This is a genomic window from Paraburkholderia sprentiae WSM5005 (genome assembly GCF_001865575.2).
In the GTDB taxonomy this organism is placed as follows: Bacteria; Pseudomonadota; Gammaproteobacteria; order Burkholderiales; family Burkholderiaceae; genus Paraburkholderia; species Paraburkholderia sprentiae.
Window position 1 is genome coordinate 3,170,001 of record NZ_CP017561.2, and the last position, 227,563, is coordinate 3,397,563.

218 protein-coding genes, 7 tRNA genes, 3 rRNA genes, 4 pseudogenes and 1 riboswitch (1 of these 233 running past the window's edge) are annotated in these 227,563 nt (G+C 62.6%); of the genes and pseudogenes, 70 read left to right on the forward strand and 162 right to left on the reverse strand.

From position 1 onward, the window contains the following. From paaN to paaK, 4 genes are all read left to right on the forward strand, one after another. Window positions 1–1,146, forward strand: partial view of a phenylacetic acid degradation protein PaaN gene (paaN, locus tag BJG93_RS14395; RefSeq protein WP_027198936.1) — the 3' portion only. The gene continues 555 nt to the left of window position 1, outside the view; the window shows 1,146 of its 1,701 coding nt (coding positions 556–1,701); its start codon lies beyond the left edge, outside the window; it ends in the stop codon at window positions 1,144–1,146. Between the two features lie 168 nt (window positions 1,147–1,314). After that, window positions 1,315–2,106, forward strand: coding sequence for a 2-(1,2-epoxy-1,2-dihydrophenyl)acetyl-CoA isomerase PaaG (gene paaG / locus BJG93_RS14400; protein ID WP_027198937.1), 792 nt, complete (start codon window positions 1,315–1,317; stop codon window positions 2,104–2,106). A 1-nt stretch (window position 2,107) separates the two neighbouring features. Continuing rightward, window positions 2,108–2,569 carry a hydroxyphenylacetyl-CoA thioesterase PaaI gene (gene paaI / locus BJG93_RS14405; RefSeq protein WP_027198938.1) on the forward strand — a complete coding sequence of 154 codons (462 nt, stop codon included), beginning with the start codon at window positions 2,108–2,110 and terminating at the stop codon, window positions 2,567–2,569. 112 nt (window positions 2,570–2,681) lie between these two features. Beyond that, window positions 2,682–3,986 (forward strand): phenylacetate--CoA ligase PaaK, encoded by a 1,305-nt coding sequence (paaK, locus tag BJG93_RS14410; protein WP_027198939.1) that lies wholly within the window; start codon window positions 2,682–2,684, stop codon window positions 3,984–3,986. A 55-nt stretch (window positions 3,987–4,041) separates the two neighbouring features. Here paaK and mltA read toward each other — a convergent pair whose 3' ends face one another. Beyond that, on the reverse strand, window positions 4,042–5,160 hold the full coding sequence (gene mltA / locus BJG93_RS14415) for a murein transglycosylase A (protein ID WP_027198940.1): 1,119 nt from the start codon (window positions 5,158–5,160) through the stop codon (window positions 4,042–4,044). A gap of 16 nt (window positions 5,161–5,176) precedes the next feature. On the opposite strand from mltA, the gene BJG93_RS14420 reads away from it, so the two are divergent. After that, on the forward strand, window positions 5,177–5,350 hold the full coding sequence (locus tag BJG93_RS14420) for a hypothetical protein (RefSeq protein WP_162162789.1): 174 nt from the start codon (window positions 5,177–5,179) through the stop codon (window positions 5,348–5,350). A 146-nt stretch (window positions 5,351–5,496) separates the two neighbouring features. Here BJG93_RS14420 and apaG read toward each other — a convergent pair whose 3' ends face one another. Next, on the reverse strand, window positions 5,497–5,871 hold the full coding sequence (gene apaG, locus BJG93_RS14425; RefSeq protein ID WP_027198942.1) for a Co2+/Mg2+ efflux protein ApaG: 375 nt from the start codon (window positions 5,869–5,871) through the stop codon (window positions 5,497–5,499). A gap of 328 nt (window positions 5,872–6,199) precedes the next feature. Here apaG and rpe point away from each other — a divergent pair, with 328 nt between their 5' ends. From rpe to trpE, 3 genes are all read left to right on the forward strand, one after another. Next, window positions 6,200–6,883, forward strand: a complete 684-nt coding sequence (gene rpe / locus BJG93_RS14430; protein ID WP_027198943.1) for a ribulose-phosphate 3-epimerase — start codon at window positions 6,200–6,202, stop codon at window positions 6,881–6,883. Window positions 6,884–6,890: 7 nt separating this feature from the next. Next, window positions 6,891–7,607 carry a phosphoglycolate phosphatase gene (locus BJG93_RS14435; protein WP_027198944.1) on the forward strand — a complete coding sequence of 239 codons (717 nt, stop codon included), beginning with the start codon at window positions 6,891–6,893 and terminating at the stop codon, window positions 7,605–7,607. A 377-nt stretch (window positions 7,608–7,984) separates the two neighbouring features. After that, complete coding sequence (gene trpE / locus BJG93_RS14440) at window positions 7,985–9,478, forward strand: anthranilate synthase component I (protein WP_027198945.1); 1,494 nt, start codon at window positions 7,985–7,987, stop codon at window positions 9,476–9,478. Between the two features lie 143 nt (window positions 9,479–9,621). Here trpE and BJG93_RS14445 read toward each other — a convergent pair whose 3' ends face one another. After that, on the reverse strand, window positions 9,622–9,981 hold the full coding sequence (locus BJG93_RS14445; protein WP_027198946.1) for a helix-turn-helix domain-containing protein: 360 nt from the start codon (window positions 9,979–9,981) through the stop codon (window positions 9,622–9,624). A gap of 230 nt (window positions 9,982–10,211) precedes the next feature. On the opposite strand from BJG93_RS14445, the gene BJG93_RS14450 reads away from it, so the two are divergent. Beyond that, window positions 10,212–10,478, forward strand: coding sequence for a hypothetical protein (locus BJG93_RS14450; protein ID WP_154671860.1), 267 nt, complete (start codon window positions 10,212–10,214; stop codon window positions 10,476–10,478). A gap of 205 nt (window positions 10,479–10,683) precedes the next feature. On the opposite strand, the gene BJG93_RS14455 is transcribed toward BJG93_RS14450, so the two are convergent. From BJG93_RS14455 to BJG93_RS14515, 13 genes are all read right to left on the reverse strand, one after another. Next, on the reverse strand, window positions 10,684–11,355 hold the full coding sequence (locus BJG93_RS14455; RefSeq protein WP_027198948.1) for a DUF799 domain-containing protein: 672 nt from the start codon (window positions 11,353–11,355) through the stop codon (window positions 10,684–10,686). 10 nt (window positions 11,356–11,365) lie between these two features. Beyond that, the gene (locus tag BJG93_RS14460) at window positions 11,366–11,710 is read right to left on the reverse strand and encodes a DUF4810 domain-containing protein (protein ID WP_231337473.1); all 345 of its coding nucleotides are present in this window, start codon (window positions 11,708–11,710) and stop codon (window positions 11,366–11,368) included. A gap of 44 nt (window positions 11,711–11,754) precedes the next feature. Beyond that, window positions 11,755–12,432 (reverse strand): CsgG/HfaB family protein, encoded by a 678-nt coding sequence (locus BJG93_RS14465; protein WP_051374436.1) that lies wholly within the window; start codon window positions 12,430–12,432, stop codon window positions 11,755–11,757. Window positions 12,433–12,620: 188 nt separating this feature from the next. Beyond that, window positions 12,621–13,343 (reverse strand): hypothetical protein, encoded by a 723-nt coding sequence (locus tag BJG93_RS14470; protein ID WP_027198951.1) that lies wholly within the window; start codon window positions 13,341–13,343, stop codon window positions 12,621–12,623. A gap of 2 nt (window positions 13,344–13,345) precedes the next feature. Then, entirely contained in the window at window positions 13,346–13,684 is a 339-nt protein-coding gene (locus BJG93_RS14475; protein WP_027198952.1) for a hypothetical protein, read from the reverse strand. Between the two features lie 184 nt (window positions 13,685–13,868). Beyond that, window positions 13,869–14,765 (reverse strand): hypothetical protein, encoded by an 897-nt coding sequence (locus BJG93_RS14480; protein ID WP_231337403.1) that lies wholly within the window; start codon window positions 14,763–14,765, stop codon window positions 13,869–13,871. A gap of 77 nt (window positions 14,766–14,842) precedes the next feature. Further along, window positions 14,843–16,669 carry a tetratricopeptide repeat protein gene (locus BJG93_RS14485; RefSeq protein WP_027198954.1) on the reverse strand — a complete coding sequence of 609 codons (1,827 nt, stop codon included), beginning with the start codon at window positions 16,667–16,669 and terminating at the stop codon, window positions 14,843–14,845. Then, on the reverse strand, window positions 16,666–17,535 hold the full coding sequence (locus BJG93_RS14490; protein ID WP_051374437.1) for a peptidylprolyl isomerase: 870 nt from the start codon (window positions 17,533–17,535) through the stop codon (window positions 16,666–16,668). Before BJG93_RS14490 ends, BJG93_RS14485 begins: the two co-directional genes overlap by 4 nt. Window positions 17,536–17,570: 35 nt before the next feature. Then, window positions 17,571–18,689, reverse strand: a complete 1,119-nt coding sequence (locus BJG93_RS14495) for a DUF2827 domain-containing protein (protein WP_027198956.1) — start codon at window positions 18,687–18,689, stop codon at window positions 17,571–17,573. Between the two features lie 36 nt (window positions 18,690–18,725). Then, entirely contained in the window at window positions 18,726–19,829 is a 1,104-nt protein-coding gene (locus BJG93_RS14500) for a DUF2827 domain-containing protein (protein WP_027198957.1), read from the reverse strand. Continuing rightward, the gene (locus tag BJG93_RS14505) at window positions 19,826–20,965 is read right to left on the reverse strand and encodes a DUF2827 family protein (protein WP_027198958.1); all 1,140 of its coding nucleotides are present in this window, start codon (window positions 20,963–20,965) and stop codon (window positions 19,826–19,828) included. The genes BJG93_RS14500 and BJG93_RS14505 overlap by 4 nt, the downstream gene beginning before the upstream one ends. Window positions 20,966–21,028: 63 nt before the next feature. Further along, window positions 21,029–21,502, reverse strand: coding sequence for an OmpA family protein (locus tag BJG93_RS14510; protein WP_231337404.1), 474 nt, complete (start codon window positions 21,500–21,502; stop codon window positions 21,029–21,031). A gap of 338 nt (window positions 21,503–21,840) precedes the next feature. Beyond that, window positions 21,841–22,572 carry a YadA family autotransporter adhesin gene (locus BJG93_RS14515; protein ID WP_231337405.1) on the reverse strand — a complete coding sequence of 244 codons (732 nt, stop codon included), beginning with the start codon at window positions 22,570–22,572 and terminating at the stop codon, window positions 21,841–21,843. On the opposite strand from BJG93_RS14515, the gene BJG93_RS14520 reads away from it, so the two are divergent. Continuing rightward, entirely contained in the window at window positions 22,556–24,259 is a 1,704-nt protein-coding gene (locus tag BJG93_RS14520; RefSeq protein ID WP_071336580.1) for a hypothetical protein, read from the forward strand. The two genes, BJG93_RS14515 and BJG93_RS14520, sit on opposite strands and share 17 nt — an antisense overlap. Window positions 24,260–24,267: 8 nt before the next feature. Here BJG93_RS14520 and BJG93_RS36420 read toward each other — a convergent pair. Both BJG93_RS36420 and BJG93_RS36425 read right to left on the reverse strand, forming a co-directional pair. Continuing rightward, window positions 24,268–27,657 (reverse strand): annotated as a pseudogene (locus BJG93_RS36420) (beta strand repeat-containing protein); the annotation flags it as partial. Window positions 27,658–27,915: 258 nt separating this feature from the next. Further along, a pseudogene (locus BJG93_RS36425) lies at window positions 27,916–32,418 on the reverse strand (beta strand repeat-containing protein); the annotation flags it as partial. A 22-nt stretch (window positions 32,419–32,440) separates the two neighbouring features. On the opposite strand from BJG93_RS36425, the gene BJG93_RS36700 reads away from it, so the two are divergent. Continuing rightward, window positions 32,441–32,695, forward strand: a complete 255-nt coding sequence (locus BJG93_RS36700) for a hypothetical protein (protein WP_154671862.1) — start codon at window positions 32,441–32,443, stop codon at window positions 32,693–32,695. Here the strand turns inward: BJG93_RS36700 and BJG93_RS36705 are convergent. From BJG93_RS36705 to BJG93_RS14575, 3 genes and pseudogenes are all read right to left on the reverse strand, one after another. Further along, a pseudogene (locus BJG93_RS36705) lies at window positions 32,596–34,179 on the reverse strand (ESPR-type extended signal peptide-containing protein); the annotation flags it as partial. The gene BJG93_RS36700 and the pseudogene BJG93_RS36705 sit on opposite strands and share 100 nt — an antisense overlap. A 77-nt stretch (window positions 34,180–34,256) precedes the next feature. After that, window positions 34,257–35,039, reverse strand: a complete 783-nt coding sequence (locus BJG93_RS14570) for an EAL domain-containing protein (RefSeq protein ID WP_027198965.1) — start codon at window positions 35,037–35,039, stop codon at window positions 34,257–34,259. Between the two features lie 289 nt (window positions 35,040–35,328). Continuing rightward, on the reverse strand, window positions 35,329–35,487 hold the full coding sequence (locus tag BJG93_RS14575) for a hypothetical protein (protein ID WP_154671863.1): 159 nt from the start codon (window positions 35,485–35,487) through the stop codon (window positions 35,329–35,331). Between the two features lie 149 nt (window positions 35,488–35,636). Between BJG93_RS14575 and BJG93_RS14580 the strand changes: the two genes are divergently transcribed. The 6 genes from BJG93_RS14580 to BJG93_RS14605 all read left to right on the forward strand — a co-directional run bounded on the left by BJG93_RS14580 (window position 35,637) and on the right by BJG93_RS14605 (window position 40,683). Further along, window positions 35,637–35,996 carry a helix-turn-helix domain-containing protein gene (locus tag BJG93_RS14580; protein ID WP_034479721.1) on the forward strand — a complete coding sequence of 120 codons (360 nt, stop codon included), beginning with the start codon at window positions 35,637–35,639 and terminating at the stop codon, window positions 35,994–35,996. Window positions 35,997–36,612: 616 nt separating this feature from the next. Continuing rightward, window positions 36,613–37,230, forward strand: a complete 618-nt coding sequence (locus BJG93_RS14585; RefSeq protein ID WP_027198966.1) for an aminodeoxychorismate/anthranilate synthase component II — start codon at window positions 36,613–36,615, stop codon at window positions 37,228–37,230. Window positions 37,231–37,249: 19 nt separating this feature from the next. Then, window positions 37,250–38,281 (forward strand): anthranilate phosphoribosyltransferase, encoded by a 1,032-nt coding sequence (gene trpD, locus BJG93_RS14590; protein WP_027198967.1) that lies wholly within the window; start codon window positions 37,250–37,252, stop codon window positions 38,279–38,281. Between the two features lie 18 nt (window positions 38,282–38,299). Further along, complete coding sequence (gene trpC, locus BJG93_RS14595) at window positions 38,300–39,085, forward strand: indole-3-glycerol phosphate synthase TrpC (RefSeq protein WP_027198968.1); 786 nt, start codon at window positions 38,300–38,302, stop codon at window positions 39,083–39,085. Between the two features lie 53 nt (window positions 39,086–39,138). Further along, a complete protein-coding gene (locus BJG93_RS14600) occupies window positions 39,139–39,765 on the forward strand; it encodes a CYTH domain-containing protein (RefSeq protein ID WP_027198969.1) in 627 nt (208 codons plus the stop codon). Between the two features lie 96 nt (window positions 39,766–39,861). Next, window positions 39,862–40,683, forward strand: a complete 822-nt coding sequence (locus BJG93_RS14605) for a uracil-DNA glycosylase (protein WP_027198970.1) — start codon at window positions 39,862–39,864, stop codon at window positions 40,681–40,683. A gap of 126 nt (window positions 40,684–40,809) precedes the next feature. Here the strand turns inward: BJG93_RS14605 and BJG93_RS14610 are convergent, their stop codons facing one another. From BJG93_RS14610 to BJG93_RS14625, 4 genes are all read right to left on the reverse strand, one after another. Then, a complete protein-coding gene (locus BJG93_RS14610) occupies window positions 40,810–41,406 on the reverse strand; it encodes an FMN-dependent NADH-azoreductase (RefSeq protein WP_027198971.1) in 597 nt (198 codons plus the stop codon). Window positions 41,407–41,596: 190 nt separating this feature from the next. Continuing rightward, window positions 41,597–43,387 (reverse strand): M61 family metallopeptidase, encoded by a 1,791-nt coding sequence (locus tag BJG93_RS14615; RefSeq protein ID WP_027198972.1) that lies wholly within the window; start codon window positions 43,385–43,387, stop codon window positions 41,597–41,599. A 145-nt stretch (window positions 43,388–43,532) separates the two neighbouring features. Then, on the reverse strand, window positions 43,533–44,258 hold the full coding sequence (locus tag BJG93_RS14620) for a DsbC family protein (protein WP_027198973.1): 726 nt from the start codon (window positions 44,256–44,258) through the stop codon (window positions 43,533–43,535). A 165-nt stretch (window positions 44,259–44,423) separates the two neighbouring features. Further along, complete coding sequence (locus BJG93_RS14625; protein ID WP_027198974.1) at window positions 44,424–45,596, reverse strand: UbiH/UbiF family hydroxylase; 1,173 nt, start codon at window positions 45,594–45,596, stop codon at window positions 44,424–44,426. A gap of 332 nt (window positions 45,597–45,928) precedes the next feature. Here BJG93_RS14625 and ychF point away from each other — a divergent pair, with 332 nt between their 5' ends. Further along, window positions 45,929–47,023 carry a redox-regulated ATPase YchF gene (ychF, locus tag BJG93_RS14630; RefSeq protein ID WP_027198975.1) on the forward strand — a complete coding sequence of 365 codons (1,095 nt, stop codon included), beginning with the start codon at window positions 45,929–45,931 and terminating at the stop codon, window positions 47,021–47,023. A gap of 133 nt (window positions 47,024–47,156) precedes the next feature. On the opposite strand, the gene BJG93_RS14635 is transcribed toward ychF, so the two are convergent. Further along, window positions 47,157–47,633, reverse strand: a complete 477-nt coding sequence (locus tag BJG93_RS14635; RefSeq protein ID WP_027198976.1) for a hypothetical protein — start codon at window positions 47,631–47,633, stop codon at window positions 47,157–47,159. Next, on the reverse strand, window positions 47,630–48,013 hold the full coding sequence (locus BJG93_RS14640) for a tlde1 domain-containing protein (RefSeq protein WP_322786953.1): 384 nt from the start codon (window positions 48,011–48,013) through the stop codon (window positions 47,630–47,632). Before BJG93_RS14640 ends, BJG93_RS14635 begins: the two co-directional genes overlap by 4 nt. 258 nt (window positions 48,014–48,271) lie before the next feature. Between BJG93_RS14640 and ugpB the strand changes: the two genes are divergently transcribed. The 6 genes from ugpB to BJG93_RS14670 all read left to right on the forward strand — a co-directional run bounded on the left by ugpB (window position 48,272) and on the right by BJG93_RS14670 (window position 55,713). Further along, a complete protein-coding gene (gene ugpB / locus BJG93_RS14645; RefSeq protein WP_027198977.1) occupies window positions 48,272–49,597 on the forward strand; it encodes a sn-glycerol-3-phosphate ABC transporter substrate-binding protein UgpB in 1,326 nt (441 codons plus the stop codon). 72 nt (window positions 49,598–49,669) lie between these two features. Further along, window positions 49,670–50,554, forward strand: coding sequence for a sn-glycerol-3-phosphate ABC transporter permease UgpA (gene ugpA / locus BJG93_RS14650; protein WP_027198978.1), 885 nt, complete (start codon window positions 49,670–49,672; stop codon window positions 50,552–50,554). Further along, the gene (gene ugpE, locus BJG93_RS14655) at window positions 50,551–51,396 is read left to right on the forward strand and encodes a sn-glycerol-3-phosphate ABC transporter permease UgpE (protein WP_027198979.1); all 846 of its coding nucleotides are present in this window, start codon (window positions 50,551–50,553) and stop codon (window positions 51,394–51,396) included. The genes ugpA and ugpE overlap by 4 nt, the downstream gene beginning before the upstream one ends. 50 nt (window positions 51,397–51,446) lie before the next feature. Further along, window positions 51,447–52,535 carry a sn-glycerol-3-phosphate import ATP-binding protein UgpC gene (locus tag BJG93_RS14660; RefSeq protein ID WP_027198980.1) on the forward strand — a complete coding sequence of 363 codons (1,089 nt, stop codon included), beginning with the start codon at window positions 51,447–51,449 and terminating at the stop codon, window positions 52,533–52,535. A 234-nt stretch (window positions 52,536–52,769) separates the two neighbouring features. Next, a complete protein-coding gene (gene ettA, locus BJG93_RS14665) occupies window positions 52,770–54,434 on the forward strand; it encodes an energy-dependent translational throttle protein EttA (RefSeq protein WP_027198981.1) in 1,665 nt (554 codons plus the stop codon). 154 nt (window positions 54,435–54,588) lie between these two features. After that, window positions 54,589–55,713, forward strand: coding sequence for a DUF748 domain-containing protein (locus BJG93_RS14670; protein ID WP_027198982.1), 1,125 nt, complete (start codon window positions 54,589–54,591; stop codon window positions 55,711–55,713). Window positions 55,714–55,721: 8 nt separating this feature from the next. Here the strand turns inward: BJG93_RS14670 and BJG93_RS14675 are convergent, their stop codons facing one another. From BJG93_RS14675 to BJG93_RS14685, 3 genes are read right to left on the reverse strand one after another with little or no spacing between them, the layout of a single operon-like run. After that, a complete protein-coding gene (locus BJG93_RS14675) occupies window positions 55,722–56,345 on the reverse strand; it encodes an HAD family hydrolase (RefSeq protein WP_027198983.1) in 624 nt (207 codons plus the stop codon). A gap of 35 nt (window positions 56,346–56,380) precedes the next feature. Next, window positions 56,381–58,195 carry an aminopeptidase P family protein gene (locus BJG93_RS14680; protein ID WP_027198984.1) on the reverse strand — a complete coding sequence of 605 codons (1,815 nt, stop codon included), beginning with the start codon at window positions 58,193–58,195 and terminating at the stop codon, window positions 56,381–56,383. An 18-nt stretch (window positions 58,196–58,213) separates the two neighbouring features. Continuing rightward, window positions 58,214–58,480, reverse strand: coding sequence for a hypothetical protein (locus tag BJG93_RS14685; protein ID WP_027198985.1), 267 nt, complete (start codon window positions 58,478–58,480; stop codon window positions 58,214–58,216). Window positions 58,481–58,709: 229 nt separating this feature from the next. Here BJG93_RS14685 and BJG93_RS14690 point away from each other — a divergent pair, with 229 nt between their 5' ends. The 7 genes from BJG93_RS14690 to BJG93_RS14720 all read left to right on the forward strand — a co-directional run bounded on the left by BJG93_RS14690 (window position 58,710) and on the right by BJG93_RS14720 (window position 64,869). Further along, on the forward strand, window positions 58,710–59,420 hold the full coding sequence (locus tag BJG93_RS14690; protein ID WP_027198986.1) for a response regulator transcription factor: 711 nt from the start codon (window positions 58,710–58,712) through the stop codon (window positions 59,418–59,420). An 80-nt stretch (window positions 59,421–59,500) separates the two neighbouring features. Continuing rightward, window positions 59,501–60,787 (forward strand): glutamyl-tRNA reductase, encoded by a 1,287-nt coding sequence (gene hemA / locus BJG93_RS14695; RefSeq protein WP_027198987.1) that lies wholly within the window; start codon window positions 59,501–59,503, stop codon window positions 60,785–60,787. A 118-nt stretch (window positions 60,788–60,905) separates the two neighbouring features. Next, window positions 60,906–61,988 (forward strand): peptide chain release factor 1, encoded by a 1,083-nt coding sequence (prfA, locus tag BJG93_RS14700; protein ID WP_027198988.1) that lies wholly within the window; start codon window positions 60,906–60,908, stop codon window positions 61,986–61,988. Between the two features lie 10 nt (window positions 61,989–61,998). Beyond that, complete coding sequence (prmC, locus tag BJG93_RS14705) at window positions 61,999–62,886, forward strand: peptide chain release factor N(5)-glutamine methyltransferase (protein ID WP_027198989.1); 888 nt, start codon at window positions 61,999–62,001, stop codon at window positions 62,884–62,886. A 110-nt stretch (window positions 62,887–62,996) separates the two neighbouring features. Further along, a complete protein-coding gene (gene grxD, locus BJG93_RS14710) occupies window positions 62,997–63,308 on the forward strand; it encodes a Grx4 family monothiol glutaredoxin (RefSeq protein WP_027198990.1) in 312 nt (103 codons plus the stop codon). A 40-nt stretch (window positions 63,309–63,348) separates the two neighbouring features. Further along, on the forward strand, window positions 63,349–63,951 hold the full coding sequence (locus tag BJG93_RS14715) for a UbiX family flavin prenyltransferase (protein ID WP_027198991.1): 603 nt from the start codon (window positions 63,349–63,351) through the stop codon (window positions 63,949–63,951). 132 nt (window positions 63,952–64,083) lie between these two features. Next, window positions 64,084–64,869: a DODA-type extradiol aromatic ring-opening family dioxygenase gene (locus BJG93_RS14720; RefSeq protein WP_027198992.1), complete on the forward strand. Its 786-nt coding sequence runs from the start codon at window positions 64,084–64,086 to the stop codon at window positions 64,867–64,869. 118 nt (window positions 64,870–64,987) lie between these two features. Here the strand turns inward: BJG93_RS14720 and BJG93_RS14725 are convergent, their stop codons facing one another. After that, the gene (locus BJG93_RS14725) at window positions 64,988–66,583 is read right to left on the reverse strand and encodes an APC family permease (RefSeq protein ID WP_027198993.1); all 1,596 of its coding nucleotides are present in this window, start codon (window positions 66,581–66,583) and stop codon (window positions 64,988–64,990) included. 427 nt (window positions 66,584–67,010) lie between these two features. Between BJG93_RS14725 and BJG93_RS14730 the strand changes: the two genes are divergently transcribed. Continuing rightward, window positions 67,011–67,214, forward strand: coding sequence for a cold-shock protein (locus BJG93_RS14730; RefSeq protein ID WP_007180251.1), 204 nt, complete (start codon window positions 67,011–67,013; stop codon window positions 67,212–67,214). Between the two features lie 135 nt (window positions 67,215–67,349). On the opposite strand, the gene BJG93_RS14735 is transcribed toward BJG93_RS14730, so the two are convergent. After that, window positions 67,350–68,600, reverse strand: coding sequence for an Hsp70 family protein (locus BJG93_RS14735; RefSeq protein WP_027198994.1), 1,251 nt, complete (start codon window positions 68,598–68,600; stop codon window positions 67,350–67,352). Between the two features lie 188 nt (window positions 68,601–68,788). On the opposite strand from BJG93_RS14735, the gene BJG93_RS14740 reads away from it, so the two are divergent. Beyond that, window positions 68,789–70,258 carry an MFS transporter gene (locus BJG93_RS14740; RefSeq protein ID WP_027198995.1) on the forward strand — a complete coding sequence of 490 codons (1,470 nt, stop codon included), beginning with the start codon at window positions 68,789–68,791 and terminating at the stop codon, window positions 70,256–70,258. Between the two features lie 122 nt (window positions 70,259–70,380). On the opposite strand, the gene BJG93_RS14745 is transcribed toward BJG93_RS14740, so the two are convergent. Both BJG93_RS14745 and BJG93_RS14750 read right to left on the reverse strand, forming a co-directional pair. After that, on the reverse strand, window positions 70,381–70,974 hold the full coding sequence (locus tag BJG93_RS14745; protein ID WP_027198996.1) for a nitroreductase family protein: 594 nt from the start codon (window positions 70,972–70,974) through the stop codon (window positions 70,381–70,383). A gap of 148 nt (window positions 70,975–71,122) precedes the next feature. Then, a complete protein-coding gene (locus tag BJG93_RS14750) occupies window positions 71,123–72,406 on the reverse strand; it encodes an MFS transporter (RefSeq protein WP_027198997.1) in 1,284 nt (427 codons plus the stop codon). 152 nt (window positions 72,407–72,558) lie between these two features. On the opposite strand from BJG93_RS14750, the gene BJG93_RS14755 reads away from it, so the two are divergent. Together BJG93_RS14755 and BJG93_RS14760 are read left to right on the forward strand one after the other, a co-directional pair. Then, on the forward strand, window positions 72,559–73,206 hold the full coding sequence (locus BJG93_RS14755; protein WP_027198998.1) for a TetR/AcrR family transcriptional regulator: 648 nt from the start codon (window positions 72,559–72,561) through the stop codon (window positions 73,204–73,206). Between the two features lie 57 nt (window positions 73,207–73,263). Next, window positions 73,264–73,818 (forward strand): DUF1415 domain-containing protein, encoded by a 555-nt coding sequence (locus tag BJG93_RS14760; protein ID WP_027198999.1) that lies wholly within the window; start codon window positions 73,264–73,266, stop codon window positions 73,816–73,818. An 8-nt stretch (window positions 73,819–73,826) separates the two neighbouring features. Here the strand turns inward: BJG93_RS14760 and BJG93_RS14765 are convergent, their stop codons facing one another. Further along, window positions 73,827–74,669, reverse strand: a complete 843-nt coding sequence (locus tag BJG93_RS14765; protein ID WP_027199000.1) for a class I SAM-dependent methyltransferase — start codon at window positions 74,667–74,669, stop codon at window positions 73,827–73,829. Between the two features lie 386 nt (window positions 74,670–75,055). Between BJG93_RS14765 and BJG93_RS14770 the strand changes: the two genes are divergently transcribed. Further along, window positions 75,056–75,376, forward strand: a complete 321-nt coding sequence (locus tag BJG93_RS14770) for a type II toxin-antitoxin system HicA family toxin (protein WP_026225718.1) — start codon at window positions 75,056–75,058, stop codon at window positions 75,374–75,376. Window positions 75,377–75,517: 141 nt separating this feature from the next. Here BJG93_RS14770 and BJG93_RS14775 read toward each other — a convergent pair whose 3' ends face one another. Beyond that, window positions 75,518–75,727, reverse strand: coding sequence for a DUF1059 domain-containing protein (locus BJG93_RS14775; protein WP_027199001.1), 210 nt, complete (start codon window positions 75,725–75,727; stop codon window positions 75,518–75,520). A 437-nt stretch (window positions 75,728–76,164) separates the two neighbouring features. Between BJG93_RS14775 and BJG93_RS14780 the strand changes: the two genes are divergently transcribed. Beyond that, window positions 76,165–77,436, forward strand: a complete 1,272-nt coding sequence (locus BJG93_RS14780) for a TIGR03862 family flavoprotein (RefSeq protein WP_027199002.1) — start codon at window positions 76,165–76,167, stop codon at window positions 77,434–77,436. Between the two features lie 15 nt (window positions 77,437–77,451). Here the strand turns inward: BJG93_RS14780 and BJG93_RS14785 are convergent, their stop codons facing one another. The 8 genes from BJG93_RS14785 to BJG93_RS14820 form a co-directional block, all read right to left on the reverse strand. Further along, window positions 77,452–78,576: a methyltransferase gene (locus tag BJG93_RS14785; protein ID WP_027199003.1), complete on the reverse strand. Its 1,125-nt coding sequence runs from the start codon at window positions 78,574–78,576 to the stop codon at window positions 77,452–77,454. 466 nt (window positions 78,577–79,042) lie between these two features. Beyond that, window positions 79,043–79,118: transfer RNA gene (locus BJG93_RS14790), tRNA-Thr, on the reverse strand. 19 nt (window positions 79,119–79,137) lie between these two features. Beyond that, window positions 79,138–79,635: a ClpXP protease specificity-enhancing factor gene (locus BJG93_RS14795; RefSeq protein ID WP_027199004.1), complete on the reverse strand. Its 498-nt coding sequence runs from the start codon at window positions 79,633–79,635 to the stop codon at window positions 79,138–79,140. 66 nt (window positions 79,636–79,701) lie between these two features. Further along, window positions 79,702–80,313 carry a glutathione S-transferase N-terminal domain-containing protein gene (locus BJG93_RS14800; protein ID WP_006052302.1) on the reverse strand — a complete coding sequence of 204 codons (612 nt, stop codon included), beginning with the start codon at window positions 80,311–80,313 and terminating at the stop codon, window positions 79,702–79,704. A 94-nt stretch (window positions 80,314–80,407) separates the two neighbouring features. Continuing rightward, entirely contained in the window at window positions 80,408–81,163 is a 756-nt protein-coding gene (locus BJG93_RS14805; protein ID WP_027199005.1) for a cytochrome c1, read from the reverse strand. Between the two features lie 23 nt (window positions 81,164–81,186). After that, window positions 81,187–82,566 (reverse strand): cytochrome b, encoded by a 1,380-nt coding sequence (locus tag BJG93_RS14810; protein ID WP_027199006.1) that lies wholly within the window; start codon window positions 82,564–82,566, stop codon window positions 81,187–81,189. Further along, window positions 82,566–83,186, reverse strand: coding sequence for a ubiquinol-cytochrome c reductase iron-sulfur subunit (petA, locus tag BJG93_RS14815; RefSeq protein ID WP_027199007.1), 621 nt, complete (start codon window positions 83,184–83,186; stop codon window positions 82,566–82,568). The genes BJG93_RS14810 and petA overlap by 1 nt, the downstream gene beginning before the upstream one ends. Window positions 83,187–83,406: 220 nt before the next feature. Next, entirely contained in the window at window positions 83,407–84,153 is a 747-nt protein-coding gene (locus tag BJG93_RS14820; RefSeq protein WP_027199008.1) for a Nif3-like dinuclear metal center hexameric protein, read from the reverse strand. Between the two features lie 19 nt (window positions 84,154–84,172). Here BJG93_RS14820 and BJG93_RS14825 point away from each other — a divergent pair, with 19 nt between their 5' ends. Next, a complete protein-coding gene (locus BJG93_RS14825; protein WP_027199009.1) occupies window positions 84,173–85,393 on the forward strand; it encodes a Do family serine endopeptidase in 1,221 nt (406 codons plus the stop codon). A gap of 89 nt (window positions 85,394–85,482) precedes the next feature. Here the strand turns inward: BJG93_RS14825 and tatC are convergent, their stop codons facing one another. From tatC to BJG93_RS14965, 28 genes are all read right to left on the reverse strand, one after another. Continuing rightward, window positions 85,483–86,265: a twin-arginine translocase subunit TatC gene (tatC, locus tag BJG93_RS14830; protein ID WP_027199010.1), complete on the reverse strand. Its 783-nt coding sequence runs from the start codon at window positions 86,263–86,265 to the stop codon at window positions 85,483–85,485. Between the two features lie 34 nt (window positions 86,266–86,299). Then, entirely contained in the window at window positions 86,300–86,842 is a 543-nt protein-coding gene (gene tatB, locus BJG93_RS14835) for a Sec-independent protein translocase protein TatB (RefSeq protein ID WP_027199011.1), read from the reverse strand. Window positions 86,843–86,890: 48 nt separating this feature from the next. Next, window positions 86,891–87,133: a Sec-independent protein translocase subunit TatA gene (tatA, locus tag BJG93_RS14840; protein ID WP_027199012.1), complete on the reverse strand. Its 243-nt coding sequence runs from the start codon at window positions 87,131–87,133 to the stop codon at window positions 86,891–86,893. 274 nt (window positions 87,134–87,407) lie between these two features. Then, window positions 87,408–87,773 (reverse strand): histidine triad nucleotide-binding protein, encoded by a 366-nt coding sequence (locus tag BJG93_RS14845; protein ID WP_027199013.1) that lies wholly within the window; start codon window positions 87,771–87,773, stop codon window positions 87,408–87,410. A gap of 90 nt (window positions 87,774–87,863) precedes the next feature. Then, entirely contained in the window at window positions 87,864–88,259 is a 396-nt protein-coding gene (locus BJG93_RS14850) for a DUF4870 family protein (protein WP_027199014.1), read from the reverse strand. Window positions 88,260–88,347: 88 nt separating this feature from the next. Next, complete coding sequence (locus tag BJG93_RS14855) at window positions 88,348–88,743, reverse strand: phosphoribosyl-ATP diphosphatase (RefSeq protein ID WP_027199015.1); 396 nt, start codon at window positions 88,741–88,743, stop codon at window positions 88,348–88,350. Next, window positions 88,740–89,150, reverse strand: a complete 411-nt coding sequence (gene hisI / locus BJG93_RS14860) for a phosphoribosyl-AMP cyclohydrolase (RefSeq protein ID WP_027199016.1) — start codon at window positions 89,148–89,150, stop codon at window positions 88,740–88,742. The genes BJG93_RS14855 and hisI overlap by 4 nt, the downstream gene beginning before the upstream one ends. Before the next feature lies 1 nt (window position 89,151). Continuing rightward, the gene (gene hisF / locus BJG93_RS14865) at window positions 89,152–89,925 is read right to left on the reverse strand and encodes an imidazole glycerol phosphate synthase subunit HisF (protein ID WP_027199017.1); all 774 of its coding nucleotides are present in this window, start codon (window positions 89,923–89,925) and stop codon (window positions 89,152–89,154) included. Between the two features lie 203 nt (window positions 89,926–90,128). Further along, complete coding sequence (gene hisA / locus BJG93_RS14870; RefSeq protein ID WP_027199018.1) at window positions 90,129–90,881, reverse strand: 1-(5-phosphoribosyl)-5-[(5-phosphoribosylamino)methylideneamino]imidazole-4-carboxamide isomerase; 753 nt, start codon at window positions 90,879–90,881, stop codon at window positions 90,129–90,131. Between the two features lie 181 nt (window positions 90,882–91,062). Next, window positions 91,063–91,704, reverse strand: coding sequence for an imidazole glycerol phosphate synthase subunit HisH (gene hisH / locus BJG93_RS14875; RefSeq protein WP_027199019.1), 642 nt, complete (start codon window positions 91,702–91,704; stop codon window positions 91,063–91,065). Window positions 91,705–91,864: 160 nt separating this feature from the next. Next, on the reverse strand, window positions 91,865–92,452 hold the full coding sequence (hisB, locus tag BJG93_RS14880) for an imidazoleglycerol-phosphate dehydratase HisB (protein ID WP_027199020.1): 588 nt from the start codon (window positions 92,450–92,452) through the stop codon (window positions 91,865–91,867). 102 nt (window positions 92,453–92,554) lie between these two features. Next, window positions 92,555–93,625 carry a histidinol-phosphate transaminase gene (gene hisC / locus BJG93_RS14885; protein ID WP_027199021.1) on the reverse strand — a complete coding sequence of 357 codons (1,071 nt, stop codon included), beginning with the start codon at window positions 93,623–93,625 and terminating at the stop codon, window positions 92,555–92,557. A 132-nt stretch (window positions 93,626–93,757) separates the two neighbouring features. Beyond that, window positions 93,758–95,092, reverse strand: a complete 1,335-nt coding sequence (hisD, locus tag BJG93_RS14890) for a histidinol dehydrogenase (protein WP_027199022.1) — start codon at window positions 95,090–95,092, stop codon at window positions 93,758–93,760. A 58-nt stretch (window positions 95,093–95,150) separates the two neighbouring features. Next, window positions 95,151–95,852 carry an ATP phosphoribosyltransferase gene (gene hisG, locus BJG93_RS14895; RefSeq protein ID WP_027199023.1) on the reverse strand — a complete coding sequence of 234 codons (702 nt, stop codon included), beginning with the start codon at window positions 95,850–95,852 and terminating at the stop codon, window positions 95,151–95,153. Beyond that, a complete protein-coding gene (gene murA / locus BJG93_RS14900; RefSeq protein WP_034480165.1) occupies window positions 95,849–97,111 on the reverse strand; it encodes a UDP-N-acetylglucosamine 1-carboxyvinyltransferase in 1,263 nt (420 codons plus the stop codon). The genes hisG and murA overlap by 4 nt, the downstream gene beginning before the upstream one ends. Window positions 97,112–97,219: 108 nt before the next feature. Beyond that, complete coding sequence (locus BJG93_RS14905; protein WP_027199025.1) at window positions 97,220–97,459, reverse strand: BolA family protein; 240 nt, start codon at window positions 97,457–97,459, stop codon at window positions 97,220–97,222. Between the two features lie 13 nt (window positions 97,460–97,472). Continuing rightward, complete coding sequence (locus BJG93_RS14910) at window positions 97,473–98,237, reverse strand: ABC transporter permease (protein ID WP_027199026.1); 765 nt, start codon at window positions 98,235–98,237, stop codon at window positions 97,473–97,475. Continuing rightward, window positions 98,234–99,166, reverse strand: a complete 933-nt coding sequence (locus BJG93_RS14915; RefSeq protein WP_027199027.1) for an ABC transporter ATP-binding protein — start codon at window positions 99,164–99,166, stop codon at window positions 98,234–98,236. Before BJG93_RS14915 ends, BJG93_RS14910 begins: the two co-directional genes overlap by 4 nt. Before the next feature lie 189 nt (window positions 99,167–99,355). Beyond that, complete coding sequence (locus BJG93_RS14920; RefSeq protein ID WP_027199028.1) at window positions 99,356–99,676, reverse strand: STAS domain-containing protein; 321 nt, start codon at window positions 99,674–99,676, stop codon at window positions 99,356–99,358. After that, on the reverse strand, window positions 99,673–100,305 hold the full coding sequence (locus BJG93_RS14925; protein ID WP_027199029.1) for an MlaC/ttg2D family ABC transporter substrate-binding protein: 633 nt from the start codon (window positions 100,303–100,305) through the stop codon (window positions 99,673–99,675). The genes BJG93_RS14920 and BJG93_RS14925 overlap by 4 nt, the downstream gene beginning before the upstream one ends. 114 nt (window positions 100,306–100,419) lie before the next feature. Further along, entirely contained in the window at window positions 100,420–101,466 is a 1,047-nt protein-coding gene (locus BJG93_RS14930) for an MlaA family lipoprotein (protein WP_034479722.1), read from the reverse strand. Window positions 101,467–101,486: 20 nt separating this feature from the next. Further along, the gene (gene mlaD, locus BJG93_RS14935) at window positions 101,487–102,017 is read right to left on the reverse strand and encodes an outer membrane lipid asymmetry maintenance protein MlaD (protein ID WP_034480168.1); all 531 of its coding nucleotides are present in this window, start codon (window positions 102,015–102,017) and stop codon (window positions 101,487–101,489) included. Between the two features lie 91 nt (window positions 102,018–102,108). After that, a complete protein-coding gene (gene mlaE / locus BJG93_RS14940) occupies window positions 102,109–102,876 on the reverse strand; it encodes a lipid asymmetry maintenance ABC transporter permease subunit MlaE (RefSeq protein WP_027199032.1) in 768 nt (255 codons plus the stop codon). Further along, on the reverse strand, window positions 102,873–103,697 hold the full coding sequence (locus tag BJG93_RS14945) for an ABC transporter ATP-binding protein (protein WP_407675285.1): 825 nt from the start codon (window positions 103,695–103,697) through the stop codon (window positions 102,873–102,875). The genes mlaE and BJG93_RS14945 overlap by 4 nt, the downstream gene beginning before the upstream one ends. Before the next feature lie 91 nt (window positions 103,698–103,788). Then, a complete protein-coding gene (gene thiE / locus BJG93_RS14950) occupies window positions 103,789–104,892 on the reverse strand; it encodes a thiamine phosphate synthase (RefSeq protein ID WP_082194669.1) in 1,104 nt (367 codons plus the stop codon). Then, window positions 104,889–105,704, reverse strand: a complete 816-nt coding sequence (locus BJG93_RS14955; RefSeq protein WP_027199035.1) for a thiazole synthase — start codon at window positions 105,702–105,704, stop codon at window positions 104,889–104,891. Before BJG93_RS14955 ends, thiE begins: the two co-directional genes overlap by 4 nt. 112 nt (window positions 105,705–105,816) lie before the next feature. Next, a complete protein-coding gene (thiS, locus tag BJG93_RS14960) occupies window positions 105,817–106,014 on the reverse strand; it encodes a sulfur carrier protein ThiS (protein ID WP_027199036.1) in 198 nt (65 codons plus the stop codon). 65 nt (window positions 106,015–106,079) lie between these two features. Further along, window positions 106,080–107,210, reverse strand: coding sequence for an FAD-dependent oxidoreductase (locus BJG93_RS14965; protein ID WP_027199037.1), 1,131 nt, complete (start codon window positions 107,208–107,210; stop codon window positions 106,080–106,082). A 221-nt stretch (window positions 107,211–107,431) separates the two neighbouring features. Beyond that, window positions 107,432–107,555: riboswitch (TPP riboswitch) on the reverse strand. A 427-nt stretch (window positions 107,556–107,982) separates the two neighbouring features. Between BJG93_RS14965 and BJG93_RS14970 the strand changes: the two genes are divergently transcribed. The 4 genes from BJG93_RS14970 (at window position 107,983) to BJG93_RS14985 (ending at window position 112,026) form a co-directional block, all read left to right on the forward strand. Beyond that, window positions 107,983–109,734 (forward strand): ABC transporter ATP-binding protein/permease, encoded by a 1,752-nt coding sequence (locus BJG93_RS14970; protein ID WP_027199038.1) that lies wholly within the window; start codon window positions 107,983–107,985, stop codon window positions 109,732–109,734. A 231-nt stretch (window positions 109,735–109,965) separates the two neighbouring features. Further along, window positions 109,966–110,439, forward strand: coding sequence for a hypothetical protein (locus tag BJG93_RS14975; RefSeq protein WP_027199039.1), 474 nt, complete (start codon window positions 109,966–109,968; stop codon window positions 110,437–110,439). Between the two features lie 64 nt (window positions 110,440–110,503). Continuing rightward, a complete protein-coding gene (locus BJG93_RS14980) occupies window positions 110,504–111,181 on the forward strand; it encodes a hypothetical protein (RefSeq protein WP_027199040.1) in 678 nt (225 codons plus the stop codon). Between the two features lie 101 nt (window positions 111,182–111,282). Beyond that, window positions 111,283–112,026: a response regulator gene (locus BJG93_RS14985; RefSeq protein ID WP_027199041.1), complete on the forward strand. Its 744-nt coding sequence runs from the start codon at window positions 111,283–111,285 to the stop codon at window positions 112,024–112,026. A gap of 36 nt (window positions 112,027–112,062) precedes the next feature. Here BJG93_RS14985 and BJG93_RS14990 read toward each other — a convergent pair whose 3' ends face one another. From BJG93_RS14990 to BJG93_RS15005, 4 genes are all read right to left on the reverse strand, one after another. After that, entirely contained in the window at window positions 112,063–112,734 is a 672-nt protein-coding gene (locus tag BJG93_RS14990; RefSeq protein WP_027199042.1) for a flagellar basal body L-ring protein FlgH, read from the reverse strand. A gap of 123 nt (window positions 112,735–112,857) precedes the next feature. Beyond that, a complete protein-coding gene (locus BJG93_RS14995) occupies window positions 112,858–113,571 on the reverse strand; it encodes a hypothetical protein (protein WP_027199043.1) in 714 nt (237 codons plus the stop codon). A gap of 3 nt (window positions 113,572–113,574) precedes the next feature. Beyond that, window positions 113,575–113,772: a DUF6726 family protein gene (locus BJG93_RS15000; RefSeq protein WP_051374443.1), complete on the reverse strand. Its 198-nt coding sequence runs from the start codon at window positions 113,770–113,772 to the stop codon at window positions 113,575–113,577. Window positions 113,773–113,787: 15 nt separating this feature from the next. After that, window positions 113,788–113,976 (reverse strand): hypothetical protein, encoded by a 189-nt coding sequence (locus tag BJG93_RS15005; RefSeq protein ID WP_027199044.1) that lies wholly within the window; start codon window positions 113,974–113,976, stop codon window positions 113,788–113,790. A gap of 391 nt (window positions 113,977–114,367) precedes the next feature. On the opposite strand from BJG93_RS15005, the gene BJG93_RS15010 reads away from it, so the two are divergent. Continuing rightward, window positions 114,368–115,108 (forward strand): response regulator, encoded by a 741-nt coding sequence (locus BJG93_RS15010; RefSeq protein ID WP_027199045.1) that lies wholly within the window; start codon window positions 114,368–114,370, stop codon window positions 115,106–115,108. Then, window positions 115,105–116,412, forward strand: coding sequence for an ATP-binding protein (locus BJG93_RS15015; protein WP_027199046.1), 1,308 nt, complete (start codon window positions 115,105–115,107; stop codon window positions 116,410–116,412). The genes BJG93_RS15010 and BJG93_RS15015 overlap by 4 nt, the downstream gene beginning before the upstream one ends. 199 nt (window positions 116,413–116,611) lie before the next feature. Here BJG93_RS15015 and BJG93_RS15020 read toward each other — a convergent pair whose 3' ends face one another. From BJG93_RS15020 to BJG93_RS15035, 4 genes are all read right to left on the reverse strand, one after another. Beyond that, window positions 116,612–117,487, reverse strand: coding sequence for a tyrosine-protein phosphatase (locus BJG93_RS15020; RefSeq protein ID WP_027199047.1), 876 nt, complete (start codon window positions 117,485–117,487; stop codon window positions 116,612–116,614). 557 nt (window positions 117,488–118,044) lie between these two features. Beyond that, window positions 118,045–119,514, reverse strand: a complete 1,470-nt coding sequence (locus BJG93_RS15025) for a glutamate synthase subunit beta (RefSeq protein WP_027199048.1) — start codon at window positions 119,512–119,514, stop codon at window positions 118,045–118,047. 104 nt (window positions 119,515–119,618) lie between these two features. Beyond that, window positions 119,619–124,322: a glutamate synthase-related protein gene (locus BJG93_RS15030; RefSeq protein WP_027199049.1), complete on the reverse strand. Its 4,704-nt coding sequence runs from the start codon at window positions 124,320–124,322 to the stop codon at window positions 119,619–119,621. 352 nt (window positions 124,323–124,674) lie between these two features. Beyond that, window positions 124,675–125,382, reverse strand: coding sequence for a transposase (locus BJG93_RS15035; protein ID WP_013090727.1), 708 nt, complete (start codon window positions 125,380–125,382; stop codon window positions 124,675–124,677). A 187-nt stretch (window positions 125,383–125,569) separates the two neighbouring features. Between BJG93_RS15035 and BJG93_RS15040 the strand changes: the two genes are divergently transcribed. Then, window positions 125,570–126,295, forward strand: a complete 726-nt coding sequence (locus tag BJG93_RS15040) for an OmpW/AlkL family protein (protein ID WP_027199050.1) — start codon at window positions 125,570–125,572, stop codon at window positions 126,293–126,295. Between the two features lie 362 nt (window positions 126,296–126,657). Next, complete coding sequence (locus tag BJG93_RS15045; protein WP_027199051.1) at window positions 126,658–127,038, forward strand: DUF883 family protein; 381 nt, start codon at window positions 126,658–126,660, stop codon at window positions 127,036–127,038. A gap of 114 nt (window positions 127,039–127,152) precedes the next feature. Here BJG93_RS15045 and BJG93_RS15050 read toward each other — a convergent pair whose 3' ends face one another. From BJG93_RS15050 to pilM, 7 genes are all read right to left on the reverse strand, one after another. Continuing rightward, entirely contained in the window at window positions 127,153–128,340 is a 1,188-nt protein-coding gene (locus BJG93_RS15050) for a deoxyguanosinetriphosphate triphosphohydrolase (protein WP_051374488.1), read from the reverse strand. 141 nt (window positions 128,341–128,481) lie between these two features. Next, window positions 128,482–129,567 carry a 3-dehydroquinate synthase gene (aroB, locus tag BJG93_RS15055; RefSeq protein ID WP_027199053.1) on the reverse strand — a complete coding sequence of 362 codons (1,086 nt, stop codon included), beginning with the start codon at window positions 129,565–129,567 and terminating at the stop codon, window positions 128,482–128,484. Continuing rightward, window positions 129,567–130,118 (reverse strand): shikimate kinase, encoded by a 552-nt coding sequence (locus BJG93_RS15060; RefSeq protein WP_027199054.1) that lies wholly within the window; start codon window positions 130,116–130,118, stop codon window positions 129,567–129,569. Before BJG93_RS15060 ends, aroB begins: the two co-directional genes overlap by 1 nt. A 112-nt stretch (window positions 130,119–130,230) precedes the next feature. After that, window positions 130,231–131,949 (reverse strand): type IV pilus secretin PilQ, encoded by a 1,719-nt coding sequence (gene pilQ, locus BJG93_RS15065; RefSeq protein ID WP_027199055.1) that lies wholly within the window; start codon window positions 131,947–131,949, stop codon window positions 130,231–130,233. Continuing rightward, on the reverse strand, window positions 131,946–132,878 hold the full coding sequence (locus tag BJG93_RS15070; RefSeq protein ID WP_071336577.1) for a hypothetical protein: 933 nt from the start codon (window positions 132,876–132,878) through the stop codon (window positions 131,946–131,948). The genes pilQ and BJG93_RS15070 overlap by 4 nt, the downstream gene beginning before the upstream one ends. Beyond that, window positions 132,875–133,429, reverse strand: a complete 555-nt coding sequence (locus tag BJG93_RS15075) for a fimbrial assembly protein (protein WP_322786954.1) — start codon at window positions 133,427–133,429, stop codon at window positions 132,875–132,877. The genes BJG93_RS15070 and BJG93_RS15075 overlap by 4 nt, the downstream gene beginning before the upstream one ends. Window positions 133,430–133,566: 137 nt before the next feature. Further along, entirely contained in the window at window positions 133,567–134,556 is a 990-nt protein-coding gene (gene pilM / locus BJG93_RS15080; protein ID WP_027199057.1) for a type IV pilus biogenesis protein PilM, read from the reverse strand. Between the two features lie 269 nt (window positions 134,557–134,825). Here pilM and BJG93_RS15085 point away from each other — a divergent pair, with 269 nt between their 5' ends. After that, on the forward strand, window positions 134,826–137,222 hold the full coding sequence (locus tag BJG93_RS15085) for a penicillin-binding protein 1A (protein ID WP_027199058.1): 2,397 nt from the start codon (window positions 134,826–134,828) through the stop codon (window positions 137,220–137,222). A gap of 79 nt (window positions 137,223–137,301) precedes the next feature. Here the strand turns inward: BJG93_RS15085 and cyaY are convergent, their stop codons facing one another. Beyond that, window positions 137,302–137,622, reverse strand: coding sequence for an iron donor protein CyaY (cyaY, locus tag BJG93_RS15090; protein ID WP_027199059.1), 321 nt, complete (start codon window positions 137,620–137,622; stop codon window positions 137,302–137,304). A 35-nt stretch (window positions 137,623–137,657) separates the two neighbouring features. Between cyaY and lptM the strand changes: the two genes are divergently transcribed. Together lptM and lysA are read left to right on the forward strand one after the other, a co-directional pair. After that, window positions 137,658–138,002, forward strand: coding sequence for an LPS translocon maturation chaperone LptM (gene lptM, locus BJG93_RS15095; RefSeq protein WP_027199060.1), 345 nt, complete (start codon window positions 137,658–137,660; stop codon window positions 138,000–138,002). 9 nt (window positions 138,003–138,011) lie between these two features. Further along, window positions 138,012–139,274 carry a diaminopimelate decarboxylase gene (lysA, locus tag BJG93_RS15100; protein ID WP_027199061.1) on the forward strand — a complete coding sequence of 421 codons (1,263 nt, stop codon included), beginning with the start codon at window positions 138,012–138,014 and terminating at the stop codon, window positions 139,272–139,274. Between the two features lie 117 nt (window positions 139,275–139,391). Here lysA and msrQ read toward each other — a convergent pair whose 3' ends face one another. The 5 genes from msrQ to BJG93_RS15125 form a co-directional block, all read right to left on the reverse strand. Next, window positions 139,392–140,093 (reverse strand): protein-methionine-sulfoxide reductase heme-binding subunit MsrQ, encoded by a 702-nt coding sequence (gene msrQ / locus BJG93_RS15105; protein WP_027199062.1) that lies wholly within the window; start codon window positions 140,091–140,093, stop codon window positions 139,392–139,394. 10 nt (window positions 140,094–140,103) lie between these two features. After that, complete coding sequence (gene msrP, locus BJG93_RS15110) at window positions 140,104–141,099, reverse strand: protein-methionine-sulfoxide reductase catalytic subunit MsrP (RefSeq protein ID WP_027199063.1); 996 nt, start codon at window positions 141,097–141,099, stop codon at window positions 140,104–140,106. 206 nt (window positions 141,100–141,305) lie between these two features. Further along, on the reverse strand, window positions 141,306–142,517 hold the full coding sequence (gene ccsB, locus BJG93_RS15115; protein ID WP_027199064.1) for a c-type cytochrome biogenesis protein CcsB: 1,212 nt from the start codon (window positions 142,515–142,517) through the stop codon (window positions 141,306–141,308). A gap of 4 nt (window positions 142,518–142,521) precedes the next feature. After that, a complete protein-coding gene (locus BJG93_RS15120) occupies window positions 142,522–144,732 on the reverse strand; it encodes a cytochrome c biogenesis protein ResB (RefSeq protein ID WP_027199065.1) in 2,211 nt (736 codons plus the stop codon). A gap of 118 nt (window positions 144,733–144,850) precedes the next feature. Further along, on the reverse strand, window positions 144,851–145,504 hold the full coding sequence (locus tag BJG93_RS15125) for a c-type cytochrome (RefSeq protein ID WP_027199066.1): 654 nt from the start codon (window positions 145,502–145,504) through the stop codon (window positions 144,851–144,853). Window positions 145,505–145,726: 222 nt separating this feature from the next. On the opposite strand from BJG93_RS15125, the gene yihA reads away from it, so the two are divergent. Then, window positions 145,727–146,389: a ribosome biogenesis GTP-binding protein YihA/YsxC gene (yihA, locus tag BJG93_RS15130; RefSeq protein ID WP_027199067.1), complete on the forward strand. Its 663-nt coding sequence runs from the start codon at window positions 145,727–145,729 to the stop codon at window positions 146,387–146,389. A gap of 280 nt (window positions 146,390–146,669) precedes the next feature. Beyond that, on the forward strand, window positions 146,670–147,668 hold the full coding sequence (gene hemB, locus BJG93_RS15135; protein ID WP_027199068.1) for a porphobilinogen synthase: 999 nt from the start codon (window positions 146,670–146,672) through the stop codon (window positions 147,666–147,668). Between the two features lie 124 nt (window positions 147,669–147,792). On the opposite strand, the gene dsbD is transcribed toward hemB, so the two are convergent. The 56 genes from dsbD to BJG93_RS15415 all read right to left on the reverse strand — a co-directional run bounded on the left by dsbD (window position 147,793) and on the right by BJG93_RS15415 (window position 194,644). Then, complete coding sequence (gene dsbD, locus BJG93_RS15140; protein WP_027199069.1) at window positions 147,793–149,682, reverse strand: protein-disulfide reductase DsbD; 1,890 nt, start codon at window positions 149,680–149,682, stop codon at window positions 147,793–147,795. Beyond that, window positions 149,675–150,007: a divalent-cation tolerance protein CutA gene (gene cutA / locus BJG93_RS15145; RefSeq protein ID WP_027199070.1), complete on the reverse strand. Its 333-nt coding sequence runs from the start codon at window positions 150,005–150,007 to the stop codon at window positions 149,675–149,677. The genes dsbD and cutA overlap by 8 nt, the downstream gene beginning before the upstream one ends. Before the next feature lie 185 nt (window positions 150,008–150,192). Further along, window positions 150,193–150,585: a 50S ribosomal protein L17 gene (gene rplQ / locus BJG93_RS15150; RefSeq protein ID WP_013090750.1), complete on the reverse strand. Its 393-nt coding sequence runs from the start codon at window positions 150,583–150,585 to the stop codon at window positions 150,193–150,195. A 190-nt stretch (window positions 150,586–150,775) separates the two neighbouring features. Beyond that, complete coding sequence (locus BJG93_RS15155) at window positions 150,776–151,753, reverse strand: DNA-directed RNA polymerase subunit alpha (protein WP_027199071.1); 978 nt, start codon at window positions 151,751–151,753, stop codon at window positions 150,776–150,778. A gap of 125 nt (window positions 151,754–151,878) precedes the next feature. Further along, window positions 151,879–152,502 (reverse strand): 30S ribosomal protein S4, encoded by a 624-nt coding sequence (gene rpsD / locus BJG93_RS15160; protein ID WP_027199072.1) that lies wholly within the window; start codon window positions 152,500–152,502, stop codon window positions 151,879–151,881. A 147-nt stretch (window positions 152,503–152,649) separates the two neighbouring features. Beyond that, window positions 152,650–153,054, reverse strand: a complete 405-nt coding sequence (rpsK, locus tag BJG93_RS15165) for a 30S ribosomal protein S11 (RefSeq protein ID WP_006052224.1) — start codon at window positions 153,052–153,054, stop codon at window positions 152,650–152,652. A gap of 28 nt (window positions 153,055–153,082) precedes the next feature. Then, window positions 153,083–153,448 carry a 30S ribosomal protein S13 gene (gene rpsM / locus BJG93_RS15170; RefSeq protein ID WP_027199073.1) on the reverse strand — a complete coding sequence of 122 codons (366 nt, stop codon included), beginning with the start codon at window positions 153,446–153,448 and terminating at the stop codon, window positions 153,083–153,085. A gap of 41 nt (window positions 153,449–153,489) precedes the next feature. Then, window positions 153,490–153,606, reverse strand: a complete 117-nt coding sequence (rpmJ, locus tag BJG93_RS15175) for a 50S ribosomal protein L36 (protein WP_004199844.1) — start codon at window positions 153,604–153,606, stop codon at window positions 153,490–153,492. 20 nt (window positions 153,607–153,626) lie between these two features. Continuing rightward, window positions 153,627–153,845 (reverse strand): translation initiation factor IF-1, encoded by a 219-nt coding sequence (infA, locus tag BJG93_RS15180; RefSeq protein WP_004521905.1) that lies wholly within the window; start codon window positions 153,843–153,845, stop codon window positions 153,627–153,629. 8 nt (window positions 153,846–153,853) lie between these two features. Next, on the reverse strand, window positions 153,854–155,200 hold the full coding sequence (gene secY / locus BJG93_RS15185) for a preprotein translocase subunit SecY (RefSeq protein ID WP_013090753.1): 1,347 nt from the start codon (window positions 155,198–155,200) through the stop codon (window positions 153,854–153,856). Between the two features lie 46 nt (window positions 155,201–155,246). Then, on the reverse strand, window positions 155,247–155,681 hold the full coding sequence (gene rplO, locus BJG93_RS15190) for a 50S ribosomal protein L15 (RefSeq protein ID WP_027199074.1): 435 nt from the start codon (window positions 155,679–155,681) through the stop codon (window positions 155,247–155,249). 29 nt (window positions 155,682–155,710) lie between these two features. Further along, on the reverse strand, window positions 155,711–155,893 hold the full coding sequence (rpmD, locus tag BJG93_RS15195) for a 50S ribosomal protein L30 (RefSeq protein ID WP_008923335.1): 183 nt from the start codon (window positions 155,891–155,893) through the stop codon (window positions 155,711–155,713). Window positions 155,894–155,904: 11 nt separating this feature from the next. After that, the gene (gene rpsE, locus BJG93_RS15200; protein ID WP_009888402.1) at window positions 155,905–156,423 is read right to left on the reverse strand and encodes a 30S ribosomal protein S5; all 519 of its coding nucleotides are present in this window, start codon (window positions 156,421–156,423) and stop codon (window positions 155,905–155,907) included. Between the two features lie 14 nt (window positions 156,424–156,437). Beyond that, window positions 156,438–156,803, reverse strand: coding sequence for a 50S ribosomal protein L18 (gene rplR, locus BJG93_RS15205; RefSeq protein WP_008923336.1), 366 nt, complete (start codon window positions 156,801–156,803; stop codon window positions 156,438–156,440). Between the two features lie 12 nt (window positions 156,804–156,815). Beyond that, complete coding sequence (gene rplF, locus BJG93_RS15210) at window positions 156,816–157,346, reverse strand: 50S ribosomal protein L6 (protein ID WP_027199075.1); 531 nt, start codon at window positions 157,344–157,346, stop codon at window positions 156,816–156,818. Window positions 157,347–157,364: 18 nt separating this feature from the next. Next, window positions 157,365–157,760, reverse strand: a complete 396-nt coding sequence (gene rpsH / locus BJG93_RS15215; protein ID WP_027199076.1) for a 30S ribosomal protein S8 — start codon at window positions 157,758–157,760, stop codon at window positions 157,365–157,367. A 14-nt stretch (window positions 157,761–157,774) separates the two neighbouring features. Beyond that, entirely contained in the window at window positions 157,775–158,080 is a 306-nt protein-coding gene (rpsN, locus tag BJG93_RS15220; protein ID WP_027199077.1) for a 30S ribosomal protein S14, read from the reverse strand. Window positions 158,081–158,087: 7 nt separating this feature from the next. Beyond that, complete coding sequence (gene rplE / locus BJG93_RS15225) at window positions 158,088–158,627, reverse strand: 50S ribosomal protein L5 (RefSeq protein ID WP_027199078.1); 540 nt, start codon at window positions 158,625–158,627, stop codon at window positions 158,088–158,090. Window positions 158,628–158,643: 16 nt separating this feature from the next. After that, entirely contained in the window at window positions 158,644–158,952 is a 309-nt protein-coding gene (gene rplX / locus BJG93_RS15230; protein WP_027199079.1) for a 50S ribosomal protein L24, read from the reverse strand. A 9-nt stretch (window positions 158,953–158,961) separates the two neighbouring features. Beyond that, complete coding sequence (gene rplN, locus BJG93_RS15235) at window positions 158,962–159,330, reverse strand: 50S ribosomal protein L14 (protein ID WP_006998478.1); 369 nt, start codon at window positions 159,328–159,330, stop codon at window positions 158,962–158,964. A gap of 290 nt (window positions 159,331–159,620) precedes the next feature. After that, entirely contained in the window at window positions 159,621–159,893 is a 273-nt protein-coding gene (gene rpsQ / locus BJG93_RS15240; protein WP_007180129.1) for a 30S ribosomal protein S17, read from the reverse strand. Then, entirely contained in the window at window positions 159,890–160,084 is a 195-nt protein-coding gene (rpmC, locus tag BJG93_RS15245; protein WP_007180130.1) for a 50S ribosomal protein L29, read from the reverse strand. The genes rpsQ and rpmC overlap by 4 nt, the downstream gene beginning before the upstream one ends. A 10-nt stretch (window positions 160,085–160,094) precedes the next feature. Further along, window positions 160,095–160,511 (reverse strand): 50S ribosomal protein L16, encoded by a 417-nt coding sequence (gene rplP, locus BJG93_RS15250; RefSeq protein WP_027199080.1) that lies wholly within the window; start codon window positions 160,509–160,511, stop codon window positions 160,095–160,097. 2 nt (window positions 160,512–160,513) lie between these two features. Further along, complete coding sequence (gene rpsC / locus BJG93_RS15255) at window positions 160,514–161,308, reverse strand: 30S ribosomal protein S3 (protein ID WP_027199081.1); 795 nt, start codon at window positions 161,306–161,308, stop codon at window positions 160,514–160,516. 11 nt (window positions 161,309–161,319) lie between these two features. After that, on the reverse strand, window positions 161,320–161,649 hold the full coding sequence (rplV, locus tag BJG93_RS15260) for a 50S ribosomal protein L22 (protein WP_027199082.1): 330 nt from the start codon (window positions 161,647–161,649) through the stop codon (window positions 161,320–161,322). Between the two features lie 12 nt (window positions 161,650–161,661). Continuing rightward, a complete protein-coding gene (gene rpsS / locus BJG93_RS15265; protein WP_027199083.1) occupies window positions 161,662–161,937 on the reverse strand; it encodes a 30S ribosomal protein S19 in 276 nt (91 codons plus the stop codon). A gap of 10 nt (window positions 161,938–161,947) precedes the next feature. Continuing rightward, the gene (gene rplB, locus BJG93_RS15270; protein ID WP_008923344.1) at window positions 161,948–162,775 is read right to left on the reverse strand and encodes a 50S ribosomal protein L2; all 828 of its coding nucleotides are present in this window, start codon (window positions 162,773–162,775) and stop codon (window positions 161,948–161,950) included. A gap of 2 nt (window positions 162,776–162,777) precedes the next feature. After that, entirely contained in the window at window positions 162,778–163,092 is a 315-nt protein-coding gene (gene rplW / locus BJG93_RS15275) for a 50S ribosomal protein L23 (protein ID WP_027199084.1), read from the reverse strand. Next, window positions 163,089–163,709, reverse strand: coding sequence for a 50S ribosomal protein L4 (rplD, locus tag BJG93_RS15280; protein WP_027199085.1), 621 nt, complete (start codon window positions 163,707–163,709; stop codon window positions 163,089–163,091). The genes rplW and rplD overlap by 4 nt, the downstream gene beginning before the upstream one ends. Then, window positions 163,709–164,368: a 50S ribosomal protein L3 gene (gene rplC, locus BJG93_RS15285; RefSeq protein WP_027199086.1), complete on the reverse strand. Its 660-nt coding sequence runs from the start codon at window positions 164,366–164,368 to the stop codon at window positions 163,709–163,711. Before rplC ends, rplD begins: the two co-directional genes overlap by 1 nt. Before the next feature lie 200 nt (window positions 164,369–164,568). Beyond that, the gene (gene rpsJ, locus BJG93_RS15290) at window positions 164,569–164,880 is read right to left on the reverse strand and encodes a 30S ribosomal protein S10 (RefSeq protein ID WP_006998489.1); all 312 of its coding nucleotides are present in this window, start codon (window positions 164,878–164,880) and stop codon (window positions 164,569–164,571) included. Between the two features lie 120 nt (window positions 164,881–165,000). Then, window positions 165,001–166,191: an elongation factor Tu gene (gene tuf / locus BJG93_RS15295; protein WP_027199087.1), complete on the reverse strand. Its 1,191-nt coding sequence runs from the start codon at window positions 166,189–166,191 to the stop codon at window positions 165,001–165,003. 48 nt (window positions 166,192–166,239) lie between these two features. Beyond that, window positions 166,240–168,342, reverse strand: a complete 2,103-nt coding sequence (gene fusA / locus BJG93_RS15300) for an elongation factor G (RefSeq protein ID WP_027199088.1) — start codon at window positions 168,340–168,342, stop codon at window positions 166,240–166,242. Between the two features lie 130 nt (window positions 168,343–168,472). Continuing rightward, a complete protein-coding gene (gene rpsG / locus BJG93_RS15305; protein ID WP_006053291.1) occupies window positions 168,473–168,943 on the reverse strand; it encodes a 30S ribosomal protein S7 in 471 nt (156 codons plus the stop codon). Window positions 168,944–169,122: 179 nt separating this feature from the next. Beyond that, window positions 169,123–169,503 (reverse strand): 30S ribosomal protein S12, encoded by a 381-nt coding sequence (gene rpsL, locus BJG93_RS15310; protein ID WP_006053290.1) that lies wholly within the window; start codon window positions 169,501–169,503, stop codon window positions 169,123–169,125. A gap of 220 nt (window positions 169,504–169,723) precedes the next feature. Then, window positions 169,724–171,571, reverse strand: a complete 1,848-nt coding sequence (gene recQ, locus BJG93_RS15315; RefSeq protein WP_027199089.1) for a DNA helicase RecQ — start codon at window positions 171,569–171,571, stop codon at window positions 169,724–169,726. 229 nt (window positions 171,572–171,800) lie between these two features. Then, window positions 171,801–176,039 carry a DNA-directed RNA polymerase subunit beta' gene (rpoC, locus tag BJG93_RS15320; protein WP_027199090.1) on the reverse strand — a complete coding sequence of 1,413 codons (4,239 nt, stop codon included), beginning with the start codon at window positions 176,037–176,039 and terminating at the stop codon, window positions 171,801–171,803. A gap of 21 nt (window positions 176,040–176,060) precedes the next feature. Continuing rightward, the gene (gene rpoB / locus BJG93_RS15325; protein ID WP_027199091.1) at window positions 176,061–180,167 is read right to left on the reverse strand and encodes a DNA-directed RNA polymerase subunit beta; all 4,107 of its coding nucleotides are present in this window, start codon (window positions 180,165–180,167) and stop codon (window positions 176,061–176,063) included. 369 nt (window positions 180,168–180,536) lie between these two features. Beyond that, entirely contained in the window at window positions 180,537–180,914 is a 378-nt protein-coding gene (rplL, locus tag BJG93_RS15330) for a 50S ribosomal protein L7/L12 (protein WP_027199092.1), read from the reverse strand. A 63-nt stretch (window positions 180,915–180,977) separates the two neighbouring features. Further along, the gene (gene rplJ, locus BJG93_RS15335; RefSeq protein ID WP_027199093.1) at window positions 180,978–181,481 is read right to left on the reverse strand and encodes a 50S ribosomal protein L10; all 504 of its coding nucleotides are present in this window, start codon (window positions 181,479–181,481) and stop codon (window positions 180,978–180,980) included. Window positions 181,482–181,785: 304 nt separating this feature from the next. Further along, window positions 181,786–182,484 (reverse strand): 50S ribosomal protein L1, encoded by a 699-nt coding sequence (rplA, locus tag BJG93_RS15340; protein ID WP_027199094.1) that lies wholly within the window; start codon window positions 182,482–182,484, stop codon window positions 181,786–181,788. Next, window positions 182,485–182,916, reverse strand: a complete 432-nt coding sequence (rplK, locus tag BJG93_RS15345) for a 50S ribosomal protein L11 (protein ID WP_008922976.1) — start codon at window positions 182,914–182,916, stop codon at window positions 182,485–182,487. It lies immediately after the preceding gene. 160 nt (window positions 182,917–183,076) lie between these two features. Beyond that, window positions 183,077–183,634 carry a transcription termination/antitermination protein NusG gene (gene nusG, locus BJG93_RS15350; RefSeq protein ID WP_027199095.1) on the reverse strand — a complete coding sequence of 186 codons (558 nt, stop codon included), beginning with the start codon at window positions 183,632–183,634 and terminating at the stop codon, window positions 183,077–183,079. A gap of 1 nt (window position 183,635) precedes the next feature. Continuing rightward, window positions 183,636–184,016 (reverse strand): preprotein translocase subunit SecE, encoded by a 381-nt coding sequence (gene secE, locus BJG93_RS15355; RefSeq protein ID WP_027199096.1) that lies wholly within the window; start codon window positions 184,014–184,016, stop codon window positions 183,636–183,638. 35 nt (window positions 184,017–184,051) lie between these two features. After that, window positions 184,052–184,127: transfer RNA gene (locus BJG93_RS15360), tRNA-Trp, on the reverse strand. Window positions 184,128–184,191: 64 nt separating this feature from the next. Then, window positions 184,192–185,382 (reverse strand): elongation factor Tu, encoded by a 1,191-nt coding sequence (gene tuf / locus BJG93_RS15365; protein WP_027199087.1) that lies wholly within the window; start codon window positions 185,380–185,382, stop codon window positions 184,192–184,194. A 62-nt stretch (window positions 185,383–185,444) separates the two neighbouring features. Beyond that, window positions 185,445–185,519: transfer RNA gene (locus BJG93_RS15370), tRNA-Thr, on the reverse strand. Window positions 185,520–185,535: 16 nt separating this feature from the next. After that, window positions 185,536–185,609 (reverse strand) — tRNA-Gly (locus BJG93_RS15375). 40 nt (window positions 185,610–185,649) lie between these two features. Further along, window positions 185,650–185,735, reverse strand: a tRNA-Tyr gene (locus tag BJG93_RS15380). Between the two features lie 156 nt (window positions 185,736–185,891). Beyond that, window positions 185,892–186,005, reverse strand: a 5S ribosomal RNA gene (rrf, locus tag BJG93_RS15385). 212 nt (window positions 186,006–186,217) lie between these two features. After that, window positions 186,218–189,099, reverse strand: a 23S ribosomal RNA gene (locus BJG93_RS15390). Window positions 189,100–189,450: 351 nt separating this feature from the next. Continuing rightward, window positions 189,451–189,526: transfer RNA gene (locus BJG93_RS15395), tRNA-Ala, on the reverse strand. 52 nt (window positions 189,527–189,578) lie between these two features. Beyond that, window positions 189,579–189,655, reverse strand: a tRNA-Ile gene (locus BJG93_RS15400). A gap of 76 nt (window positions 189,656–189,731) precedes the next feature. After that, window positions 189,732–191,264: ribosomal RNA gene (locus tag BJG93_RS15405) — 16S ribosomal RNA — on the reverse strand. Together the 16S, 23S and 5S rRNA genes with 5 tRNA genes alongside form the textbook arrangement of a ribosomal RNA operon. A gap of 353 nt (window positions 191,265–191,617) precedes the next feature. After that, window positions 191,618–192,898 (reverse strand): SGNH/GDSL hydrolase family protein, encoded by a 1,281-nt coding sequence (locus tag BJG93_RS15410; protein WP_027199097.1) that lies wholly within the window; start codon window positions 192,896–192,898, stop codon window positions 191,618–191,620. Window positions 192,899–193,021: 123 nt separating this feature from the next. Beyond that, window positions 193,022–194,644 carry an NAD(P)/FAD-dependent oxidoreductase gene (locus BJG93_RS15415; protein ID WP_027199098.1) on the reverse strand — a complete coding sequence of 541 codons (1,623 nt, stop codon included), beginning with the start codon at window positions 194,642–194,644 and terminating at the stop codon, window positions 193,022–193,024. 249 nt (window positions 194,645–194,893) lie between these two features. Between BJG93_RS15415 and paaA the strand changes: the two genes are divergently transcribed. From paaA to BJG93_RS15455, 8 genes are all read left to right on the forward strand, one after another. Continuing rightward, a complete protein-coding gene (paaA, locus tag BJG93_RS15420; protein ID WP_027199099.1) occupies window positions 194,894–195,895 on the forward strand; it encodes a 1,2-phenylacetyl-CoA epoxidase subunit PaaA in 1,002 nt (333 codons plus the stop codon). Further along, entirely contained in the window at window positions 195,885–196,220 is a 336-nt protein-coding gene (paaB, locus tag BJG93_RS15425; RefSeq protein WP_322786958.1) for a 1,2-phenylacetyl-CoA epoxidase subunit PaaB, read from the forward strand. The genes paaA and paaB overlap by 11 nt, the downstream gene beginning before the upstream one ends. A gap of 8 nt (window positions 196,221–196,228) precedes the next feature. After that, complete coding sequence (gene paaC, locus BJG93_RS15430) at window positions 196,229–197,041, forward strand: 1,2-phenylacetyl-CoA epoxidase subunit PaaC (protein WP_027199101.1); 813 nt, start codon at window positions 196,229–196,231, stop codon at window positions 197,039–197,041. Window positions 197,042–197,048: 7 nt separating this feature from the next. Further along, a complete protein-coding gene (paaD, locus tag BJG93_RS15435) occupies window positions 197,049–197,621 on the forward strand; it encodes a 1,2-phenylacetyl-CoA epoxidase subunit PaaD (RefSeq protein WP_027199102.1) in 573 nt (190 codons plus the stop codon). 1 nt (window position 197,622) lies between these two features. After that, entirely contained in the window at window positions 197,623–198,711 is a 1,089-nt protein-coding gene (gene paaE, locus BJG93_RS15440; protein ID WP_027199103.1) for a 1,2-phenylacetyl-CoA epoxidase subunit PaaE, read from the forward strand. A gap of 175 nt (window positions 198,712–198,886) precedes the next feature. Next, window positions 198,887–199,702, forward strand: a complete 816-nt coding sequence (locus BJG93_RS15445) for a DUF1835 domain-containing protein (protein ID WP_071336576.1) — start codon at window positions 198,887–198,889, stop codon at window positions 199,700–199,702. 17 nt (window positions 199,703–199,719) lie between these two features. Further along, a complete protein-coding gene (locus BJG93_RS15450; protein ID WP_027199716.1) occupies window positions 199,720–200,331 on the forward strand; it encodes a TetR/AcrR family transcriptional regulator in 612 nt (203 codons plus the stop codon). Between the two features lie 277 nt (window positions 200,332–200,608). Continuing rightward, complete coding sequence (locus BJG93_RS15455) at window positions 200,609–201,277, forward strand: GNAT family N-acetyltransferase (RefSeq protein ID WP_027199104.1); 669 nt, start codon at window positions 200,609–200,611, stop codon at window positions 201,275–201,277. A gap of 97 nt (window positions 201,278–201,374) precedes the next feature. Here the strand turns inward: BJG93_RS15455 and BJG93_RS15460 are convergent, their stop codons facing one another. Further along, window positions 201,375–201,872: an Lrp/AsnC family transcriptional regulator gene (locus BJG93_RS15460; RefSeq protein WP_027199105.1), complete on the reverse strand. Its 498-nt coding sequence runs from the start codon at window positions 201,870–201,872 to the stop codon at window positions 201,375–201,377. 189 nt (window positions 201,873–202,061) lie between these two features. Between BJG93_RS15460 and hppD the strand changes: the two genes are divergently transcribed. Next, entirely contained in the window at window positions 202,062–203,159 is a 1,098-nt protein-coding gene (gene hppD, locus BJG93_RS15465; RefSeq protein WP_027199106.1) for a 4-hydroxyphenylpyruvate dioxygenase, read from the forward strand. Between the two features lie 137 nt (window positions 203,160–203,296). On the opposite strand, the gene BJG93_RS15470 is transcribed toward hppD, so the two are convergent. Beyond that, complete coding sequence (locus tag BJG93_RS15470) at window positions 203,297–203,497, reverse strand: hypothetical protein (RefSeq protein WP_027199107.1); 201 nt, start codon at window positions 203,495–203,497, stop codon at window positions 203,297–203,299. Between the two features lie 386 nt (window positions 203,498–203,883). On the opposite strand from BJG93_RS15470, the gene BJG93_RS15475 reads away from it, so the two are divergent. Further along, window positions 203,884–207,480 (forward strand): indolepyruvate ferredoxin oxidoreductase family protein, encoded by a 3,597-nt coding sequence (locus BJG93_RS15475; RefSeq protein ID WP_027199108.1) that lies wholly within the window; start codon window positions 203,884–203,886, stop codon window positions 207,478–207,480. A 162-nt stretch (window positions 207,481–207,642) separates the two neighbouring features. Here BJG93_RS15475 and BJG93_RS15480 read toward each other — a convergent pair whose 3' ends face one another. Beyond that, entirely contained in the window at window positions 207,643–209,925 is a 2,283-nt protein-coding gene (locus BJG93_RS15480) for an NADP-dependent malic enzyme (RefSeq protein ID WP_027199109.1), read from the reverse strand. 292 nt (window positions 209,926–210,217) lie between these two features. Further along, window positions 210,218–211,462, reverse strand: coding sequence for an MFS transporter (locus tag BJG93_RS15485; protein ID WP_027199110.1), 1,245 nt, complete (start codon window positions 211,460–211,462; stop codon window positions 210,218–210,220). A 312-nt stretch (window positions 211,463–211,774) separates the two neighbouring features. Here BJG93_RS15485 and BJG93_RS15490 point away from each other — a divergent pair, with 312 nt between their 5' ends. Beyond that, window positions 211,775–212,461 carry an orotate phosphoribosyltransferase gene (locus BJG93_RS15490; RefSeq protein WP_027199112.1) on the forward strand — a complete coding sequence of 229 codons (687 nt, stop codon included), beginning with the start codon at window positions 211,775–211,777 and terminating at the stop codon, window positions 212,459–212,461. Window positions 212,462–212,612: 151 nt separating this feature from the next. Here the strand turns inward: BJG93_RS15490 and BJG93_RS15495 are convergent, their stop codons facing one another. After that, window positions 212,613–213,302: a response regulator gene (locus tag BJG93_RS15495; protein WP_027199113.1), complete on the reverse strand. Its 690-nt coding sequence runs from the start codon at window positions 213,300–213,302 to the stop codon at window positions 212,613–212,615. 269 nt (window positions 213,303–213,571) lie between these two features. On the opposite strand from BJG93_RS15495, the gene BJG93_RS15500 reads away from it, so the two are divergent. From BJG93_RS15500 to BJG93_RS15525, 6 genes and pseudogenes are all read left to right on the forward strand, one after another. Continuing rightward, complete coding sequence (locus BJG93_RS15500; RefSeq protein ID WP_027199114.1) at window positions 213,572–214,168, forward strand: YbhB/YbcL family Raf kinase inhibitor-like protein; 597 nt, start codon at window positions 213,572–213,574, stop codon at window positions 214,166–214,168. Between the two features lie 90 nt (window positions 214,169–214,258). Beyond that, on the forward strand, window positions 214,259–214,831 hold the full coding sequence (locus tag BJG93_RS15505) for a flavodoxin family protein (RefSeq protein WP_027199115.1): 573 nt from the start codon (window positions 214,259–214,261) through the stop codon (window positions 214,829–214,831). A gap of 222 nt (window positions 214,832–215,053) precedes the next feature. Then, window positions 215,054–216,001, forward strand: a complete 948-nt coding sequence (gene argC, locus BJG93_RS15510) for an N-acetyl-gamma-glutamyl-phosphate reductase (protein ID WP_027199116.1) — start codon at window positions 215,054–215,056, stop codon at window positions 215,999–216,001. 505 nt (window positions 216,002–216,506) lie between these two features. After that, a pseudogene (locus BJG93_RS15515) lies at window positions 216,507–217,891 on the forward strand (DUF2957 domain-containing protein). 121 nt (window positions 217,892–218,012) lie between these two features. Further along, complete coding sequence (locus BJG93_RS15520; protein WP_027199117.1) at window positions 218,013–219,272, forward strand: DUF2957 domain-containing protein; 1,260 nt, start codon at window positions 218,013–218,015, stop codon at window positions 219,270–219,272. 147 nt (window positions 219,273–219,419) lie between these two features. After that, complete coding sequence (locus tag BJG93_RS15525; protein WP_051374489.1) at window positions 219,420–220,244, forward strand: OmpW/AlkL family protein; 825 nt, start codon at window positions 219,420–219,422, stop codon at window positions 220,242–220,244. Window positions 220,245–220,484: 240 nt separating this feature from the next. Here the strand turns inward: BJG93_RS15525 and BJG93_RS15530 are convergent, their stop codons facing one another. Next, window positions 220,485–221,120, reverse strand: coding sequence for a LysE family translocator (locus BJG93_RS15530; RefSeq protein WP_027199119.1), 636 nt, complete (start codon window positions 221,118–221,120; stop codon window positions 220,485–220,487). Between the two features lie 108 nt (window positions 221,121–221,228). After that, on the reverse strand, window positions 221,229–222,098 hold the full coding sequence (locus BJG93_RS15535; RefSeq protein ID WP_027199120.1) for an NAD(P)-dependent oxidoreductase: 870 nt from the start codon (window positions 222,096–222,098) through the stop codon (window positions 221,229–221,231). Between the two features lie 93 nt (window positions 222,099–222,191). Between BJG93_RS15535 and BJG93_RS15540 the strand changes: the two genes are divergently transcribed. Beyond that, entirely contained in the window at window positions 222,192–222,950 is a 759-nt protein-coding gene (locus BJG93_RS15540; protein ID WP_027199121.1) for a Mut7-C RNAse domain-containing protein, read from the forward strand. A 55-nt stretch (window positions 222,951–223,005) separates the two neighbouring features. After that, window positions 223,006–223,281, forward strand: a complete 276-nt coding sequence (locus BJG93_RS15545) for a hypothetical protein (RefSeq protein ID WP_027199122.1) — start codon at window positions 223,006–223,008, stop codon at window positions 223,279–223,281. A 151-nt stretch (window positions 223,282–223,432) separates the two neighbouring features. Here the strand turns inward: BJG93_RS15545 and BJG93_RS15550 are convergent, their stop codons facing one another. The 6 genes from BJG93_RS15550 to BJG93_RS15575 form a co-directional block, all read right to left on the reverse strand. Continuing rightward, the gene (locus BJG93_RS15550) at window positions 223,433–223,642 is read right to left on the reverse strand and encodes a hypothetical protein (protein WP_027199123.1); all 210 of its coding nucleotides are present in this window, start codon (window positions 223,640–223,642) and stop codon (window positions 223,433–223,435) included. Window positions 223,643–223,910: 268 nt separating this feature from the next. Then, a complete protein-coding gene (locus BJG93_RS15555; RefSeq protein WP_018418696.1) occupies window positions 223,911–224,663 on the reverse strand; it encodes an IclR family transcriptional regulator domain-containing protein in 753 nt (250 codons plus the stop codon). Between the two features lie 186 nt (window positions 224,664–224,849). Beyond that, a complete protein-coding gene (locus BJG93_RS15560; protein ID WP_027199124.1) occupies window positions 224,850–225,101 on the reverse strand; it encodes a hypothetical protein in 252 nt (83 codons plus the stop codon). Next, window positions 225,098–225,310, reverse strand: a complete 213-nt coding sequence (locus BJG93_RS15565) for a hypothetical protein (RefSeq protein ID WP_154671864.1) — start codon at window positions 225,308–225,310, stop codon at window positions 225,098–225,100. The genes BJG93_RS15560 and BJG93_RS15565 overlap by 4 nt, the downstream gene beginning before the upstream one ends. 574 nt (window positions 225,311–225,884) lie before the next feature. Further along, window positions 225,885–226,739, reverse strand: coding sequence for a DUF2242 domain-containing protein (locus tag BJG93_RS15570; RefSeq protein ID WP_027199125.1), 855 nt, complete (start codon window positions 226,737–226,739; stop codon window positions 225,885–225,887). 76 nt (window positions 226,740–226,815) lie between these two features. Beyond that, window positions 226,816–227,517 (reverse strand): lytic transglycosylase domain-containing protein, encoded by a 702-nt coding sequence (locus BJG93_RS15575; protein WP_027199126.1) that lies wholly within the window; start codon window positions 227,515–227,517, stop codon window positions 226,816–226,818. Between the last annotated feature and the right edge of the window lie 46 nt (window positions 227,518–227,563).

Sequence of the window (227,563 nt, forward strand, 5' to 3'; positions counted from 1 at the left end):
CTGGCGATGCACAAGCGTTACACCGTCGTGCCACGCGGTATCGGCCTCGTGCTCGGCTGCTGCACTTTTCCGACGTGGAACGGCTATCCGGGTCTGTTCGCCGATCTGGCCACCGGCAACACGGTGATCGTCAAGCCGCATCCCGGCGCGATTCTGCCGCTCGCGTTGACCGTGCGCATCGCGCGTGACGTGTTGCGCGAAGCGGGCTTCGATCCGAACGTCGTCACGCTGCTGGCCACCGACCCCGACGACGGCGCCCTCGTCCAGCAACTGGCCCAGCGGCCCGAGATCAAACTGATCGACTTCACGGGCAGCACCCAGAATGGCACCTGGCTCGAGCGCAACGCACACCAGGCGCAGGTCTACACCGAGAAAGCCGGCGTCAACCAGATCGTGATCGACTCGGTCGACGATATCAAGGCGGCCGCGCGCAATATCGCGTTCTCGCTGGCGCTGTACTCGGGCCAGATGTGCACGGCGCCGCAAAACATCTACGTGCCGCGAGACGGCATTGGCACCGCGGACGGCACACTCAGGTTTGACGACGTCGCCCGGGCGCTTGCCGGTGCCGTGCAAAAGCTCGTCGCCGATCCCGGCCGCGCGGTCGAGCTGCTCGGCGCGATCCAGAACGAAGGTGTCGTGCAGCGCATCGACGAAGCAGCCAGGCTCGGCCGCGTTCTCGTCGCGAGCCAGACACTCGAACATCCATCGTTTCCGAGCGCGCGCGTGCGCACACCGCTCGTATTGCAACTCGACGCCGCGACCGACCGCACCCAGTTCACGAGAGAATGGTTCGGGCCGATCTCGTTCGTCATCGCGACAGACTCGACCGCGCAGTCGCTCGAGCTGGCGGGCGACATCGCCACCGAGCACGGCGCGCTGACGCTATCGGTCTACAGCACGGACGACGCGGTGCTCGACGCCGCGCACGAAGCTTCGATTCGCGGCGGCGTCGCGCTATCGATCAACCTGACCGGCGGCGTGTTCGTCAACCAGTCCGCGGCCTTTTCGGACTTTCACGGCACCGGCGCCAACCCGGCCGCCAATGCCGCGCTGGCCGATGCCGCTTTCGTCGCCAACCGCTTCCGCGTCGTTCAAAGCCGCGTTCATGTTGAACCGAAAACGGCCCCGGCAATAGCCGGCTGAATGGCATAGGAAACAGCGTCCGCACAAAGCACGACTTCGTCCTATGCCTTTCGGCGGATGGACCGGGTCGTGCGATGTCACTAACATCAAACATCGAACCGGCAACTCACGCCGTCGGTAGTCGAGCCACCCTGCCCGTCGGTCAACGAGACTTTGAGGAGACACCCCATGTCATATGAAGCCATCCGGCTGGACATCGACTCATCGAGCCACGTCGCCACCATCACGCTAAACCGGCCGGATAAGCTCAACAGCTTCACGCGCGCGATGCATCAGGAACTCGGTGCGGCGCTCGATCAGGTCGAAACGTCCGGCACGCGTGCGCTCGTGCTCACCGGCGCGGGCCGCGGCTTCTGCGCCGGCCAGGATCTGGGCGACCTGGATTTCACGCCCGGCGCCATGACCGATCTGGGCGCCGTGATCGATGAATACTTCAATCCGTTGATCCGCCGTCTGCAGGCGCTGGCGTTTCCGGTAATCGCCGCAGTCAACGGCACGGCCGCCGGCGCGGGCGCCAATCTCGCGTTGGCGTGCGACCTCGTGCTCGCGGCGCGATCCGCCAGTTTCATTCAGGCGTTCGTGAAGATCGGCCTCGTGCCGGATTCGGGCGGCACCTGGTTTCTGCCGCAGCGCGTCGGCATGGCACGCGCGCTCGGACTCGCGATCACCGGCGATAAGCTCAGCGCCGACAAAGCCGAAAGCTGGGGTTTGATCTGGCAAGTGCTCGAAGACGCCGAAGTCGCTCCGGCCGCAGCCAGACTCGCGACGCAGCTCGCGCAGCAACCAACGCGCGCGATCGCCGCCATCAAGCAGGCGATGCGTGCGGGCACGACGCAAACGCTCGCCCAGCAACTCGATCTCGAGCGCGATCTACAGCGAGAACTCGGCGCCTCGCACGATTACGCGGAAGGCGTTCAGGCATTTATCGAAAAACGCGCACCGCGCTTCGAAGGGCGCTGAAATGTCCACGCAAACTACCCGTCCCGACCAGATGACGCCCGACGAACTCGCCCGCGCGACGGCCGCCGCGATGTACGAAAACGATGCCTGCAGTCGAGCGCTCGGGCTCGAAATTCTCGAAGTACGTCCCGGCTATGCGCGGCTGCGCATGGCGGTGCGCGACGACTTCCTGAACGGCCATCGGATCTGCCACGGCGGCCTGATCTTCACGCTCGCCGATTCGACCTTCGCGTTCGCCTGCAACACCTACAACATCAACACGGTCGCGGCCGGCTGCTCGATCGAGTATCTCCGGCCGGTCTACGGCGGCGACATGCTGAGCGCCGAAGCGGTCGAACAGACGTTGAGCGGGCGCACAGGCATCTACGATATCCGCGTGACGAATCGAGCCGGTGACACCGTCGCGATGTTTCGCGGCAAGTCGGCGCAGATCAAGGGCAAACTGGTTCGCACCGGCGACTAACAGTTTGCGGCGGCAAACCGGAGGCACCCTCGCGCACAACCGTCCGCGTGGTTTTCTGGCACCAATGCGTCACATATCAGACTCAGATACCGAGGCAGCAAGGAGACATTCGATGAGCACCGCCCTTCCGCTCGATCCAATCGAGACCGCCAGCAGCGACGAGCTCGCCGCGCTCCAACTTGAACGGCTCACATGGTCGCTGAACCACGCGTATGAAAATTCGCCGGTGTATCGACGCAAGTTCGACGAAGCCGGCGTTCATCCGGGAGATGTCAAGTCGCTTGCGGACCTCGCGCGTTTTCCGTTCACGACGAAGAAGGATTTGCGCGACAACTATCCGTTCGGGATGTTCGCCGTGCCGCAGGAGCAGATTTCGCGCATCCACGCGTCGTCTGGGACGACCGGCAAGCCGACCGTCGTCGGCTATACGGCGCGCGACATCGACACGTGGGCGAATCTCGTCGCGCGCTCCGTGCGCGCCGCCGGCGCGAAGCGCGGCGACAAGGTGCACGTGAGCTACGGCTACGGCCTCTTCACCGGCGGCCTCGGCGCGCATTACGGCGCCGAGCGCGCGGGGCTCACCGTCATTCCGTTTGGCGGTGGCCAGACCGAGAGGCAGGTGCAACTGATCCAGGATTTCCGGCCGGACATCATCATGGTGACGCCGAGCTACATGCTGTCGATCGCCGACGAACTCGAACGCCAAGGCATCGACCCGGCCAGTTGCTCATTGCGCATCGGCATCTTCGGCGCTGAGCCGTGGACCAACGACATGCGCACGGCAATCGAGAAACGCATGGGCATCGATGCGGTCGACATCTACGGTCTCTCCGAAGTGATGGGCCCGGGCGTTGCCTCGGAGTGCGTCGAAACCAAAGACGGCCCGACGATCTGGGAAGATCATTTCTATCCCGAGATCATCGACCCCGAAACGGGCGAGGTGTTGCCCGATGGCGAACTCGGCGAACTCGTGTTCACGTCGCTCACGAAAGAAGCGCTGCCGATCATCCGCTACCGCACGCGCGATCTCACGCGCCTGCTGCCGGGCAGCGCCCGCACGATGCGTCGGATGGAAAAGATCACGGGCCGCTCGGACGACATGATGATCGTCCGCGGCGTCAATGTGTTTCCGACGCAGATCGAAGAACTGCTGCTCAAGCAGCGCGCGCTCGCACCGCACTATCAGATCGTGCTGACGAAGGAAGGGCCGCTCGACGTGTTGACGCTGAACGTCGAACCGTGCCCCGAAAGCGCGCCGGATACTTCGGCGCTAACCGCCGCGAAAAACGCGCTGGCTTATGACATCAAGGCGCTGATTGGCGTGAGCGCGGTGGTGAACGTGCTGGCGGTGAATGGAATCGAGCGCTCGGTGGGCAAGGCGCGACGCGTGGTGGACAAGCGCAAGTCGGGGCTCTGACCCGGGTGACGCCCACCCTGCAACTTGCAGTGTAAGAGTCCAACAAAAAACGGCGTCACGAATTCGGTAGCAGCAACCACATCCGGCCGCCCTGCTTCATCTTGCCAGCCAGGTCGCCGGCATCGTCGCCGAGGCCCCAGAAGTAGTCGGCGCGCACACCGCCCTTGATAGCCGTTCCTGTGTCCTGTGCGAACACGAGGCGGTTCATCGGCGAGTTCGTCAGCGGCCGTGTGGTCTGCAGGAACACCGGCGTGCCGAGCGGAATCGCGCTCGGGTCGACCGCGATCGAGCGTTCCGGCGTCAACGGCACGCCGAGCGCGCCGATCGGACCGTCCGCGCCACCGCCCGGCATACTTTCGGCCGACGGCATCTCGCGGAAAAACACGAAACGAGGATTGGTGTCGAGCAGACCATCGACGCGGGTCGGATTGGCGCGTGCCCATGCCTTGATGCCCTGCATCGTCGCTTGCGCGGGCGTGATCTCGCCATGATCGAGCAGCCAGCGCCCGATCGACTTGTACGGCTGATTGTTCGTGCCGCCAAAACCGAGCCGCATCACGCTGCCATCTTCCATCACGATGCGCCCGGAGCCTTGCACCTGCAGGAAGAACGCCTCGATCGGATCGTCGACCCAGACGAGCTCGTTGCCGCTGAGCGCGCCCGAGCGTTCGAGCTGCGCGCGCGCCGGCAACGGCGCCCCCGCCCGATAGCCGGCGGGCCAACGGTACAGCGCGGTCTGATACACGCCATGCCGCGTGCGCGATCCCCGCAGCAGCGGCTCATAGTAACCGGTGACCAGACCGTCGAGTGTGCCGTCGCTATTCGCGAGTTGGAACGGCGTGAAGTAGGCTTCGAAGAAAGCGCGCGCGCTGGTGACGTCAAGATCGTCGATTTGCGCAGCCGCCGCGCATGCGCGCGACCAGCTTGGCTGACGCGCGAGCCTCGCGCAGTTTTGCCGCAACGCGGCCGTCGCGCCGATCAGCGAGTCGTCCTGCCAGCCAGGCACCTGCTGCCACGCAACCGCGGTCAAGCGCGCCGAGGCGATCTGGCTTGGGATGATCGCCGCGCCGCTCGGCGGTGAAGGCCGGATTGCGCCGCCGCCACCGCAGGACGCAAGCAATACCGCAACCGTCAATGCACCGAGCCAGGCGCCGGCCCGGCCGACAAAACGCATACAATGTTCGTTCTTGATGGAAACCGCCATGTCTGATCTGTTCGACGAATACCCGATGCTCATCTTCGCGCTGGAATCGCTGCTCGCGCTGTTCCTGCTCGTCTTTATCGTTGTATGGACGTCGTCCGGCAAAAAAAAAGCCGCGCGCGCCAACTCGGCGGAACGGTCCCAACGGCAAAGGCCGCAGTGACTCTGGCTTGCGAGCCGCACACGCAACCGCGCATCCCACCGTGCATCAAGCGCTCGCCCGAGCGCTCATCCAACCACCCAGTCAACCGCCCACTGGCGCCGCGCGCCCATACGAACTCATTAAAGACCGCGCAGCATCCCGCCGGTTCAATGCAACGTCCGCGGCATGCGCAACACGAACTCCGGCACCGGCGCCTCGAAGCGCTCGCCATCCTCCGCCACGCAGAAGTAATCGCCGCGCATCGTGCCGACCGGCGTCGCGATCACTGCCCAACTCGTGTATTCGAAATGCTCGCCCGGTTTGAGCAGCGGCTGATGACCGACCACGCCCAGGCCTTTGACTTCCTGCACGGCGTTGTCGCTGTCGGTGATGATCCAGTGACGCGCGATCAACTGGGCGGGCACCTGGCCGGTGTTACGGATGGTCAGCGTGTAGGCAAACGCATACTGGCGACGCTCCGGGTCCGATTCGTCGGGCAGGTATCGCACCTGCGCCGAGACGCTGAATTCATACTGGCTCATCCTGATTCCGGTCTGATCAAACGGCTGTGAAAAATCGTGGAAGGCCCGAACGCCACTGGCCTGCGGGTGCTGCGGCGATGCGGCGCTCATGGAGTGGCATTCTCCTTGATGCGCGGCATGGCCGCAACCGGACACGCGTTTCGGCTAGGCATGTCTAAGACGTTCGGACACGGCTGCTTTGCCGCGCCGCTTCTCCGAGCCGCTTGTGCGCTGGCGTTTTGCGACGTTTGATCGCGCGAATTCGGCCACGCCAACCGCGGCCCGCCCGTCCGGTCCGCACGCGCAAAACCGGTAAAATAGCGCTTTCCCGCTTGCCTCCGCCCCCGTCATGACGCAATTTCGCATCGCCCCCAGCATTCTTTCCGCCGATTTCGCCCGTCTGGGCGAAGAGGTCCGCAACGTCGTCGCCGCCGGCGCCGACTGGATCCATTTCGACGTGATGGACAACCACTATGTGCCGAACCTGACCATCGGCCCGCTCGTTTGCGAAGCGATCCGCCCGCACGTGGACGTGCCGATCGACGTGCATCTGATGGTGCGTCCCGTCGACCGCATCGTGCCGGACTTCGCGAAAGCCGGCGCGAATGTGATCAGCTTTCATCCGGAAGCGTCGGATCACATCGACCGGACGCTGTCGCTGATCCGCGAGCACGGCTGCAAAGCCGGCCTCGTGTTCAATCCGGCGACGTCGCTGAACTATCTCGATCACGTGATGGACAAGGTCGACCTCGTGCTGATCATGTCGGTGAACCCGGGCTTCGGCGGCCAGTCGTTCATCCCCGAGGCGCTCAACAAGCTGCGCGAAGCACGCAAGCGCATCGACGCGTACAACGAGCGCACCGGCCGCGACATCCACCTCGAAGTGGACGGCGGGGTGAAGGTCGACAACATCGCGGAAATCGCGGCGGCCGGCGCCGACACGTTCGTGGCCGGCTCGGCGATCTTCGGTCAGCCCGATCACAAGGTCGTGATCGACAAGATGCGCGCCGCCCTCGCCACCGTCCAGCGCTAATCCGACGATGACGGCTCCGTACCCCGCCCCGGCCTTCATTGGCCCACGCGTCGAAGCCGCGATCATCGACCTCGACGGCACGATGATCGACACCGCCGACGACTTCACCGCCGGCCTGAACGGCATGCTCGCTCAGCTCGACGCCGAAGAAACGACGCGCGAGGAAGTGGTCGGCTACGTCGGCAAAGGTTCGGAGCATCTGATCCGCAGCGTGCTCGCGCCGCGCTTCGAAGCCGAGTACGCGCAACAGCGTTTCGACGAAGCACTCGCGCTCTATCAAGCCGAGTACGCGAAAATCAACGGCGTGCACACGCGGCTTTATCCGGACGTCGAAGCCGGTCTGCGCGCACTGCGCGACGCGGGCCTGAAGCTGGCTTGCGTGACCAACAAGCCGCACCGCTTTGCGCTCGAATTGCTGCGGCAGTACCGGCTTGCCCCGTATTTCAGTGTCGTGGTCGGCGGCGACAGTCTCGCGAAAAAGAAGCCCGACCCGCTGCCGATGTTGACCGCCGCCGCGCAACTCGGTGTCGAGCCGCGTGCCACGGTCGCGATCGGCGACTCCGAAAACGACGCGTTGGCGGGCCGCGCGGCCGGCATGGCGACGCTTACCGTGCCCTACGGATACAACCACGGCCAAGCTATACAAACGATAAAATCCGATGGTATAGTTGCCTCGCTGCTCGACGCCGCCAAGGCGATCGCAGCACACCAATCCACGACTTAACAGTCCTTCATCCTCATGTTTCTGAATAAAAAACGGAGTCTGATTTGCATCGACCGGGGAGCTTGGCCCTGGCGTCGCTGGTCGCGCTAACCTCGCCTGAGGTACGCTGAAGGTCACCTTCGGCAACCGTTTTTTACTTCGCTGCGCTTACGCGCTTTTTCCATCGTTCTGTTTTTGCGCTGCTGCATCGGCTGATCGGGGCCTGCGCGTATCCGCAAGATACCGTTGCTCACCGGCACCGCTCGCACGCGCCGATGGAAGACCCGCGCCGGTCGGTTTCGTCGTGTCGAGAATGTCGACCCGCGCCCCGACCGGAGGCGCTCAGCCCCGCTTTGCCCGACGCTTGCTGCCGCCGGACCACCGTACAGGATCGGAACATGACCGAACTCGAATTCCAGTCCCTCGCCAACGAGGGTTTCAACCGCATCCCGCTGATCGCCGAAGCGCTCGCCGACCTCGAGACGCCGCTGTCGCTCTACCTGAAGCTCGCGCAGACCGAGCGCAACGGCGCAAATTCGTTCCTGCTCGAGTCGGTGGTCGGCGGCGAACGCTTCGGGCGCTACTCGTTCATCGGCTTACCGGCGCGCACGCTCGTGCGCACGCGCAACGGCGTGTCGGAAGTGGTGCGCGACGGCAAGGTCGTCGAAACTCACGACGGCGACCCACTCGCGTTCATTCAGCAGTTCCAGGCGCGTTTCAAGGTCGCGCAACGCCCGGGGCTGCCGCGCTTCACGGGCGGTCTCGCCGGCTACTTCGGCTATGACGCGGTGCGCTACATCGAAAAGAAGCTCGCGCACAGCGCGCCGAAAGACGATCTCAATCTGCCCGACATCCAGTTGCTGCTGACCGAGGAAGTCGCCGTCATCGACAACCTCGCTGGCAAGCTCTATCTGGTGGTCTACGCCGACCCGACCCAGACCGAGGCCTACACGAAAGCGAAGCAGCGTCTGCGCGAACTGCGCCAGCGGCTGCGCGTCACCGTGGAGCCGCCCGTCGTTTCGGCCAGCGTGCGCACCGAGATCTACCGCGAATTCGCGAAAGACGATTACCTGACCGCCGTGCGCAAGGCGAAGGAATACATCGCCGCAGGCGAACTGATGCAGGTGCAGGTCGGTCAGCGCCTGACCAAGCCCTACCGCGACAATCCGCTGTCGCTGTATCGCGCGCTGCGCTCGCTGAATCCGTCGCCGTATATGTACTACTACAACTTCGGCGACTTCCATGTGGTCGGCGCGTCGCCGGAAATTCTGGTGCGCCAGGAAAAGCGCGGCGAGGACCGTGTCGTCACGATCCGCCCGCTGGCCGGCACGCGACCGCGCGGCAATACGCCCGAGCGCGACGCCGCGCTCGCGACCGAACTGCTGAACGATCCGAAGGAAATCGCCGAGCACGTGATGCTGATCGATCTCGCGCGCAACGACGTCGGCCGCATCGCGCAGATCGGCTCGGTGGTCGTGACCGACAAGATGGTGATCGAGAAGTACTCGCACGTGCAGCACATCGTCAGCTCCGTCGAAAGCAAGCTCAAAGACGGCATGACCAATTTCGACGTGCTGCGCGCCACCTTCCCGGCCGGCACGCTGTCGGGCGCGCCGAAGGTCCGCGCGATGGAGCTGATCGACGAGCTAGAGCCCGTCAAGCGCGGCCTGTATGGCGGGGCAGTCGGCTATCTGTCGTTCACCGGCGAGATGGATCTGGCCATCACGATCCGCACCGGCGTGATCGCCAACGGCAACTTGTATGTGCAGGCCGCCGCGGGCGTGGTCGCCGATTCGGTGCCCGAATCCGAATGGCAGGAAACCGAGAACAAGGCACGGGCGGTGATGCGCGCCGCCGAGCAGGTCCAGGACGGCCTCGATAGCGACTTCTGAGCGGACGGCTTCGATGCTCGAAGCAGTGGGCCGCTATCCGCAACTGAAACTGGCTGTCGCCGCACGGAACGTACTCGCGTATGGCGGGCTTTCAGCAACGCGCAAGCCTTCGGGGCCGCGCGTTTTTATTGCATGCCGCGGCTTCAGCCCTTTCTCTCCGCCTGCTTCTTCAGCCGTATGCACATTGCGGCAACCCATTCGCGAACGAACTCCTTGTCGTCATGCGACAGCCCGCCGATTAACGCACTGATGTCGTTGGCAGGATCGAGCGAACGCCCCGCCCCGCCTGCGATCAGCGTTTCAGGCGTCACGCCGTACAGCGCTGCCAGCTCGAATACCCGGTACAGCGGCGCACAGGTATAGCCGCGCTCCCACCGGCTGATGCTTTCGGTGTTGACGCCCAGCGACTCCGAAACCTGTTCCTGCGTCATTTCTACTTCCAGCCGTGCTCGCGCCAGCGTTGCGCCTATCCGTTTGGCGAACGCCGCTTCCTGCGGCGACATGTCCGTGCGCTGCCCCATTCCACACTCCGTGTCGAAAAATTCTAAAAATTCGACCTGGAATAGTGACTTGACCGGCCTCTGGGGGTAACATCCCGTGGTAACGGATCCTACACCCAGTGTAGGCAACTTTTGTCAAAAAGTGGTGCGCACGCGGTAGCAGCTACGAAACGTTGCGCCTGCGTGGCGAACGCTACGAAGCGTCCGAAGAACGTTTCAACCACGAGGAATGCATGTCGCTTTTCTGGCTATCGTTTTGCGATGAATCCGAGGATGTTCGATTCCTCGCTTTCGCAATCATCGAATCGAATTCGCCGGTGGGCGCTATCCGAAAAGCGTGGGACCTCGCGAACAATTCGAACCAGGAAATCGCGCGTTGCGCGATAGTCGCGTACGAGCTTCCGCCCGACCCGATTGACCCCAGTTATATGAACCGCGTCCTGACTCGACAGGAAGCCGCTTTCGTCCGCGATAAACCAGAAAATCCAACGGTGCATTAGTCTTTTCTCAGGGCCTTGGCACGCTACCCCCAATCTCAGAATGCCAAGGCCTTTTACGCCGATGGAGTTCGTTATTCTCCATCGGTGCTTTTTATTCGAAGCGCAGCGCAAGCATGGAATCATGCGCCCTCTCGTCTTCTTTCTGCGCCGTCGCCGCGCGACAGCAAATCGGGCCGGCAATCTCCAAGCCGGCCATTGCAGCTAGCTAGTCAGCTTTGTATTTCGGCGAATGTGGACCGTACAGCAGTCCGTTCGGCGGTCCGGCAGAAAGGAGCCGCGCGCTCGTGAGGCCGGCTACGTCGTGCCCCTCATCGGACAATGTATGAGCAACCTGCTTGACAGCCGCTTGCACGAGCGCGCCGACCAATCCAAAACCCACGTTGACGTTCATACCGACTTCCTTGCCGGTCGCCCGACCGCTGCCCTGCCAGAGCACGTCGCCGGTTTTCAGGTCCACGAGTTTCGCTGAAGCGGCTACGACGGTCGTGCTGTCCACCACTTGATAGACCGAGCCGTATTGCGTGACTTTCGTATACAACACGGCATCGGCGCCGAAGATCGTACGAAGTTTGTCCGGAGCCACCTGCGCGATATCAGCCGGCGTAGTCAGGCCGTTCTGCTTAAACGTTTCTTCGACTAGCGCTACGGGTATCACGTAGTAACCTGCTTCAGCAAGCGGCAACGTCATTTGCGACAGCATGCTAGCCGTTGCGTTCACGTCCGTTGTTTCATTCACTGGCGGCAGAACGAGAATCGAGCGCGGCTGGCTCTTTTTGAACGCCGTGTAATCGACTTGCTTCGCCGGTCCCGCGCATGCGGCAAGCAGACTCAACGCCGACGCTGCGAAAAACAGCTTCAGAGACATAGATTTGAACATGGCAGGGCTCTTACGGTTGCTTGGATTTCTTCAGCAGGAAATCCATATAGGCGGACGATTCCGGAAACAGTTGCTTTTCGGCCTGCAATTCCTGCTGTGCCTGCTGATCGTTGCCCACGCTCGCGTACAGCATCCCAAGCTGCGCGTGAAAACCGGGCGGCGGCGTCTTGCCCTTCGCGCTGATTTGCTGCAAGGATTTCTCTAGCGCGTCTATCTGCTGCTGCGGGCTTGTCTGCCCTTTCAGATATTCATAGACCTGCGGCTGATAGCCGTCCCATTGATAGAGCGGTGGAGTCGGCGGCGTCGCGCAGCCCGTCAGGATCGCGCCAAGCGCGGCAAGCGACATGCCCTTCATGATTGGATTCTTCATCGTTTCGAACGTGCTGTGTGGGGCTTCGTTTATCTGGCCGCGTTCAGCGCACCGGCGTCAACCTGTTCAACGAGATGATTGACCGCTTCCTGCATCGCAAGATCGAGCACCTTGCCGTTGAGCGTCGAGTCGTAACTCGCTGTTCCGCCGAACCCGATGATTTCCCGGTTCGACAGGCTGTACTCGCCCGCCCCCTGGCTCGACAGCACGACCTCGGAAGTCGTGGTGTCGACAACATTCAGACTCACTTTCGCGTACGCAACCTGGCTTTTGCCGCGCCCCAAAATGCCGAACAGCTGTTGATCGCCGACTTCCTTGCGACCGAATTCCGTTACGTCGCCCGTGATGACGAAATTCGCACCCTTGAGCGCCTGGCCTTTTTTCATGAAACCGGCTTCCTGCTTGATTTCATCCAGGTTGTCGCGATCCAGCACATTGAAACGGCGACTTTGTTGCAGGCGGGTAATCAGGACGGTTTTCGCCTGGCTACCCAGACGGTCGACGCCGTCGGAAAAGAGCCCGCGCATATAGCTCGACCGGTTATCGAATTTGCCGACCGCGATCTCCACGGGCTTACCCGCGTATGGCGTTTGCGCGCTGCTGATAATCGGAACCGGCAACGACTGCGATGATTCGGTGGCGCAACCGCCGAGTGCTGCCGTCGCGGCGACGAACCACAGCACGCCGGATTTTCTTAACGATTTCAAACTACCTACCTCCACTAAACAGCAATGAAAAATCCGTAGCAGGGTTGCTACGGCCCGCTCGTCAAGCCCATTTCGTCAAAACTGTGCCGTCAGTGCTCACCCGAGCGACGCTACGGCATTTGCCATATGACTACTGTCAAGAATTGAAAAATCGAAACGGCTTTCGCCGGCTGCTCGCCATTCGGTTTTCATCTTTGCCAACCAGCGTGGTCGACGCTCCCCTCGTCCAACCATTCGGAATACGACAACCTGATAGGAAACCGCTCAATTTCGAACAATCCCACAGGCGCCGAATCGGGCATCAGCTTCGCCCAGGTGGTGCGCTTCAAATCCGGCAGACCGTACAAAATCACTGTGTCAGATGGCCAGAAGCGTTCGCGCATCCACGCGTGAAACCGGTTGAACACTTGACACTGCCAGAGCGTATCGAGGTCCGGATAAATAACCAGCCGCTCCGGCAAATTCAGCGCATCAAACCAGCCGCCCGGTGCTTTCTGCGGGTTGCAGCCGATCTCGACCAACGAATCGCAACACTTCGCGCCGTGATGCACAGTGACGATGATCGACTTCGCGTTGACGCGGAACACGACAGCGGGATTGATCTTCGTCAGCGTGAACTCGCTCCACGTCTTGTGCTGCTCGACCGGTTGCATGTCGCCGAGCCAATCCGAAATCTGTTCAAACCAATAAAAAACAGCGTGCCGGCGTCTGCTGCATTGCATGTGCTCATTGCGAATTTCGCTGGCCTTCCATTTGGGAGCAGGAACAGCGTCGCGCCGACTCGCGTCACGCGAGCGCTGCGACCGACGCACTGGCCGCAGCGCCAAGCGCTTTGCGTCGAAAATGCCGCGCGATTTATCGAGGCGCCTTTTGGTCTGCCTCGTCACGTTGCAAAACGCAATTCGTTCCACGCTCAGACACCGCCTGTCGGTGCGTCGCCTGGCCTGAAAATCCGATGCGATGGCTCGCTGCGCCGCGACGTCGTCGGTGTCAGGTGCAACGTGGGTACCCGGTCCAATTTCGCGGGGTTGATGATCAGGAAATGCCCGCCGGGCACTTCGGCAAAGATAAGTCTTGCGCGCTGCAAGACTCCGGCGATGTCCTGGGCGGACAGCAAGCCCGCGACGGAAACGATTTCGTTGCGTTCAATCCACACAGCAGCCGGTCGGCCTACCGAATCCACGGATTTAACGATGGTCCCCGCAACGTTTTCTGCGGCCCGCACATCAGTTTGATACTCGATTTTTCTCATGTGCCCTCAATTGCGGAATTTTTCAGGAGTGAAGCTGCGTGAAGCTTGGGTTCGGGTGATGCATGACGAGCACCGCATTTGCGACCACTACTAATCGGAAAAAGAGCCGGCGAGGCGAAAAGACCTCGCCGACTTGAAATGCCCCGGCTTTACGAGGGATGCCGGGACAGGAGGGACAAACAGGTCATTTACTGCTGACAACGCGCATAGGCGAGGAGACGGAACCAGACGCGGTTGTATTGCCGTGCGCCGACGAATCCGCTAGCTGAGTCACGAACGAAACCACTTCCGGCCAGTGATAGAGTTTTGCCCACACGAAAGCGGCGATCAGCACCGACGCGGTAGTCAGCGCGAACACTTTTCCCATGCGTCGTGGTCGCGGTTTGTCGTGTTTGGCCGACGCTAGCATGGCGACAGGCGAAGGTGATTTGATCGTGCTCGTGAAGCGAATATCGTGCGCGAATACCTTGCCGATTTCATAGCGCGAGTGCACCGGAATTTGCGGCAGTTGCGCGGGTTTTGCTTCACTATCGACGCGTGGCCGTTGCGGCTCGAAATCCGCGGCCACAGCCGCGAGCCGTACCGAAAGAGTATCGAGAAAGGCGTTCACGTTTGGTTGCGGATAGCCGAGCGCATCTATCGAAGCTTCGTTCAGATGGTCGCCGATCGTCGCAAGCTGCGACGCGAATAGCCCCGGCAATTCGGAAATATCGCCCTGCTCGATCAGCACATGGTGCTTGATCAAGCCACCGAGAATCGCGGCGCAAATGCACGTCAGTGCGCACGTAGCCTGTGCCGGCACGCCGATTTGCGCCGAAACGCGATCGCTCAGGACGGCGGCATCTTTGCCGGTCGCACGAGCGACGAGCGCAAAGCCCGCGTGTTCGAGCTCCTTCAACTGACCGGTCGTATCGACCCGTTTTGCGCACTCGTCGCCAATGCGCGGGTTGATATCCCGTGACATCAACGCGCCGAATACCATCACGGTATCCTCACGCCCTTGCGATGCGCGCGCCGCGAGCGCGGCAATCAGCATCGAGCCGGCGCGGCTGAAAACGTCCCCGATGGCAGCCGCAGGCAATCCGACTTTCAGCGCGATCTTTTGACGAACAATATCGTCAGCACAGGTGCTCAACGCTTGCGAAAGATTTATCCGTTTCAATGAAGGCTCCCCATTGCATTTTCCGTCTGCTCAACCTGCGTTTGGTGATTGAACGCAAGCACGGCGAGATCGCGCGCGAGCGCTTCGAATACCGGTGCCCAATCGCCGTACGTGGATTGCCGGTAAAGCCGCGTTTGCGGATACCACGGACTGTCAGTGCGTTCCGTCATCCATATCCAGTGCGGATTGACGTCGAGCTGGACCCACGTAGGCACGCCCAGACCGCCCGCCAGATGCGCAATCGAGGTGCACACTGTCATGACGAGATCGAGGCCGCTGACGACCGCCGCGGTGTCATCGAATGACGAGAATTCCGGAGTCGGATCAACGACAGCGAGGCCGGAATCCCGCAAACGCTGCACCTCGGCCTGCGCATCCATCTGCAAATTCACAAAGGTCACATTTCCGATGCCTGCGAACGCGCGGGCGTAATCCATCGGATCGACCGAACGCAGGCCGTTGCGCTGATGCGTTTTGCTGCCGCTCCATGCGATGCCCACGCGCAGCTTTCTATCGCGCGACAAGCCGGGCAGCGTTGGGCGCTGAACTTTTTTCGGGTCGGCCTTCAGGTACGGTTGACCGGGCAAATCTTTGAGCGTGACACCGAGCACCAAAGGCAGACTGGCTATAGGCAAATGAAAATCGAACGCCGGCAGCGGGCGCAGATCGTGAGGAACAATCGTCTGTACCGCGTCGCCCAAGCTGCGTGCGAAAAGCGTTTGCAGGCTGCTGAAACAGCAATAGACCAGCTTTCCACCCTGCTGCTTCACGTACTCAGCGACAGCAGGCACGAAACGCACGAACTGCAACGCATCGCCGTGCCCCTGCTCGCCCCACACAAAAAGTGTTTTACCGCCGAGCGATTCGCCGTTCCAACGAGGCGCCGGAATATTCGGCACGACATCGCGCAACTCGGGCGAACCGCTCCAACGCGCCTCATGATTTCGCCAACCATTTTCGTAGTCGCCGAGCAGTAATTGCAGCATCGCGACAGTCCACACAATCGAAGCATTGTCGGGCTGCAGGCTCAACGCGCGCTGCGCAATCTGCAGCGCAGTCGGAAACTGTTGGAATTCACGCAGCACATACGAGTACGTCTGCAATGCGCTGATGTAATTCGGCGCAAGCGCGCATGCCCGTTCGGCCGCGACAAGACTGTCATTGATCTTGCGCGTTTTGAGCAGCACAGATGCAAGATTGGTCCAGGCCAGGGCGTGGTCCGGATCGTCGGCAATCGTTGCCTCGAACAGTTCGCGCGCCTCTTCGAACCGGTTCAATTCGAGGTGTGCAGCGCCCATGTTATTGCGCAGCATCGGCAAGTGCGGATTTAGGTTCGCCGCGTGCTGATATGCATCGAGCGCCTGCGCATGGCGACGTTCCTGCTGATGCGCGAGCCCAAGCCGGAACCAGTTTCCTGCGTCCGCCGCAAAATTCCGACAAAGGATGACGGCGACTTCTGCCGCGTCGTTCGTGCGCCCCAGGCGCGAGGCCGAATCAAACCAGTCGATCAGCCAGCCGTCACCGCGTGCCCCTGTCGTCCACGCGCGACGGAACCAATCCTGTGCGCCGGCATCGTCACCGAGCCGAACCGCAAGACGTGCGCGCTCGACAAGCGCATCCACATTTGCGGGTTCGACGCTCAGTGCCTTTTCGAGCAAGCCCTGTGCTTCGACGAGTCGAGCGCGCAGGATCAGCAAACGGCTGCATGCGACGAGCACACGCGGTTCTGCCGATTCCATCGCGCGATGGGTGTCGAGCAACCGTGACGCGCCGATAAGATCGCTGCGGGTGATTTGCATTTCTACTTCTGCGAGCCATTTCATTGCGACGCGCTCCGGAACGCTTGTTGCGGACGGATGACCGCTTTTTCGGCTAGCCGACTGACCAATCCGGCGAAAGCGTCATCGTTCTTTTTGCCTTGCATCGTTCTGCGCATCGACTCACGTGCTTCGTCGTAAGTCGGAATCACCGTATCGCGTCGATCGTCGAGCCGCGCAACCATGTAGCTGTCGCCGACACGAACCGGCGCGCGCGTGATTTCACCGGTTTTCAGCGTCGTGATAACGTGCGCCAGCGGGACCGGCACCCCCTGCGTATGGCCGTCTGTGATGGGAGTCTTGAAACTGACCCAGGATGTTTGCGCCGCGCTCGTCTGCGCACGTGCCGCGACCTGGGCGAACGACTCGCCATTCTGGAGCAGCATCAGCGCAAATCGTGCTGTCGGCTCGTCCGCAAAAGTCATCTGGCTGACCTGATACTGGTACGGGCCAAGCTCGCTGACGATTGCGTCGTAGCGTTCGCGCACTTGCGCATCCGTGACCGCTTCAGCGGATAGGTGCCGCGCAACGTAAAGGCGATTTTCGGTATCCACTTTCGCTTTTTGCATCGCGGCGCGAACCGATTCGGTGTTGCCCAGGCCTTCACGCTCCGCGGCCTGACGAAGCAATTCGCGCGCGACGAGTCCCTGCAAAATTTCCGGCCGCGCCGATTCCTGACGGCCGATCATGGCTTCGTACAGTTCGGCACGATGCACGGCCACGCCATTCACAGACGCCACGACATCGTCAGTGTCCGGCAGAGCCGCCGGCACCGACGGCTTAACGGCGAGCGCCACCGGCATATGCAGTGCAGCTGCGACCATCGCCAGAAACGTGAAGCCCGTCACGCGTGAGATACGTACGTTTTGCATGTGTGTTTTCCTCATGTGTGTGGTTCGTTTGTTGGTTAGGCCGCGACGAGCGCCGCGAGCAATTCGTCGTAACGGGCAATAAGCGGTTCGTGCGTCGCGAGAAAAGGCTTGATCGCTGCGCGCTGACGCACGCGGTAGCTTTCCCAGTCGCCGTTATGGTTTTCAATCGCGTGCACGAGCTTCTGCGTGCCTGCATCCAGATCGCTTTGCGGGTAGTAGTAGCCGACGTCCTTGCACAGATGCGCGTTGTGCACGAGCGCATAGCCGTTCCAGCAGGCGTCGAAATAGAAATAGTTGAGCGCGAGGCCCCATTGATGCGAGACAACGACGTCCGTGTGTTCGGCGAGAAACTGCGGCGTGTCGTGACGGCCAACGAAGCTGACCTTGCTATCGCGCACCAGGTCCAGGTAATGTGCGATGCCGACAAATTCCGGACAGGTGCGCGCAAGGTGTTCAGCGTTCGTCACATGCACGTAGCCGAGTTTCTCGCCGACCTGCCGATAGGCGCTTTCCGCGATCAGCAGCGGGTTCAGACAGAACTTCAGCACGTCGATGTTCGGTTCCATGATCGATATGCGCGCCGGCCCTTTGCGTGGCCTGTACTCGCCTGCGAACGGCATGCCCTTCGTGCGCATCGCGAGACACATCGGGTCCCACACGAAAGGCACAGGGACGACTTTCTGACGCCTCAGTACGCCGAGGAAACCCGCGCTCGTTTCCATCACCTGGGGAATGACCCAGACTTGATCGTAGTGCTGGTTGATGAAGACGTGATCGGTCAGACGCCGACCAAAAATCATCGCCTCGGTCATCTGCACGTATTCAGGCCCGCAGCAATAGCTGACGATCTTCGTGTTACGGCTCTTGAGATAGGCAGTCTGCTCGTTGCTGATCTGCCCGCCCAGCTCGATCAGCACATCGAGGCGGTCTTTTGCATCCTCGAACGCACGTGTCGGAAAGCGTTTCAGATCCCAAGGCAGCGCGGAAGTAACGGCCACATTCGTCGTGTTGACGAGCGTCACCTCGTGATGCAGCGGCGAATGCTGAAACAGCTTGCTCAAATACAGCGCGTTCTGCTTGATGCCGTTGACCCACAAGCTTTCGGCTTCGTGGTGAAGCCCAATCGTGATACCGATTCGTAGTTTTCGATTCATGGATTCCCTCCGGTATTTTTTATAAGGTCAGGTCGGTCAGCCGCTCACGACCGCCGCAATTGCCGCGCTGTACTGTTCGACATTGGCGGGGCCAAGTGGATCGAGCGTCGTCAGAAAGGCGCGCGCTTTCGCGCGATAGTCCTCGAGCGTGGCGTCATGAAGGGCAAACGCTTCGCGCAGCGCCAACGCCCCGCCTTCGCAATCGAAATCCGCATATCTGTATCCGCAGCCGCCGAGCAGATCCGAGTTATGCACGAGCGGATAGCCACCATGCAGTGCCTCGTAATAGACGTAGTTCTGCGTGTTTTCCCACGTGTGCGACACGATCGCATCGGCCTGCTGCGTGAGAATCTCGTGGACGGGCAAACGCGGCTCGAATGTCGCGCGGCCCTGCGTGACCAGATCGAGGCTGCGCGCAAAGCCGACGAACTGCGCATCGCTTTTCAGTTGCAGTGTGTTGAACACCCGCAGGTATTCAATGAAATGCGGCTGTTGACGGTGCGCGAGATCCGCAAGCAGCATCGGGATATGCGACGTCTTGACCATGCAGATATTCGGCTCGAGCACAGCAAGCCGCCAACGCGATCGACCCGGCTCGTAGCCGAATGCCGCGGTTGCTGAACGCTCGACGAGCGCCGGACTCCACAGGTGCTGCATCGCCTTGACGGGCGCGCGCAGTGCGGTTTCGTAGTAGCTCGCACAGGTTTTTTCGAACGCGGGCAATGTCCAGATCGCGCTATACGGGGTGCCCGACACGAGCATTCCATGCGGCAAGCCAAACATCATTCGCTCGATGTCGATGACGTAATCATTCGCAACCCGCATGCCGATGACATGACCGCCCTTCTCGCGAAAGCTGCGCGCCCAATCGGGATTGAGTTGCGCGCTCAGTTCGATTACCACATCGAGCTTCTCGCGCGCCGCGTCCAGATCGATGACCGGCACGGGTGCGAACTCGAGAAAATGCGCCGACGCTGCCGGATCGCCATCGCCGCCGTTGACCAGATAAGCGGCTTCGACATTCGGTGCGTGCTTGAGCAGCATCGCCAGGAAATAGCAGTTCTGAAAAATGCCGTTTTCCCAAATGGATTGCTGCCCGTTGCGCAGATAAATCGTCACGCCGACTTTCAGCTTTTTCATGCTGCCATCCCCGACTTTTTGCCGGTCAGGGCAAGCAACCGCCGCGCGTAGGCTGAGATGTTTGCCGGTTCGCGCGGTGACAGCGAAGCGAGGAAGCTACGTGTACGCTGCAAGTAATACTTATGATGCGTGTCGTGCTGGCGGGCGCGAAGGAGTTGAGCCGCTCCGGTCTCGATGTCGGAATCCGGATAGTAGTAGCCGTATCCTTCGAGCCACGGCGAGTTGTGGATCAGCGGATAGCCGCCGTACAGCGCATCGAGATACAGAATGTTCTGGTCGTTCTGCCAATGATGCGCGATCACGGCATCCGCATGCTGACTCATAAAGCCCGCAAAGTCGTGCCGGCCGTCGAGCCGTACGCGTTCCTGCCGGTGCAAATCCATCGAGCCGAGCAGAAACGAAAACGACGGATGGTCGCGCATCTGCACGCTGTTCAACAGGTGCAGTGATTTGACGGCATCCGGCTCCGCGCGGAAGGCAGCTTCGCCGATCAGCATCGGTATGACGCAGCATTTGACGACTGAAATGTTCGGCTCGAATACGGCCACCCGCAGACTACGACGCACCGATTCGCCAAGAGCAGACCGCGATTGGTAGCCGAATTTCAGGCCCACTTGTTCGACCGCCGCGATTCGCTGTTCGATGAATGTGCTGTCCCACAGAAACGGCACTTCGAAAACCGGGCAGCGATGCAGCGTGCGCAACATCGGCATCAGCGCGCGATCCTTCCCGAGTACCCAGATTTCATCGCAGCGCGTAGCGCGCGAGAAATAGCCGTCCCGCTGAAATACGCTTGGCTCGATCAGGCCCACATAGGGCTGTCCGCAGCAGAAGAACACCACCTTTTTGCCTTGTGCCCTCGCGTAGTCGAGCCATTCGACATCGAGGCCACCGCCCATTTCAACGATCACGTCCGGCAGTTCGGCCAGATCGCGCGGCGCGACGAGCGGCACACCCTGGGCGAGGGCTTCAGCTTCTGGCGGCAAGCGTGGCTGATCGCCGCAGTTCAGCAGCACGATCTCTTTCACAAACGGCAGCCCGCGCAGCAGTTGCACGAAGTAAAAGATGTTCTGGCCTAAGCCGTTTTCCCATATGCTCTGCCCCTCGTGCGTGAGCACGGAAATCCCGATTTTCATTTCCCGTTTCCCTCTTTTTTGTTTGTTGGTCTCTTCGCGCTGAAACCTGTTCGTCCAGCTTTTTTATTCGAGCGTGATATCGACGCGTCGGTTTTTCGCACGGCCCTCTACCGTGGCATTGCTCGCAACCGGACTGCTTTCTCCGTAGCCGCGCACGTCGAATTTCTGCGCCTTCAAACCGTGCTCGCGCAGATACGTCGCCACCGCCTGCGCCCGCCGTTCAGACAGCGCCTGGTTGTGTTCGACGGAGCCGGTCGAATCGGTGTATCCGTTGATCGTGATCGCCCGGAAAACGGTTCCGTTTGCAGCTTCGATCAGAACGTTGAGCCTTTCGCGCGCATCAGCTTTCAGCGTCGATTTATCGGTGTCGAAATTCGCGTCACTGTCCAGCGTGATGCGTTTCGGCGGAGCGGCCGGCGCGACAACTGGCGCGGGAGCCGGTGCAGGCTTCGCTACGACAGGCTGCGCAGGTTGCGTCGGGGTGGCGCATTGAAAGGTCAATACGCGCACGTCACGCGGGTTTTGATCGTCGCCCAACGGCGCAACCTGTTCGATAGGCTGCACCTGCTTCTGGCCGCAGATTTCGTTCGCCTGCGCAAAGCAGGTGCTTTGCCCTTCAAAAAGCCCGTGGCAATCGACGCGGTACGCCTGTTGACCGTTCGGCATGCCGACCCGATATGCATTCCAGGTCGGACCCTGCGCTGTCGAACAGGCCGCGAGCAACGCGGTTGCGAAAGCAACAAGCAGAAGTTTTGCTGACATTTTTTCCTCGTCTTAATCGGCTTTTTTCTGCGCGGGACGGACCTCGTGAGATCCATCCCGTGCACGTTTGAACGCGTCACCGCGCAGATGGACGCTTTACGCGTAAGCAGGCGTTACCACTGGTACGACACACCCGCACCGTATGAAGTCCCGGCACTGCTGATGCCCACGCCGCCCCGAACCTTCAGGTTGTTGGTAATGCGCGCGGTAAAGCCGATTGCTGTCGCACCGTATCCCTGATAGCCCGCCCCGCCGATTCCGACCGCCAGCGTCTTGCCTTGATCGACATCCGGAATCATCGTGAGAGCCGTAGCCGCAGCAATGCCGCCGTATGCCTTGCGCGCGACGGTATTGATGCTGTTGTTCAGGCTGTTCTGCACGCCTTGCAGTTGCGACATGTTCACGCCATCAGTCGGATTGACACCCGGTGCAACGTTCGTCAGTCGCCGTTCGTTGCCTTCCGATCCAATCGATACCGTGTTCGCCTCGCTTGCGACCGAATTCGTCCCAAGTGCAACGGAATTGGGCGCGCTTGCTACCGCACCCGCGCCAAGCGCGGTTGCATTCGTCCCCGATGCAGTCGAACCCACGCCAACAGCGGTCGTATTCGTTCCGGTTGCGTTGGCGTTGTAGCCAAGCGCCGTTGCCGCGCTTCCGGCAGCATTGGCCTTATCGCCGTAGGCCGAAGCATTCGCCCCCCCGGCAGTGGCGTTCGCGCCAACAGCGACGGCATTGAAGCCTGTTGCACCGTCGTTGTTGTAGTTCCCGCCCTGCACGCCGTCATCGTTGATGCTCACGTAATGCTGCGGCTTCAGGTTCGTGATCGCCGTGGACAACGAAGACACGTTGGTGTCGGTCGTGGACAGGCCGGTCGAAAGCGAACTGATTGCGCTCGTCGCAGTAGACAAACCAGTCGAAGTCGACGTGCTCAACGAACTGAGACCCGTCGAAGTCGACGTGCTGAGCGACGACAGCCCGGTCGAAAGCGAACTCGTTGCCGTGGACAGCGAACTCGTTGCAGTCGAGCTCGACGTGCTCAGCGAATCGACGCTGCTCGACACAGTCGACAGTCCGGTACTCAGGCTCGACATGCCGGTGCTGGTCGACGTGCTGAGCGACGACATGCCGGTGCTCAAACTCGAAAGTCCGGTGCTCGTCGACGTGCTCAACGACGAGAGTGCAGTCGACGTCGAAGTCGAGAGCGACGAAACACCCGTGCTCAAGCTGCCGATGCCGGTGCTAGTCGACGTGCTCAACGAAGAAAGTCCAGTGCTCAGCGACGACACGCCGGTACTCAAGCTGCTGATGCCCGTCGAAGTCGACGTGCTCAGCGAGTCGATACCGCTCGTCGCGGTGGACAGACCCGTCGAAAGCGAACTCAGGCCGGTCGACAAGGAGCCGATGCCGGTTGACGTCGACGTACTGAGCGAATCGACGCTGCTCGTGACCGTGGACAATCCGGTCGATGTCGACGTGCTCAGCGAATCAACGCTGCTTGTCACGGTGGACAGGCCCGTACTGAGGCTCGAAATTCCGGTGCTGGTCGAAGTCGAGAGCGACGACACACCCGTACTGAGGCTGGAAATGCCTGTGCTCAGGCTTGATACAGCCGTCGATGTGGACGTGCTCAGTGACGAAATGCCGGTACTGAGACTGCTAATGCCGGTCGAAGTCGATGTGGACAAGGACGAAACGCCGGTACTCAGACTGGACACCGCTGTCGATGTCGACGTGCTGAGCGAATCGACGCTGCTCGTCACGGTCGAAAGACCCGTACTCAGACTCGACACAGCCGTTGAGGTGGACGTGCTCAACGAAGAGACGCCCGTGCTCAAGCTGCTGATGCCCGTCGATGTCGAAGTCGAAAGGCTCGACACGCCCGTGCTCAAACTGGACAGGCCTGTCGAAGTCGATGTGCTCAGCGAGGAAATCGCCGTGGATGTCGAGCTGCTCAGCGACGAAACGCCTGTGCTCAGGGACGAAAGACCCGTCGACAGCGAACTCACGCCCGTGGACAAAGAACTGATGCCCGTCGAAGTCGACGTGCTCAACGAATCCACGCTGCTCGTTACAGTGGACAGTCCCGTCGAAAGCGACGATACGCCAGTGCTCAACGAACTGAGGCCCGTGGATGTCGAAGTGCTGAGCGACGACAGACCGGTACTCGTGGAGGTCGACAGCGAACCGATTGCCGTGGATGTCGACGTGCTCAACGAATCCACATTGCTGACGACCGTCGACAGGCCCGTGCTCAAACTCGAGATTCCCGTCGACGCGCTGGTGCTCAATGAGCTGAGACCTGTGCTCGTCGAAGTGGACAACGACGACAAACCTGTCGATGTGGACGTGCTCAACGAGTCCACATTGCTGACGACCGTCGAAAGACCCGTGCTCAGCGACGACAGGCCAGTCGAAGTCGATGTCGAGAGCGACGAAACGCCCGTGCTCAGACTCGATACAGCCGTCGAAGTCGATGTCGACAGCGAGACGATTCCCGTGCTCGTGGACGTGCTCAGTGTGTCGATCGCCTGATTCGTTTGATAAAGCTGCGAACCATTAATTGCGTCCGTGCTCGATGCAGTAACCTGACCGGCTGCAACGTTTGTCACCTGGCGTTCCGAACCCGGCGCACCGACACTGACTACGCCGACAGGGTTTGCACCGGCGAATTGATACGTTGCGCCGCCGATAACTGCGCTCGGAGTCGGATGCGAAACATCCGTGAGCGAACCTGCGCCAAGTGCAACCGAATTATCGTTTGCAGCATTCGCGCCGTCGCCAATCGCAACGCTACTTGCGCCCGCTGCCGTGGCGTTCGTGCCTGCCGCAATTGCGTTCAGTCCGGTCGCGCCGTCGTTGTCGTAGTTGCCTTGCTGCACGCCGTTATCGTTGACGCTGTAGTAATGCGTCTTTGCGGCTTCGATTGCAGTCGAAGTCGATGTGGACAAAGAACTGATGCCAGTCGAAGTCGAAGTGCTCAACGACGACACGCCGGTACTGAGGGACGACACGCCAGTCGACAGCGAGCCGACATTGCTCGTCACGGTAGAAAGACCCGTGCTTGTCGACATGCTCAACGAAGAAATATCGCTGACCGCAGTCGAAAGGCCGGTCGAAAGCGAACTTGCGACAGTCGAAGCCGAAGTCGAGAGCGAAGAAATTCCCGTCGATGCAGAAGTGCTTAGGGACGACACGCCCGTCGAAAGGGAACTTACGCCCGTGCTCAACGAACCGATGTTGCTCGTCACGGTAGAGAAGCCTGTTGATGTCGACGCGCTCAACGACGAAATTCCGGTCGAAAGCGACGACACACCGGTACTCAAAGATGCAACGCCGCTCGTGACGGTGCTCAGGCCCGTCGACGTCGAAGTCGAGAGAGACGAAACGCCCGTCGAAAGAGACGACACGCCGGTACTCAAGGATGCGACGCCGCTCGTCACGGTGCTGAGGCCCGTCGATGCGCTCGTGCTGAGCGAATCAACGCTACTCGTGACCGTAGACAGACCGGTCGAAGCAGACGTGCTGAGCGACGACAGGCCGGTACTTGCCGAAGTGGACAGCGAAGCCACATTGCTATCCGTTGTCGACAGTCCCGTGCTCAGGCTGGAAATCCCGGCCGAAGTCGAAGTGCTCAACGAAGTAACGTTGCTCGTGACCGTCGAAAGACCCGTCGATGCCGATGTGCTGAGCGACGAAATTCCCGTGCTCAACGAACCGATACCGCTCGTTACCGTGGACAAACCGGTACTCGTGGACGCGGACAGCGAATCAACGCTGCTTGCGACCGTGGATACACTTGCGCTGACGCTCGAAATGCCGGTCGATGTCGAAGTCGAGAGCGACGAAATTCCCGTGCTCAGCGAACCGATGCTGCTTGTAGCGCCCGAAATTCCGGTGCTCAAACTCGATACCGCCGCCGACGTCGAAGTCGAAAGCGAACCGACGTTGCTCGCCACCGTGGACAGACCTGTCGAAGCGGACGTGCTCAGCGAAGAAATGCCCGTGCTGAGTGAGCCGATGCCACTCGTCACCGTCGACAGTCCGGTACTCGTGGAAGTCGAAAGCGACGAAATACCCGTACTCAGCGAAGAAACCGCAGTGCTCGTGGACGTGCTGACCGCATCGATTGCCGTGTTCGTCGCGTACAGTTGCGATCCATTAATCGCATCCGTGCTGTTTTGCGTGACCTGGCCTGCGGCGACATTCGTAACCTGACGTTCGGCATTCGGAGCGCCGACGCTAACGACACTCGACGGATTTTCACCTGCATATTGATACGTCGCACCACCGACCGTGCCGCTTGCAGTCGGATGCGAAACGTCCGTGATGGAGCCCGAACCCAAAGCCACATCGCCGGTATTTTTCGCAACAGCGCGCGAACCAATCGCCACGGAATTTTCGCCTGTCGCATTCGCCGTATTGCCGACTGCAACGCCTGCTGCACCCGCTGCGGTTGCGCCCACGCCTGCCGCAAGTGCATTTACACCGGTTGCGCCGTCATTTTCATAATTCGCGCCCTGGACGCCGTTGTCGTTGACGCTGTAATAGTGCGTCTTGCTCGCCGAAATCGCTGTAGACAGCGAACTCGTTGCACTGGACAGGCCGGTCGACAGCGAGCCGATGCCGCTCGTCACGGTTGAAAGACCCGTGGACGTGGATGCGGATACCGAACTGATCCCGCTCGTGATCGTGGACAAGCTAGCCGAAGTTGCTGTGCTCAGCGACGACAGACCGGTACTTGCGGAAGTCGAAAGGCTGGAAATTCCCGTCGATGCCGAAGTGCTAAGCGACGACACGCCGGTCGAGAGTGAGCTGACGCCCGTGCTCAACGAAGCCACATTGCTCGCGACCGTCGAAAGCCCAGTGCTCGTCGAAGCGCTCAACGAAGAAATACCAGTGCTCGCGGAAGTCGAGAGCGACGATACGCCGGTCGAAAGGGACGACACGCCAGTGCTCAAAGACGATACGCCGGTGCTGAGGCTAGAAATCCCTGTCGAAGCGGAAGTGCTCAGGCTCGATACACCTGTGCTCAACGACGACATTCCCGTCGATGCCGAAGTGCTAAGCGAGGAAATTCCCGTCGAGAGCGAGGAAACGCCAGTGCTCAAAGACGATACGCCGGTCGAAAGCGAAGAGACACCCGTGCTCAACGAGGAAACGCCCGTGCTGAGGCTCGAAACTGCCGTGCTCGTGCTCGTGGACAGCGACGATACGCCGGTGCTCAGGCTTGAAATACCGGTCGAGGTCGAGGTCGAGAGCGCTTCAACCGCGAGGTTCGTTGCATTCAGTTGCGAGCCGTTAATCGCGTCTGTGCTGCTCGCGTTGACCTGGCCTGCTGCAACGTTTGTGATCTGGCGCTCCAGACCCTTCGTGCCGACGCTTACAACACCCGTGGGGTTCGCGCCTGCGTATTGGTATGTGTTGCCACCGATTGTGCCGCTTGAAGTTGCAACAGCATTTTTCGTCGAAGCGCCGTTGCCGAGCGCAACAGAATTTGCAGTCGATGCGCTTGCGCCATTTCCGATAGCGATTGAATTTTGCGTTTTCGCCTGCGCGTTGCCGCCAAACGCCATTGCGCCGTCGGTCGAAGCAACCGCGCCGCTGCCGACTGCAACCGAATTGTTCCCGGATGTGATTGCACCGTTACCAATAGCTGCATCGCCATCGCCGGATGCCGTTGCGCCGTGGCCCAAGGCAGTCGAATCGTTACCGCTCGAAACCGAATTCTGACCGACTGCTACGCCGCCGACACCGTTTGCTTGTGCACTGTTTCCGACTGCAACTGCGCCATCACCAAGCGCACTCGTGTTGTAGCCGATTGCAGCCGATGCATTTCCTTGCGCATTGGCGTTTACGCCCGCAGCGATTGCATTTACGCCGCTTGCGCCGTCGTTGTTGTAATTGCCTCCCTGAACGCCGTTGTCGTTCACGCTGTAGTAGTGCGTTTTGCTTGCGGAAATCGCAGTAGACAGCGAGCTTGCTGCCGTCGAAGCCGAAGTGCTCAGCGACGAAACGCCCGTGCTGAGACTACCGACGCCCGTCGAAAGTGAACCGATGCCAGTCGATGCGCTCGTGCTCAGCGATGCGATATTGCTAATCGCACCCGACAGGCCCGTCGAGAGCGAACTATTCGCCGTCGATATGGACGTGCTCAAAGAGCTGAGGCCGGTGCTCAACGACGATACGCCGGTCGAGAGCGAAGCGACATTGCTTGCGACCGTCGAAACCGAATTCGACAACGAACTGATACCGGTCGAAGCCGAAGTCGAAAGGCTCGATACGCCCGTCGAAAGTGAACTCACGCCCGTGGACAGACTAGAAATTCCCGTCGATGCGCTCGTGCTCAATGAGGAAACGCTCGTGCTCAATGACGACACGCCGGTAGACAACGAGCCGACATTACTTGCGACCGTGGACACCGAATTCGACAACGACGAAATCCCGGTCGAAGCGGAAGTGCTGAGCGACGACACGCCGGTGCTCAGCGATGACACGCCGGTCGAAAGTGACGAAGCGACGGTGGACAGGCTAGAAACGCCCGTGCTCAACGACGAAATTCCCGTCGAAGTGCTTGTGGAAAGCGAATCAACAGCTTGATTCGTCGCATTAAGCTGCGAACCATTTACGGCATCCGTGCTGTTTGTATCGAGTCGCCCTGCCGCAACGTTCGTGATCTGACGCTCAGCATTCTTAGCGCCGACACTGACGACACTCGTCGGAGCCGCACCGGCGAAGTCATAGGAATTTCCGCCAATCGTCGCATTCGGAGTCGGATTTGCAGCAGCCGTGCTCGAACCGCTGCCGAGTGCAACGTCCCCTGCATTTGTCGCAACAGCAGACGAACCGAGGGCAATCCCGCCGTCCGCCGCCGCAGTCGAAGTGCTGCCGAGGGCAAGCGAGCCGGTTCCGGTTGCGCTGTTTGAATTACCGACTGCGACCGCGCCTGTTCCATTCGCTGTATTGTTTGCGCCAATCCCGACCGCGCCCGTACCTGAAACCGACCCCGGATCGCCGATTGCAACTGCGCCATCGCCGCTTGCGGTTTGCTGATTTCCGATTGCGACTGCACTACCGTTGAGCGCCTGGGATTTATAGCCCATCGCTACGGAACCAGGACCGGCAGTCGTTGCGACGGTGTTGCTATCGCCGACTGCCACACTCGAATCCGCCAGCGCCTGCGAGTTATAGCCAACTGCCGTTGCATTTGCACCGCCTGCCGATGCAGCGACGCCTGCGGCAATTGCATTGACGCCCGTTGCGCCCTTGTTGTCGTAATTCGTTCCTTGAACGCCGTTGTCGTTCACGCTGTAGTAGTGCGTTTTGTTCGCATCGACAACGGTGCTCAACGACGACACGTTACTGTTCGTCGTTGAAAGACCCGTAGACAGACTGCCGATGCCGGTCGATGCGCTCGTGCTGAGCGACGACAAACCGGTCGATGCGGATGTGCTCAACGAATTCAGCCCGCTGGCGACGGTCGAAATCGAACCCGACAGTTGCGATGCGCCGGTGCTGAGCGAAGAAATGCCGGTCGATGCGGAAGTGCTCAACGACGATACGCCGGTGCTCAGTGATGACACGCCCGTAGACAGCGAACCGACACTACTTGCAACCGTGGACACGGAATTCGACAGCGAACTGATGCCGGTCGAAGCCGACGTGGACAGCGAGGAAACGCCCGTGCTCAGTGACGACACGCCAGTGCTGAGGCTCGACACGCCGGTGCTGAGTGAGGATACGCCCGTGCTCAACGAAGAAACGCCGGTGCTCAGCGACGAAGCGACCGTGGACAGACTGGAAGTGCCCGTCGATGTGCTCGTCGAAAGCGAATCAACCGCGAGATTGGTTGCGTTCAGTTGCGAACCGTTGACTGCATCCGTGCTGTCTGTAGTCAGTTGACCCGCTGCAACGTTCGTGATCTGGCGTTCGGCATTCTTTGCGCCAACACTTACGACGCTTTGCGGGTTCGCACCTGCAAACGCATAGGAATTTCCGCCAATCGTCGCGTTCGGCGTGGGATTTGCGGCGGCAGTTATCGAGCCGCTACCGAGTGCGACGTCACCTGCATTCGTTGCCACAGTAGCCGAACCGAGGGCAATCCCGCCGTCCGCCGCAGCAGTCGAAGTGCTGCCGAGGGCAAGCGAGCCGGTTCCGGTTGCGCTGTTTGAATTGCCCACGGCAACCGCCCCGTTGCCATTCGCCGTGTTGTTTGCGCCGATCGTGACCGCGCCGGTACCGTTTGCGGAACTCGGATCACCAATGGCGACAGCACCATCACCGCTTGCGGTTTGCTGATTTCCGATTGCGACTGCACTACCGTTCAGCACTTGCGAGTTCGAACCCATCGCAACGGAACCTGGACCGGCGGTTGCCGCCACTGTGTTGCTGTCGCCGACCGCCACGCTCGAGGCCGCCAGTGCTTGCGAGTTATAGCCAACTGCCGTTGCGCTTGCACCGCCCGCCGATGCAGCGACACCTGCGGCAATTGCATTGACGCCAGTTGCGCCCTTGTTGTCGTAATTCGTTCCTTGAACGCCGTTGTCGTTCACACTGTAGTAGTGCGTTTTGTTCGCATCGACAACGGTGCTCAGCGACGACACGTTACTGTTCGTCGTTGAAAGACCGGTGGACAAAGAACCGATGCCGGTCGATGCGCTCGTGCTGAGCGACGACAAACCGGTCGACGCGGATGTGCTCAGCGACGAAAGGCCGGTGGACAGCGAACTGTTTACCGTCGATGCGCTCGTGCTCAACGAATCCAGTCCACTCGCGACAGTCGAAATCGATCCCGACAATTGCGATGCGCCAGTACTGAGTGAAGAAATGCCCGTCGATGCGGAAGTCGAGAGCGACGACAGGCCCGTAGAGAGCGAACTTACGCCGGTCGAAAGTGACGACACACCGGTCGAAAGTGACGATACGCCCGTGCTCAAACTAGAAATGCCGGTACTCGTGGACGTGCTGAGCGCATCGACCGCAAGATTTGTTGCGTTCAATTGCGAACCGTTCACGGCGTCTGTGCTGTCTGCGGTGAGCCGACCCGCTGCAACGTTCGTGATTTGACGCTCAGCGTCTTTTGCGCCAACACTCACGACGCTCGCAGGATTTGCGCCTGCGAACGCGTAAGTGTTACCGCCGATGGTGGCGTTCGCTGTCGGATTCGCTGCGCCAGTGACCGAGCCGGAACCGAGCGCGACATCGCCGTCATTTGTGGCAACTGCTTTTGCGCCCACCGCGACAGAATTCGCGCCCGTACTATTTGCTGTGTCGCCCAACGCTACACCGCTCGCGCCTGCTGCTGTAGCGTTCGTGCCGACAGCAATTGCATTTACGCCGCTTGCGCCGTCGTTCGCGTAATTGCCTTGTTGCGTTCCGTTATCGTTGATACTGACGTAGTGTGATTTGCTCGCGGAAACAATAGTGCTGAGCGACGACACATTACTGTTTGTCGTTGACAAGCCAGTCGAAAGCGAACCGATGCCACTCGTCACAGTAGATAAGCCCGTCGAAGTGGACGCGCTCAAAGAGCTAAGGCCGGTGCTTGCCGAAGTCGAAAGACTCGAAATTCCCGTGCTTGCGGAAACGCTCAACGAAGAAAGACCCGTGCTCAGCGACGATACGCCAGTCGATAAGGAACTGACGCCGGTTGATAGCGAACTGATGTTGCTAGTAGCCGTGGACAGGCCCGTAGACAAAGAACTCACGCCCGTTGAAAGCGACGACACGCCAGTGCTGAGGCTCGAAATTCCTGTCGAGGTGCTTGTCGAAAGCGATCCAACAGCCTGGTTCGTGGCGTCAAGCTGCGAACCGTTTACGGCATCGGTCGAACTTGCGTTCAGTCGTCCAGCCGCGACGTTCGTGATTTGTCGTTCAGCACCTTTATCGCCAACGCTGACGACGCTTTTCGGAGCTGCTCCTGCAAAGCTGTACGATTTTCCGCCGATAGTTGCGCTCGAAGTCGGATTCGCTGCCGCAGTCACTGAGCCCGAACCCAAAGCCACATCGCCTGCATTTGTTGCCGTCGCCTTCTGACCAATCGCGACCGAATTCGCTGCTGCGCCGTTCGCTGCATCGCCGAGAGCCACCGCGCTTGCGCCCGCTGCCGTGGTATTTGTACCTACGGCAAGTGCATTTACGCCGCTTGCTCCGTCGTTCGCATAATTACCCTGCGGCGTGCCGTTATCGTTGATGCTCATGTAATGCGAGGGTTTCAGAGTCGAAATCGCCGTAGACAATGAGGACACGTTGCTGTTTGTCGTGGACAGCCCCGTAGACAAAGAACTTACGCCGGTGGACAAACTGGATATGCCGGTACTGAGCGAGGAAATTCCCGTCGAGGTCGAAATCGACAGGTCATTTATGGCGAGATTTGTCGCGTTGAGTTGCGAGCCGTTGATTGCATCCGTGCTCGTGTCACTGATGCGGCCTGCGGCCACGTTGGTGATTTGACGTTCTTTGCCTTTATCGCCAACGCTGACGACGCTCGTCGGCGCGCCCCCGGCATACGTATAGCTCTTGCCGCCAATCGTGCCTGTTGGCGTAGGATTCGCAGCAGCAGTAACTGAGCCGGTTCCCAATGCAACGCTATTCGCGTTCGCAGCGGTTGCGCCCTGTCCGAGTGCCATTGCACTAGCACCCGAAGCGACCGACGCTGCGCCAATTGCTACGGAATTTCCGCCAACAGCCGATGCGGTGTTTCCGAGGGCGATATCATTGACAATCGTTGTGTTGCTGTCGATGCCCGCAACTGAATTGAGTCCTGCTGCAAAGGAAGCGTTGCCGTTTGCTTTAGCGCCCGAGCCCACAGTCACCGCATATGTGCCTGCCGCAAGCGCTGACGCGCCGATTGCCGTGGCGTTCGTGCCTGCTGCCGTGGCGTTCGTGCCGATGACCACCGCATTGATTCCGGTTGCGGCCCCGCCATTAGAAATAGCGACGGAATTCGTGTTGCTGCTGATTGCGCCCTGACCGAGTGCCATCGCGCCCGAACCGCTTGCTGTAGACGATGTACCGACTGCAACCGAATTTCCGCCGACAGCCGAAGCGCCGTTACCGAGCGCGATGTCGTTAGCGATTGTCGTGTCGCCTGCTACGCCTGCAATTGCGTTTGTGCCACCCGAAAATGAATTCGCGCCGTTCGCTAATGCGCCGAAACCGGATGCCATCGATCCGGCACCTGAAGCCGTAGCGTTTTCCCCCAAGGCTGTGGAATCATCGCCGATACTTCTTGCTGTTTTGCCAACGGCAGTGCTGTTTAATCCATCAGCCCCCGCATTACCACCCACTGCTGTTGAGCCAACGCCGGATGCATACGCACCTGTCCCTGCGACGGTTGCGTTTGTACCTGATGCGGTAGCGAACACGCCGACAGCAGTTGCATTCTGGGCTGATGACGTAGAGTAATTACCTAACGCCAATGCTGCGATTGGACCGGACGCTGTAGACTTATTGCCGATGGCCATAGCGCCCTGGCCCGATGCAGTTCCTAGGAACGCAAAAGAATTAAGCCCCTCTGATACCGAATTGATGCCAAGCGCGACAGCCCAATTTGCCGATGCGGTAGCCCCACTCCCAAGAGCAACAGAATTTCCCCCGCTTGCTATCGCGCTTGAACCAATCGCCGTACTTCCGACTCCGGAAGATGTCGCGGCTAAACCGAGCGCCATACTTGCCGAAGCGCCAGCGGACGCCGAGTGACCGAGCGCGACTGTATCCGGGAAGTTCGCCAATGAGGCTAAACCGAGCGCCATACTCGCGCTTCCAGCCGCTGCTGATGCGGCACCGATCGAGACGCTTCCAATCCCGGAAGCGTTTGACCCGTGTCCGACTGCAATAGCATCCGATTGGGTTGCGTTTGAGTTTGAACCGAATGAAAGCGAAAAAGCGCCGCCGGATATTGCGGACGTGCCAATGGCAGTGCTACCGTCGCCTCCCGCAGTCGCGTTCCATCCGATTGCGTCACTGGCATTTCCGCTTGCTTGCGAATTGGAACCCATCGAAATCGCGCCGTTGCCCGTTGCAGCCGCCCCTGTACCGAAAGCAGCAGCACCTAACGTTGACGCCGTTGCAAGATATCCGACCGCTGCCGAATTCTGGCCTGATGCCACTGCATCCCCGCCGATAGCGGTTGCTCCGGCACCGGAAGCCGTGACGCCGCAGCCGACTCCAACAGTCAGCAGCGTTCCGGCTTTCGATGTCTGACTACATCCGGTGCCGGGATACAAAGCCGTTTGTGCTTCAGCCTCATCTGGCGTCATCAGCGAGCCGCCGAACATGACGGTCATTGCGACCGCCATAAGGGTAAGCGGCACGCCATTTATCTGATAAGGCGCATGCGCTGCGTCACTCACAACGCCGCCGCCTGCGCCCTTGCCGTGCGCCGTGTCCAGTTCGGACACAGCGACGTAAGTCCCTAACGATTCATTCCAGATCGTTCGATAACTTGTATTCATTCTCCACCCGCCTTTATCTAAAGGTTTCTCTCAACCAACGGACTTCTGATTAGCTGTCCTAATGTCAACGTGTAAATTTAAGAAGCGATTTGTGTGCGGGCGGCGAGCGCGCTGGAAGTCGAGCAAGCGGAAGCGCTTTTTGGCCCGTCGGAGAAAAGCGCCGTGACGAGTTGGCCTTGCGCCCACTGAGCGCCGCACTCGCGGACGTGCATGATATCGACGGGCTCATCAACGCCTTCCACGACGACCGTCTCGGCTTGTTTTGCTGCGCGGCGTATCAGTTGCGCGAGATGTTCGACGTGCACCCTGCCGTGCCGTGCAGCGGCAGTAAACGATGCATCGATCTTGATGATGTCCGGCGAGCGCACGCCGATGGCAGTTTCGATGCCGAAATCAGCAATCGCGATCTTGCACCCTGCATGCTTGAGGCTTTGCGTGAAACGCTGCACACGTTCATGAGCGTCAAACCAGGCTGCTTCAGGAATTTCGATCACCAGCCGTTCAGCCACGTCCGGCGTTTGTTCGATCAACTGGAAGATTGCTTCCCACACCACATCGGCCACCGAACTCTGAGCGGACACCTCCACGCCGAGCCGCGAGTCTGGTCGTGCGCGCAACGAACTGATGGCCTGCTTGACCACATGTCGGTCAAAAAGACGGATCAGCGAAGCCCGTTCAAGCGCGGGAATGAACTGGACAGGCTGCAATGTGTGGCCGCGCGAATTGAGCACGGATGTTTGACACACGTGATAAAGCACGGATTCGGCGCTCGCGACACTGCACACCGGCTCGCGGTTCAACGTCACGCGCGCATCGAGCATTGCGCTAAATACTTCCCCTGCCACGTCCATGTCGTTCATCTCATTTCTCCGGATTGGTCATTTCCGTACCGTGATCTAGACAGCAAGCGCTTTTGCGAACCTTAAAATGCCGAAACTGATCAACGCTCTTGACGCAAAAATAAAAAGCAGCCGACGGCTTAACGTGACGAAACTCTGTCGGCTAAAGAACCCCCGGTGCGCTGAAGCGAGCACGAGTTACAAGAGCCAATTAAAAAATTCGCTATACGCTGACTGCGCGTGAAAATCCTTCAAGAAATGTCAAGTGTGGGTTTCACGAGACACGATGCAATGCGACCCCGTTAAGTTTTCAAGCGAACAATTGTGAAAGAATAGAAAATTCCATCAGGTCGTCGTACGACCGCTTCCGGTCGTCAGATGACCCTTTTCGTTGTTTCCGTGCGACGGTTTCCGTCATGTCGATGCCTCCGGCATCAAATGTTGCGGTCGGCAGTCGCGGTGTTGCCATCGCCGTCTCGTTAGAGGCAGCGCTCAACGCTGTTGACCCCTTGTACACGCTCGCAATATAACGTAGAAATCATATTATGCAAATAGATGACCTTCCCGGTACGTTGGTAAAAATAGACACTCCCTCTTCCATTGAAGGGAGGAGACGTTTTGAGCAGCACTGCGCAACTCGCGAAGACCATCGGCGAAATCATTGCTGCCCGCCGGAAGGCGCTTGGCATGACCCAGGTCCAACTTGCCGATCTGCTCCAGATCGAGCAGCCCGTTCTGTCACGCATCGAGCGAGGTAGCATGCCAAGTCTTGAACGTCTTGCCGCGATAGCAGAAGTGCTGGAATGTCGGGTCGTTGATTTGCTTGGCGTCAGCGCTACAGGATCGATTGACCGTGCGATGCGCATTCACGATCGATTGGCGAAACTTTCGCCCGATCAGCAGGAAGCGTTTGAAAAGATGATGGACAACGCTTTTACGCTAGTGGAGGCACCGCAGGAGAAAAAGAAGAAAACTTAGCTCGCTCTGAGGGCTTGGAGGGAGCCTAAGCGGGATTTACATCGATTCGCTGAACACATACGCGTGTCGGCATTTACAAAAAAGATATTCACTGAGAAGCAACTAGCCAGTCGTAGCGGTGCCCATTAGCGCACCGCTGCGGCACATATTCAGCCCGTCACGCATTATCAGGCGGCGAATAACTTCCGCAGCCAATGACGCACCCGTTCGGATTGCATGAATCCTAAGAGGGCGATGCACGTCAGGCTCAGGCTCAACATTCAGCCTGCGCGGTTTTAGCGGTCCATCACAAGCGAAGCCACATCGATCCGTTGCGCTGCTGCTGAATTCGCCCAGCACGTCGCCCCGCGGGGATGCAATCGTCGTAGGTTTTCGGCAAAGTTGGTAGCTGGTCTATGCAGCCGGAAATTCGTTCTCGCTGCTAGAATGCAAGTCATGAGACACGGCACCCGATTTCCCTCCCTTCTGCTTTTTGGTTGGCGTTAAGCCATCCAGTTCTTTTTGCACGCCCCGCTGCGGGCAACACTCCTGCACAACCCGTTTAGACATTTCGCTTGGGGCTCCCTTACGCACCCGACAGGAAAGTCTCTCCATCTTCAAGAAGTTAGGAGAAATCATGCTGCTCATGATCGACAACTACGACTCGTTCACCTACAACCTGGTGCAGTACTTCGGCGAACTCGGCGAAGACGTGCGCACCTACCGCAACGACGAAATCACGCTCGATGAAATCGCGAAGCTGAATCCCGAACGTATCTGCCTGTCGCCGGGCCCGAGCAACCCGCAGCACGCGGGCATCACGCTCGACGTGCTGCGCGAATTCGCGGGCAAGACGCCGATTCTCGGCGTGTGCCTCGGCCATCAGGCGATCGGCGAGGCGTTCGGCGGCCGCGTCGTGCGTGCGCAAACCATCATGCACGGCAAGGTCAGTACGATCGAAACCGACTGCAAGGGCGTATTCGAAGACCTGCCGAAGCACTTCACGATAACGCGCTACCACTCGCTCGCGATCGAACGCGAATCGCTGCCCGACTGCCTCGAAGTATCGGCATGGACCGAAGACGGCGAAATCATGGGCGTGCGCCACAAGGAACTCGCCGTGGAAGGCGTGCAGTTTCATCCGGAATCGATCCTGTCCGAACACGGCCACGCGCTGCTCGAAAACTTCGTCAAGCAGTCGAAGCTCGCCGTCGCCGGCAAGGCCTCGCATCACGCGGCGCCGCGCAATGCCTGACACAAGGAGAGACGAGATCATGTCCATTACGCCCCAGGAAGCCTTGCAGCGGACCATCGAGCACCGCGAGATTTTCCACGACGAAATGCTGCACCTGATGCGCCTCATCATGCGCGGCGAGCTTTCGCCCGTGATGTCGGCGGCGATCATCACCGGCTTGCGCGTCAAGAAAGAGACCATCGGCGAAATCACCGCGGCCGCCACCGTGATGCGTGAATTTGCCCGGCACGTCGAGGTGCAGGACAACTCGAACTTCGTGGATATCGTCGGCACCGGCGGCGACGGCGCACACACGTTCAACATTTCGACGGCGACGATGTTCGTGTCGGCCGCGGCAGGCGCGAAGGTCGCGAAGCACGGCAATCGCGGCGTGTCGAGCAAGTCGGGCAGCGCGGACGTGCTCGAAGCGCTCGGCGTCAACATCGATCTGCAACCGGAGCAAGTCGCGGCATCGATTGCGGAAACGGGCATGGGCTTCATGTTCGCGCCGAACCATCATCCGGCGATGAAAAACGTTGCGCCGGTACGCCGCGAACTCGGCGTGCGCACGATCTTCAACATCCTCGGGCCGCTCACCAATCCGGCCGGCGCGCCGAATCAGCTGATGGGCGTGTTCCACCCCGACCTGGTCGGCATTCAGGTACGCGTGATGCAGCGCCTCGGCGCAAAGCATGTGCTCGTCGTGTACGGTATGGACGGTATGGACGAAGTGTCGCTCGGTGGCGCCACGCTGGTCGGCGAGTTGCGCGACGGCGAGATCCGCGAGTACGAAATCCATCCGGAAGACTTCGGCATGCAGATGGTGTCGAACCGCACGCTCAAAGTCGCCGACGCCGGCGAGTCGAAAGTCATGCTGCTCGACGCGCTCAGCAACAAGCCCGGGGTCGCACGCGAAATCGTCACGCTGAACGCCGGCACGGCGCTCTATTCGGCCAACGTCGCGGCCACGATCGCGGACGGCATCGAGCTCGCGCGCGAAGCGATCGCGAGCGGCAAGGCGCGCGCGAAGGTCGACGAACTGGTGCGCTTCACCCAGCAATTCAAGCAGTAATCACGTAGCGAGACATTTATGAGCGACATCCTCGACCGCATCATCGCGGTCAAACGTGAAGAAGTCCGGGCGGCCGAACAAAGCGTGCCGCTCGAAGAACTGCGGCTCGAAGCGTCGTCGCGTGATATCCGCGACTTCGTCGCCGCGTTGCGCGGCAAGCATACGGCGGGTCTCGCCGCGGTGATCGCCGAAGTGAAGAAGGCGAGCCCATCGAAGGGCGTGCTGCGCGAGCACTTCGCGCCGGCCGACATCGCGCGTTCGTACGAGAAGCACGGCGCGGCGTGTCTGTCCGTGCTGACCGACGTGCAGTTCTTCCAGGGCAGTGTCGCCTATCTGCAGCAAGCACGCGAAGCGTGCCAGCTGCCGGTGCTGCGCAAGGACTTCATCGTCGATCCGTATCAAGTCGTCGAAGCACGCGCGATGGGCGCCGACGCGATCCTGCTGATCGCCGCCGCGCTCGACACCGCGCAGATGCAGGACCTCGAGGCACTCGCGCATTCGCTCGGTCTCGCGGTGCTCGTCGAAGTGCATGACAGCGATGAACTCAACGAAGCGCTGACGCTGAAGACGCCGCTGATCGGCATCAACAACCGCAATCTGCGCACGTTCGACACCTCGCTCGACACGACGCTCGGCATGCTCGACGCGATTCCCGACGATCGCATCGTCGTGACCGAGTCGGGCATCCTGTCGCGCGACGCCGTCGAGCGCATGCGCGCGCGCAACGTGCATACGTTTCTCGTCGGCGAGGCGTTCATGCGCGCGAACGAGCCGGGCGTGGAACTCGCGCGGATGTTTTTCTGAGCGCCATATCGACGTATCGGCGCGAATCACCACGCGCAACAAGGAATCACATCATGGGCATGGAACGCGAAATCAAGCTCGCGCTGCCGGCTTCGCAGGTGCAGGCGGCGACGCGGTGGTTCGTCGCACGCGCCGGCCACGACGGACATGCGATCAAGCTCGTGAACATTTACTTCGACACGCCGCAGTTGACGCTGGCGTCGTCGAAAAGCGCGCTGCGCCTGCGGCAGACGCCGGACGGCTGGCTGCAGACCTTCAAGACGCTCGGTCACGCGACGAACGGTTTGCATAGCCGGCACGAATGGGAATTGCCGGTCGCGGACGCGAAGCTCGATATCGACGCGTTGCTGAGCGCTTGCGACGAACCCGCCGCCGCGGACGCTTTGAAACAGGCCGCGCCGACGCTGATCGCGCTGTTCCGCACGAATTTCACGCGCACGCTATGGCTACTCGACACCGATGGCGCGCAGATCGAAGCGGCGATCGATCAGGGCGACGTGCTTGCCGAAGTCGACGGTGAAGCGCGGCGCGCGCCGATCTCGGAGATCGAGCTCGAGCTGAAGGCGGGCGACGAAGCGGCGCTTCACACGTTCGCCGCCGAACTCGGCAAACGGATTGCCGGCCTCGCGCCGGACGACATCAGCAAAGCGCAGCGCGGGTATCGGTTGCGCGCGGGTTGAGCGCGGGTTGGGCGTGCCCGCGCGAGACCGCGGCGCCTGATGCCCTCGCGCTGCGCAACTTGAGCTAGCCAGCGTTTGCTGCGACACTTCCCCGCCATGACCACCGCTTCCCGTACCCGCTCCAGTTCGCCGCAGGCATCGTTGTTCGGCGATGCCGCGCCGGTCGACGCCGAAGCCTCGGCCGACACGGCCGCCGCCCCGCCCACGCTCGAAGCGCAATTCGCCGCGCTGCCGGCGGCGTGGCGCGCGCACCTGAAACCCTTCATCGACAGCGATACCTACGCGCCGCTGTGCCGCTTCGTCGACGGAGAGCGTGCGGCCGGCAAAACCATCTACCCGGCCGACGTGTTCCGCGCATTGCGCCTGACGAGCCCCGACGACGTGAAAGTCGTGATCCTCGGCCAGGACCCGTACCACGGTGAAGATCGGGGCACGCCGCAGGCGCACGGTCTCGCGTTTTCGGTCGCGCCGCACGTGCGGCCGCCGCCTTCGCTGCGCAACGTCTTCAAGGAAATCGCCGCGAGTCTCGGTCACGAAACGCCGCAGCACGGTTGTCTCGACAGCTGGGCCAAACAGGGCGTGCTATTGCTGAACACCGTGCTGACCGTCGAGCGCGACAGCGCCGCGAGTCACGCGAAACGCGGCTGGGAGAAATGCACGGACACGCTGATCCACGAACTCGCGACGCGGCATCAGCATCTCGTGTTCATGCTGTGGGGCGCGCATGCGCAGGCAAAGCGCGCGCTGCTCGACGGCAAGTCGCACTGCGTGCTGGAGGCGCCGCATCCGTCGCCGCTGTCCGCACATCGCGGCTTTCTCGGTTGCGGGCATTTCGCGAAGGCAAACGAATATCTGCTGCAGCACGGCCGGCAGCCGATCGACTGGCGTCTGCCGGACGACGCGCAAATGCTTGCGTGACAGCGTCGTCGCCGGAACATTGCGACATGCAACAAAAACGCCACGGAGGGCGAAGCCATCCGCGGCGTTTTTCTTTTCACCGCTTGCGCCGCATCGAAGCAGCGCAACGCGGTCCAACGAACCCGCTCAGACCGCGGCGATCGCTTCGCGCGCCGAGCTCAGCGCGGCGTTGGCGGCGTCCGGGCCCATGTTCAGCCCTTCGGCGTAGATGAAATTCACGTCGGTCATGCCGAGGAAGCCGAGGAAGCTCTTCAGATACGGCGTCTGGCTATCGTTCGGCGTGCCGAGATACTTGCCGCCGCGCGCCGATACGACGTACACCTTCTTGCCCGTCACGAGGCCTTCCGGACCGTTCGCGGTGTAACGGAACGTGATGCCCGCACGCGCGATGAAGTCGAAGTACGTCTTCAGTTGCGACGAAATGCCGAAGTTGTACATCGGCGCGCCGATCACGATGACGTCGGCGGCTTGCAGTTCGGCGACCAGCGCGTCACTGCGCGCGGCGATCGCGGCCTGTTCCGGCGTGCGCTGGTCGGCCGGCGTGAAGAACGCGCCGAGCACGGCGTCGTCGAGGTGCGGCAGCGGCTCCGCTTGCAGATTACGGACGACGACTTGCGCGCCCGGATTCGACTGTTGCAGCTTCGCGGTCAGCTCGTTGACGAGAAGCGTCGAGTTCGCGCCTTGCGAACGGGCTGCCGAGTTGATTTGCAGGATCGTGGTCATGGTTGACTCCAGTAGGGGCGCGCAGTGTCGCGCGAGTGGAGTCATTGTGTTTTTTTACCGGCCGGCGAAAAAGCCGTGCCGCGGCGACGGATTGTTGCATGGGTAGGACAATCCACCGCCGTCGTCCGCCGATTGATGGCGCGACGGGCGACGATCGTGGGCCGCCCGATGCGGCCCACCACCGCGCCGATCACTGCGCCAGCCAGCGCTTGCGGGCTTTGCGCGCGGCGGGCCGGTGATCGCTGAGCGCGAGCTTGTAGCGCGCCACTTCGGGACCGTCGAGCTTGACCTGCGTGACGCGCAGTTCGTCGCGGCGGAACGCATGCACCTCGACTTTCGCGCCCGGCTGATAGCGCGACAGCAGAGCATCGATATTCCCGCCGGTCACGCGCAGGCCATCGAGCGCGAGCAGCACGTCGCCGGCGGAGAGGCCCGCCTTCTGCGCAGCGCTGCCTTCGTGTACCGTCGCGAGCGTGCAATCCGCGCCGCCGCGAAGCCGCACGCCAAGCGACGGCTTGCCGTTCTTGTCGACGTCCGCTGCGAGCGCGACGCCGAACGGCGCGAGCAGCGCGTCGAGCGGCAGATCGCGCGTGCCACGTACGCCCTCAGCGAACAATTCGTCCAGTTGCGCGCCGCTCGCTTCCGCGAAAATCGCCTCGATCTCGCTTTCGTCGACGCCAACCGGCTGGCCTCGGTAAAAGTCACGGCCAAAGCGCTTCCACAGCAGACGCATGACGTCGTCGAGCGATTTCCGGTTGCCGGTCTGCGCGCGGATCGTCAGATCGAAGGCGAGCGCGATCAGCGAGCCCTTCGTGTAATAGCTGACGATCGCGTTCGGCGCGTTCTCGTCTTGCCGATAGTATTTGACCCACGCATCGAACGAGCTCTCGGCGACGCTCTGCTTCAGACGCCCACTGCCGCGCTGCACGCCGCCAATCACTTTGCCGAGCAGGCCGAAGTAGTCGTCGAGCGAGATCACGCCGCTGCGGACGAGCATCAGGTCATCGTAGTACGACGTGAAACCCTCGAACAGCCATAGCATCGACGTGTAGTTTTCGACGCCGAGGTCATACGGCGCGAACACGGCCGGCTTGATGCGCTTCACGTTCCACGTGTGGAAATACTCGTGGCTGCACAGACCGAGATAAGTCCGGTAGCCCTCGCTCATCGCTTCGCGGCCCTGCACCGGCAGGTCGGCGCGATTGCAGATGAGCGCGGTCGACGCGCGATGCTCGAGCCCGCCGTAACCGTCGGTGACGGCCTGCGTCATGAATACATAGCGCTCGACCGGTGCCTTTTTCGACTTCGGTTCGAACAACGCGATCTGCGCCTCGCAGATGCGCTTCAGGTCTTTGCACAGACGGTCCATGTCGAGCCCGATCACGCGACCTCCGATCACGACGTCGTGCGGCACGCCGTGCGCGTTGAACGTCGCGAGCGCGAATTCGCCGAGCGTCACCGGATGGTCGATCAGTTCGTCGTAGTTCTGCGCGCGATACTCGCCGAAACTGTAGCGCTTCGTGCCGCGCGCTTCCGGCAGCGCGGTCGCGACGCGCCAGCCGCGATACGCGGCGCCCTGCGGCTTCTGGATATCGACTACGCATTGCGCGTCTTCATGGCCGAGCGGCGACAGAAACACGCTCGTGCCGTTGAAAAAGCCGATCGTGTCGTCCAGATGCGCGGCGCGCACCGACATGTCCCATGCGTACACCTCGTAGTGCAGCGTCAAGGCTCCCTTGACCGGCGCGGCCTGCCACGTGTGCTTGTCGATCTTCTCGACGCGCACCTTGCGGCCCGCGTCGTTCACCGCGCGCAGCGTGACGATGTTGCGCGCGAACTCGCGCACCATGTAGCTGCCCGGAATCCACACCGGCAGCATGAAACGCTGACCGGCCGGATCGGGATCGGCGACGGTCACAGTGACTTGGAACAGGTGGGCGGCGGGGTGACTGGGAACGATGGTGTAGCGGATCGGCTTCATCGGCGGCGCTTGGGAGTGTCAGGAGAGTGAGGCGAGGAAGTTCGGGGCTCGATGCGAAAGAAGGCGCTGCGTGCGCCTCCTTTCATTCGAACGTTGCATCCGTCGCGCGCCCGCGGCGTGCGTGATGCTGCGTGCAGCGCGCGGTTCAGCGCACTGCCGCCAGTTCCTTATCGAGCCGGTCGGCCGGTACAGCGCCGGGCAGGCGTCGGCCGTCGGCGAGGAACACGGTCGGCGTGCCCTCGACGTTCATCGACCGGCCGAGCGTGAGGTTTTTGTCGATCGCAGCGGTGTCGCAGGTGGCGGCGGCGGTCGGCGCCTGACGGTCCTGCATCCACGATTCCCACGCTTTCGCGCGATCGGCCGAGCACCAGATCGACTTCGACTTGGCCGTCGAGTCCGGCGATAGCACCGGGTACAGGAACGTGTAGACCGTCACGTTGTCGATCGACAGCAGCGTCTTTTCGAGCTGCTTGCAGTATGGGCAGTTCGGGTCGGAGAACACCGCGATCTTGCGCGCGCCGTTGCCGCGCACGACCTTCACCGCGTTGCCGAACGGCAGGCTCGCGAAGTCGATGCGGTTGGTTTCCGACAGGCGTGCTTCGGTCAGATTCTTGCGCGTCTTCGATTCCACCAGGTCGCCGAGCATCAGATAGTCGCCGCTCGCATCGCTGTAGACGATCTGCGTGCCGAGATTGATTTCGTACAGGCCTGCGATCGGCGTCTTCGACACGCTCTTGATCGTCACGTCGGAAAGACGCGTTTGCAGGGTAGCTTTGAGCTTGTCGGTGGCTTGATCGGCCTGTGCCGAGCAGCCGAGCGTGGCGGCAGCGATCGCGAGCCCGGCGGCGGCGAGTCGGAAGGTCTTTTTCATGCTGGAGTCCTGGGTTCAGTCGCGCACCGTGCGCGTTTCTTACGCTCAATCAGGTTCGATCGGGGTTGGATAGAGGCCGGATCGCAGCGCGTCGATCCGGTCATGATACCCGTCCCGGGCGACCGCGAGCGGCCATCGGCTATCCAAGCGGCGCCTCGTTGCGGTTTAGCCGAGCGCGGCCGACACGAGCCAGCGCTTGACGAATGGCTGCGCGCCGACGAATGCCATCCCGGTATTGCGCACGGCGCGCGCGAGCGGACCGGGCACCGAGAACAGTTTCTGCAGCCCGTCAGTGGCGATCATCAGCGAGCGGATGTCTTCGCGGCGCGCGCGTTCGTAGCGACGCAGCAGGACCATGTCCCCGAGATCGCGGAATGACTCCTTGCCGCCGATCGTGCTAGCAAGCGCGGCGACGTCGCGCAAGCCCAGGTTCATGCCCTGCCCTGCGAGCGGGTGGATCAGATGCGCGGCATCGCCGACCAGCGCGACGCGCGGCGCGACCAGCCGGTCCACGGTCTGCAACGCGAGCGGGAAGCCTTGCGCGGGTGTCACGCAGTCGAGCGCGCCGAATTGCTCACCGCTCACGTGCTCGACTTCGGCGGCGAGCCGCTCGGGATCGAGCGCGAGCAACTGCTCGGCGTGTTCGGTGCGGGCCGACCAGACCAGCGACACGTGCCCGTCGGGCATCGGCAGCAACGCGATGATCTCGCCGTCGCGGAACCACTGATACGCGGTTTCCCCGTGCGGCTTCGCGGCTTTGAAATTGGCGACCACGCCGATCTGTCTGTAGTCGCGACGCACCATCTTCGAGCCGATCTGCGCGCGCACCCACGAGTGAGCGCCGTCCGCGCCGACTACCAGATCGGCTTCGAGGACGCTGCCGTTCGCGAGGCCGACGCTCGCGCTGTCGACAGAAAAATCGAGCGCCTGTGCGCGCGTGTCGATCCACGTGAGGTTCGGCTGGAAGCGCAGCGCTGCATCGAGTGCGCGCTCGATCACCGATGACTCGACGATCCACGCTAGTTGCGGCACCGATGCCTGAAACGCGGAGAAATGCAGCTCGGCGTGCGCATCGCCGTAGACGCGCATGTCGTAGACGGGCCCGAGCCGCGTGTGATCGAGCGCCTGCCAGACCCGCAGCCGTTCGAGCAAGGCCTGCGAACTCGACGACAACGCATAGACGCGCGAGTCGAACACAGCACCGGCGGGCAGCGCCGCGCAAGGCTGCGCAAGCAGTGCGACGCGCAACCCGCCTTGCGTGAGCGCGAGCGCCGCGGTCTTGCCGACGAGCCCGCCGCCGATCACGGCGGCATCAAAGGTCTGGTGGTGTGCGTTCATGCGCGCATTATAGCCGCGGGGGGTGCGGGGGACGGATCGATGGGCGCGGCATTTCGGGCTCTGTAAACGGGGCGCTTCACGCTTTAGCGGTCACGCGCAGTTGCCGGAAGCGCGTTGCGGCGCGGCACGAATGCGCCCGCCGGTCCGCGCGGGCGAACGGGTTACAATTGCGCTTTCCGTGAAAACTCGCACCGATCGTCGAGCCAACGCCCCGATTCGGTGACTTGTCCGCTCCGCTGAGCCTGCCGCGCCCCGCCCTGCGCGAAGGCTTTCCGACTCCGTGCGCAGCGTCGAGCGCATCACGCAACCTACTGATTCACTGAAGGATTTCCATGAGCCTCAAATGCGGCATCGTCGGCCTGCCCAACGTCGGCAAGTCCACCCTGTTCAATGCGCTGACCAAGGCGGGCATCGCCGCCGAAAACTATCCGTTCTGCACGATCGAGCCGAACGTCGGCATCGTCGAGGTGCCGGACGCGCGTCTGAAGGCGCTTGCCGAAATCGTCAAGCCCGAGCGCATCCTGCCGGCCGTCGTCGAGTTCGTCGACATTGCTGGACTGGTGGCCGGCGCGAGCAAGGGCGAAGGCCTCGGCAACCAGTTCCTCGCCAACATCCGCGAAACCGACGCGATCACGCACGTCGTGCGCTGCTTCGAGGACGACAACGTAATTCACGTCGCGAACAAGATCGATCCGCTGTCGGACATCGAGGTGATCAACACCGAACTCGCGCTTGCCGACCTTGCCACCGTCGAGAAGGCGCTCGCGCGCTATTCCAAGGCGGCCAAGTCGGGCAACGACAAGGAAGCCGCGAAGAACGCGGCGGTGCTGGAGAAGGTCCGCGCGCAACTCGACCAGGCGAAGCCGGTCCGCGCGCTCGATCTGACCGATGAAGAACAGGCCACGCTCAAGCCGTTCTGCCTGATCACCGCCAAGCCAACGATGTACGTCGCCAACGTGAAGGAAAACGGCTTCGAGAACAACCCGCACCTCGACGCCATCACGAAGTTCGCGGCGGCTGAAGGCGCGCCGGTCGTGGCCGTGTGCGCGGCGGTCGAAGCGGAAATCGCCGACCTCGACGAAGCCGACATGGAAGTCTTCCTCGCCGATATGGGCATGCACGAGCCGGGCCTGAACCGCGTGATCCGCGCGGGCTTCAAGCTGCTCGGCCTGCAGACCTACTTCACGGCGGGCGTGAAGGAAGTGCGCGCATGGACGATCCACGTCGGCGATACGGCGCCGAAGGCGGCCGGCGCGATCCACACCGACTTCGAGCGCGGCTTCATTCGCGCGCAGACGATCAGCTTCGACGACTACATCACCTACAAGGGCGAGCAAGGCGCGAAGGAAGCCGGCAAGATGCGCGCGGAAGGCAAGGAGTACGTCGTGCATGATGGCGACGTGATGAACTTCCTGTTCAACGTGTGAGCACAAAGCAGCGCGACCTGCTGCGCGAGTCAGGCCCGCAAACCCTTCAGGGGTTGCGGGCTTTTTTTGTTTCCGGCCACGACTTGCGAGAGCCGACTGCAAAGCGCCATGCGACGACCTCCCCTGGCCTTCACTACGACTTACGTAACGCGTCGAGACAGCGAGTCTTGATCTGCCTATTTACAGTCGTCACCGCCGAAACAGCGCGCAACGCTTTGGTCTTGTAGTTTTTCGGCGCATCCTCGATAAACGGAATGCCGCACACTCGCGATATCGCCAGAATGTGGCTATCGCCTTCGACGGGGTCCACCACCTTCAACACGGCCGCGGGATTTCGCGGCAACGCATACGCAAGAGCGATTCCTAAACCTTCGGCGTTCGCGCCGTCCGCCCCTTCGGCCAGTTTCGGCGCAAGTGCGACCCAGTCCGCGCGTCCCGCCCCGATCCGGTCGAAAAGCCTGTCGACAGCGGCTTCGTCCAACGACCTGAAAAACACGTTTGCCCCTTGTCGCCCGATCGCCGCCGACACCTCAGCAGGTGTGTCGCTTTGCACGGCCGACACCGCTCCTGACGCAAAGGCCAAGATCAGTAGTACAAGGTGTTTTTTCATCGTTCGACCAGTAGACGATGGTCGCCGCTTGACCAGACTCGTTCGCGGACGGCCCGCTCCGAAATGACGATACATCCGTTCGATGCGCTACCTGGATGCCTCTTGCTGTCGCCATGTATGAAGAAGGCGTCGCGCCCAAAGGTTTGCGTTTCCGGATGAGGCGTCAACGGCATGGCGAAAGGTCCGACACGAGCGGAATGTCTTGGCGACCCAATGGTGTAGGAACCTTTCGGTATCGGTCCGACGGATCGGACCGTTTGCATGGAGTGTTTGTTTTTGCCCGCGCCGTGGCCCGAATATCCGCGAGCGACAAGGTTGCCGTTGCGGGACAGGGTTCCCGAAGCCTGGCTGTACGTCCACGTCATCTTTGACACCTTCATATCAAGTCGAGAGATCGAGCTTACGGGATTCTCCGATGGACGAATGTCAAAAGTGGTAATGGTGCGTGCAACAGTCCGATGCGGCTCCTCGCCGCCTCCCCCAGCGTCGCTCCGCGCTCACCCTAAATCCTCTTTATTTCCTTTCCCTGACAGCCAATGCTAAATTTCGGCTTCCGGCGCACCGACGCCGGAATGTCATCGAACACAAATAGAATCGCGCGTTTCGCGTCCGCGCCCTTCCGAACCGGAGACAAATCGATGAATTACAAGCCGCTGTTCCGTTCACTTTCCGTCGCCGCCGTATTGAGTATCGGCGTCAGCCAGGCGGCTCACGCCGCGACCGAAATCCAGTTCTGGCATGCAATGGAAGCTGCACTGGGCGAACGTCTGAACGACATCGCGAACGACTTCAACAAATCGCAGAGCGACTACAAGATCGTGCCCGTGTTCAAGGGCACCTACGACCAGACCCTCGCCGCCGGTATCGCCGCCTATCGCAGCGGCAACGCGCCGGCCATCCTGCAGGTCTACGAGGTCGGCACCGCGACGATGATGCAGGCGAAGAAAGCCATCGTCCCGGTGACGCAGGTATTCAAGGATGCGGGCGTGCCGCTCGATCAGAAAGCCTTCGTGCCGACCATCGCGAGTTACTACAGCGACTCGAAAACCGGCGAGCTCATCTCGATGCCGTTCAACAGCTCGACGCCGGTGCTGTACTACAACAAGGATGCGTTCAAGAAGGCCGGCCTCGACCCGAACCAGCCGCCGAAGACCTGGGCCGAACTGCACGCCGACGCGCAGAAACTGAAGTCGTCGGGCATGTCGTGCGGCTACTCGTCCGGCTGGCAGAGCTGGATTCAGCTCGAGAACTACAGCGCGTGGCATGCGGCGCCGTTTGCGTCGCGCAACAACGGCTTCGACGGCATGGACGCGAAGCTCGAATTCAACAAGCCGCTGCAGGTCGCGCACATCCAGTTCCTGCAGAACATGGCGAAGGACGGCACGTTCACCTACGTCGGCCGCAAGGACGAACCGGTGTCGAAGTTCTATAGCGGCGACTGCGGCATCATCACGAACTCGTCGGGCTCGCTCGCGACAATCAAGAAATACGCGAAGTTCAGCTTCGGCACCGGCATGATGCCGTACGACGACAGCGTGAAGGGCGCGCCGCAAAACGCGATCATCGGCGGGGCGAGCTTGTGGGTGCTGTCGGGCAAGGACCCGGCGGTCTACAAGGGGGTCGCGAAGTTCCTCGCGTATCTGGCCACGGCACCGGTCGCCGCGAAGTGGCATCAGGACACGGGCTATCTGCCGATCACGACCGCCGCGTACGATCTCACGCGCCAGCAGGGCTTCTACGACAAGAACCCCGGCAGCGACACCGCGATCCGCCAGATGCTGAACAAGCCGCCGCTGCCGTTCACGAAGGGTCTGCGTCTGGGCAACATGCCGCAGATCCGCACCGTGATCGACGAAGAACTCGAGCAGGTGTGGGCGGACAAGAAGACGCCGCAGCAAGCGCTCGATTCGTCGGTCGCGCGCGGCGACGACCTGCTGCGCCGTTTCGAAAAGGCCAGTAACTAGGCATCGACTGCTGGCAGGGTTCCGGCGCTCCCGCACCGGAACCCGTCGTTGCAGCACACTCCGGACATCCCAATGGAAAAGCGCTCTTACTTCGGCACCAGCGCGCTGCCCTACCTGCTCGTCGCGCCGCAGTTGCTCATCACGCTGGTGTTCTTTCTGTGGCCGGCAGGCGTGGCGCTCTGGCAATCGACGCAATCTCAGGACGCGTTCGGTACCTCGAGCGAGTTCGTCGGACTCGCGAACTTCAAACAGCTTTTCGCCGACCCGTTGTATCTGGCGTCGTTCAACACGACGATCGTGTTCTGCACGCTCGTCACCGTATCCGGCCTCGTGATCTCGCTGCTGCTCGCCGTCTGCGCGGACCGCGTGACGCGCGGCGCGAAGGCCTATCAAACGCTGCTGATCTGGCCGTACGCGGTCGCGCCCGCGATCGCCGCGGTGCTGTGGTCGTTCCTGTTCAACCCGAGCATCGGCCTCGTCACGTATGCGCTCGCAAAATTCGGCATCGTGTGGAATCACGCATTGAACCCCGCTCAGGCGATGTTCCTCGTCGTGCTCGCGTCGGTCTGGCAGCAGGTCAGCTATAACTTCCTGTTCTTCTATGCGGGCCTGCAGGCCATTCCGCGCTCGCTGATCGAAGCGGCCGCGATCGACGGCGCGGGTCCGGTGCGCCGCTTCTTCGGCATCGCGCTGCCGCTGTTGTCGCCGACCACGTTCTTTCTGCTGGTGATCAACATCACCTATGCGTTCTTCGACACGTTTCCCGTGATCGACGCGGCGACCGGCGGCGGCCCCGGCCAGGCCACCCGCACGCTGATCTACAAGATCTTCGCCGAAGGCTTCCAGGGGCTCGACATCGGCAGCTCGGGCGCGCAGTCGGTCGTGCTGATGATCATCGTCGTAGCGCTGACCGTCGTGCAATTCCGCTTCATCGAACGCAGGGTTCAATACTCATGATCGAGAACCGACGCGGTTTCGACCTGTTCTGTCATGCGGTGCTGATCGTCGGCGTCGCGCTGGTGGTGTTTCCGGTGTACGTGGCATTCTGCGCGGCGACGATGAGCGAGCACGAGGTGTTCACGGTGCCGCTGTCGCTCGTGCCGAGCACCCATCTGTTGGAGAACGTCGCCACGATCTGGACGCACGGCACCGGCAATGCGGCGGCGCCGTTCAATCGCATGCTGTTCAACAGCCTCGTGATGGCGCTCGCGATCGCGGTCGGCAAGATTGCCGTGTCGATGATCTCCGCGTACGCGATCGTCTACTTTCGCTTTCCGTTTCGCACGCTCGCGTTCTGGCTGATTTTCATCACGCTGATGCTGCCGGTCGAAGTGCGGATTTTCCCGACCGTGCAGGTGGTGTCGTCGATGCATCTGAGCAATACCTACACCGGTCTGACGTTGCCGCTGATCGCGTCGGCAACTGCCACGTTCCTGTTCCGCCAGTTCTTCAAGACGCTGCCGGACGAGCTGATGGAAGCCGCGCGCATCGACGGCGCGGGCGCGCTGCGCTTCTTCTGGGACGTCGTGCTGCCGCTGTCGCGGACCACGATGGCGGCGCTCTTCGTGATCACGTTCATCTACGGCTGGAACCAGTATCTGTGGCCGATCCTGATCACGAGCCAACAGTCGCTGACCACTGCGGTGATCGGCATCAAAGGGATGATCGCGTCGGGCGATACCGCGACCGAATGGCATCTGGTGATGACCGCCACGCTGCTCGCGATGCTGCCGCCGCTCGTCGTCGTGCTGACGATGCAGCGCTGGTTCGTGCGCGGCCTCGTGGATTCGGAAAAATGATCCGGTCTGGCGGACGGCGACAAGCACTCAAAAGACAAGGCTAGAACGGCATGGCTGCACTGACTCTGCATAGCGTTAAGAAAACCTACGACGGCAAACAGTTCGTGTTGCACGGTATCGACGTCGACGTCGCCGACGGCGAATTCGTCGTCATGGTCGGCCCGTCCGGCTGCGGCAAATCGACGTTGCTGCGGATGGTCGCCGGGCTCGAGCGCATCTCCGACGGCAGCATCTCGATCGCCGGCAAGGTCGTCAACGAGCTGGAGCCGAAGGACCGCAACATCGCGATGGTGTTCCAGAACTACGCGCTGTATCCGCATATGAGCGTGGCCGAGAACATGGGCTACGCGCTGAAGATCGCGGGCGTCGAGCGCGCGCAGATCGCCAGGCGCGTCGAAGCCGCCGCGCAGATTCTCGAACTCGGCGCGCTGTTGCAGCGCAAGCCGCGCGAGCTGTCGGGCGGGCAGCGGCAGCGCGTCGCGATGGGACGCGCGATCGTGCGCGAGCCGGCGGTGTTTCTGTTCGACGAGCCGCTGTCGAATCTCGACGCGCGTCTGCGCGTGCAAATGCGCCTCGAAATCCAGCGCCTGCATGCGCGACTCAAGACCACGAGCCTGTACGTCACGCACGATCAGATCGAAGCCATGACGCTGGCGCAGCGCGTGATCGTGATGCACAAGGGCTACGCCGAACAGATCGGCGCGCCGACGGAAGTGTACGAGCGGCCGGCCACGATGTTCGTCGCGAGCTTCATCGGCTCGCCGGGGATGAACCTGCTCGAAGGCCGTGTTTCGGACGACGGCTCGACCTTCGACGTCGCCGGCAACGGCCCGAAGCTGCCGCTCGCGGGGGTGCCGTCGATCGGCCGCGAAGTCGCGACAGGCCGCGAATGGAGGCTCGGCATCCGCCCCGAGCACCTGAGCCCGGGCACGGCCAACGCACCGCACGCGACGCTGAGCGTCGACTCCTGCGAACTGCTCGGCGCGGACAATCTCGCGCATGGCCGCTGGGGTAAGCACGACGTGACCGTGCGGTTGCCGCATGCGCATCGTCCGGCGGCGGGCGAAGCGCTGCAGATCGCGCTGCCCGCGCAGCATCTGCACTTCTTCGATCCGGCGACGGGACAGCGCGCGAACTGAGACGCCCGCCGGAGTGCCGCGACGGCGGCCCGCCGCCCGGAACGCCCCTGCCGCCCGCCCCCCGCCCCGAAGTACAATGCCACCTGAACCACACGCCGGGCGCGGCAGCGTCGTCGAATCCGACGCCGCGCCGGCCGGCGCCGGGCGTTCCACCCGCCCCTCACACCGATTACCCATTCACCCCCGACTGCCCGCCCGCACGCGGCCGGCGTCGTCAACGTCTACTGCAAGCAAATGGCCCAATACGTTTTCACCATGAACCGGGTCGGCAAGATCGTGCCGCCCAAGCGCCAGATCCTGAAAGACATTTCGCTATCGTTCTTCCCCGGCGCGAAGATCGGCCTGCTCGGCCTGAACGGCTCGGGCAAGTCGACACTGATCCGCATCATGGCGGGTGTGGACACCGAGATCGAAGGCGAGGCGACACCGATGCCGAACCTGAACATCGGCTATCTGCCGCAGGAGCCGCAACTCGATCCGCAGAAAACCGTGCGTGAAGCGGTCGAGGAAGGCCTCGGCGACGTGTTCAACGCGCAGAAGAAGCTCGACGAAATCTACGCGGCCTACGCCGAGCCGGACGCCGACTTCGACGCACTGGCCGCCGAGCAGGCGAAGTACGAAGCGATCCTCGCAACGACCGACGGCAGCGCCGAGCAGCAGATCGAAATCGCCGCCGACGCGCTGCGCCTGCCGGCGTGGGACGCGAAGATCGAGCATCTGTCGGGCGGTGAAAAGCGCCGCGTGGCGCTCTGCAAGCTGCTGCTCCAAAAGCCGGACATGCTGCTGCTCGACGAGCCGACCAACCACCTCGACGCCGAATCGGTCGAATGGCTCGAGCAGTTCCTGACACGTTTTCCGGGTACCGTGGTCGCCGTCACGCACGATCGCTACTTCCTCGACAACGCCGCCGAGTGGATTCTCGAACTCGACCGCGGTCATGGCATCCCGTGGAAGGGCAACTACAGCAGCTGGCTCGATCAGAAGGAAGAGCGCCTGAAGCAGGAAGAAGCGTCGGAGTCGGCGCGCCAGAAAGCGATCAAGAAGGAACTCGAGTGGGTGCGCCAGAACCCGAAGGGACGCCAGGCGAAGTCGAAGGCGCGTATCGCCCGCTTCGAGGAACTGAACAGCCAGGACTACCAGAAGCGCAACGAAACGCAGGAAATCTTCATTCCGGTCGGCGACCGTCTCGGCAACGAAGTGATCGAGTTCAAGAACGTCAGCAAGTCGTATGGCGATCGCCTGCTGCTCGATAACGTCAGCTTCAAGATTCCGGCCGGTGCGATCGTCGGCATCATCGGTCCGAACGGCGCAGGCAAGTCGACGCTGTTCCGGATGCTGACCGGTCGCGAGCAACCCGATTCGGGCGAAATCGTGCAGGGCCCGACCGTCAAGCTCGCTTACGTCGATCAGAGCCGCGAAGCGCTCGAAGGCACCAAGACCGTGTTCGAGGAAATCTCGGGTGGCGCGGACGTGCTGACGGTCGGCAGGTACGAAACGCCGTCGCGCGCATATATCGGCCGCTTCAACTTCAAGGGCGGCGACCAGCAGAAGATCGTCGGCAATCTGTCCGGCGGCGAGCGCGGTCGTCTGCATCTGGCGAAGACGCTGATCGCGGGCGGCAACGTGCTGCTGCTCGACGAACCGTCGAACGACCTCGACGTCGAAACGCTGCGCGCGCTCGAAGACGCGCTGCTCGAATTCGCGGGCTCGGTCCTCGTGATCTCGCACGATCGCTGGTTCCTCGATCGTATCGCGACGCATATCCTCGCGTTCGAAGGCGACTCGCAAGTCACGTTCTTCGACGGCAATTACCAGGAATACGAAGCGGACAAGCGCGCGCGTCTCGGCGAGGAAGGCGCTCGGCCGAAGCGTCTGCGCTACAAGCCGATCTCGCGCTAACAGGCAGCGAACGACGGCCCGTCTGACGCAATGCGGACGGGCCGCGGGGCATGCGCGTTGCTCGCCACTGCATGGCGGACGCGCGCGTGAAAGCCCCGCACACGCGACGGGCGGTCAACCCAACGCCGCGCAACCCGGTGACGAGGAGACAAGCATGGCGATGTCGAAGGGCAGGCGCTGGGTCGTCGTCGTGGGCGGAACGCTATTGGCGTTGTTGCTGATCGCGATCGGCGCGATGCAATTCGCGCAACAGGAAGTCAAGAATCGCGTCAGCGCGGTGCTCGGGCCGCTCGGCAGTGCCGAGCGCATCGATGTCGGCCTCACCTCGGTTCACCTTACCCACGTTCTGCTGAAAGCGCCGCCCGGCTGGCCGGCGGGCGAACCGCTACGCGCCGACGAAATCACGATCACCCCCGACGTGCGCGACCTGATCGCGCGGCGTATGCATATCCGCGAGATCGTCGTGCGTGGCTTCGACATGGCCGTGCTACGCACCAGCAACGGCTCGCTGAACCTGCTGCCGAATCTGCGCGAATCGCTGAACCGTGGCAATCAGTCGGGCGGCACCGGCGCGGCAGCGCCGATCCCGCGCGAAAAGCGGGTCGACCATATCCGCTTCGAGCAAGGCAACTTCCATTTCTACGACATGACGGTCGGGCCGCCACCGTTCAAGGTGACGGTCAGCAACGCGACCGCGAGCGTCGACAATCTGCATTTGCCGTCGCTTACCGAGCCGACCAACGTCAGCGTTCGCGGCTCGCTGAAGGGTCCGGCGCATACGGGCACGGTGACGTTCGACGGCTGGATCAAGATCGCCAGCCGCGATTCGCAGACGACGAGCACGCTGCGCGGCGTCGATATCGCGATGCTCGATCCGTATCTGCTGAAAAAGGCCGGCGCGCGCGCACAGGTGACGGGCGGCACGGTCGACCTGACGATCGAATCGACGGTGCGCAACTATCATCTGCGCGCACCCGGCACGGTGACGGTCCACCATCTGCAACTCGCCGAATCCGACAATCCGCTCGAGACGTTCATGTCGATTCCGACCCGCGCCGCCGTCGCCGCGCTGCGCACGCACAACGGCGACATCACGCTGCATTTCGTGCTCGACGGCGATCTGCGCGATCCGAAGTTCTCGGTGCGCGAAGGGATCCTCACGCGCATCGGTGCGGGGTTTGCGCAGGCGCTCGGGGTCAGCGTCGAAGGCGTCGCAAAGGGCGCGGGCGAGACCGTGAAGGGTCTCGGCAATGCGTTGAAGAATCTGTTGGGACAGTAGCGGTCAGCTCAAACCGGCAAGCCCAGCTTGCGCAGCTTCGTCTCGGTTTGCGCGGCGCTCGTGTGATGCACGCCGTGCCAGCCGAGCGCCGTCGCGGCTTCGGCGTTCTTCGCGTTGTCGTCGATGAAGACGAGTTCGGCCGGTTCGACACCGGGTATCTGCAACTCGATGCGCCGGCGCATTTCCGCGAAGATCGCCGGGTCGGGCTTCACGAGCTTCACGCGCCCCGACACGACGATGTCCCGAAACCGCCTCAGCACCGGATAGTGCTCCCACGCATACGGGAAAGTCTCGTGCGACCAGTTGGTGAGCCCAAAGAGCGGCACCTCGGCCGCTTCGAGTTTTTCCATCAGCGCGATGCCGTCGTCGAGCACGCCGGCCACCATCTCGTGCCAGCGCTCATAGAACGCGCGGATCAGCGGCTCGTGATCGGGAAACCGCGCGATCAGCTCGTCGGTGGCTTCGACGATCGGCTGGCCGCCGTCCTGGCGGACCACCCAGTCCATCGAGCAAACGTGCGTGAGGAACCAGCGGCGCTCGACGTCGTCGGGAATCAACTCGCGGTACAGGTACTCGGGACTCCAGTCGATCAGCACGCCGCCGAAATCGAACACCACTGCCTTGATCGCCATGCCTCACGCTCCGTTTGCAAGGTCATCCACTGCGCTCAGACCGGTTGCGTGCGCAGTTCGAGCCACGCCTTCGCGTCGCCCGACACATGCGGCGCGAGGCGCGTACGTACCGTTTCGTGATAGGCGTTGAGCCACGCACGCTCGTCGTCGCGCAGCAGCGACAGCTCGATGCAGCGCGTGTCGATCGGACACAGCGTCAGCGTTTCGAACTTCAGGAAATCGCCGAATTCGGTTTTTTCCGCGGCCACGTTCAGCACGAGGTTTTCGATGCGCACGCCCCACTTGCCCGGCCGATACAGACCCGGCTCGTTCGACGTGATCATGCCCTCCTCCATCGCGGTCCACGGTTCTGCCGGCGCGTAGTGCGAGATCACCTGCGGGCCTTCGTGCACGTTCAGGAAGTAGCCGACCCCGTGACCGGTGCCGTGGCCATAGTCGGCGCCAGCCTGCCAGATCGGCGCGCGCGCGATCGCGTCGAGCATCGGCGAGCGGATGCCGCGCGGGAATTGCGCGCGCGACAGCGCGATCATGCCCTTCAGCACGACGGTGAAATCGCGGCGCTGTTCGATGCTCGGCGTGCCGACCGGGACGACGCGCGTGATGTCGGTCGTGCCGCTCAGGTACTGGCCGCCCGAGTCGATCAGCAGCAGACCGTTGCCCTCGATCACCGCATGCGACTCTTCGGTCGCGCGATAGTGCGGCATTGCGCCGTTCGCGTTGAAGCCCGCGATCGTCGCGAAGCTCAGCGACACGAAGCCGGGATGGCGCGCGCGGGCGGCTGTCAGACGTTCGTCGATCGTCAGTTCGGTGATGCGCTCGCGGCCCAGCGCGCTTTCGAACCACGCGAAGAATTCGGCGAGCGCGGCGCCGTCGTGCTCCATCGTCTCGCGCACGTGCGCGGCGTCGGCGGCGGTCTTGCACGACTTCAGGAAAGTGGACGGATTGACCGCCTCGACCACCTTCACCGACGACGGCACCGCCTGCAGCGAACCGTACGTGATGCGCCGCGGATCGATCAGCAGCGTGCTGCCGGCCGGCAGCGCGGCGAGCGCCTCGGCGGCTTGCGCGTACGGCTCGACGCCGATGCCGTCGCGCGCCAGCACTTCGGCGAGCGCCGGCGAGACTTTGCCGTCGCCGATAAAGAGCGACGCGCGATCGCCGCCGATCAGCGCGTGCGCGACGAACACCGGGTTGTAGCTGACGTCGGCGCCGCGCAGGTTCAGCAGCCAGGCGAGATCGTCGAGCGTGGAGATGAAGTGCCATTGCGCGCCTTTGTCGCCCATCGCGCGACGCACCTGCGCGAGCTTGTCCGCGCGCGTGACGCCCGCTTGCGGCGCAAGATGCTCGAAGACGGCGTCGGCGGGGAGCGCGGGACGCTGCGCCCAGATCGCGTCGAACAGGTCGACGTCGGTGCGCAGCTGCACGCCGCGCGCCTTCAGTGCGGCGCTCAACGCGCGCGCGGCCGCGACGCCGAGCACCGCGCCGTCCACACCGACGGTTCCGCCGCTCGCAACCCGCTGCGCGAGCCAGTCGAAATGCGGCGTTGTCTGCTGGCCGCCCATCATTTTCATCAGCTGCACGCCGGTGCCGGCGAGCTGGGCGCTCGCCTGCTCCCAGTAGCGGCTGTCGGTCCAGACGCCGGCGAAATCGGCGGTCACGATCAGCGTGCCGGCGGAGCCGGTGAAGCCCGACAGCCACTGGCGGCCTTGCCAGCGCCCGGGAAGATACTCGGACAGATGCGGATCCGCCGACGGCACGAGGTAAGCGGCGATGCCTTCGCGCGCCATCGCAGCGCGCAGGCTCGCGAGGCGCTCGGGAATGGAGGAGGTTTCGGGAAGTCGGGCGTTCATGGCGTTACCTGCGAGGATTCATCGACGGATTGACTGGCGCGAAAAGAGCCGCACCGTCACGGCGACGGCGACGAGCGCGACGGCGGTACATATCGGCCATTCGAGCATGTCGCCGTCATGGAAAAGACCTGTCACGTTGCCGGCCATGCGCGCGACGCACGCGCCGACCACGCCGGCCAACAGCGCGGGCCAGCAGCGGGCGCGGCTCGCCCGGCGCTGGGGATGCAACCAAAAGCCCGTGAGGCCGATCACGGCGCCGAGGACGAGAATGCCTGGCCAACCCATCAGGCGTGCGCTCCGGACTGGGCGCTCAAACACGGCCAAATCGATTTCGGAGTCGTCTCATAGGCGAAAGGAGCCGCCAAAGCTAGCATTTTTGCCTCCTCAACGATAGAAGTTCAGCACGGCGCTTTCCGCATAGCGGTCGAGTTTAGGGGTCGGGGTGTGCTTAGGCAAGTTGCAAGTCTGACGAAAACGCCTCGCGTTCCGCCCTTTGCCACGCTGACGCCGAGCCATGCGCATCGCCCTTATCGAACCCGACCTGCAACACGCCAAACTGGTCGACCGGCTCATCTTCGCCGGGGGCCACGTATGCCAACACTTCACCACCAGCGCCACCTTTTTGCAGCGCGCCACCGACGAGTTCTTCGACTTGCTGATCACCGAAAGCTGGGCCGGCGACCATTGCGCCGAAGACGTGATCCCGCGGGCGCGCTCCATCTTGCCGGGCCTGCCCGTCATGATGCTGATTACGGCACCGCGCGAATGCCAGATCGTCGCCGCGCTGCACGCCGGCGCCGACGACTGCCTGAGCAAGCCGGTGCGGGGCCCCGAAATGCTCGCGCGTGTCGAGGCGCTGCAGCGCCGCGCGGGCCTGCGTCGGCCGCGTAACCGGCGGCGCGACGCGATCGGCGGCTATACGTTCGAGCCGGCGACTTTCGCAGTGAGCTTCCGCGAAGTAACCGTGACCCTGACGCCGAAGGAATTTCGCCTCGCGCTGCTGCTGTTCAACAATCTGGCGCGGCCGGTGTCGCGCGCGCATATCCTCGAAACCGTTTGGGCGCGCCGTCGCGACGCAAAGTCGCGCACCATCGACACCCACGCGTCGCGCGTGCGCAGCAAGCTGCAACTACGCCCGGAGCTTGGCTATACGCTGTCGCCGGTCTATGGTTACGGTTACCAGCTCGACGCGATCCCGCCGGAGACCCTGACAGGCGGTAACTGACGCATGCGGGGCTAGACGGCGTGCAGCATGTGAAAATCGGGAAAACGCTATAATACGGGGCTGAACCATAGCTCTCCCAAATGCAGCTTCTAACGATCGGAATCAACCATCACACTGCGCCTGTCGCCTTGCGCGAACGCGTGGCGTTTCCGCTCGAACAGATCAAGCCTGCCCTGGATACCTTCAAAGGCATCTGGCTTGGCCGCATGGCCCCCAATGCGCCCGAAGCCGCCATCCTATCCACCTGCAACCGCACCGAACTCTACTGCGCGACCGACGACCTCGCCGCACGCGAAGCTTCGATCCAGTGGCTGTCGAAATACCACAACCTGCCCATCGACGAACTGGCACCGCACGTCTACGCGCTGCCCCAGTCCGAAGCGGTGCGGCATGCGTTCCGCGTGGCATCGGGGCTTGATTCGATGGTGCTCGGCGAAACGCAGATCGTCGGACAAATGAAGGACGCGGTGCGCACCGCCTCCGAAGCCGGCGCGCTCGGCACCTATCTGAATCAGCTCTTTCAGCGCACGTTCGCCGTCGCCAAGGAAGTGCGCAGCACGACAGAAATCGGCGCGCAGTCGGTGTCGATGGCCGCCGCCGCGGTACGGCTCGCCCAACGCATTTTCGACAAGATCGCGAATCAGCGGGTGCTGTTCATTGGTGCTGGCGAAATGATCGAGCTGTGCGCGACGCATTTCGCCGCTCAGCAACCGCGTGAACTCGTCGTCGCGAACCGCACCGCCGAACGCGGCATGCGGCTCGCCGAGCGCTTCAACGGCCGCGCCATTCCACTCTCCGAGCTACCGGCGCGGATGCACGAATTCGACATCATCGTGTCGTGCACAGCGTCCACGTTGCCGATCATCGGTCTCGGCGCGGTCGAGCGTGCGGTCAAGGCGCGCCGTCACCGGCCGATTTTCATGGTCGACCTTGCTGTGCCGCGCGACATCGAACCCGAAGCCGGCCAGCTCGAAGACGTGTTCCTGTACACCGTCGACGACCTCGGCGCGATCGTCCGCGAAGGCAATGCGTCGCGCCAGGCCGCGGTCGCGCAGGCCGAAGCGATCATCGAAACGCGCGTGCAGAACTTCATGCAATGGCTTGACGCGCGCAGCATCGTGCCGGTGATCCGCCACATGCACACGCAGGCCGATACGCTGCGCCGCGCAGAGGTCGAACGCGCGCAGAAAATGCTCGCGCGCGGGGACGATCCGGCCGAGGTGCTCGAAGCACTGTCGCAATCGCTCACCAACAAGCTGATCCATGGTCCTACGCACGCGTTGAATCGTGCGAGCAGCGACAACCGCGACAAGCTGATCGAGCTGATGAGCGGCTTCTACAGACATTCCGGCTCCTCCGAGCGTTAGCGGCGCCGTGCTCGCCGCACCGCGCGCACCACAGCGTGGCTCGCGAAGTGCTTCCGCCCCGGGCATTCGCCCGTTCCCTGGCCGCATCCTTTCCGGAGTCCGCTCCGCTATCCGCCTGATGAAAACGAGCATGCAACGCAAGCTCGACCAGCTGACCACCCGGCTGGCCGAACTGAACGACCTGTTGAGCCGCGAGGACGTCACCGCCAACCTCGACCAGTACCGCAAGCTCACGCGCGAGCACGCGGAACTCGGCCCCGTCGTCGAGCAATACGGGCTTTGGCGTCAGGCGCAGAACGATGCGACCACCGCGCAGGAACTGCTCGCCGACGCGTCGATGCGTGATTTCGCCGAAGAGGAAATCCGTGCGGCGCGCGATCGCATGGACACGCTCGGCGTCGAACTGCAGAAAATGCTGCTGCCGAAAGACCCGAACGACGACCGCAACATCTTCCTTGAAATCCGCGCGGGCACCGGCGGCGACGAATCCGCGCTATTCGCGGGCGATCTGCTGCGCATGTATCTGCGCTATGCCGAACGCAATCGCTGGCAGGCCGAGATGATGTCGGCGAGCGAATCGGACCTTGGCGGCTATCGCGAAGTGATCGTGCGGATCGCCGGCGATGCCGCGTACTCGAAGCTGAAGTTCGAGTCGGGCGGGCACCGCGTGCAGCGCGTGCCGGCCACCGAAACGCAGGGCCGCATCCATACCTCGGCGTGCACGGTCGCGGTGATGCCGGAAGCGGACGAGATCGGCGAAGTCGACATCAATCCGGCTGATCTGCGAATCGACACGTTCCGCGCGTCGGGCGCGGGCGGCCAGCACATCAACAAGACCGACTCGGCGGTGCGCGTGACGCACTTGCCGACGGGCATCGTCGTCGAGTGTCAGGACGACCGCTCGCAGCACAAGAACAAGGATCGCGCGCTGAAGGTGCTCGCCGCGCGCATCAAGGACAAGCAGGCGCACGAGCAGCAGGCGAAGGAAGCGGCGACCCGCAAAAACCTGATCGGCTCGGGCGACCGTTCCGAGCGCATCCGCACGTACAACTTCCCGCAGGGGCGTCTCACGGATCACCGCATCAACCTGACGCTGTATCGCCTCGACGCCATCATGGACGGCGATCTCGAAGAACTGATCGCGGCGCTCGTCAGCGAGCATCAGGCCGAGTTGCTGGCCTCCCTGGGCGACGCGGATTAACGTTGCGACAATGACCGAGACCTCCCCCGCTCCGCTCCATCCCACCGCTCTGCCCGCCACGGCCGACGCGCTGTTGCGCGCCTCGCCGCTGCCGCCGCTCGAAGCGCGGATTCTGCTCACGCATGTGCTGGGCTGGCGGCGCACGCAGTTGATCACGCGCGGCGAGGAGCCGCTCGAGCGCGCGAGCGTCGAGCGTTATCGTGCGCTGGAGGCGCGGCGCGTGGTCGGGGAGCCGGTCGCGCAGCTCGTCGGTGCGCGTGAATTTTTCGGGCTCGAGTTCGAGGTCACGCCGCAGGTGCTGATTCCGCGCCCCGAAACAGAGTTGCTGGTGGAGACCGCACTCGCGGCGATCGAACATCGGCCGCGTGCGCGCGTGCTCGATCTCGGCACAGGAACCGGCGCAATTGCGGTGGCGATAGCGTCGATGCGTCCCGACGCGCAGGTCTGGGCGCTCGACCGATCGACCGACGCACTTGCGGTCGCCGCGCGCAACGGCGCGCGCCTTCTCGATGCGCAGCGCCCGGGCGGCGCGGTCGCTTTCCTGCACAGCGACTGGTACGGCTCACTCGACCCCGCGCTGCGCTTCGATGCGATCGTCAGCAATCCGCCCTATATCGCGAGCGGCGACCCGCATCTGGGCGAAGGCGATCTGCGCTTCGAGCCGCGCAGCGCGCTCACCGACGAAGCCGACGGCTTGAGCGCGATCCGCGCGATCGTCGCCGGCGCGCCCGAGCGTCTCGCCGCCGACGGCGCGCTATGGGTCGAACATGGCTACGACCAGGCCGAAGCCGTGCGCGCGTTGCTGAGCGCGCGCGGTTTTGCCGAGGTCCGCTCCGAGCGCGATCTGGCCGGCATCGCGCGGATCAGCGGCGGCGTGCTGCGCGCCGCCGCGACGTGAGCGCGGCGGCGCAGCTAAAACCCCAGGCGCGACGCGGCTGCGGCCGCCCATAGCGAAATCCGCTATCATTTCAGCCTATCCCTTCCTCTATCGGAACCGCAAGGTCAGCCATGGACACGCAACAACGCATCAAGCAAATCGTCGACGGCAACAACGTCGTTCTCTTCATGAAGGGCACGGCCCAGTTCCCGATGTGCGGTTTTTCCGGCCGCGCCATCCAGATCCTGAAGGCGTGCGGTGCCGGTGAAATCAAGACCGTCAACGTGCTCGAAGACGACGAGATCCGTCAGGGCATCAAGGCGTTCTCGAACTGGCCGACCATTCCGCAGCTGTACGTGAAGGGCGAATTCATCGGCGGCTCGGACATCATGATGGAGATGTACGAATCGGGCGAGTTGCAGCAGCTGTTCGCCGCGGCCTGAGCGTTCTTCGCTTCTTTCGCTTCGTCAGGCGCCGCAAGCCATGCAGCAAGCACGCACCGCGGCGCCTCGCCGGCTGATCGTCGCGATCACCGGCGCCACCGGCGCCATCTACGGCATCCGGCTACTCGAGACGCTGCGCCGTCTGGGCGGCGTAGAAAGCCATCTGCTGATTTCGAGCGCGGGTTGGCTCAACATCCAGCACGAACTCCAGTTGGGCAAGGAAGACGTGCATCCGCTTGCGGATGTCGTCCATTCAGTGCGCGACGTCGGCGCGAGCATCGCGTCAGGCTCGTTCGCGACCGACGGCATGATCGTCGCGCCCTGCTCGATGAAAACCCTCGCGAGCATCGCGCACGGTTTCGCCGACAACCTGATCATCCGCGCCGCCGACGTCACCCTGAAGGAGCGCCGCCGCCTCGTGCTGCTGGTGCGCGAAACGCCGTTCAACCTCGCACACCTGCGCAATATGACGGCCGTCACCGAAATGGGCGGCGTGATTTTCCCGCCACTGCCCGCGTTCTATAACCAGCCCGGTTCGATCGATGAGATGGTCGACCACACCGTCGCACGCGTCCTGGATCTGTTTGCGCTGGGGCCGGCGCTGTCGCCCGCGTGGCAAGGATTACGTGGCGCTCAGGACTAACGGGAACCACGCGGATTAACAACGGCCGCGACACAATCAATTCCACGCGCACCCATTTATCAAGCTGGCGTGCGGACCTATATTGGTGGTAGTCCAATTCCTCGTGCCGTGTCTTCACGCCGCGTTGCCGCCATGAACCGCTTACCTTCGCTTTTCCTGTCCCACGGCGCGCCTACGCTGCCGATCGATCCGTCGATGCCGTCCGCCGAGTTCGGCTCGCTTAGCGCGCAATTGCCGCGTCCCGAAGCCATCCTGATGTTGTCGGCGCACTGGGGCACCACGCAGCCGCTCGCGAGCATCGCGGCGGCGCCTGAAACGATCCACGATTTTTACGGTTTTCCGCGCCAGCTCTACGAAATCCGCTACCCTGCGCCGGGCGCGCCCGACGTCGCGCGCCGCGCCGCTGCACTGCTCGGCGCGAGCGGCGTCGTCGCGGACGTGCAGCTGCACGGACTCGACCACGGCGCATGGGTGCCGATGCTGCTGATGTTCCCCCAAGCGGACGTGCCGATCGCGCAACTATCGATTCAGCCGCACAAGGACGCCGCGCATCATTTCCGCATCGGCCGCGCGCTGCGCGCGCTGAAAGACGAAGGCGTGATGGTGATCGGCTCCGGCCAGATCACGCACAATCTGCGCGCCGCCGATTTCTCCGCGCGCCCCGAAGACGCCGATCCGCGCGTGAGGGAATTCACCGACTGGTTCGAGGACAAGCTCGTCGCGCGCGATATCGACGCGCTGCTCGACTATCGCCGGCAGGCGCCGCATGCGGTGCTGATGCACCCGACCGACGAGCATCTGTTGCCGGTGTTCGCCGCGCTCGGCGCCGCCGACGACGACTATTCGCTCGCGATCCAGTCGCTCGGCACCTTCCAGCGCTCGCTCGCGATGACGAACTACGTGTTCGGCACGGCCTGATCTGGCGCCGGCTCGAGCACAAAGGCCAATAAAAAGCCCGCCTGCTCATCGAGCAGGCGGGCTTTTTGTCTAACGCGAAAGATCTGCGTCGAGCGGATCCTTCGGTTTCGATCAGCGCTCAGTGCGCGCCGATGCCTTCGAGTACTTCGTCGTGCACGAGCCGCTCGTCCAGATACTCCGAACGATAGCCGCTGTTCACGCCCCAGAAGTAGAACACCAGCGCGAAGGCGATCACGACCAGCATGTCCCAGCCGTACGGCAGAATGCCGAAGCCGCCGAATTCCTTGCTGCCGATCAGCGACAGGATCGCCATGATCGGCAGATACGCGACCAGCCACCAGGCGGCCTTCAAATCACGGCCCCAACCCTCGAAGCCCGACTTCGCCTGGAAGTAGAAGTACACCGGCAGCGCGACAACCATCAGCAGAATGATTTCGCCGGTCAGCGGCCACTTCGCCCAGTACAGGATCAGCGACGCGCAGACGAACGCGAACGGCGCGATCACCTTCATACCGGCGATGTGCAGCGGGCGCTCGAGATCCATTGCCGCGCGACGCAGTGCCATCAGGCTGATCGGACCGGTCAGGTACGAGATCACGGTCGCGACCGAGATCACCGCCGCGAGCGAGCTCCAGCCGCGGAAAAAGAACAGGAAAAGAAACGACACGAACAGGTTGAACCACATTGCCGGACGCGGCACGCCATAGAACGGATGCACCTGGCCGAAAATCTTCGGCATCGTGTTGTTGCGCTCCATCGCGTAAATCATCCGCGTCGTGGTCGCCATATAGGTGGTACCGGTGCCGCTCGGGCTCACGAACGCGTCGACGTACAGCAGGATCGCCAACCAGTTAAGGTTCAGCGCGATCGCCAGTTCCGCGAACGGCGAAGCGAAGCTGAAGTGGCTCCAGCCCTTCATCACGTCGGCCGGATTCACGGCGCCGATGTAGGCGATCTGCAGCAGCACGTAGATCACGAGCGCGAGCAGGATCGAGCCGATCACGGCGAACGGCACGCTCCTGGCCGGATTGCGCGCTTCACCGGCCAGGTTGATCGGGCTCTGGAAACCGTTGAACGCGAACACGATGCCGCTCGTCGCGACCGCGGTCAGCACGGCCGACCAACCGTACGGCGCGAATGTGGTGGTCTGACCGAAGTTCTCCGTGTGGACGCCGGTCATCATCAGACCGACGATCGTCGCGCCGGGGATCAGGAACTTGAAGATCGTGATTGCCGAGTTGGCGCGCGCGAACAGCTTGACGCCCCAGTAGTTGAGCAGGAAGTAGATGATGACGAGCGCGGCGGACAACAGCAGGCCGTTGGTGGTCAATGACCCGTTGACGAAGAGCGCATGCGCCCAAGGATAGGGCCACGTACTCATGTATTGAATCGATGCTTCGGCCTCGATCGGGATCACCGACACGATCGCAATCCAGTTGGCCCACGCGCTGATGAAACCGACCAGCGCGCCGTGGGAGTAGCGCGCGTAGCGCACCATCCCGCCAGATTCCGGAAACATCGCGCCGAGCTCCGCATAGGTCAGCGCAATCGCGAGAATCACGACCGCGCCGATGATCCACGCGCAAATCGCGGCCGGACCGGCGATTTTTGCGGCCTTCCACGCGCCGAACAGCCAGCCCGATCCGATGATCGAGCCCAGACCGGTCAGCATCAGCGCGAATGGCCCGATGTTCCGTTGTATAGAACTTTTCACGTCTTCTCCTAAATCAGAACCATGTCGGCACCGGTAACATCGCTCGTGGCGGTGGAAACGGGTGACGCGCATGTAAGCGCGTCCGGTGCGGAATAGGTGCAACCGACGCGCGGCGCGTAGTGTAACGGTTGCACCGTATCACTGCAGCGAAACCGCAGATCAACCAAGGGTTCTCCCTAGCAAACACTTGGCCAAATGCGCAAGCTTTGTAAGGAATTTTCGTACCCGTCCGACAAACTTTCGTGCCAACAGTTGACGTTCGTCCGAATTCGCCGTATAACGTTCGGGCAGGATTTCAAGTGGCGAGTGAAGTGGTTCTTTCGTAGGTCGCCCATCAACGGTACTCCGGTTGGTCCCATTACCCCTTCCTTGATTTTCATGCACCCCCGGGCTTCGGCCTTATTCACCATTTTTAGGAAAAAGTAATATGGAAACCGGTACCGTCAAGTGGTTCAATGACGCTAAGGGCTTTGGCTTCATCACTCCCGACGGCGGCGGTGAAGATCTGTTCGCGCATTTCTCGGAAATTCGCACGGAAGGCTTCAAGACGCTGCAAGAAAACCAGAAGGTCACGTTTGAAGTGAAGACGGGCCCGAAGGGCAAGCAAGCGGCTAACATCAAGCCGGTGTAAGCTCCGCGCTTCCTTCTGGACGCAAAAAAACCCCGCCTCGGCGGGGTTTTTTATTACCAGCGGCTAATCCAAATCCGCCAATTCAATTCGCGTAACTTCGCAATTCGCGGCGGATTATCTGTCGATTATTTTCGATTATCCGAACACGCGCCGCGCATGAATACCCAGTCCGGTCGCCACGCTCGCGAGACGATCGCCGAACACGGCCTGCGCGTCCGGAAACGCCGCAGCGATCGCGCTCGACAGAAAGGCGAGGCCCGTCGAGCCGCCGGTGAAATAGATCGCGTCGAGGTCACGCGGCGCGACCCCCGATGCCTGCACCGTGTCGCGCGCGGCCTGCACGATGCGTCGCGTTTCCTCCTCGCCGGCCTTCACGAGTTGCGCTTCGTCGAACGCGAGACGCAAATCCGCTTCCACCTCCTCGAGATCGATCGCGGTCTCGCCGCCCGCCGCTACCCCGATCTTGGCCTCTTCCGCATGCGCGGCGAGCGCGTGCCCGAAGCGCTGCTCGACCACGCGCATCAGCCGGTCGTGGTGCTTCGTTTCCGTGAAAAGGTGCCGCATCAGCGCGAGTTCGCTGACGCGCTTCGGCGTGTAGACGGTGTTGATCAGGTGCCACGTCGCGAGATCGAAATAAATCCGGTTCGGGATTTCGCGCCCATGCGGATCGAGCGACTGGTAGCCGAGCTCGCGCAGAATCGTCACGAGTTCGACGCGGCGGTCGAAGTCCGTGCCCGCGACATGCACGCCGTGGTGCGCGAGCACGTCGTCCTTGCGCTCGACGCGATTCATCCGTTCTGGCCCCACACGAACGAGCGAAAAGTCCGAGGTACCGCCGCCAATGTCCGCGACGAGCACAAGCCCCTCGGCGCTCAGATGCGATTCGTAGTCGAACGCCGCCGCGATCGGTTCATACTGAAAGTGGATGTCGCGCAGGCCGACCGCGCGCGCAGCGGCTTCGAGCTGTTGCTGCGCCATCTGGTCGGCGCGCGGGTCGTCGTCGACGAAGAACACCGGTCGGCCCAGCACCGCGCGGTCGATTGCGCCGCCGGCGCTCGCTTCGGCCGCGCGCTTCAGGTGAGTCAGGAACGTCGCGATCACGTCGGTGTACTTGATCGCGCTGCCATCGCCGAGATCGGTCGTTTGCTCTGCGAGCGGCGAGCCGAGAATGCTTTTCATCGAGCGCATCAGCCGGCCGTCGAAACCGTCGATGTAGGCGGCGAGCGCCGCACGGCCGAATTCGCTGGTGTTTTCGTCGGTATTGAAGAAGACCGCGGTCGGCAGCGTCGTATATCCGCCCTCGACCGGCGCCAGCTTCAACTGCGGGCCGCTCGGAATAGCAACGGCCGAATTGGAAGTACCGAAGTCAATCGCGCAATAGTTCATGGCAGGAATGGCCGCTCACGGCTGGCGCGCACAGAAAGGGGAGCGGCTTTGTATCACGAAAACTCCCGCAGCATCAACTGAAGCTGTCGGAACCGCCGCAAGATGGTTTGAAATCCTGCCGCGGAACGGCTCTTGCTGCGGCGGACCGGATATGCCGCCCCATTTCGCCATCGAGGAGAGCCCGCGTCATGAGCGTGCCGCCCACCGCCGCCGTCGACGACCACCAGACCACGCTGATCGAGACCGATCTGCCGTCGCGCTTGGACCGCCTGCCGTGGGGCCGCTTTCATACGCTGATCGTGGTCGCCCTCGGCGTGACCTGGCTGCTCGACGGCCTCGAAGTGACGCTCGCCGGCGCGGTCGCGAGCGCGCTGAAAACCAGCCCGGCGTTGCGCTTTTCGAACGCCGACGTCGGCCTCGCGGGCAGCGCGTACATTGCCGGCGCGGTGCTCGGCGCGCTCGGTTTCGGTTGGCTGACCGACCGGCTCGGCCGGCGCAAGCTGTTTTTCATCACGCTGACGCTCTATCTGGCCGCGACCGCGGCGACCGCGCTGTCATGGAATCTTATGAGCTTCATGCTGTTTCGCTTTCTGACCGGCGCGGGTATCGGTGGCGAATACACGGCGATCAACTCGACGATCCAGGAATTTACGCCGGCGCGCGTGCGCGGCTGGACCGATCTCGGCATCAACGGGACCTTCTGGGTCGGCGCGGGGATCGGCGCGGCGGGCTCTCTGGTGCTGCTCGATCCGCATCTGCTGCCGGCGGACTGGGGTTGGCGCGCGTGCTTTTTCATCGGCGCCGTGCTCGCGCTAGCGATTCTGCCGATGCGCATCTGGATCCCCGAAAGCCCGCGCTGGCTGCTCACGCATGGCGACGAGCGCGACGCGCGCACCATCGTCGAGGGGATCGAGACGCGTTTTCGCGACGCCGGCCACGCGCTCGCCGACGACGCCCTCACGCGCCTGCGCCTGCGCGCGCGCGACCATACGCCGTTGCGCGAAGTGTTCCACGCGCTGTTCAACCTGCACCGGCGCCGCGCGCTGGTCGGTCTGACGTTGATGACCGCGCAGGCCTTCTTCTACAACGCGATCTTTTTCACCTACGCGCTCGTCCTCACGGACTTTTATCACGTGCCGGGCGGCGACATCGGGTGGTATTTGCTGCCTTTCGCGCTCGGCAACTTCCTGGGACCGCTCGTGCTCGGGCGGCTATTCGACGTAGTCGGCCGACGCAAGATGATCGCCGCGACGTACGCGATGTCGGCGATCCTGCTGACGCTGTCGGGCTATCTGTTCGAGCAGCAATTGCTCACCGTGGTCACGCAGACGGTTGCCTGGATGGTGATTTTCTTCTTCGCGTCGGCCGCCGCGAGTTCCGCCTACCTGACTGTGAGCGAATCGTTTCCGCTCGAAATCCGCGCGCTTGCGATCGCGGTCTTCTATGCGTTCGGCACCGCGCTCGGCGGCATCATCGGGCCGGCGTTTTTCGGCCGGCTGATCGATACGCATCAGCGCAGCGAGGTGTTCCTAGGCTATCTGGTCGGGTCGGCGTTGATGCTCGCGGCGGCAGTCGTCGCGGCGATCTGGGGTGTCGACGCGGAGCGCAAATCGCTCGAGCACGTGGCGGCGCCGCTGTCGAGCGTGGCGGACGGTTAGGCGGCGCGAACGGCGCCGCATGTAAAACGCGCGGACCGTGCCGCGCGTGGCTAACCGCTGCGTCGCTCGTTGCTTTTTTCGCTTGGCGCGAAGTCACTCGGCAAGCGCCGCGAATCCCTCGCTCAGAACGCCTTCTTCCAGCCGCCTGCGTACACGATATCCGCGAGCGCCGCGCGCTGACGCGGCGCCTTCTCACGTTCGCGCAAGACCGGGTCCAGTTTATCGACGTCGCCGTAATGGCCGAGCGAGATCATCGCGATCGGCTCGACGTCGTTCGGCAATTCGAAGGCGGTGCGCAACGCTTTCACGTCGAAGCCGCTCATCTGATGCGCCGCAAGGCCCAGCGCGTGCGCCTGCAGCACCAGCGACATCGCCGCCGCGCCCGCGTCATAAAACGCGCAACGGTTCACGTCGCCCTTGTTGGTCAGCGTGTGCGCGGTCACCGCGATCAGTACCGGCGCGCGAGCGTTCCAGCCCTGGTTGAACGGCACCAGCGTGGCGAAAGCCTTCTTGAACGCGACTTCGTCGACGCTGCGATCGAAGACGACAAAACGCCAGGGCTGCGCGTTGTACGAAGACGGCGCCCAGCGCGCCGCTTCGAGCACGGCGCGCAACTGGTCGCGGCTCACCGGCTCGCTCGAAAACGCGCGCGGGCTCCAGCGGCCTGCAATCAGTTCGTGAATGGCAACTTCGGTGGAGGCGGGTTTGTTAGCCATGCGCTTCTCTCGGTGAAAATTCATGATCGCCGGGCGGCTGCCCAGGGCCACATAGAATAACGGGCTTTCGAGGCGCGCTCCAAGTTGCGGGGCCGTGCGTTGTCGCTTCCATGACGGTGAATCTGCGCGGCTCGCGAGGGCGCCTCAGTCAGATTGTCTGTGGCGTCGGCACTTTGGCCGGGCGGTTGATGCGCAGCACGATCACCGCCGCGACCAGACACAAGCCGCCGGAAATCATGGACGCCACCGTGTACGTGCCAAGGCTCGCGCGCAGCATGCCCGCGCCGAGCGCCGCGAATGCCGCGCCGAGCTGGTGTCCCGCCACCACCCAGCCGAACACGATCGGGGCCGACTCCTTGCCGTAGACGTCGGTGGCGAGACGCACGGTCGGCGGCACGGTGGCGATCCAGTCGAGGCCGTAGAACACCGCAAACAGCGGCAGGCCGAAAAAGTCGATGCCGAACGCATGCGGCAGATACATCAACGACAGACCCCGCAGCCCGTAGTACCAGAACAGCAGCACGCGGCTATTGAAGCGGTCCGACAGCCAACCGGACATCGTCGTGCCGAACAGGTCGAACACGCCCATCGCCGCAAGCAGCGACGCGCCCTGCACTTCGGTCATCCCGTAGTCGCCGCACATCGCGATCAGATGAGTGCCGACATAGCCATTGGTGCTCGCGCCACAAATGAAGAAGCTGAAGAACAGCAGCCAGAAGTCGCGCGTTTTGCTCGCCGACGCGAGCGTGCCGAACGCGATTGCAAGCGGGTTCTGCTTCGTCACGGTCGTGGTGATGGGCGCATCGTGCGGTTCACCGTACGGGCGCAGTTGCATGCTGGCCGGATGCTCGGGCAGCAGGAATGCGACGAGCGGAATCACGACGCCCGCCGCGAGCGCGACGACCCACACGACCTGGCGCCAGCCGTGATGCTCGGCGATGGCCGCGAGCAGCGGCAGGAACACTAGCTGGCCGGTCGCCGAGCTGGCGGTCAGGATGCCCATCACGAGCCCGCGACGCGTGGTGAACCAGCGCGTCACGACGGTCGCCGACAGCGACAGCGCGGCCACCCCGGTCGAGCCGCCGACCATCACGCCCCAGATCAGCACCATCTGCCACGGATGCGTCATCAGCGACGACAGCGCGACGCCCGCGGCCATCGTGCCGAGCGCGGCGAGCAGCGTCGGCCGTACGCCGAAGCGCTGCATCGCGGCGGCCGCGAACGGCCCCATCAGCCCGTACAGCGCGATGTTCACGGAGATCGCCAGCGAAATCGTTGCGCGGCTCCAGCCGAACTGGTGCTCGAGCGGCACCATCATCACGCTCGGTGTCGCGCGGGTGCCCGCCGCCGCGAGCAACACCAGGAACACTACGGCGACGGTCAACCAGCCGTAGTGGAATCGTCCGCCTATCAGTCGCGCAGCCCAGTTCATCGGTTCTCCCATCAACGCGCCCGGGTGGCGGCGTCGTTCGTATTATTTCGGTGTCGGTGGATGACTTGTGACAGGTCGGTCACAATAGTGTTGCGATGTTAGTTACTGGTCGGTAACATGTCAAGGCGTCAATTTCATTCGGGTGACCTGCCATGTCCCACAGCCAAACTCTCAAGCCCGCCTCCACCCGCTCCCGGCGCGCGCGCGGTGCGCAGACCGCCGGACCGCAGGCGCAGCAGCATCTGCTGCGCGCCGCCAGTGAGTTGTTCTATCGCGAGGGCGTGCGCACGGTCGGCGTCGACGCTGTGGTCCAGCGCGCGGGGGTGAACAAGATGAGCCTGTACCGGCAGTTTTCGTCGAAGGACGAGCTTGTCATGGCCTATCTGGAGCAGAAGGACGAGCAGTTCTTTGGCTACGTCGAGAAGAGTTTCGCCAAGCATCCGGGCCAACCGGCGAAGCAGCTTCAACAGTACTTCGACGACCTCGCGGTGCGCGCCTCGGTCGACGACTACCGCGGCTGCCCGTTCGTGAATGTGGCGGTGGAGTTTTCGGATACCGCGCATCCGGCGCGGCAGTTCGTCTTCCGCAACAAGCAGCGCTTGATGGCGCGCCTGCTCGAACTGTCGACGGCGGCCGGCGCCGGCGATCCGCATGCACTCGCCGATGCGCTCGGGCTGCTGATCGAGGGCGTGTACGCGGCGAGCCAGACTTATGGGCCGAGCTGCGGGCCGATCCTCGCCGCGCCGAAAGTCGCCGCACAGTTGATTGCGGCCGCTTGCGGCGAGACGCGGGCTAGCTGAACCGGTTGGTCGGCCGAGTCCATTAAAATTACGCTTTCCCCGCCGCGTCCGCCCGCCATGCCGTTGCCCGCCGAATCCCATGATGCCGTTATCGCCGCGACCCGTCACTGGCTGACTGAGGCCGTGATCGGCCTGAACCTCTGTCCGTTCGCGAAGGCCGTGCATGTGAAGGGGCAGATCCGCTACACGGTCACCGAGGCGGACACGCTCGAAGCGGTGCTGATCGATCTGGAAGGCGAACTGCAGACGCTCGTCGCCGCCGACCCCGCTGTCATCGACACGACGCTGCTGATCCTGCCGCGCGCGTTCGGCGACTTTCTCGACTTCAACGATTGCCTGTTCTTCGCCGACCGGCTGATCCAGCAGTTGCGGCTCGAAGGCGTCATCCAGATCGCGAGCTTTCATCCGCGTTACCAGTTCGAAGACAGCGAGCCCGACGATATCGAGAACTACACCAACCGGGCGCCCTATCCGATCCTGCATCTGCTGCGGGAGGACAGCATCGAGCGGGCCGTGCGGGCCTTTCCCGACGCGGAGCAGATTTACGAGCGCAACCAGGAGACGCTGCGGCGCGTCGGCCTCGCGGGCTGGGATGCGTTGATGAAGCGCTGAGCCGCGCGTCAGCCGGGCACGAAAAACCGCTCCTTCAGCGCATCGAGCCCGAGGGTGTCCAGCACTTCGCCGAGTCGCTCGGCCGGCCGGCGCCGCGGCAAATCCTTGTACTGCGCGATGATCAACTCGTTTTTCATCGAGTGTTCCCAACCGACCAACTCGGTCACAGTGACCTGATAGCCATGGGCTTCGAGTTGAAGGCAGCGCAGCACATTCGTGATCTGGCTGCCGAATTCGCGCGTGTGCAGCGGGTGACGCCACATTTCCGTCAGCGCGTCCTTCAGCGCCCGGCCTTTGTTTTGCCGCAGCACGCCGGCCACCTCTGCCTGACAGCACGGCACGACGACGATGTACTTCGCGTGTTTTTCGAGCGCGAAGCGAATCGCGTCGTCGGTGGCGGTATTGCACGCGTGCAGTGCGGTCACGACGTCGATTTCGGCGGGCAGGCGCGTCGACGTGATCGACTCGGCCACCGACAGATTCAGAAACGACATCCCCTTGAAGCCGAGCCGCGCCGCCAGCTCTTCGGACTTCGTCACCAGTTCTTCGCGCGTTTCAATGCCGTAAATGTGCGAAGCCCCACCAGCGACGTCCTGAAACTCCTTGAAAAACAGGTCGTAAAGGATAAAACCGAGATATGACTTGCCAGCGCCGTGATCGACGAGCGTCAGCGACCCCTGCCGGTTCTTCACGTCCTCGAGCAGCGGCTCGATGAACTGGAACAGATGGTAGACCTGCTTCAGCTTGCGACGGCTGTCCTGATTCATCTTGCCGTCGCGCGTGAGGATGTGGAGTTCCTTGAGCAGTTCGACGGACTGGTTGGGACGGATTTCGTGGGTTTTGCCGGACATCGTATGAGCCGCCATCAATTGCAGTGCGAACGTGCGACAGATGACGGAAAAAGGGAAATGTTGCTGCCAGTTTACCCAAAGTGCGGCACTCCCAGCGAGCACGCCCCGCGAATCACGCGAGGTAGGCGGTCACTGGGAACACTTTCTGCTCGACAGGCGATGCGTGAAAACGTCTCGAGGATGGCTGAAAAACAGCTCGCGCGCCGGCTCAGTCTGCGGGGTGCAAGCCGTGGCGCCGAAAACAGCGGCTGTCCGGCCGTGCGACCGGATACGCGAGCCGGATGCATGTGGGGAGAGCGGTCCCGGAACCGGGCCGAACATTACGTAACCAGCAGCGAGCCAGCTGAGCAACGGCTCGCGCTCGGACGATCACAGTAGAGGCGGCAATGGATACGGTACCCAACGGAAACGTCGAACAGAAATTTCAGGAAATGCTGGCGAAGCTCACCGCCGCGCCGGCATGGTCGGAGAAGCAGCAACTCGAGCTGGAGATGGCACGCGACATTTCGACGGAAATGCTGCGGCTCGCCGAGGTCATGCGCGACGGCAACGTCGACCTCGAAACCTGCCTGACGATGCTCAAGTACGCCAAGGTGCTCGACTTCGTGATGACGACCCTTGCGTCGCGGCGCGACATCAAACCCCAGACGCTACGGGTGATCTTCAAGCTCGCCGGGCTGAAGGTCGACGAAGCCTACCCGGGTTAGCGCTTCGCCGCGTTGCTCAGGATAGACTGGTATCGCGTCTCCGGCGTCACCGCAACACTCACGCTGCTCCGCAACACGACCGCGCGCGAGCGGCTATGCCGCTCACGACGCGGGCTTCCGCACTTTCCCTCCACGGTCGTCTCACGCGCGCGGCGCCTCGGCGGGCGGCGTTCCCTCATGAAATAGCGTCTTCAGCTGCGCGCGCAGCTCCGGCGAATCCGCGTGCTTGTGAACGCTGACGGCATGCTGAACCGCGGCTTCGAGCAATTCGCTGTCGCTGTCGGCGGACATCGCGACAGTGCAGTTCATTTCGCTCGGAAACTCGCGACAGTCGATATATTTGCGAACCATGGCAACCTCCTTGAACCAGACGATCGACCCTTCCACCGATTCAACACGCGATGCGCGTCGGCTGCCGACGGGCGGCAGGGGTCCGACGCGCCGCAGCGGCTGCGTCCGAAGTGACGTGATCGGGAATTGGCGCAAGGAACGACGCGAACGGCGTCCGATGGAAGGGATTTGAAAAGTATAGATCGCGTGCCGCGCGAGCCAAGCGGTGAATGCGATGCGCAACGGCCGGGAGAAAGACTGAATGCAGTATTTTCCGGCCTGGGGCGATCGAGCCCCACCGCCTGGCTCAATTGCCGCCTGCTTGCCTGCACCGAGCAGGGTTCGGCCGCCTCCGGCGGCGTTTGCCGCACACCGCGCGCGGTGTGACAATAGCGCCCTTCACGTCGTCCGTCCGCCCGGTCGCCACGACGCACCGCCATTTTCCCCCGCTGAACCCGATGCCATCCTCGCTTGATTCCGCCCGCGTCGCCGTGATCGGCGGCGGCCCTGCCGGCCTGATGGCCGCCGAGACGCTTGCCCGGCGCGGCGTGCAAGTCCACGTGTATGACGCGATGCCGTCGGTGGGTCGCAAATTCCTGATGGCGGGCAAAGGCGGCATGAACATCACGCATTCGGAACCCCTCGAGCCGTTTCTCGAGCGCTACGGCGCACGACGCGCGCACATCGCGCCGTTGCTCGACGCGTTCGGTCCCGACGCGCTGCGCGCGTGGCTGCGCGAGTTGGGCGTTGAGACGTTCGTCGGCAGTTCGGGGCGCGTGTTCCCGTCCGACATGAAAGCCGCGCCGATGCTGCGCGCGTGGCTGCATCGGCTGCGCGCAGCGGGCGTGCAATTCCATATGCGTCACAAGTGGAGCGGCTGGGCGTCGATCCCGGCAGGCGACGCCGCGCATGGGCTGCGCTTCGACACGCCCGATGGTCAACAAGCGGTGAGCTGCGACGCGGTCGTGTTCGCGCTCGGCGGCGCCAGCTGGCCGCGCCTCGGCTCCGACGCCGCGTGGGTGCCGCTGATGACGTCGCGCGACGTGCCGGTGACGCCGTTACGTCCCGCGAACTGCGGCTTTGACGCGGACTGGAGCCCGTATCTGCGCGAGCGTTTCGCCGGTCAGCCGATCAAGCCGGTCGCGATTTCGCTCACCGACGTAGACGCAAAAGTCCACCATCGACAAGGTGAAATACTTTTGACCGAAACGGGCCTCGAAGGGAGCCTGATTTACGCGTTGTCCGCGCCGATTCGCGAGCGCATTCTGGTCGACGGCGAAGTCACGATCTCGCTGGATCTCGCGCCGGGCTTGCCGCTCGAGCGGGTCGTCGAGGAAGTGACGCGGCCGCGCGGCTCGCGCTCGATCGCGAGTCATCTGCATGGGCGGATTGGAATCGGCGGGCTCAAGCTGGCGTTATTGCACGAGATCCTGGCGAAGGAGGCATTCGCCGATGCGCACCGCCTCGCCCATGCGATCAAGGCGCTGCCGGTGCGGCTCCTGCGCGCGCGACCGATCGACGAAGCGATCAGCACCGCGGGCGGAATCCCGTTCGAGGCACTGGACCCGCATCTGATGATCGAGCGGATGCCTGGCGCATTCTGCGCGGGGGAAATGCTCGATTGGGAAGCGCCGACCGGCGGCTATCTGCTGACCGCCTGTTTTGCCAGCGGACGGGTGGCTGGCCAAGGCGCATGCGCGTATCTGCAAGCGCGCGGCGCGTCGGCATGAGCCGCGCAATCGCCGTCACCGCACCTTGAGCCGCCACAACGACGTCACCTCGGCCGCGCGCGCATCGTACAGCGGATCGTTCTGATCGCTGGCCTTCGGATGCCGCGGGCGAATGTCCTCGCGTCCCACGACGTTCAGACCTGCGTGCTCGATCGCCGCCAGCAGCCACTCGCGCGTGCGCAGCCCGAGATGCTCGGCGAAATCCGACATGATCAGCCAACCCTCGCCGCCCGGCGTCAGATGATCCCCGAGGCCGTTCAGGAAGCCAAGCAGCATGCGGCTGTCAGGATCGTAGACCGCGTGTTCGAGCGGCGACGCGGGCCGCGCCGGCACCCACGGCGGATTGCAGACGACGAGCGGCGCCCGTGCGTCCGGGAACAGATCGGCCTGCACGATCTCGACCTGCTCGCCGTAGCCGAGGCGCGCGAGGTTTTCACGAGCACACGCAATTGCGCGCGAATCCTGATCCGTCGCGACGATTTTGCGCACGCCACGCTTGGCCAGCAGCGCGGCGAGCACCCCGGTGCCGGTGCCGATATCGAATGCGAGGTCGAGCGAGGGCAGCGGCATGCGCGCGACCAGATCGACATACTCGCCGCGTACCGGTGAAAAGACGCCATAGTGCGGATGGATGCGGTCGCCGAGCGCGGCGATCTCGACGCCCTTCTTGCGCCATTCGTGCGCGCCGATCAAGCCGAGCAATTCGCGCAACGATACGACCGACGCCTCACCGCTCGCCGGTCCATACGCTTCGATGCAGGCCTGCCGCACGTCGGGCGCGCGACGCAGCGCAATGCCGTAGTCGGCATCGAGCGGAATCAGGATCATGCCGAGCGTGCGCGCGCGCTGCGACTGTGCCTGCCGATGCAGGTTGAACGCGTCGAGCGGCGTCGCTCCCTGCTTGCGCGGCCTGCGTTCAAGCCGGCGCGTGACTGCCTGCAGCAGTTGGCGCGCATTCTGAAAGTCACCGTGCCACAGCAGCGCGGTGCCTTCGCACGCGAGGCGGTAGGCCGAATCGGCGGTGGTGCGGTCGTCGGCGACGACGACGCGCTTCGGCGGCGGCACGGCCGCTTCGGAACGCCAGCGCGACGTGCGCGGGCCGTCGGCTTCGGGCCAGGTGAGAGTTGCGGGGCTGGTCATGGTGCAATGGAATGGATGTGACGTCGCCGGCTACGTGGACCGCGACAGCGGACAGAAGGTCCGGTAGCTGCCGGCCATCCGGGCGACGCACGAATAGTACCGTACCGCTGCCTTGCGGATTCTCGGCGGGGCACGCCTCGGTGAGGATGATGAGGTGAGTTTAAGACGTGCAAGACGTAGACTAAAACGTCCACAATCGACAAGGTGAAAGAGATATCGTGGATTTTGGGCCGTCGAGCGGCTCACCTGACGCTGCGCTAGTCTGTTACCGGCAGAAGCCAAAGTCGAGAAAAACCGCCGTGGCAATCGGGCAGCGCTCGGTCCGGCATGCCGCGCGCGGGCTCACGCTGCTTGTGGACGACGGGAGGTAAATCGAACTGGCTCGGTGGTTTAACGCAGAAAAAAGAAAAACCCCGTCGAAGCGTGCGCCTCGACGGGGTTTTCAGTTACTGCTGATAGAGCAATCTGGTGCCGGCTGCAGGACTCGAACCCGCCACCTCATGATTACAAGTCAAGCGCTCTACCTGATGAGCTAAGCCGGCATGAGGCCGTGATTCTACTTCATTTCACGATCTTAAGGCGAGCCCTCCCGCCGCCTTTCGAGCCATCGTCGTCGGGCTGCGGGTTGTCGTCGGCATCCGCGGCCACGGCCGGGTCGGCCCGCGCAGTTTCGACCACACGCGGGGCCGCCGGCGCATCGGCTTCGTCCGCGGCATCCGCGCCCGAATCCTGCGCCTCGCCGCCCGCCGATTCGACCGGGAACGCCATGCCCTGGCCGTTTTCGCGCGCGTAGATCGCGAGGATATTGGCGACCGGCACCTCGATCTTGTGCGACTTGCCGGAGAAGCGCGCGTTGAACTCGATCCACTCATTGCCCATCTGCAGCTGGCTAGTCGCCTCGAAGCTGATGTTCAACACGATCTCGTTGTCGCGCACGAACTGACGCGGTACGCGCGTCTGATTGTCGACCCGCACCGCGATGTGCGGTGTGTAGCCGTTATCCGTGCACCACTCGTAAAGCGCGCGTAGCAGATAAGGCTTCGTGGAAATCTCTTGCATCAACAGTCCTCTTGCGGGCGCGGGCGCGCATCAAGGCGATGCGGCGCCCGCGCGCCAAAGCCAAACTCAACGACGCATCACCTTTTCCGACGGCGTCAGCGCTTCGATATAAGCCGGGCGGCTGAAAATGCGCTCGGCGTATTTCATCAGCGGCGCGGCGTTCTTCGACAGCTCGATACCGTAGTGGTCGAGGCGCCACAAAAGCGGCGCAATCGCGACGTCGAGCATCGAGAACTCTTCGCCGAGCATGTACTTGTTTTTCAGGAAGATCGGCGCGAGCTGAGTGAGACGATCGCGGATTGCGAGGCGCGCCTTCTCGTGATTTTTCTCCGCGGCCTTGCCCTTCTCGTTTTCGAGCGTGCCGACGTGGACGAACAGCTCTTTCTCGAAGTTGAGCAGGAACAGGCGGGCACGCGCGCGCTGCACCGGATCGGCGGGCATCAGTTGCGGGTGCGGGAAGCGCTCGTCGATGTACTCGTTGATGATGTTCGATTCGTACAGAATCAGGTCCCGTTCGACGAGAATCGGCACCTGACCGTACGGATTCATCACGGCAATGTCTTCCGGCTTGTTAAACAGGTCGACGTCGCGGATCTCGAAGTCCATGCCCTTTTCGAACAACACCAGCCGGCAACGCTGGGAGAACGGGCAAGTAGTGCCGGAATACAGAACCATCATGTTTACGTTTCCTCAAAAAGCTGAAGGGCCAGCGCGCGGAAAAACCGTTCAGCAGTCTTTCCTGGCGCCGGCCCCACGCCGTGTAACGACGTGATTATTTGATATGTTTCCAGTACGCGGCGTTCAGTCGCCAGGCGAAAAAGCTCAGGATACCGAGGAACAACAGCACCCACACGCCAAGTTGCCTGCGGGTTTGCTGCGTCGGTTCGGACATCCATGACAGGTACGACACGAGATCGGCCACAGCAGAATCATAATCTACCGGCGACATCGTCCCAGGAGTCAGTTGCTGGAAACCAAGGAATTTGTGTACCGTTTCGCCGGTTCTTTCGTCGGTTTCATCGCCGAATTTCGCCGCGCGCTGCCCCTGAAGCTGCCACAGCACATGAGGCATGCTCACGTTTTCGTACACCAGATTGTTCCAGCCGGTCGGCCGCGTATCGTCGCGGTAAAAACTGCGCAGATACGTGTATAGCCAGTCCGTGCCGCGCGCCCGCGCCTCCACCGACAGATCCGGCGGCGCCGCGCCGAACCACGCTTTCGCATCCTCCGGGCGCATCGCCACGGTCATCGTGTTGCCGACCTTGTCGGTGGTGAACAGCAGGTTCGCCTGAATTTCGCTCGGCGTGATGCCGAGATCGGTGAGGCGGCTGTAGCGCATCAGGTTCGCGCTGTGGCAATTCAGGCAGTAGTTTACAAACAATTGCGCGCCGCGCTGCAAAGAAGCGAAGTTGTTCGTGGTGTCCGGCGCGCGGTCGAGCGGGAAATTCTCGTCCGCGTGGACCGGAACGGCCAATAGGGTGAGCACGGCCGCGCCGATCAGCGCGCACATCGAAAGCAGCTTTTTCATCTTCGTGTTCTCCTGGCTCGCGATTAGTGAGGCTTGAACCGCACCCTTTCCGGCGGCTGCTTGAACTTGCCAAGCCGCGTCCAGAAAGGCATGCCGAGGAAAAACGCGAAGTAGATCAGCGCGCAGATCTGGGCGATCAGCGTCGCGGCCGGTGAGGGCGGTCGCGTGCCGAGGAAGCCGAGCGTGAGGAACGCGAGCACGAAGATCCCGAAGAAAACCTTGTGGAAAAACGGCCGGTAGCGGATCGACCTGACGGGCGAGCGATCGAGCCACGGCAGGAAGAACAGCGAAACCACCGCGCTGCCCATCACCACGACGCCCCAGAACTTCGATTCGGTGAACACCATCGCGACAATCACCAACACCGCGAGCACCGGAAGACCCAGCCGCCACTTGCCGCGCGCCCGCACCAGCGCGAGCAGCCCCAGCAGCGCGATGACGATCATCAGCACGATCTTGAATGGATCGGTGGTGGCGCGCAACATCGCATAAAACGCGGTGAAGTACCACACCGGCGCGATTTCAGGCGGCGTCTGCAGCGGATTCGCGGGAATGAAGTTATTGGCTTCGAGGAAGTACCCGCCCATTTCCGGCGCGAAAAAGAGGATCGCCGCGAAGATCAGCAGGAAGATCGTCACACCCATGAAGTCGTGCACGGAGTAGTACGGGTGGAACGCAATGCCGTCGAGCGGCACGCCATCCGGTCCCTTCTTGGCCTTGATTTCGATGCCGTCCGGGTTATTCGAGCCGACTTCGTGCAGCGCGACAAGGTGCGCGATCACGAGGCCGACCAGCACGAGTGGAATTGCGATCACATGGAATGCGAAGAAGCGGTTCAGCGTGACGTCGGACACGACGTAGTCACCGCGAATCCATAGCGACAGATCCGGCCCGATGAACGGAATCGCCGAGAACAGGTTGACGATCACCTGCGCGCCCCAGAACGACATCTGGCCCCACGGCAGCAGGTACCCGAAAAACGCCTCGGCCATCAGGCACAGGAAGATGAGACAGCCGAAAATCCACACGAGCTCGCGCGGCTTGCGATACGAGCCATACATGAGCCCGCGGAACATGTGCAGATACACGACGACGAAGAACATCGACGCGCCCGTCGAGTGCATATAACGGATCAGCCAGCCCCACGGCACCTCGCGCATGATGTACTCGACCGACGAAAACGCAAGCGTCGCGTCGGGCTTGTAGTTCATCGTCAGAAAAATCCCGGTGACGATCTGGTTGACCAGCACCAGCAACGCAAGTGAACCGAAGAAGTACCAGAAGTTGAAGTTCTTCGGCGCGTAGTATTCGGAAGCGTGCTTCTTCCATGTGGAAGTCATCGGGAAGCGCCGGTCGATCCAACCAGCCAGCCCGGTCGTCTCTACTTCGTGTTCGCTCGCCATTACGCTTCTCCTTTTTCGTCCTTCCCGATCACGAGGGCGGTCGCCGACGTGAACATGAAGCGCGGGATGTCGAGGTTCTGCGGAGCGGGTTTGTTCTTGAAGACGCGGCCGGCCAAGTCGTAGGTCGAGCCGTGGCACGGGCACAGGAAGCCGCCGGGCCAGTCGTCGGGCAGGTTGGGCTGCGGGCCTTCCTGGAAGCGCGGCGTCGGCGTGCAGCCCAGATGCGTGCAAACGGCGACGGCGACGAGCAGATGCTTGTTCTCGGCGCGTGAGCGGAATTCGTTGTTGCAGTAGTCCGGCAGCGGCATCGAGAAGGGGTTCTTCGTGTGCGGATCCGCGACCATGTTGTCGGCCTTCTGCACGTCGGCGAGCATGCGGTCGGTGCGGTTGAGGACCCACACCGGCTTGCCGCGCCAGGCGACGGTCATCATGTCGCCGGGCTTCAGACTGCTGATATCGACTTCGACCGGGGCACCCGCGGCCTTGGCCTTTTCGGATGGTGCAAACGAACTAACAAAGGGTACGACAACGGCAACACCTCCTATACCGCCTGCTACGGTCGTAGCCACCAGCCAGTTACGGCGGCTGCCATCGACGCGTTCCTCTTCTTTGTCTCGCATCACACGCCCCACTTCTGAGTTGGATTTTTCCTTCACGTCGCTTCTACCGCCGCTAGTTTGCTCGAATGGAGTCGCCATTTACAAGGGCCGATTGCCAAAAACCGTGCGAAGCCCTTGATAACTCAGGGTTTGTCCGTACCGATCGCAAACTTTTTCGTATCTCCTTTTAAGCGCCTTCTACGGTATTCCTACCTTTTTCTTCGTGAATGCAATCTGCAATTCAAACGGGATTGGGGATATCGATAAACAGGTGTTCGAGATCGAACGATTCGGACAGATGCTTGCCCACCGCCTGCACGCCGAAGCGTTCCGTCGCGTGGTGGCCGGCCGCCAGAAACGCGACGCCGCTTTCCGCCGCCGTGTGCATGACCGACTCCGACACCTCGCCGGTCACGTAAACGTCGGCGCCCGCGTTGATCGCCGCGTCGAACATGCCTTGCGCTGCGCCCGTGCACCAGCCGACGCGGCGCAGTTCGAAATCCGGATCGCCGAACACGAGCGGCGTGCGCCCCAGCGTCTGCTCGATTTCCGCGCTCAGGTGCGACAAGGTGATCCGCATCGGCAAGGTGGCGAGCCAGCCCAGACTGTTGTCGCCAAACCGCGCGTCGCTGATCCAGCCCATCTTTTCGCCGATCTGCGCGTTGTTGCCGAACTCCGGATGATCGTCGAGCGGCAGATGATAGGCGAACAGGTTCAGGTCGTTGGCGAGCAGCAGCTTCAAACGAGCATGTTTGCGGCCGGTGATCTGCGGCGCCTCGTTGCGCCAGAAGTAGCCGTGATGGACCAACACGGCGTCCGCGCCCCAGTCCAGCGCGGCCTCCAGAAAGGCCACCGACGCGGTCACGCCGGTCGCGAGTTTGTGGATCCGGCGGCGCCCCTCGACCTGCAGTCCGTTCGGGCAATAGTCCTTGAAGCGCGCGGTTTCGAGGAGATTGTTCAAGTACAATTCAAGTTCGATCCGATCCATATAGACCTCTAGTCTTCAGATGCTTAGACGCTTCTGGCTGTTATTTGCCCAAGCGGTGACGGTGCTGTTGGCGCTGATGTTCATCATTGCGACCCTCAAACCGCAGTGGTTGCAGCGTCAAGGACAGTTCGGCAGACAACTCGTCGAACCGATCGTCGCGCTGCGGGAAGTGGCGCCAGGCATCGGCACGGGCCACGCCGAAACGTCCTATGCCGAAGCGGCGCAAAAGGCCATGCCCGCGGTCGTCAACGTGTTCTCCAGCAAGGATGGCTCACTGCCTCCCGACCCGCGCGCCAAAGATCCGCTGTTCCGCTACTTCTTCGGCGACAGGAACAATCGCAAGCAGCAGGAGCAGCCTGCCTCGAATCTCGGCTCAGGCGTGATAGTGAGTTCGGAAGGTTACATTCTAACGAACCAGCACGTCGTCGACGGCGCCGATCAGATCGAAATCGCGCTCGCCGACGGCCGCACCGCCAGCGCGAAGGTCATCGGCATCGACCCCGAAACCGATCTGGCCGTGCTCAAGGTCAACATGACCAATCTGCCCACCATCACGCTCGGCCGGATGGACCAGACGCGAGTCGGCGACGTCGTGCTCGCGATCGGCAATCCGTTCGGCGTCGGACAAACCGTGACGATGGGCATCGTCAGCGCGCTGGGCCGCAACCATCTTGGCATCAATACGTTCGAAAACTTCATCCAGACCGACGCACCGATCAACCCCGGCAACTCGGGCGGCGCGCTCGTCGACGTGAACGGCAACCTGCTCGGCATCAACACAGCCATCTACTCGCGCTCGGGCGGCTCGCTCGGCATCGGCTTCGCGATTCCGGTGTCGACCGCGCGCAGCGTGCTCGAAAGCATCATCACGACCGGCACGGTCACGCGCGGCTGGATCGGCGTCGAACCGCAGGACGTGACGCCGGAAATCGCCGAGTCGTTCGGGCTCGACCAGAAGTCGGGCGCGATCGTCGCGGGCGTGCTGAAAAGCGGGCCGGCGGACCGCGCGGGCATCAAGCCGGGCGACATCCTGACGAGCGTGAACGGCCAACAGATCACCGATACCACGCGTCTACTGAACGTGATCGCGCAGATCAAGCCGGGCACGGCAGCCAAGGTGCATCTAGTGCGCAAGGGTCATCAGCTCGATCTCGACGTGATGATCGGCAAACGCCCGCCGCCGCCCAAACAGGCGGATGACGACAACAGTGGCGATCAGCCGGACGACGAGGGCGGGTGAGATTAAGGCTGCGGCTTCGCGCAACGAAAAAGGGCAGTCCGCGATGGACTGCCCTTTTCATTTGACGCACGAGACCGGCTCCCGACACCTCAACTCGACGGCGGACTCACATCCTCCACGATCACCGGCTGCTTGCCGACGATCAGCCGCGCCGCGATGATGCCCGCCTCGTACAACAGGATCAGCGGAATCGCGAGGATCAGCTGCGAAAACACGTCCGGCGGCGTGACGACGGCCGATACCACGAACGCGCCGACGATCACATACGGACGAATCTCCTTCAGCTTCTTCAGCGTCAGCACATTCATCCGCACCAACAGTACGACGACGATCGGAACCTCGAATGTGACGCCGAACGCGATGAACATCGTCAGCACGAAGCTCAAGTAATTGTCGATATCGGTCGTCATCTCCGCGCCGAGCGGCGCATTGTAGTGCGCCATCACGCGGAAGATGGTCGGAAACACGACGAAGTACGCGAACGCCATGCCGCACAGGAACAGCGTGTAGCTGCTCGCGACCAGCGGCGCGACCAGCTTCTTCTCGTGCTGATAGAGCCCTGGCGCGACGAACGCCCAGATCTGGTACAGCACGACCGGCAGCGCGATCACGAACGCGACCAGCATCGTCACCTTCATCGGCACGAAGAACGAGCCGGTGACGTCGGTCACGATCATCTTGCCGTCCTTCGGCAGATTCATCATCAGCGGACGCGCGAGCAGTCTGAAGATGTCCGGCGCCCAGTACACGAGCCCGATAAACACGACGATGACAGCGAGCCCCGCACGGATGATGCGGTCACGCAGTTCGACGAGGTGGGAAATGAAGGTCTCTTCAGTGCCTTCGTTCTGGGATTGCTGGGGGTCGCTCACACCGGCCCTCGGTTAGAGATTGTCGATCTGAACATCAGAAAAACCGCGTCGGACGACGCAGGTTGGCAGGTGTGTGCCGCGCAACGCGCGCGGCGCCCGACTGCACGCGCGTGCGGCGCAGATTCGCACGTTTGTACCAGGTGGGCGTGGCGCTCTGCTGGACGCGCCAGTTCTTGCGTTTGGGTGCGGCGGCCGGCGTAGTGACCGGCCACGAAGTCGCACCGGTGCTGCCGCTGACCCCGCTGCCGGCATCTTCGAGCGCGCCGCCGGCGATACTCGGCGACACCGACGTACCGCTGTTCCATGCTTCGTTCAGTTCGTTCTCATGCTTGCGCAGATTGTCCTGAACCGCCGTCTCGACGTTGCTCGCGGCCTTCTCGAACTCGGTCTTCATGCGCCGCAATTCGTCGAGCTCGATTTCGCGCGTGACCTCGGCCTTCACGTCGTTGATGTACCGCTGTGCGCGGCCGAACAGTGCGCCGGCCGTGCGAGCGACACGCGGCAGGCGCTCAGGCCCGAGGACGACCAGCGCGACGACGCCGATCAGCGCCATCTTGGTTAGACCGAGGTCCAGCATGAAGTGGAATGTCCGTCAGAAACGCGGGAACGGCGCGAACGCCGCGGCTTAGCGGTAGTCGCTCGATTGCTGCGTCTTTTCCTTCGCTTCGACGTCCACCGCGCCGTTGCGCGGCAGCTCGCGCTGCTGTTGCGCGTCCGCCGACGGCGAATCGGCTTCCTTCACGCCTTCCTTGAAGCCCTTCACCGCGCCGCCCAGGTCGCTACCGATGTTGCGCAGCTTCTTCGTGCCGAACACCAGCGCGACGATCAACAGAACGATCAACCAATGCCAAATACTCAATGAACCCATGACTACTCTCCTTAACCCCGGCGCCGCATCTCGATGCGGCAAATTTGCATAACCTGAAGCGCGTGCGCTCCCTCTCCGTGTATCTCTACGTTACCGCAGGTCGCCACGCCTCGCTGGCGGCGCGCCCCCTAGTCTTCACGGATGTCATTGTGGCGAGACGATCGCGTCGACGGTATTACACAGCGGTAAAAACAACGGTGGCGGTATTGTCCTCGACCAAAACCCGCCACGGTTTGCGCGTTTCACGCAGCGCGCATGACACGCGAACCCGCGCTCAGCCCATGCGTTGCCAAGGGCGCGGTCCCGCGAGAATGTGCAAGTGCAGGTGATAGACCTCCTGACCGCCGCCCGGACCGGTATTGATGACCGTGCGAAAGCCCGTGTCTCCGCCGCTGTATGCGACCCCCAATTGCTCGGCCAGTCGCGCGGCCAAGACAAGCATTCTACCAAGCAGAGGCGCATCGCTTCCGGTGCAGTTCGACAGCGTCGCGATGTGCCGACGAGGAATCACCAGCACATGCGTTTCGGCCGCAGGACGGATGTCGCGGAAGGCGACGAACTCGTCGTCTTCGTGGACCTTGGTCGACGGGATTTCGCCAGCGGCGATCTTGCAAAAAAGACAGTTCGGATCGTGACTCATCATATTCCTGACGCGGGATAACTTGGCGAGCGAAGCCGCGCGCGACGAGGTTCGACCCGAAGCCGGCCCGCCCAGCGGACCGGCTAGCGTTCAGACCCAACCGGCCGGATTCGCGAACGGCTTGTTATCGTACAGATACAGCCAGCCTTTGATAATTCGGTACAACATCCATATGCTGACGGCCCACAGCAATGGAATGCCGATCACCACGAGCAGCAGCAACGCGCCGATCGCGTAACCGACGAGGCCCAGCCAGAACGTGCGAATCTGCCATTCGAAGTGCGCTTCGTACGGCGTGCCCGCCACGTCCGGCCGTTTGACGTAATTGATGATGATCGCGATCAGAATGGTGAGCCCACCCGTCAGCCAGTGGACTGCATACAGCGCGTACAGCACGTGCGTGAGTGTGCGCAGGCTGCGCTCGCGTTCAGGCTCCATCGCGTGACGGTAAGCCGGCGGCGGATGGCTTCCTTGCGGCTGTTCCATGCTTGCGTCCTCCCGAAGGTACGGTTACCGCTATATGGGTGGCGGCGCGCGATGTCGAGCGCAAACGCCAGATTTCCGCTCCGGTTGCTCAGTCGCCGTTCTCTTCGCGCTCGAGGCTTTTGCGCAGCGCCTTTTCCTCGATGCCCGACAAGCCTTCGCGTCGCTCGAGTTCGGCGATCACGTCGGCGGGGCTCAGATCGAAATGCGACAGCATTACGAGGCAGTGGAACCACAGATCCGCGACCTCGCCGACCAGCGCCTTCGGCGCGCCGCCGTGGCGCGCGTCCTTCGCGGCCAGCACGACTTCGGTGGCCTCTTCGCCAATCTTCTTCAGCACCGCGTCGTCGCCCTTGTGAAACAGGCGCGATACGTACGAGATGTCCGGATCGCCGCCCTTGCGGCTGTCGATCACCGCCGCGAGGCGCAGCAGCGTGTCGAGCGTGGAAGCCGTGGCGGGCAACGGGTTTTGCGTGGATTGCGTCATTTGTAGATGTGTTCGGGGTCTTTCAGCACGGGATCGACGGCCTGCCAGTCGCCGTCGTCCACCGAGCCTTCGAATTTCTGGAAAAAGCACGAGTGGCGGCCGGTGTGGCACGCGATGCCCGATACCTGCTCGACTTTCAGCAGCACGACGTCTTCGTCGCAATCGAGCCGCACTTCATGCACATGCTGCACGTGGCCCGACTCTTCGCCCTTGAACCACAGGCGTTGGCGCGAGCGCGAGAAATACACCGCGCGGCCGGTCTCGACGGTCTTCGCGAGCGCCCCGCGGTTCATCCACGCGAACATCAGCACGTCGTTCGTCGACGCTTCCTGCGCGATCACGGGCACGAGGCCGTTCGCGTCCCACTTGACCTTGTCGAGCCAGTTCACTGCCGAGGAATTCGTCACGTCACAACCTCACCGAAATGCCCTGGTCGGCCATGAAACGCTTGGCCTCCCCGACCGTGTGTTCGCCGTAGTGGAAGATGCTCGCGGCGAGCACCGCGTCCGCGTGACCGCTCTTGATGCCGTCGGCGAGATGCTGCAGATTGCCGACGCCGCCCGAGGCGATCACGGGCACCGGCACCGCGTCCGAGACCGCGCGCGTGAGCGCGAGGTCGAAGCCGCTCTTGGTGCCGTCGCGATCCATGCTGGTCAACAGGATTTCGCCGGCGCCGAGCGCGGCCATCTTGCGCGCCCATTCGACCGCGTCGAGGCCGGTGGCCTTGCGCCCGCCGTGCGTGAACACTTCCCAGCGCGGCGTTTCGCCGTCGGCCGACACGCGCTTCGCGTCGATCGCGACGACGATGCACTGCGAGCCGTATTTGTCAGTCGCGTCCTTCACCAGTTGCGGATTGGCGACCGCCGACGAGTTCATGCTGATCTTGTCGGCGCCGGCGTTCAGCAGGCGCCGCACATCTTCGACCGCGCGCACGCCGCCGCCGACCGTCAGCGGAATGAACACTTGCGAGGCGACCGCCTCGATGATCGGCAGGATCAGGTCGCGCTGATCCGAGGTCGCGGTGATGTCGAGGAACGTCAGTTCGTCGGCGCCCTGATCGTCGTAGCGGCGCGCGATTTCGACCGGGTCGCCCGCGTCGCGCAGTTCGACGAAGTTGACGCCCTTGACCACGCGGCCCGCGGTGACGTCGAGGCAGGGGATGATGCGTTTAGCTAGAGCCATGATCGTGCAATTCTGCCAATACCGCTGATGAGGCCGCTCGCTTGCGGGCAAGCGGCACGGTGCCGGCGCGAGCGGTTGCGTCGCGCCGCGAGGGAGGTGCCGGCCGCAAGCTGGCGAGATTCGAGGGAGCCAGCGCCGCGAGCCGAGTTGAGCGCCACATGAGCGGCCCGCGCGACCTGCCCGGCGCGCGCAGCCGACGCCGCTTAAGCGTCGTCCGCTTCGCGCAGCCGGTCCGCTAGCGTTTGCGCGGCCCCGAAGTCGAGGTCGCCCGAATAGATCGCGCGGCCGCAGATCACACCTTCGATGCCCTCGCCTTCGACTTCGCACAGCGATTCGATGTCCGCGAGGTTCGACAGACCGCCGCTCGCGATCACCGGAATCTTGACCGCGCGCGCGAGGCGCACCGTCGCTTCGATGTTGATACCCTGCAGCATGCCGTCGCGGCCGATGTCGGTGTAGATGATCGACTCGCAGCCGTAGTCCTCGAACTTGCGCGCGAGGTCGGCCACTTCGTGACCGGTCAGCTTGCTCCAGCCGTCGGTCGCGACCTTGCCGTCTTTCGCATCGAGGCCAACGATGATGTGGCCGCCGAACGCGGTGCACGCGTCCTGCAGAAAGCCGGGGTTCTTCACCGCCGCGGTGCCGATGATCACGTACGACAAACCGTCGTCCAGATAGCGCTCGATCGTGTTCAGGTCGCGGATGCCGCCGCCCAGCTGAACCGGAATCTGGCCACCCACTTCGTCGATGATCGCGCGGATTGCGTCGCCGTTTTTCGGTTTGCCGGCAAACGCACCATTCAGGTCGACCAGATGCAGTCGACGCGCGCCGCGGTCGACCCAATGTCGGGCCATTGCCGCCGGTTCCTCGGAGAAAATCGTCGCCTGGTCCATATCGCCCTGTTTGAGGCGTACACACTGACCATCTTTCAGGTCGATGGCGGGAATCAGCAGCATAGCAATCGGGTGTTGTCTGGGAGGGGGTTGAAGGTCGGCGGCAGCGGCTGGAGAGCCAGCCCGGCGCAACGCCGTCTCGCTAGTTTAGTACAACTCTTTCGGCGCTCCAGCGGCGCGCCGTTCGGAAGCAGGACCGCGGCGCCGCGCATCTTGCGCGCGGCAACGGGATAAAGAAAGGCGTTCACGGATTCCAGTGCACGAAGTTGCGATACACGCGCAAACCCGCGTCGGCGCTCTTTTCAGGGTGGAACTGGGTGGCGAAGATGTTATCGCGCGCTACCGCCGAGGTAAAGGGCACGCCGTAGACCGTTTCGCCCGACGTATGTGCCGGGTTGTCCGGCACCACGTAGTAGCTGTGCACGAAGTAGAAGAACGCGTTGTCGGCAACGCCGTCCCACAGCGGATGCGGCTGCGCCTGACGCACGCGGTTCCAGCCCATCTGCGGGACCTTGAAGCGTGAACCGTCGTCCTGCACCTGGCCTTCGAGCTCGAAGCGCATCACCTTGCCGGGCAACAGACCCAGGCCCGGCGTGTCGCCTTCGGCGCTCCAGTCGAACAGCATCTGCTCGCCGACGCACACGCCCATCAGCGGCTTGCTGCGCGATGCCTCGACGACCGCTTCCTGCAAACCGGACGCACCGAGACTGCGCATGCAGTCGGGCATCGCGCCCTGGCCGGGCAGCACCACGCGGTCGGCCGCGCGGATCGCTTCCGGACGATCGACGATCGCCACGTCCGCTTCCGGCGCGGCTTTGCGCAGTGCCTGCGCGACCGAGCGCAGGTTGCCCATTCCGTAATCCACAATCGCTATCGAAGTTTTCATTTCAAGTTTGGCCGCTCTGCCCTCAATTCATCGTTGCCGCCGCGCAGCGTCGAACGACGTGCCGGCAAGTGCGGTCATGCCCGATAAGTGGCTTGAAGGTGAGTGGCCTGAAGACGTTGGAGGCGTTGAAACCCGGGTTGAAGCCAGTACGGCCGTTACGTTAGAGGCTGCCCTTGGTCGACGGAATCTGTCCGGCTGCGCGCTCGTCGAGCTCGACGGCCATGCGCAGCGCGCGCCCGAACGCCTTGAACACCGTTTCGAGCTGGTGGTGAGCGTTGATGCCGCGCAGGTTGTCGATGTGCAGCGTCACGCCGGCATGGTTCACGAAGCCGCGGAAGAATTCGATCGACAGGTCGACGTCGAAGGTGCCGATACGCGCGCGCGTGAACGGCACGTGGAATTCGAGGCCCGGGCGGCCGGAAAAATCGATCACGACGCGCGACAGCGCTTCGTCGAGCGGCACGTAGGAATGACCGTAGCGGCGGATGCCCTTGCGATCGCCGATCGCCTTCGCGACGGCCTGCCCGAGCGTGATGCCGGTGTCTTCGACCGTATGGTGGTCGTCGATATGCAGGTCGCCATGCGCTTCGATCTCGAGGTCGAACAACCCGTGGCGGGCGATCTGATCGAGCATGTGGTCCAGGAACGGCACACCGGTGGCCAGCTTCTGCTGGCCGGTGCCGTCCAGGTTGATCTTCGCACGGATCTGCGTTTCGCTGGTGTTGCGAACGACTTCCGCAAGGCGCATGGCAATTCCTCGAATCTGGCTTAAAAGCGCTAGTAATGTGGGGCGGAAAAATGGCGGGCTGCTCGGTGCAGCCGCGCTTATGCAGCCGCTTGGCGTGGCGGATTATCGCAACACGAGTTTCAGGCCGGCGAGCAAATGGGCGTTCTCGTTCGGCGAACCGACGGTCAAACGCACGCAGTTGACCAGCAATGGATGCATTTTACTCACGTTTTTAATCAGAATCCGCGCCGTTAGCAGGGTTTCGAACAGCACCGACGCATCGGGCACCCGCACGAGCAGGAAGTTGCCCGCGCTAGGGAACACTTCGGCGCCTGGTAGCGCGGCCACCGCCTGCGCGAGCTTCGTGCGCTCGTCGCGCAATTGCGCGGCCTGCGCGTCGAGCACGCCGATGTGGTCGAGCAGAAAATCGGCGGCGGCCTGCGTCAGCACGTTGGTGTTGTACGGCGGGCGCACCTTGTCGAACTCGGTCAGCCACGCGGGCTTGCCGACCAGGTAACCGAGCCGGATGCCGGCGAGGCCCAGCTTCGACACCGTGCGCATCACGACGACGTTGTCGTACTGATCGGCGCGCGGCAGCCAGCTCTTCTGCGCGAAGGGCTGATACGCCTCGTCGATGACGATGAGGCTCTTGCCCGCCGCGGCGATGATGCGCTCGATTTCGGCGTCATCGAACAGCGTGCCGGTCGGATTGTTCGGATACGCGAGATAGATGATCGCCGGTTCATGTTCGGCGATCGCCGCGAGCATCGCGGCGGTGTCGAGCGTGAAGTCCGGTTTCAGCGGCACACCGACGAAGTCGAGATTCGCCAGCTTCGCCGACATCTGATACATGACGAACCCCGGCACCGGCGCGAGCACCTTCGCGCCCGGCTTCGCGCACGCGACCGACATGATGCTGATGAGTTCATCGGAGCCGTTGCCGAGCAGCACGTCGCAACCCGCCGGCACGCCCATCACGTCACGGATGCGCTCGATCAGCTGCTCGGGGCGGGGCGCCGGGTAACGGTTTAGGGCGACGCCGGCCAGACGCTCGCCGAGATGCGCGGCAAGTTCCGGCGGTAGTGGAAACGGGTTTTCCATCGCATCGAGCTTGATGAAGCCGGTGGCGTCCGGAACCGGATAGCTCGTCATTGCGAGCACGTCGCTGCGGATGATGTCTTGAGGTGTCGTCATAGCTTCGGGAGCCGGGCCGTGCGAAGAACGCCGGGGACGGCGTCGTCGGCGCAGGGCGCTCGGGTTGGTCTCTGTCGTCGTTATTGAACGGGCGTTAGGCTCCGCCGCGCGCCCGCGTTATCAGCGATCCGCCTAGCCGCGTTCGTTGCTGTTCTGCCGCATCCGGTATTCGGCGCTGCGTGCGTGCGCTTGCAGGCCTTCGCCGTATGCTAGTTCCGCGGCGATCTCGCCGAGCGTCTGCGCGCCTTCCGCGCTGACCTCGATCAGGCTCGAACGCTTGAAGAAATCGTAGACGCCGAGTGGCGAAGAGAACCGTGCGGTACGCGACGTCGGCAGCACGTGGTTTGGGCCCGCGCAGTAGTCGCCGAGGCTCTCGCTCGTGTAACGGCCAAGGAAAATCGCGCCTGCGTGACGGATCTGCTGCGCCCACTGATGCGGCTCGAGCGCCGAGATTTCGAGGTGCTCGGGTGCGATGTCGTTGGCGATCGCGCAGGCCTCGGCCATGTCGCGCACCTTGATCAGCGCGCCGCGGTTTTCGAGCGACGTGCGGATCACTTCGCGGCGCGGCATGGCGGGCAGCAGTTCGTCGATCGCTTCGCGCACGCGCGCGATGAACGCGTCGTCCGGGCACAGCAGGATCGACTGTGCGAGCTCGTCGTGCTCGGCTTGCGAGAACAGGTCCATCGCGACCCAGCGCGGGTCGGTGGTGCCGTCGCACAGCACGAGAATTTCCGACGGCCCGGCGATCATGTCGATGCCGACCGTGCCGAAAACGCGCCGCTTCGCCGACGCGACGTACGCGTTGCCAGGGCCGCAGATCTTGTCGACCGCCGGGACGGTCTGCGTGCCGTACGCGAGCGCGGCCACCGCCTGCGCGCCGCCGATCGTGAATACACGATCGACGCCGCCCAGCAGAGCCGCCGCGAGCACGAGCGGATTCTTCACGCCATCGGGCGTCGGCACGACCATCACGATTTCGCGCACGCCGGCCACCCGCGCCGGAATCGCGTTCATCAGCACCGACGACGGATACGCGGCCTTGCCGCCCGGCACATAGATCCCCGCGCGATCGAGCGGCGTGACCTTCTGGCCGAGCACGGTGCCATCGGCCTCGGTGTACTGCCAGCTATGGCTGCCGCACTCAATCTTCTGCTTCTCGTGATAGCCGCGCACACGCGCCGCCGCGGCTTCGAGCGACGCGCGCCGCTTCGGCTCGAGACTTTCGAGCGCCGCCTCGAGCTCCGACATCGGCAGCTCCAGTTCGGCCACGCTTTTCGCATCGATGCGGTCGAAGCGATTCGTGTACTCGAGCACCGCGTCGTCGCCGCGCGCCTTCACGTCGTTCAGAATCTGCGCGACCGCGCGCTCGATGGCTTCATCTTCGCTCGCCTCGAACGCGAGCACCGCATGCAGCGACTTGTGGAAGTCGCGAGCGGTGGAATCGAGTTTGCGAATCTTGGTAGACATACGGGTATCCGTTTCGGTAAGGCGCGCTAGCAGGGCGATGTCACGTCGCCATCGTCAGTCAGACCGCCGGGGCGCCGGCTTTCGACGACGCATTGGCAAACGCGTCGAGAATCGGCCGCAACGCGGCGCGTTTGAGCTTCAGCGCTGCCTGGTTCACCACGAGGCGCGACGAAATCTGCATGATCTCCTCCACCTCGACGAGATTGTTCGCGCGCAGCGTATTGCCCGAGCTGACCAGGTCGACGATCGCGTCGGCGAGGCCGACCAGCGGCGCGAGTTCCATCGAACCGTACAGCTTGATCAGATCGACGTGAACACCCTTGGCGGCAAAATGCTCACGTGCGGTTTCAACGTACTTGGTCGCGACACGCAGACGCGCGCCCTGGCGCACCGCGTTCGCATAATCGAAACCCGCCGCGACCGCGACCGACATCCGGCAACGCGCGATGTCGAGGTCGACCGGCTGATACAGGCCGCCGCCGCCATGCTCGAGCAGCACGTCCTTGCCGGCCACACCGAAGTCGGCCGCGCCGTATTCCACATAGGTCGGCACGTCGGTCGCGCGCACGATGATCACGCGCAGGTTCGGGTCGGTGGTCGGCAGGATCAGCTTGCGCGAGCTCTCCGGATCTTCCGCGACTTCGATGCCGGCTGCCGCGAGCAGCGGCAGCGTTTCCTCGAAGATACGCCCTTTCGACAACGCGAGCGTGAGCGGCGCGCTCACCGCCGGCGACGACGACGTTTGCGGCATCGAACTCATGCCTCGCTCCCGGAAACCCGGCGCACCTTCGCGCCGATCGCGTTGAGCTTCGCTTCCATGCGATCGTAGCCGCGGTCGAGGTGATAGATGCGGTCGATCAGCGTCTCGCCCTCGGCGCGCAGCGCGGCAATCACGAGACTCGCGGACGCGCGCAGATCGGTGGCCATCACCTTCGCGCCGGACAGTTTTTCGACGCCGGTCACGAGCGCGGTGTTGCCGTCGATCGTGATGCTCGCGCCGAGACGGTTCAATTCCTGCACGTGCATGAAGCGGTTTTCGAAGATCGTCTCGACCACCTGCGACGTACCGTCCGCGATCGTGTTGAGCGCCATGAACTGCGCTTGCATGTCGGTCGGGAACGCCGGGTATTCGGAGGTGCGGAACGTCACCGCGCTCGGGCGCCGGTCCATCCGCACGCGCATCCAGTCGTCGCCTTCCTCGACCGTGACGCCCGCTTCGCGCAACTTCTCGGTGACGGCTTCGAGCAGCAGCGGACGCATCTTGCGCAGCGTGACGTCGCCGCCGGCTGCCGCGACCGCGCACAGGAAGGTGCCCGCTTCGATGCGGTCCGGAATCACCGTGTGCTTCGCGCCGTGCAGCTTGTCGACGCCGTGGATCACGAGGCGGTCGGTGCCGATGCCTTCGATCTTCGCGCCCATCGCGACGAGCAGATGCGCGAGGTCGACCACTTCGGGTTCGCGCGCGGCGTTCTCGATGACCGTTTCGCCTTCGGCGAGCACCGCCGCCATCAGCAGGTTCTCGGTGCCGGTCACGGTGATCATGTCGGTGACGATGCGCGCGCCCTTCAGACGCTTCGCGCGCGCTTCGATGAAGCCGTGCTCGATCGTGATCTCGGCGCCCATCGCCTGCAGCCCCTTGATGTGCTGATCGACCGGGCGCGCGCCGATCGCGCAGCCGCCCGGCAGCGACACGCGCGCATGGCCGAAGCGCGCGACGAGCGGACCGAGCACGAGGATCGACGCGCGCATCGTCTTCACCATCTCGTACGGCGCGACGAGATTGTCGACCTTCGACGCGTCGAGCGCGACGCGCCCTTCGCCTGCTTCGATACGCACGCCCATCTGGCCGAGCAGCTTGAGCATGGTGCGCACGTCCTGCAGATCGGGCACGTTGTCGAGATGCACCGGATCGGCGCTCAGCAGACCCGCGCACAGGATCGGCAATGCCGCGTTCTTCGCACCCGAGACGACAACTTCACCGGAGAGCGGGTAGCCACCTTCAATGATGAGTTTATCCATGCCTGTCGGTTCCTGATCGGTCCGGTTCGCGCCCGGACCTGCTTTGTCTGTGTTCGGCGCGCCGCTAGCCGCGCGCCCTTCCTGAGTCATTCGCACTAAATTTCCAGATTACGCGTTTTGCCATTCGGCGGGCGTCAGCGTCTTCATGCTGAGCGCGTGGATTTCTTCGCGCATGCGGTCGCCGAGCGCCGCATACACGAGTTGGTGGCGCTGGATCGGGCGCTTGCCTTCGAAGTTCGGCGAGACGATCGTCGCAAAGAAATGCTGACCGTCGCCTTCGACTTCGAGATGCTCGCACGCGAGTCCAGCTGCAATGTACTGTTTGACCTGTTCGGGAGTCGGCAACATGAGAAGCTCCTTGTCAGTGGCGCAGCTTGTAGCCGGTGGCGAGCATGCGCATCGCCACGGCAGCCAGCACCACAAAGAAACCGGCGACGATCGCGAGGCTCACGAGCGGGTCGATATCCGACACGCCGAAAAAGCCATAGCGAAAGCCGTCGATCATGTAGAAAAACGGATTGAGCCGCGATACTTCGCGCCACACGGGCGGCAGCGTATGCGTCGAGTAGAACACGCCCGACAGGAACGTGAGCGGCATGATCAGAAAGTTCTGGAACGCGGCGAGCTGGTCGAACTTCTCGGCCCAGATGCCGGCGATGAGACCCAGCGTGCCGAGGATCGCCGCGCCGAACATCGCGAAGACGATGATGTAGAGCGGCGCGGTGAAGGCGAGCGGCACGAACCAGATCGTCACGATGAACACGCCGAAGCCGACGCACAGCCCGCGCGCCACGGCCGCGAGTACGTAGGCCGCGAACATCTCGTAGTGCGACAGCGGCGGCAACAGCACGAACACGAGGTTGCCGGTGATCTTCGATTGAATCAGCGAAGAAGAACTATTCGCGAACGCGTTTTGCAGCACGCTCATCATCACGAGGCCCGGAATCAGGAAACTCGTGTATTCGACACCCGCATAGACCTGCACGTGGCCGCGCAGCGCGTGACCGAAGATGGTCAGATAAAGCAGCGCGGTGATGACCGGCGCGAGCACGGTCTGGAACGACACCTTCCAGAAGCGCAACAGTTCCTTATAGAACAGCGTGCCAAATCCACTGTAGCCGCTCATGCAAGCCCCTCGATCACTTCCGGACCGTTCATCACCTGAACGAAAACGTCTTCGAGGTCGGCCTTGCGGACCTCGATTTCTTCGAATGTACAACCGGCCGCGCGGCATTGGGCGAGAATGCGCTCGACGTCGTCGTAACTCGTCAGGCGCAGCAGATGCTGGCGGCCATTGCCGTTGCCCGCGCCGCTTTCCGCCTCGAGCGGACGCAGTTCGGCAGGCAGCACGCCCTGCGCGAACCGCACGAACAGCTGCATGCCGGCGAAACGCTGCAGCAGCGTGCTGGTGCGCTCGAGTGCAACGACCTCGCCACGGCGCAGCATGGCGATGCGGTCGCATAGCGATTCGGCTTCTTCGAGGTAGTGCGTGGTCAGTACGATCGTGTGGCCTTCGCGATTCAGGCGCGAGATGAATTTCCACAGCGTCTGGCGCAGCTCGACGTCGACACCCGCGGTCGGTTCGTCGAGCACGATCACCGGGGGACGGTGCACGAGCGCCTGCGCGACCAGCACGCGGCGCTTCATACCACCCGACAGCGCGCGCATGTTGGCATCCGCTTTTTCGGTGAGATCGAGATTGGCCATGATCTCGTCGATCCACGCGTCGTTGTTGCGCAGCCCGTAGTACCCCGACTGGATGCGCAAGGTTTCGCGTACCGTGAAGAACGGATCGAACACGAGTTCCTGTGGGACCACGCCGAGCGCGCGGCGCGCGTTGCGAAAATCGTCGATGACGTCGTGACCGCGCACCGCGATGCTGCCTTCGTCGGCGCGCGCGAGACCCGCAAGTATGCTGATGAGCGTCGTCTTGCCCGCGCCGTTCGGACCAAGCAGTCCGAAGAACTCGCCTTCTTCGACCGTGAGGCTGACGCCCTTGAGCGCCTGCAAATCCTTGTAGCGCTTCTTGACGTTACGAATTTCTATGGCTGACATGACTATGGGCCGCGTGCGTCGCGGCGCCTGAAGTAGCCCCAATGGAGCTTGGGACGAGCAAATGCTGGAAGAAATGGAACCGGGGCCGATTAGGGGGCCAGTTCGACGCCCCAAAAAAACGTTTGATTATAGGGCAAAAACTGAGACCCCCGGCCTCACCGAGAGGGGGGAGACGACGCTAGCGGAGCGTCAATGTCGCGCTGAAGCAACCGTGCTGGAGGCGACAGGAGAGAGAAGTGTGTCGACGCCGTAGGCCTGCGCGAGACTGGCGAGACCAGCCGGCAGATTGACGATTTCGAACTTGCCGCCACGCGACGCCGCCGCCCGCACCCACGCGAGCAGGACCGCGAGCGCCGACGAGTCGAATTGCGTGAGCGGCGCGCAATCGACGCCGCCCGCGCCCGCCGCGATGCGTTGCAGACCCGCCGCGAGCGCGGCCTTCGCGCTCGCGTGGGTTAGCGTCGCGCCGCTGTCGAAGCGGTTCGCGACCGCGTTCAGCACGTCGTTCACGACTGCTTGCCCGCGGCGAGTTGCTGATTGCGCTGCGTGAGGAACTGGATAAGTCCGTCCACGCCCTTCTGCTGGATCTGCTCGTTGAACTGCTGCTGATACGCCTGGATCAGCCACGCGCCGAGGACGTTGATGTCATACACGCGCCAGCCTTGCGGCGTCTTGTACAGGCGGTAGTCGAGTTCGATCGGCTGGCCGTTGTTCATCACGACCGAGCGCACCACCGTGTCGGTGTCGTCCGGGTTCATGCGAAACGGCTTGTACTGGATCTGCTGGTCGCGCACTTGCGCGAGCGCGCCCGAGTATGTGCGGATCAGCAGCATCTTGAACTGCTCGACCACCTGGTTCTGCTGCTCGGGCGTCGCGGTGCGCCAGTTGCGGCCCATCGCGAGCTGGGTGGTGCGGCGAAAGTCGGTGTACGGCAGGATCTTTTCGTTCACCAGCGCCGTGATGTGCGTAATGTCGCCCTGCTGGATCGACTTGTCGCTGCGGATCGCGTCCATCACCTGCTGGGTGACGGTCTTGATCAGCGCGTCGGGTGCATTGGTGTCGACGGTTTGCGCCGATGCGCCGGCGCTGACGAACGAAAACAACGCGGCAAATAACGGAATCAGGAAGAATTTTTTCATATCAAGCTTTGCCTCAAAAATAGTGCAACGGTTTGAGCCGACCTTATCACGCGAGTTCGACGGCAATCCATGCGCAAACTGCGAGAGTCGTATCGATCTGTTACGGCTGCAGATTCAATGCAATCTCAAGGACGGAAAGTTGAAGCGTGTGGGCGGTACCAACTGACCGGCCGGAATCTGCGTTTCAGGGCCGCCGTTCAAATCGAGCGGCGGCGTTCCGGCGCCCGATGCGGCCTCCGGTGCCGACGCACCCTGCGGCGTGCCCACGGCCGCCCCGGATGCCGGAGCCGCCTTGGCCGCAGCACCCTGCGTACCCGCGGCGGCGCCTGCCGTGCCGGTTACGGCGCCGGCCGGCGCGCCTGCCGCACCCGCAGCAGCGCCCGTGTCGCCTTCATCGTACTTCGGCAGCGGCGCTTCCTCGTCATAGCTCGGCAGTTCCTGCGGACGCCGGCGGTTATCCGACAGCAGATACTGACGACGCTGCAGATACGCATTACGCACGAACGAGTACTTGTCGAGCGCCGCGCCTTCGAGCAAGTTGCTCGCGCCGAGCAGGTTCGCGCGGGTGTTGATGATGTTCAGGCCATACAGCGCCCAGCTCAGGCCCGACGGACTGATGTAGCTGATCGGGTTCACGTAGTAGTTGCCGAGCGAGCCGACCGCGTCGCGCACCGTACTCGGCCCGAACAGCGGCAGCACCAGGTAGGGGCCCGCCGGCACGCCGTAGTGACCGAGCGTCAGACCGAGGTCATTGTCGTGCTTCGGCAGCTTCGCGAGCGTCGCGACGTCGAACAGACCGCCGACGCCGAACAGCGTGTTGATCACGATGCGCATGATGTCGGACACGCCGTCGGCGATGCGCAGCTGCAGCAGATTGTTCGCCGCGATGTAGACGTCGCCGATGTTCGAGAAGAAGTTCGTCACGCTGTCGCGAACCGGCTGCGGCGTGACCCGAACGTAGCCCTGCGCAACCGGCTTCAGCGCGTACTGGTCGAGCTTGTCGTTGACCGTGAAGATCGTGCGGTTCAGGCCTTCGAACGGGTCGCCCTTGGTAGGCGTTTGCACGGTCGTGCAACCCGCGAGGAGCGCAGCCGCCACGGCGACCTTGCCGAACTGTAGGACGCGCGCGCCGCTGCGCGGGGTCTGCAGTGTCGTGTGCATCGTAGTTCTCCTTGTTGGCCTTACTGACTGGCAGCGCCGGAGGCCGGCGCGCCCGGCGCCGGCGCCGGGACTGGTGCAGCAGGCTTGGCCGCGCCGGAATCCGCGGCCTTGCTATACAGGAACTGACCGATCAGGTTTTCCAGCACGATCGCCGATTGCGTCATCGAGATCGTATCGCCCGCTTTGAGCATTTCCGAGTCGCCGCCCGGCTCGAGCCCGATGTACTGTTCGCCGAGCAGCCCCGAGGTCAGGATCTTCGCCGAGGTGTCCTTCGGAAACTGGTATTGCTTGTCGATATCGATCGTGACGAGCGCCTGGTAGGCGTTGCTATCGAAGCCGATCGACGCGACCCGGCCGACCGTCACGCCGGCGCTCTTCACCGGCGCGCGCGGCTTCAGCCCGCCGATGTTGTCGAACTTGAGTTTGACCGGGTAGGTTGCCTGAAACGACAACGAGCTCATGTTGCCGGCCTTCAGCGCAAGAAACAGCAAGGCCACGAAACCCAGCACCACGAACAGGCCGACCCAGAAGTCGAGAGCATTCTTTTTCATCGTCATCCCAAAGTGAATCCGCCGCGCCGCCGCCACTTCCCGCCGGGCGCGGCGCATCATGCGCCGCCGGCCGCCGGCGCGCTGCGCGGTCTTAGCTGAACATCAGTGCGGTCAGCAGGAAATCGAGCCCGAGCACCGCGAGCGACGCGTACACGACCGTGCGGGTCGTTGCACGCGACACGCCTTCCGGCGTCGGCTTCGCCTCGTAGCCCTGAAACAGTGCGATGAAGGTCACCGCGAGGCCGAACACCACGCTCTTGACGACCCCGGCGCCCACATCGCGCCACACGTCGACGCCGCTTTGCATCTGCGACCAGAACGCGCCGGCGTCGACGCCGATCAGCAGCACGCCCACCACGTAACCGCCCAGCACACCCACCGCGCTGAAGATCGCGGCGAGAATCGGCATCGACACAATGCCCGCCCACAGGCGCGGCGCAATCACGACCTTGACCGGATCGACGGCCATCATTTCCATCGCGGTGAGCTGCTCGCCCGCTTTCATCAGGCCGATTTCGGCGGTGAGCGACGTGCCCGCGCGCCCGGCGAACAGCAGCGCGGTGACGACCGGCCCGAGCTCGCGCACCAGTGACAGCGCCACCAGCAGTCCGAGCGCCTGCTCGGAGCCGTAGCGGTTCAGCGTGTAATAGCCCTGCAGCCCCAGCACGAAGCCGACGAACAGGCCCGACACCGCGATGATCACCAGCGAATAATTACCGACGAAGTGGATCTGCTTCGTGACAAGACGCGGGCGACGCAGCAGCGGGAAAAATTCGAGCACGAGGCGCAGGAAGAAGCGCGTCGCATAGCCGGCGGTGCCGAGCCCGGTGATGACCGAGCGGCCGATCGCACTGATCATGACTGGCCCCCGCCAATGCCGAAGTCCGCCGCGAGGGGCGCCTTCGCCGGATAGTGGAATCTGAACGGGCCATCGGGCGCGCCGTCGATGAACTGCCGCACGGTCGGATCGGTCGACGCGCGCAGTTCGTCCGGCGTGCCCTCGGCGAGCACCCCACCGTTGGACAGGAAGTACACGTAGTCGGCGATCGCGAACGATTCGGGCACGTCGTGCGTGACGAGAATCGACGTCGCGCCGAGCGCCCGGTTCAGCGTGCGGATCAGGTTCGCGGTGATGCCGAGTGAGATCGGGTCAAGTCCGGCGAACGGCTCGTCGTACATCATCAGTTCGGGGTCGAGCGCGATGGCGCGCGCGAGTGCCACGCGCCGCGCCATACCGCCCGAAATCTCCGACGGCAGCAGCTCGCGCGCACCGCGCAACCCGACCGCGTTGAGCTTCATCAGCACGAGGTCGCGCAGCAGTTCTTCGGGGAGATCGGTGTGCTCGCGCAGCGAGAAGGCGACGTTTTCGAACACCGACATGTCGGTAAACAGCGCGCCGAACTGGAACAGCATGCCCATTTTGCGGCGTAGCGCGTAAAGGCCTTCGCGCGTCTGCTCGCCGATGTCCTGGCCATGGAACAGGACCTGGCCGCGCTGTGCGCGCACGAGGCCGCCGATCAGTCGCAGCACCGTGGTCTTGCCGCAACCCGAGCCGCCCATGACCGCGACGACCTGACCGCGACGAAAACGCAGATTCAGATTCGACAGGACGAGCCGGTCGCCGTAACCGAAGTCGACGTCGCGCAGCTCGAGTAAGGTCTCGGGGTAGGAAGGCACCAAACTGACAGTCCTTTTGCAGGGAAGGCCGAATTATAGGGCCATCATGCAAAAGCTGCCGTGAGGTGCCCCGTTCCTTGACTATGCCTGACGATTATTGCGTAAACATGTGTTGCAACGCGGAAACGGCGGCGGCCGGATCGGCCGCTTCGGTCACCGCGCGCACCACGGCCGCACAGCCGACGCCCGTCGCGAGCACGTCCGGCAGTACCTGCAGATCGATGCCGCCGATCGCGACGAGCGGCACCGCACCGTCGAGCAGCCGCACGTAGCGCGCGAGGCGCCGCAAGCCCTGCGGCGCGGTCGGCATCACCTTGGTGGTGGTCGGGAACACCGCGCCCAACGCAATATAGCTCGGACGGAAATGCAGCGCCTTCAGCATCTCGTAGAAGCCGTGCGTCGACAGCCCGAGCCGGATGCCCGCCTCGGCCAGCGCGGACAGATCGGCCGTATGCACGTCCTCCTGGCCGAGGTGTACGCCGTACGCGTCTGCCTCGAGCGCCGCCTGCCAGTGGTCGTTGATGAATACCTGCGCGTCGTGCGCGCGGCCGGCCGCCACGCAGCGGGCGATTTCGCGCTTCAGCTCATCGGCGGGTTCGGCCGACTTGCGGCGCAACTGCACCGTCTTCACGCCAAAGCCGACCACCCGTTCGACCCAGTCCGCGGTCGGCACCACCGGATACAGGCCGAGCTTTTGCGGGCAGCGCGAGAACGCCTTGGCGGGTGCCGCCGGCAGGCCGGTAAGGCGCGGAAAACGCGCGAGGTCGGCAGGGAACGCGTCGTCGGCGCGGGTCTCGTCGCCGTCGCGCCACGCGAGCGCGAGCACCAGCGCATCGTGCGGATCGAAACCGCAGTCGAGGAACGCGGCCAGCGCGGGAATCCAGTCTTCCGCCAGATGGCCTTCGAGGCCGTACTTGTCGCCGCCGAGATGCAGCGTCGCGCGGTTTTCCGCGGCGACGATTACGCCCGCGCCACGCGTCAGCCAGCGCGCGATCTGCTCGCCGTGCTGCTGCGCGTCGGCGATCACGATCAGGTCGCCACCGTTCGGTTCATCGGGTGCGGTCAGACAGATGCGCCACGGCGCGTGCGTCGGCGGCCAGTCGCCGAGCCGCGCGCGAATGCGCTCCGCGGCTTCGATGAGTTCGTCGGCCGTCGGCCAGAACAGATCGCGGTCCTTCAGCGTCAACGACTGCGTCATGCGGCACCTCCATCCTGATGCCAGAACGGCATGCCGATCACCGGCGTGCTCGCGTGCGCACTCTCGCGCTCGGCCATCGGTCCAGCGAGATATGCTTGCCGGCCCGCCTCGACGCCCAGCGCGAACGCGCGCGCCATCGCGTCGGGATGCGTCGCCTGCGACACGGCCGTATTCAGCAGCACGCCGTCGAAGCCCCACTCCATCACCTGGGCCGCGTGCGACGGCACGCCGAGACCGGCGTCGACGATCAGCGGCACATCCGGCAGCCGCTCGCGCAAAACGCGCAGCCCGTACGGATTGATCACGCCCTTGCCGGTGCCGATCGGCGCGCCCCACGGCATCAGCGCCTCGCAGCCGGCATCGAGCAGTCGGCGGCCGATCACCAGGTCTTCGGTGCAGTACGGCAGCACCTTGAAGCCGTCCTTGACGAGTCGCGCGGCGGCCTCGATCAAGCCGACCGGGTCGGGCTGCAGCGTGTAATCGTCGCCGATCAGTTCGAGCTTGATCCACTCGGTCTCGAAGATTTCGCGCGCCATGTGCGCGGTCGTCACCGCTTCACCCACGCTCAGGCACCCCGCCGTGTTCGGCAGCAGCGGCACGCCGTGGCGCTTGAGCAGATCGAAGAAGCCGGCTTCGGCGTTGCCCTCGTTCATCTGACGGCGCAGCGCGACGGTCACCATGCCGGGGCGCGCGGCGTCGATCGAATCGGACAGCGACTGCAGCGACGGGTAGCGCGACGTGCCGAGCAGCACGCGGCTCGCGAAAGTTTGACCGTATAGCGTCAGCGCGTCGGCGGTCTCGTGAGAAGTCATTTGCATCATCCTGGTTTGCCGCCGCGCCTTGGCACTCGCAGCGTTGCGGCAATGGGTTTTCGGCGGCGGTTTTTTTTAGCGTCCGGTGCGCGACAGCCAGGCGCGAGCGCGCTCAGCCGCCCGCGACCGGCTGCACCACGTCGAGCCGGTCGCCCGCTTGCAAAGCGCGCGCCGCATGCTGCGTGCGCGCGACGAAATCGCCGTTGAGCGCGACCGCGAACGGCGGCCGCGCGCCAAAAGCGGCGAGCGCATCGGCGACAGTCGCGCCCTCGGGCAGCGACAACGGCTTCTGATTGATTTGAATGTCCATGATGTTCGAATACGGTTCAATCGATGGCGAAAGCGGCATCGCGCGCGGCACGAAGGCCGCCACGCTCAGGTGGGCTCCCGCGCGAAATCCTGCTGGAACAGCTCGCTCCAGCGCGCGTCGCGCCGCCAGCCGGCGAATGCGTCGGCGTCACCGACGCGGCCGTCGAGCAGCGCGCTGGCGAAGCGCACGGCTTCGTCAGCGACTTCGGGCGCGATCATAAAACCATGCCGGTACAGGCCGTTCACACGCAGCGTGCGCGCACCGTCCCACAGCAGCGCGGGACGGTGATCGGGCAAGGTCGGCCGGCATTGCGAATTCAGCTCGAGGATGCGCGCCTCGCCGAAGCCCGGATGCACCGAAAACGCTGCACTCAGCAACTCGAGCGCCGAACGCACGCTGACGGGCGACATGTCCTCGCCCTCCACCTCGGTCGCGCCGATCACATAAAGGCCGTTCTGCTTCGGCGCGATATACAGCGGGTAGCGTGGATGCAGCAGCCGCACCGGGCGCGTCAGCTGCAGGTGAGGCGCATGCACGCGCGCAACTTCGCCGCGGATGCCGCGTAGCGTCGGCAGCACGGGCTTCGCGCCGAGCCCGCGGCAATCGATCGTGATGCCGGCGTCGGGCAGCGACGCGTCGCCGATCGGCGTGTTCCAGTGCGTGTCGACGCCGCGCTCGGCAAGCCCCGCCGCGAGCGCGGACAGCACCTGCCGGTTGTCCAGCTGGCCTTCGCGCGGCAGCAGCCAGCCTTGGTTGAAACGGCCGGCCAACGCGGGTTCGGCAGCGCCGAGCTGCGCGCCCGCGAGCGTGACAAAGCCGCCGTCGAGCAACTCGGCCGGCGCGTTCGCGCGCACCCGGCGCTCGAACAGCGGCGCCTCGGTGCGATCCGCGTGATGCCAGACGACGAGCGTGCCGTTGCGCTGGAAAAACACCGGCTCTGGTAGTTCGGCGAGCACGTGCGGCCAGCTTTCGAGCGAACTCGCCCCGAGCCGCGTAATCAGCAGTTCGGCGCTGGCAGCTTCTGCCAACGGCGCGAGCATCGCAGCCGCGACCCACGCGGCAGCCTGCGAACCGGCCGCATCGCCGCGCTCGTAGAGCGCCACGCGATGCCCGTCGCCCGCCAGGCGCCACGCGACCAGCCGGCCGCACAGGCCGCCGCCGAGCACGGCGAAATCGGGTCGGGTGAGACGGTTCATCGCGTGCGCTCCGTTTGACTGCGGCGGGCAAGACGGGAGCGGCACGGCATGCCGGAGTCGGCGTGACGAGAAGAAGAATGCATGTCTGAAGAATAGGCGGTCATCGAGTCCGTTCCGTACGGCCAAAAACGCACGTACCCAGGACGAAACCGGCGGGTGAAGCCGGCCGGTCACGGCGCGCGCATGTCAGATGCGCTCGCCGCCCGGCGGGGAATGGAAGACGGTTGCTTCCGGAAACTTCCCGCGCCGGTATTACCCGGATCGGGTGCAAAGGGTGTCTCTCAGCCTCGCCGCCCCGGCATGAAAGTCATGCCGCCTGTGGGCGAAGCACCCCTGTTTCGTCGCAGGTCATTAGACCATAAAAGGCGCGGCGCCCGCAAACCAGCGGTCCCCCAGCGCTGCCGCGATTTCGACCGGGCACAGTCTGGCGCAATGCCGATGCGAAGCGGGCCGGCGCTCTGGCACAATGCCGTGACCGGTGCCGCGAAAACGCGACGCGCGCGGCGCTCGAGGCCGCATGCGTGGCGGCGGCACGCGAGCGGACGCGAACCCGAAAATTAATTTTCCCTTAAGGGCGTCGCGCCAGAATCGGCGCCCGTCTGGACTCGCGTTCATCGAGCGCGATGGCGCGATGCCCGGCCAGGTATCGCAGACCCGCCGCAGCCGAGGCCTCGAAAGGGGCGGCTGTTCGCGGGATCGCCCCACATGGGTCAAGCAGAACGGACCCGCACGCCGGTTCGGCACTTCGGGTCAGCACTTCATCAGGACGCTCATGACACCACATACTTCTGCCAGCCCCGCGCTGCCGCCCGACGAAAAGGTTTCCGCCTGGAGCCTGATCAAGCCCTACTGGGTTTCCGAGGAACGAGGCATCGCGTGGGGGCTGCTCGTCGCGATCATCGTGATGAACCTGCTCGTCGTCTGGATCAACGTGCGACTGAACCGCTGGAGCGCGGACTTCTATAACGCGCTGCAGGCGAAAAACGTCCGCGACTTCCCGCATCTGCTGATGATTTTTAGCGGACTCGCGTTCGGTTTCATCATCCTCGCCGTGTATGGACGCTATCTGCGCCAGATGCTCGGCTTTCGGTGGCGTCAGTGGCTGACCACACGCTATCTGAACGAGTGGCTCAACGACAGCGCGTTCTACCGCATCGAGCGCGACCGCCTCGCCGACAACCCCGACCAGCGGATCAGCGACGACCTGCAGTCGTTCGCGACCACCACGCTGTCGCTGACGCTCGATCTGCTGTCGACCGTCGTCACGCTCGTGTCGTTCATCACGATACTGTGGTCGCTCGCGGGCGCGTTGAGCATCTCGCTCGGCGGCATGCCGCTGCATATCCCGGGCTACATGGTGTGGGCTGCCGCGCTGTATGCGGTGGTCGGCTCGCTCGTCACGCAGAAGGTCGGCCATCCGCTCGTGTCGGTCAATTATCAGGCGCAGAAAGTCGAGGCGGATTTCCGTTTCGGCCTGATCCGGCTGCGTGAGAACGCCGAGCAGATCGCGTTCTACAACGGCATGGAAACCGAGAAGACGAACGCGCGCACATTGTTCGGCCGCATCCGCGACAACTGGTGGCAGGTGATGAAGTACACCAAGCGCCTGACCTTCGTGTTGAGCTTCTATGGCCAGATCGCGATCATTTTTCCGATCGTCGTCGCCGCGCCGCGCTACTTCGCGGGCGCGTTCACGTTCGGCGTGCTGATGCAGATTTCGAGCGCGTTCGGCACCGTCAGCGACTCGTTCTCGTGGTTCATCAACAGTTATACGAGCCTCGTCGAATGGCGCGCGACCGTGAACCGGTTGCGCGAATTCAAGCGCGTCGTGCATTCGCCGCGGCTGAAGGAATCGGTGTCGCCGGCCACCGAACACGGCGGCATCAATCTGCATTTCGTCGACAGCAATACGCTGACTACCGACAGCCTCCAGCTCGCGTTGCCGAATGGCAACCCGCTGTCGCGCATCCGCGATATCGCGATCCGGCCGGGCTCGCGCTGGCTCGTGCGCGGTCCGTCGGGCGCGGGCAAGAGCACGCTGATGCGCGCGCTCGCGGGCCTGTGGCCGTTCGGCGACGGCTCGATCGACGCGCCAGTCAACGCACGCATGATGTTCATTCCGCAGATCAGCTACATGCCGATCGGCACCTTAAAGGCGGCGCTCGCGTATCCGTCGGCGGTGGACACCTATAGCGACGACGAATGCCGCGATGCATTGGTCGTCTGCCATCTGTCGGAATACGCGGACCGTTTGCAGGAATCGGCGCACTGGACCCGCGTGCTGTCGCCGGGCGAGCAGCAGCGCTTCGCTGCCGCGCGGGTGCTGCTGCACAAGCCCGACTATCTGTTCCTCGACGAAGCGACCAGCGCGCTCGACGCGGAAAACGAGGCGCGGCTCTATCGGCTGTTCACGGAGCGGCTGCCGAAGGCGGCGATCGTCAGTGTCGCGCATCGCGAATCGCTTGCCGCGTTCCATGACGAAACGCTCGACGTCGAGCGTTCGCCCGAAGCGGTCGCGGCGTGAGCGACAAGCGACGCCGCTCGCTAAAGCGTCAGCTTCGCGCCGGGGACCACCCGGCGCAACATCCGGAAAGACACGAGAAGCGTTCGAAAGCATTAGCGAAGCAGGCAAGCTGTTCCGCGCTTTGAAAATGCCCGCGAGCGGCGACGATAGCCGTATGGGCCGCGCCATGCGCCGCCCTTCGTTGATGTCAGTCACGTCTTTCATCGCAACCGCTTTCCGGACTTCTCGCCCATGTCACTCGCTCGCCGTGTTTCACCATTGCTCCCGTCCTTGCTCCCGCGCATCGCGCTCGCCTGCGGCGCGGCGTTGCTGTTCACGAACGCCGTCGATGCCGCGCAAACGACCGAGCAGAACCAGCCCGCCGACATCTGCGCCGCGCTCACACACATCGTCGATGCGAGCGATTTCCAGCAACTGTCGCGCGAGAGCGCCGCGCAATTGCCAGGCGTCTCCAATGCCGACGATTGCCGCGCCAGCCCGCACGCGTACGACTGCCACTGGCGCGCGCACTGGCAAGCCGACGGCGCCATCGACGATCCGCTCGAAGAACTCGGCGCCGACATCGCCGCCTGTTTTCCGCGCGTCGTGCACGACGTCAACACACCGGTGCGCCAGCATTTCGTCGTGACCACCGACGCGCGCCGCGTGAGCGTCACCGCGAGCGTGCAAGGTCACAACGAACTGCGACTGCGCGTGACGCGCTAGGCGCGCGGCCGTCGTTGTTTTTGACGACCCATCGCATTTTGTGACCCGGACCGGGCGCTGCCTCATGAGCTCATCGGCGGCCGCGCGCGCGGCAGCGGCAACCAGCCGCTCGCGCCTCTGCCCGATCGCGTCGGCGATATGCCGGCGTCGTTGCGCGCGAGCCGCCCTCGCCGCCTTCGCCGCGACGCTGACGCTCGCGCTCGACGGCTGCGCGTGGACGCTGATCCAGGCCGCCGACGCGACCGGCTCCGTGATTCAGGCCGGCTACGCGATCGCGTCGAACTACTCGTCGCCGACCTTCGTCAATGGCCGGCCGGTGGATGTGCAGCACGTATGCATCGAAGTGAACCCGACAGTGTCCGTCGGCGATTTCGTGCCGGCGCTGCAACTCGCGCTCGAGCGCCGTGGCATTCGTTCCGACGTCTACAATCCGGGCACTTCACCGGCCGGCTGCGAGGCGCGGCTCGTCTACAACGCCGCGATCGACTATGGCCACCGCTCGTTCAGCGACGAATCGATACAGTATCTGTCGATCATCGATCTGACGCTGATCGGCAGCGGCCGCATTCTCGTCACCGCGCGCTATCAAACCGATGGCCTGAACACCGACCGCTTCTCGTCGGCCTCGGTGAAGCTCGGCGGACTGATCGGGCGGATGGTCGTCGACCGGACCGATCTTGCGCGGCGAGGGCAGCAACCGCAGACGCTGCAAACCTCCCAGGCCTTTGCGCCGACCAACTGAGTACCCGAGGCCTTGTTTTCGCTTGCGCCGCCTTACACGGAAAAGGATTGGAAAGCGATATGCGCTTTGCGCGACCCGCGCGCATCACTAAGATGACCTGAATGAACCAGACCATCCTGATCGTCGATGACGATCCCGTCGTACGCGAACTCGTCAGCGAATATCTGCACGGTCGCGGCTTCAAGGTCGCCACGCTCGAAAATGGCTTGGCGTTGCAGCGCAGATTGCAGCAGGAGCGTCCCGCGCTCGTCGTGCTCGACATCATGATGCCGGAGCTGGACGGCATCAGCGCGCTGCGCACCTTGCGGGTCGCCGGCGACGACATTCCCGTGATCCTGCTGACCGCGCGCGCCGACACGATCGATCGCGTGATCGGTCTTGAGCTCGGCGCCGACGACTACCTCGGCAAACCTTTCGAACCAAGCGAGCTGGTCGCGCGGATTCGCACCGTGCTGCGGCGTCGCGGATCGGTTGCGCCGGGCGCGCCCGAGCAGCGCGCGCCCTATCGTTTCGGCCGCTTCGAAGTGAGCTTCTCCGCGCGCGAGCTGCGCCGCGACGGCGAACGCATCGCGCTGCGTTCGAGCGAGTTCGCGATGCTGAAAGTCTTCGTCGCGCACGCGATGACCGTGCTCACCCGCGCGCAGCTACTCGAAAAACTTCACGGCAACAGCGAAGCGCATCGCAATCGCAGCCTCGACGTGTCGATCTGGCGTTTGCGTCGGCTGATCGAAGTGGACCCGTCGGAACCGCGCTACGTGCAGACGGTGTGGGGACGCGGTTATGTGTTCGTGCCGGACGGCGAGATGGGCGCGGCCGAGCGCGGTCTTGCGCCGCCGCTCGGCTAGCGGCGCCGCGCGCACCCGCACCGACGCGGCTGACGCTCAAAACGTCAGCACGCTCAGAAACATCCTCTGCAGCCAGCCCATCGTCGTCGCATCGTTCACCATGCCGAGGCCCGACTGTTCGATGCGCGCGTTCGCGACCTTGCTCGACGCGACGTAATTGCCTGCTTCGATATCCTTGGGATTGACGATGCCCGACAGCCGCAGCCGGTCGCGGGTCCCGCTCATCGCGATCACCTTCTCGCCAGACACGACGAGATTGCCGCCCGATACCGTGCCGATTACGGTCACGGCGAGCGTGCCCGTCATATCGCTGATGTCGCTCAGATTGCCCTGCCCTTTGTAGTCGGTGCTGGCCGAGCCGATGTTGAACAGTTTCGCGAGCCGCGCGGCGGCATTCGTCGATTGGTCCGCCGCGGTCGCGGTGATGCTGCTCGCGCGGTTCGCCGATGCGCTCGCGCTGTGGTTGCCGCTATACGATTCGGCGAGCCGAATCGTCAGTACGTCGCCGATGTGCTGCGCGCGCGGCGCCTCATACAACAGCAGCGGCGCGCCGGCCTGATAGATCGCGCCTTGCGTGTTGACGTTCAACGGCGCGGACGCCAACGGCGGCGCCATCGGCGTTTCGACGATCGACCGGGTCTGCGTGCTCGAACAGGCCGCGAGACAGCTCGCGGCGCCGAGCACGATGGTGAGACGTAGCGCGGTCATGCTGGCTCCGTGGCGGGAAAGGTGAAATGGAGTTGAAACGAGGCGGCGCCAGCCAGACGCCGCCCGGTTCCGTCTTAGGGGTCGCACCAATGCTCAGACCTGCCAGGCAATCGTCAACGCGGGTCAGCCGGCGTCGGCGCCGCTCGCCTGCCATTGCCGCACCACCGCTTTCATCCACGCATCCGAGCCCTTCAGCAGATACGTGAGCGTGCCCTTGCGGCTGCCCGGCAAAAAACACAGCGTGATCGAACTCACCGCGTTCTCCCATACGTACATCGGCATCGCGCCCGGTGCAGCCGCGTTGCGCGTCGCGAGACGCGGCGGCCCGTAACGGTCCTCGAGCGCGTCGCGCAGATCCTCGGCGGTCAGCTGGTCGATCACGAACGACATCTCGTACAGACGCAGCGCGCCCTGCCCGTCGATGCGCGTGAAGCGCATTACATGCTCGAGCGCCGGCGTGCCATCCACCACCGCCTGCGACACCGCCCAACGGTCGTCGTCGCGATGCGCCCAGCGGCACGCCACGCTCAGGCTATCGTGCGACTTCAGCCGCATGCCGAGCGCACCGGCCTGCACGTCCGTCTCGCAGATCGGCACGCTGCCTACCGGCGTCGCACGCACGCTCGAGCCCGCACGAAATTCGTCGATCGTGATGCCGAGCGCGATGCCGCGGAAGGCAAACGGTGCGTGTTGCGAGCGCCCGCGCGTGCCGGCGGCAACGCCATTCGATGCCGCACTAGCCGCCTTCGTACTGCGCGCGACGGGCTGCGCATGCGCGGCGCACGACAGCACACCGCTTAGCAGCATCAGCGCACCAACCATCCGGGGCAGCCTCATGAGTCAATCGATCGCGGAAGCGCACGCGTCGAAAGGCGTCGCTGCCGCATGGCCGACGACCGGCAGCACTTTCAGGGTCGCCGCTGTGAGCCGGCACGGCAGCGCGGCGGCGCCGCAGCCACCGAGCGGCAATAGCAGCGCGCCGACAACCAGCCATGCCACGGCACGCGACCGATCTTCAGGGGTTGTTGATAACGGCATGCGGGCCTCGTCAGCTCACGCCGTCGTGTTGACCAGATGGCCGACCAGCCCCGTCCCCGGTGCGGGTTGCGCAAGCGCGGCGCTCTGCTGCGATTTCACCGCGGCGCCGGTGGAGCTCGAACTGGCGCTGGCGGGCTTGTCGGTGGCCGGCGCATTCGCCAACGGGGAGAAAGGCGTGGAACTGAGCGTATTGTGGATCGTCATGATGGCCCTCGCGAAAGTGCGCACTGCGCGCCGGTGTCGGTTGAACATTGCGCGCCGTCGCCCGAGGCTGCGGGCCTCGTTCGGCGTGCGACGCGACGTGTTGCTGGACGAATCATCGCGCCGCGCAAATGCCGGCGATGGGCCAAGCAAAGCATGCTTTCGCGCGGTTGTTACGAACGGTTCCGGGCGCTTGCGAGTGTTTTCGAGTGCTTGCGGGCCGTTGTCATCGGGTGCCGGTCGTTGCGGATAGCCGGATCAGGCGGTGCTAAAGTAGCCGCTGAACCTTCGTTGACCTGCCCGGCGCGAGTGCGCCAGCGCCACGCGGCACACAGTAAGCGTTGGTAAGGAAATGCCCGGTCGCGCGTCGAGCCCCGCAGTCTAGAATTTCGCCATGAATCCACAGGTCCTTATCGTCGACGACGATCCGGTCGTTCGCGATCTGCTTTGCAAGTTCCTGCAGTCGAACGGCTTCGACGCGTCCGTGCTGCATGACGGCACTCATTTGCAGCGTCGTCTCGAACGTGAGCGGCCGTCGGTCGTCGTGCTCGACATCATGATGCCGAACACCGACGGCCTGCGCGCGCTCACCGCGTTGCGCGCCGCCGGCGACGACATCCCGGTGATCTTCGTGACCGCGCGCGGCACGGTGGCCGACCGCATCGTCGGTCTGTCCCTCGGGGCGGACGACTACCTGACCAAGCCGTTCGATCCGCGCGAGCTGCTCGTGCGCATCCAGACCGTGCTGCGCCGGCGCGGGCCGCCCACCACGAGCGCGCCCGAAGCGCGCAAGCGCTATCGCTTCGGTCCGTTCGAACTGGACTTCGCCACGCGCGCGCTGACCCGCGACGACGCCAAGCTGCCGCTGCGCGACAGCGAATTCGCGCTGCTGAAGATCTTCGTCAACAATCCGTACAAGGTGCTGTCGCGCGTGCTGATTCACGATCTCGTGCATCGCGACAACCTCGCGTTCCGCGACCGCAGCCTCGACGTGCCGATCTGGCGTCTGCGCCGCGTGATCGAGGACGACCCGTCGAACCCGTGCTACGTGCAAACGGTGCGCGGCCAGGGCTACGTGTTCGTGCCCGACGCCAACGGCACGCCTTTCGAGGACGAGGCCGTACCAAGCGCATGAAGAATCCGCTGAACACGCTGTTCGGCAGAATGGCGTTGCTGTCGGCGGCGGTGCTATTCGCGATTCAGGCGAGCTGGTTCGTGCTGGTGACGATGCAGCCGCCACGCCATGAGATCGACGGCTTCGCGCGCGGCATTCTGCTGGTGCTGCAGGCGATCAACGGCGAGCCGATCAAGGGCGCCGCGCTCGCGCCCGCGATGCGCGTGCATCTGGTGCCCACCTGGAACATGCCGACCAGCGTGCATCTGCGCGAGCCGCACGAGCATACGCTGGTCGAGCTGAGCCGGCATCTGCGCGAGAACGTGCCGGCCGGCACGCAGATCGCCGTCGACGATCTGCGTCCACCGCAACTGTGGGTGCTGTTTCCGGGCAAGTCGAACTGGGTCGTCGTGCCGGTCGACCTACCGCCGCCGCCGCGCTTTCTGATCGAATCGGTATCGATGCTGATCGCGGGGTTGATCCTGTCGTTGTTCGCGGTGTGGCAGATGCAGCGGCCGCTGTCGCGCGTCGCCGGTGCGTCGCGCGCGTTCGGCTCGGGCGGCCGGCCCGAACCCGTGCCGGTGCAGGGCCCGCGGGAGTTGCGCGATCTGATCGGCTCGTTCAACGACATGATGCGGCGCCTGAACGAAGCCGGCGACGACCAGGCGGTGATGCTCGCCGGCGTCGCGCACGATCTGAAAGCGCCGCTCACGCGCCTGAAGCTGCGCGCAAGCGTGCTGGTCGATGAAAACGAGCGCGCCGGCCTGATCCGCGACGTCGATTCGCTGACCAACATCGTCCAGCAGTTCCTCGAATTCGCCGGCCAATCGGCGGACGCCGGGCCGCCCGTCGCAGTCGACGAGTTTTTGCGCGAGCAGTTTTCCGCTGGCGATCACACGGAGGCCGCTGAAACCGCCGATATCATGGCCTCCGCCGAAACGCCGCTCTTCGCGCTCGACCTGCGCGCCGGACCCGCGTTCACGCTGCCGCGCACGCTGCTCGACCGGCTCGTGACCAACCTCGTCGACAATGCGCTCGAGCACGGCATGCCGCCGGTGGAAATCTCAACCACATGCAACGACCGTCATTGGACGATCAGCGTGCGCGACCACGGGCCCGGCATTCCCGACGATCGCATCGCCGCGGCGATGAAGCCGTTCGTGCGGCTGGACGCCGCGCGCGGCGGCGAAGGCCATTGCGGGCTCGGTCTCGCGATCGTCGCGCGGCTCGCGCACGATCGCGGCGGACGCTGCCTGGTGCGCAATCACGCGGGCGGCGGGCTCGAAGTACAGATCGAACTGCCGGCGGACCCCACGCTGCCATGACGATGCGTGCAGACAGCTGTGCGCGGACCGGGCCACTTACGCACCCTTACCGCACCGATCATCGCGCGGGCGAGCGCCTTATAGTCGCGCCTGGCAACCTCGATGCCGCCCTTCTCGGTCCGCCCGCACCCCTGGGGCGGACTTTTTTTCTGTCGCAAGGCCAGCGAAGCGCGACAGTGAAGTCCGACAGTGAAGCGCGTCAATGCACGAGCCGATTGCGCAGCGCGTCGACCGTCGCCGTGGAAAGACCGAGGCCTTGCGTCAGGTAGCTCGCCATCGTGCCGTAGCTTGCCTGCACCTGGTCGAAGCCCGCCTGCAGATAATTGTCGTCGACGTCGAGCAACGGCGCTCTCGCCGTTGCGATGGCAGCGCCTTCCTGCGCGCGCAACGCGCTGGTTTGCGCGCCGATCGATTGCGCGAGATAGACGTTGCTCAGCAGATAGTCCTGCATGATCACGTCGAGCGGCACATTGGCGATGCTGAGCAGGAGCGCCGCCACCCAGCCCGCGCGATCCTTGCCCGCGCTCGAATGGAATAGCTGCGCGCCCGTGCCATTGGCGAGCGCGCCGAGCAAGGCACCATACGCGGCTCGCTGCGGGCCGCCCGTCACATACGCGCGCGCCTGAGCCTGCATGAACGCGACGGCCTCGGCGGGGGCATCGAACAGGGGCGCGACGAAGTCGTTCGTGCCGAGCGCATTCAGGGTGGAGGTTGTCGCGCCGCTCGGCAGCACGTCAGCGGTGCGCGCGATTTCGGCGGGCGTGCGCAGGTCGTAGACCGACACGATGCCGAGCTTGTCGAGCGTCGCCGCGTCCGTGCCGCTCAGCGTCAGCGCGTTGGCGCGATAGAACACGCCGCGCCGCATCTGTTTGCCGTCGACGGTCTGGTAGCCCGCGCCTGCGCCGCCGACATCGCGGAAATTGCTGACCGACACCAGGCGCGGTGTGGCCGGCTGTTCGGCTTCGAGACTGCCGCCGCACGCGGACAGCAGGGTGCTGCCGAAGCCTGCGGCCAGCATCGCACCCGCCGAGCCCGTCAGAAAGCGTCGCCGCGCCGCCGACGGTGCGCCGGGCATGCCGGGTCCCACGGGCACGGTTGTGCTCTCAAGGGCGCGGAACGGCGAACGGCTTTTCGCGGTAACGGACATCGGGGGCGACAAGTGTATAGGAGCAATGGGTGGGGCAGCCGGGGCTGCAGACGCAGTTTAACGTTCACCGATAACTTTTGCGTTACATCGTAGGGGTTCGTAAGAAAAATGAGGGACGGTTGATCCGCATGAACGCCGCACGACCTCGAGCTCGCGCAGCCGGCGCTCGCGGCGCCGGGACCCTTGGCGGACGCGGTAGTCGTCGCGCTCGGCGTCGATAGCGCGGCATGAAGGTGCCGCTCTGTCCGGTGAAGGGGTATTTGGCCGCGCTGCCGGTCGCCGACCAAAATGGCACGGACGTCACGCACGGCGCCTAAAAAACGAAAACCGGGCTCGCCCATACAGGCGAGCCCGGCTCGTATTACTGCGTCGCTTTACCGCTAAAAGGTGCCCTTCATGGGGCGCCTTGTCGTCTCCACCTCTTCCCGCAAATCATGGCCGGTGCGCGCGACCTCGAACACTGTACGCACACCAGCCGGAGATGCTTAACGCGGTAGCTCCGAATGACCCATCAGGAACGCATCGACCGAACGCGCGCACTGACGGCCTTCGCGGATCGCCCACACCACCAGCGACTGGCCGCGGCGCATGTCGCCCGCCGTGAACACCTTGTCCACCGACGTGTAGTACGCCTTGTCGCCCTCGGTTGCGGCGCGCACGTTGCCGCGCGCATCCTTGTCGACGCCGAATGCTTCGAGCACCGGCGAAACCGGCTGCGTGAAGCCCATCGCGAGCAGCACGAGGTCGGCCTTCATTTCGAATTCGGAGTTCGGCACTTCGACCATCTTGCCGTCCTTCCATTCGACCCGCGCGGCGATCAGCTTTTCGACCTTGCCGTTCTTGCCTTCGAGGCGCTTGGTGGCGACCGCCCAATCGCGCTCGCAGCCTTCCTCATGCGACGACGACGTGCGCAGCTTGATTGGCCAGTACGGCCACACGAGCGGCTTGTTCTCTTCTTCGGGCGGCTGCGGCAGCAGTTCGAACTGCGTGACGCTCTTCGCGCCGTGACGGTTCGACGTGCCCACGCAGTCCGAACCGGTATCGCCGCCGCCGATCACGACGACGTGCTTGCCCTTCGCGACCAGCTGGTTCGGCACTTTGTCGCCGGCGTTGACCTTGTTCTGCTGCGGCAGGAACTCCATCGCGTAGTACACGCCTTCGAGCTCGCGGCCCGGCACCGGCAGATCGCGCGGCGTTTCCGAACCACCGGCGATCACAACCGCGTCGAACTGTTCTTTCAGTTCCGCCGGCGTGATGGTTTCCTTCGCCGTGTTGCCGATGTGCGCCGGCAACGAGTCCGGCATGCCGATGAACACGTTAGTGCGGAACGTCACGCCTTCGGCTTCCATCTGGCGCATGCGGCGATCGATCTGCCATTTCTCCAGCTTGAAATCAGGGATGCCGTATCGCAGCAGGCCGCCGATGCGGTCGTTCTTCTCGAACACGGTCACGTCATGACCGGCGCGCGCGAGCTGCTGCGCGGCCGCCAGACCCGCGGGGCCCGAACCGACCACGGCGGCCTTCTTGCCGGTCTTGTGCTTCGGCGTTTGCGGCGCGACCCAGCCTTCGGTCCAAGCCTTGTCGATGATTGCGTGCTCGATCGACTTGATGCCGACCGGGTCGTCGTTGATGCCGAGCGTGCATGCCGCTTCGCACGGCGCCGGGCAGATGCGACCGGTGAACTCGGGGAAGTTGTTGGTCGAATGCAGCACTTCGATCGCGTTCTTCCAGTCCTGACGGAATACCAGGTCGTTGAAGTCCGGAATGATGTTGTTGACCGGGCAGCCGTTGTTGCAGAACGGAATGCCGCAGTCCATGCAACGCGCGCCTTGAATCTTCGCTTCGTCATCGGTCAGTGCCGCGACGAATTCCTTGTAGTGCTTCACACGCGTGAGCGGAGCCTCGTACGTCTCGTGGCGACGTTCGAACTCGAGAAAACCGGTTGCCTTGCCCATGTGGTTCTCTTCTCTATCTGTATCTAGGGGTAATCTGGACCCGCCGCGCGTCGATCGATCGGAGCGCGGCGGGTGGGTCTAAAGGTGATTTGCGTGAACGCAGCTCAGGCAGCGAGCACTTCGTTGTTCGCCTTCTTCGCGGCGAGTTCGCCGAGCGCGCGCTTGTATTCGGTCGGGAACACCTTCACGAACTGACGACGTGCCGCGTCCCAGTTTTCGAGCAGCGCCTTCGCGCGCGGGGAGCCCGTGAACTGGAAGTGACGCTCGATGAGCCCCTTGAGCAGCGCTTCGTCGGTCGTGCCGCGATGCCACACGCCCTGATCGACCGTGCGCTCCTGCTCGGCCTGTTGCAGCACCGGTTCGAGCGCGACCATCGACTTGTTGCACTTGCTCGCGAACATGCCGTCCGGATCGAACACGTACGCGATGCCGCCCGACATACCGGCGGCGAAGTTACGGCCCGTCTCGCCGAGCACGACGACCGTGCCACCCGTCATGTATTCGCAACCGTGATCGCCGGTGCCTTCTACAACCGCCGTCGCGCCCGAGTTACGCACGCAGAAACGCTCCCCCGCGACGCCGCGGAAAAACGCTTCACCATCGATCGCGCCGTACATCACCGTGTTGCCGCAAATGATGTTCTCTTCCGACTTGCCGCGGAAATCGTTGGTCGGACGGATAATGATGCGGCCGCCCGACAGGCCCTTGCCCACGTAGTCGTTGCCGTCGCCGACCAGATCCAGCGTAACGCCCTTCGCGAGGAACGCGCCGAAGCTCTGACCCGCGGTGCCCTTCAGCTGGATGTGGATCGCGTCGTCCGCGAGACCTTCGTGACCGTACTTCTTCGCGATCGTGCCCGACAGCATCGCGCCGACCGTGCGGTTCACGTTGCGCACCGGCTGGATGAACGACACATGCTCGCCCTTCTCTATCGCGGCCTTCGCCTTCTCGATCAACGTGTGGTCGAGCGCGCGGTCGAGGCCGTGATCCTGCACGTCGACGTGCTTGCGCGCGACTTCCGCCGGCACTTGCGGCTGGTAGAACACGCGCGAGAAGTCGAGGCCCTTCGCCTTCCAGTGCTCGATGCCCTTCTTCGTGTCGAGCAGTTCCGCGCGGCCGATCAGGTCGTCGAACTTGCGGATACCGAGTTGCGCCATGATTTCGCGCGCCTCTTCGGCGACGAAGAAGAAGAAGTTCACGACGTGCTCAGGCTGCCCCTGGAACTTCGCGCGCAGCACCGGATCTTGCGTCGCGACGCCGACCGGGCACGTGTTCAGATGGCACTTGCGCATCATGATGCAGCCTTCGACGACGAGCGGCGCCGTCGCGAAGCCGAACTCGTCCGCACCGAGCAGCGCGCCGATCACGACGTCGCGGCCGGTCTTCATCTGACCGTCGGCCTGCACGCGAATCCGGCCGCGCAGCTGGTTCAGCACCAGCGTCTGCTGCGTTTCGGCGAGACCCAGTTCCCACGGCGTGCCCGCATGCTTGATCGACGACAGCGGCGACGCACCGGTGCCGCCGTCATGACCCGCGATCACGACGTGATCGGCCTTCGCCTTCGCGACACCGGCGGCAACCGTACCGACGCCCGACTCCGACACGAGCTTCACCGAGATGCTCGACGACGCGTTCACGTTCTTCAGATCATGAATGAGCTGCGCCAGGTCTTCGATCGAGTAGATGTCGTGGTGCGGCGGCGGCGAAATCAGGCCGACGCCCGGCACCGAGTAACGCAGCTTGCCGATGTAGTCCGACACCTTGTGGCCCGGCAGCTGACCGCCTTCGCCCGGCTTCGCGCCCTGCGCCATCTTGATCTGGATCTGGTCGGCCGACGCGAGGTACTCCGCGGTCACGCCGAAGCGGCCCGACGCGACCTGCTTGATGCGCGAGCGCAGCGAGTCGCCTTCCTTGAGCGGAATGTCGACGACCACTTCGTCGCCGATCACGGACTTCATCGTGTCGCCATTCTTGATCGGAATGCCGCGCAGTTCGTTGCGATAACGGTTCGCGTCTTCACCGCCTTCACCGGTGTTCGACTTGCCGCCGATGCGGTTCATCGCGACGGCGAGCGTGGCGTGCGCTTCCGTGCTGATCGACCCCATCGACATCGCGCCGGTCGCGAAGCGCTTGACGATTTCCTTCGCCGGCTCGACTTCGTCGAGCGGGATCGCCTTGGTCGGATCGAGCTTGAACTCGAACAGGCCGCGGAAGGTCATGTGACGCCTGGTCTGATCGTTGATCAGATGCGCGTATTCCTTGTACGTCTGGTAGGAGTTGCTGCGCGCCGAGTGCTGCAGCTTGGCGATCGCATCCGGCGTCCACATATGTTCTTCGCCACGCACGCGGTAGGCGTACTCGCCGCCCGCGTCGAGCATATTGGCGAGGACCGGGTTGTCGCCGAACGCGTCGCGATGCAGACGGATCGCTTCTTCCGCGACGTCGAACAGACCGATGCCGCCGACCTTCGACGACGTGCCGTGGAAGTACTTCGACACCAGATCGGACGCGAGACCGACCGCCTCGAAAATCTGCGCGCCGGTGTAAGACATGTAGGTCGAAATGCCCATCTTCGACATGACCTTCTGCAGACCCTTGCCGACTGCCTTCGTGAAGTTGTAGACGGCCTTTTCCGGCGACAGGTCGCCCTTCAGGCCTGCCGCGAGTTGGCTCAGCGTTTCCATCGCGAGATATGGGTGCACGGCTTCCGCGCCATAGCCCGCGAGCAGCGCGAAGTGGTGCGTTTCACGCGCCGAACCGGTTTCGACGACGAGACCGGTGCTCGTGCGCAGACCCTGCTGCACGAGGTGCGTGTGGATCGCGGCGGTAGCGAGTAGCGCTGGAATCGCGACGTTATCGCGATCGGTCTTGCGGTCCGACACGATCAGCATGTTGTAGCCGGACTTGACCGCGTCGACGGCTTCCGCGCACAGCGACGCGAGGCGTGCCTCGATGCCCTCCTTGCCCCACGCGACCGGATAGCAGATGTTCAGCTCGTACGAACTGAACTTGCCGCCGGTGTACTGATCGATCGCGCGGATCTTCGCGATGTCCTTGAAGTCGAGTACCGGCTGCGACACTTCGAGACGCATCGGCGGGTTGATGTTGTTCGTGTCGAGCAGATTCGGCTTCGGGCCGACGAACGACACGAGCGACATCACCATGTTTTCGCGGATCGGGTCGATCGGCGGGTTCGTGACCTGCGCGAACAACTGCTTGAAATAGTGATAGAGCGTCTTGTTCTTGTTGGACATGACCGCGAGCGGCGAGTCGTTGCCCATCGAACCGACGGCTTCCTCGCCCGCTTGCGCCATTGGTGCCATCAGGAACTTCAGGTCTTCCTGGGTGTAGCCGAACGCCTGCTGGCGATCCAGCAGGGCAGCCGCTTCGCGGCGTTCGGTCACGACGTCTTCGGCCTTCGCCTCGATCTCGTCGAGCTTGATGCGCACGGCGTCGATCCAGCTCTTGTACGGCTTGGCGTTCGCGAGGTTGTCCTTCAGTTCCTTGTCATCGATGATGCGGCCGTGCTCCATGTCGATCAGGAACATCTTGCCCGGCTGCAAACGCCACTTCTTGACGATCTTCGACTCGGCGATCGCCAGTGTGCCGGCCTCCGACGCCATAATGACGAGGTCGTCGTCGGTGACGATGTAGCGCGCCGGACGCAGGCCGTTACGGTCGAGCGTTGCGCCGATCTGACGGCCGTCGGTGAACGCGATCGCGGCGGGTCCGTCCCACGGCTCCATCATGGCGGCGTGGTACTCGTAGAACGCGCGGCGGTTCTCGTCCATCAGCGTGTGCTGTTCCCAGGCTTCCGGGATCATCATCATCATTGCGTGGACGAGCGGGTAGCCGGCCATCACGAGCAGTTCGAGACAGTTGTCGAACGAGGCCGTATCCGACTGGCCCGGATAGATCAGCGGCCACAGCTTCGGCAGATCGTCGCCGAGCACGTGCGAGGCGATCGCGCCGGTGCGCGCGTTCAGCCAGTTGACGTTGCCCTTCACGGTGTTGATTTCGCCGTTGTGGGCAATCATGCGGTACGGGTGAGCCAGTTCCCAGGCCGGGAACGTGTTGGTCGAGAAGCGCTGGTGCACGAGCGCGAGCGCCGAGATGGTGCGCTCGTCCTGCAGATCGCGGTAGTACACGCCGACCTGGCCCGCGAGCAGCAGACCTTTGTAGACGACGGTGCGCGCCGACATCGACGGCACGAAGTATTCCTTGCCGTGCTTGAGCTTGAGCGCCTGGATGCGGTGGCTCGCGGTCTTGCGGATCACGTACAGCTTTCGCTCGAGCGCGTCGGTCACCATGATGTCCTTGCCGCGGCCGATGAAGATCTGGCGGATCAGCGGCTCGCTTGCCTTCACGGTCGGCGAGATCGGCATGGCGTGGTCGACCGGCACGTCGCGCCAGCCGAGCACGACCTGGCCTTCGGCCTTCACCGTGCGCTCCAGCTCCTGTTCGCAGGCGATGCGCGACGCGTGCTCCTTCGGCAGGAAAATCATGCCGACGCCGTATTCGCCAGCCGGCGGCAGCGTCACGCCCTGCCTTGCCATCTCTTCGCGATAGAAGCCGTCCGGAATCTGGATCAGGATGCCCGCGCCGTCGCCCATCAGCGGATCGGCGCCGACGGCGCCCCGGTGGTCGAGGTTCTCGAGGATCTTCAGGCCCTGCTGGATGATTTCGTGACTTTTATGTCCCTTGATATGGGCGACGAAGCCGACGCCGCAGGCGTCATGCTCGTTCTGCGGGTCGTACAGACCTTGGGCGGCGGGAACCGGGTGAATCGGTTGCTGGTGGTCGTTCATTGGGACACCGTCTGTGAGGGGGCCGGACAGGCCGTTAAACCATTGTTTTTTTGCCGCAGTGCGCTTCGCAACCACGACGGCGCCGTTCTGACAGCAGTACTGCGCCGGACGAAAAGCATCGGAAATCGGAATATACGCGACGAATCAATGAAATAGCAAATAAAACGTAGTGATCTGGACCCGATTATCAAATTGGTGCATTGCGGGTAATTTTTATTGGTGCCATATCAATTTATGGACAAAAGAAAACGGCATACGAAATGCCGCCTTCATGCAACCCTCGATGTAAAGCTTGCTTTTCCGAATCAACGCAACTCGGCCGACAATGCCAGCGTGCCGCCTCGCCGTCGGCTCACTGGGTATGCGGCGTCTCGCGAACCTTGCGAGGCCGGCCACGCGGCAGCGGCGACACACGCCGGTTCGCGGCGCGTGCCGCCCATTCGCGGTAGGTATCGCTGCCCAGCACCCAGCCTTTCAACGTGGCCTGCTGGAGCTGGCTTGCCTCGCGCTCGTCGAGCGGCTGCTCGCACAGTTCGCGATAAGCGCGCTGTCGCTCGAACGGCGTGTTGCCGAGCGACCAATAGAGAGGGTGATCCGTGATCAGGCTGTCGAGCGTAAGGCCGATGTGATGACGATAGCTCGACCAGCGGTAATCTTCGGCCGCGTTGACCAGTTGCAAGCGCACCGGACACATTTCGACGACCCGGCTCGCCAGCAGGAAGTAGCGCTCACCTTCGATCACCGTGGCGCGGTAACGGCCTTCCCACAAGGTGCCGCGACGCGCATAGCGCCGGTTGAAGTGCGCGACGTAGCGCCGCCCGACAGCCTGCATCGCCTTGGGCAGGCTCGACTCCTCGGTGGGCGTGACGAGCAGTTGGACGGCGCCCGGCATCAAGGCGTAAGCGTGGATGGAGAGGTGATGGTCCCGGGAAGCCGCCTTCAGACAGTCGATGAAAAGCTCGTAGTCCTGGTCGTCGACGAAGGCGGGCTGCTGGTCGAGCCCGCGGAGGATGACGTGCTGCGGCTGGTCGGGGACATAAAGACGTGCAAGCCGTGCCATGCTGGAGTGTCCAATAGTCGCGTTGGTATATACCCGAAGGTCCGAAGAGCCGCATGGGCGCAGGGTTCGGCGCCATGCGGCCAAGCCAGAAACCACGCGGCGCTTAGGGAGAAAACTCTAACCGCCGCGTATGGTTTGTTTCAAACGTTGTGGTCATAATGAGCGGGCCTTTTTTGGAGGAGCACATATGAAATTAAAACAGGCCGTAACGGGGATGGCGGTGCTAGCCTGCATGAACACGGCAGCGCACGCGCAATCGGCCGGCACCTTTTACTTCACGACGGGCTGGTTCCATCTGGCGCCCCAATCGAGCAGCGACCCGCTGAGAGTGACCAGCATTGGCGGTAGCCCGACCAACATCACCGAATCCAACACCGGGGCCTCGCTGAGTTCGGCCGATACCATCGGTTTCACCGCCGGCTATTTCGTCACGGACCACATCGCAACCGAATTCGTCATTGGCGTCCCCCCTACTTTCGACCTGTACGGCACGGGAAGCTTCGAGCAGTTCGGCAAGCTCGGGCAGGCCAAACAGTGGAGCCCGACTCTGCTTTTCAAGTACTACTTCAACGCGCCGACCGCTTCGTTCCGACCGTATCTCGGTGTCGGTGTAAGCCGCGTCTGGTTCACCAGCGCAGAGATTTCCAACAGCGCATTCGAAGCCAATGTTCTGCATGGTCCGACCAGCGTGTCGACGGATAGTTCGTGGGAACCCGTGTTTAATGCGGGCTTCACGTACGCCTTCAATCAGCACTGGTTTGCCGGCGTGTCGATCTCGTACTTGCCGCTCAGCACGACCGCAAAGCTCAGTTCGGCGTCGACCACGCCGGTCGGCACGCTGACCGTGCAATCGCAAACCAAGATCAAGCTGAACCCGATCGTCACCTACGTCAACGTCGGTTACCGTTTCTAACGCCTCGCGAGATCGGGTGGCTTGAATTAGGGTAGTCGAATTTTCGCCCTTGGGAAACGCCGTCATCGAGCCGATGACGGCGTTTTCATTTGGCGTCTCAATTGCACGGGATGACAGGCTCACGCGCATGAGCGTTTGTAAATTTGACGCGGATTCGGCGCGCCGATCTGCAAAATCAGGCCATGAGATGAGTTCGCCTTTCTGACGCGAGCCGCACGGGTGCAGCGTTCCGGGCGATGCAGCGCTTGGCATCGAAGTTGCGTTCAGATGGCGATTCCTACGCTGCAACGTGATACTGCGTCTGCGCATAGCGTGTCCGCGCGACGATGCGCGGGGCCTTTCAACTCATCGACGGAGCGACCATGACAGCACTTCCAAATACACGAGACGCCCTCGGCGAATCCTGGACCAGCGCGAGTCGCCGCGCCCGGCGCATTGCTCGCCATAGCCGCCATGCGGCCGAAGATATCGCGGTCGAGTTGCGCACCCTGCTGTCGGAACTCGAATCGACCTTGTCCGACGGCACGCAGGCCGATGCCGTGGCCCTGCGCGGCAAGCTGCGCAAACAGCTGGACGCCGCGCGCGAGCGGCTGAACGACACGCGTGACGCAATGCGCGACCGCGCGGGCGTCGCAATGTCCGACGCCGATCACTACGTGCATGAAAATCCGTGGCAGACGATCGCGATCGTCGGCGGGCTTGCGCTAGTGGCGGGGGCGCTGCTCGCATCCCGCTCGCGTTGACGCGGGCTTGCGCGGCTCGATGGTGCTGGCAAGGGTTCGACGGGCGCTTCAGGTTCCCGCAAGACCGGCCAGTACCCCTTTGCCGCGCCTTCGCACGCGCCTAGCCGCGAGCGACTAGTTGTCGTCGATCACGAACAGCCGCCGATACTCCTTCAGCGCATAGCGATCGGTCATTCCCGCGATGTAATGTGCGATCAAACGCGGCTGGCGCGCCGCATCGGCGGACTGATAGTCCGGTGGCAGCAGCCGAGGGTCGTCGGTGAACGCGTCGAACAGGCCGACCACGACGCGGCGCGCCTTGTTGGCCATGCGCATCACGCGATAGTGCCGGTACATGTTCCGGAACAGAAAGCGCTTGAGCGCCGCCGCCTGCGCGGCGATTGCATCGCTGTGCGCGACGAGCGGTGGCGCCGCGCGCACGTCGTCGAGCGATGCGGGCGCGTAGCGCGCGAGATTGGCCCGCGTCGTCTCGATCAAATCGACGATCAGCGTGTTGATCACGCGCCGCACCGTCTCGTGAATCAGCCGACGCCCTTCGATCTGCGGGTAGTCGCCGCGCGCCGCCTCGCAGTGCGTCTGCCAGAGCTCCACTTCGGCGAGCTGCTCGAGCGACAGCAGCCCGGAGCGCAATCCGTCGTCGACGTCATGATTGTTGTATGCGATTTCGTCGGCGACGTTGGCGATCTGCGCTTCGAGCGACGGTTGCCGTCCTTCGAGAAAGCGCTCGCCCAATGCGCCGAGCCGGCGCGCGTTGTCGCGCGAGCAATGCTTGAGAATGCCTTCGCGCGTCTCGAAGCACAGGTTCAGGCCATTGAACGCTCCGTAATGCTCTTCTAGTTCGTCGACGACCACGAGGCTCTGCAGATTGTGCTCGAAGCCGCCATGCTCGCGCATGCATTCGTTCAACGCATCCTGGCCGGCATGGCCGAACGGCGTATGGCCGAGATCGTGCGCCAGTGAAATCGCTTCGACTAGATCTTCGTTGACGCGCAGATTGCGCGCGACCGAGCGCGCAATCTGCGCAACTTCGAGGCTATGGGTGAGCCGCGTGCGAAACAGGTCGCCCTCGTGATTGACGAATACCTGAGTCTTGTATTCGAGCCGCCGGAATGCGGTCGAGTGGACGATGCGGTCGCGGTCGCGCTGAAACTCGGTGCGCGCGCTCGGCGGCGGTTCCGCATAGCGACGCCCGCGTGACTGGCTCGAATGCGCGGCGTACGGCGCGAGATGCGCTTCGAGCGCCTGCTGGGTCGGCGCGGCGACGGCGGGTGTGGCGACGGCGGCAGCGGTATCCGCGGCGATGGCGCCATTCCCGGCGGCTGCGCGCGCGCTCGGGTCATGCTGGGTATCGTCGCTGCGCCTGTCAGTCACCGGGTTCTCCGAAACATGGGCGGCGCCTCGTGACGCGAGTGCGTAAAGCGTAGCTGCAGGGCCGTGGTGGATCTAGACGGCGGCGGCCAGCGTCGCATGCACGTCGGCGTCGGGCGCCTGGGTAATCAGTGTCTCGCCGAAACGCTTCAGCACAATGAACTTGATCGCGCCGGCTTCCGCTTTCTTGTCGATCTGCATCAGCTCGACATAGCGATCCGCGCCTAGCGCGGGAGCACGAGTGGGCAAATGCGCGGCAACCACCACATCGACGAGCCGCTTGCGCGACGCTTCGTCCAGATGGCCGAGGCGCACGGATAGATCCGCCGCCATCACCATTCCGCAGCCGACCGCCTCCCCGTGCAGCCACTCGCCATAGCCGAGCCCGGCTTCGATCGCGTGGCCGAACGTGTGGCCGAAGTTGAGGATTGCGCGTAGACCACCTTCGCGCTCGTCCTGCGCCACCACGGACGCCTTGATCTCGCACGAGCGCTTGACAGCCTCGGTCAACGCGTCCGGTTCGCAGCGGTTCAAAGCCTCGATATGGGCTTCGATCCAGGCGAAGAAACCGGCGTCGGCGATCGCCCCCGTCTTGATGACCTCAGCGATGCCCGCTGCGAGTTCGCGCTCGGGCAACGTACGCAACGCGCTGATGTCAGCAATCACCGCCTGCGGCTGGTAGAACGCGCCGATCATGTTTTTGCCAAGCGGATGATTGATGCCGGTCTTGCCGCCGACCGACGAATCCACCTGCGACAGCAACGTGGTCGGCACCTGGATGAACGGCACACCGCGCATGTAGCAGGCGGCGGCAAATCCGGTCATGTCGCCGATCACGCCTCCGCCGAGCGCGATCAGCGTGGTCTTGCGATCGGCGCGCGAGCCGAGCAGCGCGTCGAAGATCAGGTTCAGCGTGTGCAGATTCTTGTGCGCTTCGCCGTCCGGCAAAACGACCGTGGAGACCTGCTTGTTCAGCGGCGCAAGCGCCGCGCGCAGCTTGTCGCCATAGAGGGGATCGACGGTGGTATTGGTGACGATCGTGACCGAGTTGCCGGCGATATGCGGCTCGAACAGCTCAGTCTGCCCGATCAGCTCGGCACCGATGTGGATGGGGTAGGCGCGCTCGCCCAGTTCGACGTTGACGGTAATCATACGGTCCATTATGACGCAGGATGTTTGGCGACGCCGGCCATCTCGAGCTGCATCAGAACCATGTTGACGAGCCCATTGACCGAGGGCCGACCGGTTTCGATCACGAAGTGCGCGCATTCGCGGTACAGCGGGTCGCGTACTTCATAGAGCGCTTCGAGACGCGCCTTGGGGTCTTCCGTTTGCAGCAGCGGGCGATTCTTGTCCCGCCGCGTGCGAAGCCACAGGTCATGCGGATTGGCGCGCAGATAGATCACCAGGCCGCGGCTTTTCAACGCTTCGCGGTTTTCCGGCCGCAGCACCGCACCGCCGCCAGTCGCGAGCACGATCTTGTCGCGCCCGGTCAGCTCGGAGATCACGTTCGCTTCCCGATCGCGAAAGCCCGCTTCGCCCTCCAGTTCGAAGATCACGGGAATGCGCGCGCCCGTGCGCGCCTCGATTTCATGGTCGGAATCGAAGAACGGGCGCTCGAGACGGCGCGCAACCGCCCGACCCACAGTGGTTTTTCCTGCCCCCATGAGCCCTACGAAAAAAACATTGGCGTGTGCGTCCCGCGCTTGCAACGGTGTCCTCTGGCTAATCCGGTGTAGTTCGTGCCGCAGCTTACTGGCAAAGCGGCTGCCTTGTCGAGCCTGGGCGCCGCCGGCGAACGGCGGCGCGCCTGACCCATGTGCCCTAATTTTCCCGCACCACGCGCGGTGTGATGAAAACAGCCAGTTCGCTGCGCGTGTCGCGATGAGTCCGATGGCGGAACAACGCGCCGAGAATCGGTATTTTGCCCAGGATGGGCACCCGCGCGACGTCGTCCCGGTCGTCGGTCTCGTAAATTCCGCCGATCGACACCGTACCACCATCCTCGACCTCGACGCGCGTTTGCACGTGCTTGGTGTTGATCGCGGGGCCGGCGTCGGTCTGTTCGCCGACGCTGTCCTTCGCGACGTCGAGATCCAGCACCACGCGGCCATCCGGCATGATCTGCGGCTCGACCTCCAGTTTGAGGGTCGCGCGGCGAAACTGCACGCCCGATACGCCCTGCCCGACCTTCGCCTGATACGGCAGCTCGGTGCCCTGCTCGACGATCGCCTTCATCCGGTCTGCGGTGACGACTCTCGGACTCGACACGATTTTCCCATGCCCCTCGGACTCGAGCGCCGAGAGTTCGAGATTCAGCAGCCGTGTCGCGCGCGCCGCGAACAGCGTCAGGCCGGCGGTCGCGGCATCGAATCCGGAGATCGGACGGGCCGACAGATCGTACACGGAGCCGTCCGTTCCTCCCGTCAGCCCCCTCGACGTACCGTCCGCGCTCGTGCCGGCGAGCGACAGCCGCACGCCGAGATTGCGTGAAAAACCCTGGTCGCCTTCGACGATCTGAGCCTCGATCAGCACCTGGCGGGTCGGACGATCGACGGACGCGATCAGCGCCGCGATCTGCTCGAGCCGCCCCGCGAGGTCGGTGACGAACAGCAGGTTGGTGCGCGGATCCGCAGTGACTGCGCCGCGTTTGGACAGCACGCGCTGGGTGCCGGAACCGGTCAACAGGCGGCGCACGTCCTCGGCGTGCGCGTAATGCAGCTCGAACGTGCGGCTCGCGAGCGGCTCGAGGTCCGCGGCGCGCGCGTGGGCTTCGAAGCGCTGACGTCCGCGCGCGGCCAGCTCGGCGGCGGGCGCGACCCAGATTACGTTGCCGTGGCGCTCCATCGACAGATTGTTGACGTCGAGCAGCGTGTCGAACGCGGTGCGCCACGGCACCTTGTCGAGACGTATCGACACGGCGCCACGCACTTTGTCGCTGGCGACGATGTTCAGGCCGGTGAATTCGGCGAAGGCTTTCAGTACCGCGCCGAGTTCCGCGCGCTGGAAGTTCAACGAGATCGGCTTGTTGCCCGCGGGAAGGCCCGAGTCCGCACTGGCCGATGAGTCGGCGAGGCGCAACGGCGGCGGCAGCGGGACCGGTGGGCCTTCGAGACTCGGCGTGCCGGCGCTGTCGTCGCGAGCCGGGGTGCCGGTTTGCTTTAGCGACGGCGGCGGTATCGGCCCGTTGGCGACTTCGTCCGGGGAAGCGTCGGGCGCTATCGCTGAACGCGCGCTCGCCTGGACGGCGTCCGGATCCTGGGCCGCGTTTTGCGTAGAAACGTCGCCGAACGGATTCACCGCCTGGCCGATGCCGCCGCTCGGCAGCGGCGCTATCTCTTGCGCGGTATTGGCCGGTGCGGCGCGGTCGTCGAGCGCCGCGTAAGTCGGCAACGGCGGCAACAGCGGTGGCGTCGATGCCCGCGCGACACCGGCGCCCAGCGTCGCAGCGACGTAGAGTCCAAAACACAGCCCGAAGCCGACGCGGATCTCACGTCCGGCACCCAACGTCGCCGCGCTCCGTCGTTCGAGCGGGCGCATCATGACGCCTCCGTCAGCATCAGGATGCGGGACGCGCCGCCATTCGCGAGCGTAATGCCGAGCGCGTCGAGCTGCGTGAGCCGCTCGACGCCCAGTTGCTGCCCGGCCGCGACCGTCGTTGTGCCATCCGGCGTTTCGAGTAACGCAAGCCCGCGGGTGCGATCGCGCAGGACGCCGACAAGGCGCAACTGCGAAGCATCGCCCGGCCCGCCGCTCGCGGAGATCGGCGGCTTCGCAAACGGATCGAAGAAAACGACATCTTCGTCGTCATCGTTGGCGGCCTCGTCGAACTCACGGCTCGCGCCGGCGCTCGTCAGCGCTGTCTCGGGCGCCGGCCGCAGCGCGTCGTACACCTGCAACGTCGCGGCCACCGCGAGCCCTTTGCCGTCCTGCTTGACGGTCACGTCGCCGGGAACCATCAGCACCGGCAATTGCGCGAGCCCATGGAAGAAAGCCATCAGGTGAACGAAGTCCGTTCGCGCGGTGAGTTGCAGCGCGCGCATCCGCTCGACGCCCTCCCCGCTCGCCGTGCCCGGTTCCACCGCGAGCAACGCGACGCCGCTCTGCGTGGCGAGCTCGGAGACGATGCGGACGTCGTCGGCGGAATTCCACGACACAGCGGTCGACGCCGTGGCCGGCACCGCGTCCGCCGCGCGGCGCAGCGACGGCAGCTGCGCGAGCGCGCGCCGCGCATCCGCGAGACGCTGCGTGCTGAGCGCGAGCGCCGCGCGGCTCGCTTCCAGTCCGGCGAGATCGTACGCGTTCCAGACGTACTCGCCGAGGCCGAACACGAGCGCGGCAATCGTCACCGCGACGAACCAGCGACGGCGCCGGCTCCAAGCCTCGAGCGGCAGACGCGCCCGCTTGACCCAGCGCGATAAACCGGCGCACACGTGCGCCGCGCCGCCCGGCTCGAGAAAAGTCGTGCTCATCGTGTACCTCCCTGTCGTGCAGCCTTCAACGCGCGCGTCGCTTTGGGCGTCGGATCGCCCCAGCGCAGGCGCGCGTCGAACTCCACCGGCCCGCCGATCGCATGTTCCGTCGACGCGCCGCCCTTTCCCTGCGGCCGACGCAGTTCGCGCATTTCCGCGCCCCGCACGCCGTGTATCGCGCCGAGCCGCTTGAGCCACTCAGCCGACGCGAGATGGCCGCTCGAAGTCGCCAGCAATTCGGTCTCGTCGTCGCGCTGGCGCAACTGCCGCAATACGACGCGATCGTCGGGCTCGAAGCTCAGCGCTTCGAGCAGATCGCGCAGATGCGCGAGCGGCGTCGCGAGGTCCGCGGCGCGCGCCGCGGCTTTGTGCTGCTCCTGCGCGGCCCGCGACAGCTCCGCGTGCTCGGCGAGCGGCGTGGCAAGCCGCGCTAGCGCCTGCCCGGCGGCCGCGCGCTGCGCATCAAGCCGTGCTGCGGCGACGGTCTGCCAGCCCGCGACGAGCAACACGCCCGCGGCGCCGACGCAAGCCGCCACAGCCCAGTCACGCATACAGCGGCGCCGAGCAACTCGCGCATTGCGTTGGCGGTATGGGAGCAGATTGAAGCCGCCGAGCCACGGCACAGCGGCTCGCAGATCGGACCGCTCAGAACTCGCGGCCACGCCCGACGAAACCGACAGACCGCCCGTCATTCCAGCACCCCGCGCAACGCGAGCCCAAAAGCGACCGCGCCAGCCGGCTCATGCAGCAACGCGTCGTCGAGCGTCCGCGCGTGGCTGGCGAGCAGCGCGCACTCGAACGGCAACACCGAGCAGCCAAGCACATCGCCCATATCGGCGAGCGAAAAGCCCACGCCGTCGAGCAGGCCGATGTCGCCGCCGATCAGCGCGCAGTCGACCTCGCCGCCCTGCACGAGATCGCGCAACGCGTCGGCGAGATCGGTATGCTCGGGCGCCGGATAGCGCATCTCGCCGACGCTCGCGCCATCGACGACGCTCCAGCCGTACACACCGTCCGTACCGACCCACACCGCCGCATACGGCTCGTTCGGGTCGAGCTCGCGGCTCGCTGCGTAGCGCAGTGCGCGTAATGCGGCGTGCGGCTCGCCATCGATCGCGGAGAGTGAAATGCCCGCGGTCGCCGCAGATTCGATTCGAGCTTCGAGATGCTGACGCGCGGTCGCGGCGATCTTCACCGAGCGCACCGGCGATCGCGTCTCGTCGACGTACCAGTCGACCGCCAGCGCATGACGCTCGAGCCCGGCGATGCGCTCCGCCTCTCCCATTACCGCGGGTGCGAGTCCGGCGAGCGCAACGCCGCCGTCCTCCTCGTCGCAGTCGCTTTGCGCGGCGAGCCGGGTGAGCGGCACTGTCGTCGTCAGCGTGGCCGACGCGGGCACGGCCATCGCGCAACGCAGCACGTGAGTCGCGCATACGCGCGGCAAATCGGCGAACGCATCGCGCAACGCGCGCCCGACGGCCTGCCGGTCGACGATCTCAGTGCCCGCCATCGCGCCGGCCGCGAGCGGCACCGTGCTCATGTATTCGAGATGTAGCGCGCCCCGTGCGCGTTGACTCAGTACCACCAGACGCACGTTTTGCGAACTCACATCGATGCCGGCGGCGAAACGCTGCCGGCCCGCCCGCACCGCCTGAAGCCACGATTTTTTATTGACCATCACTTCCTCCCTCTGACTCACGCGACGAACCATTCGAACGCGAGTAACGAGGGATCATTGTCGGCAGACGCACGTCCTAACGACATTCGGCCGAAAGGCTAACGCGGATTCGAGCCGCCCCGAGCGACATCAAAGCGACTACAGTTGGGACTACAGCGAAGTCATTGCCGCGCGGCCCGGCGTGCGCTGATTGCACGTCATTCGTAAGCTTGTCGAAAGCAGAAAAATCTTGGCGGCTATAATCGCGGGACTGTTTTTCCGGTATTCCTATGCAAGCCACGTCTCCTACGTCCCCGCCCCCCGCGCCGAAAAAGCGCAAACGTCCGTTGTGGCTGAAGCTCATCCTCGGCCTGGTCGGGTTGATCGTGGCGGGCATCGTGTGCGTGGCGCTGCTGCTCGGCTACGCGCTCGTCGTCGCAACGCCGAACCTGCCGTCGCTCGATGCATTGACCGACTACCAGCCCAAGGTGCCGCTGCGAATCTATACGGCCGACCATGTGCTGATCGGCGAATTCGGCGAAGAGCGGCGCGACATCGTGCATATCCAGGACGTGCCCGACAGCCTGAAGAAAGCGATCCTCGCGATCGAGGACGCGCGCTTCTACGAGCACGGTGGCGTCGATCTCACCGGCATCGCGCGGGCCGGCTTGGTCGCGCTGACTAACGGTCATGCGACGCAAGGCGCGAGCACGATCACGATGCAGGTCGCGCGCAACTTCTTCCTGTCCAGCGAGAAGACCTACACGCGCAAGATCTACGAGATGCTGCTCGCGTACAAGATCGAATCGAAGCTGAGCAAGGATCAGATTCTCGAGGTGTACATGAATCAGATCTATCTCGGTCAGCGCGCGTACGGTTTCGCGAGCGCGGCGCGCGTGTACTTCGGCAAGGATCTGAAGGACCTGACGCTCGCCGAATCGGCGATGCTCGCCGGTCTGCCGAAGGCGCCATCCGCCTATAACCCGGTCGTCAATCCGAAACGCGCGAAGGTGCGTCAGGAGTACATCCTGCAGCGCATGTACGAGTTGCACTACATCACCCCGGAGCAGTACGACGAGGCAAGCCGGCAGCGACTCGTCGTGAAGGGCATGGGCAAGGAATACAGCGTGCACGCGGAATATGTCGCGGAAATGGTGCGGCAGATGATGTACGCGCAGTATCGCGAAGAGGCGTACACGCGCGGCCTGAACGTCGTGACCACGATCGATTCGGCCGACCAGGACGTCGCCTATCATGCGGTTCGCAAAGGCTTGATGGACTACGAGCGCCGCCACGGCTATCGCGGCCCGGAGGCGTTCATCGATCTGCCGGCGGACGCCGACGGGCGCGAGCAGGCGATCGACGAAGCGCTGCTCGAACATCCCGACAACGGCGAAATCATTGCGGCCGTCGTCACGGCGGCGAGTCCGAAGCAGGTGCAGGCGGCGTTCATCGACGGCAATGTCGCGACGATCGAGGGCGACGGCCTGCGCTTCGCGCAGTTCGCGCTCGGCCCCCGCGCGCAACCGAATCAGCGCATCCGGCCCGGCGCCATCGTGCGGCTCGTGAAGAACGATGACGGCAACTGGTCGATCACGCAATTGCCGCAGGTGGAAGGCGCGTTCGTCTCAGTGGTGCCGCAGGACGGTGCGATCCGCTCGCTGGTCGGCGGCTTCGACTTCAACAAGAACAAGTTCAATCACGTGACGCAGGCCTGGCGTCAGCCGGGCTCGAGCTTCAAGCCGTTCATCTATTCGGCGTCGCTCGAAAAGGGCCTCGGGCCCGCCACGATCATCAACGACGCGCCGCTCTTTTTCAGCGCGGCGGAAACCGGCGGCCAGGCATGGGAGCCGAAAAACTACGGCGGCGGTTTCGACGGTCCGATGACGATGCGCACCGCGCTGCAGAAATCGAAGAACCTCGTGTCGATTCGCATCCTCAACCAGATCGGCCCGAAGTACGCGCAGCAATACATCACGCGCTTCGGCTTCGACGCGGAGCGCCACCCCGCCTATTTGCCGATGGCGCTTGGCGCGGGCCTCGTGACGCCGCTGCAGATGGCGGGCGCGTTCTCGGTATTCGCCAACGGCGGCTACCGGATCAATCCGTATCTGATCGCGGAGGTCACCGATCAGCGCGGCATCGTCGTCGCGCACGCGCAGCCGCTCGTGGCCGGGCAAAGCGCGCCGTTCGCGATCGAACCGCGCAACGCCTACGTGATGAACAGCCTGCTGCAAAGCGTCGCCCAGCGCGGCACCGGGGCGAAGAGCAACGTGCTCAAGCGAACCGATCTGGCAGGCAAGACCGGCACGACCAACGATTCCCGTGACGCGTGGTTCGCCGGCTATCAGCACACGCTCACCGCGATCGCGTGGATCGGCTACGACAATCCGCGCAGCCTCGGCGACAGGGAAACTGGCGGCGGCCTGGCGTTGCCTGTGTGGATCGAGTACATGGGACGCGCACTGAAGGGTGTGCCCGAATACAAGATGCCACGCCCCGACGACGTAAGCGAAATCGGCTCGGAGCTTTATTTCGACGAATTCACGCCGGGCCACGGTTTCGTCGCGACGGTCGGCGTCAGTCAGGCGACGCTCGACGCCGAGGCGAGCGCCGCAGCCGCCGCGCCGGAGCAGGTGGGCGAGCAGGAAAAGCAGGACATCATGAATCTGTTCCGCGGGCACTGAGGCCGCGTCGACGTCCCGCTAGAAAGAAAAAACCGCCGCGTTCGATACGCGGCGGTGCTGTTTCGACAGCGCTTCGCACTTATTGCGCGGCGATCCGCACCGGCTCGCCAGCCTGCTGCGTCGCATACTCCGACAGCGCCGCAAAAAACTCCGAGCCGCTGCGCGTGTCGCGCCATTCGCCGTCGACGAAACGGAAGTGGAAACCACCGGCCTTCGCCGCGATCCAGATCTCGCTCATCGGCGGCTGAAGGTTGACGATGATCTTCGTGCGGTTCTCGAATTCGAGCGTCAGAACGTTGCCGCTGCGCTCGAGCTCGATGTCGGCGTCGGTGTCGTCGAGCGCGCTCTCGATGGCGGCCAGCACGGCTTCCGCACGGGTCAGGTAATCACTATCGGACATGCTAAACTCCATCGATTATTTATTCAGGGACAGTCATGCGAGTCGTAACTCGGATGCGCGCGGCAGCGCCCGGCCGCGCGATTGTAGCGGTAATAGCCATTCTCGCAGGTTGCGCGCTCACCGGCTGCGGCCAACGCGGCTCGCTGTATCTGCCGACCGTACCGCCGATGCCTGCGCCGCCGGCTCACCGCACGCAAACGCCGTCGACCGATCAAACGCAACCCGCTAGCGGCAGCGCGGCCGACATGGATTCGATCCCCGACACCTCGGGCACACCGCTCACGCTCGCTCCCGAAGACCAGCTCACCACGCCGCCCGCTTCGGCGGCATCGGCTCCCGCTGTGCCGCTGCCCGCCTCTGCCGCCCCTTCCGCTCAATAAGACTTTCGCATGACTCGATCAGCATTTGACTACGTCGACGGCGTATTGCACGTCGAAGGCGTGTCCGCCGTTTCCCTCGCCGAGCAGTTCGGCACGCCGCTGTACGTCTATTCGCGCGCCGCGCTGAGCGCTGCGTGGAACGCCTATGCCGGCGCCTGCGCCGGACGTCGCGCGAGCGTGCACGTGGCCGTCAAGGCCAACAGCAACCTCGCGGTGCTGAACGTGTTCGCGCGCCTCGGCGCGGGCTTCGACATCGTGTCGGGCGGCGAGCTCGCGCGCGTGCTCGCGGCCGGCGGTAAAGCCGAAAACACTGTGTTTTCGGGCGTCGGCAAGCAGGCGAACGAAATGCGCGAGGCGCTCGCGGCCGGTGTCAAATGCTTCAACGTGGAATCGATTCCCGAGCTCGACCGGCTCAATGCGGTGGCGGGCGAGATGGGCAAGAAGGCGCCGGTGTCGCTTCGTGTGAATCCCGACGTCGACGCGAAAACGCATCCGTACATTTCCACCGGCCTGAAGACGAACAAGTTCGGCGTCGCGTTCGAAGATGCGCGCGCCACCTACCAGGCGGCGGCAGCGATGGCGAATCTCGAGGTGGTCGGCGTCGACTGCCATATCGGCTCGCAGATCACCGAAGTCGCGCCCTATCTCGACGCGATCGACAAGATGCTGGAACTCGTCGAGCGGATCGAGCAGGACGGCGTGACGATTCGCCATATCGATGTCGGTGGCGGTCTCGGCATCAGCTACGACGACGAAACGCCGCCGGAAATCGGCGAGTTCGTGCGCATGGTGCTCGATCGCATCGAAGCGCGCGGTCACGGTCACCGCGAAGTCTATTTCGAGCCGGGCCGCTCGCTGGTCGGCAATGCGGGCGTGCTGCTCACACGTCTCGAGTTCCTCAAGCCGGGTGAGGACAAGAATTTTGCGATCGTCGACGCGGCGATGAACGATCTCGCGCGCCCCGCGATGTACGACGCGTATCACGCAATCGAGCCGGTCGTGAAGCGCGCTGTGCCCGCGCACGTGTACGACGTGGTCGGCCCGGTCTGCGAAAGCGGCGACTGGCTCGGGCGCGAACGGCTGCTCGCGGTCGAACCCGGCGATCTGCTCGCGATCCGCTCGGCCGGCGCGTACGGCTTCGTGATGAGCTCGAACTACAACACGCGTGCGCGCGCCGCCGAGGTGATGGTGGATGGTACACAGGCGCATGTGGTTCGCGCGCGCGAACAGGTCAAGCAGCTGTTTGCGGGTGAAACGATTCTGCCGGCGTAAACGCCGGAACCGGTGGCAGAGCCATCGGTATAAAGCGCAGCAGCGAAAATGGCGATGCCAAAGTGGCATCGCCATTTTTCTTTGATGCACGGTGCGCGACGCGAAGGCCTGTCGCCATCACCGCCGGCGCGTTCTGATACTTCGCTCCCGTATCCATACCACCAGGCGCCACCCCAGCAACGCGATCATCACCGCGCCGTAAATCTTCGGCAGCAGCAAATCGTGCTTGCCCGCCTTCATCCACCAGAAATGCAGGATCGCCAGCGCGCCGATCGCATAGATCGCGCGATGCAGCGTCTGCCAGCGACGCCCGAGCCTGCGCACCATCGCGCGCGGCGACGTAACGGCAAGCGCGATCAGCAGAACGAACGCGGCGAAGCCCACTGTGATGAACGGCCGCTTACCGATGTCCTTCAGAATCTCCGCGACATCGAACCACTTGTCGAACCACAGGTAGGTGGTGAAATGCAGCGCCGCATAGAAGAATGTGTAGAGCCCAAGCATGCGCCGAAAGCGCACGAACGCGGCGACGCCGCTCAGACGGCGCAGCGGCGTCACAGCCAAGGTGATGCACAGGAACACGAGCGTCCACAGGCCCGTCGAACGCGTGATGAATTCGATCGGATTCGCGCCGAGCCGATCGGTCACGCCGAACAGCACGAGGCGCGCGAGCGGGTACAGCGCCGCGATGAACACCGCGACTTTCGCCGGTATGACCCAGCGCGCGCCGCCCGCGGGACGTGGCTTCGCCGTCGACATCTGCGCCGTGGGCCGCGCCACCGGCTGGTTGCGGGTCACAGTTTGCGTATCGGATGCCATCGCGCCCGCCTCAGAAGTTCTTCTTCAGGTCCATGCCCTGATAGAGCGACGCGACCTGATCGCCGTAACCGTTGAACATCAGTGTCTTGCGTTTCGGCGTGAAAAAACCGTCTTCGCCGATCCGCCGTTCACTGGCCTGACTCCAGCGCGGATGATCGACATTAGGATTCACGTTGGAATAGAACCCATATTCGTTCGAAGCGTAGGTGTTCCAGCTCGTCGGCGGCTGCATCTCGACGAAGCGGATTTTCACCAGCGACTTCGCGCTCTTGAAGCCGTACTTCCACGGCACCACGACGCGCACCGGCGCGCCGTTCTGATTCGGCAGCACCTGGCCGTAGAGGCCCATCGTCAGCAGTGTCAGCGGATGCATCGCTTCGTCCATCCGCAGTCCTTCGGAGTAGGGCCACTCGAGTATCGGCGCCGACAGCCCGGGCATCTGCGAGGGATCGGCAAGCGTGATGAACTGCAGGTATTTCGCATTGCCGGTCGGCTCGACGCGTTTGATCAGTTCCGACAGCGAGACGCCGATCCACGGAACGACGATCGACCAACCTTCGACGCAACGCAGCCGGTACACGCGTTCCTCGAGCGGTGCGAGCTTCAACAAGTCGTCGATGTCGTAGACCTTCGGATTCTTGATCTCGCCCTCGACGCTCACCTTCCACGGATGCGGCCGCAACGTGCCCGCGTGCTGCGCGGGATCGGATTTGTCGGTGCCGAACTCGTAGAAATTGTTGTAGGTGGTGATGTCTTTGTACGGCGTGATCTTGTCGAGCGCGACGAACCGGGTGTTGGTCTTCGCCGCGAGCTTCTGCGCCTTTGGATCGGGCGACGAGTACGTCGCAACAGCCTCGCCGCTCACGCCGATCAGGCTGCCGAGCGCCATTGCGCCTGCTGCCTGCAGGATGCGTCGCCGGTTCTCGAACACGTGTCGTGGCGTGATTTCGCTGCGCGCGATGTCGTCGCCGCTCAGTTGAATGCTGCCGCTTCGTTTGATCCACATCGTGCTGCTCCTTGCCGGCCCGCCGCGTCGCGCGCGTTGCGGGGCCATATTGATGATCGCCCGTTTGGGGGCGTCTGTCATCCACGGATACTTGCTCGGGTGCTTGAGTAGCGAACACCAGGGCGCAACGCATATTCCGTCCGCCATAAAAAAACCGCCGGTGCCAAAGCACGCGGCGGTTCTTAGTCGTTTCAGCGCGGCGGATCTTACAGCTTGCCGTAGCTATGCAAGCCCGACAGGAACATGTTCACGCCGAGGAACGCAAAAGTCGTGACCAGCAGGCCGGTCAGCGCCCACCATGCGGCGAGCGCGCCGCGCAGGCCCTTCATCAGACGCATGTGCAGCCAGGCCGCGTAGTTCAGCCACACGATCAGCGCCCACGTTTCCTTCGGGTCCCAGCTCCAGTAGCCGCCCCACGCTTGGGCGGCCCACAGCGCGCCGAGAATCGTCGCTATCGTGAAGAACGCGAAGCCGACCGCGATCGACTTGTACATCACGTCGTCGAGCACGTCGAGCGCCGGCAGACGATCGGCGAGCACGCCGCGTTCCTTCGCCAGATACGCGACGCCCACCATCGCGGACAGCGCGAAGCTGCCATAACCGATGAAATTCGCCGGCACGTGGATCTTCATCCACCAGCTTTGCAGCGCCGGCACGAGCGGCTGGATCTGCTGCGCATCGCGCGCGACCGAGTACCACATCAGGAAGCCGACGGCCGCGCTGATCACGAGCAGCACGAAGGCGCCGAGCGCGCGCGTGTTGTAGTGCTGCTCGTAGTACAGGTAGAACAGCGCGGTGATCAGGCTGAACAGCACGAACACTTCATATAGGTTCGAAATCGGAATATGGCCGACATCGGCGCCGATCAGGTACGACTCGTACCAGCGCACCATCATGCCCACGAAGCCCATCAGCACCGCCGCCCACACCATCTTCGAGCCGATCGCGGCGCCGGTCGGCGAGCGCGATAGCAGCGCGATCCAGTAGAACACAGTCGCGAATACGAACAGTGCGCTCATCCACAGGATGGCGGACTGGCTCGACAGGAAATACTTGAGAAAAAACGCGTTGTCGGCGCGGCTCAGATCGCCGTGGTAAATCTGGATCGCAAGCAGCGACAGTGCAGCAATGCCCACCATCAGAGGACGCACCGGCTTCCATCGCCAGCCGAGCACCACGAAAACCGGTACCGAGCACACTAGCACCAGTTTGTCGTAGTAGTTCATGAACGGGTAATAGCGCGACAGCGCGAACCCTGCGCCCCCGACGAGCGCGAGCGCGAACAGCCAGTCGACGATACCGAGCCGTTTCAGGAACGGCCGTTCGTCGTAATACGGGAGCTCGGGCGTGCTGCTCGCAAACGCTTTGTCGGCGCGTGAAGCAGAAGAAGAGGCGGAGGAAACCTGAGTCAAGTCCATGATCTTACCGGGTCGAATCCTGTGAGCTTGCCGACCGTGCGGCGGCCTGAGCGGCCGGGCTGGCATCGGCCACTTCGATGAGTTTCGCGCCCAGTGCGGCGCTCACCGCGTCGCGCGTCTGGACGAACTCCTTCTCGAAGTCTAGCGTCTTGCGTGCGCTCGACATCGCCATCACGACGCTGGTGCCGTGATCCGAATCCTTCAGCCAGAACCACAGACGCCGTTCGCGAACGTAGAACATCGAAAAGATGCCCAATACGAGAAGCAGGCTGCCAAGATACACGACTTTTTTGCCCGGCGCGCGCGTCAACTGAAATACCGAAGCTTGCACCTGCTTGAATGAGTCAAGCTGCAAATAGACCGGCGATCCATACAGAAAGCTGTCGGATATCGCATTGAGCGAACTCTGGACGAAGCGGCTCGTGTCCGCGTCGGCCGGCGCGGCGGGCTCGCCTTGCTGCTGGCGCGACAACTGCCATAAGTCCCACGTCACGCCTTCGAGCATACGCAGCAGCAGGCCCGCGGCCTTTTCCTGCTCACCCTTCGGCACCGATCGGTCGATAAACCCAGCGATCGCCTGGAAGCCGCCGAGCGTTTCGCCGTTCGGCATCTTCATGCTGCTGTCGGCCCCGGCAAAAAGGGTCAACACGCGTAACGCACTTTCCTGCAGATGCTGCTGCAACTCCGCATTGGAACCCGGCACCGCGCGCTGCGCGAACCGATTCGCGGCGATGGCGCGTTGGTTCGGGTCCTCGAGCGTGGCGCGCAGGTTCATCCATTCCTTGAGCGTGCCGCCGCTGTCGGCGGGAATGCGCAGGTAGCGGAACGGGTCGTCGGGATTCACCCGCATGCCGGCGAGGAACATCTTCTCGCCGTTCACGTCGACCGGCAGCATGTAGTTGTTGTACTCGCGCGCCTGGCCGTCCTTGCCGCGAATCTTGTACTGCACCGACGGGCCGACGTTATGCAGATCGAGCGGCTTCGAGGTCTTCGCGCCGGAGCCGAGGCGCTCGTCGAACGCTTCCTTCAGCGAGTGTTGCGGGGCGACCCCGCGCGCATCGCTCTTGCCATTGCCGTTCGAGACGTTTTCGACGTTGATCGCGCGGAAGTCGGTGAATTCGACGGTCTGGCCGTCGGCGAGCGGCGTGGCTGAGCTCAGGGGCGCGCTGCCGCCAATCGTGCCGCCAAACGGCGCGGGCTTCGCGCTCGGACCGGACATCGGGTAGGCGGTCATCTGCATCTGCGAGCCGCCGTCCTGGAAGCTCGATTGATAGATCGACACGCCGTCGTATTCGAACGGCTTGTTGACCTCGACGCGCGCCGGCACACGCGCGCCGGTCTTGTGATCGACCACGACGATGTCGCTCGCGAACAGCTTCGGCATACCGGTCGAGTAGTAATCGACGATGAACTTGTTGAGTTCGATCGAAAACGGCAGATCCTGGATCAGCGAACCGCCGGGCTGATTCAGGATGGCGGTCGACACGTGCTGCCCTTCGGGCACCCACGCATAGCCGCGGAACGTCGGGTTCGATTGCGACAAGCGATGCTCGGGTGGAATGTCGTTGATCACCGTGTTCGAGTTGATCGGCGACTTGTCGAACAGCCACATTTGCAGCTTGATCGGCAGATTGCTGTCGAGCAGGCCGCCGAGGCAGATCACGACGATCGCAATGTGCGCGGAGATGTAGCCGAGCTTCGTCAGCGCACCACGCTTCGCGGCGATCAGCGTCGCGCCGTCCGATTCGCGCGTGACGAACTTGTAGCCGAGCTTTGTCGACAGCCTCGCGAGCACCGCCGCGGTCTGCGCGCGCGTGCCATGCACCGCGAACTCGCCCTTGTGATGGAACGCGCGCAGGCTGCCTTCGCGAACCTTGTCCTTCCAGCTCTTCGCGTCGGCGAGCATCTTCGGCGCATTGCGGATCACGCACAGCGACACCGACACCATCAGAAAGCCGAGAATCAGCATGAACCACCACGAGCTGTACACCGTGTAGAGGCTCAACGCGCGGAAGATGTCCGCCCAGAACGGACCGAACTGGTTGACGTAGTTGGGATATGGATCGTCCTGCGTGAGGACGGTACCGATGATGCTGGCGATCGACAGAATCACGAGCAGCGCAATGGCGAAACGCATCGAGCTCACGAGCTCGATGGTGCTGCGCATGACGCGATTGCCCGACTTCGACTGCAGACCCGACGTGGTGACGCTCATTCAAACTCCGACTGAACAGCAAAAAAGGGTGAAGGGCTGTCGTAGCTACGACACCCTCACCCTTTTCTTGTTTTTCGCCGGCTTCGCTGAGCCGGTGGGATTCGCGCATCCGAACCGCTTAACGCAGGCCCGCGATGTAGTCGGCAACCGCCTTGATGTCGTTGTCCGACAGACGCGATGCTATCGCATGCATCGCGTCGTTGTTATTACGAGCGCCCGGGCCTTGCGTAAACGCGGTCAACTGCGTCACCAGGTACTCGGACCACTGCCCCGACAGGCGTGGATACTGGATCGGAATGCCCTGCCCCGTGGGCCCGTGGCAGGCCGCGCAGGCCGGCACCCCGCGGTCGGCAATCCCGCCGCGATAGATCTGCTGACCCAGCGCGACGGTGTTCTTGTTGTGCGCATAGCCTGGCTTGGGCGTCTGCGTCGAGAAGTAAGCCGCGACGTTGATCATGTCCTGGTCGGAAAGCGCGGCGGCCATGCCCGCCATGATCGGATTGTTGCGCGCGGCCTGTTTGGCGCCTGGCTGTGTCTTGAAATCTCTGAGCTGCTTGACGAGATACTCGGGATGCTGGCCCGCGAGCTTCGGGTATGCACCGCCTGCACTGTTGCCATCCGCGCCATGACACGACGCGCATACCTGTACCGCGATTGCCTGCCCCCGATTGATGTCCGGCTTTGCCGGATCTGCTGCTCGTGCCTGAATTGCCAAACCTGAAAGACCTGCCGCTACCTGAAGCACCATCAGCGTCTTGCACAGTCGATTCATTCGCACACCCTGTCTCGTCTTGTGGGATTTTAGAGGTTCTGCAAAGTACGACGACGGCGACCGAATGACCGCCAGGAGCCGCCAAGGCACGTGGGGGCGGCCTCCTAAGGTTTTCAGTAAACCATCGTATTGTACAATAACTCGCTAATCGCTTAGACGCCAGTCGGGCTTGACCCCTTTCCCGCTGCGGGCTTCCGCGGCGTATCCATCCTGGCTTCCACCATGCCCTTCCTGCTCCACGAATCCCGCTTCTATACCACCGTCAATCATCTGCGTGATCTGCCGGCCACTGCGCAGCCCGAGATCGCTTTCGCGGGACGCTCCAACGCGGGCAAGTCGACCGCGATCAACGTGCTCTGCAATCAGAAGCGACTTGCGTTCGCGAGTAAGACGCCCGGCCGCACGCAGCACATCAATTATTTTTCAGTCGGCAAGGCAGATGAGCCGACAGCGTATCTGGTCGACCTGCCGGGCTACGGTTATGCGGAAGTGCCCGGAGCGGCGAAGGCGCACTGGGAAGCGCTGCTGTCCACGTATCTGCAATCGCGCTCGCAACTGCGCGGCATGATCCTGATGATGGATTCGCGCCGCCCGCTGACCGATCTCGATCGACGCATGATCGAGTGGTTCGCGCCGACCGGCAAGCCGATCCACACGCTGCTCACCAAATGCGACAAATTGACGCGCCAGGAAAGCACGAACGCGTTGCGCACCGCGCAGAAGGGACTGGCCGAATATCGGGCCGCGGGCTATCGCGGCGAACTCACCGCGCAGCTCTTTTCGGCGCTCAAGCGAACGGGGCTCGACGAGGCGCACGAACTGATCGAGAACTGGTTGATCCCGGAGGCAGCGGGCGAAGCAGGCGACGCACCGGCCGCCGGTTGACCGCATCGCCGCGCCGGAATCCCGCAGTGCGCATGGATGCCTGTAATAAGACCCGCATCAAGGCACGTTTGCGGCCGCCCCATAAAAAAACCCGCCGCTTGAACGGCGGGCCAAACAGCCTAATCGAAAAACGACAGGCACCCGCTCAGGGAGGAGAAGCGGGGAGGTCAGCGCTAGGCGCCTTGCTCGATCGGTATGATATACCATTGTCTCGAAAAGTTTCCGGGAGCGGAGCCAGGCGCGTTTGTCCACTCCATCTATCCACGATCCTCGATTCGATATGAGCTTCTACCCGCACTACCGTCCGCGCCGCATGCGCCATGACGACTTCTCGCGTCGCATGATGCGGGAGAACGTCCTCACCACTAGTGACCTGATTTACCCCGTCTTCATCGTCGAGGGCACCAACGAGAGGCAGGCCGTGCCATCGATGCCGGGCGTAGAACGCGTGTCGGTCGATCTGCTCATGGGCGTGGCCGAGCAGTGCGTCGAATTGGGTGTGCCGGTTTTGTCGCTGTTTCCCGCAATCGAGCCCTCGCTGAAAACGCCCGAAGGCCGCGAAGCGGCCAATCCGGCGGGCCTGATCCCGCGCGCGGTGCGCGAGCTGAAGAAGCATTTCCCGGACCTCGGCGTGCTCACCGACGTGGCGCTCGATCCCTACACGAGCCACGGTCAGGACGGCGTGCTCGACGAAGCCGGCTACGTGATCAACGACGAAACCGTTGAAATCCTCGTCGAGCAGGCGCGTGTGCAGGCGCAAGCCGGCGTCGACATCGTCGCGCCGTCGGACATGATGGACGGTCGAATCGGCGCGATCCGCGAAATGCTCGAGAGCGAGGACCACATCCACACGCGCATCATGGCGTACGCGGCGAAATACGCTTCGGCGTTCTACGGCCCGTTCCGCGATGCCGTCGGTTCCGCGACGAACCTCGGCAAGAGCAACAAGATGACCTACCAGATGGACCCGGCCAATTCGAACGAGGCGCTGCGCGAAGTGCAGGCCGACATCGACGAAGGCGCGGACATGGTGATGGTCAAGCCGGGCATGCCGTATCTGGACATCGTGCGTCGCGTGAAGGACGAATTCCAGTTCCCCACCTACGTGTACCAGGTGAGCGGCGAATACGCGATGCTGAAAGCCGCCGTGCAGAACGGCTGGCTCGATCACGATAAGGTCATGATGGAATCGCTGCTCGCGTTCAAGCGTGCCGGCGCGGATGGCGTGCTGACGTATTTCGCGCTCGATGCCGCGAGGATTCTGCGTTCGCAGAAGTAAGCCGGACGCGGTCTGGCGTGCGGCCGTCGAGATAAAAAACGGAGGCGAACCTTGGGGTTTCTCCTCCGTTTTTCTATGCCGCCCGGTGGCACCGCGGCGGCCTTGAACTATCCGCGGCGTTCGATTACACGCCGGACGCGCTCGCCCGATCCAGCGTACGCAGGAATTTATCGGCCGATTCGTAGCCGATCACTCGCAACACTTCCTTGCCGCTCTGATCGAAGAAAATAATTCCAGGCGGCCCGAACAGTTTGAAGCGCTTGAGCAGCGCCTGGTCGTCGGTACTGTTTGCAGTGACGTCGGCGCGCAGCAGCTTCATCTGCTTGAGCTTCGCCTGAACGCGTGGGTCGCTGAACGTGAATTTTTCCATCTCCTTGCAGCTCACGCACCAGTCCGCGTAAAAATCGAGCATCGCAGGCTGAGCGGCCATTTTGACAACCTGGTCGAGCTCGTCCGCTGAACTTACCGGCGCGAACGCCAAATCGCTTTGGGACGCCGCGGCGGCCGCGCTGGAGCCATTTCCCGCGATGCTCGACTGGTTGCCGGCGCGAGCCGCGAGTACCGCCAAGGGTCGCAGCGGATCCGACGATCCCGCCGCCAGACCAACCAGAAGCGCAACCGCCCAGACCGTCATCGCGACGCCGACCGCCCGCCCGAGCCGGTGCCATATCGAGCCACCCGTCACCGGCTTCGAAAACAGGCCGAGTGCAACCGCGGCGATGAGCAGCCAGAGGGCACTCAATAGCATCAACGCTGCCCTGCCGAGAACCGGCCATACGATCCACAGTGCCGCGGCGAGCAGAACAACGCCAAAGAACACCTTCACGCCGTCCATCCACTTGCCCGCGCGCGGCAGTAGCGTACCCGCGCCGAGGCCAATGATCAGCAGCGGCACCCCGAGCCCGATGCCCATCGAGAATAGCGCCGCGCCGCCGAGCACGGCATTGCCGGTGTGCGCGATGAACGCGAGCACCGCAAAAAGCGGCGCGGTCATGCACGCGCCGACCACCAGCGCCGACAGCGCGCCCATCACGGCGACCGCGGTCAATTTGCCACCCGACCGTCCTGCTGACGCGCTCGACATGCGATCGCGCCAGCGCGGCGGCAGTTCCAGATCCACGCCGGCGATCAGCAGCAGCGCAAAAATCGTCAGAAGCCCGCCGAACGCGCCGAGCACCCAGGGGTTTTGCAGCCACGCGCCGAGGCTCTGCCCGACGAGTGCCGCTATGACACCCAGGACCGTGTACACGAGCGCCATCCCGATGACATACGCGAGCGACAGCGCGAAACCCCGCCCACGCGTGACGCGCGCGCCCTCACCGATGATGATCGCAGACAGGATCGGAATCATCGGATAGGAGCACGGCAGCAGGCTCAGAATCGCACCCGCGACGAAATAAAGCCCAACGATCGCAAAGAAGCCGCCCCGCTGCAGCAGCGACTGCGCGTAGTCGGCGCTGGTCGCGCGTTCGTACCAGGGTTCGTGGTCGTTGGTGGCGGATTGTCGCGCGGTGGGGGCGGTTCGGGTTACTGCTGCGCCGCCAGCCGGCTGCAGCGCCTCGCCGCTGACGTGATACACGCGTTCCATCGGCGGATAGCAGATGCCGGCGTCGGCACAGCCCTGCGACGTCACTGAAAGATCGAACGGTCCGGCAGCCTGCTTGACCGGAACACGAATCGTCAATTCGTTGCGATACGTCTCGACATTCTTATTGAATGTTTGATCGAACTTCACGTGACCGGCTGGCAGTTGAGGCTCGCCAAGCGTCGCCGTGCCGTTGCGGATCGCGAACGCGAAGCGCTCGCGGTACATGTAGTAGCCCTCTGCAATCCTATAGGTGACGACGACTTCGCCGGGTTGCTCCGTGGCGCTGAACCGAAATGCGACGGCCGGGTCGAGGAAGTCGTCCGCAGCGCGCGCGAGCGTTGCGACTTGCGCAAGGAACATGCAGCCGAGCAAAAAGAATACGGTGCGCAGCGCAGCGCGCGCGTGCCGGTCAAGACCGTTAAACATGAAGAGGGCGTTGGGTTTCAGTAGTGATCCACTGGCCGTAGGCGGTAGAAGCCGTCGCTTGCCATGAGAGGATTTCCGGTGTGTCGTAGGGATGGTGAGCCTGAATGAATTGCTCCAGTTCGAGCGCACGAGCGGCGGTGGTCTTGAATAGGAGCTGGATCTCCTGCGCGGTTTCGATTGCGCCCTGCCAGTGATAGCTGGACTGCACGCTGCCGAGCTGCGTGACGCACGCGCAAAGGCGCGCGGCGAGCGCGTCAGCGGCGAGCTTTTGAGCGACGGCCGCATCCGACACGGTCGTCAGTACCAAGGTCACATTCACACTCACATCTAGCTCCGACGCGCGCGATTTCGGTCCCGATATCGTATCACCTGGCCCTGCCGGCTCGCAGAGCGCCGCGGTGCGAGTGCGGCATTGGGCCACAGCAACAGGCTTCGACGCCGACAAAAATCAGTCACCGAAAACAAAAAAGCCAGGCAATGCGCCTGGCTCTTTGTCGAAGCTAAAGAAGCTTACTCGGCTTCTTGGACTTCCGTTTCTTCAACTTCCGGACGGTCGAGCAGTTCGACCAGTGCCATCGGCGCGTTGTCACCAACGCGGAAGCCGAACTTCAGCACGCGCAGGTAGCCGCCCGGACGGTTTGCGTAGCGCGGGCCGAGCACGTCGAATAGCTTCGTGACCGAGTCGCGATCGCGCAAGCGGTTGAACGCCAGACGCCGGTTTGCGAGCGACGGCTTCTTGCCGAGCGTGATCAGCGGCTCGACGACTTTGCGGAGTTCCTTCGCCTTCGGCAGCGTGGTCTTGATGACTTCGTGCTCGATCAGCGAGTTGGACATGTTACGGAGCATTGCCAGACGGTGGCTGCTCGTGCGGTTCAGTTTCCGCAGACCATGACGGTGACGCATGTTGATTCCTTCAGTTCAAAGTTTTTGTCCAGCTCTTCTATCGCACTCGTTTGCCGCATCGACGGCAGACAGTCAGCGCACGGGCCGGTAGTAAAAAAGACAAGACGCGGATTTTAAAGGAGAATCCGCGTCTTTGCCAGCAAGGTACAGCAAACACAACCGGCGGGTTACACCCGAACGACTGCTCGGCTTACTTGTCGAGACCAGCCGGCGGCCAGTTTTCGAGCTTCATGCCGAGCGTCAGACCACGCGACGCCAGAACTTCCTTGATTTCATTCAACGACTTGCGGCCCAAATTCGGCGTCTTGAGCAGCTCGTTCTCAGTGCGTTGGATCAGGTCGCCGATGTAGTAGATGTTCTCGGCCTTCAGGCAGTTCGCGGAGCGAACCGTCAATTCGAGATCGTCAACCGGGCGCAGTAGGATCGGATCGATCTGCGGTGCGCGCGACGGTGCTTCCGCCGCAGCTTCGGTACCTTCCAGCGCCGCGAACACCGACAACTGATCGACCAGAATGCGCGCCGACTGACGGATCGCTTCTTCCGGCGAAATCACACCGTTGGTTTCGATATTCATCACGAGCTTGTCAAGGTCGGTGCGCTGCTCGACACGAGCGCTTTCGACCGCGTAACTCACGCGACGAACCGGCGAGAACGACGCATCCAGCACGATCCGACCGATGATCTTGGCCGACTCTTCACCGTAACGACGCACATTGCCCGGCACATAGCCACGGCCCTTTTCAACCTTGATCTGCACGTCGAGCTTGCCACCCTTCGACAGATGCGCAATCACGTGATCCGGGTTGATGACCTCACAATCATGTGCGAGTTCGATATCGCCGGCGGTGACCACGCCTTCGCCTTCCTTGCGCAACGTAACTGTCACTTCGTCACGGTTATGCAACTTGAAGACGACGCCCTTCAGGTTCAACAACAGGTTAACCACGTCCTCTTGCACACCATCGAGCGTCGAATACTCGTGCACGACGCCTGCAATCGTCACTTCGGTCGGCGCGTAGCCGATCATCGACGACAACAGCACGCGGCGAAGCGCGTTACCCAAGGTGTGGCCATAACCGCGTTCAAACGGTTCCATGACCACTTTCGCGTGGCTCTCGCCAAGCGATTCTACTGCGATGATCTTGGGCTTCAACAAACTGGTTTGCATAGGTTTTCCTTTTCAATACCCTCGGCTCGTTACACCGATAAGGCTGACCGGTAACAACCTGAAAATAAACAGCCGAGACGCCCCCCTTGCGCAGCGCAATCGGGGTGCCCCGGCCGTCAATCCGATTACCGCGAATACAATTCGACGATCAGGCTTTCGTTGATGTCGCCAGCGATCTCGCTGCGTTCCGGCTTCTGCTTGAAGGTACCTTCGAACTTCTTCGCGTCGACCGCGACCCAGCTCGGCATGCCGCCTTGTTCAGCGAGCGACAGGGCTTCGACGATACGAGCCTGCTTACGCTTTTGTTCGCGTACGGCGACGACATCGCCGGCCTTCACTTGCATCGACGGAATGTTCGACACGACGCCGTTCACCGTGATTGCCTTATGGCCGACGAGCTGACGTGCTTCAGCGCGCGTCGAGCCGAAGCCCATGCGATACACGACGTTGTCCAGACGCGACTCGAGCAGTTGCAGCAGGTTTTCACCCGTGTTGCCCTTCAGGCGATCTGCTTCAGCGAAGTAGCGACGGAACTGACGCTCGAGAACGCCGTAGATACGCTTCACTTTTTGCTTTTCGCGCAGCTGCGTGCCATAGTCGGACGTACGTGCGCCCGAGGTACGGCCGTGCTGTCCGGGCTTGCTGTCAAGCTTGCACTTGTCTGCGAGCGAACGGCGTGCGCTTTTCAGGAAGAGGTCGGTGCCTTCACGGCGGGACAGTTTGGCCTTGGGGCCGATATAACGTGCCACGTTGATTCCTTCTGTGATTTATCACGCGAATGCTTCCAGTCGCGCTAGTCCGGACCCTTTGGGTCGAACGGTGGGCTTAGTCAATTCAATAATGCGTGCAGCCTGCCGCCGCTCAAGCCGGCAACAGGCGCTCGCAAAACCCGCCTCTCAGATACGACGACGCTTAGGCGGACGGCAGCCGTTGTGCGGGACCGGCGTCACGTCGGAGATCGCGGTGATCTTGATGCCAAGACCATGCAGCGCGCGCACCGCCGATTCGCGGCCAGGACCGGGGCCCTTGATCCGCACTTCGAGGTTCTTTACGCCGTATTCCATCGCTACGCGGCCCGCCGATTCAGCTGCCACCTGAGCCGCAAACGGGGTCGACTTACGCGAGCCCTTAAAACCCTGACCGCCCGACGTTGCCCAAGCAAGCGCGTTGCCTTGACGGTCGGTGATCGTGATGATGGTGTTGTTGAACGACGCGTGAACGTGAACCACGCCCTCGGCGACGTTCTTCTTGACCTTCTTGCGAACGCGTTGCGCCGCGGAGTTGTTCGAAGCCTTAGCCATTACGTTTTCCTGTAACTGTCAGTTCCGCTTACTTCTTCAGCGATTGCGCTGCACGACGCGGACCCTTGCGCGTCCGGGCATTCGTACGCGTGCGCTGGCCGCGCAGGGGGAGACCCTTACGATGCCGCACGCCACGATAGCAGCCGAGATCCATCAGGCGCTTGATGTTCATCGTCGTTTCACGGCGCAAATCGCCTTCAACGATGAACTTGCCGACTTCATCACGCAGCTTTTCGAGGTCTGCGTCAGTCAGGTCTTTGACCTTCTTCGAAAATGCCACACCAGCAGCGACGCAAATGTCGCGCGAGCGCGTGCGACCGATACCGTAAATAGCCGTCAGGCCGATTTCAGTATGCTGGTGATTCGGGATGTTAACCCCTGCGATACGAGCCATTGTTTTTCCTCAAACAAAAAGCGCAAGCAAAAGCGCGGCGTTCAGCCTTGACGCTGTTTGTGGCGCGGATCAGAGCTGCAAATCACGCGCACAACGCCTTTGCGCTTGATGATCTTGCAATTGCGGCAAATGCGCTTAACCGATGCCATCACTTTCATGATATTACCCTTTTTTCAAATCACTTCGCCCGGAACACGATCCGCGCACGCGACAAATCGTAGGGCGTCAATTCAACCGTCACCTTGTCGCCCGGCAGAATCCGGATGTAGTGCATCCGCATTTTGCCGGATATGTGTCCCAACACGACATGGCCGTTTTCCAGCTTCACCCTGAAGGTAGCGTTAGGCAGGTTCTCGATTACTTCACCCTGCATCTGGATAACATCGTCTTTGGCCATAAGTCCTTTCAACGCATCGGGACGCCGCCGCCTTTGAAATTAGCCTTCTTCAGCAGCGATTCATACTGTTGCGACATAACGTACGACTGCACCTGCGCCATGAAATCCATTGTGACGACAACAATGATCAGCAGCGACGTTCCACCAAAATAAAACGGCACGTTCCAGCGCAGCACCAGAAACTCGGGCAGCAGGCAAACGAACACGATGTAGATCGCACCGGCCAGCGTCAAACGCGTGAGGATGCGGTCGATATATCGCGCCGTCTGATCGCCCGGACGGATGCCGGGGACGAAAGCGCCGCTCTTTTTCAGGTTGTCGGCCGTTTCCCTGCTGTTGAACACCAGCGCGGTGTAGAAGAAGCAGAAGAAGACGATCGCCAACGCGTACAGCAACACGTACACGGGTTGACCGGGCTTCAGGGCTTCGGCCACGTTGTGCAACGTGTCTGCGAACCAGCTGGTACGCGAGCCCGAACTGAACCAGTTCAGGATCGTTGCCGGGAAGAGAATGATCGACGATGCGAAGATCGGCGGAATCACACCCGACATGTTCAGCTTCAGCGGCAAATGCGAGGACTGTCCGCCGTAAATCTTGTTGCCCACCTGCCGCTTTGCGTAGTTCACAAGAATCTTGCGCTGGCCGCGTTCGATGAACACCACCAGATACGTGACCGCAGCAATCAGCGCGACGACGATAATCGCCGAGATGATGCTCATAGAACCGGTTCGCACCAGTTCAAAGAGACCACCGATTGCGTTCGGGAAACCCGCCGCAATACCGCCGAAAATGATGATCGAGATACCGTTGCCTAGCCCGCGCTCCGTGATCTGCTCACCCAGCCACATCAGGAACATCGTGCCCGTCACCAGCGTTACGACCGTCGTCAACCGGAACACCATCCCCGGATCTATCACGAGGCCCGGCTGATTTTCCAGTGCGACGGCAATACCGAACGCCTGGAACGTCGCCAGCACAACCGTGAAGATCCGCGTGTACTGCGTGATCTTTCGCTGACCCGCCTGCCCTTCCTTTTTCAGCGCTTCCAGCTGCGGCGAGACGATCGCTAGCAACTGCATGATGATCGACGCCGAAATGTACGGCATGATCCCCAGCGCGAAAATGGTGAACCGCGAAAGTGCGCCACCCGAGAACATGTTGAACATGCCAAGGATGCCGCCCGACTGGCTTTGAAATAACTTCGCCAGTTGGTCCGGGTCGATGCCCGGCACCGGGATATGCGCGCCGATACGGTAGACGACCAGCGCCAGCAGCAGGAACACTGCTCGCCGACGCAGATCGCCGAACTTCGCCGCGCTGCGACCGGGTTTTGCGAGACTCGGACTGTTAGCCAAGTACCTTCTCCGATGCAAATGCTAGTGACGGCAAATAACTTGCGCGTTACTCGGCAAAAGAGCCACCGACTGCTTCGATAGCAGCGCGCGCGCTCTTCGTCGCACCCAGACCCTTTACAACGACCTTGCGCTTCAGCTCGCCCGTTGCGATGATCTTGGCGCTACGGATCAGCTCGCCGACCAAGCCGGCTTGCTTGAGGGCCAGCAGATCGATTTCATCGACTGGCAGCTTCTCGAGATCCGAGAGACGCACTTCACCGACGAATTCCTTCGTCAGCGAGGTGAAGCCACGCTTCGGCAGCCGGCGTTGCAGCGGCATTTGCCCGCCTTCGAAGCCAACCTTGTGAAAGCCGCCCGAACGCGACTTCTGCCCCTTGTGACCACGGCCAGCGGTCTTGCCGAGGCCGGAGCCAATGCCGCGACCAACGCGACGCTTTGCGTGCTTCGCGCCTTCAGCCGGCTTCAGGTTATTCAATTCCATTATCAACTCCTTGAGTCCGGGTCAGCCGCTTAGCTGATGACCTTAACGAGGTACGAAACCTTGTTGATCATGCCGCGCACAGCCGGCGTGTCCTGCAACTCGCTGACCGAGTTGAGTCGGCGCAGGCCCAGACCACGCACCGTTGCGCGGTGCGATTCACGGGTGCCGATCAGGCTCTTGACGAGCTGGACCTTGACAGTTTTATCAGACATGGTGTCCACCTTTAGCCCAGAATTTCTTCGACGGACTTGCCACGTTTCGCAGCGATGTCGCCCGGCGTGGACTGCTTGCGCAGGCCGTCAAGCGTCGCACGAACGAGGTTGTACGGGTTCGTCGAACCGTGGCTCTTGGCCACAACGTTCTGCACGCCCATCACGTCGAACACTGCCCGCATAGGGCCGCCAGCGATCACGCCGGTACCGTCCTTCGCCGGAGCGAGCAGAACCGTCGACGCGCCGTGCTTACCGTGCACTTCGTGTTGCAGGGTACCGTTTTTCAGCGGCACCTTGAACATGTTGCGGCGAGCCTGTTCCATCGCCTTCTGGACAGCGACAGGCACCTCCTTCGCCTTGCCCTTGCCCATACCGACGCGGCCATCGCCGTCGCCAACCACGGTCAGTGCGGCGAAGCCGAGAATACGGCCCCCCTTCACGACCTTGGTCACGCGGTTGACCGAGATCATCTTTTCACGAAGGCCGTCGTCGCGTTCGTCAGCCTGAACTTTAGCTTGCATCTTTGCCATGACGAATTCTTCCCTTAGAACTTGAGTCCGGCTTCACGCGCCGCATCAGCCAACGCTTTCACGCGGCCGTGGTAACGGAAACCCGAACGGTCGAAGGCGACGGATTCGATGCCGGCAGCCTTAGCCTTTTCTGCAATGCGCTTGCCGATCAGGGTCGCAGCAGCAACGTTGCCGCCCTTGCCCGACTGATCGGCCAGTTGCGCACGCACTTCGGCTTCGAGCGTCGACGCGCTGGCAAGCACTTTAGTGCCGCACGGCGAGAACACTTGCGCATAGATGTGCGTGTTCGTGCGATGCACGGCGAGACGCGCGACCTGCAGCTCAGCGATCTTAATACGCGTCTGACGAGCGCGGCGCAGGCGAGATTGAGTCTTATCCATGATTGCGCACCCTTACTTCTTCTTCGTTTCTTTGAGGATCACAACCTCATCGGCGTAACGCACGCCCTTGCCCTTGTAGGGCTCCGGCGGACGGTAGCCGCGTACTTCTGCAGCTACTTGACCGACTTGTTGCTTGTTGATCCCCTTGATCACGATTTCGGTTTGCGACGGGGTTTCTGCCTTGACGCCAGCCGGCATCTGGTGCACCACGGGGTGCGAGAAACCCAACGACAGATTCAGCTTGTCGCCTTGCGCCTGTGCGCGATAACCAACGCCAACAAGCGTCAGCTTGCGCTCGAAACCCTTCGTCACGCCGTGCACCATGTTCGCAACCAGTGCGCGCATCGTGCCCGACATCGCATTCGCTTCGCGGCTTTCATCGACCGGCTCGAAATTCAGCGTGCCGTTGTCGTTCACCACCTTCACCAGGCTGTTGGCAGCCTGTGAAATCGTACCCAGCGGACCCTTGACAGTAATGCTGTCGGCACTTAGGGCCACTTCCGCGCCTTGCAGCACGATCGGGCTCTTACCTACTCGAGACATGTTTCTCTCCTTTCGGCCTTATGCGACGTAGCAGATGACTTCGCCGCCAACGCCCGTTGCACGTGCCTTGCGGTCGGTCATCACGCCCTTCGGCGTCGACACGATCGCCACGCCAAGGCCATTCATGACCACCGGGATGTCGTTACGGCCGCGGTACACACGCAGGCCAGGTTTCGAGACGCGTTCGATGCGCTCAATGACCGGACGGCCAGCGTAATACTTCAACACGATGTTCAATTCCGATTTCGCACCTTCGGACTTGACTGCGAAATCGTCGATATAACCTTCGTCCTTCAGGACCTGCGCAATCGCAATCTTGACTTTCGACGAGGGCATTGTCACCGAAACTTTCTCGACCATCTGCGCGTTGCGGATGCGAGTCAGCATATCGGCGATAGGATCACTCATGCTCATTTATGTTTCTCCTATTACCAGCTCGCCTTGGTCAGGCCAGGAATCTCGCCGCGGAACGCGATTTCACGAATCTTGTTACGCGCCAGCCCGAATTTACGGAACGTGCCGCGCGGACGGCCGGTAATTGCGCAACGATTGCGCTTACGGCTCGGGTTAGAGTTGCGCGGCAGTTGCTGCAGTTCCAGACGTGCTGCGTAATGCTCTTCTTCCGACTTGCTCGTGTCGCCAATGATTGCCTTAAGTGCAGCACGCTTGGGAGCGTACTTGGCGGCGAGGCGAGCACGCTTCTTTTCACGCTCGATCAGTGCCAGTTTAGCCACGGTAACCTCAGTTTCTGAACGGGAACTTGAAGCCGGCGAGCAGAGCCTTTGCTTCGTCGTCAGTCTTCGCAGTCGTCGTGATGCTGATATTCAGCCCACGCAGTGCGTCGATCTTGTCGTAGTCGATTTCGGGGAAAATGATCTGCTCTTTCACACCGATGTTGTAGTTGCCGCGACCGTCGAACGCCTTGCCCGAGACGCCACGAAAGTCGCGCACGCGGGGGAGCGCAACCGTCACGAAACGGTCAAGGAATTCGTACATTGCCTGGCCACGCAGCGTGACCATTGCACCGATCGGATAGCCCTGACGGATTTTGAAGCCAGCGATTGCCTTGCGCGCCTTGGTGATCACTGGCTTCTGACCTGCAATCTTCGTCAGATCGCCAACGGCGTTTTCAATGACTTTCTTGTCAGCGACGGCTTCGCCAAGGCCCATGTTCAGGGTGATCTTGGTGATGCGCGGCACTTCCATCACGGACTGGTAACCGAACTTCTCGATGAGGCCGGGTACAACCTTCTCTTTGTAAAACTCTTGCAAACGAGCCATTTTTTACTCCGCAGCGTCAGGCGCTCAGCACGGCACCGGTCGTCTTCAGGAAACGGACCTTCTTGTCTCCTTCGACCTTGATGCCTACACGCGATGGCTTGCCATTCGCGTCGACCAATGCGACGTTCGAAATTTGCAGCGGCATCGTCTTGGCTTCCACGCCGCCAGTCGCACCCTTCATCGGGTTCGGCTTGACGTGCTTCTTGACGAGATTGATGCCCTCGACGGTCACGGTCTCGCCGTGAACGGCCAGAACAACGCCACGCTTGCCCTTGTCTTTGCCGGTGATGACGACAACTTCGTCACCCTTGCGAATCTTGTTCATCGCGACTCCTTACAGCACTTCAGGCGCCAGCGAAACGATCTTCATGAATCGTTCGCTACGCAACTCGCGCGTGACAGGCCCAAAAATACGGGTACCAATCGGTTCGAGCTTGGTGTTGAGCAACACAGCTGCGTTGCCGTCGAACTTGATCAGCGAGCCGTCCTGACGGCGCACGCCCTTGGCGGTGCGAACCACCACGGCGTTGTAGATTTCGCCTTTCTTCACGCGCCCGCGCGGCGTAGCCTCTTTGACAGTCACCTTGATGATGTCGCCAATGCTGGCATAACGACGCTTCGAGCCGCCGAGCACTTTGATGCACATGACTTCGCGTGCACCCGTGTTGTCGGCCACTTCAAGCCGAGTTTCGGTCTGGATCATGGTTTATCTTTCCCAACTTAATCCGGTCACACCACCATGGCGCTTCCCGGTCAGTCTTGGTCCCGTCAGCCGATCGGCTGCTTGGGTTAGAACAGCAGCGACGGCAAACGAAACCCGCCATCGCAATCCGGTGAATCCTTCGGTACGGACTGGCGCCCGAACCGCTTCCCCCACCAACTTCGCCCGCGACGGGGCTCCCATAAAGAGGGAAGACCGAGATTATATCAAATAATCTCGGTCTTGCAAGCGAAACTTACCGCGATTTCAACTACTTCTACCGCCGTACGACGTTAGATGACGCGAGCAGCCTCGACTAGGCGAGCCACCACCCAAGCCTTCGTCTTCGAAATCGGACGAGTCTCCTGGATTTCAACGAGATCGCCTTCGTTGTATGTATTCGCGTCATCATGCGCGTGGTACTTCTTCGAACGCACGACGTACTTGCCGTAGATCGGATGCTTCACGCGGTGCTCGACCAGCACGGTAACCGTCTTGTCCATCTTGTTGCTGACGACCTTGCCGACCAGCGTCCGCTTGAGCGAGGTTTTTACGCTATCGTTCATTTCTGGTTCGCCTTCTCAGTCAGGACGGTCCGCACACGTGCGATGTCCCGACGGACTTTCTTCAGTTGGCTCGTGTTCGTGAGCTGCTGGGTCGCGAGTTGCATGCGCAGGCCGAATTGCGCCTTCAACAGGTCCGACAGCTCCTTGTTGAGCGCGGCCTGATCTTTCTGGTGAAGTTCGGAAGCCTTCATCATTTGCTCCTTAGGCGCCGAGCTGACGCACGATAAACGTCGTCTTCAGCGGCAGCTTCGCTGCAGCCAGACGGAACGCTTCGCGCGCCAGGTCTTCGGTTACGCCGTCCATTTCGTACAGCATCTTGCCCGGTTGAATCTCAGCAACGTAGTACTCCGGGTTACCCTTACCGTTACCCATACGCACTTCAGCTGGCTTGGTCGAGATCGGCTTGTCCGGGAAGATCCGGATCCAGATGCGGCCACCGCGCTTAATGTGACGCGTCATCGCGCGACGCGCCGCCTCAATCTGGCGCGCGGTCAGACGGCCGCGACCGACAGCCTTCAGGCCAAACTCACCGAACGACACCGCGTTGCCGCGGGTAGCTACGCCGGTGTTACGACCTTTCTGCTCTTTGCGATACTTTCTGCGTTTCGGTTGCAGCATCGTTATTCTCCAGTCTTCCCGTCGCCGGCACGGCGAGGAGCGCCACGGCGTGCACCTGCCGGGCCACCACCTTCACCATCACGACGCGGACGGCGATCGCCACCCGGACGCGCGTTGCGGCGCGGACGCTTTTCTTCGGTGACTTCTTCAACCACCGGTGCGTCGTTGCGGCCCAGCGTATCGCCCTTGTAGACCCACACCTTCACGCCGATGATGCCGTACGTCGTCTTTGCTTCCGACGTTGCGTAGTCGATATCTGCACGCAGCGTATGAAGCGGCACGCGACCTTCGCGATACCATTCCGTACGAGCAATTTCGATACCGTTCAGACGGCCGGCGCTCATGATCTTGATGCCTTGAGCACCCAGACGCATCGCGTTCTGCATCGCGCGTTTCATCGCGCGGCGGAACATGATCCGGCGCTCGAGCTGTTGCGTGATCGAGTCAGCAATCAGTTGTGCGTCGGTTTCCGGCTTGCGGATTTCTTCGATGTTGACGTGAACCGGAACGCCCATGCGCTTCTGCAGCTCGGACTTCAGCAGTTCGATGTCTTCACCCTTCTTGCCGATGACGACACCCGGACGCGAGCTGAAAATCGTAATACGTGCGTTCTTGGCCGGACGCTCGATCACAACGCGGCCGACGGACGCGTTCTTCAGCTTTTTCTTCAGATATTCACGAACACCGATGTCTTCCTGCAACATCGCCGCAAAATTATTATTGTTCGCGTACCAACGCGAAGCCCAATTGCGGCTGACGGCCAAACGGAAGCCAGTCGGATGAATTTTCTGTCCCATCGTATGACCCCTTAATTCCCGACCGTCACAGTGATGTGACAGGATTGCTTCTCGATGCGGTTACCGCGGCCTTTAGCGCGTGCAGTAAAACGCTTCAGCGACGCTCCCTTGTCGACGTAGATGCTCTTGATCTTGAGCTCGTCGATATCGGCGCCTTCGTTGTGCTCCGCATTCGCGATAGCCGACAGCACGACCTTTTTCACGATTCCCGCAGCCTTCTTCGGCGAGAACGTCAGGACGTTCAGCGCCTTGTCGACCGGCAAACCGCGGATCTGGTCAGCCACAAGGCGCGTTTTCTGCGCCGAGATGCGGGCACCGCGATGAATTGCTTTCACTTCCATCTTGATTGCCCCTTATTTCCTGGCCTTCTTGTCGGCCGCGTGACCCTTGAATGTGCGGGTCAGTGCGAACTCGCCAAGCTTGTGGCCGACCATGTTTTCCGTGACATACACCGGAACGTGTTGACGGCCGTTGTGAACGGCGATCGTCAGACCGATGAAGTCCGGCAGGATCGTCGAGCGACGCGACCAAGTCTTGATTGGTTTCTTGTCACGCGATGCTGCAGCCGCCTCAACCTTCTTCAGCAAATGGGCGTCGCAGAACGGACCTTTCTTAATAGAACGTGCCATTGCCTACTCCTTAACGCTTGTGACGGCGCTGGACGATCATGCTCGTCGTGCGCTTGTTGCTGCGGGTGCGATAGCCCTTCGTCGGCGTGCCCCACGGGCTCACCGGGTCGCGGCCAGCCGCAGTCTTGCCTTCGCCACCGCCGTGCGGGTGGTCGACCGGGTTCATTGCGACGCCACGCACGGTCGGACGGATACCGCGCCAGCGGTTCGCGCCAGCCTTACCGATTTGACGGAGGCTGTGCTCTTCGTTGCCCACTTCACCGATCGTCGCGCGGCATTCAACGTGCACGCGCCGGATCTCACCCGAACGTAGACGGACCTGCGCATACACGCCTTCGCGAGCCAGCAACATCGCCGACGTACCAGCCGAACGCGCCATTTGCGCGCCTTTGCCTGGCAGCATTTCGATGCAGTGAATCGTCGTACCGACCGGAATGTTGCGGATCGGCAGCGTGTTGCCTGCACGGATCGGCGCCTCAGAACCCGACATCAGTTGCTGACCGACGGTGACACCCTTCGGAGCGATGATGTAGCGGCGTTCGCCGTCTGCGTACAGGACCAGCGCGATGTTCGCGCTCCGGTTCGGGTCGTACTCGAGACGCTCGACCTTTGCCGGAATCCCATCCTTCGTGCGACGGAAGTCGACGACACGATAGTGATGCTTGTGACCACCACCCTTGTGGCGCGTGGTGATGTGGCCGTTGTTGTTACGGCCGGCGGTCGACGACTGTGTGTCGAGCAGTGCCGCGAATGGCTTGCCCTTGTGCAGTTCCTTGTTGACCACCTTGACCATCGCGCGGCGACCCGGCGAAGTCGGCTTAACTTTCACGATTGCCATGATTACTTGGCCTCCGCTTCAAAGTTGATTTCCTGGCCGGGCTTCAAGCAGACGTATGCCTTCTTCACGTCCTTGCGCTTGCCCATGAAGCGACCAAAGCGCTTGGCTTTGCCCTTCGCGACCAGCACGTTGACGGACTCGACTTCCACCTTGAACAGCAGCTCGACTGCAGCTTTCACTTCCTGCTTCGTGGCATCCGGCGCGACCTCGAACACAACCTGCTCGTTCTTGTCGGCAACCAGCGTCGCCTTTTCGGAGACCACCGGCGCGAGCAGGACCTGCATCAAACGATGATCGTTCTTGCGAATCTCGCTCATGACAGCAACTCCTCGATCTGGGCGACCGCAGCCTTCGTGATCAGGATCTTCTTGAAGTAGATCAGCGACAGCGGGTCGGCGTAACGCGGCTCGACAACCGCCACGTGGGCGAGGTTGCGCGACGCGAGGTACAGGTTTTCGTCAACCGTGTCGGTAATCACCAGCACGGAGTCGAGGCCCATCGCCTTGAATTTTTCGGCCAGAAGCCTAGTCTTCGGCGCTTCGAGCGTTAGTTCGTCGACCACCGAGATGCGGCCTTCGCGGGCCAGCTGCGAGAAGATCGAGCAGAGGCCTGCGCGATGCATCTTCTTGTTGACCTTGTGCGAAAAGTTTTCTTCCGGCGAATTCGGGAAGATGCGGCCACCGCCGCGCCACAGCGGGCTCGAGGACATACCGGCACGAGCGCGGCCGGTACCCTTCTGGCGCCACGGCTTCTTGGTCGTGTGCTTGACCTGCTCACGATCCTTTTGCGCCCGGTTGCCGCTACGTGCATTCGCCTGGTACGCAACCACCACCTGGTGAATCAGGGCTTCGTTGTAATCGCGGCCGAACACGACGTCCGACGCGCTAACGCCTGCACCTTCCTGACCATTGGCATTCAGGAGCTTAAGTTCCATTATTTCGCTCCTTTCACGGCACGCGTCTTCACGGCCGGCGTGACGAATACCTTGCCACCCTTCGCACCCGGCACGGCGCCCTTGATCAGCAGCAGCTTGCGATCAGCGTCGATACGGGCGATTTCGAGGTTTTGCACCGTTACCTTCTCGTCGCCCATGTGACCGGTCATGCGCTTACCCGGAAAAACACGACCCGGATCCTGCGCCATACCAATTGAGCCCGGCACATTGTGCGAACGCGAGTTGCCGTGCGATGCGCGGCCAGACGCGAAGTTGTAACGCTTGATGGTACCGGCGTAGCCCTTACCGATCGAAACACCTTGCACGTCAACCTTCTGGCCCACTTCGAACAGCTCGGGACCAACCACGGCGCCGCTCGACAGCTCGGCAGCCTTAGCGGCATCGATTTGGAATTCTTTGAGGATTTCACCGGCCTGAACACCGGCTTTGGCGAGATGACCTGCCAACGGCTTCGTCACGCGCGATGCGCGGCGCGTGCCGAAGGTAACCTGCACGGCCGTATAGCCGTCGGTTTCAACAGTCTTGATCTGCGTCACACGGTTGTCGGACACGTCCAGCACGGTGACGGGAATCGAATCCCCTTCAGCCGTGAAGATACGGGTCATGCCAACCTTGCGACCTACGAGTCCAAGGCTCATCGTTTTCTCCATTCCCGACTGCGATTGGTCGGGGCTAATTTACAAAATGCCGGCGCCGTTTCGGGCATGAATTCATGCTGCAGCACGCCGACTTTTTTGCGCGAATGCGCGAAAAGCCTACTATTGTAGCGAGGCTTTTCGTTTTCCGCAAGCAATCAAAGACTTAGCGCTGTCCGAGTTGCCAGACAGGCCTAGAACCCTTACTGCAGCTTAATTTCAACGTCCACGCCAGCCGGCAGGTCGAGCTTCATCAGCGCGTCCACGGTCTTGTCCGTCGGGTCAACGATGTCCATCAGACGCTGGTGCGTGCGGATTTCAAGCTGATCGCGCGACGTCTTATTGACGTGCGGCGAACGTAGGATGTCGAAGCGTTGAATGCGGGTCGGCAGGGGCACCGGACCACGAACGATTGCGCCTGTCCGCTTCGCCGTGTCGACGATTTCAGCCGCCGATTGGTCGATCAAGCGATAGTCGAAAGCCTTCAGGCGAATGCGGATTTTCTGATTTTGCATGACGAATTCCTTGAAAAGAGCGAGGCGGTATTGCACCGCCGATTAAAAAAGAACGTAGGCACGAGCGCTTGCGGAGAGCGAGTGCCCGTGCCCGAGCACTGCATACTGCTATCTTCGATCTTACTCGATGATCTTGGCGACGACACCCGCGCCGACCGTACGGCCACCTTCGCGAATTGCGAAACGCAGGCCTTCCTCCATCGCGATCGGGTTGATCAGCTTCACCGTGATCGACACGTTGTCGCCCGGCATCACCATTTCCTTGTCCTTCGGCAGTTCGATCGAGCCCGTCACGTCCGTCGTACGGAAGTAGAACTGCGGACGGTAGTTGTTGAAGAACGGCGTATGACGGCCGCCTTCGTCCTTGCTCAGCACATACACTTCAGCCGTGAAGTGCGTGTGCGGGTTGATCGAACCCGGCTTGGCCAGAACCTGACCACGCTCCACGTCTTCACGCTTCGTGCCGCGCAGCAGGATACCCACGTTGTCGCCTGCCTGACCCTGGTCGAGCAGCTTGCGGAACATTTCCACGCCCGTGCAGGTCGTCTTCACCGTCGGCTTGATACCGACGATTTCGATTTCTTCGCCAACCTTGACCACGCCACGCTCAACGCGGCCCGTCACCACCGTGCCACGACCCGAGATCGAAAACACGTCTTCCACCGGCATCAGGAACGAACCGTCAATCGCACGCTCCGGCGTGGGGATGTACGTGTCCAGTGCATCGGCCAGGCTCATGATCGCCACCTCGCCCAGCTCGCCCTTGTCGCCTTCCAGCGCCAGCTTGGCCGAACCCTTGATGATCGGCGTGTCGTCGCCCGGGAAGTCATACTTCGACAGAAGCTCGCGAACCTCCATCTCGACCAGCTCCAGCAGCTCAGCGTCGTCCACCATGTCGCACTTGTTCAGGAACACGATGATGTACGGAACGCCAACCTGACGCGCCAGCAGGATGTGCTCACGCGTTTGCGGCATCGGGCCGTCAGCAGCCGAGCACACCAGAATTGCGCCGTCCATCTGTGCCGCGCCCGTGATCATGTTCTTCACATAGTCAGCGTGACCCGGGCAGTCGACGTGTGCGTAGTGGCGGTTAGCCGTCTCGTACTCGACGTGCGCGGTGTTGATGGTAATGCCGCGCGCCTTTTCTTCCGGCGCTGCGTCGATCTGGTCGTACGCCTTCGCTTCGCCGCCGAACTTCTGCGTCAGAACCGTCGTGATCGCTGCCGTCAGCGTGGTCTTGCCGTGGTCAACGTGACCGATCGTGCCCACGTTCACGTGCGGCTTGGTCCGTTCGAATTTACCTTTAGCCATGTTTCTCTTCTTTCAGAAAGTTAATCGTTGAATGACTTCGCCGCGCGATTACTTCGACTTGGCGTTGATGATCGCTTCCGACACGTTACGCGGAGCTTCAGCGTAGTGCTTGAACTCCATCGTGTACGTTGCACGACCTTGCGTCAGCGAACGCAGCGACGTCGAGTAGCCGAACATTTCGGACAGCGGCACTTCGGCGCGAACGATCTTGCCGCCGCCAACCATGTCTTCCATGCCTTGGACAATACCGCGACGGCCCGACAGGTCGCCCATCACGTTGCCCATGTAGTCTTCCGGCGTTTCGACTTCCACCGCCATCATCGGTTCGAGGATGACCGGACTCGCCTTGCGCATTGCTTCCTTGAACGCCATCGAACCGGCCATGCGGAATGCATTTTCGTTCGAGTCGACGTCGTGGTACGAACCGAATGTCAGGTGAACCTTCACGTCAACCACCGGGAAGCCCGCCAGCACGCCAGCCTTCAGCGTTTCCTGGATACCCTTGTCGACTGCCGGGATGTATTCACGCGGAATCACGCCGCCCTTGATCTCGTCGAGGAACTCGTAACCCTTGCCTTGTTCGTTCGGCTCGAGCGTGATGACTGCGTGGCCGTACTGACCGCGACCGCCCGACTGCTTGACGAACTTGCCATCAACGTCAGCCGCCGTGCTGCGGATCGTTTCGCGGTAAGCCACCTGCGGCTTGCCGACGGTCGCTTCCACGCCGAATTCACGCTTCATCCGGTCGACCAGAATTTCGAGGTGCAGTTCGCCCATACCTGAAATGATCGTTTGGCCCGATTCTTCGTCCGTCTGCACGCGGAACGACGGATCTTCCTGAGCCAGACGGTTCAGTGCCAGACCCATCTTTTCCTGGTCAGCCTTGGTCTTCGGCTCGACAGCCTGCGAAATCACCGGCTCCGGGAAAATCATGCGTTCGAGCACGATCGGGTTCTGCGGATCGCACAACGTGTCGCCCGTGGTTGCTTCCTTCAGGCCGACCGCAGCAGCGATGTCGCCCGCGCGCACTTCCTTGATTTCTTCGCGCTGGTTCGCGTGCATCTGCAGAATACGGCCCAGACGTTCCTTCTTGTCCTTGGTCGCGTTCAGCACCGTGTCGCCCGAATTGACGACGCCCGAGTACACACGGAAGAAGATCAACTGACCGACGAACGGGTCGGTCATGATCTTGAATGCCAGTGCCGAGAACTTTTCGTCGTCGGCGGCGCGGCGCTCAGCCTTTTGACCATTTTCCAGCTCGCCGGTAACCGGCGGGATGTCGATCGGCGACGGCAGGAAATCGAGCACGGCGTCCAGCATGCGCTGCACACCCTTGTTCTTGAACGCAGTGCCGCACAGCATCGGCTGGATTTCGCAAGCGATCGTACGGTCGCGCAGGCCCTTGATGATTTCCTCTTCAGTCAGTTCGCCCGACTCGAGGTACTTGTTCATCATTTCTTCGTTCGCTTCAGCCGCGGCCTCGATCATCTTTTCACGCCATTCATTGCACGTGTCGACGAGCTCTGCCGGGATGTCTTCGTACGAGAACTTGGTGCCTTGAGACGCGTCGTCCCAAATGATCGCCTTCATCTTCATCAGATCGACGACGCCCGTGAAGTTCTCTTCGGCGCCGATTGGCACGACGACCGGAACCGGGTTCGCCTTCAGACGCAGCTTGAGCTGGTCATAGACCTTGAAGAAGTTCGCGCCGGTACGGTCCATCTTATTGATGAACGCGAGACGGGGAACCTTGTACTTGTTAGCCTGACGCCACACGGTTTCCGACTGGGGCTGCACGCCGCCCACAGCGCAGTACACCATGCACGCGCCGTCGAGCACGCGCATCGAGCGCTCGACTTCGATCGTGAAGTCGACGTGACCCGGGGTGTCGATGATATTGATGCGGTGTTCGGCGCGGTCGCCCGCCATGCCCTTCCAGAATGCCGTGGTAGCAGCGGAAGTAATCGTGATGCCGCGCTCCTGTTCCTGCTCCATCCAGTCCATGGTGGCAGCGCCGTCGTGAACTTCACCAATCTTGTGGTTCACGCCCGTGTAGAACAGAATGCGCTCGGTCGTCGTCGTTTTGCCGGCGTCGATGTGAGCGCTAATACCGATGTTACGGTAGCGCTCGATAGGAGTCTTGCGAGCCACTTTGATCCTCTATTGGGATGACGCGATGCGAGAGATACCCATCGCGCTGTAACACAAACGGGCGAGGCGCCTTGGAAGCGCACCCGCCCGGAATTTCTTTCCGTTTTCCGCTAAACCTGGGTCGGAAAGCTTAGAAACGGAAGTGCGAGAACGCCTTGTTGGCTTCTGCCATCCGGTGAACTTCGTCGCGCTTCTTCATCGCGCCACCACGGCCTTCAGCCGCTTCGGAGAGTTCACCTGCCAGACGCAGGGCCATCGACTTCTCGCTGCGCTTTTTCGCGGCTTCACGCAGCCAACGCATCGCCAATGCCATACGACGCGACGGGCGCACTTCGACCGGAACCTGATAGTTCGCACCACCAACGCGGCGGCTCTTCACTTCGACCACCGGCTTGACGTTGTTGAGCGCCACGGTGAACACTTCCAGCGGGTCCTTGCCACCCTTGGTCTGGATCTGTTCGAAAGCGCCGTACACGATACGCTCTGCGACCGACTTCTTGCCAGAGAGCATCAGCACGTTCATGAACTTTGCTACATCAACATTACCGAATTTCGGATCCGGCAACACTTCCCGCTTGGGGACTTCGCGACGACGCGGCATGTTTCTTCCTTTAGCTTTCAGTTGGAGCAATTACAGCCCCGCGGTCACCAACTAACCCGATTCATCTGCAAGACTAACCAGCCTGGTCGGGTGACCACTTACTCGATAGCACCGGCAATTCCGGCACCATCGCTATTACCGCCTTTGCAGGCGACCTAAAACTACAATCGACCGGTTTATTACTTGCCAGCCTTGGCACGCTTCGCACCGTACTTCGAGCGAGCCTGCTTGCGATCCTTGACGCCCTGGGTATCCAGCGAGCCGCGAACCATGTGGTAACGCACACCCGGCAAGTCCTTCACACGCCCGCCGCGAATCAGCACGACCGAGTGTTCCTGCAGGTTGTGGCCTTCACCACCAATGTACGAAATGACTTCGAAGCCGTTCGTCAGACGAACCTTGGCGACCTTACGGAGCGCCGAGTTTGGCTTCTTCGGCGTCGTCGTGTACACACGTGTGCACACGCCACGACGCTGGGGGCAGTCCTGCAAAGCCGGGCTCTTGCTCTTCGTCGTTTCCGACGTGCGGCCTTTGCGAACCAGTTGATTGATGGTTGGCATTGTTTATTCCTGAAATTGAACAAAAATCGACGCATCTGTTTCCGGGCAAAGCGGAAACGCCTGCGCATCGAACTCCGACTGGCCCGCTCACGCGCGAACTGACGCCGCGCGCACGCATTCCAAGAACCGGAACCTAGCATAATATTCCGAAAATACTAAGCGAGTCAACAGCTTGCGATGTTTCGTACCCCTGTCAATCCGCCGAGACAGCCAGAAGAGGTCAGTCTGCCGCTACGACGTGCAGCAATTCGTAGCCGAATCGGTCGAGCTTACGCGCACCGATCCCCGGGACACCGCGCAGAGCATCGATCGAAGCGGGGCCGAGACGGGCGATTTCCGCGAGCGTCGCGTCATGGAAAATCACGTATGCCGGTACACCGTCGCTCTTCGCGGTTTCTGTGCGCCACATGCGTAGGCGCTCCCAGCGCGCGCGCTCGCGAGGTCCCATGCCGATCGTCGGATCGGCGCGCTCGCTCGTGCGCCCCGACGATTGACGGGTGCGAGTCGGCTTTACGTAGCGGCGCATCGTCACCTTCTGCTCGCCCCTAAGCACCGGCTTGCTCGCCTCGGTTAGCACCAGCGAACCGAAGCCTTCGTGGTCAACCGTCAGATACCCGAACGCGACAAGCTGGCGGAACGCCGCGCGCCATTCAGGTTCGCCGAGTGCCGCGCCGATACCGAACGTGGTCAGCTTGTCGTGGCCGCGTTGCAGAATTTTCTCACTGCGGTTGCCGCGCAAAATATCGATTAGATGCCCGGCGCCGAAGTGGAAGCCACTGGCCCGCTGCGCGCGAAACACGCACGACAGCGCCATCTGAGCCTCGCGCGTCGCGTCCCAGGTCGGCGGCGGCTCGATACAGTTATCGCAGTTGCCGCACGGCTGGCTCGTTTCGCCGAAGTACGCTAGCAGGCGCACGCGCCGGCAGGTCGCCGTTTCGCACAAACCGAGCAGCGCGTCAAGTTTGCCGGTCTGCACGCGCTTGTGCGCGTCGTCGGCTTCGGATTCGTCGATCATCTTGCGCTGCTGCACGACATCGCCGAGCCCGTAGGCCATCCACGCGTTCGACGGCAATCCATCGCGGCCCGCTCGGCCGGTCTCCTGGTAATAGCCTTCGACGCTCTTCGGCAAATCCAGATGCGCGACGAACCGCACGTCGGGTTTGTCGATGCCCATGCCGAACGCAATCGTCGCGCACATCACGACGCCTTCCTCGCGCTGAAACATCTCCTGATGCTTCTGGCGCACCTCGAATTCCATGCCGGCGTGGTATGGCAGCGCACGCACGCCCTTTTCCTTCAGCCATTCCGCAGTTTCCTCGACCTTGCGGCGCGACAGGCAATAGACGACGCCCGCGTCGGTCGTGCCGTCGGCTCTCGTATGCTCGGCGCGAATGAAATCGAGCAGCTGCGTGCGCGCATTGTCCTTTTCGGCGATGCGATAGCGGATGTTCGGCCGATCGAAACTCGACACGAACACGCGCGCATCCTCAAGTGCCAGACGATGAATGATTTCGTCGCGCGTGATTGCGTCGGCGGTGGCCGTCAGCGCGATGCGCGGCACATTCGGAAAGCGCTCATGCAGCACCGACAGCTGGATATATTCGGGCCGGAAATCGTGCCCCCATTGCGACACGCAATGCGCTTCGTCGATAGCGAAAAGACCGATGCGCGAGCGCTCGAGCAGTTCCTGGAAGCGCGGCGTCATCAGCCGCTCCGGCGCGACGTACAGCAGGTCGAGGTCGCCGTCGCGCAGCGCCCGTTCGATGGCCATCGCTTCCGCGCTCGACAGCGTCGAGTTCAGGTACGCGGCTCGCACGCCGACTTCGGTCAGCGCGGCCACCTGATCTTGCATCAGCGCGATCAGCGGCGACACCACGATACCCGTGCCGAAGCCGCGTTCGCGCCGCACCAGCGAAGGAATCTGATAGCACAGCGATTTCCCGCCGCCCGTCGGCATCAGCACGAGGCAATCGCCGCCGTCGGCGACGTGCTCGACAATTTCGCCCTGCTGTCCTCTGAACGCAGGATAACCAAAGACTTCGTTGAGGATTTCGAGCGGACGGGACATGGATGTGAGAGAGGGACGGCGAAGGGAACAGCACCCAGGCGGTGACACGAATTTTACCAACGCATTCGTGCAGCGCCCGCGCTTGGCGACAACCTTGGCGATCCGGCCTAGGGCCGCGCCGGCGCAAGGCACCGATTCGCGCGCAAAAAAGGCATAAAAAAAAGCCGCCCAGTCGAAAACTGAGCGGCTTTCGTGGCTCGTCAGGCAAGGCGGCTTGCGCCGCCTGCACTTACTCGCCCGAGTGCTGCTGTTCGGCAGCTGGGGTTTCCGGCGTACCGAATTCGAACGACTCTTCCGCTGCGATCTGATCGAAGCGCTCGCGGTCGGCCAGCTCCTTGCTCTTGCGCGCCTTGTGGAACGCGAGACCCGTACCGGCCGGAATCAGCCGGCCGACGATCACGTTTTCCTTCAGGCCACGCAGGTCGTCGCGCTTGCCCATGATCGCCGCTTCGGTCAGCACGCGGGTCGTTTCCTGGAACGACGCCGCGGAGATGAACGAATCGGTCGACAGCGACGCCTTCGTGATACCGAGCAGCACGTTTTCGTACGTTGCCGGACGCTTGTCTTCCGCGATCATACGGTCGTTTTCGTCGAGCATGTCCGACCGCTCGACCTGTTCGCCCGGGATGAAACGGGTATCGCCGTTGTCCGAAATCTGCACGCGGCGCAACATCTGACGCACGATCACTTCGATGTGCTTGTCGTTGATCTTCACGCCTTGCAGACGGTACACGTCCTGCACTTCGTCCACGATGTAACGCGACAGCGCCTCGACCCCCTGCAGACGCAGGATGTCGTGCGGATCCGCCGGTCCGTCGACGATCATTTCGCCCTTGTTGACGACCTGACCATCGTGCACCAGAACCTGCTTTTCCTTCGCGATCAGGAACTCGTGCTGGTTGCCCTCGAGGTCCGTGATAACGAGACGCTGCTTGCCCTTCGTGTCTTTACCGAACGACGTGGTTCCCGTGACTTCCGCCAGGATACCCGCGTCCTTCGGCGAACGCGCTTCGAACAGTTCCGCCACACGCGGCAGACCACCGGTAATGTCACGCGTCTTCTGCGATTCGGTCGGAATACGGGCGAGCACTTCACCGACCTGCACCTGCTGACCGTCCTTCACGGTGATCAGCGCGCCGACCTGGAAGCCGATCTGGACCGAGTGCTCGGTGTTCGGGATCTTCACTTCCTCGCCGTTCGCATCGAGCAGCTTGACCTGCGGGCGCACCGTCTTCGAGGCCTGCGAACCGCGACGCTTCACGTCGATCACGACGAGCGTGGACAGCCCCGTCACGTCATCGATCTGCTTCGCGACGGTCACCCCTTCTTCGACGTTCTCGAACTTCACCGTACCACCGTACTCGGTGATGATCGGACGCGTCATCGGATCCCACGTGGCCAGTTGCGTACCGGCCTTGATCTGCACACCGTCGAGCTTCAGCAGCGTGGCGCCGTACGGCACTTTGTGGCGTTCGCGCTCGCGGCCGTGATCGTCGGTGATCATCGCTTCGCCCGAGCGCGAGATGACGATCTGCTCGCCCTTCGCATTCGTGACGTAACGCATCGTCGACGTGAAACGCACCGTACCGTTCGACTTCGCTTCGATCGACGAAGCGACCGCCGCACGCGACGCCGCGCCACCGATGTGGAACGTACGCATCGTGAGCTGCGTGCCCGGTTCACCGATCGACTGCGCCGCGATCACGCCGACCGCTTCGCCGACGTTCACCATCGAACCGCGGCCGAGGTCGCGACCGTAGCAGGCTGCGCAAAGACCATAGCGAGTTTCGCAGGTGAGCGGCGTGCGCACGCGCACTTCGTCGATGCCGAGGCGTTCGATGTCTTCGACCGCGTCTTCGTCGAGCAGCGTGCCCGCTTCGAACAGCGTTTCCTGCGATTCCGGATTGACGATGTCAGCCACGGCCACACGACCCAGAATACGGTCACGCAGCGCTTCGACCACTTCACCGCCTTCCACGAGCGCCTTCATCGCCACGCCGTTCGACGTACCGCAATCTTCTTCGACGACGACCAGATCCTGCGTCACGTCGACGAGACGACGCGTCAGGTAACCCGAGTTCGCGGTCTTCAGTGCCGTGTCAGCCAGACCCTTACGTGCGCCGTGGGTCGAGATGAAGTACTGCAACACGTTCAGACCTTCACGGAAGTTCGCCGTAATCGGCGTCTCGATGATCGAGCCGTCCGGCTTCGCCATCAGGCCGCGCATACCGGCCAGCTGACGAATTTGAACCGCGGAACCACGAGCGCCCGAGTCCGCCATCATGTAGATGGAGTTGAACGACTCTTGACGCGTCTGGTTGCCATCGCGGTCCGTGACCGGTTCCGTCGACAGCTGCTCCATCATCGCCTTGCCGACCGCTTCCGACGTCGCCGACCAGATGTCGACCACGTTGTTGTAGCGTTCTTGCGCGGTGACGAGACCCGACATGTACTGACGGTCGTATTCCTTCACCTTCTTCGCGGCATCACCAACGATGGTTTCTTTCTGCGGCGGCACGAGCATGTCGTCGACGCAGATCGAAATACCGGCGCGCGTTGCGAGACGGAAGCCCGACTGCATCAGCTGGTCGGCGAAAATCACCGTCTCGCGCAGACCGCACTTGCGGAAAGCGGTGTTGATCAGACGCGAGATTTCCTTCTTCTTCAGCGGCTTGTTCAACACCGAGAACGGCAGGCCCGGCGGCAGAATTTCCGACAGGATCGAGCGACCAACCGTGGTTGCATAGAGCGTGATCTTCGGCACGAACGCCGGCGCACCTTCCGACTTGTCTTCGTTGTGGACCATTTCAGTGATCCGCACGTTGACGCGCGAGGCCAGCTCGACTTCCTTGTTCTCGTACGCTCGCAGCACTTCCGACACGCCCGTGAACGTCAAACCTTCGCCCTTGCCGTTCACCGCTTCACGAGTCGCGTAGTACAGACCCAGCACGATATCCTGCGACGGCACGATCGACGGATCGCCGTTTGCCGGGAACAGCACGTTGTTCGACGCGAGCATCAGCGTGCGTGCTTCCATCTGTGCTTCGAGCGACAGCGGCACGTGAACGGCCATCTGGTCACCGTCGAAGTCGGCGTTGAACGCCGCGCAAACGAGCGGGTGCAGCTGGATTGCCTTACCTTCGATCAGCACCGGCTCGAAAGCCTGGATGCCAAGACGGTGCAGCGTCGGTGCACGGTTCAGCATCACCGGATGTTCGCGGATCACCTCTTCGAGGATGTCCCACACGACCGGCGTCTGGTTCTCGACCTCTTTCTTCGCAGCCTTGATGGTGGTGGCGACACCCATCACTTCGAGCTTGTTGAAGATGAACGGCTTGAACAGTTCGAGCGCCATCAGCTTCGGCAGACCGCACTGGTGCAGCTTCAGCGTTGGGCCGACCACGATCACCGAACGGCCCGAGTAGTCGACACGCTTACCGAGCAGGTTTTGACGGAAGCGGCCGCCCTTACCCTTGATCATGTCAGCGAGCGACTTCAGCGGACGCTTGTTCGCGCCGGTCATCGCCTTGCCGCGACGGCCGTTGTCGAGGAGCGAGTCGACGGCTTCCTGCAGCATCCGCTTTTCGTTGCGGACGATGATTTCAGGTGCCTTCAGCTCGAGCAAACGCTTCAACCGGTTGTTACGGTTGATCACCCGGCGATACAGGTCGTTCAGGTCCGACGTTGCGAAACGGCCGCCGTCGAGCGGCACGAGCGGACGCAGTTCCGGCGGCAGCACCGGCAGTACTTCGAGGACCATCCAGTCCGGCTTGATGCCCGAACGCTGGAACGCCTCGAGCACCTTCAGACGCTTCGCGTACTTCTTGATCTTCGCTTCCGAGCCGGTGTTCTTAAGTTCCGTGCGCAGCAGCTCGACCTGTTCGTCGATGTTGATCGCGCGCAGCAGTTCGCGAATACCTTCCGCGCCCATCTCGGCACGGAATTCGTCGCCGTATTCCTCGACCTTGTTGTAGTAATCCTCTTCGGTCATGATCTGCCGCGCTTTGAGCGGGGTCATGCCCGGATCGATCACCACGTATGCTTCGAAGTACAGCACGCGCTCGATGTCGCGCAGCGTCATGTCGAGCACCATGCCCAGACGCGACGGCAGCGACTTCAGGAACCAGATGTGAGCGACCGGCGAGGCCAGCTCAATGTGGCCCATCCGCTCACGACGCACCTTCGCGAGCGTCACTTCGACGCCGCACTTCTCACAGATCACACCGCGGTGCTTCAGGCGCTTGTACTTGCCGCAAAGGCATTCGTAGTCCTTGATCGGACCGAAAATCTTCGCGCAGAACAGACCATCGCGCTCCGGCTTGAACGTGCGGTAGTTGATGGTCTCCGGCTTCTTGACTTCACCGAACGACCACGAACGGATCTTGTCCGGCGAGGCCAGACCGATCTTGATCGCGTCGAAAACTTCAGGTTGTTGGACTTGCTTGAATAGATCGAGCAAAGCTTTCATCGCTTCTCTCCAGTAGTCCGATTAGTTCCGGTCCAGGTCGATGTCGATACCCAGCGACCGGATTTCCTTCACCAACACGTTGAACGACTCAGGCATGCCGGCATCGATCACGTGGTCGCCCTTGACCAGGTTCTCGTAAACCTTGGTCCGGCCCGTCACGTCGTCCGACTTCACCGTCAGCATTTCCTGCAGCACGTACGATGCGCCGTACGCTTCGAGCGCCCACACTTCCATTTCACCGAAACGCTGGCCACCGAACTGCGCCTTACCGCCCAACGGCTGCTGCGTCACGAGCGAGTACGGGCCGGTGGAACGCGCGTGCATCTTGTCGTCGACCAGATGGTGGAGCTTCAGGTAGTGCATGTATCCCACCGTCACCGTACGTTCGAACATCTCGCCCGTACGGCCGTCGAACAGACGCACCTGGTTCTTCGACGGCGTCATGCCAAGGTTTTGGGCAATGTCGTCCGGGAACGCCAGATCCAGCGCGCGCGACATTTCTTCTTCCGTCGCACCGTCGAACACCGGCGTTGCGAACGGCACGCCTTCGCGGAGGTTCCTCGCGAGTTCGAGGATTTCGTCGTCGCTGAAACTGTCCAGCTCTTCGGCGCGGCCCGATTCGTTGTAGATCTTGGTCAGGAATTCGCGCAGTTCAGCGATCTTCGCCTGACGCTGCAGCATTTCGCCGATACGCCAGCCGAGGCCCTTCGCGGCCCAACCCAGATGCACTTCGAGAACCTGACCCACGTTCATCCGCGACGGCACGCCGAGCGGGTTCAGAACGACGTCAGCCGGACGTCCGTCGGCCATGTACGGCATGTCTTCGATCGGCACGATCTTCGACACAACGCCCTTGTTACCGTGACGGCCGGCCATCTTGTCGCCAGGTTGCAGACGACGCTTCACCGCCAGATACACCTTGACCATCTTCAGCACGCCCGGCGGCAGTTCGTCGCCCTGCGTCAACTTCTTGCGCTTCTCTTCGAAAGCGAGGTCGAACTGGTGACGCTTCTCTTCGATCGAATTCTTGATCGCTTCGAGCTGAGCCGCTGCTTCTTCATCCGCGAGGCGGATGTCGAACCAGTGATAGTGGTCCAGATCTTCGAGGTAAGCGCGGTCGATCTTCGTGCCCTTCGCGAGCTTCTTCGGACCGCCGTTCACCACCTTGCCTTCGAGCATACGTGCGAGACGCTGGAACGCATCGCCTTCCACGATACGCAGCTGGTCGTTCAGGTCCAGACGATAGCGCTTTAGTTCATCGTCGATGATCTGTTGCGCGCGCTTGTCGCGCTGGATGCCTTCGCGCGTGAATACCTGCACGTCGATCACCGTACCGCTCATGCCCGACGGCACGCGCAGCGACGTGTCCTTTACGTCAGATGCCTTCTCCCCGAAGATCGCGCGCAGCAGCTTTTCTTCCGGCGTCAGCTGGGTTTCGCCCTTCGGCGTGACCTTGCCGACCAGCACGTCGCCCGCTTCGACTTCCGCGCCGATGTACACGATGCCCGACTCGTCGAGGCGGCCAAGCTGCACTTCTGCGAGATTCGAGATGTCGCGCGTGATTTCTTCCGGTCCGAGCTTCGTGTCGCGTGCAACGACGTTCAGCTCTTCGATGTGGATCGACGTGTAACGGTCGTCCGCAACGACCTTCTCGGAGATCAGGATCGAGTCTTCGAAGTTGTAGCCGTTCCACGGCATGAACGCGATCAGCATGTTCTGGCCGAGCGCGAGCTCGCCCAGATCGGTCGATGCGCCGTCAGCCAACACGTCGCCGCGCGCAACCTTGTCGCCCATCTTCACGATCGGACGCTGATTGATGTTCGTGTTCTGGTTTGAACGCGTGTACTTGATCAGGTTGTAGATGTCGACGCCGACTTCACCCGCGACCGCTTCGTCGTCGTTGACGCGAATCACGATACGGCCCGCGTCGACATAATCGACCACACCGCCACGCAGTGCCTGAACCGTCGTGCCCGAGTCGACCGCCACGGTGCGCTCGATGCCCGTACCGACGACCGGCTTTTCCGGACGCAGACACGGCACAGCCTGACGCTGCATGTTCGAGCCCATCAATGCGCGGTTCGCGTCGTCGTGCTCGAGGAACGGGATCAGCGAAGCTGCGACCGACACGATTTGCGACGGAGCCACGTCCATGTACTGGATGCGGTCTGGTGTCACCATCAGCGTTTCGCCCGCTTCACGCGACGACACGAGTTCGTCGGTCAGCGTGCCGTCATCGGCCACCGCCGCGTTCGCCTGAGCGATCACGTAACGGCCTTCTTCGATCGCCGACAGGTAGTCGATCTGGTCGGTCACCTTGCCGTCCGCGACCTTGCGATACGGCGTTTCGAGGAAGCCGTATTCGTTCAGGTGCGCGTACAGAGCGAGCGAGTTGATCAGACCGATGTTTGGACCTTCCGGCGTTTCAATCGGGCACACGCGGCCATAGTGGGTCGGGTGCACGTCGCGGACTTCGAAGCCTGCGCGTTCGCGCGTGAGACCACCCGGGCCTAGTGCGGAAACACGACGCTTGTGCGTGATTTCCGACAGCGGGTTGGTCTGGTCCATGAACTGCGATAGCTGCGACGAACCGAAGAACTCGCGAATCGCCGACGAGATCGGCTTGGAGTTGATCAGGTCGTGCGGCATCAGGTTTTCGCTTTCGGCCTGGCCGAGGCGTTCCTTCACAGCACGTTCGACACGCACGAGGCCCGCGCGGAACTGGTTCTCCGCGAGTTCGCCGACGCAACGCACACGGCGGTTGCCGAGGTGGTCGATGTCGTCCACTTCGCCCTTGCCGTTGCGCAGTTCGACCAGGATCTTGATTGTCGCGAGGATGTCGTCGTCTTGCAGCGTCATAGGGCCGACGATTTCGTCGCGGCCGACGCGGCGATTGAACTTCATACGACCCACCTTCGACAGGTCGTACGCTTCTTCGCTGTAGAACAGACGGTTGAACAGTGCTTCGACCGCTTCTTCGGTCGGCGGCTCGCCCGGACGCATCATGCGGTAGATGGCGATGCGCGCGGCCATCCTGTCGGCCGTTTCGTCGATACGCAGCGTCGACGAGATGTACGGCCCTTGGTCCAGATCGTTCGTATAGAGCGTCTGGATGTCCTTGATCTTCGCTTCGCGCAGCTTCTCGAGCACGGATTCCGTGATTTCGTCGTTCGCGTTCGCGATGACTTCGCCCGTATCGCCGTCGATTACGTTCTTCGCGAGCACGCGGCCGAGCAGATAGTCTTCCGGAACCGAGATGAACTTGGTCTTCGCGTTATCGAGGTCGCGAATGTGCTTCGCGTTGATCCGCTTGTCCTTCTGGACGATCACGTTGCCGTCACGGTCTGTGATATCGAAGCGCGCGACTTCACCGCGCAGACGCTCCGGCACGAATTCCATCTGCGCGCCTTCCGGCATCAGCGTGAAATTGTCGAACACGAAGAAGTTCGCGAGGACCTGTTCCGGCGTTAGACCGATTGCCTTCAGCAGGATCGTGACCGGCATCTTACGGCGACGGTCCACGCGGAAGTACAGCACATCCTTCGGGTCGAATTCAAAGTCGAGCCAAGAGCCGCGGTAAGGAATGATACGCGCTGAAAACAGTAGTTTGCCCGAGCTGTGCGTCTTGCCCTTGTCGTGTTCGAAGAACACGCCCGGCGAACGGTGCAGCTGCGAAACGATCACACGTTCCGTGCCGTTGATGACGAACGAACCTGTCGGCGTCATGAGCGGAATTTCGCCCATGTACACTTCCTGTTCTTTCACTTCCTTAACGACCGGCTTGCTCGGCGATTCCTTGTCGAGCAATACCAGACGCACCTTGGCGCGCAGCGCCGAGCAGTACGTCAGACCGCGCTGCTGGCATTCCTTGATGTTGAATGCCGGCGGCGACAGCATGTAGCTGACAAATTCCAGACGCGCGAAGCCGTTGTGTGAAACGATCGGGAAAACGGATGTAAACGCTGCCTGCAGGCCTTCTGGCTTCCGTTGCGTAGAAGACGCATCTGCTTGCAGAAACGTGCTGAATGATTCAAGCTGGGTAGCCAGCAGGAAAGGTACTTGGTGAACGATGGGGCGCTTCGCAAAACTCTTGCGAATACGCTTCTTCTCGGTGAAGGAATATTGCATACGATCTCCGAATCACGGCGGGCATAGTTGTCGAGGCAGGATACCTTGATGAGACAACCCGAGTGTTCACCGACTGAGACCCGATGGCCGTCCGATGGCTTGAACGAGCCTAGAAGCTTGGTGGTTGGCCGCTACCAACCGCTGGCTGACGGCAGCGGATGCCTGTGTTGCCCGCTACCCGACCAAACTTGCCTTCTGCAGTCGCTTCAGAAGACAAAGAGAAACGCCGGTCAACGTTACCGAAGGCGTTTTTCTTTGGCTTCTGCGAATCACATTCCTGCCGGCACACATCGGCAAAAACGCGTCCTCCACAAAGCACAAAAAGGCCGGCGGTGAAAAACCGCCAGCCTTCGCACAGCGCGTTGAAGCTTACTTGATTTCAACCTTCGCGCCGGCTTCTTCAAGCTTTTTCTTGGCTTCTTCTGCAGCAGCCTTGGGCACCGCTTCCTTAACGGGCTTCGGTGCGCCGTCAACCAGATCCTTCGCTTCCTTCAGGCCGAGACCCGTCAGTTCGCGAACAGCCTTAATGACGGAAACCTTGTTTGCACCGGTTTCAGCCAAGACGACCGTGAATTCGGTCTGCTCTTCAGCAGCAGCAGCGCCGCCGGCTGCACCTGCCGGGCCAGCCACTGCAACAGCAGCAGCCGACACGCCAAACTTTTCTTCGAACGCCTTGACCAGCTCGTTCAGTTCCAGAACCGACATCGAGCCTACGGCTTCGAGGATGTCTTCTTTTGCGATTGCCATTTGAAATACTCCTAAATTGAATTCGGATACAGCCAGCGATCAATCACGCTCGACTGAAGTGCATTACGCAGCAGCTTCTTCGCCTTGTTTCTTCTCTGCCAGCGCGGCCAGAGCGCGCGCGAAGCCAGAAACAGGTGCCTGCATAACGTACAACAGCTTGGAGAGCAGTTCTTCGCGGCTCGGGATGTTTGCCAGCGCTTGCACGCCAGCCTTGTCCATCACCTTGCCTTCGTAGGAACCAGCCTTGATGACCAACTTGTCATTGCTCTTGCTGAAGTCATTGACGACCTTAGCAGCAGCAATCGCATCTTCCGAGATGCCGTAGATCAGGGGGCCAGTCATCTGCTCTGCCAGCGGAGCAAACGGGGTACCCTCGACGGCGCGACGCGCCAACGTGTTCTTCAACACGCGAAGGTAAACCTGTTGCTCACGCGCTTTCGCGCGCAGCTTGGTCAGATCGCCAACCGCAATTCCACGATACTCAGCCAGAACCAAGGTCTGAGCTTTCGCGACTTGCGCGGAAACCTCTGCGACGACGGCCTGCTTGCTTTCTTTATTGAGTGGCACGGTTAACCTCCAGATTCGATACACGCAGCGTGCGCCTTGTGTACCGCGTTCAATAACGGCGTCCGACCAGTCAGGAGTATTTCGACCGCCCGAAGTCCGTGTGACCACAGACGTCCAACGGCTTCATAACTACAAAACCTTTTCGGGTTCGCCATCTGCGTTGGCTTTGCATTAAGGACCCGCCTACTTGCTGCGTGTCCACCAACGGTCTTTGACAACCGGTCGCGCGATGCCAACTGCCATCTCGCAACCGCCCAAAGCCCTTGAAAGCCGCCCGGACTCGCACCGGAGCGGCAAAACTCATTTACTGTGCGGCGATCGACGTCTGCTCGACACGAACGCCAACGCCCATCGTGCTCGACAGAGCGACCTTGCGCAGATACACGCCCTTGCTGGTTGCTGGCTTCGCCTTCTGCAGTGCTTCGATCAGCGCGTTCAGGTTATTACGCAGCGCTGCAGGTTCGAACGAAGCACGCCCGATGGTTGCGTGGATGATACCGGCCTTGTCTACACGGAATTGCACTTGGCCAGCTTTGGCATTCTTAACCGCAGTTGCGACGTCCGGCGTGACCGTGCCGACCTTCGGGTTCGGCATCAGACCGCGCGGGCCGAGAATCTGACCGAGCGTACCGACGATACGCATCGTGTCCGGCGAAGCGATCACGATGTCGAAGTTCAGATTGCCAGCCTTGACCTGTTCAGCCAAGTCTTCCATACCGATCACTTCGGCGCCAGCGGCACGAGCCTGCTCAGCCTTTTCGCCCTGTGCGAACACAGCGACGCGGACCGACTTACCGGTACCAGCCGGCAGCACGACAGAGCCGCGAACCACTTGATCCGACTTCTTTGCGTCGATACCGAGTTGCACGGCGACGTCGATCGATTCGTCGAATTTCGCGCTTGCGCATTCCTTCACGAGCGCCAGAGCGTCTTCGATCGGGTACAGCTTCTGACGGTCAACCTTCGCTGCAAATGCTTGCAGACGCTTCGAAAGCTTAGCCATTTACACGCCCTCCACGGTGATGCCCATCGAGCGGGCGCTACCAGCGATCGTACGAACCGCTGCGTCCAGATCAGCGGCCGTCAGATCGGGCATCTTGGTCTTGGCGATATCTTCAGCTTGAGCGCGGGTGATCTTACCAACCTTGTCGGTATGTGGCTTGCTCGAGCCCTTGTCCAGCTTCGCTGCCTTCTTGATCAGAACCGTAGCCGGCGGCGTCTTTAAAACGAACGTGAAGCTCTTGTCCGCGAATGCCGTGATCACAACAGGAATCGGAAGACCCGGTTCCATTGCCTGAGTCTGCGCGTTGAATGCCTTGCAGAACTCCATGATGTTCAGGCCGCGCTGGCCCAATGCCGGACCAACCGGTGGCGACGGGTTGGCTTTACCTGCAGGAATCTGCAGTTTGATAAAGCCGATAATTTTCTTTGCCATTTCGAGAACCTCTTTTGGAACGTCAGCTTGCGCGCGGACGCTCAGTGAGTAGTAGCGCGCATTCGCCGACAAAACTGGCTAGTTACGCTCCTCAACGGCCATTCGCGGACCGTAAGCGCGAAATACGGAACCATCTGGCGGTGGTTCCGTAAAATCTGGATTACAACTTTTCGACTTGGCCGAATTCCAACTCGACCGGCGTTGCCCGTCCGAAGATCGTAACGGAAACACGGACTCGCGATTTCTCGTAGTTCACTTCTTCGACGCTGCCGTTGAAATCTGTGAACGGGCCTTCTTTGACCCGCACCATCTCGCCTACTTCAAACAGGGTCTTCGGACGCGGCTTCTCCACGCCTTCCTGCATCTGCGACATGATCTTTTCAACTTCCCGAGGGGAAATCGGACTCGGCCGATTACGCGCCCCGCCGACAAACCCGGTCACCTTCGCCGTGTTCTTTACGAGGTGCCACGTTTCGTCGGTCATTTCCATTTCGACCAAGACGTAGCCCGGAAAAAAACGGCGTTCCGTCACTGATTTGTGACCGCCCTTCACCTCAACAACTTCTTCTGTCGGAACAAGGATCTGGCCAAACTGATCTTGCATGCCAGCGCGCTCGATCCGCTCCTGAAGCGCTCGCTGCACACTCTTCTCCATACCGGAATAGGCGTGCACTACGTACCAACGTTTGCCGCTCGGGGATGCCGGAGTATTACTCATATCATTTCCAACCCAGAATCGCCGAGAAAATCGCCCACTCGATGGATTTATCACAAATCCAGAGAAAGACTGCCATGACGACTACGAAGCCGAACACTACGAGTGTTGTTTGGGTTGCCTCTTTGCGAGTCGGCCAAACAACCTTACGGACTTCTTTGTACGAGTCTTTGGCGAAAGCGATGAAGCCCTTGCCAGGCGCCGAGAGAAGACCGACTGCGACACCCGCGATCGAGCCGAGAACCAAGGCGGCTCCGCGGATGTACCACTCCTGGCCATTCAGCCAGAAGAATCCCACGAACCCGGCCAAGACCAGCAATACACCGGCGCTCAACATCAACTTGTCGCCGGACGTATTTACAGTTTCGACGGAAGGATTCGCCATAACACCTTAACGAAGCGCCAGAACGGCGCGATAGTTGGCAGGGGCAGAGGGAATCGAACCCCCAACCTTCGGTTTTGGAGACCGACGCTCTGCCAGTTGAGCTATACCCCTAAACCATTTGGGGTTGACGACACCGCCAACCCCGCTACAACCGATTACCGAGAACTATCTGGCGTTACTCGATGATCTTGGCGACGACACCCGCGCCGACCGTACGGCCACCTTCGCGAATTGCGAAACGCAGGCCTTCCTCCATCGCGATCGGGTTGATCAGCTTCACCGTGATCGACACGTTGTCGCCCGGCATCACCATTTCCTTGTCCTTCGGCAGTTCGATCGAGCCCGTCACGTCCGTCGTACGGAAGTAGAACTGCGGACGGTAGTTGTTGAAGAACGGCGTATGACGGCCGCCTTCGTCCTTGCTCAGCACATACACTTCAGCCGTGAAGTGCGTGTGCGGGTTGATCGAACCCGGCTTGGCCAGAACCTGACCACGCTCCACGTCTTCACGCTTCGTGCCGCGCAGCAGGATACCCACGTTGTCGCCTGCCTGACCCTGGTCGAGCAGCTTGCGGAACATTTCCACGCCCGTGCAGGTCGTCTTCACCGTCGGCTTGATACCGACGATTTCGATTTCTTCGCCAACCTTGACCACGCCACGCTCAACGCGGCCCGTCACCACCGTGCCACGACCCGAGATCGAAAACACGTCTTCCACCGGCATCAGGAACGAACCGTCAATCGCACGCTCCGGCGTGGGGATGTACGTGTCCAGTGCATCGGCCAGGCTCATGATCGCCACCTCGCCCAGCTCGCCCTTGTCGCCTTCCAGCGCCAGCTTGGCCGAACCCTTGATGATCGGCGTGTCGTCGCCCGGGAAGTCATACTTCGACAGAAGCTCGCGAACCTCCATCTCGACCAGCTCGAGCAGCTCAGCGTCGTCCACCATGTCGCACTTGTTCAGGAACACGATGATGTACGGAACGCCAACCTGACGCGCCAGCAGGATGTGCTCACGCGTTTGCGGCATCGGGCCGTCAGCAGCCGAGCACACCAGAATTGCGCCGTCCATCTGTGCCGCGCCCGTGATCATGTTCTTCACATAGTCAGCGTGACCCGGGCAGTCGACGTGTGCGTAGTGGCGGTTAGCCGTCTCGTACTCGACGTGCGCGGTGTTGATGGTAATGCCGCGCGCCTTTTCTTCCGGCGCTGCGTCGATCTGGTCGTACGCCTTCGCTTCGCCGCCGAACTTCTGCGTCAGAACCGTCGTGATCGCTGCCGTCAGCGTGGTCTTGCCGTGGTCAACGTGACCGATCGTGCCCACGTTCACGTGCGGCTTGGTCCGCTCAAACTTACCCTTGGCCATTTTCGACTCCTAAGAGGATTTTCCGTACGTTGCGCCGGGCGCAAACAATCACCGAGTACTTCTGGTGCCCATGGGCAGGATCGAACTGCCGACCTCTCCCTTACCAAGGGAGTGCTCTACCACTGAGCCACATGGGCGTTACTTCTGTGTTGCTGGAGCGGGTGAAGGGAATCGAACCCTCGTCGTAAGCTTGGAAGGCTTCTGCTCTACCATTGAGCTACACCCGCAAGGATCATGGATTCCCAACAACTACTACAACTTGCATTCTGGTGGAGGAGGTTGGATTCGAACCAACGTAGGCGTAAGCCAACAGATTTACAGTCTGCCCCCTTTAGCCACTCGGGCACCCCTCCGCAGAGAACTGACGATTATGGGGGAACAACATCCCTTTGTCAAGACCACCTTAACCGTTCCGAAGATTACGTTCTCACTTATATAGCGGATTACCGCCAGCTATCTGTAAACGCAAAAACCCCACCGCGGGGGTGGGGTTTCTGAGGTGCTGGGGAGCCTGACGATTACCTACTTTCACACGGGCAATCCGCACTATCATCGGCGTGGAGTCGTTTCACGGTCCTGTTCGGGATGGGAAGGGGTGGGACCGACTCGCTATGGTCATCAGGCATGACGGGTTGCTGCGTCGCGGGGCTGGAGCCAGCCGGGCGCGCCACAGCCAATCGGGAAGAAGCGTAAGGGATTCGTGTGGGGGGTTGTGGTGTTTCTGGCACAACACCGGTCTCAACCGTGTGGGGTCTGCATAAGACCCTGCGCCTTGCGCAGGGTGGGGCATCCATGAGCGCTCAAGCGCTAACGGCTGCCGGCACACACCGGTTATAGGATCAAGCCTTACGGGCAATTAGTATCAGTTAGCTCAGTACATTACTGTACGTGCACACCTGACCTATCAACGTCCTGGTCTTGAACGACCCTTCAAGGGGCTCGAAGCCCCGGGGATATCTCATCTTAAGGCGAGTTTCCCGCTTAGATGCTTTCAGCGGTTATCTCTTCCGAACATAGCTACCCGGCGATGCCACTGGCGTGACAACCGGTACACCAGAGGTTCGTCCACTCCGGTCCTCTCGTACTAGGAGCAGCCCCCTTCAAATATCCAGCGCCCACGGCAGATAGGGACCAAACTGTCTCACGACGTTTTAAACCCAGCTCACGTACCTCTTTAAATGGCGAACAGCCATACCCTTGGGACCGGCTACAGCCCCAGGATGAGATGAGCCGACATCGAGGTGCCAAACACCGCCGTCGATATGAACTCTTGGGCGGTATCAGCCTGTTATCCCCAGAGTACCTTTTATCCGTTGAGCGATGGCCCTTCCATACAGAACCACCGGATCACTATGACCTGCTTTCGCACCTGTTCGACTTGTCAGTCTCACAGTCAAGCACGCTTATGCCATTGCACTATCAGCACGATTTCCGACCGTACCTAGCGTACCTTCGTACTCCTCCGTTACACTTTGGGAGGAGACCGCCCCAGTCAAACTGCCTACCATGCACTGTCCCCGATCCGGATCACGGACCAGGGTTAGAACCTCAAACAGATCAGGGTGGTATTTCAAGGTCGGCTCCACGCAGACTGGCGTCCACGCTTCACAGCCTCCCACCTATCCTACACAGACCGGTTCAAAGTCCAATGCAAAGCTACAGTAAAGGTTCATGGGGTCTTTCCGTCTAGCCGCGGGGAGATTGCATCATCACAAACACTTCAACTTCGCTGAGTCTCGGGAGGAGACAGTGTGGCCATCGTTACGCCATTCGTGCAGGTCGGAACTTACCCGACAAGGAATTTCGCTACCTTAGGACCGTTATAGTTACGGCCGCCGTTTACCGGGACTTCAATCAGGAGCTTGCACCCCATCATTTAATCTTCCGGCACCGGGCAGGCGTCACACCCTATACGTCCACTTTCGTGTTTGCAGAGTGCTGTGTTTTTATTAAACAGTCGCAGCCACCAGTTTATTGCAACCCCTTCACCCTTCTGGCGCAGGCCAGTCAGGCTAGCAGGGCGTACCTTATCCCGAAGTTACGGTACCAATTTGCCGAGTTCCTTCTCCCGAGTTCTCTCAAGCGCCTTAGAATACTCATCTCGCCCACCTGTGTCGGTTTGCGGTACGGTCACTGTGAAACTGAAGCTTAGAGGCTTTTCCTGGAACCCCTTCCAGTTGCTTCGCTTCCGAAGAAGCTCGCGCCACACCCTTGAGTCCTGTGCCCGGATTTGCCAAAGCACCCTCTTCAATGCAGCGACCGGGACTTCCAACACCCGGACAACCTTCCGCGATCCGTCCCCCCATCGCATTTCACAATGGTGCAGAAATATTAATCTGCTTCCCATCAGCTACGCATTTCTGCCTCGCCTTAGGGGCCGACTCACCCTACGCCGATGAACGTTGCGTAGGAAACCTTGGGCTTACGGCGAGGGGGCCTTTCACCCCCTTTATCGCTACTCATGTCAGCATTCGCACTTCCGATACCTCCAGCACACTTTCCAGTGCACCTTCGCAGGCTTACGGAACGCTCTCCTACCATGCACATAAATGTGCATCCGCAGCTTCGGTATATGGCTTAGCCCCGTTACATCTTCCGCGCAGGACGACTCGATCAGTGAGCTATTACGCTTTCTTTAAAGGATGGCTGCTTCTAAGCCAACCTCCTGACTGTTTTAGCCTTCCCACTTCGTTTCCCACTTAGCCATATTTGGGGACCTTAGCTGGCGGTCTGGGTTGTTTCCCTCTTGACACCGGACGTTAGCACCCGATGTCTGTCTCCCGTGATTGCACTCTTCGGTATTCGGAGTTTGCTATGGCGTAGTAATCCGCAATGGACCCCACAACCATGACAGTGCTCTACCCCCGAAGGTGATACACGAGGCACTACCTAAATAGTTTTCGGAGAGAACCAGCTATTTCCAGGTTTGTTTAGCCTTTCACCCCTATCCACAGCTCATCCCCTAACTTTTCAACGTTAGTGGGTTCGGTCCTCCAGCACGTGTTACCGTGCCTTCAACCTGGCCATGGATAGATCACCTGGTTTCGGGTCTACACCCAGCGACTGGACGCCCTGTTCGGACTCGCTTTCGCTACGCCTGCCCTAATCGGTTAAGCTCGCCACTGAATGTAAGTCGCTGACCCATTATACAAAAGGTACGCCGTCACCCTCTTTCAAAGGCTCCGACTGTTTGTATGCATGCGGTTTCAGGATCTGTTTCACTCCCCTCCCGGGGTTCTTTTCGCCTTTCCCTCACGGTACTGGTTCACTATCGGTCGATCACGAGTATTTAGCCTTGGAGGATGGTCCCCCCATCTTCAGACAGGATTTCACGTGTCCCGCCCTACTTCTCGTACACCCAGTTCTTTCATAATGCTTTCGCCTACGGGGCTATCACCCGCTATGGCCGCACTTTCCAGAGCGTTCGGCTAGCACTACAAATAAAGAGTACAGGCTGGTCCCATTTCGCTCGCCACTACTCTGGGAATCTCGGTTGATTTCTTTTCCTGCGGTTACTTAGATGTTTCAGTTCACCGCGTTCGCTTCGCTGAACCTATGGATTCAGTTCAGGATGACCCATACGGGCCGGGTTTCCCCATTCGGATATCGGGGGATCAAAGCTCGTTTGCCAGCTCCCCCCCGCTTTTCGCAGGCTACCGCGTCCTTCATCGCCTGTGATCGCCAAGGCATCCACCACATGCACTTGTTCGCTTGACCCTATAACGGGTGTGTCTCTGTGTCGACCCACGTTAGCGCCTTGGCGCTTAACGTGGCTCCCATCCCCCGCAGGGGACAGACGCACTCGCTACAGGTTGAGTATTCGTGTTGCGCCGTATTCCAAGGCGATCTCTCGATCACCTTTAAAATACATCGATACAATCACAACCCTGATTCACCTACTCACGCACCCATCTCCAGGCACGCTTTCGTGAATCTCCTTACTACTTCTTCCTGATTGTTAAAGAACGACAGCCGGTATCACATTCCATCGCGTACCGCGCTGACTGGCTCAATCGCCAATGCCAAGTACTCAGCCTCACTTCGTGCTGAACCCTTGGCATTGAGGATTGGTGGAGGATGACGGGATCGAACCGACGACCCCCTGCTTGCAAAGCAGGTGCTCTCCCAGCTGAGCTAATCCCCCCGGCCCCACACAGACCCGGGCACACTCCCCGGCCCCGCACCACAGACAAGGATGGTGGGTCTGGATGGATTCGAACCATCGACCCCCGCCTTATCAAGACGGTGCTCTAACCGGCTGAGCTACAGACCCCTGAGCCTGTCTGCGTTGCTTTCTTAACCACAGCCGATAAGCGTGAGCACTTGACGCGAGCAATGCTCGACTCTGGAAAGGAGGTGATCCAGCCGCACCTTCCGATACGGCTACCTTGTTACGACTTCACCCCAGTCATGAATCCTACCGTGGTGACCGTCCTCCTTGCGGTTAGACTAGCCACTTCTGGTAAAACCCACTCCCATGGTGTGACGGGCGGTGTGTACAAGACCCGGGAACGTATTCACCGCGGCATGCTGATCCGCGATTACTAGCGATTCCAGCTTCACGCACCCGAGTTGCAGAGTGCGATCCGGACTACGATCGGTTTTCTGGGATTGGCTCCACCTCGCGGCTTGGCAACCCTCTGTTCCGACCATTGTATGACGTGTGAAGCCCTACCCATAAGGGCCATGAGGACTTGACGTCATCCCCACCTTCCTCCGGTTTGTCACCGGCAGTCTCCCTGGAGTGCTCTTGCGTAGCAACTAGGGACAAGGGTTGCGCTCGTTGCGGGACTTAACCCAACATCTCACGACACGAGCTGACGACAGCCATGCAGCACCTGTGTTATGGCTCCCTTTCGGGCACTCCCGGCTCTCACCAGGATTCCATACATGTCAAGGGTAGGTAAGGTTTTTCGCGTTGCATCGAATTAATCCACATCATCCACCGCTTGTGCGGGTCCCCGTCAATTCCTTTGAGTTTTAATCTTGCGACCGTACTCCCCAGGCGGTCAACTTCACGCGTTAGCTTCGTTACCAAGCCAATGAAGGCCCGACAACCAGTTGACATCGTTTAGGGCGTGGACTACCAGGGTATCTAATCCTGTTTGCTCCCCACGCTTTCGTGCATGAGCGTCAGTATTGGCCCAGGGGGCTGCCTTCGCCATCGGTGTTCCTCCACATCTCTACGCATTTCACTGCTACACGTGGAATTCCACCCCCCTCTGCCATACTCCAGCGCTGCAGTCACCAATGCAGTTCCCAGGTTAAGCCCGGGGATTTCACATCGGTCTTACAGCACCGCCTGCGCACGCTTTACGCCCAGTAATTCCGATTAACGCTCGCACCCTACGTATTACCGCGGCTGCTGGCACGTAGTTAGCCGGTGCTTATTCTTCCGGTACCGTCATCCACCCCCGGTATTAACAGGGATGCTTTCTTTCCGGACAAAAGTGCTTTACAACCCGAAGGCCTTCTTCACACACGCGGCATTGCTGGATCAGGGTTGCCCCCATTGTCCAAAATTCCCCACTGCTGCCTCCCGTAGGAGTCTGGGCCGTGTCTCAGTCCCAGTGTGGCTGGTCGTCCTCTCAGACCAGCTACAGATCGTCGGCTTGGTAGGCCTTTACCCCACCAACTACCTAATCTGCCATCGGCCGCCCCTTGAGCGCGAGGTCCCGAAAGATCCCCCGCTTTCCTCTCCCGAGCGTATGCGGTATTAATCCGGCTTTCGCCGGGCTATCCCCCACTCCAGGACACGTTCCGATGTATTACTCACCCGTTCGCCACTCGCCACCAGGGTTGCCCCCGTGCTGCCGTCCGACTTGCATGTGTAAGGCATGCCGCCAGCGTTCAATCTGAGCCAGGATCAAACTCTTCAGTTCAAACCTGTTACTGTTTTCGGTCCATCTCTGAACCGGTCGCTCACTCAACGTACTGACGATGATCAATCCGTCTTCCGACAGATCAACCTTCCTCTGATACTGTGTGAGGCTTCTTGATACTTCTGCCTGACAGCAGATTCCGCAGAACCCGCCATCGCATTGCGCATCAAGCGCCCACACTTATCGGCTGTTAGTTTTTAAAGATCGGTCCGCCCAACCCGCCGCACCGGCATGACAGCTACCCGGCACCGCCTCGTCTGGCGTCGCTGCATCAGCAGCAGAGAGGCAAGATTATGGAGGCTCTTTTTCACTTCGTCAACACCGGTTTTCGCTTTCGCCTAAAAAATTGCGACTTACTTCCCAACCGCGTTCACCACAGCGTCCATCGGAACAGCATCGGCCATAGCCGCGTAGCCCGCATCGCTCGGATGAATGTGATCGCCGCTGTCAAAAGCGCGCTGCAGACGGTCCGGCTGCGTCCTGTCCCGCAGCGCCGCGTCGAAGTCGACCACCCCATCGAAAGCATGACTGGTCCGAATCCAGTGATTAACGGCGAGTCTGACGTTTTCCCGCTCTGCCGGTAGCGACGCCGGCGTCAGCGTCGCGCCGAATACCTTGACGCCATTTCGCCGTGCGGCGGCGATGAGTCGCTGATAACCGGCGATCAGATCTGCGGCCGTGACCGACGTATGCGGAAAGTCGCAGTCGAGGCCGCCATGAGGCGGCATTGCGGCAAAGTTGATGTCGTTGATGCCAATCAGCACGATCGCCGCCTTGACGCCCGGACGTCGCAAAACGTCACGGTCGAAGCGGCTCGCGAGCGCGTCGCCGTAGCAAGGGGAGTCGCTCAAGAGCCGGTTGCCGCTGATGCCGAGATTCACGATCGCAGTCGACTGCGCGCCGCTTACCGCCAGCCGCCGAGCCAGCGCATCCGGCCAGCGACGGTTCTGGTTCAGACTCGAGCGCATACCGTCGGTGATCGAGTCGCCGATCGCACCCACGGCCGCCGACGGCGCGGCCGCCTCCACCGACAAGCCCGTAATCCATACGTATTGCGTGAAGCGGCCGTGAAACGCCGCAGCGGACGAGTCGGCCGTGTGATTGCCGGGCCCCGACACATAATTCACCTGGTTCGATACGCGGTGCCACGCGACGATTCGCTGCTCCGGCCCCACAAAGGCGCTGAGCGCATAAGGCAAGCCTTCGACGATGTCGATAACGATCGGATCGCTGTCCAGCTCCCCGCCGGGCGGAACAGCAACCGCGTCCCTGCCGCCAAACGTCACACGGTTCCCGGCGCCCTCGACCGCCGCCGCCCCGCCGGCCGAGCGCGCGATGCGAAGTTCGTCGATGACGAGGGGCGCCTTGCCGTATGCATTGCTCAGATGAAGGCGCGCCGTCTTCCCGGACAACGTCGGATAAACGATTTGCCGAACCGTGCGCCCGGCGACTTCCGGCGCGCGATACAGCGGCGGCAAGTCTGTCCGCTGCGGAATCGGTTGCAGCGCGGTCGTCCACACCGCGACCCAATGCTCGGGCGTTCCGGCAGCGAACGCGCTCGAGGAAACAACCAACGGAAGAAATTGGGCAAGCAGCGCCGCGCCGCATGCGGCAAACCAGGTGCGAATAGTCATGCGGTGGATCGGTTCGAGGCGAAACGCGCATTGTGCCCGAACGCCGAGGTAATCGTCGGCAACCGTCGGTAACCGCAGACGCGTCGCTTCACCCCGACGCTCGGCGGCTGCGCCCGCTGAAGATTACGCCGTTTGCTGGCCCATGATCCTAAGCGCGACCGCTTCGGCGACCTCGATTCCGTCGATCGCCGCCGAGTAGATCCCACCCGCGTACCCCGCACCCTCGCCCGCCGGATACAGCCCTTTGGTGTTGACACTCTGGTAATCGTCGCCACGACGCACGCGTACCGGCGACGACGTTCGCGTTTCGACCCCTGTCAGCACTGCATCATGCATCGCGAAGCCGGCGATTTTTTTCTCCATCTGCGGCAGCGCTTCGCGAATCGCCTCGATCACATAGTCGGGCAGCGCGGTGCTGAGATCGGTTGGCCGTACGCCCGGCTTGTACGACGGCACCACCGAGCCGAGTGACGTGGACGGCCGCCCCGCGATGAAGTCGCCGACCAACTGCCCCGGCGCCATGTAATTACCGCCGCCAAGCTCGAACGCCCGCTCCTCCCACTTGCGCTGGAACGCGATGCCGGCGAGCGGCCCGCCCGGGTAGTCGTCCGGCGTAATGCCGACCACGATGCCCGCGTTCGCGTTGCGCTCGGCGCGCGAGTACTGGCTCATGCCGTTCGTGACGACGCGCCCCGGCTCCGACGTGGCGGCCACCACGGTACCGCCCGGACACATACAGAAGCTGTACACCGCGCGCCCGTTGCTGCAGTGGTGCACGACCTTATAGTCGGCTGCGCCGAGCTGTTTGTGACCGGCAAATTTCCCGAAACGGCTGCGATCGATCACACCTTGCGGATGCTCGATCCGGAAGCCGAGCGAAAACGGCTTCGCCTCGACGTACACGCCGCGGTCGAACAGCATATGGAAAGTGTCACGCGCGCTATGGCCGACCGCCAGCACCACGTGATCGCAGCGCAGCGCCTCGCCGGTCGACAGCTTCAGCCCGCGCACCTGACCGTCGTCGATATCGATGTCCTCGACGCGCGTTTCGAAACGCACCTCGCCGCCCAGCTCGTGGATGCTCGCGCGCATCTTCTCGACCATGCTGACGAGGCGGAACGTGCCGATATGCGGCCGGCTCAGGTACAGGATGTCCTCCGGCGCACCCGCCCGTACGAATTCGTCGAGCACTTTGCGGCCGTAGTGTTTCGGGTCCTTGATCTGGCTGTAGAGCTTGCCATCCGAAAACGTCCCCGCGCCGCCCTCGCCGAATTGCACGTTCGATTCGGGATTCAGCACTGATTTGCGCCACAGGCCAAATGTATCCTTGGTGCGTTCGCGCACGGCTTTGCCGCGCTCGACGATGATCGGCCGGAAGCCCATCTGCGCGAGGAGCAGGCCCGCAAATAGGCCGCACGGCCCCATGCCGATCACGACCGGACGCGGCGTGCCCAGCTGCGCAGGGGCACGCGCGACGAACTTGTAGCTCATGTCAGGCGTCACGCCGCAATGCGGCACGTCGGCGAGCCGCTTCAGCGCAGCCGCTTCGTCGTTGATCTCGGCATCGACGATGTAGGTGAGCTTGATGTCGGCGCGCTTGCGCGCGTCGTGCGCGCGGCGAAACACGGTGTATCGGATGAGCCCGTCCGGCGCCACGCCGAGTTCCGCGAGGCGCGCTCGGATGGCGGCTTCGAGGGCACTGTCGGGATGATCGAGCGGGAGTTTGATTTCGCTTAGACGTAGCATGAGTACCGGAGACGCAAGTGGGCCGCAATTCGCGGCCAATTCGCGATTTTACCGGGGTAAGCGTCGAAGCGGGGTTGGCGGCCGGTCACGAACCGCCGACGCATCGAAACCCGGGCGAACCACCAGCCCGTTTCGATGCCCCTGAGCGACTCTGTCGATCCCAACAGTGGCCCGCAAAAACTCTATTAACCGACCGGTCGGTTGGTTTATACTACGCCGACACGTACCACTCCCTCAGAGAGCGTCCTCATGTACACGCAATCCCTCGATATCCCCGCCAACAACGTCGCCGCGCCCGACGCGGACGTGAATTCGCCCGAACAGGCGCGCTTCGACGCGGTCATGGCCGCCGACGCCAAGATCGAGCCGCAGGACTGGATGCCCGACGCGTACCGCAAAACGCTGGTCCGGCAGATCTCGCAGCATGCGCACTCGGAAATCGTCGGCATGCTGCCCGAGGGCAACTGGATCACGCGCGCGCCGAGCCTCAAGCGCAAGGCGATCCTGCTCGCCAAGGTGCAGGACGAAGCGGGCCACGGGCTCTATCTGTACAGCGCCGCCGAAACGCTCGGCGTCTCGCGCGACCAGCTGATCGACGCGCTGCATGCGGGCAGGGCCAAGTATTCGAGCATCTTCAACTACCCGACGCCCACCTGGGCCGACGTCGGCGTGATCGGCTGGCTCGTCGACGGCGCGGCGATCATGAACCAGATCCCGCTGTGCCGCTGCACGTACGGGCCGTACGCCCGCGCGATGATCCGCATCTGCAAGGAAGAGTCGTTCCATCAGCGCCAGGGATTCGACGCGCTGCTCGCGATGATGGCCGGCACCGACGCACAGCGCGAGCTGGTCCAGCAGGCGGTGAACCGCTGGTGGTGGCCGGTGCTGATGATGTTCGGCCCGAGCGACAGGGATTCGGTCCACAGCAACCAGTCGGCGCAATGGGGCATCAAGCGCATCACCAACGACGACCTGCGCCAGAAATTCGTCGACGCGACCGTCGGGCAGGCGAAGGTGCTCGGCGTCACGCTGCCCGATGCGGACCTGAAATGGAACGAGGCGCGTGGCCACTACGACTACGGCGACATCGACTGGGAAGAGTTCTGGCGCGTCGTGAACGGGGACGGCCCGTGCAATCGCGAGCGCCTCGCGACCCGCGTTAAGGCCCACGAAGCCGGCGCCTGGGTGCGCGATGCCGCGCTCGCCCATGCCGGCAAACAGCGCCAGCGCGCGCAACAGCATGCCGCCTGAGCGGCACCGCACATCCAGGGAATCAGGAAGGAGATCAGCAATGAACAAGGAATGGCCGATTTGGGAAGTGTTCGTGCGCAGCAGGCAGGGACTCGACCATAAACACTGCGGCAGTCTGCACGCCGCGGACGCGCCGATGGCGCTGCGCATGGCGCGCGACGTCTACACGCGCCGCCAGGAAGGCGTCAGCATCTGGGTGGTGCCGTCCGCGGCGATCACGGCCTCCGCGCCGGAGCAGAAGGCCGAGCTGTTCGAACCGGCGGGCGACAAGATCTATCGCCACCCGACGTTCTACACGCTCCCCGACGAAGTCAACCACATGTAAGCGCGGCCATGACCACTACGTCCACTACGCCCCAACATCTGCAGTACGTGCTGCGCCTTGCCGATACCGCGCTGATTCTCGGTCAGCGCAACAGCGAGTGGTGCGGCCACGGCCCGATCCTCGAAGAGGACATCGCGCTGTCGAACATGAGCCTCGATCTGATCGGCCAGGCGCGGCTGCTGTACACGCACGCGGCCGCGCTCGAAGCCCAGCTAACCGGCCGTCAGCGCACCGAGGACGACTACGCGTACTTCCGCACCGAGCGCGAATTCGCCAACTACACGCTCGCCGAGCTGCCGCATTACGGGCCGCTGGCCGGCACCGCACAGGCCGAGAAGGACTACGCGGTCACGATCGTGCGCAACTTCCTGTACGCAATGCTGATGAGGCATCTGTGGCGCGCGCTGACCGGCTCCGCCGACGCGCAACTCGCCGCGATCGCCGCGAAATCGCTCAAGGAGACGCAGTACCACGCGCATCACGCGAGCGAGTGGCTGATCCGTTTCGGCGACGGCACCGACGCGTCGCACCGTCGCGCGCAGGCCGCGCTCGACTACCTGATGCCGTACACGTACGAGTTCTTCAGCGCCGACGCGGTGGAAGACGCGGTCGCCGCGGCCGGCATCGGCCCGCGCACCGCCGCCCTGGAAGCCGCGTGGCTCGACGACGTGCGCGCCACGCTCGACGAAGCCACGCTGACGCTGCCCGCGGCGCTCCGGCACGTGAGCACGGGCAAGCACGGCGAGCATTCCGAGCACATGGGTTTCGTGCTCGCCGATATGCAGAGCCTCGCGCGCCAGCATCCGGGCGCCAGCTGGTGAGCCCGCGATGACGACGACCTCGAGCTCGGGCGCCGCGCAGCCCGCGAACCTGTCCGACGCCACGCTCGCGCGCGCCTGGCACGTGCTCGAAGCGGTCCCCGACCCGGAGATCCCAGTGGTATCGATCCGCGAGCTCGGCATCCTGCGCGACGTGCGACGCTCCGCGGACGGCGCGCTGGAAGTCCTGATCACGCCGACCTACTCGGGCTGCCCGGCGATGTCGCAGATTGCCGAAGACATCGGCCATGCGCTCGCGGCCGCGCAGCTCACGCCTTATCGCGTCGCCACCGTACTCGCGCCGGCGTGGACCACCGACTGGATCACCGCCGGCGCCCGCGACAAGCTGCGCGCCTATGGCATCGCACCGCCGACGGGCAACTGCGGCTCGGCCGCCCACGCGCCCGCGGCGCCGCCGGAGACAGTCCTGCGCTTCGTCCCGCGCGCGCTACCCGCGCCGGCCTGTCCGCGCTGCGGCTCCGCGCACACCGAGCGGCTCGCGCAGTTCGGCTCGACCGCCTGCAAGGCTCTGTATCGCTGTCTGGACTGCCGCGAACCCTTCGACTACTTCAAACCGTACTGATATGGCCACCCCGCAATTCCATCCGCTGCGTATCCGCGAAGTGCGCCCCGAAACCGCCGATGCGGTCTCGGTCGCCTTCGAAGTCCCGCCCGAACTGCGCGAGCACTATCGCTTCACGCAAGGCCAGTTCGTTACGCTGAAGACGCATATCGACGGTCAGGAAACGCGCCGCTCGTATTCGATCTGCGTGGGCGTCACTGACTACGATCGCGACGGCGAGTTGCGCATCGGCATCAAGCGCGTGCGCGGCGGGCGCTTCTCGAACTTCGCGTTCGACACACTGCAGCCGGGCCACACGATCGACGTGATGACGCCGGACGGCCGTTTCTTTACGCACCTGAACGCTGCACAAGGCAAGCAGTACCTCGCGTTCTCGGGCGGCTCGGGCATCACGCCGGTGCTCGCGATCATCCGGACCACGCTCGAAGTCGAGCCGCGCAGCACGTTTACGCTGGTGTACGGCAACCGCAGCGTCGACCAGATCATGTTCGCCGAGGAGCTCGAGGACCTGAAGAACCGCTTCATGAACCGCTTCGTGCTGTATCACGTGCTGTCGGACGATCTGCAGGACGTCGAGCTGTTCAACGGCGTGCTCGACCAGCCCAAATGCGCGGCGTTTATCGACCAGCTGCTGCCGGCCGACGCGATCGACGAGGCGTTCATCTGCGGCCCGGCACCGATGATGGACGCCGCCGAGGCCGCGCTGAGGGCCGCCGGCGTGGCGCCTGCGAAGATCCACGTCGAGCGCTTCGGCACGCCGCTGCCGCAGGCGGGCGTGCCGCCCGTCGAAATCACCGCGGACACGCCCGCGGCGGAGCTCGAAATCGTGCTGGACGGCAAGCGACGCAAGCTGCGGCTGCCCTATCAGGGCGTGAGCGTGCTCGACGTCGGGCTGCGCGCGGGCCTTTCGCTGCCGTATGCGTGCAAGGGCGGCGTGTGCTGCACCTGTCGCGCGAAGGTGCTCGAGGGCGAGGTGAAGATGGAAAAGAACTACACGCTCGAAGAACACGAGGTCCGCGACGGGTTCGTGCTGACCTGTCAGTGTCATCCGGTTAGCGACAAGGTCGTCGTGAGTTACGACGAACGCTGAGTCGAGGACTGACGCGGCCCGCGTGCGGACTGGCTTCGCGTGACGACCGCCGGCGCTTTCGGCCGCTTCGCGATCCGCTTACACTAGGGGCCGCTCATCGATCGGGACATCGGTTTCCGGTCGGCGAGCGGCCTCTTTTCGTTACTGCTGCTGGCGTCACTGCAAGCCCTTGCCCATGAGCACGATTCACCTCACCAACGGCGACGTCGCCGCCGAGTCGCTGCGCACCGCGCTAGCCCAGGCGAGCCGCGACGATCGCGTAGAGCCGTTGCGGGACGATCTGGCGGTGGGCCCGTTACGCGGCGTCGACGACGCCCCGCACATGCGCGCCGGCTTCTGGGAACGCGTCAGCGCCGACACGCAACGCGACTTCGTGCGCGAATTCCGCGAACAGGCCGCGGTGCTCCAGGCCCTGGCAAGCAGCAGCGCGAATCTCGTGGTTTGGCACGGCGAAAGCGCGTCCGATCAGCTGATGCTGCGCCGAGTCTGCTACCTCGTGCGCAACAGCCCGCAGCGTTTGAACGAAGTGCGTCTGTCGATTTCCGACCTGACCGATCCGCAAGCGTGGGCGCATGCCCGCAAGGATCGCGCGACATCGATCGGCATGTTTGCGCCGGAGGTGCTGCAGACCCACCTGCCGGACGCCGCGCCGATTCCCGTGCTACGCATCAGTCGGCTCGCGCTCGAATGGCAGCAGGTGAAGCAAGCGAACGGCGAGACGCGGCGCTGGCGCGACAACACCTTCACGAGCAGCAGCTTTGCCGAACTCGACGCACTGATCCTCGAACGCGCAACCGACGGGTGGCAGCCCGCCGCGCGCGTCGCCGCCAGTGTCATGGCCGCCGAGCTGTGGTTTCTCGTCAGCGACAGCATCGTGCTGTGGCGCATGCGCGAACTCGCGGCGCTGCGGCGTATCCGCCTGCGCGGCGACGCGAACGAATGGCGCTCGCTCGAACTGCGCGCGGCGCCAGCCCCGTGCTCACTTCAATAAGACAAGAACAGACCAATATGGCCCGTACCCGAGCCCCCGACCACGAAACCCAACGCGAGCAGATTCTCGAACTGGCTGCGGCGAAGTTCGCGCAGACCAGCTATCCGAGCACGTCGATGGCCGATCTCGCCGCGGCGAGCGGCACCTCCAAGGCGCGCCTCTACCACTATTACGAGAGCAAGGAAGCGATCCTGTTCGACCTGCTCGATCGCTACACGAAGCGACTGATGCTGATCATCGCCGAGGTGGAGGGCTCGAGCCAGCGGCGCGAGCTGAGCGAGCGCGAAACCTTCGCGGAACTGATCCGCGCGTTTCTGTCCGAGTACGAGACCTCGCACAGCCGGCACGTCGCGCTACTAAACGACGTCAAATATCTGGTCGATTCGCAGCGCGAGATCATTCTGAACCGCCAGCGCGACGTGGTCGCGGCGTTCGCGCGGCAACTCGCGCGCGCCTATCCCGAACGCGCGACGCGCGACAACCAGACCGCACTGACCATGATGGTATTCGGCATGATCAACTGGACCTTCACATGGCTCAAGCCGGACGGCCGCATGGGCTATCGCGAATTCGCCGAGCAGGTGGTCGGCATGGTCGAGCATGGTCTTGGAACGACGCCGGCCAAGTGAGGCGACGGTTGGAACGCTGCCACTCGGGCATGGAATGACGCAAAGCAACAACATCCCGCGGCGAAGGATCAGCATACGGAATGCATGTGGCATCTTGTCACGAACGTGCGTTCACTTCTAGTTTATCTTTAAAATCAATGACTTGCATTTGTGACTTCAGCGTTCCAGGCATTCGCCTCGGTTTTTGATACGGGTTTTCCCTAGTGAGTGGCTTGGGTTTCCGCTAAAATCGATTTTGCGGTGCACAACACCGCCTGATTAAAAGGAGAACCCGACCATGAACACGCTGACCCATCGCACCACCGAGCCGATCGCGCCGAGCGATCGCTCGTCGCTGCCTACCGGACGCGCGCACGTTCTGGTTCGTGAGCTCACCGCGGTAGATCGCGAACGCCTGCTCACGCATTTCCTCGCGCTTGACGAAGAAGACCGCTTGCTGCGCTTCGGCCAGGTCGTGCCGAACCACGTAATCGAAAACTACGTGCGCGCGATCGACTTCACGCGCGACACCGTGTTCGGCGTGTTCAACAGCAAGCTGGAACTGAGCGGCGTGGGCCATCTGGCCTATCTGCCGGCCGAAGGCAACACGCGCACCGCCGAATTCGGCGTCTCGGTGCTCGAAAGCGCGCGCGGCCAGGGCATCGGCTCGAAGCTGTTCGAGCGCGCTGCGATCCGCAGCCGCAACGCGCATGTGACGATGCTGTACATCCACTGCCTGTCGCGCAATTCGACCATGGTGCACATCGCCAAAAAGGCCGGCATGAAGATCGAGTACGCGTACGGCGAAGCCGACGCCTATTTGACGCTGTCGCCGGCCGATCAGTCGAGCATTCTCACCGAAATGCTGCAGGAGCAGGCCGCCGTGTTCGACTACGCGCTCAAGCGCCACGCACGCCAGGCATCGCGACTGTTCGAGTCGTTCATGCCGGTGGCTGTCGCTGCCTGACGAATCGCTACGGGGTAAAAATGGGGCGGCCGCAAGGTCGCCCTTTTTTCTATCCGGAAGCAAACGAATACCGCTCGCAAGATTTGCGCGCGCGGGCCTACAAAATCGGCAGCGCTGTGGTTTCCTTGATCTTTTCCAGCGAGAAGCTCGATTTGACGTCGATGACCGACGGATGCCGCAGCAACTGATCCTGCACAAAGCGCGAAAAGTGCGCCATGTCTTCCACCTGAACGCGCAACAGGTAATCCATCTCACCAGTCATCGCGTGACACGCGACCACTTCGGGCCACGTCTGCACCGCCGCACCGAACAGATCGGCGTGCGTGGCCTCGCCATGCGGACTGAACGCGCGACCGCCGCCTTTCTCCAGTCGCACGCTGACATACGCGAGCAGATCGAGCCCGAGACGTTGCGCGTCGAGCAGCGCGACATAGCCGCGAATCACGCCGTTCTCTTCGAGCCTGCGAATCCGCCGCAGGCACGGACTCGGTGACAAATTGATCCGCTCCGCTATCTCCTGATTCGAGAGCCGGCCGTTTTCCTGAAGAATCGCCAGAATGCGCCGATCGATCGCGTCAATCTCGTTATTAGCCATGTTCTGCCATGCATCGTTCAAATGAAGCCATAAACTGGCTCAAGCGTAGCGACGCGCGATTAACTTCGCAAGTTTTTGCGGCCATCGCGGTTCTACACTGGCTCTATCCGGTCGCGCTCAGCCGACCGTCCCGCGCGCTCACCGCCCGCGCACTTCGGCAACCCTCTTGCATGGGATTGGAGACAGACAATGCAGGTTTCAACTTGGGAAAACCCGGTCGGCACCGACGGCTTCGAATTTATCGAATACACGGCGCCGGACCCGAAAGCGCTCGGCAAGCTGTTCGAGCGGATGGGCTTCACAGCCGTCGCGCGGCATCGTCATAAGGACGTGACGCTGTATCGTCAGGGCGACATCAATTTCATCGTCAACGCGGAGAAAGATTCATTCGCGCAGCGCTTCGCGCGCTTGCACGGACCGTCGATCTGCGCGATCGCGTTTCGCGTGCAGGACGCCGCGAAGGCCTATCGCCAGGCGCTCGAAAAAGGCGCGTGGGGTTTCGACAACAAGACTGGCCCGATGGAGCTGAACATCCCGGCGATCAAGGGCATCGGCGATTCGCTGATCTATTTCGTCGACCGCTGGCGCGGCAAGAACGGCGCGACGCCTAACAGCATCGGCGACATCGACATTTACGACGTCGACTTCGAGCCGATTCCGGGCGCGAACCCCAATCCGGTCGGCCACGGCCTCACCTATATCGATCACCTGACGCACAACGTCCATCGCGGCCGCATGCAGGAATGGGCCGAGTTCTACGAGCGCCTGTTCAACTTTCGCGAGGTGCGCTACTTCGACATCGAGGGCAAAGTGACCGGCGTGAAGTCGAAGGCGATGACTTCGCCGTGCGGCAAGATCCGCATTCCGATCAACGAGGAAGGCTCGGACACGGCCGGCCAGATCCAGGAATATCTCGACGCGTATCACGGTGAAGGCATCCAGCACATCGCGCTCGGCACCAGCGACATTTACCGCACCGTCGACGGCCTGCGTGCGTCGGACATTTCGCTGCTCGACACGATCGACACGTACTACGAACTCGTCGACCGGCGCGTGCCGAACCATGGCGAGCCGCTCGAGGAACTGCGCAGGCGCAAGATCCTGATCGACGGCGCGCCGGATGATCTGCTGCTGCAGATCTTCACCGAAAATCAGATCGGCCCGATCTTCTTCGAGATCATTCAGCGCAAGGGCAACCAGGGCTTCGGCGAAGGCAACTTCAAGGCGCTGTTCGAATCGATCGAGCTGGACCAGATTCGCCGCGGCGTCGTGCAGGACAAGACCTGATCACGGTGAGTCGCGGGTAGTCGGCGCGCAGAAGAAAAAAGGGCGAGGATCGCAGGATCCTCGCCCTTTTACCTTCCCCGGCCGCCGCGCTCGTCGACACGGCGGCCGGTCTTATAAGACGCGCGCGATACGGCGCGTCACGAATTCTGCCTGTACTCGTCGCTGACGAGCGCAGCGTCGACCCGACTCGTTCCCGGACGCGCCGGCGCTACCTGCGCCGTACGGACGATCGCGTTCGACAATGCCCCCGTGCTGCCCGGATTCGAGCGCACCGGCGCGCTCATCGCAAAGAAAGCGGCGGAGACCATCAGGAAGGTCTGGATGTTTCTTGTGTTCATGCGTACTCCTTTTCTAACTGCCCTGCTGTCCTGAAGCTGCGCAGAATGCACAGCGTTCGGCATCGCTCGCAGGTCGGGGTTAGACAGTGGTTTTCACTGCGGTTCCGCGAATTCGTAGCTTTTACAGCTTGTTACATGCGGGAGGGCAACTTAGGCAGTCCGACGACAAATGCGCGCCAACTGCTGACAATCCGCGGACAACTGCCCGCTAACCCGGCTGGAATCAGACCGCATACGGGCGATTTTTGAGCCGCTGCGGCGGGTTTCCACCAGTGCTACCATCACTTAAAACCCGTCAATATGACGACCCCGGCCCCAGCATTCACGAGATGCCGGGGGCCAGAAAAGTTTTGGTGATCCCAAGCTGGAGTGGAGGAGTACACATAATGAATGCCCCGCTAGACGCAGGCCAGCGAGCCTCGCTCGAAGCCGCGTTGTCTTCCGTCACGCTCGACGACAAATACACCCTCGATCGCGGCCGCGCGTACATGAGCGGTATCCAGGCGCTGGTGCGTCTGCCGATGCTGCAGCAGGAACGCGACCGCGCCGCCGGACTCAACACCGCCGGCTTCATCTCCGGCTACCGCGGGTCGCCGCTCGGCGGACTCGACCAGTCGCTGTGGAAAGCGCAAAAGCATCTGTCCGCGCATCAGGTCGTGTTTCAACCCGGCGTCAACGAAGACCTTGCGGCCACCGCCGTATGGGGCTCACAGCAGGTCAATCTGTACCCGAGCGCCAAATACGACGGCGTTTTCTCGATGTGGTACGGCAAGGGCCCTGGCGTCGACCGTTCCGGTGACGTCTTCAAGCACGGCAACTCGGCCGGCTCGTCGCGGCACGGCGGCGTTCTCGTGCTCGCCGGCGACGATCACGCGGCCAAATCCTCTACGCTCGCGCACCAGTCGGAACACATCTTCAAGGCGTGCGGGCTGCCGGTGCTGTTTCCGTCGAACGTGCAGGAATATCTGGACTTCGGCCTGCACGGCTGGGCAATGAGCCGCTACTCCGGCCTATGGGTCGCGATGAAGTGCGTGACCGACGTGGTCGAATCGTCCGCGTCGGTCGACATCGACCCACACCGCACCAGCATCATCCTGCCGGAAGACTTCGCGATGCCCGACGGCGGGCTGAACATTCGCTGGCCCGATCCGCCGCTCGTGCAGGAAGCGCGTCTGCTCGACTACAAGTGGTACGCGGGCCTCGCCTACGTGCGCGCGAACAAACTCGACCGCGTCGAAATCGATTCGCCGCATGCGCGCTTCGGCATCATGACCGGCGGCAAGGCCTATCTCGACGTGCGTCAGGCGCTGACCGACCTCGGTCTCGACGACGAAACCTGTTCGCGCATCGGCATCCGGCTGTATAAGGTCGGCTGCGTGTGGCCGCTCGAAGCGCAAGGCGCGCAGGCCTTCGCGCGCGGTCTCGACGAAATTCTCGTGGTCGAGGAAAAGCGCCAGATCCTGGAATACGCGATCAAGGAAGAGCTGTACAACTGGCCCGACGCGCAGCGCCCGCGCGTGTTCGGCAAGTTCGACGAAAAAGACGGCGCCGGCGGCGAATGGTCGGTGCCGATGGGCAACTGGCTGCTGCCCGCGCACTACGAGCTGTCGCCCGCGATCATCGCGAAGGCCATCGCCACACGGCTCGACAAGTTCGATCTGCCATCGGACGTGCGCGCGCGCATCGCCGCGCGCATCGCGGTGATCGAGGCGAAGGAAAAGGCGCTCGCGCGGCCGCGCGTCGAAGTCGAGCGCAAGCCCTGGTTCTGCTCCGGCTGTCCGCACAACACCTCGACCAACGTGCCGGAAGGCTCGCGCGCGATGGCCGGCATCGGCTGTCATTACATGACTGTCTGGATGGACCGCAGCACCAGCACGTTCAGCCAGATGGGCGGTGAAGGCGTTGCGTGGATCGGCCAGGCACCGTTCACGAACGACAAGCACGTGTTCGCCAATCTCGGCGACGGCACCTACTTCCACTCGGGGCTGCTCGCGATTCGCGCGGCGATCGCGTCGAAGGCGAACATCACCTACAAGCTGCTCTACAACGACGCGGTCGCGATGACGGGCGGCCAGCCGGTCGACGGCGTGCTGACCGTCCCGCAGATCACCCATCAGCTCGCCGCCGAAGGCGCGGCGAAAATCGTCATCGTCACCGATGAGCCGGAGAAGTACGCGGCGAACGTCGGCCTCGCGCCCGGCATCGACGTTCATCACCGCGACCAACTCGACGACGTGCAGCGCCAGTTGCGCGAGATTCCCGGCACCACGATCCTGATCTACGACCAGACCTGCGCAACCGAAAAGCGCCGTCGCAGGAAGCGCGGCGCGTATCCCGATCCGGCGCGGCGTGTCGTGATCAACGAAGCGGTATGCGAAGGCTGCGGCGACTGCTCGGTGAAATCGAACTGCCTGTCGGTCGAACCGCTCGACACCGAGTACGGCACCAAGCGTCAGATCAATCAGTCGACCTGCAATAAGGACTTCTCGTGCGTGAACGGCTTCTGCCCGAGCTTCGTCTCGGTTGAAGGCGGCCAGTTGCGCAAGCCGAAGGCCGCCTCGGGCGCCGGCGCCGACATGCCGCCGGTGCCGGACCCCGAGTTGCCGTCCATCGATCGTCCCTACGGCGTGCTGGTGACGGGCGTCGGCGGCACCGGCGTCGTCACGATCGGGGCGCTGCTCGGCATGGCCGCGCATCTCGAGAACAAGGGCGTCACCGTGCTCGACGTCACCGGCCTCGCGCAGAAAGGCGGCGCCGTGATGAGCCACGTGCAGATCGCGAACCGTCCTGCCGACATCCATGCGACCCGCATCGCGATGGGCGAAGCGAGCCTCGTGATCGGCTGCGACGCGATCGTGACCGCGAGCGACGAATGCGTGTCGCGCATGCAGGCCGATCGCACGCGTGTCGTGCTGAACAGCGCGCATACGCCGACGGCCGAGTTGATCAAGAACCCGAACTGGCGCTTCCCCGGCAGCAGCACCGAAGCCGACGTGCGTGCCGCAGCCGGTGACGAGAACGTCTCGACAGTCGACGCGAATCACTTCGCGCTCGCGCTGCTCGGCGACGCGATCTACACGAACCCGTTCGTGCTCGGCTACGCGTGGCAGCGCGGCTGGGTGCCGCTCACGCACGAGTCGCTGATTCGCGCGATCGAGCTGAACAATGTGCAGGTGGAGAAAAACCGCGCGGCGTTCGAATGGGGCCGGCGTGCCGCGCATGATCTGGCCGCGGTGCGCAAGCTCGCGCAATCGCAGGGACGCGGCGACCCGGCGGACAGCGCGAGCGGCAAGATCATCGCGCTGCATACACCGAAGGCGCTCGACACGCTGATCGACAAACGCGCCGACTATCTGAGCGCGTGGCAGAACCGTGCGTATGCCGAGCGTTATCGCGCGCTGGTGTCGCAGGTGCGGGCCGCGGAAGAAGCGCTCGATTCCGCCGACGGTCAGATGCCGCTCACCGAAGCGGTCGCGAAGAACCTGCACAAGCTGATGGCGTACAAGGACGAATACGAAGTCGCGCGTCTCTATAGCGACCCGGCCTTCATCGAAAAGCTGAACGCGACGTTCGAAGGCGACTGGAAGCTGCATCTGCATCTCGCGCCGCCGACGCTATCGAAGAAGGACGCGCACGGCCATCTGGTGAAGAAGAAGTACGGTCCGTGGATGTTCCGCGCGATGCATGTGCTCGCGAAGCTCAAGTTCCTGCGCGGCACCGCGTTCGACGTATTCGGCAGCACCGACGAGCGTCGCACCGAGCGCGCGCTGATCGGCGAATATGAGGCATTGGTGCGCGAGCTGATCGGCGGCCTGACTACACAAAAGCGCGATCTTGCGGTCGAGATCGCGAATTTGCCCGACGGCATTCGCGGTTATGGGCACGTGAAGGAAAACAACCTGAAAGGCGTGCGGATCAAGTGGAACGAGCTGCTCGCGCGTTGGCGCTCGCCGGACGCGGGCAAGACGCAGCACGCGGCTTGATCGACTCTCGCGGCTGAACTGGAAAGGGCGGCGGTCTTCGCGGACCGCCGCTTTTTTTGGGGCATGAAAAAAGCGCTACGGAGCCGGCGTGCCGTAGCGCTTTAGACGAAGTGGTCGAGAACGGGTGACTACCGCGCCCGCCTCAACCTCGAGCGAAGCAACTTACTTCTGGTTCACCGACTTGCGCGCGTTCGCCGAAGCGACCGCCGTCATATTGATGATCCGGCGCACGGTCGCCGCCGGCGTCAGGATGTGCACCGGTTTTTCGGCGCCGAGCAGGAACGGACCGACCGTCACACCCTCACCGCCCACGACCTTCAGCAGGTTGTACGCGATGTTCGCCGCTTCGACGTTCGGCATGATCAGCAGATTCGCTTCGCCGGCGAGCGTCGTGCCCGGGAACGCGGCCTTGCGGATCGTCTCCGACAGCGCCGCGTCGCCGTGCATTTCACCGTCGATTTCCAGCGACGGCGCGCGTTCCGCGATCAACTTGCGTGCCGCGGCCATGCGCTGCGACGACGACGACGGCGCGCTGCCGAAGTTCGAGTTCGACAACAACGCGACCTTTGGCGTGATGCCGAATTTCTCGATTTCGCGCGCGGCGAGCATCGTCATGTCGGCGAGCTGCTCGGCGCTCGGCACTTCGTTCACGTACGTGTCGCAGATGAACAGATTGCGGCCCGGCAGCATCAGCAGGTTCATCGCGGCGAAGTTCTCGACGTCGTCGGCCTTGCCGAGCACCTGCTCGATAAAGTTCAGGTGCGAGTGATACTGGCCGATCATGCCGCAGATCATGCCGTCCGCTTCGCCGAGGCGCACGAGGATCGCGCCGATCAGCGTGTTGAACTTGCGCATCGCGGCCTTCGCGACGTCCGGCGTCACGCCTTCGCGCGCGCCGAGTTCGTGATAGGCCTGACAGCATTGGTGATAACGCGGATCGTCTTCCGGATCGACGATCTCGAAGTCTTCACCGCTCTTGAGCTTCGAGCCCATTTTCTTCAGACGCATCTCGATCACCGACGGACGGCCGACCAGAATCGGCTTGGCGATTTTTTCGAGCAGCACGAACTGCGCGGCGCGCAGCACGCGCTCGTCTTCGCCTTCCGCGAACACGACGCGCGCCGGGGCCGACTTCGCCGCCGCGAACACCGGACGCATCACCATGCCCGAACGATAGACGGTCGCGCCGAGATGTTCGCGGTAGGCGTCCATGTCCTGGATCGGGCGGGTCGCGACGCCCGAATCCATCGCGGCCTGTGCGACGGCCGGCGCGATCTTGATGATCAGACGCGGATCGAACGGCTTCGGAATCAGGTATTCGGGACCGAATTCGAGCGAGTGGCCTTCGTAGGCCTTCGCGACTTCGTCACCCTGGTCGGTTTCCTCGGCCAGCTCGGCGATCGCGCGCACGCACGCGAGCTTCATTTCTTCGGTGATCGTCGTGGCACCGACGTCGAGCGCGCCGCGGAAAATGAACGGGAAGCACAGCACGTTGTTGACCTGGTTCGGATAGTCCGAACGGCCCGTCGCGATGATGCAGTCCGGGCGCACCTTGCGCGCTTCCTCAGGACGGATTTCCGGCTCGGGGTTCGCGAGCGCGAGAATCAGCGGCTGCGAGCCCATTTCGGCGACCATTTCCGGCTTCAGCACGCCGGCGCTCGAGCAGCCGAGGAACACATCGGCGCCATGGATCGCGTCGGCGAGCGAGCGCGCGTCGGTATTGACCGCGTAGCGCTCCTTCGACGCATCGAGGTTGCCGCGCCCTTCGTAGATCACGCCCTTCGAATCAGTGACGAGAATGTTCTGCTTCGACAGACCGAGATTGACGAGCAGGTCCAGACACGCAATCGCCGCCGCGCCCGCGCCGGAACAGACCAGCTTCACTTCGTCGAGCTTCTTGCCGACCACTTTGAGGCCGTTCAGGATCGCCGCCGACGCGATGATCGCGGTGCCGTGCTGGTCGTCGTGAAAAACTGGAATCTTCATACGCTCGCGCAGCTTCTTCTCGATGTAGAAGCACTCGGGCGCCTTGATGTCTTCGAGGTTGATGCCGCCCAGCGTCGGCTCGAGCATCGCGATCGCCTCGACGAGCTTGTCTGGGTCGGATTCGTTGAGCTCGATGTCGAATACGTCGATGTCCGCGAACTTCTTGAACAGACAGCCCTTGCCTTCCATCACCGGCTTGGCGGCAAGCGGGCCGATATTGCCGAGGCCGAGCACCGCAGTGCCGTTCGTGATCACGCCGACGAGGTTGCCGCGCGACGTGTACTTCTGCGCGTCGAGCGGTTCTTCGTAAATCGCCATGCAGGCCGCGGCCACACCCGGTGAATACGCGAGCGACAGATCGAGCTGGTTGGACAGCGGCTTGGTGGGCGTCACCGAAATCTTGCCAGGTTTCGGATTCTGGTGATATGCGAGAGCGCTTTGCTTGAGTTGTTCGTCCATTTCTAGGCCTGCGAGACGTAAGTGATTGGGCCCGGCGATCCACACCGTTGCAGCGCATTCATCTGTCGGACGGCTAGTCGACCGAGGCGGTTTTCGCACGCGCCCGGTCAGGCGCGACGGCATACCTCGACAATGACGGGACGATGTGGAGTGCTTCGCGGGTCGATCAGTGTACACCCCGGACGTGTGGATGCACTGAGTGGTTAACAGCACTCACCATCAGCGAAACAGTTGCTGCGGATGCTGCGTCGCGGCAGCCCGACCCTGCGGCGCATGGTCCGGGTATTCGCGGTCAGTCAAGCTCGGCGCCGCGTCGCTCGGGAATCAGAAACAGCGTCGCGAAGATGTCGAGAAGGTAAATCGACGCCAGCAGCGCGAGCGCAGCGGCGAACGAGTAGCGCACCGCCAGCGCACCCACGACGACCGGACCCAAGCCGCCCACCGCGCGGCCCGCGTTGAACAGTACGTTTTGCGCGGTGGCGCGCGCATCGGTGGGATAGAGCTCGGAAATCAGCGCCCCGTAGCCGCCGATCATGCCGTTCACGAACACGCCCATCGCCGCGCCGCCGATCAGCAGCGCCATCGGCGTCGTCAGTTGCGCATACACCAACACCATGACGACTGCGCCCGCTTGGTAGAACAGGAACGTCGGCTTGCGGCCGAAGCGGTCGGCCGCGATGCCGAATAGCCAGATGCCGGCCGACATGCCGAGAATCGTCGCCGCGGTCCACAGCCCCGATTGGGTCAGCGAATAGCCGAAGGTCTTCGACAAATAGCTCGGCAGCCAGATCATCAGCCCGTAATAGCCGAAGTTCTGCACCGAGCACAGGATCATGACGCCGAGGCTCGCGCGCGTCGTGCGCGCATCGACGAACAGCAGTTTCAGCGGCAGCTTGCGCATGCGGCGCCCGACCCGTTCGTTGAAAAGCGCCGGCTCCTCGACGCGGCGTCGCACCAGGAACGACACCACCGCCGGCAGCAGCCCGAGCGCGAACATGCCGCGCCAGCCGATCACCGGCAACAGCAGCGGTGTCAACAACGCGGCCGCCAGCACGCCAAGCTGCCAGCCAAGCCCGACATACGACGAGACCCGCGCACGCTGCGACGCCGGCCACGCTTCGGCGACCAGCGTCATACCGATGCCGAATTCGCCGCCCAGCCCGATGCCGGCGACGGTTCGATAGATCAGCAGATCGGTGTAGCCTTGCGCGAGCGCACACAGTCCGGTGAACAGCGCGAAGATCAGTATCGTCCACGTCAGCATGCGCACGCGCCCGAAATAATCGCTGAGCACGCCGAACAGCACGCCGCCCGCCACTGCGCCGATTAGCGTCCATGTGACGAGCGCGCCGGCCTGCGACGAGCTCAGATGCAGGTCGGCGGCGATCGCCGGCAGCATGAAGCCGAGGATCAACAGATCGAAGCCGTCCATCGCGTAGCCGAGCACCGAGGCGAGCAGCGCGCGGCCCGCGTAGCCCGGTTTGACGGCGCGGCGAGTATCGGTGGCGCAGCCGGCGGCGGGTGGAGCGGCGTTCATTGAAAGCATTCCGTAGGTCTGAAGGCGGCTGCGCGGGCAGTCGGCCGGGAAAGTCGCGTGAGTGTAAAGGCGGCCTCGTCCGGTCACAAGTTGATGCGCGCGCCGAAGCACCCGCCGGCTCCGCCGCCGCATACGACGGCCTCCTCGGCGCGACCCATTTCAGGTAAAATAACGGCCCACGCGCGCAGCAAAAGCCGGTCCGTGCTCTTCTCCCGGCCGCGTATCCCGCCCAGCATGGCGCGGCATACCCCGCTTGCTGCGCCACCGGGCTCAGCGCCCGCTTCTCCCCTGCTCACTCCGAAGGATCCGCCCATGACAGGCTTCGATCGCCAGACGATCTCCGACACCACCGCCAAGATGCTGCTCGAAGTGCAAGCAGTGCATTTCAACGCGGAGAAACCGTATATTTTCACGTCCGGCTGGGCGAGCCCGGTGTATATCGACTGCCGCAAGCTGATCTCGTATCCGCGCGTGCGCCGCGGCCTGATGGAAATGGCTGAAGCGACGATCCTGCGCGATGTCGGCTATGAGCAGATCGACGCGGTCGCCGGCGGCGAAACCGCGGGCATTCCGTTCGCGGCGTGGCTGTCCGACCGCCTGATGGTGCCGATGCAGTATGTGCGCAAGAAGCCGAAGGGTTTCGGCCGCAACGCGCAGATCGAAGGTCTGCTGACCGAAGGCCAGCGCGTGCTGCTCGTCGAAGACCTGACGACCGACAGCCGCAGCAAGATCAACTTCATCAACGCGCTGCGCACCGCGGGCGCGACGGTGAACCACTGCTTCGTGCTGTTTCACTACAACATCTTCAAGGAAAGCGTGTCGGTGCTGAAAGACATCGACGTCGATCTGCATGCGCTCGCCACCTGGTGGGACGTACTGCGCGTCGCGAAGCAAAACAACTACTTCGACACCAGGACGATCGACGAAGTGGAGAAGTTCCTGCACGCGCCGGCCGAGTGGTCGGCTGCGCATGGCGGCGCCACGTCTACGCCGCAATAAAGCCATCGCCATAGAGCAGTGACCATAAACCGATCGAAATAAGAACAACGAAACGCAGCCGCTTTATGCGGAACGAATGAAAAAGCCGCCTGTTGCGAAACGGGCGGCTTTTTTGTCGCCGATTACCGGGCGGACCAAACGAGGCGCGATATCAGGACTCGTTGCCGGTGTCCTTTACCGAGTTCGACGACAGATTCAGCAAGCCATTGCTCTGCGCATACTGGAATAGTTGGGAGTCGCGATCGATTCCGAGCTTGCGCATGGCCGCGTTTTTCTGCGTGCTGATCGTCTTGATGCTGCGATTCAAACGTTGCGAGATTTCCTTGATCGTCATGCCCGACACGAACAGGCGCACCACTTCGAGTTCGCGCCCCGACAGCTTCGAGTCGTCGCGCCTGCCGGCTGAATTGACCCGCAACCCATCGAACACCGCCTTCACCGACGGACTCATATACGCCATGCGACGGCCGACGTGCTGTACCGCAAGCGCAATATGGCTCAGATCGTCAGACTTGTTCACGACCGACGTCACGCCAAGCTCCCTGAGACGCTTGAGCAACGCCGCGTTCTCGAGCATGGTGAGCACGACGATCGGCAGGTTCGGGAAATTGCGGCGCAAATAGTCGATGAGTTGCAAGCCATCGCCGTACTGACCGCCCGGCATGGCCAGGTCGGTGACGAGCACGTCGCATTCGGTGGATTGCAGCGTTTTGATGAGTTCCGTGGACTGCCTTGCACGCCCAACGACTTGTATACCGGGAAACTTGAGCAGCGCATGTTCAGCGCCAAACAGAATGACCGGATGATCATCTGCCACGACGACCCTGAGTGAAACTTGCATCGCCCTCCTCTGGACGGATAAACCGGTCTCCACAACTTCTAACACTTATTTCAACGCTTGCAATTCAAACGAGTCAAATGCAGCCAGGGTCGCACGACAATGCTTCCTACTATAGCTGATTTCTTGTCTGCTCATTCCGCGCGACGCAAACATATTGCGTCGCAGAGCTAACCAGTACTGATGGTAGACTTGATTCGAGCTTGGGGCGCCATTCAGGACAACAACCATCGCGAGGACCCGCGCCTCGCGCCCTGACAGGAGAACCAGAGATGCGCGCGCGTTGCCTGGTTGTTTCGCTGGCATCAACTTGGCGGCATCGATCGCTCGCCGCCGGCGCGATGCTCGCGCTATTCGCGGTACATGGCGCCGCTGCGCGGGCCGACGAGCCGTTCACGCTGACGAGCGCGAATGTGCGCACGGGCGGCGCCGTGCAAAATGCGCAGGTGTTCGACCAGAACGATTGCAAAGGCGGCAACCGCTCACCGCAACTCTCCTGGCGCGATGCGCCGGCCGGCACGCGCGGCTTCGCGATCACGATGTTCGACGAGGACGCGCCAGGGCGCGGCTGGTGGCACTGGGCGGTAGCGGGCATCCCGGCCACGGTCGACAGCCTGCCCGAGAACGCGAGTTCGTCCGGTTTCCTGCGCAAGCTCGGCGCAGTCGAAGCCCGCAACGACTTCGACACGGACGGTTATGGCGGCCCATGCCCGCCGCCCGGCAAACCGCATCGCTATATCATCACCGTGTACGCGCTGAACTCGGCCGATCTGCGTCTCGCGCAAGGACGCCCGGCGTTGATGTTCGATCACGAGATCGGCACGGCCGCGATCGGCAGCGCGCGGCTGGTGGTCAATTACGGGCGCTAGCGGCGGTCGTCGCGGTGGTCATGGCGCGCCATCGCGCCGCATCGCGCTGCTTTGCCGTTCACCTTCCTGATCGGCTTGCTGGAGCACTCCATGTCGAAGATCGTCATCGTGTATCACAGCGGCTACGGCCATACGAAGAAAGTCGCCGAAGCCGTGCTCGCGGGCGCGCTCGAAGCCGGCGCGCAGGCAAAGCTGATGTCGGTCGGCGAGCTCGACGAAGCCTCATGGGACGAACTCGCCGCCGCCGACGCGCTGATCTTCGGCGCGCCGACCTACATGGGCGGTCCGTCGGCCGACTTCAAGAAGTTCGCCGACGCGAGCTCGAAGCCGTGGTTCGCCCAGGCGTGGAAGGACAAGATCGCGGCCGGTTTCACGAACTCGGCGACGATGAACGGCGACAAGTTCTCCACGATCCAGTACTTCGTCACGCTGGCGATGCAGCACAGCATGATCTGGGCGGGCACCGGCATGATGCCGTCGAACACCAAGGCCGCGACGCGCAACGATCTGAACTTCGTCGGTGGCTTCACTGGGCTGCTTACGCAATCGGCGGCCGATGCGACGCCCGACGAAGCCCCGCCCCCCGGTGATCTCGAAACCGCGCGCCTGTTCGGCGCACGCGTCGCGGGCGTCACCGCGCGCTGGATGGCGCTACACGGGTAGCGGCGCGCGCCTGATGCCGAAACGGCGTGCGCTGGCGCCGCGACTCATCTGCGGTTCATCTGCGCTCATCAGCCCGCATTCACCGCGCAACAGGTCGCGGCGATGTCACGTTGCGCGCGCATCGTCGTTTTTTTCCTGCTGCACTGCACGTGCGCGCTGATGAAGTCTTAAAATAGCGTTCCGGCGCGGCCTCGCGCCCCGTTTCCAGCGAGTGAGATCGAGATGAGCACGAAAGTTTTTGTCGACGGACAGGAAGGCACGACCGGCCTGAAGATTTTTGAATATCTGTCGCAGCGCGCCGACGTCGAAATCCTGCGTATCGAAGAAGCGAAGCGCAAGGACCTGGACGAGCGCCGTCGTCTCATCAACGCGTCGGACGTCACTTTCCTGTGCCTGCCCGACGTCGCTTCGCGCGAATCCGCTTCGCTCGTCGGCAACGACCGCACCGTGCTGATCGACGCGAGCACCGCATTCCGCACTTCGCCCGACTGGGCCTACGGCCTCCCCGAGCTGGCCCGCTCGCAACGCGAGCGCCTGCGCACCGCCAAACGCATCGCCGTGCCAGGCTGCCACGCCTCGGCGTTCGTGCTCGCGATGCGCCCGCTCGTCGAAGGCGGCATCGTCGCACCCGAGTTCGCCGCGCACGCCTACTCGATCACTGGCTACAGCGGCGGCGGCAAGAAGATGATTGCCGACTACGAAGCCGGCGGCGACGACAGGCTGAAGAGCCCGCGGCCCTACGCGCTCGGCCTCACGCACAAGCATCTGCCGGAAATGGCCACGCATACCGGCCTGAAGTCGGCGCCGATCTTCACGCCGATCGTCGGCGAGTTCTACAAGGGTCTCGCGGTCACCACCTACTTTTCGCCGGGCCAACTCGCGAAGAAGACGACGCCGCAAGACGTGCAGGCGCTGTTCGCCGAGTACTACGCGGGTGAAGCATTCGTGCACGTCGCACCGTTCAACGCCGAAGCGAATCTCGACAACGGCTTCTTCGACGTGCAGGCGAACAACGACACCAATCGCGTCGACCTGTTCGTGTTCGGCAATGAGGATCGCTTCGTAACCGTCGCGCGTCTGGACAATCTCGGCAAGGGTGCATCGGGTGCGGCGATCCAGTGCATGAACCTCGCGATCGGCGCGGCCGAAGACACGGGTTTGAAGCGCTAGCCGACTCGAACGGCGGACGTCCGCACCAAATCGAGCTTCCGCAGTCGCACGAAAAAAGGCCGGTCTTTGCACAGACCGGCCTTTTTTGTTTTAAACGCGCGTCCTTAGAATTGGCAAAAAAAATTCAGCTCAGTAATAGCCCGCATTACCTTAAATATAAAAAATCGGATTACTGATTCAGAACCGGTAATTCGTGCCAGCCAATTGCATCGTATCGCATAGATTTCCGCATAGGGAAACACCGGGTTTTTTCGAACGGACGTACCAGGATGATAGAGCCTTTTTGCCGAGACGCTTGCCCAGCAAGGGTATGCGGCGAAACAACGACGCCACGCTCAGGTGAAAAATCATTTTTCCGTTTAAATGTGCCGCGCGCGTCCGTGCAGTGCGCATTCGCAGAAATTCGTGCTGTTTGAATTGGCTTTTTTAGACGGCTCATTCAATTGACAGCCAATAAACGCACAGCAAAATGACTCCGCACAATTAAACAAAAGGAGACAGCAGCATGTTGCACGCCATGACTCGCGGGCTGGCAATGGCCATTGCCACAGCACCTTTTCTTATCGCTTGCGGCGGCGGCAAAGCCGACAATCCGGGCCCCGTCACACCGTCGCAATGCTCGGGCGCGAGTTGCGGCACGCAAGGCGCACCGACGCCGAGCGCGACGATCGCGACGCTGTGCCCCGACACCGCGGACATTGTCAAAAGCAGTTACCTCGGCGGCGCGGGCAGCGGCGAAATCGTGCAGTTGAAGATCGACGCGATCGCGATGACCTACACGCTGAAGTGGCTCGAGTCGCCGATTCCGCTCACCAGCGCGAGCGTCTCCGTCACACGCAAGGGCACGCAGATCAAGGGCGCGGTGATTCACCCGCCCGCCGGCATGCTGCCGACCGCCGAGCAGACGCGCTGCGCGTTCATCCTCGGCGCGGGCACCGGCACCGGGTCGGACGGCACCACCTACACGACGCCCGACTTCGTCAATAACCCGAACCCGCCGATGATCCTGATCGGCAAGGGCGTCGCGGGCGGTGGCATTCCGGGTGCGACGATCCAGTACGCGGGCGTCACGGTGCTGCCGGGTGTTCCCGCGATCGGCGCGGTCAACAAGCGGCACTTCGATTTCTATCCGTTCCTCGGCTTCGCGAGCACGACCACCGACCTCACCAAGCTGCCCGGCACCTATAACGCGCTGCTGTATCACTTGTCGCCGAGCGCGAACTATGAAACCGTCGCCACACGCTCAGTCGAAACCTTCGACGCGAGCGGCCACTGCACGTCGTCGAGTTCGGCCGGGTGTCTGAGCACCGGAAACGCGCTGACACTCAACGGCAACGGCTATTTCGACAGTACGAACCCGCCGCAGATCGTGCCGAGCACCGGCGCCGCCAGCAATCCGCCGCGCACCGGCAAGTACGGCACCGCGCACATGATCCTCGGCCAGCTCAACGGTGCGACGGTCCCGCTGGTGGTCCGCACCGGCTACGTCGACACGAGCAACCTCCTCTCCCCCCAAGTCGACGACGAATCCGGCATCGCGATGCTCGCAGCGGCGACGCCGCTAGCCTCGGGCGGCTTCGACGGCGGCTACGTCGGCGCGATTCGAACTTCAGGTACACGGCGACGCTGGTTCAGGGCGCGGCCGCGACCTTCATCAATCCGTCGACGTCCGCCGCGGAAAGCTCGGTCGCTCTGAGCTATGGCGTGTCGAGCCCCGGTCTTGTCGACGTGCAGGACCCTACCGGCAACACCGGCCTCGCGATCGCGTCGGGCGGGCTATACGCGATCGTGGTGCAAGGCGAGGAAAACGGCGGCATCACCTCGACGTCGGCGAATGCGGACACGCCGAGTGCGCCGTACTTCGGCATCGGCGCGCAGATCAGCAAATAAAAACCGGCACTCGCTGCATGCAACGCGCAGTCGATCCGCGCTTGTCAGTGAGCGACACATGAAGCAGAAGGTGGCCGGAACGCGAGCCGGCCACGGACAACGAGAACCTTCGGGAGGCGGTATGAATTCGACAATCATTTCGGTGCTCGCTTTATGCGCACCGCTGCTGGGGGCGTGCGGCGGCGGCGGTGGCGGCAGCGGTAACGGCGACGGACCGATGACCGAAACGCGGCTGTGTCCTTCGTCGCTCGACTACGCCACGGTCTTCACGGGCGGCGGCGGCGACGGCGAACTCGTCAAGCTGCAGCTCGATACGACGAAAATGACGTGGCAGATCAGCTATATCCAGTCGCCGATTCCCGCCACCACCGGCACCGTCACCCCGACACGCGCGGGCCAGACCGCGAGCGGCACGCTGGCCCAGGAAACGCTGCTGCCGACCAATAAGCTGAACCAGTGCGCGTTCCGTTTGAACGGCGCGAGTCTCGATGCGAGCCGTCCGGCGCGCATTTTCGTGGGCGTTGGCGTCGCGGGCGGCACGATTCCGGGTGCGGAGATCTCGTTCGGCGGTGTGCTCGGTGTCGGCGCCGTCCCCGACACGACGTTCCCGTACTACCCGTTCATCGGCTTTTCGTCGATCGAGACGAATCTCGCGAACGTCGCGGGCACGTACAACCAGCTCGGCTATCACCAGATTCCGTCGCAGAACTTCGCGCCGGTTGCGGTCGATTCGAAGATCACGATCAACAAGGACGGTACGTGGACCGAGTGCGACAACACCGGCATCAACGCCGGCACCTGCCAGCAGCCCGGCAGCAACTTCCTGGTCATAGCCGACAGCGGCAACGGCGCATTCGAAACCGACAACTTGCGCGGCCAGGCGAAGCCGACGCTCGCGACGACGCCCAAAGCGCGCGGCTACCTGATCGTGGGCAAGCTGAAGGGCCAACTGGTGCCGATCCTCGTGCGCACCGGCGCGGCCAATCCGTCGGCGACCACGGCGATCAACGGCTCGCCTGGGCCTTACGCCGACGATGAATCCGGCATCTCGATCCTCGCGCCGCAAATCGCCACCGCGATGAACGCGCAGAACGGCGAGTACGTCGGCGTGGATAGCCAGTTCGATTACCGCACCACCGCGCTCGAAGGCACTGAGGCCACGCTGCTCGATCCGTTCAACGCGTCGCAGGCTTCGCTCGCGACCCCGCTGAATCTGGACTTCACGCAGACCGTGCCGGGTGTCGTGACGACCACCCGGGTGGGCGCATCGAGCGGCGCGAAGCCGACCGGAAAGATGATCTTCACCGGCGGTGTGTTCGGCTACCTCGACATGACCGACTCCGCTTCGCCGTACTTCACGATCGGCGCCTTCGTCCAGTGACCGGCGCGGCGCGCCGCGGTGCCGGCCCGGCGGGCGGCGCACGCGGCGACGCCCCAGCCAACGCCCCACGAACATCCAGGCGCAGCGGCCGGCCCGACGCCGCCGGGCCGCCCGTCGCGCGCGCTGCGGCGCATGAGGAGGAACATGATGAAAAAATTCTGTCTCGCGATATTGGCGACGCTGCTGTCAGCCAGCGCACACGCCCAGCATGCGGGCGACAATGTCGCTGCGCTCGGCTGGTTCCACGTGATGCCGCAGGATTCGAGCACGCCGCTGACGACCTACGTCGCGCAATCACCGATCAACACGCCGCTGCGACTGCCCGGTTCGTTCACGTCCGCGGGCACCGGTCTGTCGACCAACTCGGCCAACACGGTCGGCCTCGTGTTCAGCCATTACCTGACCGACCACATCGCCGTGACGACCGTCGCGGGCCTGCCGCCGAAGTTCAAGATCTACGGCCATGGCACCATCAAACCGCCGGGACCGGCGGGCGCGCTCGGCGAGCAGGATCTCGGTGATCCGCAGGCCAATCCGATCGTAAAGAGCGTGCGCCAGTGGAGCCCGGCACTGCTGTTTCAGTACTACTTCAACGAGCCGACCGCAAAACTGCGGCCGTTCGTCGGCATCGGCGTGTCGTACAACTGGTTCTCCGATATCCAACTGAGCCAGAACTTCGTGCAGTCGACGCAGAACAACCTCGGCGCCGTCCTCGCCGCCGGCGCGGGCAAGCCGGGGCTCACGCAGGTGTCGGCGAAGGCGTCGTCGTCGTGGGCGCCGGTGTTCAACGCGGGCCTCGCATACAACGTCACCGAGCACTGGGGGCTCGTCGCGTCCGTCACGTATATCCCGCTCAAGACGACGTCGTCGGTCATCATCAAGGCGGCGGATGGGACGGAGCTTGGCGTGTCGAAGGCGGATCTGAGCGCGAACCCGATCATTTCCTTCGTGGCCGTGTCGTACAAGTTCTGAGTTGCGGCTAGACGCGCTGGCGCCGGCGCTCTGCGCACGCGGCGAATTATGGGCAAAAAAAAGCCCGCCTAGATTGGCGGGCTGAATCCATATCAGTGGAGACATGGAGGAGACAAGACGAACTATAGCAAACCGCTTGGTGCGTTGCAACATGCAAATTAGGGTTGACCCTCGACGTTGCAAACATACAACGGTCACAGTCGTACGGATCTCTCCCTTATCTTCCGGTACGCGCGGCGCTCAGTGCCGCACCAGCGCCATCATGGCGCCGAAACCGATGAACACACCCCCCGTCAGCCGGTTGAACGCTCGCGCGACGCTGCGGCTCTTCAGCTTCGCGCCGATGCGCGTGCCGAAACCCGCATACACCAGATACCAGCTGACCTCGATCGACGCGAACGTCGCGACCAGCACGCCGAACTGCGGCAACTTCGGCAGCGTGGCATCGATGAATTGCGGCAGCAGCGCGGCCGCGAACAGAATCGCCTTCGGATTGCTGCTCGCGACCAGAAAGCCGTTGCGAAACAGCGCGACGCGCGAGCGCGCGGGCTTGGCCGTCAGTTCGTCGACGGTTTGCGCGGCGGCTTCGTCGGCCGGCGCGCGCCATGCCTTGATGCCCAGATACACGAGATAGGCCGCGCCGATCATGCGCAGTGCGTTGAACATGGCCGGCCATGCCGCCAGAAACACGCCGAGCCCCGCCGCCGATACCGCCAGCATCAGCACCAGCGCCGACAGACAGCCGGCCATCGTCGCGCTCGCGCGGCGCAGGCCGTGCTGGGCGCCGTGCGTCATCACGAGCAGCATGTTGGGACCGGGAATCGCGGAAACGACGAAAACGGTGACAGCGAACAGCCACCAGGTATGCAGAGTCATCGAAGTCGGGAGAAGGAAGATCGGACGGCTATTATGCCTTGCCGCCCAGCGTGACTTCATGCGGCCATGTTGCGTCGATCGCCCGAGCCCGGCGATCGACAGCCACCGTCAACGGCCGGCCCGCCGTATCGCGATCTGACCCAGCACCGCGAAGTCCTTCTCGCCATCGCCGTGCGCGATCGCCTCGATCAGGCTGTCGCGCACCACGCTCGCGACCGGCATCGGCGTCGTCACCGCATCGGCGGCGGCCAGCGCGAGGCGCACGTCCTTCAGCCCCAGACGCGCCTTGAACAGCGCCGGTTCGAAGCGCTGCTCGGCGATCAGCTTGCCGTAGCCCGAGTACACCGGACCCGGAAACAGGCCGCTCGTGATCACGTCGAGGAAGTCCTGCATCGGGAGGCCGTGGCCGGTCACCAGCGCGGCCGCTTCGCCGAGCGTCTCGATCGCGGCGCCGAGCATGAAGTTCGCGGCCAGCTTCATCACGTTCGCTTGCTGCGGCAGCGAGCCGATGCGCCAGGTCTTCTGGCCGAGTGCGTCGAAAATCGGCTGAATCCGGTCGATCGATTCGGCCGGGCCGCCCGCGACGATCGTCAGCTTGCCCGCGGCCGCGACGTCAGGCCGGCCGAGTACCGGCGCGGCCACATAGTGCACGCCGCGCGACGCGTGCGCGGTCGCCAGTTCTTCGGCGAGCGCCACGGAAATCGTCGCCATGTTCGCGTGGATCAGCCCGCGCGGCGCATGTTCGAGCAGCGACGCGGTGATGACTTCGCGCAGCGCGGCATCGTCGGCAAGCATCGAGAACACGGCGTCCCCCGCAAACGCTTCGGCCGGCGTCGCGACGATCTGCGCGCCCAGCCCGGCCAGCGGCTGCGCTTTTTCCGGCGAGCGGTTCCACACGCGCACCTGGTGCCCAGCTTTCACAATGTTTGCAACCATCGCGGCGCCCATCTCGCCGAGACCGATAAAACCGATGTCCATCTATCGCTCCGTCTTCTAAAGAACCCGAAGTAAAGCACACTCATGCGACACGCGCAGGACAACGTGCAACCCGCGCGGTGCGATACTGCAGGCATGGTCACCGCGACATTCCGCTTCTACGAGGAGCTGAACGACTTCATCGCCCGGCCGCTGCGCCGGCGCGCGTTCGTCTACGGGTGTGCGCGCGGCGCGACCACCAAGCACATGATCGAAGTGCTCGGTGTACCGCATACCGAGGTCGAACTGATACTGGTGAACGGCGACTCGGTCGGCTTCGATCATCCGCTCGCCGATGGTGACCGCGTCGCCGTCTATCCGAAATTCGAGGCGCTCGACATCCAGCCGTTGCTGCGTGTGCGCGAGCGGCCCTTGCGGGTCGTGCGCTTTATCGCCGATGCGCATCTGGGCGGCCTCGCGCCGCTTCTGCGGCTCGCCGGCTTCGATACGCTCTACGACAACCACTTTCCCGACGCCGATATCGAGGCGCTCGCCACCGCGCAGCAGCGCATCGTACTGACGCGCGACCGCGAGTTGCTCAAACGCCGCAACATCACGCACGGCTGCTACGTGCGCGCGCTGCGGCCGCGCGAGCAGTTGCGCGAAGTGTTCGAACGGCTCGATCTCGCGCGCAGCGCACAACCGTTCCGGCTGTGTCTGATATGCAACGCGCCGCTGCGGCGCATCGCGCGCGAGGAAGCCGGCCCGCGCGTGCCGCATGGCGTGCTGCAGCGGCATAGCCGCTTCGTGACCTGCGACGTGTGCGGACGCGTATTCTGGGAAGGCACGCATTGGCAGAGGATGCGCGCGCTGATGGACAGCGTCTCCGCCGCCGCGCCGTCGCGCGTCGGCTGACGTGCCGCGCGCATGCGTACAATGCGGGTTGATCTATTTGGCAGAGGCCTTTCCGATGGCGATGAAAAAAACCGACCTTGAAAAGAACAAGGCGCTGAAACTGGGCAACGCGATGAAGCACGCGGCCGCAAGCCACGGCAAGGGTGTGGCGACCGAGCCGAAGCTCGACCGGCGCGAGCAGCGCAAGCTCGATCAGGCGCAAGGTCTTGTTCCGTTTGCGTGCAAGCTCAACAGCGGGCTGGTGGAAGAACTGAAGACGCGCGCCGCCACGCATCCCGACGGCCTGAACGGGCTGCTGGACGAAGTGATCCGGCGCGGGCTCGCGGGCTGATCTGCCCGCGTGCAGCATCCGCCGCAAAAGCAAAAAGGCCAGAGCGCGAGCTCTGGCCTTTTTGCTGGCAACGCAGCCGCCTTCACCGGCTGCATCGGCCGGCAAGTGGCGCGGCGCAGCGGTACGGCGCGCCCGACGAGCGGGCGTTGACTTAGTTCTGCGTGCCCTTGTCGTTCGTGCCTGCGGCCGACGCTGCGGCAGAAACGTGCGCCTTCTTGCCGTGGGTCTTCAGCTGCTTGATGTGGTGCTTCTTCGGTGCGCTTGCTGCTTGCGTAGCAGCGGCATCCGATGCCTGTGCGAAAGCCTGAACGGAAACCAGCGCGATCGAAGCGGCTGCGAGCGAGACGATAACTTTTTTCATGTGTTGATCCCCAAACCAGACGACTGAGTCAATGTGAATGAATACAGCTGCACGGTAGAGCGGGCTGGACTTCGAGGTGCCTTGTGCTCCCCGCGGGAGAGTATTACCCAAGCGTAGGCGGTTTGTCATGCGCAAAACTCGATATGTATTTTCCGGGAGACAGCCTGCTTTCAGCGCGCTTTCATTGCCCGGCAAGCCATTTCATGGGCACCAGCGAGGTCGGCGTAAAGCCCGCCTGCCGCGCGCTTCGGCGACCGCTTGGCCGCGCTCAGACCAGGTTCCGCAGCAGGCTCGCGGTTTCCTGTAGTGCCGGCAACACACGGTGCAGCGCGGCGTTGGCCGACTCCTCGCCGATCGGCATGCTGACGCTGATCGCCGCGACCACCGTACCGTGCCGGTCGCGCAACGGCACCGCGACGCCGCGCACACCGATCTCGAGCTGCTGGTCGGTGACCACGTAGCCGTTGCGGCGGATTTCGCCGAGCACTTCCCTGAGCCGTTCGACCGTTGAATAGGTGTACGGCGTGAAAACCTTGATCGGATACGATGCGAGCCAAGGATCGATGCTGTCGGGAGGCTGGAACGCGAGCAGCACGAGCCCCGCCGACGACAACGGCGCCGGCGCGCGCGAGCCGGTCACGAAGCCGACCGCCATTGCCCGATTCACTCCATTGCGGGCGACGTAGACGACGTCGTGTTCGTCGAGGATCGCGACCAGCGCGGTTTCCTGCACGGTCGCGGTGATCCGCTGTAGGAACGGCTGCACGGTGCGCGGCAGGCGCGCCGAATCGAGGTAAGACTGGCCGAGCCGCAGCACCCGCGGCGCGAGCCAGAAGAGCTTGCCGTCGGTGTCGACGTAGCCGAGCTCGCGCAGCGTCAATAGATAACGGCGCGCGGCAGTGCGCGACAGACCGGCGCGCGCGGCGACCATGGTTGGCGTCATCCGCGCGTGTTCTTCGTCGAATGCTTCGATGATTGCGAGCGCCTTCGCGGCGCCCGCGATCCAGTCTTTGTCGTCCATTTCGTTTGCGCGTGGAGGAACTCGGGATCGCGGTTCGGCCGGCAATTCGCTCATCCACTGCGATCGGGACGGCGGCTCGGGACGACTGTTCGAATCTGCAAAAAGGATTGATAGCGGTTTAAACGATTCGACGCCGACGCTCAGTGCGCGGGCGCGCACCGACAGCCGTCTCACTCACTCGCCCGACTATGCCGCGCGAGGATGAGCAAACAGACTTGGCGTGTCCGCGGTCGGCGGAAACACGCACCAGCAGCCGTCGTCGTGACGAAAGAAGAACAAGCCGCGGCCGCCCTGTTCCGTCGATGTCTCCACCCGCACGTAACGCCGCCCGCCGGTGCGCGTGCGGCTGAACTCCGTCACGTGAACCGGCTCGGCCGGCGATGGCGCAAGCCATTTCTCGACCAGAAACCGCAACGACCGTTCGCTCGCGGCTCTCATGATCTGCTCCGGAACAGCTTGTCCCGCTCCGCGTCGCGCGTGGACTCGAGGCCGTCGTCGTCGCGAGTGGCATCGGCGTCCTCGGCAGCCTCGACGGCTGCCAGCGCCATCACCCGATTGGTCGCGGCCGCGCGTAAAGAACTGCAATGGGCCGCATGACGAAGGTCCGAGACAAGGCGGACTAGCTGTCGTGCTGATCTGCGTTTCATACATCCCCCCGCACTGCACCAGGAACCTCACAAAGCACTTTAACTTTATGCCGGATTAGTCGCTGGCCAAATGGTTTTTGACGAAATAGCAACAGTTGCGCTTGCAATAAGAAGGCACGCAATCTCTGTACCGCACGACCAATGTGCGCGTTCGGTGGGCGGAAATCTGTGCGTTCGCGAGCGCTTCGCATGGCGCGAAGCGTTAGCACGCGAGTTATGGCAACGTCGCCCTGGGCGCGGCGGTTATCCACAGTGACCTCTGGACAACTCCGGGACATCACGACGAACAGCCTGTGCGCGAAATCTTGATAAAGGCAGGCGTCGGTTAACGCGGGTCGAAGTTATCCCGCTTATGTAGTTTTTCTACCGACGTGCTCCGCAGGGTTATGGATTCGGCATGACGTTGAAACGGCGCGACATTTGTGGCTTATCCACAGAATCGGTCAGCCCTTGTTAACTACTACTACTTGTGTATACGTATAAGTAAACACCATAAGCCAACTGCCGCTGGGCGACTGAGTCATGACTGACTCGATGTTGAACAACGCTCGACGCGGAAGCCACCGCGCCGCTGTCACGGCATCAGCTTCGTGCCGCTCGCAGGTTCGATCGCTGCGGCTTGGCCGATCGGGTCGGCGAGTTGGACGACCGGCGACGGTGCCGTTATCGGAACAGCTGCCGGCGAGGCCGCGCTCGGTCGGACCGGCGCCGGAACGGTCAGCTGAACGGGCGCCGGCGACGTCGTCTGAACCGGCACGCGCGGCGGCGTTTGAACGGCGGCGGGGGACGTCGCCGGCACCGGCTCGGGCACCGGCTCAGGTATGGTCACCTGAAGCGGTGCGGCGACCGGCAGCGTCCGGGTTTCGATCGGGCTGCTCGTCACCGGCTGCGTGCGCACGACGGTCTGCAAATAGTGATCGACGAGGCTGAAAAAGCGGTCATAGAACTTGCCAGACGGAATCGTCTCGCTCGAGATTTTCACCATCGCGTCGCTATTCGAGCGGATCGGCAGCGACAGCGAACCGAGCACGCTGAGCCCGACGCTCGCCGAGGTATCGCTTTTCTTCAACGCGAAGCCGTTCTGCACCGCGTTCACATAAACGATGCTGGTATCGGCCGCCTCTTCGCCGGGCGTGCACACGACGTGAAATTCGACGACCACGTGCGTATCGCCGGTCGGCTGAAAATTCTTGGTGCCGTCGACGGTATCGGGACGCGACATCGTCGTCAGATAGCCTTGACTCAGCAGGGCGCGGCGCGCCGCCTCGCAGCTATCGCCCGTGCTCGAATTGAAATTGCGGGCGTACGGGCTTGCGCCGGTTTCGAACAGTTCCTCGGTGAATTTGGGCTGCGGCGTGCTGCTGCATGCCGCGAGCGCGAGCAGCCCGAACAGGGCTGCGCCGGTGGTGCGGGAAAAGGAGATCTGCATGATCAGGTGCAAGAAGCGCCTCGTGAGCGCGAATAGGAATGCATTGTAGAGCCGAGAAAAAACCGCGCGAGCGCGCCTAGTTGGATGCCGTGCGCGTCGAGCCCGCTGTCGCGGCCGGAGCCGACCCCGAGACCGCGGCCGATGCTGCCATGGCCGCCCCGCTCGCCGGGGGTGCCGCGGATGCCGCGGATGCCGTCAGCGCCGCGGGCACGCTGAACGCGTCGGCCCACTGGTTTGCGCCGGCACAACGATCCGCCTGGCACGACGCGGCCCGACCGGCGGCCCATGATGCGGCATCTGCGGGCGTCGCAACTGCCGTGAAATCCTCGACGCGCAGATTCACCTTCTGCGCATAGGCCTTCGAGCCGCCATAGCTCTTGAGCGCGGTGTTCAGATCGCCGTTCGCCGAGCGCATGTAGCCGTACAGGATCGCCGAGCCGGCTTCGATGTTCGCACCCGGCTCCGTCAGGTCCTTCACGTTGCGCAGCAGCCCGCGGTGCGCCTGCGGCACGACCTGCATCAGCCCGGTCGCGCCATTGGCGCCGCGGGCTTTTTCCTTGAAGCGGGATTCGATCGAGATAATGGCGAGCAGCAACGCGGGAGGCAGGGAGTATTTGGAGGCGGCGGATTGCACCGCGTCGGAGATCTTTTGAGCCTTTTCTCTGCCCACACCGAACTTCTGCGTCAAATAGGCTGAAATTCGATCGCTGTTTTCGTCGGCGGCCGCAGTTTGCGCGACGCCGAGCGACAGCACGATCAGGCAAAGTAACCGGCTCATGGCGGACGACGGAGGTAGCAAAGGTGCGCGCATTATAGCGCCGCTG

Coding starts and splice junctions, on each gene's coding strand:
- paaG (WP_027198937.1), top strand. CDS start 1,315: ATGTCATATGAAGCCATCCGGCTGGACATCGACTCATCGAGCCACGTC.
- paaI (WP_027198938.1), top strand. CDS start 2,108: ATGTCCACGCAAACTACCCGTCCCGACCAGATGACGCCCGACGAACTC.
- paaK (WP_027198939.1), top strand. CDS start 2,682: ATGAGCACCGCCCTTCCGCTCGATCCAATCGAGACCGCCAGCAGCGAC.
- mltA (WP_027198940.1), bottom strand. CDS start 5,160: ATGCGTTTTGTCGGCCGGGCCGGCGCCTGGCTCGGTGCATTGACGGTT.
- BJG93_RS14420 (WP_162162789.1), top strand. CDS start 5,177: ATGGAAACCGCCATGTCTGATCTGTTCGACGAATACCCGATGCTCATC.
- apaG (WP_027198942.1), bottom strand. CDS start 5,871: ATGAGCCAGTATGAATTCAGCGTCTCGGCGCAGGTGCGATACCTGCCC.
- rpe (WP_027198943.1), top strand. CDS start 6,200: ATGACGCAATTTCGCATCGCCCCCAGCATTCTTTCCGCCGATTTCGCC.
- BJG93_RS14435 (WP_027198944.1), top strand. CDS start 6,891: ATGACGGCTCCGTACCCCGCCCCGGCCTTCATTGGCCCACGCGTCGAA.
- trpE (WP_027198945.1), top strand. CDS start 7,985: ATGACCGAACTCGAATTCCAGTCCCTCGCCAACGAGGGTTTCAACCGC.
- BJG93_RS14445 (WP_027198946.1), bottom strand. CDS start 9,981: ATGTCGCCGCAGGAAGCGGCGTTCGCCAAACGGATAGGCGCAACGCTG.
- BJG93_RS14450 (WP_154671860.1), top strand. CDS start 10,212: ATGTCGCTTTTCTGGCTATCGTTTTGCGATGAATCCGAGGATGTTCGA.
- BJG93_RS14455 (WP_027198948.1), bottom strand. CDS start 11,355: ATGTTCAAATCTATGTCTCTGAAGCTGTTTTTCGCAGCGTCGGCGTTG.
- BJG93_RS14460 (WP_231337473.1), bottom strand. CDS start 11,710: ATGAAGGGCATGTCGCTTGCCGCGCTTGGCGCGATCCTGACGGGCTGC.
- BJG93_RS14475 (WP_027198952.1), bottom strand. CDS start 13,684: ATGAGAAAAATCGAGTATCAAACTGATGTGCGGGCCGCAGAAAACGTT.
- BJG93_RS14485 (WP_027198954.1), bottom strand. CDS start 16,669: ATGAAATGGCTCGCAGAAGTAGAAATGCAAATCACCCGCAGCGATCTT.
- BJG93_RS14490 (WP_051374437.1), bottom strand. CDS start 17,535: ATGCAAAACGTACGTATCTCACGCGTGACGGGCTTCACGTTTCTGGCG.
- BJG93_RS14495 (WP_027198956.1), bottom strand. CDS start 18,689: ATGAATCGAAAACTACGAATCGGTATCACGATTGGGCTTCACCACGAA.
- BJG93_RS14500 (WP_027198957.1), bottom strand. CDS start 19,829: ATGAAAAAGCTGAAAGTCGGCGTGACGATTTATCTGCGCAACGGGCAG.
- BJG93_RS14505 (WP_027198958.1), bottom strand. CDS start 20,965: ATGAAAATCGGGATTTCCGTGCTCACGCACGAGGGGCAGAGCATATGG.
- BJG93_RS14570 (WP_027198965.1), bottom strand. CDS start 35,039: ATGAACGACATGGACGTGGCAGGGGAAGTATTTAGCGCAATGCTCGAT.
- BJG93_RS14575 (WP_154671863.1), bottom strand. CDS start 35,487: ATGGCAACACCGCGACTGCCGACCGCAACATTTGATGCCGGAGGCATC.
- BJG93_RS14585 (WP_027198966.1), top strand. CDS start 36,613: ATGCTGCTCATGATCGACAACTACGACTCGTTCACCTACAACCTGGTG.
- trpD (WP_027198967.1), top strand. CDS start 37,250: ATGTCCATTACGCCCCAGGAAGCCTTGCAGCGGACCATCGAGCACCGC.
- trpC (WP_027198968.1), top strand. CDS start 38,300: ATGAGCGACATCCTCGACCGCATCATCGCGGTCAAACGTGAAGAAGTC.
- BJG93_RS14600 (WP_027198969.1), top strand. CDS start 39,139: ATGGGCATGGAACGCGAAATCAAGCTCGCGCTGCCGGCTTCGCAGGTG.
- BJG93_RS14605 (WP_027198970.1), top strand. CDS start 39,862: ATGACCACCGCTTCCCGTACCCGCTCCAGTTCGCCGCAGGCATCGTTG.
- BJG93_RS14610 (WP_027198971.1), bottom strand. CDS start 41,406: ATGACCACGATCCTGCAAATCAACTCGGCAGCCCGTTCGCAAGGCGCG.
- BJG93_RS14615 (WP_027198972.1), bottom strand. CDS start 43,387: ATGAAGCCGATCCGCTACACCATCGTTCCCAGTCACCCCGCCGCCCAC.
- BJG93_RS14620 (WP_027198973.1), bottom strand. CDS start 44,258: ATGAAAAAGACCTTCCGACTCGCCGCCGCCGGGCTCGCGATCGCTGCC.
- BJG93_RS14625 (WP_027198974.1), bottom strand. CDS start 45,596: ATGAACGCACACCACCAGACCTTTGATGCCGCCGTGATCGGCGGCGGG.
- ychF (WP_027198975.1), top strand. CDS start 45,929: ATGAGCCTCAAATGCGGCATCGTCGGCCTGCCCAACGTCGGCAAGTCC.
- BJG93_RS14635 (WP_027198976.1), bottom strand. CDS start 47,633: ATGAAAAAACACCTTGTACTACTGATCTTGGCCTTTGCGTCAGGAGCG.
- BJG93_RS14640 (WP_322786953.1), bottom strand. CDS start 48,013: ATGAAGGTGTCAAAGATGACGTGGACGTACAGCCAGGCTTCGGGAACC.
- ugpB (WP_027198977.1), top strand. CDS start 48,272: ATGAATTACAAGCCGCTGTTCCGTTCACTTTCCGTCGCCGCCGTATTG.
- ugpA (WP_027198978.1), top strand. CDS start 49,670: ATGGAAAAGCGCTCTTACTTCGGCACCAGCGCGCTGCCCTACCTGCTC.
- ugpE (WP_027198979.1), top strand. CDS start 50,551: ATGATCGAGAACCGACGCGGTTTCGACCTGTTCTGTCATGCGGTGCTG.
- BJG93_RS14660 (WP_027198980.1), top strand. CDS start 51,447: ATGGCTGCACTGACTCTGCATAGCGTTAAGAAAACCTACGACGGCAAA.
- ettA (WP_027198981.1), top strand. CDS start 52,770: ATGGCCCAATACGTTTTCACCATGAACCGGGTCGGCAAGATCGTGCCG.
- BJG93_RS14670 (WP_027198982.1), top strand. CDS start 54,589: ATGGCGATGTCGAAGGGCAGGCGCTGGGTCGTCGTCGTGGGCGGAACG.
- BJG93_RS14675 (WP_027198983.1), bottom strand. CDS start 56,345: ATGGCGATCAAGGCAGTGGTGTTCGATTTCGGCGGCGTGCTGATCGAC.
- BJG93_RS14680 (WP_027198984.1), bottom strand. CDS start 58,195: ATGAACGCCCGACTTCCCGAAACCTCCTCCATTCCCGAGCGCCTCGCG.
- BJG93_RS14685 (WP_027198985.1), bottom strand. CDS start 58,480: ATGGGTTGGCCAGGCATTCTCGTCCTCGGCGCCGTGATCGGCCTCACG.
- BJG93_RS14690 (WP_027198986.1), top strand. CDS start 58,710: ATGCGCATCGCCCTTATCGAACCCGACCTGCAACACGCCAAACTGGTC.
- hemA (WP_027198987.1), top strand. CDS start 59,501: ATGCAGCTTCTAACGATCGGAATCAACCATCACACTGCGCCTGTCGCC.
- prfA (WP_027198988.1), top strand. CDS start 60,906: ATGAAAACGAGCATGCAACGCAAGCTCGACCAGCTGACCACCCGGCTG.
- prmC (WP_027198989.1), top strand. CDS start 61,999: ATGACCGAGACCTCCCCCGCTCCGCTCCATCCCACCGCTCTGCCCGCC.
- grxD (WP_027198990.1), top strand. CDS start 62,997: ATGGACACGCAACAACGCATCAAGCAAATCGTCGACGGCAACAACGTC.
- BJG93_RS14715 (WP_027198991.1), top strand. CDS start 63,349: ATGCAGCAAGCACGCACCGCGGCGCCTCGCCGGCTGATCGTCGCGATC.
- BJG93_RS14720 (WP_027198992.1), top strand. CDS start 64,084: ATGAACCGCTTACCTTCGCTTTTCCTGTCCCACGGCGCGCCTACGCTG.
- BJG93_RS14730 (WP_007180251.1), top strand. CDS start 67,011: ATGGAAACCGGTACCGTCAAGTGGTTCAATGACGCTAAGGGCTTTGGC.
- BJG93_RS14735 (WP_027198994.1), bottom strand. CDS start 68,600: ATGAACTATTGCGCGATTGACTTCGGTACTTCCAATTCGGCCGTTGCT.
- BJG93_RS14740 (WP_027198995.1), top strand. CDS start 68,789: ATGAGCGTGCCGCCCACCGCCGCCGTCGACGACCACCAGACCACGCTG.
- BJG93_RS14745 (WP_027198996.1), bottom strand. CDS start 70,974: ATGGCTAACAAACCCGCCTCCACCGAAGTTGCCATTCACGAACTGATT.
- BJG93_RS14750 (WP_027198997.1), bottom strand. CDS start 72,406: ATGAACTGGGCTGCGCGACTGATAGGCGGACGATTCCACTACGGCTGG.
- BJG93_RS14755 (WP_027198998.1), top strand. CDS start 72,559: ATGTCCCACAGCCAAACTCTCAAGCCCGCCTCCACCCGCTCCCGGCGC.
- BJG93_RS14760 (WP_027198999.1), top strand. CDS start 73,264: ATGCCGTTGCCCGCCGAATCCCATGATGCCGTTATCGCCGCGACCCGT.
- BJG93_RS14765 (WP_027199000.1), bottom strand. CDS start 74,669: ATGTCCGGCAAAACCCACGAAATCCGTCCCAACCAGTCCGTCGAACTG.
- BJG93_RS14770 (WP_026225718.1), top strand. CDS start 75,056: ATGGATACGGTACCCAACGGAAACGTCGAACAGAAATTTCAGGAAATG.
- BJG93_RS14775 (WP_027199001.1), bottom strand. CDS start 75,727: ATGGTTCGCAAATATATCGACTGTCGCGAGTTTCCGAGCGAAATGAAC.
- BJG93_RS14780 (WP_027199002.1), top strand. CDS start 76,165: ATGCCATCCTCGCTTGATTCCGCCCGCGTCGCCGTGATCGGCGGCGGC.
- BJG93_RS14785 (WP_027199003.1), bottom strand. CDS start 78,576: ATGACCAGCCCCGCAACTCTCACCTGGCCCGAAGCCGACGGCCCGCGC.
- BJG93_RS14795 (WP_027199004.1), bottom strand. CDS start 79,635: ATGCAAGAGATTTCCACGAAGCCTTATCTGCTACGCGCGCTTTACGAG.
- BJG93_RS14800 (WP_006052302.1), bottom strand. CDS start 80,313: ATGATGGTTCTGTATTCCGGCACTACTTGCCCGTTCTCCCAGCGTTGC.
- BJG93_RS14805 (WP_027199005.1), bottom strand. CDS start 81,163: ATGAAAAAGCTGCTTTCGATGTGCGCGCTGATCGGCGCGGCCGTGCTC.
- BJG93_RS14810 (WP_027199006.1), bottom strand. CDS start 82,566: ATGGCGAGCGAACACGAAGTAGAGACGACCGGGCTGGCTGGTTGGATC.
- petA (WP_027199007.1), bottom strand. CDS start 83,186: ATGCGAGACAAAGAAGAGGAACGCGTCGATGGCAGCCGCCGTAACTGG.
- BJG93_RS14820 (WP_027199008.1), bottom strand. CDS start 84,153: ATGGATCGGATCGAACTTGAATTGTACTTGAACAATCTCCTCGAAACC.
- BJG93_RS14825 (WP_027199009.1), top strand. CDS start 84,173: ATGCTTAGACGCTTCTGGCTGTTATTTGCCCAAGCGGTGACGGTGCTG.
- tatB (WP_027199011.1), bottom strand. CDS start 86,842: ATGCTGGACCTCGGTCTAACCAAGATGGCGCTGATCGGCGTCGTCGCG.
- tatA (WP_027199012.1), bottom strand. CDS start 87,133: ATGGGTTCATTGAGTATTTGGCATTGGTTGATCGTTCTGTTGATCGTC.
- BJG93_RS14845 (WP_027199013.1), bottom strand. CDS start 87,773: ATGAGTCACGATCCGAACTGTCTTTTTTGCAAGATCGCCGCTGGCGAA.
- BJG93_RS14850 (WP_027199014.1), bottom strand. CDS start 88,259: ATGGAACAGCCGCAAGGAAGCCATCCGCCGCCGGCTTACCGTCACGCG.
- BJG93_RS14855 (WP_027199015.1), bottom strand. CDS start 88,743: ATGACGCAATCCACGCAAAACCCGTTGCCCGCCACGGCTTCCACGCTC.
- hisF (WP_027199017.1), bottom strand. CDS start 89,925: ATGGCTCTAGCTAAACGCATCATCCCCTGCCTCGACGTCACCGCGGGC.
- hisA (WP_027199018.1), bottom strand. CDS start 90,881: ATGCTGCTGATTCCCGCCATCGACCTGAAAGATGGTCAGTGTGTACGC.
- hisH (WP_027199019.1), bottom strand. CDS start 91,704: ATGAAAACTTCGATAGCGATTGTGGATTACGGAATGGGCAACCTGCGC.
- hisB (WP_027199020.1), bottom strand. CDS start 92,452: ATGCGCCTTGCGGAAGTCGTTCGCAACACCAGCGAAACGCAGATCCGT.
- hisC (WP_027199021.1), bottom strand. CDS start 93,625: ATGACGACACCTCAAGACATCATCCGCAGCGACGTGCTCGCAATGACG.
- hisD (WP_027199022.1), bottom strand. CDS start 95,092: ATGTCTACCAAGATTCGCAAACTCGATTCCACCGCTCGCGACTTCCAC.
- hisG (WP_027199023.1), bottom strand. CDS start 95,852: ATGAGTTCGATGCCGCAAACGTCGTCGTCGCCGGCGGTGAGCGCGCCG.
- murA (WP_034480165.1), bottom strand. CDS start 97,111: ATGGATAAACTCATCATTGAAGGTGGCTACCCGCTCTCCGGTGAAGTT.
- BJG93_RS14905 (WP_027199025.1), bottom strand. CDS start 97,459: ATGTTGCCGACTCCCGAACAGGTCAAACAGTACATTGCAGCTGGACTC.
- BJG93_RS14910 (WP_027199026.1), bottom strand. CDS start 98,237: ATGAGCGGCTACAGTGGATTTGGCACGCTGTTCTATAAGGAACTGTTG.
- BJG93_RS14915 (WP_027199027.1), bottom strand. CDS start 99,166: ATGTCAGCCATAGAAATTCGTAACGTCAAGAAGCGCTACAAGGATTTG.
- BJG93_RS14925 (WP_027199029.1), bottom strand. CDS start 100,305: ATGAAAAAATTCTTCCTGATTCCGTTATTTGCCGCGTTGTTTTCGTTC.
- BJG93_RS14930 (WP_034479722.1), bottom strand. CDS start 101,466: ATGCACACGACACTGCAGACCCCGCGCAGCGGCGCGCGCGTCCTACAG.
- mlaD (WP_034480168.1), bottom strand. CDS start 102,017: ATGAAAAAGAATGCTCTCGACTTCTGGGTCGGCCTGTTCGTGGTGCTG.
- mlaE (WP_027199032.1), bottom strand. CDS start 102,876: ATGATCAGTGCGATCGGCCGCTCGGTCATCACCGGGCTCGGCACCGCC.
- thiE (WP_082194669.1), bottom strand. CDS start 104,892: ATGACGCAGTCGTTGACGCTGAAGGACCGCGATCTGTTCTGGCCGACG.
- BJG93_RS14955 (WP_027199035.1), bottom strand. CDS start 105,704: ATGACTTCTCACGAGACCGCCGACGCGCTGACGCTATACGGTCAAACT.
- thiS (WP_027199036.1), bottom strand. CDS start 106,014: ATGGACATTCAAATCAATCAGAAGCCGTTGTCGCTGCCCGAGGGCGCG.
- BJG93_RS14965 (WP_027199037.1), bottom strand. CDS start 107,210: ATGAACCGTCTCACCCGACCCGATTTCGCCGTGCTCGGCGGCGGCCTG.
- BJG93_RS14970 (WP_027199038.1), top strand. CDS start 107,983: ATGACACCACATACTTCTGCCAGCCCCGCGCTGCCGCCCGACGAAAAG.
- BJG93_RS14975 (WP_027199039.1), top strand. CDS start 109,966: ATGTCACTCGCTCGCCGTGTTTCACCATTGCTCCCGTCCTTGCTCCCG.
- BJG93_RS14980 (WP_027199040.1), top strand. CDS start 110,504: ATGAGCTCATCGGCGGCCGCGCGCGCGGCAGCGGCAACCAGCCGCTCG.
- BJG93_RS14985 (WP_027199041.1), top strand. CDS start 111,283: ATGAACCAGACCATCCTGATCGTCGATGACGATCCCGTCGTACGCGAA.
- BJG93_RS14990 (WP_027199042.1), bottom strand. CDS start 112,734: ATGACCGCGCTACGTCTCACCATCGTGCTCGGCGCCGCGAGCTGTCTC.
- BJG93_RS14995 (WP_027199043.1), bottom strand. CDS start 113,571: ATGAGGCTGCCCCGGATGGTTGGTGCGCTGATGCTGCTAAGCGGTGTG.
- BJG93_RS15000 (WP_051374443.1), bottom strand. CDS start 113,772: ATGCCGTTATCAACAACCCCTGAAGATCGGTCGCGTGCCGTGGCATGG.
- BJG93_RS15005 (WP_027199044.1), bottom strand. CDS start 113,976: ATGACGATCCACAATACGCTCAGTTCCACGCCTTTCTCCCCGTTGGCG.
- BJG93_RS15010 (WP_027199045.1), top strand. CDS start 114,368: ATGAATCCACAGGTCCTTATCGTCGACGACGATCCGGTCGTTCGCGAT.
- BJG93_RS15015 (WP_027199046.1), top strand. CDS start 115,105: ATGAAGAATCCGCTGAACACGCTGTTCGGCAGAATGGCGTTGCTGTCG.
- BJG93_RS15020 (WP_027199047.1), bottom strand. CDS start 117,487: ATGCCCGGCGCACCGTCGGCGGCGCGGCGACGCTTTCTGACGGGCTCG.
- BJG93_RS15025 (WP_027199048.1), bottom strand. CDS start 119,514: ATGGGCAAGGCAACCGGTTTTCTCGAGTTCGAACGTCGCCACGAGACG.
- BJG93_RS15030 (WP_027199049.1), bottom strand. CDS start 124,322: ATGAACGACCACCAGCAACCGATTCACCCGGTTCCCGCCGCCCAAGGT.
- BJG93_RS15035 (WP_013090727.1), bottom strand. CDS start 125,382: ATGGCACGGCTTGCACGTCTTTATGTCCCCGACCAGCCGCAGCACGTC.
- BJG93_RS15040 (WP_027199050.1), top strand. CDS start 125,570: ATGAAATTAAAACAGGCCGTAACGGGGATGGCGGTGCTAGCCTGCATG.
- BJG93_RS15045 (WP_027199051.1), top strand. CDS start 126,658: ATGACAGCACTTCCAAATACACGAGACGCCCTCGGCGAATCCTGGACC.
- aroB (WP_027199053.1), bottom strand. CDS start 129,567: ATGGACCGTATGATTACCGTCAACGTCGAACTGGGCGAGCGCGCCTAC.
- pilQ (WP_027199055.1), bottom strand. CDS start 131,949: ATGATGCGCCCGCTCGAACGACGGAGCGCGGCGACGTTGGGTGCCGGA.
- BJG93_RS15070 (WP_071336577.1), bottom strand. CDS start 132,878: ATGAGCACGACTTTTCTCGAGCCGGGCGGCGCGGCGCACGTGTGCGCC.
- BJG93_RS15075 (WP_322786954.1), bottom strand. CDS start 133,429: ATGCGTGACTGGGCTGTGGCGGCTTGCGTCGGCGCCGCGGGCGTGTTG.
- pilM (WP_027199057.1), bottom strand. CDS start 134,556: ATGGTCAATAAAAAATCGTGGCTTCAGGCGGTGCGGGCGGGCCGGCAG.
- BJG93_RS15085 (WP_027199058.1), top strand. CDS start 134,826: ATGCAAGCCACGTCTCCTACGTCCCCGCCCCCCGCGCCGAAAAAGCGC.
- cyaY (WP_027199059.1), bottom strand. CDS start 137,622: ATGTCCGATAGTGATTACCTGACCCGTGCGGAAGCCGTGCTGGCCGCC.
- lptM (WP_027199060.1), top strand. CDS start 137,658: ATGCGAGTCGTAACTCGGATGCGCGCGGCAGCGCCCGGCCGCGCGATT.
- lysA (WP_027199061.1), top strand. CDS start 138,012: ATGACTCGATCAGCATTTGACTACGTCGACGGCGTATTGCACGTCGAA.
- msrQ (WP_027199062.1), bottom strand. CDS start 140,093: ATGGCATCCGATACGCAAACTGTGACCCGCAACCAGCCGGTGGCGCGG.
- msrP (WP_027199063.1), bottom strand. CDS start 141,099: ATGTGGATCAAACGAAGCGGCAGCATTCAACTGAGCGGCGACGACATC.
- ccsB (WP_027199064.1), bottom strand. CDS start 142,517: ATGGACTTGACTCAGGTTTCCTCCGCCTCTTCTTCTGCTTCACGCGCC.
- BJG93_RS15120 (WP_027199065.1), bottom strand. CDS start 144,732: ATGAGCGTCACCACGTCGGGTCTGCAGTCGAAGTCGGGCAATCGCGTC.
- BJG93_RS15125 (WP_027199066.1), bottom strand. CDS start 145,504: ATGAATCGACTGTGCAAGACGCTGATGGTGCTTCAGGTAGCGGCAGGT.
- yihA (WP_027199067.1), top strand. CDS start 145,727: ATGCCCTTCCTGCTCCACGAATCCCGCTTCTATACCACCGTCAATCAT.
- hemB (WP_027199068.1), top strand. CDS start 146,670: ATGAGCTTCTACCCGCACTACCGTCCGCGCCGCATGCGCCATGACGAC.
- dsbD (WP_027199069.1), bottom strand. CDS start 149,682: ATGTTTAACGGTCTTGACCGGCACGCGCGCGCTGCGCTGCGCACCGTA.
- rplQ (WP_013090750.1), bottom strand. CDS start 150,585: ATGCGTCACCGTCATGGTCTGCGGAAACTGAACCGCACGAGCAGCCAC.
- BJG93_RS15155 (WP_027199071.1), bottom strand. CDS start 151,753: ATGCAAACCAGTTTGTTGAAGCCCAAGATCATCGCAGTAGAATCGCTT.
- rpsK (WP_006052224.1), bottom strand. CDS start 153,054: ATGGCTAAGGCTTCGAACAACTCCGCGGCGCAACGCGTTCGCAAGAAG.
- rpsM (WP_027199073.1), bottom strand. CDS start 153,448: ATGGCTCGTATCGCAGGGGTTAACATCCCGAATCACCAGCATACTGAA.
- rpmJ (WP_004199844.1), bottom strand. CDS start 153,606: ATGAAAGTGATGGCATCGGTTAAGCGCATTTGCCGCAATTGCAAGATC.
- infA (WP_004521905.1), bottom strand. CDS start 153,845: ATGGCCAAAGACGATGTTATCCAGATGCAGGGTGAAGTAATCGAGAAC.
- rplO (WP_027199074.1), bottom strand. CDS start 155,681: ATGGAATTGAATAACCTGAAGCCGGCTGAAGGCGCGAAGCACGCAAAG.
- rpmD (WP_008923335.1), bottom strand. CDS start 155,893: ATGTCTGATAAAACTGTCAAGGTCCAGCTCGTCAAGAGCCTGATCGGC.
- rpsE (WP_009888402.1), bottom strand. CDS start 156,423: ATGGCAAAGATGCAAGCTAAAGTTCAGGCTGACGAACGCGACGACGGC.
- rplR (WP_008923336.1), bottom strand. CDS start 156,803: ATGGATAAGACTCAATCTCGCCTGCGCCGCGCTCGTCAGACGCGTATT.
- rplF (WP_027199075.1), bottom strand. CDS start 157,346: ATGTCTCGAGTAGGTAAGAGCCCGATCGTGCTGCAAGGCGCGGAAGTG.
- rpsH (WP_027199076.1), bottom strand. CDS start 157,760: ATGAGCATGAGTGATCCTATCGCCGATATGCTGACTCGCATCCGCAAC.
- rplE (WP_027199078.1), bottom strand. CDS start 158,627: ATGGCTCGTTTGCAAGAGTTTTACAAAGAGAAGGTTGTACCCGGCCTC.
- rplX (WP_027199079.1), bottom strand. CDS start 158,952: ATGAACAAGATTCGCAAGGGTGACGAAGTTGTCGTCATCACCGGCAAA.
- rplN (WP_006998478.1), bottom strand. CDS start 159,330: ATGATCCAGACCGAAACTCGGCTTGAAGTGGCCGACAACACGGGTGCA.
- rpsQ (WP_007180129.1), bottom strand. CDS start 159,893: ATGAACGATAGCGTAAAAACCTCGCTCAAGCGGACGCTGGTCGGCAAG.
- rpmC (WP_007180130.1), bottom strand. CDS start 160,084: ATGAAGGCTTCCGAACTTCACCAGAAAGATCAGGCCGCGCTCAACAAG.
- rplP (WP_027199080.1), bottom strand. CDS start 160,511: ATGCTGCAACCGAAACGCAGAAAGTATCGCAAAGAGCAGAAAGGTCGT.
- rpsC (WP_027199081.1), bottom strand. CDS start 161,308: ATGGGACAGAAAATTCATCCGACTGGCTTCCGTTTGGCCGTCAGCCGC.
- rplV (WP_027199082.1), bottom strand. CDS start 161,649: ATGGAAGTGAAAGCAATTCATCGCGGTGCCCGCATCTCGGCGCAGAAA.
- rpsS (WP_027199083.1), bottom strand. CDS start 161,937: ATGGCACGTTCTATTAAGAAAGGTCCGTTCTGCGACGCCCATTTGCTG.
- rplB (WP_008923344.1), bottom strand. CDS start 162,775: ATGGCAATCGTGAAAGTTAAGCCGACTTCGCCGGGTCGCCGCGCGATG.
- rplW (WP_027199084.1), bottom strand. CDS start 163,092: ATGAGCGAGATTCGCAAGAACGATCATCGTTTGATGCAGGTCCTGCTC.
- rplD (WP_027199085.1), bottom strand. CDS start 163,709: ATGGAACTTAAGCTCCTGAATGCCAATGGTCAGGAAGGTGCAGGCGTT.
- rplC (WP_027199086.1), bottom strand. CDS start 164,368: ATGAGCCTTGGACTCGTAGGTCGCAAGGTTGGCATGACCCGTATCTTC.
- rpsJ (WP_006998489.1), bottom strand. CDS start 164,880: ATGCAAAATCAGAAAATCCGCATTCGCCTGAAGGCTTTCGACTATCGC.
- tuf (WP_027199087.1), bottom strand. CDS start 166,191: ATGGCTAAAGGTAAATTCGAACGGACCAAGCCGCACGTGAACGTGGGC.
- rpsG (WP_006053291.1), bottom strand. CDS start 168,943: ATGCCGCGTCGTCGCGAAGTCCCCAAGCGGGAAGTGTTGCCGGATCCG.
- rpsL (WP_006053290.1), bottom strand. CDS start 169,503: ATGCCAACCATCAATCAACTGGTTCGCAAAGGCCGCACGTCGGAAACG.
- recQ (WP_027199089.1), bottom strand. CDS start 171,571: ATGTCCCGTCCGCTCGAAATCCTCAACGAAGTCTTTGGTTATCCTGCG.
- rpoC (WP_027199090.1), bottom strand. CDS start 176,039: ATGAAAGCTTTGCTCGATCTATTCAAGCAAGTCCAACAACCTGAAGTT.
- rpoB (WP_027199091.1), bottom strand. CDS start 180,167: ATGCAATATTCCTTCACCGAGAAGAAGCGTATTCGCAAGAGTTTTGCG.
- rplL (WP_027199092.1), bottom strand. CDS start 180,914: ATGGCAATCGCAAAAGAAGACATCCTCGAAGCCGTAGGCTCGATGTCG.
- rplA (WP_027199094.1), bottom strand. CDS start 182,484: ATGGCTAAGCTTTCGAAGCGTCTGCAAGCATTTGCAGCGAAGGTTGAC.
- rplK (WP_008922976.1), bottom strand. CDS start 182,916: ATGGCAAAGAAAATTATCGGCTTTATCAAACTGCAGATTCCTGCAGGT.
- nusG (WP_027199095.1), bottom strand. CDS start 183,634: ATGAGTAATACTCCGGCATCCCCGAGCGGCAAACGTTGGTACGTAGTG.
- secE (WP_027199096.1), bottom strand. CDS start 184,016: ATGGCGAATCCTTCCGTCGAAACTGTAAATACGTCCGGCGACAAGTTG.
- tuf (WP_027199087.1), bottom strand. CDS start 185,382: ATGGCCAAGGGTAAGTTTGAGCGGACCAAGCCGCACGTGAACGTGGGC.
- BJG93_RS15410 (WP_027199097.1), bottom strand. CDS start 192,898: ATGACTATTCGCACCTGGTTTGCCGCATGCGGCGCGGCGCTGCTTGCC.
- BJG93_RS15415 (WP_027199098.1), bottom strand. CDS start 194,644: ATGCTACGTCTAAGCGAAATCAAACTCCCGCTCGATCATCCCGACAGT.
- paaA (WP_027199099.1), top strand. CDS start 194,894: ATGTACACGCAATCCCTCGATATCCCCGCCAACAACGTCGCCGCGCCC.
- paaB (WP_322786958.1), top strand. CDS start 195,885: ATGCCGCCTGAGCGGCACCGCACATCCAGGGAATCAGGAAGGAGATCA.
- paaC (WP_027199101.1), top strand. CDS start 196,229: ATGACCACTACGTCCACTACGCCCCAACATCTGCAGTACGTGCTGCGC.
- paaD (WP_027199102.1), top strand. CDS start 197,049: ATGACGACGACCTCGAGCTCGGGCGCCGCGCAGCCCGCGAACCTGTCC.
- paaE (WP_027199103.1), top strand. CDS start 197,623: ATGGCCACCCCGCAATTCCATCCGCTGCGTATCCGCGAAGTGCGCCCC.
- BJG93_RS15445 (WP_071336576.1), top strand. CDS start 198,887: ATGAGCACGATTCACCTCACCAACGGCGACGTCGCCGCCGAGTCGCTG.
- BJG93_RS15450 (WP_027199716.1), top strand. CDS start 199,720: ATGGCCCGTACCCGAGCCCCCGACCACGAAACCCAACGCGAGCAGATT.
- BJG93_RS15455 (WP_027199104.1), top strand. CDS start 200,609: ATGAACACGCTGACCCATCGCACCACCGAGCCGATCGCGCCGAGCGAT.
- BJG93_RS15460 (WP_027199105.1), bottom strand. CDS start 201,872: ATGGCTAATAACGAGATTGACGCGATCGATCGGCGCATTCTGGCGATT.
- hppD (WP_027199106.1), top strand. CDS start 202,062: ATGCAGGTTTCAACTTGGGAAAACCCGGTCGGCACCGACGGCTTCGAA.
- BJG93_RS15470 (WP_027199107.1), bottom strand. CDS start 203,497: ATGAACACAAGAAACATCCAGACCTTCCTGATGGTCTCCGCCGCTTTC.
- BJG93_RS15475 (WP_027199108.1), top strand. CDS start 203,884: ATGAATGCCCCGCTAGACGCAGGCCAGCGAGCCTCGCTCGAAGCCGCG.
- BJG93_RS15480 (WP_027199109.1), bottom strand. CDS start 209,925: ATGGACGAACAACTCAAGCAAAGCGCTCTCGCATATCACCAGAATCCG.
- BJG93_RS15485 (WP_027199110.1), bottom strand. CDS start 211,462: ATGAACGCCGCTCCACCCGCCGCCGGCTGCGCCACCGATACTCGCCGC.
- BJG93_RS15490 (WP_027199112.1), top strand. CDS start 211,775: ATGACAGGCTTCGATCGCCAGACGATCTCCGACACCACCGCCAAGATG.
- BJG93_RS15495 (WP_027199113.1), bottom strand. CDS start 213,302: ATGCAAGTTTCACTCAGGGTCGTCGTGGCAGATGATCATCCGGTCATT.
- BJG93_RS15500 (WP_027199114.1), top strand. CDS start 213,572: ATGCGCGCGCGTTGCCTGGTTGTTTCGCTGGCATCAACTTGGCGGCAT.
- BJG93_RS15505 (WP_027199115.1), top strand. CDS start 214,259: ATGTCGAAGATCGTCATCGTGTATCACAGCGGCTACGGCCATACGAAG.
- argC (WP_027199116.1), top strand. CDS start 215,054: ATGAGCACGAAAGTTTTTGTCGACGGACAGGAAGGCACGACCGGCCTG.
- BJG93_RS15520 (WP_027199117.1), top strand. CDS start 218,013: ATGAATTCGACAATCATTTCGGTGCTCGCTTTATGCGCACCGCTGCTG.
- BJG93_RS15525 (WP_051374489.1), top strand. CDS start 219,420: ATGAAAAAATTCTGTCTCGCGATATTGGCGACGCTGCTGTCAGCCAGC.
- BJG93_RS15530 (WP_027199119.1), bottom strand. CDS start 221,120: ATGACTCTGCATACCTGGTGGCTGTTCGCTGTCACCGTTTTCGTCGTT.
- BJG93_RS15535 (WP_027199120.1), bottom strand. CDS start 222,098: ATGGACATCGGTTTTATCGGTCTCGGCGAGATGGGCGCCGCGATGGTT.
- BJG93_RS15540 (WP_027199121.1), top strand. CDS start 222,192: ATGGTCACCGCGACATTCCGCTTCTACGAGGAGCTGAACGACTTCATC.
- BJG93_RS15545 (WP_027199122.1), top strand. CDS start 223,006: ATGGCGATGAAAAAAACCGACCTTGAAAAGAACAAGGCGCTGAAACTG.
- BJG93_RS15550 (WP_027199123.1), bottom strand. CDS start 223,642: ATGAAAAAAGTTATCGTCTCGCTCGCAGCCGCTTCGATCGCGCTGGTT.
- BJG93_RS15555 (WP_018418696.1), bottom strand. CDS start 224,663: ATGGACGACAAAGACTGGATCGCGGGCGCCGCGAAGGCGCTCGCAATC.
- BJG93_RS15560 (WP_027199124.1), bottom strand. CDS start 225,101: ATGAGAGCCGCGAGCGAACGGTCGTTGCGGTTTCTGGTCGAGAAATGG.
- BJG93_RS15565 (WP_154671864.1), bottom strand. CDS start 225,310: ATGAAACGCAGATCAGCACGACAGCTAGTCCGCCTTGTCTCGGACCTT.
- BJG93_RS15570 (WP_027199125.1), bottom strand. CDS start 226,739: ATGCAGATCTCCTTTTCCCGCACCACCGGCGCAGCCCTGTTCGGGCTG.
- BJG93_RS15575 (WP_027199126.1), bottom strand. CDS start 227,517: ATGAGCCGGTTACTTTGCCTGATCGTGCTGTCGCTCGGCGTCGCGCAA.